The following is a 230,686-nucleotide window of genomic DNA, read 5'->3' as shown; positions in this document are numbered from 1 at the left end:
GATCTAGACCAGAAAGAGGAAAGCCGGGTGAGAATTGCACCCGGCTTCGCTCTTGCCCAGGTCAAAACGGAGTGTCTTTCAGCGGCGTCTGTCCTGGCTAGCTGGCTGGTTTTAGTGCGGTCCGCCATGCGCCTACGGCTTTGGCGGTGCTGAAGGTCCAGGTGGCGGTGCCGGCGGCGCCGGCGGTGGCCTGGGTCCTGTCGGCCTGTTCGGCGATCTGCCCGCCGGTGGCTTCCCACCGCTCCGTCCATCCCGTCGGTGGGGTCGCGGCGGGGTTGGAGCTGTCAAACCCGAGGCCGCCGATCAGCATCGCGCCGTTGCTCGCTGTGGTGATGCCCGGAACGGTGATGCTGGTGGCCGTGTAACTGGTGTTGACGGCGGTGGCCACGGCACTGTCCAGCGGTGTGGTGGTGTTGACGCCGGTGTACGCGGTGATGCCGCCGCCCCATTTCACGGCCTTGCTCAGCGTCCAGGTGTAGGTTCCCGGATCAGCGGCACCCACGACGCGGTAGTAGGCGAACACCTTCGCCCCGGCCGTGGAGGAGCTGGCTATGCTCAAGCCGTTGACGATCGCTGTCCAGCCCGCGGGGACGGCCACCGTGGGATTCTGGTCCGCCGTGAAGGAGGCGACCAGGACATCCCCGGCCGTTCTGCCCGCGGGCGCGGCCAGTGCCACCGTGGCGGTGGCCGTGGAGGTATTCGTTGTCGTTGAACTCCGGGCAGTGATCCCCGACGCCGGCGCGGCCGGCGGACTGACCGTGATCGTCGAGGTAGCGGAGGTCGAGCCTCCGCTGTTGGTCGCGGTCATTCTCGCCGTGTAGGTCCCTGCCGCGGTGTACGTGTGGGAAGGGTTCTGCTCGGTGGACGTGACGCCGTCACCAAACTCCCAGGCCCACGACGTCGGCGCCCCGGTCGAGGTATCACTGAAACTCACCGGCAGCGGGGCCGTGCCCGTCGTCGGGGACGCGGTAAATGACGCCACCGGCGCCGGCGTGGCCGCCGGGTCGACCGTGACGGTCGCCGTAGCGGAGGTCGAGCCTCCGCTGTTGGTCGCGGTCAGCCGTACCGTGTACGTCCCTGCCGCGGTGTACGTATGGGAAGGGTTCCGCTCCGTGGACGTGCCGCCGTCACCAAAATCCCACGACCACGACGTCGGCGCCCCGGTCGACGTGTCAGTGAAGCTCACCGGCAACGGAGCCGTGCCCGTCGTCGGTGACGCAGCAAAGGAAGCCACCGGCGCCGGTGTGTCGGGATCCTTGGGGGCAGGTTTCAGCGCGGTACGCCATGCGGCAACCGCTTTGGCGCTGCTGAAGGTCCAGGTGGCTGTGCCGGTGGCTCCGGCGGTTGCCTGGGTCCTGTCCGCCTGTTCCGCGATCTGGCCGCCGGCGACGGTCTCCCAGCGTTCGGTCCATCCGCTGGGCGGGGTAGCGGCGGGGTTTGAACTGTCAAACCCGAGGCCGCCGATCAGCATGGACCCGTTGCTCGCGGTCGTAACGCCGGGAACGGCAATGCTTGTGGCTCTGTAGGTTGTGTTGACAGCGGTGGCTACAGCGCTGTCAAGAGGGGTCGTGTTGTTGACTCCGCGGTATGCCGTGACGCCGGCGCCCCATTTCACGGCGGTGCTGAGCGTCCAGGTGTAGGTGGGTGGCTCAGACGCTCCGGCCACGCGGTAGTAGGCAAAGACCCGTGCGCCGCTGCTGATGGAGAGCCCGTTGACGATCGCGGTCCATCCCGCGGGGACAGCCGCCGTGGGGTTCTTGTCCGCGGTAAAGGAGGCGACCAGGACATCCCCGGCCGTGGTACCGGACGGCCTGGTCAAAGTCACGGCGGTGGTGGCAGTTGTTGCGCTGGCAGTGGTGGAGCTGACCGCGGTCACTGTCCCCGACGGTGGAGGGGGCGGCGGTGGTGTGGAGCCAATGTTGATGGTCGAGGCGATGCTGGGCACGCCGTCGGCATCCACAGCAAAGAGCATGTAATTGCCCGGCACCAGCACGCCCGTGTCCGCCGGCAACGTCAGGGACGCGGTATTACCCGAGACCGCAGTTGCGGTCAGCGGTATCCGCCGCTGGTCGGTGTTCACGGTGTGGGTCACTGTGCTCATCCGCATCAGGGAGAACTTCGTGGTCGGCGCCCCGGTGGTCACGGCAATCGTGCTGCCGGGCGAGGCGGTGGCCGGTGCGGTCACAATCTCGGGCCGCACGCGCGCGCTGCCGTCGGCGTTCAGCAGGTAGGGCGGGGTGAAGATCTCTCCGTCCAGGTGGTTCGTCGAGCAGCTTCCCGGGCACAGCCCGCCGCCGCCGACGAACACCCGGGCATCCGGGAGCAGCAGGGCCACGCTGTGATACGTCCGGGGAATGGCCATCGGAGCCATCGTGGCCCACAGTCCGGTCGCCGGGTTCCAGATTTCCGGGGACATCCTGGCTCCCGTGTCGGTGAACTGCACTGGCGTAGCCTGACCGCCCACGACGAAGACCTGGCCATCAGGCAGCGCGACCCCGTTCGCGAAGGACCGGCTGACGGCCATGTCCGCGGTCCGGGCCACGGTGGCTCCGTTGTTGATGTCGATGGTGTATGCCCGCGCGGTGGCGGGAGTGTCCTTGTAGGCAGGCGCTCCGCCCACGGTGAGGATCTTGCCGATGTCGTACATCACGGCGTCGCCGTTCATGGCGTCCGCGCTGTCGGACCGCAGTCCGGCGGACGTGATGCTGCCGGTGCCTGTGGTGGAGATCCAGTTCATTTGGCGGCTCGGCCCGGCGTGGAACACCCGGCCGCCGGGGGCGGCAAACAACCAGGCGTGATTGTCGGAATGGTGTTCGCCGGGATCGTCGGTCAGGATATTGTCGACCAGCACGTTGGGCAACGTTCGCCAGCCGCCCGCTTCAGACCACAACTCGCCGTGCTTGTTGCCGATACCCCCGGACCAGGAGCCGCCGATGGTGAACACCTCACCGGTGGACGTGGTCACGTTGGAGTGGTAGCCGCGGGCGATCTTCATTGCCGGCCCCGCTGTCCAGGTGTTCGACCCAGGATCGTACAGGGTGGTCTTCGAACTGTTGCTGCCGCCACTGATTATGATCCGCCCGTCCGGCAGCATCGAGGTCCCGGGGCAGAACATGTCGTGACCGGTGTTGGCCACCTCGGTCTGGCTCACCGCGCCGGTGGCGAGGTTCAGGATGGAGGTCTGGGTGTAGCCGTTGCTGCCGCCGAATACAGTGGGGGAGTAGGCGGACCAGGTGAGCAGCTTGTTGCCAGGAAGCAGCGCCGCCGCGGCCGGGACAATCGGGAAGTTGATGGTGGGACCCCAGGACCCCTGCACCCCGTTCACGGCCATGGTGGTCATCATGCCGCCGTCGCTTTGGCCGACCAGGTTGATTTCCGCGGCGCTGCTCCACGATCCGCGGTTGCCGGCCTCGCTGATGGCCCGTAGTTGGACATAACGTGCCGTGACTGCCGCGAACGTCACGCTTTTTTCGGCACTGGTGTCCGCCCAGGTCCCCTGGGCCACCGGGGTACCCCATGCGGTGCCGTTGGTGCTCACCAGAATCTCGAAGCTGCCGATCCGCCCGTTCTCGACGTCAGGACGCGGCAGGTAGCGCAACCCCGTGATGTTTTGGGTCACCTTGGTGTCGATCGTGATGGCGTGAGCCAACGGGACTGCAGCCGTGGCAGTTCCCTTGCTCTGCCAGAACGTGTCGGCGTTCCCGTCCAGAACGTTGGCGGCCGCGCCGTTCCCGCCGGAAACCTCCTCGTCGCTGGCCGACACCGTCCACCCGGCCCGTTGCACGGGATCCGGGGCCGGCTGCATTGCGGCGGCCGGCAGCGCCGCGTTGTGAACATGTGAACCGTGCGCGCTCGAGGAGTCGCGCGGAGCCGCCGCCTCGTAACCCGTAATCAGCAGGGACGTCGCCATCCCTGCGGTGACCAGGGCCGCCAGGGCGGACCTCTCGCGCCGCCACACTCCCGGGCCCGAACGATTGTCCGCATGAGTGGGTCTCCCGGCGGGTGCTGCAGGCCCGCGTGTAGACAGGACATGGAAGCCGCTCATCGTGGAGATGACGGATCGGACACGGCTCGCAACAGACATGGTCCTCCCTCAAATGGCAGGTCAACACTGGACCGCACAGGCGGTGTCTGTTGATCGCAGACATGATGGATCGGAGCCTACGGAATCAACAGGACGCCGGGCCAGAGTAGTGGGTACCTGTCTTTGCTCCACCGGATACCCGCCGATCAGCCTTCAGTACCTGTGTTGCTACCTGGCAGCCACTTGCACGAATCAACCCCCTTGACAGGCTGTTTCACATAGACAAAGTTCTAGGGGTACGGTCTCGGAGTTCAGGTCCATCCATCGAAGGAAGAGCCATGCCGAGACCTCATTTTTTCGCTCTGTTGGCGCCGCTGGCCGTGGCCGCGCTGGTGGCTCTCGGCCTTGTGCCTGCGATGGCTGCGGCCGCATCCTCCACTCTGACCCTCAATGCGATCGCGGACACCTATGTTTCCAGTTCTTCGCCCAACCGAAACTCTGGTGGCGCCACTTCCTTGGCCGTTTCACAAAACTCCAACCACGCGTTGTTACGGTTCGACGTGTCGCTGCCCGATGGAAGCAGCGTCACGAACGTGACGCTGATGGTCTATTCAAAGTCCGCGGTGAACGGCAGGGTGATTGTGCATCCTTCCAGTAACGACTGGGGTGAGTCGACTGTCACTTTCGCGAACCAGCCTGCATGGCAACCTGCTGAGCTTTCCAGGTCCGGGGTCCTGCCGGCAGGCGGCTATGTAAGTGCGACCTTGCCCGTTACTTCTGTCCCCGTCTCAGGTCCTGTCAGTTACGGCCTGAGCACGACTGGGGTGACGGGCAGCCTGGCCTCCCGTGAGACGGCGAACCCGCCGCTGCTCCTGATTACGTATTCGGCAACCCCGCCGCCCCCGCCCACAGAGATCCCGACGCCGCCCATCGCCAGTGTTTCGCCCGTAGTCGAGAATGTTGGATTTTCAGGCTCGGGGGACGTCACCGATGACTCCGTCATCTGGGCTGATCCCGCAAACCCTGCCAATAGTGTTGTCATTGCAGATAAGAAGGCGAGCTCAGGCGGCGGGATCGGGGTCTTCGGCATGGACGGCAAACTGATCCAGTTCCGGGCCGAGGGGATGATCGGTAACGTTGACCTGCGGGCAGGCTTCCCATTATCCGGGATTCCCACCGTGCTTGTGGGGGCAAACAACCGGACGAACAACACGCTTGGGTTGTGGTCACTGAATACAGAGAGCAGGACTCTCTCAGGTGCCGCCGCCCGAAGCATCCCAACATTCGCACCAAACTATGGATTCTGCATGTACCACAGCCGGGTGAGTGGCAAGTTTTATGCCTTTGTAACACCTTACGAGGGTGGCGGTTCCATCCAGCAGTTCGAACTCTTCGACAATGGAGCCGGCCTGGTGGACGCGAAGCTCGTAAGAACGCTGTCCATCAGCAGCATCACTGAGAGTTGCGTGGCCGATGACGACCTTGGTTACCTATACGTCGGCCAGGAGGATGTCGCCATCTGGAAGTACGGCGCTGAACCTGACTCTGGAGACGGCCGGGTGGCCGTCGACACCGTGGGCGCGGGTCACCTGGTGGCTGACATCGAGGGGATGAGCATGGCTTATGGCCCTGACGGGACGGGCTATCTCTTCGCGTCCAGCCAAGGGGATTCCACTATCGCCGTGTACGAGCGCGCTGGCAGCAACGCCTACGTCAAATCGGTGAGGGTCGTCGCCAACGGGTCAATCGATGAAGTCACGGGCAGCGACGGCATCGATGTCACCAGCCTGAATGCCGGGCCGCAGTTCGAGCAGGGCGTTATGGTGGTTCACGATCATCCCAATACCGGTGGCAGCACGTCCAACCTGAAATATGTCCCGTTGAGCGCGGTGGTGCAAATGACACCTCCACCGGCACCGCCGGGTCCGGTGACGTCCTTTACCGCTTCACCGACCACGGGCACGGCCCCGCTGCCCGTGAGTTTCACTGACACCTCGACCGGGGCGCCGGCCTCCTGGGCCTGGGATTTCGGCGACGGCGGCACGTCCGCGGAGCAGAACCCCTCCCACACGTACACCGCGGCCGGCACCTACACGGCACGGCTGACCGCCACCAACAGTGAAGGCTCGACCTCCGCTACCGCGACCATCACGGTCAACCCGCCGGCACCGCCGGCGCCGGTGGCTTCCTTTGCTGCGTCACCGACGACGGGCACGGCTCCGTTGCCGGTGAGCTTCACTGACACGTCGACCGGGGCGCCGACGTCGTGGGCCTGGAATTTTGGTGACGGCGTCACGTCCACCGAGCAGAACCCTTCCCACACGTACACCGCGGCAGGGACCTACACGGCGAGACTGACCGCGACCAACAGCGGAGGCTCGACCTCCGCTACCTCGACGATCACGGTCAGTCCGCCGGCCCCGCCGGCGTCGGGGATCACTGCCCGGAGTTCAACGACAACGAATACGTCCACGGCCACCGCCACGGTGGCACTGGCCGCGCCCGCGGGCAGAACGGCCGGGGATGTGCTGGTCGCCTCCTTCACGGCGGACCAGAATCCGACGGTGGCCGTCCCCGCGGGCTGGACCGCGATCGTCAACGGCTTGAGCATAGCCAGCTCCTCCACGGCCGGGGCGAAGGTGTTCGCCTACTACCGCGTCGTGGGTGCCTCTGATCCGGGAACCTACACCTGGACGCTGAGCAAGGCCGTGAAATGGGGCGGCGGCATCACCGCGTACACCGGCGTCAACACCACCACACCGCTGGACAGTGCCGTGGCCACCGCCGTCAACACCAGTTACACGGCCACCAGCATCACCGTTCCGGGCATCACCACAGCGAGCAACGGCGCGATGCTGATCGGCGGCCTCGGGTTTGACAGCTCCAACCCCGCCGCGACCCCACCGACGGGATGGACGGAGCGGTGGGAAGCCACCGGCGGGCAGATCGCCGAACAGGCCGACAGGACCCAGGCCACCGCCGGCGCCGCCGGCACCGCCACCTGGACCTTCAGCACCGCCAAAGCCGTAGGCGCATGGCGGACCGCACTAAAACCAGCCAGCTAGCCACGGAACGTCTGTGTGACAAGCCCTACGTTTCGTGACTCGTCGCGATGTCGTGCGATGCCGCCCATTCGCCCACGTCCCGGCGTTCGATCGCCGCGGCCATCAGCTCCGGAAACAGATCAGGCGTGCAGGCGAAGGCCGGGACGCCGATTCCGGCCAGGGCAGCGGCATGGTTTGAATCGAACGTCGGGTGACCGCTGTCACTCAGCGCCAGCAGCGCGATCAGGGTTGCTCCCGATCCGACGATGGTGGCCGCCCGCCGCAGCATCTCCTCGGCTATTCCACCCTCGTAAAGATCGCTGATGAGCACCAGGATCGTCTCGGTCGGGTGGGTGATCTGGTCTTGGCAGTAGGCCAGTGCCCGGTTTATGTTCGTGCCGCCCCCCAGCTGCACGCCGAAGAGCACATCCACGGGATCCTCCAGGTCATCCGTAAGATCAACAACCTCGGTGTCGAAGACCACCAGCCGCGTGCGCACAGACCGCAGCGAGCTGAGCACCGCGCCAAACACGCTCGAGTACACCACCGATTCGGCCATGGAACCGGACTGGTCGATGCACAGGATGATCTCCCGCTGCACCTCGGTACTGCGCCGGGCGTAACCGACCAGCCGCTCAGGCACCACTGTGCGGTAGTCGGGCTGATAGTTCTTGAGGTTGGCGGCGATCGTGCGGTTCCAGTCAATGTCCCGGTGCTTGGGACGCCGGGTCCTCGCGGCGCGGTTCAACGCCCCTGAGACAGCCTGAATCGTCTTGGCGCGCAAGCGATCCTCCAACTCCTTGGTCACCTGCCGGACCACCGCCCGGGCGGTCTCACGGGAACGCTCGGGGATGGCGCGGCCCAGTCCCACGAGCGTGCTGACCAGGGCGATATCGGGCTGCACGGTGCGGAGCGTCTCGGGTTCGAGGAGCAGCTGCCTCAGGCCGAGCCGGTCCATGGCGTCGGCCTGCATCACCTGGACGACCGTGGACGGGAAGTAGCCGCGAATGTCGCCGAGCCAGCGGGCTACCCGCGGGCTCGACGCGCCGAGGCCTCCCCGCCCGCTTTTTGGGGCTTCATACAAGTCCTGCAGGGCCTGGTCCCTGCGATGGTCCGCGGCTGAGAGGACCACAGGTTGGCCCTCGGCCGTCGTGATGCCGTCGGCCTCGTGGCCGCCGAGGACCAGGCGCCAGCGGCTGAGCCGGTCGCGGCCGTCGGGGTTCAAACCGGTCACGATTTGGCCTCCCATCCGAGATACCTGGCCATCACACGGATCGCCGGACCGGCTCCCGACAGGTCAAACGTCATAGCGGTTGGGGTTTGCGCGAGTTCGCTGTCCCGGCTCACCTGTTCGCCGATCTCCCGCCGCTCCGGCGGGCTGAACAGGGAGAATGTCCGGCGCAGCAGGGGCAAAACGTCATCGAAGACCTCATCGTGCACCCCGGCGACCCAATCATCGACGATCTGCAGCAGGCGCCGGTCGTGAACCAGCAGCACGGCGTCGCCGGACAGCAGTCCATCCAGCCAGGCGGCGGCTTCCGGCGCAGGAGTTGCGATGGACAGCCGACGGCTGAGTCGGGCCGCGACCTCATCCCTGTCAACCAGCCCCGCCTCCAGCAGCAGCCTTGTGGCACGCCCTGCGACTGATCCGTGGATCCGATCTGAACCCGCGACTGCGGCGAGCGCCGCGTGCCAGTCGTCCAGGGGCAGCTCCGGCAACAGGGACAGACCGTGCTGGGCGGAGTTGATGGCCCGCCGCATCGCGGCGGCGGCTTCATCGTCCAGCCCGGCGCATGCAGTCGGCAGGCCGACGCACGCCCGCACCACCGTGGCATTCAGGATCCCCTGCACCCCTGTGACATCCACTCCGCGCACATTGCCATAGCGGCAGGTCCGGGCGAGCGGGGCTATGGTTTCCAGCAGCGGGGCCACATCCTGCTGCGCGGCGGTCTGCTCGCCCAGTACCGACACCACGGCGCTGATTCCGTCGGGCAGATCTGCGAGCAGGCAAGCGGCGAGCAGATCGCTGAGATCGGCCAGGCTGCCGGCACCCTGCGCGCGTTCAGCTACACACGCCGCTGCTGCCGCGGCGATGGTGGTGCCGTAGCGGCTGGCGTCCACCACTGCGAGGGCCAGTTCCGGCCGCCACAGGAGGCTCCATGCCTCCTTGAATGTGCCCGTTGTGCGTCCGGTGTCGCTCGCCGTTCCCCAGTTCACGCCGAGCAGTGCCAGCCTGTGCAGCAGGACTGAGCGGGCCAGCTGATTCGGCTTGCGGAGGTCGATGGTCAGAATCTCCTCCATCGCACTCGGCTGCAAGCGCAGGCGGCGTTGGATTGCGGCGAGGTCGGCGGCCAGTGGGACGGTCGGTGCGGACTCCGGTACGCTTCCCAGCTCGTATCCAACGGTGAGCTCTCGGTGCACCAACGCCAGGGGCACGCGTGAGCCATCACAGAGAACAGCTTGCGCGGCGTCGTCCAACTCCGTGAGGCCAGGGCTGGGGCGGCCGCGGAGTGTAGCCAGAGCCCCCGCCATCCGGCTGGCCTCCACGACGGAGGCCGTGGACGCATCCAGATCTTCCCGGCGTAGGGTTTGTGCAACGCGGACCAGCCAGGTGGTGGCCACATCAGCCGTGTGATCCCGGGAACTCCAGTGGGCGAAGAGATGCTGATACCAGCCGGGCGCCGTGACGCCTGCACCGTACCCGGTCTGAAGGCGCAGCCGATCCGAGGTCCACGGCACCCAGGTGACAGCGACCTTGGTCTTGGGCAAACCGGTCAGCAGCTTGTTGTCCGTGGACGCCGGGGGAAAGTTCGCGGGAACGAGCGCGGGGGAGTGGTAGGCCCCGCACACCACCGCGATGCTTGCATGCCCCTCGCGCATCGCGGCACGCAGCTGCCGCCGCATTGCGGCTTCGCGTCGACCGTTCTCGACGACGTCCGGGTGCCCGGCAGGCCGCACGTCGCCGGCCCGGATCTCTGCGATGGCATCGCTGATCGCTGCGAACCTGTCGATGGGACTGGCATTGCGGTGTTCGACGGCGTCCTCCCACCAGCGCTCGGCGTCACTGTACCCGGCAGCCTGGGCCAGCATCGAAATGGCGTCAGGCCGGTAGGGCTCTGGCGCAACGGGTTCCGGCTCTTCCCCGGCCGCATCTTCGCCGGGGGTGTCCGGCTCATCCGGCGTTTCCGGGGGAGACGCCGACGCTGCGGAAGCCGCGGCGACCTGCAGCGCGAAGCTGTTCGCCGCGGGAAGGTCGATCGTACGTACCGGGATTCCCGTCGATACAGCCCAGCGCATCGCCACCCACTCCGGGGAAAAATCCGCCAGCGGGTAGAACGAGGCCAGCCTGGGCTGATCGGCGGCGTAGATGAGCGCCGCCACCGGCGGAGTCATTGAGGCATCGGCAACCAGCGGGAGAACCTGCTCAATCTCGGGCGGGCCCTCAACCAGCACCAGGTCCGGCCGGATGGACGCCAGGGCCTCGGCAACCGAGCGTGCTGAACCGGGCCCATGGTGCCGGATCCCGAGGACATGGACGTCTGTCACTGGATCAGTTCGAGGTGTCGAGATCGCGGCAGGCCCGGTAGAGGTCCTTCCACTCCGGCCGGTTGCGGACCACGGTCTCCAGGTACTCCTGCCAGATCACCCGGTCCTGGACCGGATCCTTAACCACCGCCCCGACCAGGCTGGCCGCCACGTCATCGGCGCGGACGCTGCCGCCACCAAAGTGGGCTGCCAAAGACAGGCCGTTCGTCATCACCGAAATCGCTTCTGCCGTCGACAGGGTGGCGGATGGGGATTTGAGGGCGGTGCGCTGATCCTGCGTGAGGCCGGCGCGCAGTTCGCGCATCACCGTGACCACCCGGCGGATCTCCGAAAGTGCCGCAAGATCGGCCGGAAGCTCGAGTGCCGCGCCGAGGCTGCGCACTCGGGTGGTGACGATTTCCACCTCCTGGTCCAGGCTGTCCGGCAGCGGCAGCACCACGGTGTTGAACCGGCGGCGCAGCGCAGACGACAGGTCGTTGACGCCCTTGTCGCGGTTGTTCGCTGTGGCAATGACGTTGAATCCCTTGCGCGCCTGCACTTCAGTGTTGAGTTCAGGGATCGGCAGTGTCTTTTCGCTCAGGATGGTGATCAGGGAATCCTGCACGTCCGACGGGATCCTGGTGAGCTCCTCCACCCTCACAATGCTTCCGGTCTCCATGGCACGCATCACTGGTCCGGGGACCAAGGCTGCACGGGACGGTCCCTCGGCGAGCAGCCGCGCATAGTTCCAGCCATACCGCAGCGCCTCTTCCGGTGTGCCCGCGGTGCCCTGCACTACCAACGTGGACGTGCCCGAGATGGCCGCTGCCAGGTGCTCGCCGAGCCAGGTCTTCGCCGTCCCCGGCACGCCGAGCAGCAGCAGCCCCCGATCGGTGGCAAGTGAGGCGACGGCGATTTCCACCAGCCGGGCCGATCCCAGATATTTCGGGCTGATCGGCGTGCCGTTCGGCAGCGTGCCGCCAAGAACGTAGGTGGCGACGGCCCAGGGAGACAGCCGCCAGCTGGGCGGTCGGGGACGATCGTCGACGGCGGCCAGCGCCTGCAGTTCATCGGCGTAGGCGGTTTCCGCATGGGCACGGAGAATGTCCGGGGCGGTCTGGGCATCGGTCATCGGAAGGCCTCCGTCAGCGATTGTTGGAACGATTGGTATTGCACCACATCACGAAACACGCGGCGCCGCGGGGCGTCGTCGTCGGAATCTTGCAGCAAGCGGCGGCAGTGATCTGCCGAGTCGAGCGGCAGCGCCATGGGCAGGAAATCAGCAACCAGCGCCGCCAACGGGCCGCCGTTCTTTGCGGCGACGAGCTCGAGGACCTCGTCCGCCAATGTCAGGCCCCACGGCCTCGGCACGTCCCGCAGCAGGGGGACCAGCGCCATGGGCTGTGCCGTGCCGCCGCGGATGTGGCGCAGAAGCGCCTGCTCCCTTTCCGCGGGCGCCAGGCAACTCAACAGCCTCGCGTCAGTGCGGACATCCAGCAGCGCGCGGGCCCACTTGGCATCGGCCCGGAGGACGGCGGCGGCGACAATCGTGTCGATCACACGGGGTTCGCCGTCAAGCAGCGCCAGTGTCGCGGCGGGGCTGCGTCCGGCGACGGTTTCCCACACGTCGAGCGGGGCGCCGCGGATGATCGTGTCCAGCCGCCCCAGCCGGTCAGGCTCGCCGGCGCGGGGTGCCGGGGCGATGCCGTCGCGCAGGGCTGCGGGGTCCGGATCGGGTGGCAGGTCGATCTCGAACTGCTTGCGCAGCAGGCCTTTCACACGGACCAGAGGCTTCAGCCGGGTGGCCATCCGCTGGGCGCGGGCGCTCGTGGGAAGTCCGTCCAGCAAAGCGGCCGCGACGTCCCGCACGCTCTTGGCTTTGTCGTCCAGTGCACGTTCCAGAAGATCCTCGTCGGCAGGTTCGAGGTTGGTGCCGAAGACGCTCAGATAGGCGGCGCGTTCCCGGGCGCTGAGCGTTTCCCAATGCGTGGCCAGCTGCTCACGCGCGGACGCCGGGTCGCTGCGCCGAAGCCGTTCCAGTTCCACTGTCGCGTCAGCCGTCCTTAGCTCGGCCCAGTCGGTCGTCGTCTCCGGAGGCGGACCGGAATCCATGGGGCGGGTGAGGGATTGGAGCCAGCGGCCGCGGGCTCCGATGGCCGGATGTAGATGCTCCGCCACGCCGCGATGCGTGTCAGCTAAGGCCAGCAACACCGGGATTGAGCGGTGCGGAACTCGCAGTCCGGACGCTCCGGCGAGCTGCAGCCAGTCCGTTACAAGCTGGGAGCGGAGCTCCACACCGACGGGAGGCTGGGTGAGCAGCAGGTCCAGCAGCCGGGCGGCCTCACCGCGGGCTTCCGGGGCATCGTCCGCTGGGGCCGGATCAGGCAGGTCAGCGGTGTCCACGCTGCGGGGGCGGCGGGCAGCGCGGGTGACGACGTCGGCCAGGGCCGCCTGGTCGAGCAGTGACTCCTCGCGGGACAGGCCATCCGGCGGGCGAAAATCCAGATCCGCGGGCGGAAGTGGCGCTGCGCGCCGTCCTGTGCCCAGGAGCGCCGACGTTCGGAGGTCGGCCAGCCACGTCATGGCGTCACCACCGCATCGCCGACGACGACGGTCAGCGGCCGCACGCGGCCCTCCTCCAGTTCTCCGAACAGGTCGACAGGATGGCCGCCGGTTAGTGCCAGCAGCGAGTCTAAGGGGGCGTCGACAAACGGGAGGGCGTCACCGGAACCGTCCCGCAGCCAGCCATGATCACCAGGGAGGACACGGACCCCCCCGAACAGCACCGGGTGGCGCCCCCGCCAGGGCGAGAGAGCAACCCCGGCCGACTCCAGTTCCAGCGCCTGGGCGATGCTGCAACCCTCACCGAGCGTCTGGGCGAGCCCCCGCGGGGCAATCGGACCTGTGAACATTGCCCGCTGCGGCGCGGAGCCGGGATACCGCGCCACGGTAACGTCCAGCTCCGCCCCGGCCAGTTGGGGCGTCGCGAGCGCCTCACCCCGGCCAGCGAAATCGAGGACGACCGCGACCGTTCCGTCGGGTCCGCGAATCCAGGTGCGTTGTTGCTGGAGCCGCCCGTCATCGCCGCGGTAGGCGCCGAGCACCAGCCACGGACCGGGCAGAGCCTCGGTGCCCTGGACATCGGCCGATGCCATGGACCACCCTACGGCCGCCCGGACATCGGCAAGCTCGCTTGGAGTCAGCTCGTCCCTCCTGCCCCACGCTTTGGTCAAGGCCCACCAACGGCCCGCATGCAGCAGCAGATGGTCGGCCCAGTCGGCGCGGGCATGCACATCCGATCCCATCGCCCGCACCTGCTCGGCCAGCCCCGGGAGCTGGGCGTCCACCAGGCGCGCAGCTACACCGTCCCACCAGGAATAGGGCTGGCTGCGGGCGGCAGCCAGCCCAGTCCGCGCCAGATCCGTCAGCCACCGGGCGAAGTCGGAGATCCCCGCATCCATGAGCGTCAGCCGGGTGGCCAGCCGCTTGGCCTGCGCAACAGGGTCCGTCGGCTGCTCTGACTGGCGCCGCTCGCGGGCTGCGGAGCGGTCCCCCCGCTGGTCCGCCCACTCCTGCGCGAAGTCTGCGGTCTCCACGCCGTCTCCGGCAGCCTCGCCCCGGGACCACAGGAGCAGCAGCGCCAGCGCGTGCTTGCAGGGAAACTTCCGGCTTGGGCACGAGCACCGGTACGCCGGCGCGGCGATGTCCACGCTCACCTGATACGGGGTCTTGCCGCTGCCCTGGCATTTGCCCCAGACCAGGACGTCGTTGCTGCCGGTATCGGACCATGGACCGGGACGTGCCAGCTTGCGGGCAGCGGCCACGGAAGGTCCGTCGGGGGCGGCGCCGATCACCCTCTCCTCGCTCCAGCGCACCATGATGCTCATTGTGCCCGATGCTTCAGGGGCCGCACGAGAGGCAGGGCAGGTGTGGCGGCGGGCAACGTGTTCAGGCGGGAAGCCGTTTCAGCCCGTAAGTCAGCAGCACTATGCCGGAGGGGAACGGGCGGCACTCCAGGAGCTCCAGTCTGCTCCACCGGCTGATCCTGCCAAAGAAAGGCACTCCGCCGCCGAGGATAACCGGCACGACTGCCACGCCCAGCTCATCCAGCAGGCCCAGCTCGATGAATTCGGTCATGAGCTGGCCACCGCCAAAGACGCAGATATCCTTATCGGTAGGGATGGAGGACTTGATGCGGCCAACAAGGTCTCCCAGATCGCCCGAGAACAGCTGCGTTTTCCCTGAGGTGGGCAGCGTTACGTCATGGGTGACAACGTGCGTCGGAACGGCAGAGCCCCCGCTGCCCATTCCCGCCACTTCGCGGTAGGTATTGGCCCCCATGACGTAGGCTCCGGTTCTGCGCTCAGTGGCCTCAAAACCGTAGTCCTCGTCCTCCGCCATGGCATCGTTCAGCCAGGACAGGTCCCCGCTCTCAGAACGGATGTATCCGTCGAGGCTGACCGCCATACCGCCGAAAACGGTGCTCATGAACGCAGACGCTATCCAGCCCTGACGACAGGGTCAAGGCGGGAAAAACCCACGCAGTGATCCTTGGCGATGTGCCACATCGCCGCTGGTTGAGTGGGATACAGGCTAAGCGCGGAGGTGCGCCGTTTCGTTAGTGACTCTCTCGATGTCGGTAGCGGTGGCCTCGATCAGCTGATGCGCCAAGTCCGCCAGTGCCCGTGCCGTCGCCAGTTCGTCACCGATCAGGGGGACATCCGAGTCCCTCGGATTTAGCCTGGCGAGACCCATCCCTACCAGGTCGGAGCGGTTTTCGGCGTTCAACTGCGCCTTCGCCCTTGTTTGGCCTTCGTGTTCGTCGATGACGATGTTCACGGACCAACCCTTTTCACGCATGGTGGTCGCCTCCTCAGATGAGAATTCAACAATGTCAAGCTCGCTTCAACCCGTCAAGGGTCCGCATTTACCCTCTCCTGGGAGGCCGTATGGAGGGTCAGGTTTTGTCCAGCCAAGTTTGGCAGACTGGGATTCGGCGTGTGCTTGGGGCTCTCCCATCACACATTCATGTCAACACGCAAGGGGCCGGTTTCCGTCATTCACCTGACGATGGAACCGGCCGGATACAGGCTCCGGAGGTACCGTGACGTTGCTGGCTGGTGGTATGGCCGTCAGGCAAACTGCAGAACGCCCAGGGCAAATTGCAGAACGCCCAGGGCAAATTGCAGAACGCCCAAGGCTGGGCGGCCTGGACGTTCTTCGCGGTGCTGCCGTTGGTGCCGTCCTGCTGGGACATTCCTGGCCCGGGATATTTCAGGGTGCCGGCATCGTGGGAGTCATCGTCTTCTTCGTGCTGAGCGGTTACCTGATCACAGGCGTGCTTCTCAGGGACATCGAACGGCACCGCAAAATTCGCTACGGCCGTTTTTACGCCCATCGGGCTTTCCGCCTGGTGCCGGCACTCATCGCCTTTCTTGGCGTGTACGCCATAGTGGAAGTGACGGCCGACGTCCTCGGAGACCGGTCCAAGGGGATCATCGGCTATACGCTCCTCGCCGGTCTTGGCCACCTCAAAGACCTCCCGCTGCCATTCGATGTCAGTATGGCCATCGGACCGCTCTGGACACTGGCCGTGGAGGAACAGTTCTATCTCGTCTGGCCCGCACTGCTGGTCCTGGCCCTGCGGCGGAACCGTCAGGCTCGACTGATCTGGTGGTCAGCCGCCGTCGTCCTTTCCTTGATGACGGCCAGTGTCCTGGCGATGCTGATCCTTGCTCCGCACCTTCACTCGCTGGTCTACGCGCTGCCGACGACGTGGGGCCTCGGGCTGATCATCGGTTCGGCACTGCGCCTCTACAGGATCCACATATTCAGCTGGTTCTCCGGCCGCCGGCTCAGACTGGCGGCCCTGACCGTCTCGATCCTTGTCCTTACTGCCCTGGTCTTCTTCCCCAAGGCCAACGAATCCCCAGCCTTCTTCTTCGTAGGAGGCCCTCTGGCAATGATGGCCGCGGCTGCGCTGGTGGTCCTGGCCGCCTCCCGTACCGGCCCAATGCCGCAGTGGACCCGTGTCTTCCAGGCGCTGGGGACAGTTTCCTATGCCGCCTACCTCTGGAACTACATCGTCATTCTGTGGCTCAACGGCGGATCGACGGCAGACCTGCCGCCGCAGGTGGCCGTATCGGCCATTCTGCTGACCCTGCTCATTGCGGTCATCAGCTGGCACACAGTAGAAAGGCTGGGACGAGTCGCGCGCGAACGCTTCGACAAGCGCTATCCGGACCATCGTCCGGCCAGCAATAGAATGCCGTCATGAGGACCTGGCTCCTGGTTCCACTCCGCCCGCTCTGAGAGCACCGCGAGCGCGGTGCCCCTAAGCCTTTCCCGGCAGTTCTGCCTGTTCCAGCAGTTCCGTCAGCCACGGCCGGTGCTCCCGGTGGAAGGCTATGCCGTCGGGCAGCCCCTGCACGGTTGGTTCGGAACCGGCGATGTCGATGGTGATCCGGCCGGTGCCCATCGGTGCATTGGTGATGTGCAGGTCGCCGTAGGACTTCGGAAGCACAGGATCCAGCCAGAAGCCGCCGCGGGAAATATGGGCGTCGTACCGCATGAGGCTGGTGACCAGCATGATCGGTGTGGTCGCTGCCCAGGCCTGGGGCGAGCATGCCGTGGGATACGGCACGGGCTGGGGGACCTGGTCCCTGCTGAAGCCGCAGAACAGCTCCGGGAGGCGGCCGTCGCTATAATCGGCCGCCTCCAACAGGGCAGCTGCGATGCGTTGCGCCTCCTCAACAAAGCCGTAGCGCAGCAGGCCCGCCGCGATGATCGCGTTGTCGTGCGGCCAGACGGACCCGTTGTGGTAACTGGCGGGGTTGTACGCACCCATGTCGGTGGCGAGGGTCCGCACCCCCCAGCCGCTGAACATCTCGGGGGACATCAGGCGTTCGGCCACCAGCGGTACCTTGTCCTCGTCGATGATGCCGTGCCACAGGCACTGGCCCATATTGGACGCGCACGCGTCGACTGGCCGCTTGTCGCGGTCCAGGGCAACGGCGTAGTAGCCGCGGTCAGGCAGCCAGAACTCGTCGTTGAAGCGCTTCTTCAAGCGTGCCGCCTCATCGGCGAGCTGGGAGGCCAAAGACGTGTCGCCGGCGTCGTACGCCATCCAGGCGCGGGACAGAAATGCCGAGTATGCCAGCGCCTGGACTTCGCAGAGCGCGATCGGTGGCTTGGCGAGCGTGCCGTCGGCGAAGTTGATCCCGTCCCAGGAGTCCTTCCAACCCTGGTTGATCAGGCCCTGGTCATTGAGGCGCTCGTACTCGACAAATCCGTCGCCGTCCTTATCGCCATGGTTCCGGACCCAGTCCAGTGCACGGTCCGCGTGAGGCAGCAGCGCGGCGATGGTGTCCTTGGCAAAGCCCCACCGGCTCACCGATCCGAGCGTCATCACGAACTGCGGGGTGGCGTCCACGCTGCCGTAGTAGGCGGACTTCCCACCCAAGGCCAGGCCGCTGGAGACGCCAAGCCTGACCTCGTGCAGGATCTTGCCCGGCTCCTCCTCACTCATCGGATCCACGACCTTCCCCTGGCGGTCAGCGAGGGTTTGCAGGGTGCCAAGGGCCAGGGAAGGGTCCACCGGCAGCGCCATTTCCGATGCCCACAGGGAGTCCCGGCCGAACAGGGTCATGAACCATGGCGCGCCGGCGGCCACCACGATCCGCTCCGGATGGTCCGGGTCCTCGATGCGCAGTGCTCCCAGGTCGTCATAGCTGCGCCGCAAGGTCCGTTCGACTGAGCGGTTGCCCATATGCAGCCTGGGAATTTTCGCTACCCACTCCTGGCGGCGGCGGTCGCTCCGGGACATCTCACCCGGCGCAGGACGAACGAACGAAACCGCCGGCACGGCAGCGCCGTCGACGGCGGGCACCACGCTCAGCAGCGTGGTCCACTGCCCATGCGCTGGCACGACGGTCCGGTACGTCAGGGCATCGGGGGCGACGTCGGCGCCGTCGGCCTTGACGATGACGCCCTTGCGGACGCCCTGCCAGACGGCCCTGATGGCCAGCGAGTCGCCGTCCGGCTGCCGCGACTCTTCCCAGCGCCGCTGGACACGGGCTTCCTTGACTTCGAACAGGTCCGCGAAGTCAGATTCGACGTCGAGGGAAACCACGCATTCGGTCGCCTCACCGGAGTAGTTCCGGATGCTGACCTCCTCCCGGAGCCCCGCACTTACTTCGCGCAGGCGTTCCACGATCAGGGGACTGTCCGCGTAGCCATCCGAACGGGGAACGCGGCCAATGAACAGTGCCCGATAGGGCTCCTTGATCGCCGCCGTGAGCGGTTCCAGGGGTTGGCCGTTGACACTCAAATTCCAGCGGGACAGGATGCGGGTGTCCTCATGGAATACGCCGTGTGGGAATTCCGGATGAATGTCCCCGTTCGCCAATGAAATACAGAAGGATGAACCCTCCACCAAGGTGACCGTGCCGGACCCCACCGGCCCGGCTGCCGTGTCAGCGTTCCAGCCAGTCATCACCGCCTCCTTCAACGGCCCAAGACCGAGACGGCACAGTGTAATTCCGCGTCCACGTGTACCGCCGCCTTGCTCTGTGTGATTGAGGCTACGCTTGCGCTCCGCCTGATGCTAGGCAGAATTTGGTCTTGCGTCCGTGCCGTTGCCGGTAGTTACTAGGTGATGGGAGGTCCGGCCATACAGGCAGAGATGCCGGCGGCCAGATGTCCCATCGGCGCCGCCATACTGCAACAACCGAATGCGGAGGGACCATGTTTGCTCGAGTCAGCACCTACAAAACCAGCCCCGGCACCACCGGGAAACCCTCGGACGAAACCGTAAAGCGCGTGCTGGACCTGCCCGGCTGCACCGGCCTCTACTACCTGAAGGGCGATGACGACAAGTCCCTGTCCATCACGCTGTGGAATACGAAGGAAGCCCTCGTCGGAAGCCAGGAGCCCGCGGGAAGGATCCGCTCCGAAACCAGCCGGGAACAGGAAATGGAGATCCTGAACGTAGAGGAATTTGAAGTTCTGACCGAGCAACTCAAGGAGTAGACGGGCTTCGCGCCTCCCAGCGAAATATGCGGCCGCAAGCAGCCTGCTCTGGCGGGCTCCGACCAGTGGGGCGACAATGGGCTGGTGCACCCTCGTCGCCCCCGCGGGGACGTAGACGCGATGAACGCCGACGCCCGAAAGATCCAGCGCACCTATCTCACTTTGACGCTGGGCAATACCCTTGCGGCCTCATTCATCTGGGGGATCAACACACTTTTTCTCTTGGATGCCGGGCTCAGCAACCTCGAGGCCTTTGCAGCGAATGCATTCTTTACGGCAGGCATGGTGCTGTTCGAGGTGCCCACCGGAGTGATTGCCGACGGTTGGGGGCGCCGCGTTTCATTCCTGCTCGGCACCGTGACCCTTGCCGTGTCCACCTATCTCTACTATCTGCTCTGGCAGTTTTCCGCCCCGTTCTGGACCTGGGCGGTGGTGTCGGTTTTGCTCGGTCTGGGATTCACCTTCTTCTCGGGTGCAGTCGAGGCCTGGCTTGTGGATGCGTTGCGCTTCTCGGGCTATGAAGGCGGCTTGGAGGCAGTGCTCGGGCGCGGAGTAATGGTGTCGGGCATCGCGATGCTCGTCGGCTCTGTGGCCGGGGGCGTGATCGCGCAGGCCACCGATCTCGGTGTGCCGTTTCTGTTGCGCGTGGGTGTGCTCCTGGCCATGTTCATGGTTGCCTTTTGGCTCATGCACGACGTCGGGTTCACGCCGGAGCGGTCCACTCACCCTCTTCGGGCGACCCGTGCCGTACTCTCTGCCTCGATCGAGAACGGTCTGAAGAATCCGCCCGTACGTTACGTGATGCTGGCTGCTCCGTTCAGCGCCGGCGTCGGGATCTATGTGTTCTACGCCCTGCAGCCCTATCTGCTCGAGCTCTTCGGCGACCCGCGCGCGTACTCCGTGGCGGGTCTCGCGGCCGCCATCGTGGCCGGGGCCGAAGTGCTCGGCGGATGGGTGGCGCCCCGCATCCGGCGCCGTGTCCGCAAACGCACCACAGTGCTGATTCTGAGTGGCGGCGTGAGCGCAGTGATCCTGGTGGTGCTTGGCTTCACCCAGGTGTTCTGGGTGGCGCTCGTGCTGTTGGCCCTCTGGGCGCTGGTCGATGCAGCGGGCGTCCCTGTGCGGCAGGCCTACCTGAACGACATGATCGCCTCCAAGCAGCGGGCAACGGTCCTCAGCTTCGACTCACTTATTGGATCTAGCGGCGGCGTGGTGGTCCAGCCTCTGCTCGGCCGGGCCGCCGATGTATACGGTTACCCCGCCTCGTTGGCGCTGGGCGGCGTGATCCAGCTGATCGCCGTCCCGTTCCTGCTGGCGAGCCGACGGCAGGGCCCGCCGGCAGACCTGGCCAGCGCCGCGGCCAGCACGGCAAACCCGGAATCCCGGCCCTCGTAGACGATATCGAGGGGTCGATTCTGCGGACAATTTCGGTATTGAGTGTCCTACCGCGGCGGAGTAGCGTGGCAATACCGTCAACCCGCACCACCCCAAACCCGGGAGCGACCATGCCTAATGTGAGACGTCGCCTGGCTGCCGTTACGGCGGCCGTGGCTATGAGTGTGACCAGCGGAGCCGTCATCAGCCCCGCGTTCGCCGATCCGCCGGTGACTAAAAAGACCGCGACCGCCACCGGATACGGCGGGGCAGTGAGCACCGTGGACCCGGAGGCGTCCGCTGCAGCGATCGAGGTCCTCGGCGATGGCGGCAACGCCGCGGACGCCGCTGTCGCCGCCGCCGCCACCTTGGGCGTGACCGAGCCGTACAGTGCCGGGATCGGCGGCGGTGGCTACTTCCTGTTCTACAACGCCAAGACCGGCAAGGTCGGCACGATCGACGGCCGCGAGACCGCACCGGCCGCAATGCCGACCGACGCGTTCATCGACCCGAAGACCGGTGAGCCCTACAAGTTCACACCCGATCTCGTCACGAGTGGAGTCTCCGTAGGCGTGCCCGGCACCCCCGCCACGTGGGAGCGCGCCCTCAAGCGATGGGGCACGTTGGACCTTGACGATGCCCTCGAGCCTGCCATTGAGGTGGCGGACCGAGGCTTCCTGGTCGATGAAACGTTCCGCCAGCAGACCCTCGATAACAAGGTCCGGTTTGCGGCGTTCACGTCCACGAGCAAACTCTTCCTCCCGGGCGGTGACGCCCCCGCCGTCGGAAGCATCTTTAAGAGCCCCGACCTTGCCAAGACGTACCGGCTCCTCGCGGACAGGGGCACCCGCGCTTTCTACCACGGCCCGCTCGCTGAAGAGATCGTGGCCACAGTCAAGGCGCCGCCCAAGACTGCCACCACGACACTGCCCGTCCCGACAGGACACATGACGACGGCGGATCTCGCCGCCTACAGGGCCCTGGACCAGGCGCCCACGCACGTGGAGTACCGCGGGCTGGACGTCTACGGCATGGCACCGTCCAGCAGCGGGGGCACTACGGTGGGCGAGTCGCTGAACATCCTGGACACGTTCAACCTTTCCGAGATGTCAACGCCGGACGCCCTGCACCACTACCTCGAGGCCAGCGCCCTCGCGTTCGCGGACCGCGGCAAGTACCTGGGCGATCCCGCGTTCGTCGACGTTCCCACGGCCGCCCTGACAGACCAGCTGTTCGGCAAGGAGCGGTCATGCCGGATCGACCCGAAGCGCGCGGCCGTGAAGCCCGTCGCGCCCGGTGACGTGTCCAATTACGACGGCGTGTGCCCGGCTGCCGCCGCGGCCCCCGCCGACGAGAAGGACACCGAGAATATTTCGACGACCAATCTGACAGTCGCGGACAAGTGGGGGAACGTGGTCGAGTACACGCTCACCATCGAGCAGACCGGCGGTTCCGGCATCGTGGTCCCCGGCCGGGGCTTCCTGCTGAATAATGAGCTGACCGACTTCTCGACCGTGTACGACCCCAAGGATCCGAACCGGATCGAACCGGGGAAGCGCCCGCGCTCCTCGATGTCCCCGACCATCATCCTCAAGGACGGGGATCCCTTCCTCGCGCTCGGATCACCGGGCGGGTCGACCATCATCACCACCGTCCTGCAAACGATCATGAACCGCGTGGACCGGGGCATGAGCATCTCCGAGGCGATCGCCGCACCACGGGCCGCGCAACGGAACACAGCCAACGTCACCGCCGAGCCGGACTTCATCAGGGCCTATGAAAAACGGCTCGCGCCGTACGGCCATCAGCTGACGCCGGCGGGTGACGCGTTCACCTCGGCGGCGGAGATCGGTGCGGCCACCGCGATCGAATTCAAGGCCGACGGGAAGATGGTCGCCGCGGCAGAGCCCGCGAGGCGCGGGGGCGGCTCGGCCATGGTGGTCAATCCGTTGAGGTGAGGCCGGACAACAGGCGTCAGGGGCCCTGGCTGCCCGGCTCTTCTGCACCGGGCGCCGGGCCTGCGCCGATCGGAATCTCCAGGACGTCGTCGTCCTCGATCCACCAGCTGGGCGTGCCGAGCTGTGCGCTCAGCCGCTGCATCCGGTCCGCGATTTTCCGCGCGCTCCGTCGGGCACGTCCGGTGTGCAGTCGGGTGATTTCCGTCGGATGCAGCCGCAACATGTGGGGCACGCTGCCCATGGTGTGCAGGAGGAAGATGAATGACTGGTCGTTGCGTTCATCCGGGTCCACGGCGTAGTCATCCACAAAGTCGCCGGCACTGTAGACAACGGGCCTGTTCCTGTAGATTTCGACGCCGCGGAAAATGTGGGCGGAATGCCCGAACACGACGTCGGCGCCAGCCTCTATCAAGGCCCGTCCCAGACTCTGATGCTCGGTCGGGACTTCGGATCCCCAGTTGGCGCCCCAATGCGCGGAAACGATCAGCAACTGGACACGGGCCTTCGTCCGCCGGACCAGGTCCAGCAATTCTGTGGCCCGGCGGTCCCCAGGGTCATCCACGGGGACGTAGTGGATGCCCGGAGTACGGCCGGTGGCCTCCCAGTCCGGCTGGTTGTCAGTGAAGGCGACGAAGCCGACCGCATGTGGACCCACCCGCCGGACCGCAGGTCGCCGGGCCGCGTCCAGGTCGGGCCCTGCCCCCGCCCGCAGGATCCCGTGCTGATCGAGCGCCGCGAACATCTCCCGCAGCGCCTCAACTCCGAAGTCCAGCACGTGGTTGTTGGCCAACGCCACCACATCGATCCCCGCGGACTTCAGGCACTCCACATTTTTGACGTCCGAGCGGAAGTGGAACACTTTGCCGGGTACAGGTGTTCCGTCGTCCGCCAGCACGCATTCAAGGTTGGCGAACCTGATGTCGGCCTGTCTCAGGATGGGCAGGATATCGCCCCAGGGAAACGCGGGATCGGCCACCGTCAGCCGGTCGTTGACGAGCCGGCCCAGCATGACGTCCCCCAGGAGCGCGATCTGCATGCTCCACCTCCAACGTGCCAGGCCTTTGCTATCAGGATGCACCGCCCGTTGGCGTGGTGCCAGTGATGGGCTCCCTGCCCATCAGGGCCTCGCGGGGCCCGGATTCGTGAGGGATAGTTGGAACAGGAGCAGCAGATGGTAATTTTCGCGGACAGGTCCGATGCAGGGCGGCAGCTGGGGGAGCGGTTGGAGTACCTGCGTGGAGGGGACGCCGTCGTTCTGGGTGTGCCCCGCGGCGGAGTTCCGGTGGCCTTCGAAGTTGCGGCGGCACTCGACGCGCCCCTCGAGGTGATAGTCGTGCGCAAGCTGGGAGTACCGTTTCAACCCGAACTCGCCATGGGAGCCATCGGGGAAGAAGGGGCAGCCGCCCTGGACAAACGCGTCCTCTCGCTCGCAAGGGTCAAACAGGGAGACCTGCGGGCTGTCGAACAACGGGAGCGGCGTCTGCTGGATGACCGCGTGGCGCGGTTCCGGGCCGGCAGGGCCCCATTGGACCTGAACGGCCGCACTGCCGTGATCGTCGATGACGGCATCGCTACCGGGTCAACTGCCCGCGTTGCCTGCAGCATCGCACGGAAACTGGGGGCCGCGAGAGTGATTCTGGCCGTTCCTGTTGCCTCTCCCGACGTCCTTCGTAAGTTGCCGGAGGCGGACGAGGTGGTGTGCCTCGCCACGCCCCGACAACTCACGGCTGTCAGCGACCACTACCGTGACTTCTCCCCGACGAGCGACGACGAAGTGGCATGGCTGCTCGATGCAGCTGCCGAGCGTGCGCAGAGAGCAGCGGCAGCCCGCAGTGGCCCTGCACTCGACCAGCTCGACGAGGACGTGCAGATCGACTCCGACGGGGTGCGGCTCCAAGGGCACGTGAACCTTCCCCGGGCGGCGGCCGGAGTGGTGGTGTTCGCCCACGGAAGCGGCAGCGGCCGTCACAGTCCGCGAAACCGCTTCGTCGCCTCGATTCTCCAGCAGGCCGGGCTGGGCACCTTGCTGCTGGACCTGCTCACCCCCGCGGAGGAGCTCGATCGCGCCAACGTGTTCAACATCGAGCTGCTGGCGCGCAGGCTAACCGCGGCAACGGCCTGGCTCGCCGGCCGGCCGGTCACGGCCCCTTGCAGGGTGGGATACTTCGGCGCGAGCACAGGCGCAGGTGCCGCATTGTGGGCGGCTGGCGAACAGGGGGAGCAGATCGGCGCAGTCGTCTCAAGGGGAGGCCGTCCGGACCTGGCCGGCCCGTGGCTTGCCCGTGTCCTCGCCCCGACCCTCCTGATTGTCGGCAGCGCAGACCACCAGGTACTCGAGCTCAACCGCCAGGCTCAAGAGCGGTTGCGCTGCCCCAACCGGCTGGAGCTCGTCCAGGGGGCCACCCACCTCTTCGAGGAACCCGGAACGCTGGAGCAGGCGGGAGCCCTGGCCAGGGACTGGTTTGTGCAGCACCTTCGGCGGGAACAGGACGTACCGGACACGTAGGTCTCCGCGAGAGACCTTCACAGTGTTTCCCAAGGGAGCTCCGGTTCGCTTCTCAAGTGACGCAGCCATGATGGGTCCGTGAGGTTCTGGAGAACGAGCATTGTTCCCGCTCTTGCAGCTCTTGCGGTGGCTATGTTGGGCGCGGCGGGAGCCTCCGGCGTGGACCAGATGGCCAACGCCAGGGTGACGCATCCAGTCCCGGCCGTCCCTGCTGTTGTGCCTGCTGTCCAGGCGGATGGCCACCCACCCCTGCGCCACCCACCCCTGCGCCACCTGGTCCTGCGGGGCCTGGCCGAGGGGTCATTGCCGGGTGGTTTCCCGTACGACGAACCGCGGGACGAGAAGTACGACGAGAAGTACGACGAGACACTTCACCCGGCCCACGCCTCCGCCGGCGCCGCCCGTGTGATTAAATCCCAGGTGTGACTCGGGTCTAGAGACGGGCTAGGCCTCCCGCCACAGGGGCAAGGGGACCACGCCCCGGCTGCGCCCTGACCCATCCAGCAGGTGGCCGAGCCGCTTGTAGGTGCGCACCACTGCCTGCCGCGAGATTACCGTGCTTCCCGGTGCCCGGGATGCCAGCTCCCGCTCGTGACCCTGGACCTCCAGATAGTCGTGGACCCATAGCGTCACTACCAGGTTCTGGGCACCCAGAACCTGGGCACTCAAGCGGCAACTGGGCAGGGCGGCGAAGTAGCGGCCGATGGAGTCAACATCGGCCGCGGGAACGTTGAGGTTCAGGCTCACCTCCCGCAGGCCCTGCTGGACGGCGACGGACGTATCGCACCTCATCGTCATGTAGCCGGACGCCAGAAACCGCTCCACCCGCCGTCGTGCAGTCTGCGGCGAAACGCCGGAGGCTGAGCCCAGCTCTGCCCAGCTGGCCCGCCCGTCGCGGGCCAGCTCCTCCAGCAGGGAGGCGTCCAGCCGGTCCGGGGCGTAGGCAGGCGGTGGTGGTGCAGACTCCTTCGCCATGAGCCTTGCCCTCGCTGGTTCCAGGGTGCCGCTGCGCCACTCCGAGGCCTGCCGGTAGAGCTGCGTGACGAAAACGACCTCCCTGCGCGTTACCCCCGGCAGGTCCGCGAAAGAGCCCGTGACAATCGCCATGAGTTCCTCATGGCTTGAGGCGAAGCAGTCCACGAACAGGTCGTGGGGTCCCGAGACCAGGGACACCGTCCCGAAAGCGGGCTCGGCACAGAGACGATGGATGAGGGCTTCGTGCTGGCCCGGCACCGAGGACAAGTGGATAAATGCGGACCAGCCGGCACTGAGGTAGCGCGGCCCGGGAGACGGCGTGATCCAGGCGAGTCCCTGCTCCGCCAGCGCGTGCCAGCGGCGGGCGATGGTGGGCCCCGACAGGCCCAGGACGTCGCCCACGCGGGACCAGTCGGCCCTCGGATTGATCTGCAGGGCATTCACGATTTCGAGATCCAGTTCGGCGATCATGGCTGATTCTTTCAGACTGAGCGATGCAAAGGGGATTTTAATCAATATCCCAAGCAGCGATGGGGCCGAGGCTAACGTTGTGACTCGCCTCACCCCTGGCCCGAGCGGCCCGAATCCCAAGGAAGCGTATGTCAAGCAAAACAGCCCCGCCCGAGACGGCGGCCGTCACCCGCAGGACGATCACCGGGATGATCATTGCCATGGCCGTGATCGAATCACTCAGCGGCGTCACCCAGGGATACCTGAATCCCATCCTGCCCGCCCTCGGACCTGTCTTTTCGATAGATGATCCAACGATCAACGGCATCTTCCTTGTTGCCAATGTCAGTTTTGCTGTGCTCACTCCCATCATCTCCCGGCTCGGGGACAGCTACGGCTACCGGTTGGTGCTCCGCTCATCGACTGCCGCCGTGGCTGCGGGCGTGCTCATGATGGCACTCTGGCCGTCCCTGTGGTCGGTGACCGTGGGCGTCGTGCTGCTCACGTGCGTCGTGGGTTTCATCCCGCTCATGATGGGAATCCTGCGCGTCAGCAGCCCCGCCCACACGCGCACCGGCGTCAGCGTGATGATCGGCATGCTGATGATCATGGTCGGCGCAGGCGGGCTGCTGGCGGGGATCGTGGGCGTCAGCAGCCCCACCCTCGGTTTCTGGGTGGCCGTTCCGTTCGCCGTCGCGGCCCTCGTGTCCTCCTTCCTGCTGCCCGACGCCGGAACACCCACCCGCGAGGGACTCGCCCTGGTGCCCCTGATGGCGTGTTCACTCGGGCTGATCGGCTTCGTCGTGGCCCTTTCGATGGGGCCGGACTGGGGCTGGCTCGACGCGCGGACACTCGGATCGGGACTGCTGGGCCTGGCGCTGCTGGTCGTCTGGGCCGTGATCGACGCCGGCGGCCCCGAGCGCGGAAAGAGGTTCGTGGACTTGCGCATGCTGGCTAACCCGCGTATCCGCGCCGTTTCGCTGGCCACCTTCTTTTTCGGCTTCGCGTCCATCAGCTACTTCGGCACCAACGGCATCTTCCTGCATGCCAACCCCGACAAGGCCGGCTACGGGTTTGCCCTCAGCCCGCTCATGATCGCCGTTGTCCTCGCCGCCGCATCCGTACTTTCACTCGCGTCTTCGCTGTTGACAGCACGGGCGCTCAGGGGGTTCGGGGAGCGTGCCACGCTGGTCTTCGCGGGCCTGCTGCTGGCGGGAGGTTTCGCGGTGATGATCACAGCGCACGCCTCCCTGGCCGGGTACTGTGTTGGTTTTGCCATGTTCAACCTCAGCCTGGGCATCTACCAGGCCGGGACGCGCTCGCTGTCCGTTGAAGGTGTTCCCCTGGAGGAGACCTCGACGGCGGCCGGACTCAACGAATTGGCCCTCTCGGTCGGCATCGCGGTGGGTGCCGCCGTCGTCAAGCTCCTCTCATCGTCGTCGGCCTCGTCCGGGCGCATCACTGAAGGCGGCCTCATCTCCATCTGGGGAGCGCTTGCAGTAGCTGCCCTGGTTGCGGCAGCAGCTTCTGCACGCTATCCGAAGCGGCAGGCCGCGGAGGTGGCGGCATGAAAGCGGCAACGCGGATGCAGGCGGGCCCTGCCCCTGCTGACGAGGCCGGGATATGGGGCCACATCTCCTCCGCGGTGGGACGCTGGCAGCCTGGAATTCTGCGCCTGAGCCATGCGATCCACGCCGATCCGGAACTCAGCGGCCAGGAATTTCGAGCCGCCAAACGGGCCAGCACCCTGCTGCGCGCCGGCGGCTTCAGCGTGGACGGCGCCCAGCCAACGCTCCCGACTGCCTTCAGTGCCCGGTATGGAAGCGGAGAACTCGTGGTGGCCCTCTGCGTCGAATACGACGCGTTGCCGGCCATTGGACATGCCTGCGGACACAACGTGAACGCCGCCAGTGCCGTGGGGGCGGCGCTCGCATTAGCCGCCGTGGCGGATGATCTCGGCATCACCGTCAAGGTGCTTGGCACTCCAGCCGAGGAGAGCACCGGCGGCAAAGCGGACCTCATCAAGGAGGGCTTCTTCGATGACGTGTGTCTGGCAATGATGGCCCACGCCGCCGCCGAGGACGTCATCGGCGGTTCCTCCTTGGCCATGTGCATGTGGGATGTGCTGTACGAGGGGCGACCGTCCCACGCAGCGGCGGCACCGGCTGCGGGAATCAATGCACTGGACGCGCTTGTGGTCGCTCAAACCGCGATTGCCCTGGCCCGGCAGCAGCTTCCGTGCGAATCCATTGTGTCGCTGATCGTCACCGAAGGCGGAAGCGCCGTCAACGTCATCCCGGAGCGGGCCCGGGCCAGCGTGGAGATGCGCTCGCCCAACCTGGCGACGCTGCGGGTGATCGAGGACCGTGTGCGCTGCTGCCTTGAGGCCGGAGCCCTCGCCAGCGGCGCCACGGTCAAGGTCACCCCTACCGGCAACGCATATGCCGAGCTAAGGCAGGACAGTTTCCTCTCCGAGGCGTACCGCCAGGCAATGGCCACGCGGGGGAGGACTGTCGACTTCAACGAGGATCGGGTGGCTTCCACGGACATGGGCAACGTCTCGCAGCTGGTGCCCAGCATCCACCCGCTGCTCGGCTACGACGTGGGCGGCGCAGCCCATCACACGGCGGAGTTTGCCGCCTACGGGTCCTCCGCATCTGCCGACAGGGCCGTGTTGGACGGCGCGTTCGGTCTGGCGGCGGCCGCTGCTGCGGCGGCAACCGATCCCCGGCAGCGGGCACGCCTGCTTGGCAGGAGCCCTGGTTGATGGAACGGGCTGCCCCGGCCGCCACGCGGGGGCCAGGCCCGCTCCCATGTGGCGGATTCAGGTTCCTCTTTGCGCCGCACTTTCGAGCCAGGCCGTGATGAGGGGAACGACCACGGCGCTGTTCATGGCGCCCAGATGGTCAAGACCGGGAAGGACCCGCACGTCCCACCCTGCCGCGGTCAGCTCGTGTTCATGCGCCGCGAGGGGCGCGCGGATCCGCACCTGCACGTCTCCCCAGAGGGGGCCGTAGTCGATCTGACAGCGCAAGCCATGAGTATCCGTAGTACCCGAACGTGTCGGCCTCTGCCGCATCAGCGATGGCAAGGAAATCCGCGGTGATGTTCTCCGGCGTAAGGGTGTCCGGGGCCGGGTGCGCCATCCGGTGCCCTTCGTAATCCGCCGCGATGACCCGGTACGACCGGGAGAGCGGCGTGACGAGGTTCGGCCCGAGGTCCGGGTCCGCGCCCCACGCGCGCATCGTCTCTGCCTCTGGCTCGGGACGGGGCTCCGCCCTCGTGGGGATGAGGAGCGCCCGGCCCGAACCGCTCACAGCGATGGGAACGCTGGTCCCGTCGTGCAGCACCGCTTCAGCGTTGTAGCTCATCGTCAAAGCCTATTTGTAGCGCCCGTCACATAGCCATCGCGGCTAGGGCGCCGCCATCCTCCAGGGCGACGAAGCGTAGCCTGTAAGCAGTTCTCCCCATCAGGAAACCCTCGCGCTGGCCAGGAGCAGCAGATGACTGAGAAGATAACCGGCGCGCTCGCCGACTTCGGTGCGGAAGACGTGCCGCAGGCTGGCGGCAAAGGAGCCAGTCTCGGCGAACTAGTGCGCCACGGTTTCCCCGTGCCGCCCGGCGTCGTCCTCCCTACCTCCGCCTACGAGGCGGTGCTGGCGGAAACCGGACTGGGCCGAAGGTTGAAGCAGCTGCTGGAATCCGGATCCGACGGATCCCGGATCCGGGACTTGTTTGCCAACATCGCCGTGCCGGAGCGGATCCGGGCGGACATCGCTGCGGCGTACGCCTCCTTGGGCGCCGGTCCGGTGGCGGTCCGCTCCAGTGCCACCGCCGAGGACCAGGCCGGTGCAGCCTTCGCCGGACAGCATGACACGTTCCTGAACGTGATCGGCGAGGAAGCGGTACTCGCCGCGGTCACCGACTGCTGGGCGTCCCTGTGGACAGAACGCGCCATTGCTTACCGGGAGCGGGAGGGCATCGAGCCGCGCGAGGCGACGATCGCCGTCGTGATCCAAAAGATGGTGCCTGCGGACACCGCCGGTGTCATGTTCAGCGCCAATCCGGTGACCGGCGAGCGTGGCGAGATCGTCGTCGACGCGAGCCCGGGACTCGGCGAGGCGGTGGTTTCGGGACGCGTCACACCGGACCACTACGTTCTGGACGGCAGCGGCCGGGTCCGAGCATTCACCCCAGGCAGCCGGGAAGTTGCCATCCGGGCTGCTGCCGCCGGCGGGACGCAGGAGAGCGCCGGCCCCGACAGCGCCGGCCCTGCCCTCAACGGGCGGCAGCTGACAGAGCTGGCGCAGCTGGCGCGCCGGGTGCAGGACCATTTTGGCAGGCCCCAGGACATGGAATGGGCCATCGCCGGGGGCCACCTCTATCTGCTCCAGGCCAGGCCGATGACCGCCCTTCCGCCGCAGCCTCTGCGGCTCAGCCGCTTCCAGCGGCTGGTGGGACCGTTCTTTGTTGAGATGTTCCAGGAACGGCCGTATCCCCTGGACGTATCGGGCTGGATGCAGCGCGGGATTCTGGCGATGCTCCATGGCATGGCCGGCAGCGTCGGTGTCGTCTTCCCCTCGGTGGAGCAGATCCTTCCGGAAGAGGACGGTGTGGTGGTCCAGCTGGTGCCGCCAGTGCCGCGGCCCACCCTGCGCACCCTCGGGGCTCCGCTCCTGGTGGCACGCCGGGCACGGCAGTTCGATCCGGCCCGGTGGACGGAGGACCGAAGGTTCGCCGCATTCCTGGAGAGCGTCCGGAGGCTTAATGACGAGGACCCGCAATCGCTGCCCTGGCGCGAAGTCATAGCGCTCGCCGACGGTTCTTTTGACGCGATGCGGGGGATCACTGAGCTCAGAAAATCCTACCTGCCCGGGGTGTTTGTTCCATTGCTCAAACTTCGCCTGATGCTGCTGCTTCTGGGGAAGCCGCGTCTTGCCTCCGCCCTCATCGCCGGCGCCGAAACCCGCACGAGCCAAGCGAACCGGGCTCTTGAGGCCCTGGCCGAACGGGTGCGCTCCAGCCCGAACCTGGCACGCGCCTTCACAGGGCAGCCGCCGACTGAGCTGCTGGAACAGCTGGAGGATCAGGAGGAATTCAGGGAGTTCCACGCCGCATTCGAGGCGTTTCTTGCCGAGTACGGACACCGCGAAACGGTCAGTGTGGTGCTGAGTAGCGCCCCGACCTGGTCCGATGCACCCGAGGTGGTCCTAGGGTTGATCACCTCGATGCTGGGGGAGCGGCGGGCCGCTGCGGATCAGACCGGAGCGGCCCTGGCGGAGCTGTTGGGGCATCCTGCCCTTCGCTTCAGGCCGGTGCGCCGTCATCTTCTGTCCGTCGTGGACGCCGCGAAGGCAGGCATGGCCTTCCGCGAGGACAGCCACTTCTACGCCACCATGGTTCTGCCGCCGCTGCGGCGGGCCCTGCTTGAGCTCGGCCGCAGGCTTTGTGCGGCCGGTGTGCTGGCGAATCCGGAGGAGATCCACCACCTGCGGTATGAAGAGCTGTCGGCAATCGCCGACGCCGGTACCCTCGCGGCTTCGGAGCGGGACCGGTACCGCCGGCTGGTGCTGGACAGGGCGGCGAAGCGCCGTGAGCTGGACGGGATTCCGCTGCTGGATCCGGCTGTGCTGTTCGTGCCGGGCCGGCGGCCGCCCGGAGCGCTGGTTTCCGGTGTGCCTGCCAGCCGGGGCCAGGCCACGGGAGAGGTAAGGATTATCCGTGGACCGGCCGATTTCGGGTTGCTGCGCAGCGGCGAGGTCCTCGTGTGCCCGTACACCAACCCGTCCTGGACTCCACTGTTCCAGCGGGCCGTCGCGGTGGTGGTGGACGCTGGCGGCATCGGTTCACACGCTGCCATCGTGGCCCGGGAGTACGGCATACCGGCCGTGATGGGCACCGGCTCCGGGACGAGCGTGCTGCGGAACGGAGGCCTGGTCAGAGTGGACGGGACCACCGGGCGGGTCTTTCCGGTCGACTGGGATGCCCGGTAACGCCGGAGACTTCTATGCCCAGGCGTCTTCGCTGGCGGCGATCCGGTCCACAAAGTCAAGGACCGCAGGATGCGCCGGGTTGATGAGATGGCCGCCGGCCACAAGCACGGTCTGGGTATAGGGCAGGGCGCCCGACAGTCTGGCGTTTACAAGCCGGCAGGGCTCGATCGAATCCTCGGCGGTGACGATGAGCGTCGGGCGGCGGATCCCTGCCAGTTCGTCCTCGTCGAGCTCCAGCGCGTCCTCGCTGAGGTCCATGCCGTGGCCCTTGATCTCAGCGAGGACGGCCGGCCCGGTGTCGGCCAAAATCTGCTTGTGGTTCTCCGGGAATGACTCCCAGGCGGCGTCGCCCAGCGCCTCCCGGATCACCGCCTCCGCAGCCCGGTTGGGTTGCCCGGCGGACTGCTCAAGCACCCTGAGCCGGAGGCTGCGTGCCCAGGCGTCGGCGTCCGGATCGAGGGTGAACAAGGCCGGTTCCAGGAGAACGAGCGCCTTGACTTTGTCGGGAAACCGGCGCGCCAGTTCGATCGCGATGAGGCCGCCGGTGCTGCGCCCGATCACGACGGCCGGCCCCGCGTGCAGTGCGGCCAGCACACCGGCGGCGTCGTCGGTGTGGTCGATCAGGTCCAGGGTGCCGAACGGTACCGGCGGGGCACTCCGGTGGAATCCTCTGCGGTCATAGATGATGCACCGGCCGTGCCGCCCCAGTTCTTCGGCGGCGTCCGCCCACAGCTCCGCCGAACTGGGCGTCCCGTGCACACCGAGGAGAGGGGTTCCAGCACCGTGTTCCTCGTAGTAGAGATCCACGCCGTTGACGCTGAGCCTGGACATAGCACCAGCCTAGGTGCCGGTGTTTTCCAGCGGAAGGGCGCCTTATCCGGCGTCGACAACCGGTAGGTACTGGGCGTTCCTGATCCGTGATTCGCCGAACTCGATCGTCAGCGGCTGGATCTCCCAGTAGCCGGTGCGCGACTTTGGACGGCCCACGGCCACATGCGGCACCCAGCGCGGATACCGGAAGCCGAGTGCGCGTGAGCTGAGAATGAAGTCGTCGACGTTGTCCACGAGGAGGTCCTCCAGGAGCCCGTGCAGCGCCTGTACGAGCACCACCTGAAAGTCGCGCACCCTTTGAGGCGCGTCCACTTCGAGTCCGCACACATTGCCGCCGCCCAAGACGATCAGCCGTGTGGCGCTACCTGAAAAGCCATCCAGTATGGGCAGCCCTTTCAGCCACGCAACCGTCCTGCGCGTTGCCGCTTCGGCGCTCGTGAACCCTCGGGTCCACTCGTTGATCTCCTGTGCGAGGTCAGCCAGGATGCCGATGTGCAGCAGGGTGAGGTGCAGGCCTTGTTGCCTGCGCAGCCCGATCACATAACCGCCCAACTCCTCATAGGCGGCGGGACCGGGTCCGATGGCCGTTACCGGAACCTCCACCGTGATCCGCGGAAGCCCATACATACGGACCCCTCTCAGCGCTGGCAGTTGACCCCGGTGTCATTATCCTCCTGGGCATGATTTCCTGCCCCCTGCCGCCGGTGATTTGATCGTCTTCTTCCCAAAGCGAGAGACTCCCGTGCCCTCCGACATTATTAGAGGGCCATGTCGGTCACGGCGTGCCGGACTGCATCGTCAGTGTTGATGTCGCGGACGGCAACGAGTACGAACCCTTCCAGACCCAAAAGATGACGAAGCTGCCCGGCGTGCACGGCATCATTTCCCATCCGATGATGAAACTAATCAAAAGTCGGGACTAGCGCCCAGCGCCCGTGATCGGCAGGGGGCATGGTTGCATTTTCGTCATTGACTCCCAGACGCTGAAGCCTACGATGGTGCGCACAGGACCTTCCGGCACGCCTCCGTATGTCGCCGTGCCTATCGGGCAGTTCCCCGGGGACCTGGTGAGAAGGAGAATTCATCATGCTTAAGGAACGTGAAGTTATGGCCGTCCTTCCCGCGAAGGACATTTCCAGGGCCAGGAATTTCTATCGCGACGTCCTCGGCCTGGAACCCTCGGATACCTTGGACGAGGAGAACCTTGTCTACCGCTGCGGGAACGGAACGTCCTTCTTGCTGTACCTCACCGACAATGCGGGAACAGCGAAGAACACACAGTTGAGCTGGGCCACCGACAATCTCGAGGGCGAGGTTGAGGAGCTGCGGAGCCGCGGTGTTGTCTTTGAGGACTATGATCTCCCGGGACTGAAGACCGAGAACGGCATCGCCACAAGCAGCGCCGGTAAAGCTGCCTGGTTCCTGGACACCGAGGGCAACATTCTCAGCCTCTTCGAGATGCCGTAGCGCTGTGGCGGGCCCGGCTGCCTGACCGTCCACCTGCCTGATCCGTCCGCAGCTGCCTCATCCGTGCAGAATGGTCAGGTGACTACCGTTCCCCTGGACCCCGCCGGCACCCCTGGTCCCTTCGACCTGGAGGCCATCGGTGCCGGCCTGGTCTTTGCTGGCTCACTGGGTCAGCTCACCGCCGCGCTGCGCAGGGAAAGCCCCGCAGGGACCGCGGTGGTGCAGGCCCCGCCGGGCACCGGAAAAACCACTTTGGTTCCCCCGCTGGTCGCCAACCTTCTCTGCGGCGGATCGCCGCCGGAGGCTCGGGGCACCGTGTCGCGCACCGTGGTGACCCAGCCCCGCCGCGTCGCAGCCCGCTCGGCGGCGCGGCGCCTTGCCGCGCTCGACGGCACCCGGCTCGGGGACCGCATCGGTTACACGGTCCGCGGTGAGCGCCAGGCGGGCGCCGGGACCCTGATCGAGTTCGTCACGCCGGGCATCCTGATGCGCCGCCTCCTCGCGGATCCCGGGCTTGAGGGCACCGGTGCCGTGATCCTCGACGAGGTCCATGAACGCGGACTGGAAACCGATCTCCTGCTCGGCATGCTCGCCGAGGTCCGCCTGCTGCGCGGCGACCTCACGCTGGTCGCGATGTCGGCCACGCTGGATGCGCCGCGGTTCGCTGCCCTGCTCGGATCGCCACCGGCAGGCCAGGCACCGGCGGAGCAGGCGTCGGCCGGCCAGGCACCGGCGGGGGAGCACGACGGCGGCGGGCCGGCTCCCGTCGTCGACTGCCCTTCGGCGCTGTACCCCCTGACGGTGGACTGGGCGCCCGCGGCGGTGCCCCGCCTGGATAGCCGGGGCGTGACCCGCCCCTTCCTCGACCATGTGGCAGACACCGCGGCTGCCGCCCACTCCCACGCAGTCCAGGCAGACCCTGGCATCGACGCCCTGGTGTTCCTGCCGGGTGCCTGGGAGGTGTCCCACGTGGCAGCCCGCCTGCGGAGCAGGGTCAAGGCCGAAGTGCTGGAGCTGCACGGCCAGGCCGGCCCGGCGGAGCAGGACCGCGCCGTCTCCGGGCGTGTTCCGGGAGGCCCCGCGCGGATTGTCGTGTCCACGGCACTGGCAGAATCCTCCCTCACCGTCCCCGGAGTCCGGCTGGTCATCGATGCGGGCCTGTCCAGGGAGCTCCGCCGCGACGCCAGCCGCGGCATGTCAGGGCTGGTGACCGTTTCCTGTTCTCGGGCGTCCGCCGAGCAGCGGGCCGGACGAGCGGCACGCCAGGGTCCCGGAACAGTGGTCCGCTGCTATGACCAAAAGACCTTCGGGGCTGCCCCGGCCCATCCGACGCCGGAGATCGCTGCGGCCGACCTGACCGGCGCCGCCTTGATCCTCGCCTGTTGGGGTTCGCCTGGCGGCCAGGGACTGGCGCTGCCGGACACACCGCCCCGGACAGCCATGGACGACGCCGTCGAAGTGCTGCGGGAACTTGGGGCGGTGGAACCCGATGGCCATGCGACGCCGCTCGGCAAGATTCTCGCCAGGATTCCGGCCGACCCGCGGCTGGCATGCGCCCTTCTGGACGGTGCCGCCACCGTGGGTCCCCGCGCGGCGGCAGAGACAGTCGCCGTCGTTTCCGGAGACCAGCGTGCGCCGGGCGCAGACCTTCCGCGCCTGCTGGGCTCCCTCCGCGGCGGCAAGGACCCTGCCGCCGGCCGCTGGGCGGAGGAAACCCGCCGCATGGAGGCCATCGCACGCCAGGAGGCCGCCGGCCTGCAGGCCGGCAACGCGCAGTCCCGGCCCGCCACACCGATGACGTCAGCGGAAACCACGGGGTTCGTCGTCGCCCTCGCGTTTCCGGACAGGGTTGCGCGCCGCGTTCCGGGACCCGGGCCTGAGCGCTACCTGCTGACCTCCGGCACCCGCGCCGGGCTGCCGTCCGGCAGCCCGCTGTCCGGGCACGAGTGGCTGGCCGTCGCCGAGGTATCGCGGGCTGGCGGGCGGGATGCCGCCGGGACGGGCGCCGTCATCCGCGCAGCGGCGCCGCTCACGGCCGGCACAGCCGAAGCCGCCGCCCGGAACCTGCTGGGCGAGACAGTGGAAGCCGGGTTCAGCCAGGGAAAGGTCACCGCCCGGAGGGAACGCCGGCTCGGAGCGATAGTCCTTTCCTCAACCCCGGTCCGGCCCACGCCCGTGGAGGGGCGGGCCGCCGTGGCCCGGGCGCTGGAGCGGGAAGGGCTGGGAACCATCGGATGGTCGACGGCGGCTGAGGCCTTGCGCCGCCGGCTCGCCCTGCTGCATCGGGAACTCGGTGCGCCCTGGCCGGACGTGTCCGAGCCGGCACTGCTGTCCCGGCTGGAGGAATGGCTTGCTCCGGAGCTCGAGGCGATGGCCGGAGGGACGCCGGTCAACAGGATCGAGCTGACTGACCCGTTGCGGCGGTTGCTGCCGTGGCCGGAGGCAGCGCGGCTGGGCGAACTGGCACCGGAAGGCCTGGACGTGCCGAGCGGTTCGCGCGTGCGGATCGAGTACCCGGACGTCGGCGACGACGGCGGCCGGCCCATTGTGGCGGTCAAACTCCAGGAATGCTTCGGCTGGGCCGAGACGCCGCGGCTGGTGGACGGGGCAGTTCCGGTGCTGTTCCACCTGTTGTCGCCGGCGCGGCGTCCGCTCGCGGTGACCGATGACCTCGCATCATTCTGGTCTGGACCATACGTACAGGTCCGTGCCGAGATGAGGGGCCGCTATCCGAAGCATCCCTGGCCGGAGGACCCGTGGTCCGCCCCGGCCACAGCCCGGACAAAAGCCCGGATGTAACCCCCGGACACCCTTTTTCCATGGGGGCGGATTTCCATGGCGGCGGAGGCGGTGGCACGGCTGCCGGAGAGGTCCGGATAGATCCCGGATACAAACCCGAAACGTTGTGTCGAAGCGGTGAAACATTGCCCGGCTACCTTTATGCGTACTGAGACACCGTGGTCTTGGTACCCCATGAAAGGACACAACGATGATGCTTTGGAGTAACCTCGGCTTCCTTCTCGATTTCCGTCCCAATGACGACGAGCCCCAGGCAGATGCCGGCAGGAGTGCCAGCGAATTTCCCAGCGGCCAGCTGACGTCCAGCGCCTGGGAAGGATGGTGGCACGACGACGCCTAGGGCTGCTCAGGTCAGGTGGCCCGCTGTGGCCCCCGGTTCCACAACGGCACGCCTCTCCCTATTGCTGTCCGGCCGTCTCAGGGTGTCGAATCGACTTACCAAGGCCGCGTGGCGGCTCAGCACTAGGACGCCGGGAGATGGTCATGTCCGTGAAAGGCACCAATGGCCGGGGCAAGGGCCCCGGCCGCGGCAGTACGGATCTTCGGCGGGCCGATGCGTCCGCAGGGATGCAGGCCGACGCGCCGGAGAAAGTCCGCAACATTGCGCTGGTGGGCCACTCGGGAGCGGGTAAGACGATGCTGCTTGAGGCACTGCTCGCAGCCACCGGCGTCATATCCCGGATGGGATCGATCGAGGACGGCAACACTGTCAGCGACGCGGAACCCTCCGAAATCCATCAGCAGCGCTCCGTGGTGCTCTCGGTGGCACCGCTGGTGTACGACGGCATCAAGGTGAACCTTCTGGACACGCCGGGCTACGGGGACTTCACCGGTGAACTGCGCGCCGGACTGCGCGCAGCCGATGCGGCCCTGTTCGTCGTGTCCGCCCTGGACGACATCGATGCGGCCACCACAGCGCTGTGGGCAGAGTGCGACCAGCTCGGCGTGCCGCGGGCCGTGGTGATCAGCCGGCTCGACCATCCGCGGGCAAATTTCGAAGCGACCCTCGCCGCCTGCCAGCGGGCCTTCGGTGACTCGGTGGTGCCGGCCTACCTTCCCGTGCGCACCGGCACGGAGATCACTGGTTTGCTGGGACTGCTCTCCGGAACCGTTGCAGAGTACGCAGACGGCGACCCCGTCCCGACCGGGCGCGACGCCAGCGCCGAAGAGCTTTCGGAGTCGGAGGCGGCACGCGGAGTACTCATCGAGGGCATCATCTCCGAGAGCGAAGATGAGACGCTGATGGACCGCTACCTCGGTGGCGAGGATATCGACGTCGACGTCCTGGTGGCGGACCTGGAGACCGCCGTGGCCCGCGGGTCCTTCTTCCCCGTGCTCGCATCGTCGGCGGTTACGGGACTGGGACTGGCCGAACTGCTGGACATGCTGACCCGCGCGTTCCCCTCACCGGCGGAGCGTGAGCTGCCCGCGGTGACCGATCTTTCCGGGGCACCGGCAGGCCCGCTGGCCTGCGACCCGGCGGGGCCGCTGGCCGGTGAAGTGGTGCGCACCACCATCGACCCGTTCCTGGGCAGGGTGTGCCTGGTCCGCGTCTTCTCCGGCACGCTGCGGGAGGATTCGGCCGTGCATGTCGGCGGCCGCGGGCTGTCCGAGCGGGGGCATGAAGACCACGACAGCGATGAACGCCTCACTCACCTGTACTCGCCCGTGGGAGCCAGCCTTAAGCCGGTGCCGTACTGCATGGCCGGTGACATCTGCGCCATTGCCAAGCTCGCCAATGCCGAAACAGGGGACACCATTTCGGCCAAGGAACACCCGCTGCTGGTGGAGGCCTGGGACATGCCCGAGCCCCTGATGCCGCTGGCCGTGGAGGCTGCCACGCGTAGCGACGAGGACGCCCTCGCCAAGAGCCTCGGGAAAGTGGCGGCGGGAGACCCGACGCTGCGGGTGGAACGCAATGCCGAAACGCACCAGCTGATCCTGTGGTGCATGGGAGAGGCGCACGGCGAGGTCGTGCTGGACAGGCTGCGCGACCAGGGGGTGAAACTGCAGACTGTTCCGGTGGTGACGCCGCTGCGGGAAACATTCGCCGGACCGGCCGCCGGCCACGGACGCCATGTCAAGCAATCCGGAGGCCACGGCCAGTACGCCATCTGCGATATCGAGGTGGAGCCCCTGGACCGCGGCGCGGGTTTCGAATTCATCGACAAGACCGTGGGCGGCGTGGTTCCCGGGCAGTACATCCCCTCAGTCGAGAAAGGCGTCCGGTCACAGATGCAAAAGGGAGTGTCCGCCGGCTTCCCGGTGGTGGACATCCGGGTGACGCTGGTGGGCGGCAAAGCGCACAGTGTCGACTCGTCGGACGCGGCGTTCCAGGCCGCCGGCGCGCTGGCCTTGCGGGAGGCAGCGGCCGCCGGACGGATCCAGCTGCTGGAGCCGGTCTCAGCTGTCACCATCAGCACCCCGGACGAGTACGTCGGGCCAGTGATGAGCGACCTGTCCTCCCGCCGCGGGCGGCTGACAGGAACGACGTCGGCAGGCGGGGAGCGCACTGAAATCACTGCCGAGGTGCCCGACGGCGAACTGTTGCGATACGCCGTCCAGTTACGTTCGCTGACGGCCGGGACCGGCCGCTTCCGCCGCACCTACCTGCGGCACGAGCCAGTGCCGGGCAACGTGGCACCGGCTGCCGCCAACGCCTGATTCAGGCATTGGCGCGCAGGAACTCCGCCACCGGCGCGGCAAGCGAGGCGCCGATCTCGGCGGCTCCGCGCTTGTGCCCTGCCACGGCAAAGGAGTGGTCGCCGCCCTCGCACCAGTGCAGCGTGGCATTTGGTCCGACGCGGGAAACCACGCCCTCTAGCAGCTCCGCCGTCGCGAAGGTGTCGCGCGTGCCCTGCAGGAACAGCATGGGCAGTTCCAGGCCGTACAGGTGCTCGTCGCGCAGCTTCTCCGGCTTGCCCGGCGGGTGCAGCGGGTAGCCGAGATACACCAGCCCGGCCGCGGGCATGCCGTCAGCGACGGCCATGGAAGCCATGCGGCCGCCAAAGGACTTGCCGGCCGCCCACAGCGGTTCGCCGTCCGACCGGGACCGGGCCGCGTCCATGGCGGCGCGCCACGCGGCGATCGCGGCCGGCGGCCGGTCGGGAAACTTCCTGCCTGCCTCACGGTAGGGGAAGTTGAAGCGCAAGGTGGCCACGCCGTCGTCGTTCAGCGCACGGGTGAAGCCGCTCAGGAACGGATGCTCCATGCCCGCGCCCGCCCCGTGTGCGACCACCAGTGTGGCAAAGGCGTTGTCCGGGCGGGCGTACACGCCGGAGACCTGGACGTCGCCGACATCAAAGGTGACGGGGGATTCAGCAAGGGGCATGAGTCCATGATGCCGGATCTCCGCGTGCGGCGCCTGCTCAGCCGGCAGCGCCGCCGGCGCCTGCTTGTCCGGCGGGCACCACCCTGAGCCAGACGTAGTCCTGGGGGCGCAGGACGACGCCCTCGTCGATCCGGACATCGTCATCGGAAAACAGGTCCCGGGCCACTGCTTCGAATCCGGAGAGCGTCTCGGCCGAAAGCACCGCCGGTCCGTCGCTGAAGTTGGCCAGAGCGAGGATGAGCGACCCGTCTCCGGGCCGCTGGTAGCCCAGCACGGCGGGATTGTTGGTGGCAAACGGGACCAGACGCGTCCCCGCCAATTCCGGCGTCGCGGCGCGTACCGCCGTCATCCTGCGCAGCCCAGCGAAAATGGCTCCCTCCGGAGTGGACGGATCTGTGCGGTTGGCGTAGCGTTCCGCGGGGAATTGGGGCCGGTGCACCCAGCGGCTGTCCGCCTCGTGGCCGGCTTCGAGCGCATAGTCGTAGTCGTTGAGCTGGCCTACCTCGTCGCCCAGGTACAGCAGCGGGATGCCGCCGGTGCTGAAAGCCACCGAATGGGCGAGCAGGATCCGGCGGATGGCCTCCGCCGAGCCGTCCTCGAGCCCGCACAGCGAGGCCGTGGTTCCGGAGATGCGGCAGTCTCCCGTGCGCGGATTGTCCTGGAACGGCACGCCGCGGGCGAAGCTGCCGGGGAAGCGGTTGACGTAGAAGGAGTTCAGGAAGCGGCGGTGGTCGAAGCCGTTGATGCCCAGTTCGGCGGCGTCCTCATCGGCAAACGTCCAGCCGATGTCGTCGTGGCTGCGTACATAGTTCACCCAGGATGTCCCCGCCGGAATGTTGTGGCGGCGCTCCAGGGCCTGGGAAAGCAGGGAGGCGTCGCGGGTGGCCAGCGCCTCCCAGATGAGTGCCATCTGCAGCGGGTTGTAAGAGAGCTGGCATTCGGCAGGGTCAATGTACAGGGCCACTTCGTCGGGATGGACGATGGCTTCGGACTTGAAGAGCAGCGACGGGGCAGCGAGCCGGCAGACCGCGTTGAAGGCCTGCAGGAGGGTGTGGGCTTCCGGCAGGTTTTCGCAAGTCGTGCCGAGCCGCTTCCAGATGAACGCCACGGCGTCCATCCGCAGGATGTCCACGCCCTGGTTGGCCAGGAAGAGCATCTCGCCGGCCATGGCGCGGAATACCTCGGGGTTGGAATAGTTCAGGTCCCACTGGTAGGTGTGGAACGTCGCCCACACCCAGCGGCCGTCCGGCAGCGGAACAAAGGAGCCGGGGTGGTCTTCGGGGAAGATTTCGCGCACATTCTGCTCGAAGGCATCGGGCATGGTGCGGTCGGGAAAGATCCAGTAGTAATCGCTGTAGCGCGGATCTCCGGCGTCGGCTTTCCGGGCCCACTCATGTTCGTTGGAGGTGTGGTTGAAGATGAAGTCCACCACCAGGCTGATGCCGTTGGCGCGCAGCTGGGAGGCCAGTCCGCGCAGCTGTTCCATTGTCCCGAGTTTTGGGTTGACTTCCCGGTAGCTGGAGACGGCGTAGCCGCCGTCGGAGAAGGGCTCGGGGGCCAGGAACAGCGGCATCAGGTGCAGGTACGTGAGGCCGAGTTCCTTGAAGTAGGGAATCCGTGCCTGGATCCCGTCAAGGTCGGCGGCGTACCGGTCCACGTAGCAGACCCCGCCGAGCATGCGGTTGGACTGGAACCAGTCGCCGCTGCCCTCGCGTTCGGCATCCTTGATCTTAAGGTCGGTGGGGCGTTCCTTCCAGGAGCGGGCGGTCTCGATCACCAGCGATGCCAGCTGGTCCTGGAAGTCCGGCCGCGAGCCGTACAGGGAATGGAACAGCCGGAACAGGTCGGGGAAATGACGGTCGAAGCGCCGCTCGAAGTCTGCCCAGTCCCTGCTTCCCTTCTGAAGGTCCACCTGCTCGGCAACGGAGCTGAGCACCTGCTGCGCTGATGCGTGGTCCAAACGGGCGGATTCAACCATGGAGACTGTCCCCTTCAACGATTCTTTGGGCACTGGGCGGTGCCGGGTCCGTTTTATCCTTACAGATGCACTCCCCGCTGCCCATACGCAGGCATGTGTTTCTTGTGGCCGGTCTGCCGGCTGGCGCTTGCCGGGTGGGGGCGCAACGCAGGGACGCAGAAGATACTGACGCAGTGGTCCGGGCCGGGGTAGGTTGTCCCCATGGCCAGCGAACACACCATTCTCACCGTTGACGGACCCAATGGGCCGCGGGACATGCGGATCTCGAGCCCCAGCCGCGTCCTCTGGCCGGAGCTGGGTCTGACAAAACTCGACCTCGCCCGATACATCGTGGACGTTGGTGGAGCCTTCATCGCCGCTAACGGTGACCGGCCGGTATCGCTCCAGCGTTTTTCGGACAACGTGGACGGCGAGCAGTTCTTCTCCAAGAACCCGCCCAAGGGGACGCCGGATTTCGTCCGGTCTGTCACGGTGGTCTATCCAAGCGCGCGCTCGCATCCGCAGCTGGTCCTGGACGAACCGGCTGCAGCGGTGTGGGCGGTGCAGATGAACACGGTGGTGTTCCACCCCTGGCCGTCCCGCGCCGAGAACTCGGACAATCCCGACCAGCTGCGCATCGACCTTGACCCCCAGCCCGGCACCGACTTCGACGACGCCATCCCCGCAGCCCTTGAGCTGAAGAAAGTCCTGGCGGAGGCCGGGCTGGACGCCTTCGTCAAGACGTCCGGGAACCGCGGGCTGCATGTCTACTCGCCCGTCGAGCCGACGCGGGAGTTCCTGGACGTGCGCCACGCCGTCATCGCGGCCGCGCGGGAGCTCGAGCGCCGGATGCCGAAGAAGGTCACCACGAACTGGTGGAAGGAAGAACGCGGCAAGCGAGTCTTCCTGGACTTCAACCAGGCCAACCGCGACCGCACCATCGCCGGCGCCTACAGCCCGCGCGCACTGCCTCACGCCCCGGTGTCCTGTCCGATCACCTGGGACGAACTGGAGAACGTGAATCCGAAGGACTTCACCATCCTCACCGTGCCTGATCGGCTGAAGACCGTGGGTGATCCGTGGGCGGACATGAACGCCAACGCCGGGACCGTCGACACGCTGCTCGACTGGTGGGATCGTGACGTCAAGGACGGGCTGGGTGAGCTGCCGTTCCCGCCCGATTACCCGAAGATGCCGGGGGAGCCGCCCCGTGTGCAGCCGAGCCGGGCCAAGAAGCAGGAGTAGCCGCGCTATTCGAACCGCGACGGATCGCCGGTTCCCCGTCGCACCACCTCGGCGACGCCGCTCGAGAAGTCGATGACCGTCGTCGGCTCTGCCCCGCAGTCGCCGGAATCGACGACGGCGTCCACCACGTGGTCGAGCCGCTCCTTGATTTCCCAGCCCTGTGTCAGCGGATCCTCCTCGTCCGGCAACAGCAGCGTGCTCGAGAGCAACGGTTCGCCCAGTTCGGCAAGCAGCGCCTGGACGAAGCTGTGCTGCGGGATGCGCACGCCCACGGTCTTCTTCTTGGGGTGCAGGAGCCGCCGCGGCACCTCCTTGGTGGCCGGCAGGATGAACGTGTAGCTGCCGGGCGTCACGGCTTTGATGCTGCGGAATACGTCGTTGCCGATGTTCACGAACTGCCCCAGCTGGGCAAAGTCCCTGCAGACCAGCGTGAAGTGGTGCTTGCTATCGAGCTGGCGGATGGTGCGGATCCGGTCCAGCGCCTCCTTATTGCCCAGCTGCGCGCCCAGGGCATAGCAGGAATCCGTGGGGTACGCGATCAGGCCGCCGGAATGAAGGAGATCCACGATCTGGGCGATCGCGCGCGGCTGGGGGTCCTCGGGATGAACATCAAAGTATCTCGCCATGGCTAGAGCCTACGGCCCCGGGGCCGGTTCCCGCACTCAGCCCACGTGCACCCACGGCCGCCGCGTGACATCAGGTTCGGCTTCGCGCAGCACCTCGCGGGTGACCGGCGCGATCTCCCCTTCGCCAAGGAACAGGAAACGCAGCAGGTTCACCACAGGATTGCCCTCGGTCCAGCGGAAGTAGATGTGCGGCATCAGCCCGGTGACGTCGCGGATGTGCAGGAGCACCGAGGCGATGGTGTTCGGCACCACCGGGCCATGGACCTCCAGGACCCGGTACCCGTGCCGGACCACGCCGCGCACTTCCAGTTCGGTCTCGAAGTCGGAGCAGTCGCCCACATACACTTCCAGGAACAGGGCTTCGTACTGGACGGGCAGGTGGCTGACCTCTATCGCCGAGGTCAGCTTTTGCCGGTACGCCTCCGCACTTTGCCGCAGCGGCTCGTGGGCGATGATGCCGATGGGCCCGCTGTCGTCGGACGCGACGAATTCGAGGGCCGTCCGGTCCAGCCGCACGTGCGTGGCGTGCAGCTCAAACGACCGTCCCACCCTGGACAACAGTGAGATGACGATGATGCCGAGGATGAAAAGCCCGGCGATCCGGATGCCTTCTGGCCGTTCGACAATGTTCGCGACCGTGGTGTAGGTGAACACCAGGGCAATCAGCCCGAACCCGGCAGTCCGCTTGCGCTCCTCGCGGCGCCGGGCGGACAGCGCCACAGCGACAGCGGCGGATGTCATGAGAACGAGGACACCGGTGGCGTAGGCGCCGCCCTGGGCGTCGACGTCGGCCTCGAAAAGAATGGTGACCAGGAACGCCGTCGCGGCGAAAACCAGCACTAAGGGGCGCACCGCCTTGGCCCATTCCGGGGCCATCCCGTAGCGGGGAAGGTAGCGCGGGACCAGATTGAGCAGACCCGCCATGGCCGAGGCGCCGGCGAACCAGAGGATCGCGATGGCGCTGATGTCGTAAACGGTGCCGAAGCCAGATCCCAGGTATTCGTGCGCGAGGAATGCCAGGGCACGTCCGTTGGCTTGCCCGCCCGTCTCGAACTCCGCGGCAGGAATCAGGACCACGGTGATGAAGCTGCTGCTGATCAGGAACGCGCTCATGATCAGGGCTGCCGCGGTCAGCATCCGCCGCGTGCCGCGGATGCGCCCCGCCGGGTTCTCCTCCGTGTCGCTGGCGTGGCCCCGCACCTGCGGCATCACGGCGACGCCGGTTTCAAAACCGGAAAGCCCCAGCGCCAGTTTGGGGAACACCAGCAGCGCGATCGCCACGGCCAGCAATGGATTGCCGTGGGAGGTAACCAGGGTCTGCCACCAGTCGGTAACGGCCGCCGGGTGCGTCAGTGTTTCGACGGCGGCCCGCACCATCACCACGACGTTCAGTCCCAGATAGACGGCAACCAGGAGGACGGCAATGCCGATTGCCTCCTTGAACCCGCGCAGGAAGACGGCAGCCAGCAGGCCAAGCAGAACCAGCGTCACCATCACCTCCTGGCCGGGCAGCCAGTCGGGGGCATACGGATTTTCCACCAGGTGCGCCGTGGCGTCCGCCGCCGAAAGCGTCATGGTGATCATGAAGTCCGTGGCCGCGAAGCCGAGCAGCACCAGGACGAACAGCTTGCCGCCCCAGCGCGGGAGCAGGCGCTCAAGCATGGCAATGGAACCCTCACCGCGCGGGCTTTCGGCGGCGACGCGGCGGTACACGGGCAGCGCCCCGAACAGCGTGACAGCCACCAGCACCAGCGTGGCGAGCGGAGAAATCACCCCGGCCGCGAGCGCCGCTATCGCCGGCTGGTACCCGAGCGTGGAAAAGTAGTCGACGCCCGTGAGGCACATGACCTGCCACCATGGGTGCCGGCGCTCCTGGGCAGGTGCGCGGCCGCCGGGCCTCGCGTAGGACCCTTTGCCGTCCTGAACGCCCAGGAGGAGCCAGTCCTTTAGCGACGGCTTCCGGGTGAGCAGCAGCGCCGAGGGGTCTGCGGGGGGTCGGTTCATGGTGGTCATGGGGGCCTTTCAGCGCGCGGCACGGCGCCACGGGCACAGCCGAACGTAGCACCGGGCCGGGCACGCCGGGCCCCTAACGTAAGGAATCTTGACGGATCCTTAACGCCCGTGTGAGGCAGTGCACAGCGGCCCCGCCGCCGAACCGTCCCTCGCCCGCGGGTGAAAGAATGGCGTCATGACACGGGAACGGATTGTCATTGGCCTTTCCGGGGGCGGTGAGGGCGAGGTGCTGATCCGCCGTGGCTCCAGGATTCTGGACGGCACCGACCGCGGGGAGCTGCTCGCGGTGCACATCCGCTCCTCAGAGGGCGTGGCCGGCGAATCGCCCCAGGCACTTGAAGCACAGCGCCGGCTGGTTGTGGAGCTGGGCGGCAGCTACCATACCGTTGCTGCGCCGGACCCTGCGGATGCCCTGCTCGAATTCGCGGCACATGTCGGTGCCACCCGGATAGTCATCGGGCAGTCCGGGAGGAGGATGCCGTGGCTCTCGGCGGGCGGCGGCGTGGAACCCCGGGTTGTTCAAGGGGCCGGGGACATCGACGTGCAGGTGGTGGCGCATCCGCGGGCTGGCCGCGGCACGGGCAGGACAAGGCGGGGGGACCTGGGCCGCCTGCGGGTGGCTCTCGGGTTTGCCTTGGCGGCAGCGGTTCCTGTGCTCATGCAGCTGCTGCTTGCCGTGTTCGAACACAGCGTGGCCACCGCCGTGCTGCTCCAGCTCGCCGGGGCTGTGGCCGTGGCGCTGGTCGGAGGCCTGTGGCCGGCCGTGGCCGGTGCGCTCTGGAGCAGCCTGTTGGTCAACTTCTTTTCAACTCCGCCGCTGGGGGATCTGGCCATTCATGACCCCCAGGACTTGCTGTCCCTTGGCGTGTTCGTCGGCGTGTCCGTCGCGGTGGCCGGCGTTGTGGACAGGTCAGCCCGCCGGTCCAAGGAGGCGGCCCGTTCGCGGGCGGAAGCCGCAACGCTCGGGGAGCTGGCCCGCGGCGCCACCCGTTCCGACGATCCCCTGGGCAGCCTGCTGGAACAGGCGCTGGATGTCTTCGGGGCACGGGCCGCAGCGGTTTTCAGCGGCACAGGGATGCCCGGCACGGCGGCGGACGCTGACGGGGCGGATCACCACCTGCGGCTGATTGCGAGCGCCGGTGACCTCACTGACCGGGAGCGCGCAGGTCTGGACTTTGAAGGCCAGACCGTGGAGCCGATCGACGGCGTGATGCGGCTTGTGCTCGCAGGCAGGAGGGTTCCGGCTGCCGAAAGCAGTCTCCTCGGCGCCTTCGCCGCCCACGTCATGGCGCAGCTTGAGCGCCAGCAGCTCGCCGCCAGCCGGCTGGAGGTGCTGAGGCTCGCAGAAGGAAACACCATGCGTACGGCGATCCTGCGGGCAGTGTCCCACGACCTTCGCACGCCGCTGGCCGGAATCAAGCTCGCCGTGGGCGGCCTCCTCCAAAAGGAAGTGGACTACAAGCCCGGAGAACAACAGGACCTGCTGGAGACCATCGACGAATGCGCAGACCGGCTCGACCTGCTGGTGGGGAACCTCCTGGACATGTCGCGCATTACGGCCGACTCGGTTCGCCCGTCGCTTGTGCCAGTCCGTTGGATTGACGTGGTCCCGCCAGCGCTGCAGGGGCTGCAGGCCGGGGCGGTCCGGGTGGAGCTCCCGCCCAACTTGCCCGCCGTCGACGCGGACCCCGGCCTGCTGGAGCGTGTCATCGCGAATATCGTGGAAAACGCCGTCAAGTACGCCCCCGGATCGGACATCACGGTGGCTTGTGTGTCGGATGGCCTCAGCACGGCCCTCTTGGACGGGCACCCGGCTGGTGAACTCAGGATCATCGATCATGGAAGCGGCGTACCGGCCCGGGACGTCATCGCCATGTTCCGGCCGTTCCAGCGCCTCGATGATATCCCGCAGTCCACGGGGGTGGGTCTCGGGCTCGCGGTGGCCAAGGGGTTCATGTCCGCAATGGGAGGGAGCCTGACCGCCGAGGAGACCCCTGGCGGAGGGCTGACCATGGTGATCCGGCTGCCCTTGTCCACCGGCCCGGTACATGGCCCGCGGGATGCCGCCCGCCCGTCGTCGGGGGCCGCGCAGTGATCCGGGTCCTCGTAGTGGATGACGACCGGCACCTGCTGACCGCCTTGCGGATCACCCTGCAGGCCCACGGATACAGCGTGGACACGGCTTCGGATGGCCGGGCCGCGCTGACGGCGGCCTCCCGCAATCCGCCCGGCCTGGTCGTCCTGGACCTGGGGCTGCCGGACATTGACGGGGCGGCCGTTCTCCGAGATCTCCGCCGCTGGACCAGCGTCCCGGTCCTGGTGCTGTCGGCGCGGCACGGATCGGCGGACAAGGTTGATGCACTCGATGCGGGGGCGGACGACTACATCACCAAGCCGTTCGGGCTTGAGGAGTTCCTGGCGCGACTCCGCGCGCTCCTGCGGCGCGTCCCGGAGGCGGGTGAGCCGTCCACGGTCAGCACGGCTGAGTTCACTGTGGACCTGGGGCAGCGGCTGGTCACCCGGAACGGAGAGGCGGTGCGGCTGACGCCCACCGAATGGAGCATCCTGGAACTGCTGGTCAGCAACCCGGGGAAGCTCATCACGCAGCAGCAGATCCTGGCGACGGTCTGGGGGCCCGCCTATCAGAAGGAAGCCAACTATCTGCGGGTCTACATGGCCCAGCTCCGCCGGAAGCTGGAACCGGACACGGGCAACCCGCGCCATCTCCTTACGGAAGTCGGCATAGGCTACCGCTTCCGGCCCTGACCGGGCCAGCAGCCGGCGGCGAGGGCGGCGTTGTTGAGCGTCGCCAGCATCGGCAACACCCCGTGAACCCCTATGAAGGGGCGCCCGTTTGGGGCAACATGTGTAGTGCGGTCCGCCACCCGAGTGGCCACCCAGCCTGTCCCTACTCGAAGGAGAATGCTGTGCCTACCGTTCTCAACCCTTACCTCGGTTTCCGCGACAACGCCCGCGATGCGATGACCTTCTACCAGTCCGTTTTCGGCGGGGACCTGGCCCTCAGCACCTTCGGCGACTTCAACGCCAGCGACGACCCGGCAGAGGCGGACAAGATCATGCACGGGATGCTGACTGCCGGCAACGGGCTGGTCCTCATGGGCGCAGATACGCCCGCGGGCATGGACTACACGCCTGGCAACAACATCTCCGTTTCGCTCAGCGGGGAGGACGAAACCGAACTGCGCGGCTACTGGGACAAGCTCTCCGGCGAGGGCGGCAGCGTCACGGTGCCGCTGGAGCCCGCGCCGTGGGGTGACACGTTCGGCATGTGCACGGACCGGTTCGGCATTGCCTGGCTGGTCAACATCGCCGGAGCCCAGCAGGCGCCCCCTGCCTGACGATTACTTCCCTGACCATTACTTCCCCGACGCCTACTTCCGCGCGACGAAGTACGCGTTGAAGGGGTCCTCCTCCAGGTCCCGCACCTCCACACCGTCGAAACCGGCCTCGCGGACCATGGACTCGGCCAGCTGCACGCCCCACACGGTGCCGAGGCCCGCTCCGTCCTGCGCCAGCGAGACCGACATGCAGTGGGTCGTGGAAATCGCGTAAAGGAATGCGGCCCAGGGAAGGTCGATGTTGTCCTCGAGGTTGCTCGACGCCTTCATGTCCACCATGGGGAAGGTGCCGCCGGGGCGGAGCGCCCTGTGGATGTTGCGCAGGACTGTGGCGGGATGGGCCAGGTCGTGGATAGCGTCAAAAACCGTGATCAGGTCCAGCCCTTCGCTGATGTCCAACGCCGAGGCGTCAAGGAGTTCGAAGCGGACATTGTCCAAACCGGGGCGTTGGGCTTCGGCGCGCCCGGGATCGAGGGCCTCCTCGAAGAAGTCGTAGCCCGTGAACCGGCTGGCGGGGAAGGCAGCAGCCATTAGGTTCACGGCGTGGCCGGCGCCGCAGCCGATGTCCGCCACGTCGATGCCGGCGTGCAGTGCCTCCATCCTCCCGGTGAGCGGAAGGATGGACTCCAGCAGGGACGCGTCGTGGACGGCGCCGCTGTCAGCGGCCTGGATCTGTACGAAGCCGGGGTAGTCGGAGTAGCTCAGCCCGCCGCCGGTGCGGAACTTGTCGGCGATCTTTCCGGCGACTTCTCCCATGAGCGTCACATAGGTCAGCGTCCGGGCAAGGTTGTCCACTCCTGGTCCGCTGACTGAGGGGACAAGCGCCCGCTCCAGGAGGTACGTCTTGGCAACCGCGTCATACTCCACGAAGCGTGCGGTCACCATGCCGCCCAGCCACTCGCGGACGTAGCGTTCGTTCAGGCCGGCGGCATCGGCGATTTGTTCGCTGCTGGCAGCCGGCAGGCCGGCCAGTGTCTCGAACAGCCCTGTTTGGTGGCCAATGCTCGCCAGGACGGCGATGGAGGCGTCTTTGAGGATGCCGACGAGCCGTTCCGCCCCGGCCTCGACCGCATCCGCCTGCGGGATTGTTTCCGTTTGAAGGGTGCTCATGGTCTTGTCCTTTCCGTAGTTCCGAACGGGGATGTCCGTACTTCGACGCTACGGCCCGCGTTCCGGAACGCGCATCGGGCGGATGATGCATGTTCCGCGGCGGGGAATGGAAGGCGGCGTTACGCCGCCGGACGCTTTTTCAGGCCGTGCTCCTGCGCCCAACCGGCTGCGCCCGTGCGGGAGGTGACCCCAATCTTGAGGAAAATGTTGGCAAGGTGCCGGCGCACCGTCTTTTTATCAGGTCGTCGAGTTCAGGCATCGGACAGCTCCCGGTGAGTGCCTCCAGCCTACTGCCGGGGAATGCCGGGGGACAGGCGTTGCCCAGCACGAGGCACCGCCGCGATCTTCGTCTGCAGCTGGCGGCTGCCGCCGGGGGACTTCCATCGGGCAGCTTTGTGGCGCAACCTCTGCACTAGGAAAGAGGGCCGCCCGACGGCCCGCTAAAGCTGGCTCCGTCGAGGCCGCGTCCAGATGAGCCGGGTGCACCAAAACCGCTGACGCCAGGGTTCTCGAAGCCGGCGCCTGCTCCGCTGCCCAAGAGGCTCCGGGTAAGTGCCTCGCCGTCCTCCATCAGGGCGTCGACCGCGAAGCTCAGATGTCTATCATCAACGGGGACGCCCTCCAAGGCGGCAGCAACCACGGCCCGCCGGACGAGTTCCCGGGCAAAGGAGGCGGTGGTTCCTTCGGTGCGAGATGCTGCATCTTCAACAGCGTCACTACTGAAGGGAATCCGGCGGGCGTAGAGTTTCACGAGGTTAATGCGCTCGCTCAAGGCCGGGAGCGGGATCTCCACGGCCAGGTCAACGCGGCCCGGACGCTGCGCCAGAGCACGTTCGAGCATATCGACGCGGTTGGTGGTGAGGACGAAGGCTACGTCTGCATCTTTGTCCAGGCCGTCCATGGCGTCCAGCACTTCGAACAGCAGCGGTTGCGGTCCGTGCCCGAAGCTTCGGTCCTCGGCAATCAGGTCGCAGTCTTCAAGAACGACGATGGAAGGCTGCAGGGCCCGGGCCATGGTGGCGGCCTCGGCGATTCTGGCCAGCGATCCCCCCGAGAGGAGGATGGCGGTGGTTCCCGCACTCTGGCTCAGAAGATAGCGCACAGTATGGGTTTTGCCCGTCCCCGGCTTGCCATAGAGAAGGATGCCCCTCTTGAGGTGCTGCCCGTATTCGCTGAGCGACTCTCGGTGTTCGGCGATGCCGAGCGCATGACCTGACACCTTATGCAGTAAGCCGTTGGGCAGAATGACTTCGGACTCTGTCAGGGAAGGTCTGGCATGGAAGGTGACACCGGCGGCGCTGGGACCGTACTCGCCCATAACCAATGAAATTATCTGACCCTTGAGGACGCTCCGGTGCTGCAGTCGCCGACGGAACTCGGAGAGGAATTCCGCTGCACTGCCGGTGTCACCCGCGAGTACCTCGAGGGAAGCTGACAGCCGCCCAAACCGCGGGTTTGCATCCCGCTGCCACACGGCAACGGGCCGGCCTCCATGTCTGAACAGCCACAGGCCCATGGCAACGGCCTGGCGTTGATCATCCGGCCCGGTAGCCAGGTTCTTGAAATCGGGCTGCGACAGAGGGAACTGCGGGAAGAACCGGGACTGTTGCAGCATGTCGCTCAGTGACTGGTGATGCCGCTGGTCCCCGCCGCCGATGCCCAGCAGCCGGAAGTCCTCGCTCTCTGCGGCTAGTTCAGCCATCAGGATGTCAGCATCGACGAACCGGTGCACGGGTATCTCCTCCACGACCACGGACAACGTTTCCGCGGGCACACCGAGATGTTCAGTGAGAGTGGTCAGCAGCTGCTCGCCGCCCTGCACGCGGTGCTGGCCGGACTGCGCAAGCTGCACCAGTTGAGCAAAATCGTCGATGAACTTCCCCAGGTTTTCATCCATGCGCAGACCCTACCAGCACAAGCGGCCTAAGCCCGGGGGATACATTCGCCCTCGCAGAACATCGGCCAAATCCATGGAGATCAGCAGCCCTGATCCCGAAAGACTAATTCAGCTCTGGAGTGCACGGGCGAGTCATCTGTACGAGCCTCTGGCCATGTGGTCGGCGAGAAATTCTGCGTCCGCACCGACACCCGAGAGCAGGCCTGACTTGAAGGTGTGCATCCAGTGCAGCCCGAGGAAGTACAACCCCGGAACTGCAGTGACGCCGCGCTGTTGGATGGGCCGGCCGCGGTCGTCGAACACCGGGATCTTGACCCAGTCGAAGTCGTAGGCATAACCGGTCGCCCAGATGATCGTGTAGATGCCTTCCCTGGCAAGGTTCAGCGAGTCCACCTCTTCCACGGCAGGAAAATGGACCGGTTCCTCCGGTTCTTCCTGATCCAGCCACTCTTCCATCGCGTTGTCGCTGATGAATTGACGCGCTGCCGACAAGAAGCCGGTGTAGGCCTGGTCGGCGTCATCGAGTACTTGGTTCGCGTTGGCTTGGACAGCGAGGTTTCGGCCCGATGCGCCGATGACCCTGCCGAGGACGCTGACGCCGTCGGCAGCGAGTTGCCGAACGTTGACGTTGTATCCGCCGTTCACGCCGGTGACGACCGTGGCAGGCGGGTATTGACGAGCGGGAAAGCTGTCTATTGTCTGCGCAAAACGGCCCAGTGCCTCCAGCCACCAGAAGACGTCCCTCCCTCTGAAGCGTCTCGGTGCGCGCCGGTGCCGGCTCACCGACAGGTACACGCGGCGCCCGGCCTGTAGCAGTTCGTCGGCGATCTGGCAGCCTGAGGCGCCGCTGCCCACCACGAGCACGGCGCCTGCAGGCAGGGCCTCTGATGACCGGTAACGCGTGGGGTCGAGCTGCAACACCGATGGTGAGACGTCACTCGCCAGCTGGGGGATCCGCGGACGCTGGAACGGTCCCGTCGCGATAACTACGCGATGCGCATGAATGGAACCTTCAGCCAGGGACACTTCAAAGTCCTCGCCCGTGCCGCGTCCTGTGAGGGCGAGAGCTTCGGTGTTCTCACGCACCGGAGCCCCTGTGCTCACCGCATAATCCTCCACCGAGCGTACCACCGGCGGTGCGCCAGTGTCGGGGGCTCGCGGCCGTCATCGGCAACGTCGCCCTGGCTCCGCTCTACGAACTCGCCTACGTGCCGGGAACCACTGCACTCGCTCCCTGACTCCTTATGTTCCTGTTTGGGGCGGTGACGGCAACATTCATTAGTCGCTTCGTCCCCCACAACGCCCGCAAAGCGCGCAGCCAGTTTGACCCCCCATGCCTATTAGGGCGGCGGCGGTGACGTCCAGATCCAGTCGCGGATTTCGGGGAGGTCCTCGAAATGCTCACGGATGTATACGGCGTGGGCTTCCAGCTGCCGGTTGCACAGCTCGGCGAGGTCATCCGCCCCGGGCAGCCGGCGCGGCATGCGCCGCAGTGCTTCAAGGGTCAGGTGATAGCGGCTCATCCGGTTCAGCACCACCATGTCGAAGGGCGTGGTGGTGGTTCCCTGCTGGCTGTACCCGCGCACATGGAACCGTTCCGGGTGGGGCCGCCCGTGCAGCAGCTGGTGGAAGGAGCGGGCATAGCCGTGCCAGGCCACGACCACATCGCAGGCGTCCGTGAAGAGGGAACTGAAGGTGACGTCGTCGAGGCCGTGTGGGTGGGTGTTCCGGGGCGGGAGAACCATGGCGTCCATGATGTTGACCACCCTGACACGCACATCGCGGACATGGCGCTGCAGGAGCCAGGCGGCTGCCAGTGTCTCCTCGGTGGGGATGTCGCCGGCGCTGGCAAGAACGATGTCCGGGTCAGCCTTGCCCTCCGGCCGCTCGTTGCCAGCCCAGCCCCAGACCGAGGCCCCTGCCTCGGCATGGGCCCGGGCCTCTTCCAGTGTGAGGTATTGCGGATGCGACTGCTTGTCCACCACCACAAGGTTGACGTAGTCCGTGCTGAGCAGCGCATGTTCGGCCGTGGCCAGCAGGGTGTTGGTGTCCGGCGGGAGGTAGATGCGCGTCACCTCGCCGGAGAGGGAGAGCACCGTATCTATGAGGCCGGGTCCCTGATGGCTGAAACCGTTGTGGTCATTGCGCCAGCAGGTGGACGTCAGCAGGATGTTGAGGCTCGGAATGGGGGAGCGCCAGTCGAGGTCGCGCGCGTGCTGGAGCCATTTGGCGTGCTGGACCGTCATGGAGGCGCTGATCATGGCGAAGGCTTCGTAGCTGGCGAAGAAGCCGTGCCTGCCGCTGAGCAGGTACCCCTCGAGCCAGCCCTGACACAGGTGCTCGGAGAGCACCTCCATCACACGGCCACCGGCGGAGATGTGATCACTGGACCCCGCGTCGTCGCCGCCGCCGGGCGGGAGCAGCAGGCAGCGGTCGCTCGCCTCGAAGACGGCTCCCAGGCGGTTGCTGTTGGTTTCGTCCGGGCAGAAGAGGCGGAAGCGCGGGTCTTCCTCAGTGCTCCGGTAGAGGTCGCGGAACAGTTCGCCGAGCGGCTTGGTGGTCTCGCTGCTCGTGGAGCCGCGCTCGCCGGGATCCACGGCGTACCGCTTGAGATCCGGGATCTCCAGCGGTACGGACGGGCGTCCGTTCGCGGGCGGCACGGACCCCATGCGCAGCGTGCCCTCGGGCGCCAGGGCCGCCAGTTCGGGAACCAGCCGGCCATCGGCGTCGAACAGTGTTTCGGGTTCATAGGAACGCATCCACTGCTCGAGCAATGCGAGGTGCTCCGGGTTGTCCTTTACCCCTGACAGCGGCACCTGGTGGGAACGGAAAGTTCCTTCCACCGGGCTGCCGTCCACGGATTCCGGGCCGGTCCAGCCCTTGGGTGTCCGCAGGATGATGGCCGGCCAGCGGGCGGCGCCGGTCACGCCGTTGCTTCGAGCAGCCTCCTGCAGCCCGCGGATATTGGCATATGCGCCGTCCAAGGCGGTGGCCAGTTCCCGGTGGACCTGTTCCGGGTCGTCGCCCGAAACCGTGACGGGGTCCCACCCGCGGGCATGCAGCATCGCCTCCACGTCCTGGTCGGAACGGCGGCCCAACACGGTGGGACCGGAGATCTTGTGCCCATTGAGGTGGAGGATCGGCAGGACGGCGCCGTCCCTGGCCGGGTTGAGGAAGAAGGGCGCGTCCCATGAGGCTGCGAGCGGCCCGGTTTCGGCTTCTCCGTCACCCACAACGCAGGCGGCTATCAGGCCGGGGTTGTCCATGACGGCGCCGGTGGCGTGCATGAGGGAGTAGCCGAGCTCGCCGCCCTCGTGGATCGACCCGGGTGTGGCCGGACCCACATGGCTTCCGATCCCGCCGGGCGTCGAAAACTGGCGTGCAAGACGTCGCAGCCCCGCTGCGTCCTGGCTGATCTCCGGATACACCTCCGAATACGTGCCTTCGAGGTACACGTTCGCCACCACGGCCGGCCCGCCGTGCCCTGGGCCGGCAAGGAAAAGGACCTCCGCGCCGGTGCGCCTGATCATGCGGTTGAGGTGCACGTAGATCAGGGACAGCCCGGGGCCTGTTCCCCAGTGGCCGAGCAGCCGTGGTTTGATGTGGTCCGGCCTCAGCGGCTCCCGCAGCAGCGGGTTCTCCTGGAGGTAGATCTGGGCGACTGTGAGGTAGTTGGCGGCGTTCCAATACCGGTGGAGCAGGACAAGTTCTTCGGTGGGAATGGCTTCGGCTGCCTCGGTGTTGCCCATGCCTGCCTCTCGTCGGATCTGCTCCAGCGCTGACGGGCACAGTCTATCCTCCGCAGTTTGGGCCCCTAGATCCACGTGCGTGCTGCGGACGCGTCCCCTGTGGAACAAGCCTTCTGGAAGGCATGTTTGGCTGCTTTGCGGTGGCGGTGGTGCTTGCCGGTGATGGGTCCAGTTTGGCGATGGTGGAGGCGTCCCAGAGGTGGGAGGCGTGCATGTCGAGGCGCATCCCCTTGCCCGGCATCACACCGGTTCCATAACGTTGGAACCAAGGCCGGGGGCGGCCGAAGAGCCGGGCTGGCTGGGCCGTTGCCTGGCCTGCGGCCGCAAAGGAAGGTCATGCCGTGGGAAACGCGTCACTCTATCTGGACGTGGACGGCGTGGTGTGCCCGTTTGGCGCCGCCGGACTCACGCCGTGGGGTTCGGCCTGGAGGTATGCGTACACCGGCATGCTCGAGGTGGCCTATGCGGCCGAATTGATCGACGAACTCAACGGGCTGGCGCGGACACCGGGCCTGCGCCGCGTCTGGCTCACCAGCTGGGAGGAACTGGCGCCCGCGGTGCTGTGCCCCGTAACCGGGCTCGACGGCGGAGACTGGCCGGTGCTGACCGCGGACGGTGCGGGCAGTGGAGCAGACTGGTGGAAGCTGGAGGCCATCCAGGCGGACGTCGAGTTCAGCCGTCCCGAGCGGATCATCTGGGTGGACGACCAGCTCGCCTTCGAAGGCCGGGCACAGTCCTGGGCCAGGATCCTGCGCGGGCGCGCGCTGCTGGTCTCGCCCGATCCGAGGCGGGGTCTGTCCCCCGGGGAGCTTGAAGCCATTCGGACCTTCATGGAAGACCGGGTTTGATCTGAACTGCGTGGCGCGTACGATCTATAGGGTTTCAAACCCGTTTCTGCAGCCACTGCAAGTCCCATCGCGTGAACAGCCGGTGAACTCTGTGCCTTGCAGGCGTCCGGGGGATGTGGAACTGCTGATCATCGACTCTGCAGATTGGGCAACAGGTGGATATCACCTTAATGGTGGCGCTGGTCATAGCACTGGCCTTATTTTTCGACTTCACCAACGGATTTCATGACACCGCGAATGCGATGGCCACGCCCATCGCCACCGGTGCCATCAAACCCAAGAAGGCAGTCGCACTGGCAGCCGTCCTGAACCTGGTGGGCGCGTTCCTGTCCACGGAAGTGGCCAAGACGGTTTCCGGCGGCATCATCCGTGAGGGAAACGACGGCATCCAGATCACGCCGGAGATCATCTTCGCCGGGCTCATGGGCGCGATCCTTTGGAACATGATCACCTGGCTGAAGGGCCTGCCGTCCAGCTCGTCGCACGCCCTGTTCGGCGGGCTCATTGGCGCCGCTGTGGCCGGCATCGGATTCCACTCCATAAATCTGGAATCGCTGCTGCAGAAGGTCATCCTGCCAGCGATCTTCGCCCCGCTCATCGCCGGCATCGTGGCCTACATCTGCACCCGGGTGGCCTACGCGCTCACCTCCCGGCATGATCCCGAGACCGGCAGCAAGCTCACGCAGAAACGCGGCGGCTTCCGGACCGGCCAGATCTTCACGTCCAGCCTCGTGGCGCTGGCCCACGGCACCAACGACGCCCAGAAGACCATGGGCATCATCACGCTCGTGCTGATCGCCGCCGGAACGCAGGAGCCGGGTTCAGGCCCGGTGTTCTGGGTCATCGCGGCCTGCGCGTTTGCCATCGCCATCGGAACCTACGCAGGCGGCTGGCGGATCATCAGGACCATGGGCGCAGGCCTTACTGAGGTCAAGCCCGCGCAGGGCTTCGCGGCCGAATCCAGCACCGCGTCCGCCATTCTCGCCTCCTCGCACCTTGGCTTCGCGCTCTCCACCACGCAGGTGGCGTCCGGTTCTGTGATCGGTTCAGGCATGGGCCGCAAGGGGACAACCGTCCGCTGGGGCATGGTGGGGCGCATCGCGCTCGGCTGGCTCTTCACCCTGCCCGCAGCGGGCGTTGTCGGCGCCCTCACCGCGATCCTCGTCAAGACAGGCACCGTGGGCGTGGTTATCGCCGCCGTCGCCGGAACCGGAGCCGTGCTCTACATGTTCCTGGTCTCACGCAAGTCCGCAGTTGGCCACCACAACGCTGTAGAGGTCGAAGAAGCGGGACAGGCCGTCCGCTTTGCCAAGAAGAAAGCCCTCGCCCGGGCCGCACGCGACGCCGAGCGCGCCAAGGCGAACGATCCGAAGGATACGCAGCGATGAAGTGGTTGGAACTCCTCACCGTAGCCGGTGCCACGCTGACCGCAGCCGTGACCGTTGTGGTCCTGTATTCCCTGGGCGTCCGCCTCACCGCCATCGCCGGAGACAGCCAGACTGCCGCCCCCGCATGGGTCCGCTACTTCGCCTACATCTGCTTCGGCCTTTGCGGAGTGGCAGTGCTGTTCGGGCTATACCTGATCATTCCCTACTTCAGCGGATAGCGGGGGCAGCGGCCAGCGTCAGCCGCTCTGGGAACCTCGCACGGGACTCGCTAGGCTGGGCCCATGTCCAGTGTCCAGTACTACGTGGCGTCTTCCCTCGACGGGTTCATCGCCACGGCTGATGATGACCTTGCCTGGCTGCTGCAGTTCGACGGGTTCGAAGGCGGGAAAGAAAGCTACGACTCCTTCATGGCCGGCGTGGGCTGCATCGTGATGGGCGGCGCAACCTACCAGTGGCTGATGGACCACGAGCCGGGCAACTGGCCTTACGCCGACATGCCCTGCTGGGTGTTCACGCACCACGAATTCAGCGCCCCGCCAGGTGCGGACATCACGTTCGTCCGTGGGGACGTCGCTGAGTTCGCTGACGACTTCACCGGCGACGCCGCAGGCAAAAACGTCTGGGTGGTAGGAGGCGGCGAACTCGCCGCCCAGTTCGCCGACGCGGGCCTGCTGGATGAGCTGATCGTCTCGATCATCCCCGTCGTGCTCGGACGGGGGAAGCGGCTGCTGCCGCTGAAAGGCCCGACGCCGCCGCTTGAGTTGGTGGATTCCCGCACCCAGGGGCGGGGGATCGTGGAGTTGCGGTACCGCTTCGCTGGAAAGTCCGGCTAGGCGCCGATGTCCCGGATCAGGTTGGTGAGGCGGGCGGTGGAGAGCCGGCGGCCCTGCTCATCTGTCATGACAATCTCGTGCGTGGTCAGTGTACGGCCCAGGTGGATGGCAGTGCATGTGCCCGTCACGGTGCCTGACGCGATGGCCCGGTGATGCGTTGCCCCCACCTCGATGCCCAGTGCCTGCCGGCCCGGCCCGGCATGCATCCCGGCCGCGAATGATCCCAGGGTCTCGGCCAGCACCACGTGGGCGCCGCCATGGAGGATTCCGGCCACCTGGGTGTTCCCCTCCACCGGCATCGTGGCCACCGTCCGTTCGGGGCTCATCTCCAGGAAACGGATGCCCATCTTCACCACGAGCGCACCGATTCCGTACGTGCCCAGCCAATCGTGGAGGTGTTCTGGCACACCAGCGGCAAAGAGCTCTTCCCTGAACTGGGCCTCGACGGAGGGAACCTTCCCGGAAGGGCGCGCTGCTTCCGCCGGCCCGCCGTCTCCGGCCCGTTCCCCGTCAGGGCTGCCGAGAGTGAAATTGTCCATCATGGCAACTAGGCTGGCACCTGTGAGTGAAACAACCAAACCGGCCCCCTTCCCGTCCACAACCGAGACCCTTCAGGACATCGCAGTGTCCTCGCCTGCCGGCCCGTCGGTGTCGGCCACCGAGGCACCCGTTATTCCCCTGACGGACCAGCCCCGACTTCTGGTGCTGGACGGGCACTCCATGGCCTTCCGGGCTTTCTTTGCCCTCCCGGCTGACAAATTCTCCACCGCCCGGGGCCAGCACACCAATGCGATCCATGGGTTTACATCCATGCTCATCAACCTGATCAAGGAACAAAAGCCCACGCACATCGCGGTGGCTTTCGACGTGTCGGATGACACCACTCACCGCAAGGCCGAGTACAGCGAGTACAAGGGCGGCCGCAATGAGACTCCCCGGGAGATGAGCGGCCAGATCGACCTCATCGACCAGGTGATGAGCGCCTGGGGCATCAAGACCATCAAGATGCCCGGCTACGAGGCTGACGACATCCTGGCCACGCTGGCAGCGATGGGTGAAAAGGCCGGATACGAAGTCCTGCTCGTATCGGGTGACCGGGACGCCTTCCAGCTCATCACGGACAACGTTTTCGTGCTCTATCCCCGGAAGGGCGTCAGCGACATCCCGCGCATGGATGCCGCCGCCGTCCAGGAAAAGTACTTTGTCTCGCCCGCCCAGTATTCGGATCTCGCCGCCCTGGTGGGGGAGACCGCGGACAACCTCCCGGGGGTTCCCGGCGTCGGACCCAAGACGGCTGCGAAGTGGATCAACCTCTATGGCGGACTCGAAGGCGTGCTGGAACACCTCGATGCCATCGGCGGGAAGGTGGGCGACGCGCTGCGGGCCAACGTTGATGCGGTGAAGCGCAACCGCAAGCTGAACAGGCTGCACACAGACCTCGACCTGCCCGTGACGCTGGACGAACTGGCGGATCCGCGGCCAAACCAGGAGGCGCTCGAGGAGCTCTTCGACACCCTCGAGTTCAAGACCATCCGCACGCGGCTCTTTGAGCTGTACGCCAGCGATGCCCCCGAAGCGGAACGCGAGCCCCTGGAGAGCAGGGACTTCGTCAGACTGACCGACGCGGATGCGCTCCGGTCCTTCTTGGCAGCAGGGGCCGGCCAGCGGTCTGCCCTCGCCGTCGACGTCCTGCCCGGCCGGATCGGTGAGGACGCCGATGCCGTCGCGATCGTGCGGGACGACGCCGCCGCCTACGTCGACCTTACGTCGCTGGACGCCGACGCCGAGAACGTCCTGAGGCAGTGGCTCCGGGACGCGGAATCCCCGAAGGTCATGCACGGCTACAAGGCAGCCCTGAAAGCCCTGAACAACCGCGGGCTTGGCCTGGAAGGCGTGGTGGATGACACCTCCATCTCCGGTTACCTCATCCAGCCCGACCGCCGCACCTACGAGCTGGCTGAGCTGGCCCAATACCACCTGAACATCCACGTTTCTCCTGAGGCCGCCAAGGCCGGGCAGTTGGAACTGACGTTCGACGACGACGCCGCAGCGGCGTCGGGGGCGCTGGTCCAGGTCGCCGCCGTCGTCCACAAGCTGAGCCGGTTCTTCGAATCTGAACTGCAGGAACGCAAGGCCGAGGAACTGCTGGCAACACTGGAACTGCCGGTGAGCCGGGTCCTGGCCGACATGGAGCATGCCGGCATCGCCGTCTCCATGGACCTGATGGACGAACAGCTGGCGGACCTGGCCCGCGTGATCGACGATGCTCAGGAACGGGCCTTCGCCGCGATCGGCCACGAGGTCAACCTGGGGTCGCCGAAGCAGCTGCAAACGGTGTTGTTCGACGAGCTGAAGCTGCCCAAGACCAAGAAAATCAAATCGGGCTACACCACGGACGCCGCTTCGCTGAAGAACCTGCTGGAGAAGACGGGCCATGAATTCCTGGTTCAGCTCATGGCGCACCGCGAATCGGCCAAGCTGCGCCAGATGGTGGAGACGCTCAAGAAGTCCGTGGCCGAGGACGGGCGCATCCACACCACGTACGCCCAGAATGTGGCGGCGACGGGGCGCATCTCCTCCAACAACCCCAACCTGCAGAACATCCCGATCCGCAGCGAGGAGGGCCGGCGCGTCCGTGGCATCTTCGTGGTCAGCGACGGGTACGAGTGCCTGCTGTCCGCGGACTACTCGCAGATTGAAATGCGCATCATGGCGCACCTGTCCGGTGATGCGGGGCTGATCGAGGCCTACCGCCAGGGCGAGGACCTGCACCGCTTCGTGGGCTCGTCCATCTTCCACGTGCCGCCGGCAGAGGTCACCAGCGCCATGCGCTCCAAGGTCAAGGCGATGTCCTACGGCCTGGCCTACGGGCTGACCTCCTTCGGCCTGTCCAAACAGCTGGAAATTTCGGTCGATGAGGCCAGGACGCTGATGAAGAACTACTTCGACCGGTTCGGCGCCGTCCGCGACTACCTCCGAGGCGTGGTGGACCAGGCCAGGATCGACGGTTACACGTCCACCATCGAAGGGCGGCGCCGCTACCTGCCGGATCTCACCAGCACGGACCGGCAGATGCGGGAAAACGCCGAGCGCATCGCTCTCAACTCGCCCATCCAGGGGTCCGCCGCGGACATCATCAAACGCGCGATGCTGGGGGTGCACGCCGAGCTGGCCGCGCAGGGACTCAAGTCGCGCATGCTGTTGCAGGTGCACGATGAACTGGTGCTGGAGGTTGCCAACGGGGAGCGCGAGGCGGTTGAGAAGCTGGTCACGGAGCAGATGGGCTCCGCGGCGCAACTGAGCGTTCCCCTTGACGTGCAGATCGGCATGGGCACCAGCTGGTACGACGCAGGCCACTAGTAAATACAGAATGCGCAGGGCGTCATATTCGGCGCCCTGCGCATGATTATTATCCGTGGCCGAATTTCAGGCGGTCAAAAGGGGGAGCAGTACGTGGCGGACAGCTATGAGATCAGGCGATTCAGGGTGTCGGACGATGGCATGCCCGGTTACACCCAGGGAGCCGACTGGCTGCAGGCGGTGGGCTTCGGCTTCCACGACACCCGGCGGAATGACGCATTCGTGGAGAAGATCCTGGCAATGTACCGGGTGGACGACCGTGAGCTGACGGGCGTCTACCAGACCGGCCAAGTTGCCCCGCATTCCCTGGGCGCCAACGTTCCCGTGGCAACATTTGGAACCTTGCGCAAGGACCTGAACGTCGGCTACGGCCGCCAGCTCCGGACGCACATGGTGACGGCGGTGACGGTGCGCGGGACCCACCGTCGCCAGGGCCTCTTGCGCCGGATGATGACCGAGGACCTCTCGTCCGCCAAGGCCGACGGGCTGGCCATGGCGGCTCTTACGGCGTCCGAGGGGTCCATCTACGGTCGTTTCGGCTACGGCGTGGCCACCTTCGAGCGGTCTGTCAGGGTCGATACCGGCCCGAGGTTCCGGCTTCGGCATGCTGCGAGAGGCAGAGTGGAAATAGCGGACCGGAAAGTCCTCCTGGACCTGGCGCCGGATGTATTCGAACGTGTGCACCGGCACACCCCCGGGTCCATTGTGCGGCAGGAAGCCTACCGGCAGAAGGTCTCCGGGGCCGTAGGCGATGAAGGCAAAGAGGACGAGGCCATCAAGTGCGCCCTGCACTACGACGCCTCGGGCGCCGTGGACGGCTATGTCTCCTACAAGTTCGCGGGCTGGGACACCAAGCCCTACACGATCGAACTCGTCGACCTCGTGGCCGCCACCCACTCCGCCTACCTGGAACTGTGGCAGTTCCTCGGCAGCATCGACCTGACCGAGCGGGTCAGCTGGGCGGAAGCCCCGGCGGATGACCCCCTCGGCTGGGCGCTGGAAGACCCGCGGTGCATCGAGTCCTCGGACCACCGGGACATGCTGTGGCTCCGAATCCTCGACGCAGGCAAGGCTCTGGCAGCCCGGCGCTATTCCGCGGACGGGTCCCTGGTACTGGCGATCAGTGATTCCCTCGGCTTTGCGGACGGCACCTTCCTCCTCGAGGTCAGCGGCGGCGATGCCCGGGTCACAGAGGCTCCGTCCGGTGTCCAGCCGGAGCTGTCGCTCGACGTGGCCGAACTCGGCTCCATCTATGTCGGCGGTGTGTGTCCGGTGACGTTGGCCTCGGCCGGACGGATTTCCGAACACAGACCCGGTGCGGCGCTGAAAGCGCGGCACATGTTCGCCGTCGAGCGCGCGCCGCACTGCCTGACCCACTTCTGACCGCATTGTGGCAGGTCACAGGCCCGAAGGGTAGCCGCGACGCTTTGACCCCGGTTCACGCGAGCGACTAGACTAAGCGGGCGTGTACTACGTGCACGCATCTCGAATCCACAAAATCAGGAGGACCCGGCAGATTCTTGCGATCTGCCGCGCTTTGCGCCTGCGTTCCATAACGCTGGGGCGATGGTTTGCCTGACCGACTAACTATCCACAACGGAGCCCCTACTACATGACCATCACCTCCACCGAGAAGCCCGGTACCCCCGTAGTCGCCATTAACGACATCGGTACCGCTGAGGACTTCCTCGCAGCAGTCGACGCCACCATCAAGTACTTCAACGACGGCGACCTCGTCGAAGGTACCGTCGTCAAGGTCGACCGCGACGAAGTTCTGCTCGACATCGGTTACAAGACCGAAGGTGTCATCCCCTCCCGCGAGCTTTCCATCAAGCACGACGTTGACCCCGGAGACGTCGTCTCCGTTGGCGATCAGGTCGAAGCCCTGGTGCTCACCAAGGAAGACAAAGAAGGCCGCCTGATCCTCTCCAAGAAGCGTGCTCAGTACGAGCGCGCCTGGGGCGACATCGAGAAGGTCAAGGAAGAAGACGGTGTTGTCACCGGTACCGTCATCGAGGTTGTCAAGGGTGGTCTTATCCTCGACATCGGTCTGCGCGGCTTCCTGCCGGCGTCCCTCGTCGAGATGCGCCGCGTGCGCGACCTGGCTCCGTACATCGGTCAGCAGATCGAAGCCAAGATCATCGAGCTGGACAAGAACCGCAACAACGTTGTGCTGTCCCGCCGTGCATGGCTCGAGCAGACCCAGTCCGAGGTCCGCTCCACCTTCCTCAACAAGCTGGAAAAGGGCCAGGTCCGTCCCGGCGTCGTTTCCTCCATCGTCAACTTCGGTGCCTTCGTGGACCTGGGCGGCGTAGACGGCCTCGTCCACGTTTCCGAGCTGTCCTGGAAGCACATCGACCACCCGTCCGAGGTTGTCGAAGTTGGTCAGGAAGTCACCGTCGAGGTCCTCGAGGTCGACCTGGACCGCGAGCGCGTCTCCCTGTCGCTCAAGGCTACGCAGGAAGACCCGTGGCAGACCTTCGCCCGCACCCACGCCCTCGGCCAGGTTGTTCCGGGTAAGGTCACCAAGCTGGTTCCGTTCGGTGCGTTCGTTCGCGTCGAAGACGGCATCGAAGGCCTGGTTCACATCTCCGAGCTCGCTGTGCGTCACGTTGAGCTCGCTGAGCAGGTTGTCTCCGTCGGCGACGAGCTGTTCGTCAAGGTCATCGACATCGACCTCGAGCGCCGCCGCATCTCCCTCTCCCTCAAGCAGGCCAACGAGGGCGTTGACGCCGAGAGCACCGAATTCGACCCGGCACTCTACGGCATGGCCGCTGAGTACGACGAAGAGGGCAACTACAAGTACCCGGAGGGCTTCGACCCGGAGTCCAACGAGTGGCTTGAAGGCTACGAGAACCAGCGCGCAGCATGGGAGCAGCAGTACGCTGACGCCCAGACCCGCTGGGAAGCCCACAAGAAGCAGGTTGCCCAGCACGCTGCCGACGACGCAGCAGCTGCAACGTCCGGCGAGAGCGACTCGGGTACCACGAGCTACTCCTCTGAGCCTGCTGCAACCGAGACCGGTGCAGGCACGCTTGCTTCGGACGAGGCTCTTGCAGCACTGCGCGAGAAGCTGACCGGCAACTAATTGCCGTGAGTACTGATAGCCAGTAAAAAGGTGGCCGTCCCCGGAAGGGGGCGGCCACCTTTTTTGGTTGCTGAGCCGGCAGCGTCAGGCGGTCTGGCCGGCGTGAGCCCCTTCGGCGATTTCCTCCAGCACCTTGTCATTGAAGGCGGGGAGGTCATCCGGCTTCCGGCTGGTGACGAAACCCTGGTCAACTACCACCTGCTCGTCGGTCCAGTTGGCACCCGCATTCCTGAGATCGGTCGCGAGGGTGTGGTAGGACGTGAGGTTCCTGCCCTTGACCACGCCGGCGTCGATGAGCAGCCAGGGGCCGTGGCATATAGCGGCCACGGGCTTGTGCTGCTCGAAGAAGCTCCGCGCAAAGGCCTGGGCGTCCTTGTTCACGCGCAGGTGGTCGGCGTTCACGACGCCGCCGGGGATCACCAGTGCGTCGAAATCAGAGGCGTTTGCCTCCGCCAGGGTGAGGTCGACGTCGAACGTGTCCCCCTTCTCGACGCCGTTGAAGCCTTGAAGCTTTCCGCTGACGGGAGCAACGAGGGTGGGCTCGCCGCCGGCTTCCTTTACCGCGTTCCAGGGGCTGGTCAACTCCACCTGCTCCACGCCATGCGTAAGCAGAAAGGCGACCTTCTTGCCTGCGATGCTGTTTTCCGACATTCGTCCTCCTTCAACCTGGCGCGCCGCCTGCGGTGTGCCGCACGGGTACCGGCCGGCCTGGCGCGCGGTGCTGGCTTACACCTCAACCCTAGGAAGCAGGAAACTGATAAGCAACGTGATAATTGCTGTCCTGGCCGGGACACCGTGGCTGTGCACCTTGGTGGGCACTACGTGGGGCACCTTGGTGGGGCACTTCGTTGGGCAACCGCTCCGGAGCGGCCGCGGTCAGCGGGGGAGCGGCGCGTCCACCCAGTCTGTGCCTTCGGGCTCCAGTTCCGAGCTTCCGGACGTCATGGCTGCGAGCCGCCCGGCCGCCTCAGCCAGGACTTCCTGCGAGTCGGGGAGGGCCAGCCGCAGGACGGTCGACTGCGGCTCGTAGCCCGTTGCTGCCATGGCATAGCCAGCGGCGCGGAGATCGTTCTCCAGCCGACCGGCAGCGGCATGGGGTACGCGGACGGCGCAGAGGCGCAACCTCCTGCGCTGCACCAGCGGCGCGAGGTCAAGGGCTGCGGACACTGATTCGGAATACGCCCGCACGAGCCCTCCGGCCCCCAGGAGTATCCCGCCAAAATACCGCACGACGACGGCACTCACGTCGCTGAGGTCCGTCACCCCGGAGGCGGTTTCCCGGCGGATCAGGGCCTCCAGCATGGGGATACCTGCCGTTCCGGAGGGCTCGCCGTCGTCGCTGGAACGCTGGACGCTGCGGTCCGGGCCCAGCACGAACGCAGAACAGTGGTGCCGTGCATCATGGAATTCCCGCCGCAGGTCGGCCACGAGCGCCCGCGCAGCATCTTCGCTGTCCGTGCGCCGCAGCACAGTGATGAACCGCGACCGCTTGACTTCCAGCTCATGGCGGAAGTCCGGCCCGGCGGCCAGGGTGGTGAAGGACAACGTCCTGCTCTCTTGCTCTTGCACCGCCCAAGTCTAGTCCGGGCATGGGCGAGCGGAGCGAGGTCAGGGGGGCGGTGGGTGGGCCCACGCCGCGAGGGTTCCCTGGGCGAGCGGAGCGAGGTCAGGGGGCGGTGGGGACTATATTCTGGGGGTGTGTTGAAGATCGGGTTGACGGGCGGCATCGCCTCAGGGAAGTCCATGGTGGCCGCACGCCTCAGGGAGCTGGGGGCGGTGCTCGTGGATGCCGACGCCATCGCCCGCGACGTCGTGGAACCGGGCACGCCCGGCCTCGCCGCCGTAGTGCAGCAGTTCGGGGAGGACATCCTCGACGCCGAGGGCCGGCTGGACCGGGCGCGCCTCGGCGCCGTCGTGTTCCGGGACCCGGAGCGGCGTGCCGAGCTTAACGGAATTGTCCACCCCCTGGTCCGGCGGCACGCCGCCGCGGTGATGGCCGCCGCCCCCGCGGACGCCGTCGTGGTCCAGGACATCCCGCTCCTTGTCGAAACAGGCCAACAAAGCAATTTCCACCTTGTCGTGGTTGTCGACGCGGCAGCCGAGGTCCGGGTCCAGCGGATGGTCAAACACCGCGGCATGACGGAGGAGGAGGCCCGCTCCCGGATGGCCGCCCAGGCCGCCCGGGCCGTCCGGCTGGCGGCGGCGGATGTTGTCCTGGATAATTCCGGCACTCCGGAGGACCTGCGGTGTGAGGTGGACCGGCTGTGGCAGGACCGGCTCGTGCCATACGCCAGGAACATCAGCGAGGCCACCGTCGCCGCCCGGAACGGCGGCCCGGTGCTGGTTCCGCACGATCCGGACTGGCGGCGCCAGGCGTCCCTGCTCCTGGACAGGCTGCGGGCCGCTGCTCCCCACGATGTCCTGGCCGTCGATCACATCGGATCCACAGCCGTCCCCGGACTCGATGCCAAGAACGTCATCGACCTCCAGATGGCCGTGGCGGACCTGGAGACGGCCGACCGCATTGCGCCGCTGCTCACTGCCGCCGGGTTCCCTGTGTGGCCGGGAATCCTGCTCGACAGCCCCGCGGCCGGACGCCCCGACCCCGCAGCCTGGTCGAAGCGGCTCCACGGCAACGCAGATCCCGGACGGCCCGTGAACCTCCACGTCCGCGTGGCAGGCTCTCCCGGCTGGCGCTTCGCGCTGGGCTTCCGCGACTGGCTCACCGCGGATCCGGCCGCCCGGGACGCCTATGCGGCGGAAAAGCACCGTGTCGCGGCGCTCCACGCATCGGACACTTCCACGTCCAGGTACGCCCAGGGCAAGGAAGCCTGGTTCATGCAAACCGCCGGACCGGGAATGGAGCGGTGGGCAGCAAGCAGCGGCTGGCAGCCGCCGTCGTACGCGTCTGCGGGCAGCGGTAGATTAGATACATGAGTCTTGCGCAGGAGATCAACCGCGTCGTCGCGCCCTTTGAAGTCATCAGCGAGTTCAAGCCCGCGGGCGACCAGCCGGCCGCCATCGCCGAGCTCACCGAACGGATCAAGAACGGCGAAAAGGACGTGGTGCTCCTGGGCGCCACCGGTACGGGAAAGAGCGCCACCACGGCGTGGCTCATCGAGCAGGTGCAGCGTCCCACGCTGGTGATGGTCCAGAACAAGACCTTGGCCGCCCAGCTGGCCAACGAGTTCCGGGAACTGCTGCCCAACAATGCAGTGGAATACTTCGTCTCGTACTACGACTACTATCAGCCGGAGGCCTACGTTCCGCAGACGGACACCTTCATCGAGAAGGACTCCTCCGTCAACGAAGAGGTGGAGCGGCTCCGGCACTCCGCCACGAATGCGCTGCTGACCCGCCGGGACGTGATCGTCGTGGCCACGGTGTCCTGCATCTACGGTCTCGGCACCCCGGAGGAGTACATCGCCGGCATGGTAACGCTCCGCAGGGGCCAGGAGATGAACCGCGATGACCTCCTGCGGAAGTTCGTGTCGATGCAGTACACGCGCAACGACATGGACTTCCACCGGGGAACCTTCCGCGTCCGCGGCGACACTGTCGAGATCATCCCCATGTACGAGGAACTCGCGCTCAGGATCGAATTCTTCGGCGACGAGGTAGAGAACATCTACACGCTGCACCCGGTCACCGGCGACGTCATCCGCGAGGAAACAGAGATGTACGTCTTTCCGGCGTCCCACTACGTCGCCGGGCCCGAACGCATGTCCCGCGCCATCACGGCCATCGAGAATGAGCTCGCGGAGCGGCTCAGCGTCCTGCAGGGCCAGAACAAGCTCGTCGAGGCCCAGCGCCTGCAGTTGCGCACCAACTACGACCTCGAAATGATGCAGCAGATGGGCTTCTGCAACGGCATCGAGAACTACTCGCGGCACATTGACGGACGCCCCGGGGGCTCGGCACCACACTGTCTCCTGGACTACTTCCCGGACGACTTCCTCTTGGTGATCGACGAATCCCACGTCACCGTGCCGCAGATCGGCGCCATGTACGAGGGTGACATGTCGCGCAAGCGCACGCTCGTGGACCACGGCTTCCGGCTGCCGTCCGCCATGGACAACCGCCCGCTGAAATGGGACGAGTTCCTGGAGCGCATCGGCCAGACGGTCTACCTGTCCGCCACGCCCGGAAAGTATGAGCTCGGCAAGGCCGACGGCTACGTGCAGCAGATCATCCGTCCCACCGGCCTGGTGGACCCCGAAGTCGTCGTCAAGCCCACCAAGGGCCAGATCGACGACCTCCTGGGCGAAATCCGTACCCGCGTGGAGAAGGACGAGCGCGTCCTGGTCACCACCCTCACCAAGCGCATGGCCGAAGACCTCACGGACTACCTCCTGGGCCACGGCGTCAAGGTGGAGTACCTCCACTCGGATGTTGACACGCTGCGCCGCGTGGAGCTGCTCCGTGAACTCCGCATGGGCAGCTTCGACGTGCTCGTGGGCATCAACCTCCTCCGTGAGGGCCTCGACCTTCCCGAGGTGTCCCTGGTGAGCATCCTCGACGCGGACAAGGAGGGCTTCCTGCGCTCCTCCACGTCGCTGATCCAGACCATCGGCCGTGCGGCGAGGAACGTGTCCGGCCAGGTCCACATGTACGCGGACCGGATCACCGACTCCATGGCGCACGCCATCGAGGAGACCAACCGCCGCCGCGCCATCCAGGTCGCCTTCAACGAGAAAAATGGGGTTGACCCGCAGCCGCTGCGGAAGAAGATCGCGGACATCACGGACCAGCTGGCCCGGGAGGACGCGGACACCCAGGAACTGCTGAACAACAACCGCCTCGCGAAGGGCGCCAAGCGGGGCAAGTCCGCGGCGAAGGGCGCGGCCACCGTACGGGCGGACGGCCTCGCCGCCGCCCCCGCCGAGGACCTGGTGGGCCTGATCGAACAGCTGACTGAGCAGATGCATGGCGCGGCGGCCGAACTCCAGTTCGAGGTGGCCGCCCGGATCCGCGACGAAGTCTCGGAGCTGAAAAAGGAACTCCGCCAGATGCAGGCCGCCGGCCACGCCTGACGCAAAGCCTGCCTGGGGCGGTCCCGGAGGGGTCCGGATGGTGTCCGGATGATGGAACGTTGCCCTGCTGCGGCACGTTGAGGCGCGGGGAGGCGCCGGCGTGAGGTAAAGTTGAGGTCACGTAGGGGAGTATCCCAAGCGCTACGGACGTCAACACGCAAGGCACAGATGCCTTGCCGGGCGTAGCGGGCAGCCACATCAGCACAAAGTGCACAGGTTCGCCGGAGAGACTTACACCTGTTTTTTGTACCCTGCGAAAGGTATCTCTGTGCAGCTTCCCGTCTGGTTTGAGGTCGGCTCGTTCGTCGCCCTCGGCATCATTCTCCTGTTAGACCTGCTCCTGGTGGTGCGGCGTCCGCACGAACCCTCCATGAAGGAGGCCGGCCTCTGGGTCGCATTCTATGTGGCTCTTGCCCTGGTTTTCGCCGGTGCCATGTTCATGTTTGCGGGCCCGGAGTACGGCGGGCAGTTCGTCGCCGGCTGGGTGACCGAATACAGCCTGAGCATCGACAATCTTTTCGTTTTTATCATCATCATGGCCCGCTTCTCCGTGCCCCGTAAGTACCAGCAGGAAGTGCTGATGGTGGGTATCGTCATTGCCCTCATCCTGCGCGGCATCTTCATCATGCTCGGTGCGATCGTCATCGAGCAGTTCAGCTGGGTCTTCTACATCTTCGGTGCCTTCCTGCTGTGGACGGCGTGGAAGCAGGCACAGGACGAAGGCGAAGACGAAGAGGACCGGGAAAACCCGATCATCGCCAAGATCCGCACTGTCGTCCCCATGTCGGAGAAGTTCGACGGCGGCAAGCTCCGCACCGTGGTCAACGGCAAGAAGGTCTTCACCCCCATGCTGATCGTCTTCGTGACCATCGGCATGACGGACCTGCTGTTCGCCGTGGACTCCATCCCCGCAATCTTCGGCCTCACTCAGAGCGCGTTCATCGTCTTCACGGCTAACATCTTTGCGCTCATGGGCCTGCGCCAGCTCTACTTCCTGCTCGGCGGCCTGATGAACCGCCTCATCTACCTGAAGCACGCGCTCTCCTTCATCCTGGCGTTCATCGGCGTCAAGCTGATCCTGCATGCCATGCACGTCAACGAACTGCCGTTCATCAACGGCGGCCACCACATCGAGTGGGCACCCGAGATCCCCACCTACGTTTCCCTCGCGGTCATCGTGGGCACCATCATCGTCGCGGTGATCGCCAGCCTGGTCAGCTCCAAGGCGCAGCAGGCCAAGCTGGACGCCCGCCTCGAGGAGGACGCCCGGAAGAGTCGGAGCGGCGTGGACGCGGACGTCGACTAGGCGTACGGCCATCATGCCTTAGGCAGCCCCCTGGGACTTGCCGACGGGGAACCCCGGTCACTGTGTGGCCGGGGTTCTCCCTTTCAAAAATCTTGCAGCGGGCGCTCCTCGTATCGCCGCGCCCGGACTATGCTCGGAGGATGGCAACCACTTCCCGGGCGGAGCCGGATGTGCGCCAGGTGCAGCGTCGCACCGTGCTGCTCCTGGGATCCGCGCAGTTGCTCAGCGCCATTGTTACAGGGGCCACCGTATCAATCGGCTCCCTGCTCGCCGTCGACCTGTCCGGTTCCGAGGCGTGGGCCGGATCAGTCGCCACCATGATGACTCTCGCCGCCGCGCTGGCGGCCCTGCCGCTGGCCTCATTGGCCGAGCGGCGTGGACGCAGGATCAGCCTCGCCACCGGCCTGGCGGCCGCCCTGGCTGGCGCGCTCCTGATCGTGGTGTCTGTGGTCACGGGCATCTTCGTGTTCCTGGCGATTGGTGCGGCCGGCGTCGGGGTGGGCACCGCCGCCAATCTTCAGGCACGTTTCGCCGCCGTCGATCTGGCCGACGCCGAACACCGCGGACGTTCCCTGTCCGCCGTCGTCTGGGCCATCACCGTCGGGGCCGTGGCCGGGCCCAACCTGGTCCAGCCGGGCGCCGTGGTGGGCCAGAGCCTGGGGCTGCCGCCCATTGCGGGACCGTTCGTCATCTCCGCCGCAGGGCTGTTGCTCGCCTGCGGCCTGCTCCTGGCCGGGCTGCGCCCCGACCCCCTCATCCTGGCGCGGCAACTTGCCGCACGGGGCCAGCCCGTCGGGGCTGCCGCGGGCGCTGCTCCGGTTCCGGCGCTGGCCGGAGGCTCGCTCGCGAGGGGCCTCCGCGCGGTCCGTCCCGCACCGGCCGCGATCCTGGCGCTGGCCGCCGTGGTCGGTGCCCACGCCATGATGGTGGGCGTCATGTCCATGACCCCGCTCCACCTGCAGGCACTGGTTGCGGGCCCCCACAGTGTCCATGGCAGCCATGCCGCCGGAAGCGATGCGCTGGTCATCATCGGCTTCACCATCTCGCTGCACATAGCCGGGATGTTCGCGCTCTCGCCGGTCATGGGCTGGCTGACCGACAAGCTGGGGAGGACGCAGACCATCGTGCTGGGCCTCGCCACTCTCCTGGCCGCCGTTCTGGTGGCCGGGTTCGGCCAGGGGTCGACGACGGCGGTCGCAGCGGGCCTCGTGCTCCTGGGCGTGGGGTGGTCGGCCTCCACCATCTCCGGATCCACGCTCCTTGCGGAAAGCGTCAGCCAGCAGGACCGCGTCGCAGTCCAGGGCGTATCGGACATGCTGATGGGTGTGGCCGGCGCCGTCGGCGGTGCTGTCTCGGGCCTTGTCCTGAGCTGGGTCGGATACCTGGGCCTCAATCTGGCCGGCGGCGTGCTCGGTGCCGCGGTCCTGGCGGCCGCCGTCGTTGCCCTTCTGACCGGGCGGTCGAAACCGGTCGGGTCAGTGCCGGACTGACCGCACCATACCCAGCAGCCGGCCGAAGATCGCTTCGCCGTCGTCGGCGATGCCGTCGTGGTGGAAATCAGCAGTTTCCCAGACCTGCAGTCCCCGGACAGCTGCGGCGGTCTCCAGGGACAGGCCGCGCTCCACGTAGATATCGTCGGTGTACACGGCGGCTGCTGCCGGCACGGTGTTGGCCGCCAACTGAGGCAGGTCATAAAGGGGCTTCCAGTCCGGTTTGGCGGCCAGCAGGTTAGCCACGTCCCTCAGCGGGCGCAGCGCCTCGTCCTGCTCGAAGTACCACGGATAGACCATCTCGCCGGTCAACAGGAGTTCCGCTGCGTCCGGGCTGAACTCCGGGAACTCCCGGAGGATCCGCCACGCCGCCCAATCGGTGGCCGAGCCCTGGCCGTAAATGGATTCATGCATCAGCGCGTAGAGGGGATTGCCGGCGCGTGAGACCAGGGGTCGCAGCTGCTCGAGGAAGGAGTCAGACAACCGGACACCGCGTGGCGTGTCCACGAAGGCGTCCTCCAACAGGTTATGGAGCGCGTCCACCCTGGTGTTTCCGCCCAGAAAGGCACCCACCATCTGGAACCGCTCCACTGTCAGGCGTTCACCCCCGGGCAGAAACTCATCCGTGCTCCGGAGGTGGCGGGCGATCCGGTCCACGGTAGACCGGTCTTCGGGATACCAGCCAAAGTACTCCGCGTTGCGGGCGGCCACGCGCTTGTAGGTCTCCCGATACACGCGCTCTGCCGATCCGGACAGCGGGGCCAGCCCGCCGGTGATGAGGACCTCCCGCAGCCCGTCGGGCGCGAACGAAAGGTACGTCAACGCGCAGAATCCGCCGTAGCTTTGGCCGTAGATGCTCCACGGTTCCGAGCCCAGGGCCCGGCGGATCAGCTCCGCGTCGGCCACGATCGAGTCAGCCCGGAAATGTTCGAGGTAGCGGGCCTGGGCAGCGGCGTCGCCCCGCGCCGGAAGCGTGTTCCGGTCGATGGGGGCGGAGAGCCCGGTGCCCCGCTGGTCCAGCATGAGGATCCGGAAATCCTTTGCGGCCGCCTTGCTCCAGCCGCCGAGCGACATGAGCCGGTTGCCGCGGCCGCCCGGTCCGCCCTGCAGGTAGAGGAGCCACGGCAACTGCTCCGCCGCTGCCTCGCTGTGGTCCGCGGACACATATTCGCGCGCGAAGACGGTGATGGTCTCGGCGGCGCCGTCCCTGCCGGCGGCCGGGTTGAAATGGTCCAGCGGGACGGTGAAGTAATGCTCGGCGGTGCGCATCCCGCGGAACTCATGGCGGGCACGGACGGTGTGGACGGCGGCGTCCGCGGTAACCTCAGCCATGGACGCCCGCCCCGCCGCGGGCGCCAAACGCCGCCAAGGCGTCGCCGGTGAGGCGGAAGGTGGACCACTCCTCCATCGGGTTGGCCCCGAGCTTCCGGTAGAAATTGATGGAGGGTTCGTTCCAGTCCAGGACGCTCCACTCAACGCGTGCGTACCCGCGTTCGACAGCGGTGGCCGCCAGATGCTGCAGCAGCGCTTTGCCGTGGCCCTCGCCGCGCGCCTCCGGAGTCACATAGAGATCCTCCAGGTAGATGCCGTGGACGCCTTCCCAGGTCGAGTAGTTCAGGAACCACAGGGCGAATCCCTGGACGTCTCCGGCGTCGTTCTCGGCCATGTGGGCGAACACCCGGGGGTGCTCGCCGAAGAGCACCTCGGTCAGCATCTCCGGCGTGTTCCGGACGGCGTCCGGCTCCCTTTCATAGATGGCCAGGTCATGGATCATCTGGAGGATAGCGGGGACATCGGCCGGGGTTGCGGGACGGATTACGCTCATGTTCCGAGCTTACTGCGTTCGGGGGAGACGGCACGCGCGCAGGATGGCGCTGGCGTATAGGCTGTGAGTCCAATGACCCGTCAAGATTCCAGCAACCCTTCCGGGGGTGGTGTAAACAGGCCAGCCCAGCCAGACCTGCAGCGGATCCGTCTGGCAGCCCTAAGGCTGTCCAGCGTCGACCTTCGCCAGGCCGAGTTCCTGGACGATGCCGAGCGGCGGCTGGCACGGACGTTCGCTTCGCAGATGCAGCGGGAGAGGTTCCTTGCCGGGCGCATAGCGTTACGGCGCCATGCCGCCGAGGCCGCAGGAGTTGAGGTAGGGGACCTGCAGGCCGACTACGTCTGCCGGGAGTGCAACAGGGACGACCACGTGCACGGGATGCCGCGGTATCAAGCTGGCCCACGGGAGGTGACCGTCCTGGCGAGCCTGAGCAGGGCGGGGGACTGGTGCCTGCTGGCCGCGTCCACGGACGGGCAGGTGCTGGGGGTCGGCGTCGACCTGGAGAGCGGCGGAGCCGCAGGTTTTGCGGGATTTGGACAGATTGCACTTTCGGCTCGGGAACAGGAAGAACTGCAGATGGTGGAGCCGGCGCTGCAGCCGGGTTTCCAGACACGCCTGTGGACGCGCAAGGAGGCAGTACTGAAGGCGCTCGGCACGGGGTTGGCCGTCGTCGACCCGGCTCTCGTGGATGTTGCCGGTTCCGTTCCCCTGCTGCCAGGCCATGTGGCGGGAACGGGTGGGGCTCTGATGACGGCTGAGCCTCCGGCGGGGCACCGGAAGGATAGCCGTAATCGCTGGGTGGTCGACGCTGTGGATCCGGGTTCAGTCGGGCTGCCGCTTTCATTCACTGCAGCGGTGGCGCTGGTCTTGAAGCCTCGTAGTTAGCTGCAGCCCGGGCAGTCACTCTTAGTCAGGGCGCGGCAGCATCGCGAAGGCGACCGTCACGTAACCCAGGGCACCCGCCATGCCGTGCAGCAACTGCCGGTCGATGTTCGACAAATCGTCGCAGCCCTTGTGATAGCAAGGGTCGTGTTCGTCGTTTTCAACACCGCCGAACTTTTCGACCTGGTCAGCCGTCTTCTCGTCTTCGTCTCCGGTGAACAGACCGCCCGTGGGGATGCCGGCTTGCAGGAAGGGCCAGTAGTCGGAATCGCCATCCTCAAATATCGTGGGCTCCGCCGCGAATCCGTTCTGTGCGAAGTAGTCCAGGAAGGTGCGCTCGATTACGTTCGAGCCGGCCGGACCGGCATCTCCGAAGCTTGAGCCATCACCGTCGTGGACGAACCGTCCGCCGTTGGGCGATGCGACCATATCCAGGTTCAGGTTCAGCATGGTCTGCGCGATTTCGCTGTTGCTGAGCGAGTCCACGTAGTGCTGGGAACCCAGCAGGTCCACCTCTTCGGCGCCCCAGAAAGCAAAACGCACCCGGTTCTTCGGCTGGATGCCCGTTTCGGCCATCCAGCGGGCCGTTTCGATCATGGCGGCCACGCCGCTGCCGTTGTCGTTGATCCCGGGGCCGCCGCTCACGGAGTCGAGGTGCCCGCCCACCACGATGGTGTGCTTGGCGCTGCCCGCCGTGTCCGCGAGGATGTTGAAGGTCTCGACGTCCGTCTCGTGGTCCTCATCCCAATAGGTGAAGACCTGCCGCACAGGCCTGTACCCGGCAGCACGCAGCTGTTCCTCAACGTACTTGGCGGAGGCCTCGTAGCCCAAGGTGCCCGAAGCGCGGTTTCCGCCCGATTCGTCCGCGGCCTTCTGTAGTGCCTCAAGGTGCTTCATGAGGTTTCGCTTGGCGAAGGCCGCGTGCACCTTGGTGGCTTCTGCTTCCGGACAGGGCTTGACGGTCTCCGGTACTGCTGTTGACACCTGCGGGATCGCCGGTTGCCGCTCAGGCGGAGACTCCTGTGCCGGGATTGTCACGGCCGGCGGCGCCTCAAGCGGCTCCCTCCCGGCCGGCGACGAACACGACGCCAGCAGCAATGCGGCAGCAGCGATGACGGCTCCTGCCATGGTACTTCGAGATTTGCGCGTCGATCGGAACGCGTCCATGAGAGAACGCTACTGCTTGCCCTGAGGGGTCGGAAAGGTCTTTGACAAGAGTCGAGTATGACGCCGCGCGGGAGGTGCGAGTGCGAGTAGGTAGGTACTTACAGGGGCTTGGATACAGGTACTCGAAGCGGTTGCGGCTAGCTACAAAGCCTGCTTACTGTCGAATTACAGGTTTGACGCCTCAACTGCAACTCGGAGTACTCGCGGTGGGGAAGCCAGGTATTCGCTGCTGGGGGAAATAGCGGCGGCCGCAGTGTTCCGTTCGTGCCGCTCTGCGCGGCTCTTCTTGAAAAGTGAACTGATCCGGACGCAGTTGTCCGGCAGCCTTCATATACAAGCTGTCAGGATCCCCCAACCCTGACCAAGCTCATGGCAGGGAACGAGGGAGAACATGCCGATTATCAAGGATCCGCACCTGTTCAACGAACAGAGCCTGTTCGTTGACCTGGAAGGGGTGCTGGGCTGCCGCCTCTATCTGAAGATCGAGGGGTTTAATTTCGCCGGCTCAATCAAGCTCAAGCCCGCGCGGGAGATGGTCGAGCGCGCCGAGCGGGAGGGGCTGATCGGCCCCGGCTCCATCCTCGTGGAGTCCTCCTCGGGCAACCTCGGCGTCGCGCTCAGCATGATCGCCGCCAGCAAGGGATACCGCTTCCTGTGTGTGATCGATCCGCGCTGCAACCCGGCAACGCGCCAATTCATGGAGTCGCTCGGGGCACAGGTGGACCTGGTCACCGAACCGGATCCCGTCGACGGCTTCCTCGGGGCCCGGCTCAACCACGTGCGGGACCTGTGCGCGTCCAACGAGCGGTATATCTGGCTCAACCAGTACACCAATCCCGGCAACTGGGGAGCGCACTACCGCTGGACTGCCCCCGAGATCTCCAATCAATTCCCCGAACTGGACGTGCTGTTCGTGGGAGCCGGGACAACGGGGACCTTGATGGGTTGCGCGCGGTACTTCCGCGAGCACCGGCCCAATGTCCGGATTGTCGCGGTCGACGCCGCAGGATCGGTCTCGTTCGGCGGCCAGCCGGCCACCCGCCTGATCCCGGGACTCGGCATGAGCGTGCGGCCGCCGCAGCTCGACGAGTCTTTGATCGATGACGTGGTGATGGTCGAAGAACTGGATACGGTGCGCGCCTGCCATCGCCTCGCGGCTGCCGGCTTCACGCTCGGTGGCTCCACCGGGACCGTGGTCCACGGCGGCATGTCTTGGCTCGCCGACCACAACGCCCAGGACCTGACGGCAGTGGCCATCTCCCCGGACATGGGCCGTCCCTACCTGGACACTGTCTACAACCCTGACTGGGTGCACGATCATTTCGGCGCCGAAGCGCTGGCAACCGCCGATTTGGCAGGGGCTCCGGGCCGACGATACGACCCAGTGTCGGGGCCACAGCACCCAGCACCCGTCACCGTGGCCGGTTACATCGCCACCGCGCACTAGGGAAATTCCTGTAGTGAACATGAGTCTCGACAACCTGCAGGGCGCTGCCCGTTCCACAGCTCCCATCGATCCCCCCATTCCTGAGACACCCGCGGCTCCGGCCGGGAACGGCTCTCCAGCAACTCCGGCCACGGGTACGGCCGTTGCCTTGGAGCGCCGGCTGGCGGATCTTCTCGCATCGGTGGTGAAGAAGGACGACGTCCCCGTGGACGCCAACTTCTTCTACGACCTAGGCGCGGACTCGCTGGTGATGGCGCAGTTCTGCGCCCGCGTGCGCAAGCAGCCGGACTTGCCTGCCGTGTCGATCAAGGACATTTACCAGAACCCAACGATCTCGGCGTTGGCCGCGGCACTGGCACCGGCGGAAGAGGCGTCGGCGACGGTTCAGCTGCAGGTGCAGGAACGGCTGGCGGAGGTGCTGTCCGGCGTGCTGGACATTGGGCATGTGCCAGTGGAGGCTGATTTCTTCCAGGACCTGGGCGCGGACTCGCTGGTCATGGCACGGTTCTGCGCCCGCGTGCGCAAGCAACCGGACCTGCCAGCGGTGTCGATCAAGGACATCTACCAGAACCCAACGATCTCGGCGCTGGCCGCGGCCCTGGCACCGGCGGAAACGGTGCCGGGATCGGTCCAGGACCGGTTGGCGGAGGTGCTGTCCGGCGTGCTCGGCGTCGAGCACGTGCCGGTGGACGCCGATTTCTTCCACGACCTGGGCGCGGACTCGCTGGTCATGGCACGGTTCTGCGCCCGCGTGCGGAAGCAGCCGGACCTACCGGCGGTGTCGATGAAAGAGGTCTACGGCAACCCGAGCGTCTCCGCCCTCGCCGCGGCTCTGCAGGTCCCTTCACAGCACGACCGACTGCAGGAGCCCTCGCCTGTCGCGGCTTCAGTGCCGGAGGCTCCGGAGCCCATGGACGCGCGGACATGGGAGTACGTCGCCTGTGGCGCGCTGCAGGTGCTCGTCTACCTCGGCTACTGCCTCCTCGCTGGTTGGCTCGCGGTCGTGGGCTACCAGTGGATATTCCCGGAAGCGGGGCAGGGTAACCACCATTGGTTGGGTCACGGGACGAGCCTGTTGGACGTCTACCTGCGGTCCATCGCCTTCGCCGGGGCGACGTTCGTACTGCTGAGTATCCTTCCGGTGGCCGCGAAGTGGATTATCGTCGGGCGCTTCCGGCCCCAGGAGATCCGTATCTGGAGCCTGTCGTACTTCCGGTTCTGGCTGGTCAAGACCCTAATGCGAACCTCACCCCTCTCGCTGATGGCCGGTTCCCCGCTGACAACCTTCTATTTGCGGGCCATGGGTGCCAAAGTGGGCCGCAACGTGACGATCCTGACCAAGCGCCTGCCGGTCTGCACCGACCTGCTCACGATCGGGGAGGGGACGGTGATCCGCAAGGACGTGATCGCAAACGGCTACCGTGCCCACGGCGGCGTGATCCAGGTCGGTGCGGTGACGCTGGGCCGTGACGTGCTCATCGGCGAGGGCAGCATCCTGGACATTAACACGGCTATGGGAGACGGCTCGCAGTTGGGCCACCGGTCCAGTTTGTATGCCGGCCAAGCAGTGCCCGGGGACGAGCGCTGGCACGGTACGCCGGGCAGGCGCACGGATGTGGACTTCCGCACGGTTGACGCCACGCCCTACCGGCCCTGGCGCCGGGGATGGTTCGCCTTCACCCAGTTCTTGAGTGCGGCGGGCTTGGGCCGAGCCATGCTGACCATAGCCACCGCCGTGGCCGTCCTGGCGTTTCCGCGCGTGGCGGCGCTGTTGGAGCCGCACCCCTTGGCGTTCACTGACTGGACCTTCTATGCCCACGCTGTTGGCCTCGCCGGCCTGACCGTCTTCGGTGGAACGGTCGTGGCGTTGATCGTCGTAACGACCGTGCCGCGGCTGCTCAACCTCGCTCTGAAGCCCGACACGGTGTATCCGCTGTTTGGACTGCGTGACGCGGCGGCGCGGGCGGTGACGAGGTTGACCAACAATTCCATGCTTGGAGGGTTGTTCGGCGACAGCTCGTACGTCGTGAACTACCTGCGGGCCATCGGGTACGACCTGGGACAGGTCCAGCAGACCGGCTCCAACATGGGCACGGTATTCAAGCACGACAACCCTTTCCTTTCGTCGATCGGCACCGGAACGATGATCGCTGACGCGGTGTCGTTTATGAACGCCGACTACTCGCCGACGTCGTTCAAGGTCAGTCGGGCGGCGATCGGCGCGCACAACTTTCTTGGCAACGGCGTTTTCTACCCGGCCGGGGCAAGGACCGGGGACAACTGCCTGCTCGCGACCATGGTGGCGGTCCCCATCGACGGACCGGTGCGCCATGACGTGGGCCTGCTCGGGTCACCGCCGTTCGAGATCCCCCGTTCGGTCCTCCGGGACGCCCTCCCCGAGGAACATAAGAACCGTGCGCACTTCCGCCGGGACCTGGCAGCCAAGAACAGGCACAACCTGCGCACGATGGCCCTCTTGATGCTGGTGCGGTGGCTCAACATCTCGCTGGCCATGATCATCATGTTCGCCGCCCTCGAGCTGTCCGACCAATTCGGTTTCCTTGCCGTGAGCGCGTCGTTTGTCGTGATGCTCCTGATTGGCTTGCTCGTCCCCAGCGGCATCGAGCACATCGTGACGCGGTCCCGGGGACTTCAGCCCCAGCTCTGCTCCATCTACAACCCGTACTTCTGGTGGCACGAGCGGTACTGGAAGCTGCAGATCCAGAGCCGGTACATGACCATCCTCGACGGGACGCCGTTCAAGCCGCTGGTCTGGCGTCTGCTCGGCGTGCGGATTGGGTCCCGGGTCTTCGACGACGGCTGCGCGTTCCCGGAGCGGAGCCTGGTGACGATCGGCTCCCGCTGCACACTGAACGCCGGCTCTGCGGTGCAATGCCATTCCCAGGAGGACGGAATGTTCAAGACCGATCACAGCATCCTTGGGGACGGCGTCACGCTCGGCGTCGGCTGCCTTGTCCACTACGGCGTGACCGCAGAAGACGGTGCCGTCGTTGCCACCGACTCCTTCGTGATGAAGGGGACAACCCTCCCCCGGGGAACCGTCTGGGGTGGCAACCCGGCCGAAGAGGCCCCCGCCGCCGCCGCGTCTCCCCTCGCGCTGGAAAGGCCCGTATCATGACCACCACCTCTGCATTGACCTGCCGCACCGCCGGCGATGGCTCGTCGGGCCCGGGCAAAGACCGGACCGCCCCGGCGGGTGCCGCGCCGACGGCGATTCCCAGGTGGACGCAGGAGCGCCAGCCGGGTCAGGGGCGGATCGAAGTGGCTGTGCCCGAGGACCTGCGCCAGGCCGTGCGGACACTGTCCCGCATCCTGGATGCGACCCCTGCATCCATCTGGATGGCAGCTCATGCAAGGGTGCTTCAGTCGCTGTCCGGCGAAAAAGAGGTCACGACTGGCTGCAAGGACGCGTCGGGGACCTGGCCCTGCGAACTCGATCTGCGACTAGCTTCATGGCATGCGCTGGTCTCTTCGGCGCGCACCCGGCAGGTCCAGGCCCACGCCGAGCGGGCCGGGGGGCCGCAGGCGGGGCGGCCGCAGGCTTCCGGAACGTACGAGGTGGTACTGAGCACCGACCATGACGAGGATTCCGAGCTCGCGGAAGGCCTCGTCCTGGGAGTGTCCCTCCGCGGCGCCGCAGGTGGCGAAGCGTTAAGCCTGCGCTACCGCCGCGACGTCCTCGACGAGGAGGCAGCCCTCCGGATCGCCGGCTATCACCTGAGCGCAGTCCGCCATCTGGTCGCCGACCCCGAGTCGGACCCCGACGACGTCGACCTCGTCGGTCCCGAGGAGCGGCGCTTCCAGCTTGAGCAGCTCGCCGGACCCGAGCGGCCCCGACCCCAGCGGCGCTTCCACGAGCTGTTCGAGGAGCGCGTCCAGCAGCATCCCGAGCGCATCGCGGCGGTCCAGAACGCGCGGGAGTGGACGTACTCAGAGCTGAACGCCCGCGCCAACCGGATTGCACGTGCCCTGCTCGCGCGGGGGCTGCGCGCGGAGGACATCGTGGGGGTCGTCGCCGAACGGGATCTGGAGTGGATGGCCGCTGTGATCGGCATCCTCAAAGCCGGAGGCGCATACCTGCCGATCGAGCCGCACTTCCCGGCCGACCGAATCGCCAGAACGCTCACGCGGGCCGGGGCCCGGGTAGTGCTCACCGAAGGCGGCAGCACCACCACCCTCGACGAGGCACTGGAAGGAATGCCTGCAGTGATGAAGCTCATGATCGAGGACATCGAGGCCGAGGGGCACCCCGCCGGCGACCTCGGCATGGAGATCCGTCCCGATCAGCTCGCTTACGTCTATTTCACCTCCGGGTCCACTGGCGAGCCGAAAGGCGCGATGTGCGAGCACGACGGCATGGTGAACCACCTGTTCGCCAAGATCGAGGACCTGGGGATTGGCCCTGGGGACGTCGTCGCCCAGACCGCCCCCCAATGCTTCGACATCTCGTTGTGGCAACTGGTCTCGGCTCTGCTCGTCGGCGGCCGCACACTCATCGTCGGGCAGGACCGCATCCTCGACGTCGAGCGGTTCATCGACACGGTGGAACGGGGCGCGGTGGCGGTCTTCCAAGTCGTCCCGTCGTATCTGGACGCCGTGGTGGCGTACCTGGGCGGCAAGCCTCGCGCCTTACCGCACCTCCGTTGCGTCTCGGCGACAGGGGAGGCTCTAAAGCGTGAGCTGGTCCGCCGCTGGTTCGACGTGATGCCGAACGTCAAGCTGGTCAACGCCTACGGGCTGACGGAAACCTCCGACGACACGAACCATGAAGTGATGAGTGCAGCGCCCGCGGGCGGCTCCGTGCCACTGGGCCGGCCAATCCCGAACGTCCGGATCCACATCCTCGACGAGCGGCAGCGGCTTGTGCCGCTGGGAGCGCCGGGGGAGATCGCCTTCTCCGGGGTGTGTGTAGGCCGCGGCTACATCAATGACCCGGAGCGCACTGCACAGGCCTACTCCACCGATCCCTATGTGGACGGCGCGCGGCTCTACCGGGCTGGCGACTACGGCCGCTGGTCCCCGGACGGCAAACTGGAGTACCTGGGGCGGCGGGACAACCAAGTCAAGATCTCCGGGTTCCGCATCGAGATCGGCGACATCGAGAACGCGCTGCTGCGAGTTCCCGGCGTCCGCGACGGCGCCGTCGTCGTAGGCGAGGGCGCCGGGCAGTCCAAGTTCCTGGTGGCGTTCTACTCCGGCAATCTGCCGCTCGACGTTGATGAAATCCGCAGCGATCTGGCCGCGCGGGTACCGGGCTACATGGTTCCGTCGGCGTACAGGTGGCAGGAGAGCCTGCCCCTGACCGGCAACGGAAAAATCGACCGCAAGGCTTTGACCCGCATGGCGCTGGAGGTCGTCCCCGAGGCCGGCATCGCCGGGGAAGCCCTCTCGGCGACCGAGCAGCGACTCGCCGAGGCGTGGGCGACGGTGCTCGGCCTGCCGGTGGGCCGGATCGGTGGGCAGGACTCGTTCTTTGCACTGGGCGGGACTTCGCTGTCCGCGGTGAAGCTCGCCGTCCTGCTAAAGCGCGCAGTGTCGATCAAGGACATCATGAAGACGCCCATCCTGACGGATCTGGCGGCCCTGCTCGAAGCCTCGTCCCTGGCGGACGCTGCCGTTCCGACCGCCCCGCGGCTGGCGGGAGCCGTCGCGGAGCCCGACTCCATGGCCCCGGTGGGAGGACCGGCTGGCCACTCCCACCAGCTATCCATGAAACGAAAGGACCTCTGATGTCGTCTCCTGCACCCAGGATCCAGTTCGACGTGGAACGCCAAGCCGGGAAGGCACCGATGCTCACCGTCGAGGATGGCCGCGACCCCATACGGTGGGCCGAACAGAACCGTGAGGCGCTGCGTGCGGCCGTGGTTGAGCACGGCGCCGTCCTGGTCCGCGGTCTGGGCCTCCGAGATCCAGCCCAAGTGGCCGATGCCTTCCAACGGCTGGTTTCTGGTGGCCTCATGCCGGACCGGGAGGCGTTCGCCACCAGGCAGCCCTACTTGGACGGCGTGTACTCATCCCTCACTTGGCCGGCGAATCAGCCCATGTGCATGCACCATGAGCTCAGCTACGCGCTCGAGTTCCCCGGATTGATGCTCTTCGCGTGTCTCCAGGCACCCAGCGTCGGTGGTGTGACCGGTGTGGCGGACGCCCACACCGTGCTCGATGCCATACCCCCGGACATCGTCCGGCGGTTCGAAAACGAGGGGTGGCTGCTCGCCCGCAGCTACAACGAAGACATCGGTGCCACCTATGAGGAAGCATTCGGGGTTTCGAACCGCGCCGACGTCGAGAGCTACTGCCGCGCGCACGAAATCGAGTTCGAGTGGCAGAGCGACGGGGAGCTGCGCACCCGGCAACGGCGCCCCGCCGTGGTCCGGCACCCGGTGACCGGTCAACGCTGCTGGTTCAACCAGGTGGCGTTCCTGAGCGAATGGACGATTGCGCCCGAGGTGCGGGAGTACCTGGTGGACGTCTACGGTCCCGACGGGCTGCCCTTCAACACCCGCTTCGGCAACGGTGAGCCGATTGACGAGGAAATCATTGCCCTCCTGAATGAGGTCTATGAGGCCCACACTCTTCGAACCCCTTGGGAGACGGGAGACCTCATGCTGGTCGACAACGTCCGCATGGCGCACAGCCGCGAGGCCTATGAGGGGCCTCGCGAGATTCTCGTCGGCATGGCCGAGCCGCGCAACATTTTCGATCTCGATACGCACACCCAGGACGGTTCAAGATGACAGAATTCGCCACTTCCCCAGTCACAGCGGCCGTAGAGCCGAAGACAGTTCCGCCTTTCGCAGTCATTTCAGGGACTCAGGTGCAGCAGGTGCTCCAGGGCCGGGAAAAGCAGGTCATCGAGCTGGTCGAGCAGACCTACCGCGTGCATGCAGCCGGAGACTCGGTGAACCCGCCGTCCTATTTCCTGCGCTTCCCGGACCGGCCCACCTCGCGTATCATCGCCCTGCCGGCCTCGGTCGGCGGACAGGTAGAGGTTGACGGCATCAAATGGGTCTCCAGCTTCCCGGACAATGTCGCATCGGGGATTCCGCGCGCGTCAGCTGTGTTGATCCTCAACGACCGGGCAACGGGGTACCCCTTGGCTTGCATGGAGGGCTCCATCATCAGTGCCTCCAGGACGGCTGCATCGGCCGCCGCGGCTGCCGACTGGCTCAGCCGGGGACGCGGGCGTCCGCGACGTATCGGGTTCTTCGGCGTCGGCCTCATTGCCCGTTACATCCACACCTTCCTGAACGCCGCTGACTGGTCCTTCGACGAGATCGGAGTGTTCGACCTCTCGGATGAGAGCGCGGAGGGCTTCAAGGGCTATCTTGAACGCAGCGGCGCCCGAGCCCGGGTGACCATGCACGACGGCCCCGAGCAGCTGATCAGAAGCAGCGACCTCGTCGTGTTCGCCACGGTGGCGGACCAGCCGCACGTGCACGACACGACGTGGTTCGAGCACAACCCGCTGGTGCTTCACGTGTCCCTGCGCGACCTGGCCCCGGAGATCCTGTTGGCGTCGACCAACATCCTTGACGACGTCGACCACTGCTTGAAAGCCGGGACGTCGGCCCACCTCGTGGAGCAGATGGTCGGCCACCGGGACTTCGTGGACGGCACCTTGGCCGACGTCATGGAAGGCAGGGTCTCGCCGGCGGACGACCGCCCCGTGGTGTTTTCGCCCTTCGGCCTTGGCGTGCTCGACTTGGCCGTGGGCAAGTACGTCTACGACGAACTTGCGAGCAGAGGCCAGCTCCAGGTGGTCGAGGGCTTCTTTTCCGAACTGCGACGGTACGGCTGACCGGCGGGATCAACCACGTTTACCGATTCGCACCCACCGAGGAGTGACACAATGCTCTCGTTAGCGCAGATGCTGGGAAATGTGTCCGAGGCATACCTGCAGTCCCCTGACGACTGGGCACGGTCGGTCACCGAGGTCCTGCGGGACGCCGCGGTCTACCACCAGGCCGGTAACGGCTTCTACCGTGCCCAGTGTGACGCGTTGGGAGTCGATCCCGCCGCGATCAACGACATCAACGACCTGCAAGACCTGCCACTGTTGCCGGTCGGCATGTTCAAGCGTCCCGACGCCCAGGTGCTGCTCACCTGCTCCCTGGCCGACATCGAGACCGAAACCCGCTCCAGCGGAACCCGCGGTGTCCCGTCCGTGGCCCCCCGCAACAGCGAGACTTTGACCCTGGCGCTGGTCGGCCTGATGGGGACCTACCGGGAGTTCTTCAGCCTGTCCGGGGGCGCGGGACTTTTCTTGAACCCGTCGGACCCCGAAGCTTCGGAGATGGGTCTGCTCAAGGACTTGAACATCCTGAACAGCGTCTTCGACCACCACACGTATCTCGTTGCCGACCAGGCGTTCGACGCCAGGGAGGCCCTGGAGCAGCTGTGCCGGTGGAAGGGCCATATGACACGCCACATCGTCGGTCCCCCGTTCCTCATCGGCCAGCTCCTCCGGTTCCTCGAGCGGGAGGAGATCAATGTGCGCCTGGACCCATACAGCATGATCATCACTCTCGGCGGCTGGAAGCGGCACACGGCCGAGGCCATCCCTGACGAAGGCTTTCGGGAGCGGTGCCACGACCTGCTCGGCGTGCGCACGGAGAACGTCCGCGACATGTACGGGATGATCGAGTCGAACATGCTCGCGGTCGAATGCCACCTGCACCGCAAGCACGTTCCGCCATGGTGCTACATCTCCATCCGGGATCCTGGCCAGAACGGCAAGGAGCTCACCCCGGGGGAGACCGGCACCATCGCCGTACTGGACGCCCTCAGCACCAGCTACCCCGGTTTCCTCCTCACCGACGACATGGGCGACGTCGAGACCGGCACGTGCGGGTGCGGCAGAACCGGCCAGGTCATCAACTTCCGCCGCCGCGGGCAGGGAGACCCGTTTGGCCACTGCCCCGTCAGCATCGAGCGCTACCTCGGTTCGGGCACCGCCGACGCTGAGGTGCCGGCTCTCGTGAAGGCCTGATTAAGACGCGCACCGGAGGTCACATGCGCACACGCACAGGCACCGCAGGGCCGTGTCACGGTGATGTAAGGGACAGCCCCACGGAAGCGCGGTCATCCATCACCGGAACCCGCCCGTTCCTGAGTTCGGCCTCCGCCCAGCAGGAACCGGTACCGACGGTGGTCAGTCAGATGCAAGAAGTGACGACGGGCAGCAGCATGCCGCCTGCAGTCGAGACAGATCCGGCTGCGAACGTGCGGGCCGGCGTTACAGTCTATTTTCTGGGCGGCGAGCAGAACCTGCTCTACGTTGAGGTCAACGGGCAGTGGGTGGAATACGTCAAGTCCGCTCCGCCGTCTGAGGATCAGAAGCCGGCAGCCCAAGCGCCCCTGGCCCAGCCAATTCCTCACACGGATACAGGCCAAAATGCCCGCCCGGGCCCTGATGCATGGCCTGGTCCTGTCCACTGGGCCGGTTACACCTGCCACAGTCCCGACGAATTGACGCGGGACCGCAAGCGCCGGGTCTACTACGATCCTGCCACCAGGCCGGATCGGTTCTTCACCGCAAACAGTGAGGCGCCCGCGCTGCCCTTACCAGTCGTCGAGTTTGCCGGGCAGATGGCAGACCCGGAACCATGGCTCGATCTCGAGTCGGGGGACCGGTTCTCGTCCCTCCAGGCCAGCATGGTCCTGAAGCCGCTGAGGTACGCCCCGCGCTAGCCGTTTACAGCTCCCGCCATTGAGGCCGCAGGACTCTTGAGCGAGGAAGCCTGCGGAGCCCTTAGGCTCGAGGACGAGTTGCAGGACGAGGCCCAGGCCGGCTGACAGCGCCGGCTTCCAGGCTCAAAGGCGGTTGACCTCTGTCACCCGGACTACGGCGGTGCCGGTCTCGTCGGAAGCGGCGAGGTCCACCTCGGCCGAGATGCCCCAGTCGTGGTTGCCCGCGGGGTCGTCGAAGATCTGGCGGACCTTCCAGACCGCCGGCCCCTCCGTGATCATCAGCAGGCCCGGGCCCCGGGCGTCGGGGCCCGTGCCGATGTCGTCGTGCTCGTCGAAGTAGTCGTCCAGGATGTCCTCCCAGCGGTTCGCATCCCAGCCGGCATCGCCGTCGAGCTCGCCCAGCGCGGCCGCATCCTCGTCCGCGAAGAGCTCCACGCGCCGGAACATCTCGTTCCTGACCATGACACGGAAGGCCCGTGTGTTCGACGTCAGCGACGGCGGCGGCGGGGGCGGCGCGTCGTGCGGAGTCGGCGCCGCGCCGGACGTCAGCTCCTCCCACTCATCCAGCAGGCTGGAGTCAACCTGGCGGACCAGCTCGCCGAGCCACGCGATGAGATCCTCCAGGTCCTCCCGGAGGGCGTCCTGGGGGACGGTCTGGCGCAGGGCCTTGAAGCCGTCGGCCAGGTAGCGCAGCACAATGCCCTCGGAGCGCGCCAAGCCGTAGAACTGGACGAACTCGCCGAAGTTCATGGCGCGTTCGTACATGTCCCTGATGACGGACTTGGGCGCCAGTTCGAAGTCGCCCACCCATGGCGCTGCCTTGCGGTAGACCTCGAAGGCCTCGCCGAGGATCTCGGCGAGCGGCTGCGGGTAGGTGACCTCGTCGAGCATCGCCATGCGCTGCTCGTATTCAATGCCGTCCGCCTTCATCGCGGCGATCGCCTCGCCCCGGGCTTTCTTCTGCTGCGCGGAGAGGATCTGCCGCGGCTTCTCCAGGGTGGCCTCGATGACCGAGACAACGTCCAGGGCATACGACGGCGACTCCGGATCCAGCAGCTCCAGCGCGGCCAGGGCAAACGGGGAGAGGGGCTGGTTCAGCGCGAAGTTCGCCTGCAGATGGACCGTCAGGCGGACGGTGCGGCCGTCGGGGCCCTGGTCAGCCGGCGGGATGCGTTCCACCACCTCCGCCGCGAGCAGTTCGCGGTAAATCGCCAAGGCCTTTTTCATCAGCCGGAGCTGGGCTGACCGGGGTTCGTGGTTCTCGGTGAGCAGCCGGCGTGCCGCGGCGAACGGATCGCCGGGGCGCTCCATCAGGTTCATCAGCATCGCGTGGGTCACGGTGAAGCTTGAACTCAGGGGCTCCGGTACAGACTCCATCAGCCGGTTGTAGGTGGGCTCGCCCCACGAGACGAAGCCCTCCGGGGGTTTCTTCTTCACAACCTGGCGGAGCTTCTTCTGATCGTCGCCGAACTTGGCGGTTGCCTTGGCCATGGCCTTGACGTTCTCCACCACATGCTCGGGCGCCTGGACCACCACGGTGCCGGCGGTGTCGTAGCCTGCCCGCCCGGCGCGTCCGGCGATCTGGTGGAATTCCCGGGAGTTGAGCAGGCGGGTGCGGACGCCGTCGTACTTACTGAGTGCGGTGAGCAGCACGGTCCGGATGGGCACATTGATGCCGACGCCCAACGTATCGGTCCCGCAGATGACCTTCAGCAGGCCGGCCTGGGCGAGCTGCTCCACGAGGCGCCGGTACTTGGGCAGCATGCCTGCGTGGTGGACGCCGATGCCGTGCCGGACAAGGCGGTTGAGCGTCTTGCCGAACCCTGCTGCGAAGCGGAAGTTGGCGATCAGCTCCGCGATCCGGTCCTTTTCTTCGCGGCTGCAGACATTGATGCTCATCAGTGTCTGGGCGCGTTCAATCGCTTCGGCCTGGCTGAAGTGGACGACGTAGACGGGAACCTGCCGGGTGGACAGCAGCTCCTCGAGCGTCTCGTGCACGGGCGTCTGGTGATAGTAGTAATGCAGCGGAATCGGACGCTCAGCGGAACTGACCGTAGTGGTGGGCCGCCCGGTGAGGGCGGTCAGGCCGTCCTCGAAGCGGCTGACGTCGCCCAGGGTTGCGGACATCAGGAGGAACTGGGCCTGCGGCAGTTCCAGCAGTGGCACCTGCCAGGCCCAGCCGCGTTGCGGATCGGAGTAGAAGTGGAACTCATCCATGATCACGGCGCCCAGATCGGCGGCCGCCCCCTCACGCAGGGCGATGTTAGCCAGGATCTCCGCCGTGCAGCAGATGATCGGTGCATCCTGGTTGACGCCGGAGTCACCGGTGATCATGCCCACGTTCTCGGCACCGAAAATGTCGCACAGGGCGAAAAACTTCTCCGAGACCAGGGCCTTGATGGGGGCCGTGTAGTAGCTGCGTGCCCCCCGGGCCATCGCCTGGAAGTGCGCTGCGATGGCAACGAGGGATTTGCCCGACCCGGTGGGAGTCGCCAGGATCACGTTGGCGCCGGAGGCGAGCTCCATGATGGCCTCGTCCTGGGCGGCATACAGCTCCAGTCCCCGGCTTTCGGTCCATTCCAGGAAGCGCATGTAGAGCGAATCCGGGTCTGCCTCCGCCGTCGTTGTCCGTGCGGCAGGGGCGGGGAGCTGTTCAACGAGTTTCATTGCTTTCCAGCTTAGTGCGTGTCCCTGCCGCGCGTGCTTTCTGCCGGGACCGGCACTAGGCTCGCGTTGGCTGCACCTTTGAGGCGGCCGCAGGTCAGCACGACCTGCCTGTGCTGTTCCACACCACTGGAGGCGATGTGCACTGGGAACCGGCAAAGTACGCGCAGTTCGGCGACCACCGGCAGCGGCCGTTCTTTGACCTGACCGGCCGGATCGACGCGGCCGCGCCGCGTGAGGTGGTCGACCTGGGGTGCGGCCCGGGCAACCTCACCGCCACCCTCGCGGAGCGCTGGCCTGAGGCCCGGGTGGTGGGGGTCGATTCCTCGCCGGAGATGCTCTCCAAAGCTGAGGCCCATGCAGAACAGGCGGCCAACCTGGAGTTCCGGCTCGGGGACATCGCCGCGTGGACACCGCCTCCGGAAACCGACGTGGTGGTGAGCAACGCGGCGCTGCAGTGGGTCCCGGAACACCGTGAGCTGCTCCCGGCCTGGCTGGCGGCACTTCGCCCAGGGGCGTGGTTTGCCTTCCAGGTGCCCGGCAACTTCAGTTCCCCTTCCCACACGCTTTTGCGGGAACTCGCCGAGTCCCCGCCATGGCGGGCAAGGCTCGACGGCGTGCTCCGGCATGATGACGCCGTCGCCGAACCGGCAGGCTACCTTGACATCATGCTGCGCGCCGGCTGCGTTGCGGACGCCTGGGAAACCACGTATCTGCAGGTGCTACCCGGGGAGAACGCGGTCCTGGAATGGGTGCGGGGAACGGCCCTGCGCCCTGTTCTCGCCGCCTTGTCATCCGAGGACGCGGCCGAGTTCGAACGGGGCTACGGGCAGCGGCTGGCGGAGGCCTACCCGGCCACCGAGTACGGCACAGTCTTTCCGTTCCGCCGTATATTCGTGGTGGCCCGGAAACTGTAGGCCGACGCTACACGTTTCAGGCGCGTCCCATGCAGCAGGCGAGGGGATCCGTGATGTAGCTTACAAAGACGAAGCCATTATGGGGCCGGCCAGCGAGGCTCCTGTTTGTCCTAGTTGTGGAGGAGGCCCGGTGCTTTTTGGCCTCATGCGCCGCCTTCTGTCGGAACACCGCGCCGCGGTGTGGGTCCTCATCATGCTCCAGATGCTCCAAACGGCCGGCAATCTGCTGCTGCCAACCCTGAACGCAAGCATCATCGACGACGGCATCCTGCGCGGCCAACACGAGGTGATCCTGCAGCTTGGCGGCTGGATGGCAGCGATCTCCGTCGTCCAGGTCGGTGCCGCCCTGGGGGCGGGATACCTCGGGGCAGGGGTGGCCATGAAGATCGGCCACCGGCTCAGGCGAGACCTGTTCGCCAAGGTCCAGGCCATGTCCTCCCAGGAAGTCAGTGCCTTCGGCGCGCCCAGTCTCGTGACCCGGGCAACGAACGATGTCCAGCAGATCCAGACTTTCGCCGTCCTGGTCTTTACGATGCTGGCAGCCGCACCCGTCATGGGCATCGGAGGCGTCATCCTGGCTGTCCAGCAGGACGCGGTCCTGTCCATCGTCGTGATTGCCATCGTTCCGCTGCTGGTCCTCATCATGGCCTTCATCGTGCGGCGCCTGATTCCGCTATACCGGCAGGGGCAGACGCTCATAGACGGCGTGACGCGGATCCTGCGGGAACAGATCATCGGCGCCAGTGTGATCCGTGCCTTCGTGCGGCAGGACCACGAGGCGTCGCGCTTTGCCGAGGCGAACCGGAAGCTGACGGGCAACAACCTGCAGTCAGCCCTGCTCGTCGCCGCCATGCTGCCTCTGATCATGATCGTGGTGAACCTGTCCTCTGTGGCCGTGGTCTGGTTCGGCGGGCACCTCATCCAGGCCGGCACCATGCAGGTGGGGGCGCTGACCGCCTTCATCGCCTATATCCTGCAGATCCTGCTGGCCATCATGATGGCCATGTACGTGTTCATGACGGCTCCCCGGGCCGCCGTCTGTGCAGAGCGCATTCAGGAAGTCCTGGATGTGGTGCCTGCCATTGCCGGCGTCGAAACTCCCGACGGCGAAACTCCCGACGGCGGCGCAGCCTTCGCCGGGTCAGCGGCCGGCACGCCTATCGCCGGTGCCCCCGTCACCGGTGCCCCTGTCGCCAAGGCTCCTGTCGCCGGAGCAACTGTGGAGTTCCGGGACGTCGTTTTCGCCTATCCGGGGGCGGAAACCCCGGTTCTTGCCGGCATCTCCTTCACCGCCCACGCGGGATCCACCACAGCCGTTGTCGGCTCCACCGGCAGCGGAAAATCCACGCTGCTGAACCTGCTGCCGCGCTTCCTGGACGCCGTCGGCGGCGAGATCGGCCTGGACGGGCGGAACATCCGCACCTTCGGGCTGAATGACCTCCGGGGCAGGATGGCGGTGGTCCCGCAGCAGGCGTACCTTTTTGCCGGCACGGTGGCCGGAAACCTGCGCATGGCCGCGCCCGCGGCCACGGACGGGGATTTGTGGGAGGCCCTCCGCCGCGCGCAGGCTGAGGACTTCGTCCGCAACCTCCCAAACGGCCTGAACGCCGCAGTGGGGCAGGGTGGTGCGGGACTTTCGGGAGGCCAGCGGCAGCGGCTTTGCATTGCGCGCGCGATTCTCCGTGAGGCGCAGGTCTTCCTGTTCGACGACAGTTTTTCAGCCCTGGATTACGCTACGGAGGCGCGTGTCCGGCGGGCGCTCGTTCCGGTCCTGGAGTCCGCCACCGTGATTATCGTCGCCGAGCGGATTGCCAGCATCATGGATGCCGAACAGATTCTCGTGCTCAACGACGGCCGCCTCGAGGGGCAGGGGACCCACGCCGAGCTCCTCCGGACCTCCCGGACATACCGCGAGATGGCCGAGTCCCAGCTCGCCCTGAACGAGCTGCCGTGACGGGCAGGCTGCGATGAGGGGCGCACACGCCGCAGCACGGCCGGGCGGCGGTTTCCTGGCGGCCGCAACGCGGCTCATCGGACTCCTGGCCCCGGTCAGGGGCCGGATGGTCATCGCCATAGCGGCGACGTGCGGGTTTGCTGCACTCAACATCACAGCGCCGAAACTCCTCGGGGATGCCACAGATGTGGTGGTGGAGGCGTTCGTCGGCGGTGATTTCGACGAGGGCAGGCTGGCGGAACTGCTCGTGGTGGTGGCCCTCATGTATGTAGGGACTTCGCTGTTCAACTGGCTGCAGGGCGTGCTCACAGCCACGGCAGTACAACGCCTCATCTTCGAGCTGCGGGCCGCAGTCGAAGACAAGCTGCACCGGCTGCCGTCGTCGCACTTCCAGGAGCAGACGCGCGGTGACGTGCTCAGCCGGGCAACCAACGACGTCGATAACATTTCCCAGTCCCTCAACCAGTTGCTCACGCAGGTGATCATGGCTGTCCTGATGCTCTGCGGGTCACTGGCGATGATGCTGTGGATCTCGCCGCTGCTGGCAGCCATCGCGCTTGTCTCGGTTCCCATTTCGACCCTCATCACCGTCCTGATTGCCCGCAAGTCCCAGGCCCACTTTGCTGAGCAGTGGGCTTCCACAGGAGCGCTGAATGCCCACATCGAGGAGTTCGTGACGGGCCATGAGGTCATCAAGGCGTTTGGACAACAGGAAGCTGTCTCGCAGATTTTCGCGAGCGGAAACGACCGCCTTGCCCGCACCTCCGCCAGCGCGCAGTACATGTCGGCCGCCGTGCAGCCCCTGATGGTGTTCATCGCGAACCTCAATTACGTTGCCGTTGCCGTCGTGGGCGCCCTGCAGGTAGCGGCGGGGGCCATGACCATCGGCGGCGTCCAGGCATTCATCCAGTTCAGCAGGCTCTTTACGCAGCCCATGGGCCAGATCGGCGGGATGCTCACGCTGATGCAGTCGTGCGCGGCGTCCGCTGAACGGGTCTTCTCCCTCCTGGACTCGGAGGAGATCAAGGAACGTCCCGCTGCGGCCGGGAAGCAAAGCCTCAGCGGGCCAATCGAGTTCGAGGACGTGACGTTCGGCTACGTCCCGGGGGCTCCCGCCGTCAGCGGATTGACCTTCTCTGTTCAGCCGGGGCAGACGGTGGCAATCGTGGGCCATACGGGCGCCGGGAAAACCACCGTGGTCAACCTGCTGATGCGCTTCTATGAGCTTGACTCCGGCCGCATCACGTTCGGCGGCACAGACATCGCTGACGTGCCGCTCGACTCGCTGCGCTCACATTTCGGCGTGGTCCCGCAAGATGTCTGGCTGTTCAGCGGTACCATCCGGGACAACATCGAGTACGGACGGCCGGGGGCCAGCGACACGGACATCACGGCCGCGGCCGAGGCTACCCACGTGGCACCCTTCCTCCGCGCGCTGCCGGCCGGCTACTCCACCGAGCTCGGCAACGACGGCGATTCGCTGAGCCAGGGCCAGCGGCAGCTGATCACCATCGCCAGGGCGGAACTGGCAGGACGCAGCGTTCTGATTCTGGACGAGGCCACCAGCTCCGTGGACACGCGCACGGAGGTGCAGATCCGGCTGGCGATGAAGAGGCTGCGGAGCGGCAGGACCAGCTTCGTCATTGCCCACAGGTTGTCCACTATCCGCGACGCTGATCTAATCTTGGTCATGGACCACGGACGCATCGTTGAACAGGGAACCCACCGGAGCCTGCTGTCCGGGGACGGATACTACACACGGCTGTACAACGCCCAGTTCCGCGGACTCGACCGGGCCGCCGGAGAGCGGGCCCTGTGAGTACCGGCCAGCCCTTCCCCGGACAGTGGAAACCCAACCACAGCAGTTCAGTGGCCCTCTACGAGCAGCTCCGGCTTCACGTTATCGAGCAGGCCGACCAGGGAAAGATTGCCCCGGGGACCCGGCTGCCCGCCGTCAGAAGCCTTGCCGAGGCTCTCGGTGTGGCGCCCCATACCGTCGCGCGGGCCTACAAGGAACTTGAAGCCGCCGGTGTCGTGGCCACGAAGGGCCGGAACGGGACCGTCGTGTGCGCAAGGGATGAACGCTGGGGAGCGCTTTCGGCAGCCGCCGCCGAATTCGCCGCGGCGGCCAAGTCGCAGGGCGCCACCTTCGCGGAGGCTGTTCACCTGCTGGCAGCGGCCTACGACGCCGAATAGCGGTGGCCGCGTGGATATTCGAAGAAGTTTTCGATTAGCATTGGATGGTGCCTAAAGCCGTAGCTGAAGAAACAGCCGTAGATGCCCACTCCGCCGTCGTGCCCCTGACCTCTGCGAAGCCCGTGCGTCCGGACCTGTCCCGCCTGATTGTCAAAGGCGCCCGGGAGCATAACCTGCGCAACGTGGACCTCGATCTTCCGCGCGACGCCATGATCGTCTTCACCGGACTCTCCGGATCAGGGAAGTCGTCCCTCGCCTTCGACACGATCTTTGCCGAGGGCCAGCGCCGCTACGTCGAATCACTGTCGGCTTACGCCAGGCAGTTCCTGGGTCAGGTGGACAAGCCGGACGTCGACTTCATTGAGGGCCTGTCTCCGGCCGTGTCCATCGACCAGAAGTCGACGAGCAAGAACCCCCGCTCGACCGTCGGCACCATTACCGAGATCTACGACTACATGCGCCTCCTGTGGGCGCGCGTCGGCCGGCCGTACTGTCCGGTCTGCGGGGAGCCTGTCATCAAGCAGACGCCGCAGCAGATCGTGGACCAGCTGCTGGAGCTCGAATCGGGCACGCGGTTCCAGGTGCTCGCACCCGTGGTCCGCGGCCGCAAGGGCGAATTCGTCGACCTCTTCAAGGAGCTGACTGCTAAGGGCTATTCGCGTGCCCGGGTGGACGGCGAACTCATCCAGCTCAGCGATCCGCCCAAGCTCGGCAAGCAGTTCAAGCACACCATCGAAGTGGTAGTGGACCGCCTCGTGGTCAAGGAGGGCATCAGCCAGCGGCTGACCGATTCCATCGAAACGGCCCTCGGGCTGGCCGAAGGCCGCGTGCTGGCCGAGTTCGTGGACCTAGACGCCGATGCGCCCGACCGGCTGCGGGCGTTCTCCGAGAACCTTGCCTGCCCCAATGAGCACACTCTGGCGATCGACGAAATCGAGCCTCGGTCGTTCTCATTTAACAACCCCTTCGGCGCCTGCTCGGCGTGCAGCGGCATCGGAACGCGGCTCGAAGTCGACGAGGAGCTGATCGTCCCCAACCCCGAACTCTCCCTCGCAGAAGGCGCCATCGCGCCCTGGTCGCTCGGCACCGCCACCACGGAATATTGGAACCGGCTCCTGGACGGGCTGGCCAAGGAGGTGGGCTTCTCCATGGACACCCCGTGGGAGAAGCTGCCCAACGACGTCCGCCAGACCGTCCTCCACGGCAAGGACCACAAGGTTGTGGTCCAATACCGCAACAGGTTCGGCCGGGAGCGTAAATACAGCACCGGGTTCGAAGGCGCAATCCAGTATGTGCACCGCAAGCACGGCGAGACGGACTCGGACTGGGCCCGGGACCGCTACGAGGAATACATGCGGCAGGTTCCCTGCCCTGCCTGCAACGGCGCCAGGCTCAACCCTGCGTCGCTGTCGGTCCTGATCAACGGCAAATCGATCGCCGAGGTCGCTGCGCTGCCCATGCGCGAGTGCGCCGCATTCCTCAACAACCTGGTGCTGACAGGACGTGAAGCGCAGATCGCCCACCAGGTCCTGAAGGAAATCCAGGCACGGCTGACTTTCCTGCTGGATGTCGGCCTGGAGTACCTGAACCTTGAGCGCCCGTCCGCAACACTGTCCGGCGGCGAGGCCCAGCGGATCCGGCTTGCCACGCAGATCGGCTCAGGACTCGTCGGCGTGCTGTATGTGCTCGACGAGCCCTCCATCGGCCTGCACCAGCGTGACAACCGCCGGCTGATCGAAACGCTCACCAGGCTCCGGGACATGGGCAACACGCTCATCGTTGTGGAGCACGATGAAGACACGATCCATGAAGCCGACTGGATTGTGGACATCGGCCCGGGGGCGGGGGAGCACGGCGGCCAGGTGGTGCATTCGGGCTCCTATGAATCCCTGCTGAAGAACAATGCATCCCTCACGGGCGAATACCTCTCGGGCCGCAAGAAGATCGACATCCCCAAGAAGCGGCGGAAGTACGACAAAAAGCGTGAAATCAAGGTAGTCGGCGCCAGGGAAAACAACCTCTTCAACGTCGACGCCGCCTTTCCGCTGGGCCTTTTTACTGCCGTAACCGGAGTCAGTGGCTCCGGCAAATCGACCCTCGTCAACGAGATCCTCTACAAGGTGCTGGCCAACAAGCTCAACGGTGCCAAGCAGGTTGCCGGACGGCACCGCACGGTGCAGGGGCTGGAGCACCTCGACAAGGTGGTCCACGTGGACCAGAGCCCAATCGGCCGCACCCCGCGCTCGAACCCGGCCACCTACACAGGCGTCTTCGACAACATCCGCAAACTGTTTGCTGAGACCACCGAAGCCAAGGTCCGGGGCTACATGCCCGGACGGTTCTCCTTCAACGTCAAGGGCGGCAGGTGCGAGGCATGTTCCGGTGACGGCACCCTGAAGATCGAGATGAACTTCCTGCCGGACGTATACGTGCCGTGCGAGGTCTGCCACGGTGCCCGGTACAACCGCGAGACGCTCGAAGTGCACTACAAGGGCAAGACCATCGCTGACGTGCTGAACATGCCCATCGAGGAGGGCGCCGAATTCTTCGCGGCCTTCTCACCGATCGCCCGCCACCTCAACACCCTTGTGGACGTCGGCCTGGGCTACGTGCGCCTCGGCCAGCCCGCCACCACGCTCTCCGGCGGCGAGGCCCAACGCGTCAAGCTGGCCGCCGAGCTCCAGAAGCGTTCAAACGGCCGCAGCATTTACGTTCTGGACGAACCCACCACGGGGCTGCACTTCGAGGACATCCGCAAGCTGTTGCTCGTGCTCCAGAGCTTGGTGGACAAGGGCAACACCGTCATCACCATCGAGCACAACCTCGACGTCATCAAGAGTGCGGACTGGATCGTTGACCTCGGACCGGACGGCGGCTCGGGCGGCGGCCGGATCGTGGCATCGGGGACACCCGAGCAGCTGGCCAAATCGAAGGATAGCCACACCGCGACGTTCCTGGCCGAGATTCTCGGCTAAGAAAGCACTCTTGGGGGCGGGAGAGCGCGCCGCGGTGCATGCCGGCAACCCGGACCACCGAACCTATTCATGCCGTGCGGGGAAGTATTCCCCGCACGGCATGTGAATTTGTGCAGAGGTGCTCTCGTGAGAAACTAAGCCGGTGACTTCAACAATAGTGCCCGTGATCTTCGACCTGGACGGCACTCTTGTCGATCCGGCCGGCGGAATAACAGACGGAATTGCCGCGGCTCTCGCGGAATTCGGTATTCCCGTCCCAAGCCAGGATCTTCTGGACGCGATGGTGGGGCCAAAGCTGAGCGACTCACTGCTGACCGTCGCAGGCGTTCCGCAGGCCCTGCTTAAGAACGTCATCCGCAGCTACCGGATGCGCTACCTGGATACAGGCATCTCGCAAAGCCGTCTTTACCCGGGGATCGCAGAGCTCCTGGACCGCTACGCCGCAGCAGGACGGCCTGTGGCAGTGGCGACACAAAAGCCGGAGAACCTCGCACACATCGTTCTGGAACATCACAAGATAGCGCGCCGCTTCGCGGCGATCAGGGGATCCTCTGTGGATGAATCCGCCGCAGCCGCAGGACCCGTCGGCAAGACCGGCATCATCGCCGCCGCCATGGCAGACCTCCACACCCAGCACGCCATCATGGTGGGTGACCGTGCGCAGGACGTGGCGGGCGCAATTGCCAACGGCATCGACTGCATTGGCGTCAGCTGGGGCTTCGCCCCCGACGGCGAACTTGAGAACGCGGGCGCCGTGGCTGTGGTCCACGACGCGCCGGGCCTGCGCAATGCGATCGAAGAGCTGGAATCGGTCCGGGCCGTGGCTTTGAGTGAGGTGCGCAACGATGGAGCTCTTTGACAGCATCAGGTGGACCACCCGCGGACTGATTTCGGGCACGTGCCGGCCAACGGTGATCGGCCTGGAGAACGTGCCGAAGGACGGCCCGTTCATTGTGGCTCCCAACCACCTCTCCTTCCTGGACAGCGTGATCGTGCAGGCGCTGATGCCGCGTCCCGTGGCCTTTTTCGCCAAGGCCGAGTACTTCACGACGAAGGGGGTCAAGGGGCGCCTCATGAAGTCCTTTTTCCAGGCTGTCGGTTCCATTCCTGTGGAGCGCGGTGAACAGGCCGCGAGCGTGCAGGCGCTCAAGACGCTCCTGGACATCCTGGAAGACGGAAGGGGGATCGGCATCTATCCGGAGGGCACCCGTTCCCGCGACGGGATCCTCTACCGCGGCCGGACCGGGGTGGGCTGGCTGGCCCTCACCACAGGTGCCCCCGTCATTCCCGTTGGCCTCATAGGCACGGAGAAGCTGCAGCCCGCGGGGCGCAATGCCGTGAAGCCCCAGCACTTCACCATGAAGGTCGGCGAGCCGCTGTATTTCGAGAAGACCGGGCCGGACCACTCCCTGCCGGCGCGCCGGCAGGTCACCGACCGCATCATGGACGCCATCGCAGAGCTCAGCGGGCAGGAGCGCTCCACAGGCTATAACCAGAGCAAGGTCATCGAGTAGGGACGGCCAGGGGGCCTCCGCCGGCTCAGTAGACTGGAAGCGTGGCAGATCCAGCAAGTTACCGACCCCAGACGGGCGAAATTCCTACCAATCCGGGCGTATACAGGTTCCGGGATCCCCACGGCAGGGTCATCTACGTCGGCAAGGCCAAGAACCTCCGCTCTCGCCTGAACTCGTACTTCGCCAACCCCGCGGGCCTCCTGCCGAAGACGCACGCGATGGTCCACGCCGCCAGCAGCGTCGAGTGGACCGTCGTCGGAAGCGAACTGGAATCCCTGCAGCTCGAATACACGTGGATCAAGGAATTCAAGCCGCGGTTCAACGTTGTTTTCCGGGACGACAAGACCTACCCGTACCTCGCCGTCACGATGGGGGAGAAACTGCCACGCGTGCAGGTGATGCGCGGCGAGCGGCGCAAGGGCACGCGCTACTTCGGACCGTACACTGCCGGCGCAATCAGGGAAACCATGGACACCCTGCTGCGTGTGTTCCCGGTGCGCAGCTGCAGCGCCGGTGTCCTCAAGCGGGCCCAGGCCAGTGGCCGGCCGTGCCTGCTCGGCTACATCGACAAGTGCTCGGCGCCCTGCGTCGGCCGTGTCACCCCCGAGGAACACCGGGCCCTGGCCGAGGACTTCTGTGCCTTCATGGGCGGAGAGGCCAAGCGCTTCATCGCGCGGCTGGAAAAGGACATGGCTGCCGCCGTCGCTGAGCTCGACTACGAGCGGGCCGCTCGGATCCGCGACGATATCGCGGCCCTCCGCAAAGTCTTTGAGCGGAACGCCGTGGTGCTGGCGGAGGACACGGACGCCGACATTTTCGCACTGCATGAGGACGAGCTCGAAGCCGCAGTCCAGGTATTCCACGTCCGCGGCGGCAGGGTCCGGGGCCAGCGCGGCTGGGTGGTGGAGAAGGTGGAGGACTTCACCACGCCGGACCTCGTCGAACACCTGCTGCAGCAGGTTTACGGCGAGGACGCGGAAGTCCAGGGCAGGCTGCCCCGCGAAGTGCTGGTCCCCGTGGAGCCGAGCAATGCCGCCGAGCTGGCGGTATGGCTGGGCGGCCTTCGCGGCGCAAAGGTGGACATCCGGGTGCCGCAGCGCGGCGACAAGGCCGCCCTGATGTCTACCGTCAGGGACAATGCGGAACACGCCCTCAGGCTGCACAAGACCCGGCGGGCGGGTGACCTCACCGTGCGGTCGCAGGCGCTGCAGGAACTTCAGGAGGCCCTCGAGCTGCCCGTACCGCTGCTGCGGATCGAGTGCTATGACGTCTCGCATGTCCAGGGAACCAACGTGGTGGCATCCATGGTGGTGGTGGAAGACGGGCTGCCCAAGAAGTCCGATTACCGCAAGTTCTCCATCACCGGGCCGGCGGCAACCGATGACACAGCCGCCATGCACGACGTCCTGACCCGGCGCTTCCGGCACTACCTCGTGGACAAGACGGCGCAGGTGGAGGCCGCCGACGCCGGGATGGCACCCCCGGAGACCGCCGGCGGCGGGGTTGCTGTGGCCGACACCACCACCCCGGCGCCCAAGGCCAAGTTTGCCTACCCACCCAATCTCGTGGTGGTCGACGGCGGAAAACCGCAGGTCAACGCGGCCGCCCGCGCTTTGGCGGGTCTCGGCGTGGACGACGTCTACGTGGTGGGGCTGGCCAAGCGGCTGGAGGAAGTATGGCTGCCGGACAGTGACTTCCCGGTGATCCTGCCCCGGTCGTCCCAGGGGCTGTACATGCTGCAGCGCATCCGCGACGAGGCGCACCGCTTCGCCATCTCATTCCACCGGCAGAAGCGCGGCAAGGCGATGACGGTTTCTGCCCTTGACGGTGTCCCGGGTCTCGGCGACTCCAAGCGCAAGGCTCTGCTGGCCCACTTCGGGTCCGTGAAGAAAATAAAGGCGGCAACTGCAGAGGAGCTTACGGCCGCCAAAGGCATCGGACCTTCTCTCGCGGCTGCCATTGTCACCCACTTCAGTGCCAACGGCGCGGGCGCCGAGTCCTTGGACACCGTTCCGGCCATCAACATGACCACCGGCGAAGTGCTGGAAACTTAGCCCGCGTCCTGATTCTTAGCTAGGGTAAGTACGGACATCTTGCGGCGCGCAAGTAGTGTGCGCACGCACACGGCAGGCAAGAGCAGAAATGGGGCTGGAATTGATGGCAGAGCCGACGGCAGGAACCGGCGTGGATGAGGACGGCCTCACGCCTGTGAAGCCGGTCGAGGCCGAACTGCTCGTGGTGACGGGCATGTCCGGAGCCGGCCGCAGCACGGCATCCGACGCGCTGGAGGACCACGGCTGGTATGTCGTCGAAAACCTGCCCCCGCAGATGCTGGGCACCCTGGCGGAGCTCGTGTCGCACGCCCCGCAGACGATCCCCAGGCTTGCGGTCGTGGTGGATGTCCGGAGCAAGGCGCTGTTCGCCGACATCCGCGCCGCCCTCCATGCCCTGGCGGCCAGCGGGGTCACCTTCCGCGTGCTGTTCTTGGACGCAAGCGACGACGTCCTGGTCCGCCGGTTCGAGCAGGGCAGGCGCCCGCACCCGCTGCAGGGCGGCGGCAGGATCCTGGACGGCATCGCCGCGGAACGCGAGCTCCTGAAAGAGCTGCGGGATTCCTCCGACCTCGTCCTGGACACATCCACGTTCAACGTCCACGGCCTGGCCACCGCCATCACCGAACTCTTCTCCGAGACCGGCCCCGTGGCCCTGCGCCTGAACATCATGAGCTTTGGCTTCAAATACGGACTGCCTGTTGACGCGAACTACGTTGCCGACGTCCGGTTCATACCCAATCCCCACTGGGTACCCAAGCTGAGGCCGCACACCGGCCTTGACCAGGACGTCAGCGACTACGTCCTCGAAGCCGAGGGCGTCCCGACTTTCGTGGAACGCTACGTCATGGCGCTCGAGCCGGTCCTCGACGGATACCGTCGGGAAAACAAGCACTACGCCACCATCGCCGTGGGCTGCACCGGCGGGAAACACCGGTCGGTGGCGGTCGCCGTCGAGCTCTCCAAGAAACTGGCGCAGTATCCACGCGTCACGGTGACCACCACGCACCGGGACCTGGGCCGCGAATAATGGGCGTGCTGACCGGCCCGCTGCCCCTCGTTCCGCCGTCAGGGCTGGCGGGCTCGCAGCAGGCCAAAGGCCCATCTGTGGTTGCCCTGGGCGGAGGCCACGGCCTCGCGGCATCCCTCTCCGCGCTGCGGCTGTTGACCTCTGAACTGACGGCGATCGTCACCGTGGCGGACGACGGCGGATCCTCCGGGCGCCTGCGCGAAGAGTACGGCGTCCTGCCGCCCGGCGACTTGCGCATGGCCCTGTCGGCGCTGTGTGATGACACCGACTGGGGCCGCACGTGGCGCGACGTCATGCAGCACCGCTTCCGGTCCGGGCCCGGCGGCGGTTCGCTGGACGACCACGCCATGGGCAATCTGCTGATCGTCACCCTGTGGGAGCTGCTCGGCGACGCCGTGGCCGGGCTGAAATGGGCCGGAGCGCTGCTTGGGGCCCGTGGCCAGGTCCTGCCGATGTCCACGGTGCCACTCACCATCGAGGGCGACGTGCGGGTTACCGCGCCGGACGGCAGCAGCACGCTGACCACCATCCGGGGCCAGGCGCGCTGCGCCGTCGCCGGTTCGCTGGAAAGCGTACGGCTCATGCCGGAGGAGGCGCCGGCATGCGTTGAAGCCCTTTCCGCGATTGAACTTGCCGACTGGGTGATCCTGGGCCCGGGGTCCTGGTACACCTCGGTCCTTCCGCACTTGCTGTTGCCTGAGATGCGGCAGGCGCTGTGCGACACGCCGGCCAAGCGCTGCCTCACCATGAACCTGGCCATGGACACGAAGGAAACCTCAGGGATGTCCGCCGCTGACCACCTGCGCGTCCTGCGCAGCTATGCACCGGACTTCACGGCCGACGTCGTGCTGGCCGACCCCGCATCCGTATCAGACGTGAAGGAATTTGAGCGGGCCGCGGGGATGATCGGAGCCGAGGTTGTCTTGGGTAAAGTAGGGGCTTCGGGTCAGCGTCCCGTCCACGACCCCCTGCGGCTGGCAACGGCCTACCAGGATATTTTCGGGAACAGTTAGGAAGGTGTCATGGCACTGACAGCATCAGTCAAAGAAGAACTGTCCCGCCTGGACATTAAGAAGTCGTCGGTACGCAAGGCCGAAGTATCGGCCATGCTCCGCTTCGCCGGAGGGCTCCACATCATCTCCGGCCGGATCGTCATTGAAGCCGAGGTGGATTTGGCTTCAACCGCCCGGCGTCTGCGGGCGGCCATCGCGGAAGTGTACGGGCACCAGAGTGAAATCATTGTGGTTTCCGGCAGCGGCCTGCGGCGAGGCAGCCGCTACGTGGTGCGCGTAGTCCGTGACGGCGAGGCACTGGCACGCCAGACCGGCCTCCTGGATACCCGGGGACGCCCGGTGCGGGGTCTTCCGTCGGTGGTCGTCAACGGTTCCGCTGCCGATGCCGAGGCGGTGTGGCGCGGCGCCTTCCTGGCCCACGGCTCCCTCACCGAGCCGGGCCGGTCGTCCTCTATGGAAGTCACCTGCCCCGGTCCTGAATCCGCCCTGGCCCTCGTCGGAGCAGCCCGCCGGCTGGGAATCCAGGCCAAGGCGCGCGAAGTCAGGGGAGTGGACCGCGTGGTGATCCGCGACGGCGATACCATCGCCGCCCTGCTCACCAGGATGGGGGCGCACGACGCGCTCATGGTCTGGGAAGAACGGCGGATGCGAAAGGAAGTGCGCGCTACCGCCAACCGTCTGGCCAACTTCGACGACGCCAACCTTCGCCGCTCGGCGCAGGCAGCCGTAGCTGCCGGCGCACGGGTTGACCGCGCCCTGGAGATCCTGGGCGACGACGTCCCTGAACACCTGAAGTACGCGGGGGAGCTCCGCGTGGCGCACAAGCAGGCCAGCCTCGACGAGCTTGGCCGGCTTGCGGACCCGCCCATGACCAAGGACGCAATCGCCGGCCGGATCCGGCGCCTGCTCGCGATGGCGGACAAACGCGCCTCCGACCTTGGCATTCCGGGGACGGATGCCAATGTGACGCCGGAAATGCTGGACGAGTAACGGCGCCCCTAGAATCAAGACCAGATGGTGGACTAACCTGACGGGCCGCGACTTCCGGGCCCGGGTCAGCCAGTTCCCGCCATTGAGATTTCCGGATGACCCGTCGTCCGGATGCACAATCCGAGAGTTACCAAACCGGACAAACTGTCCACGACATTGGAGGATTTTGTGACCGAGTACGTTCTGCCCGAACTCAAGTACGACTACGCAGCGCTGGAGCCCCACATCTCCGCGAAGATCATGGAGCTGCACCACAGCAAGCACCACGCAGCCTACGTCACGGGCGCCAACAACGCGCTGGCCCAGCTCGCCGAGGCCCGCGACAAGGGCGACTTCGCCAACATCAACCGGCTCTCGAAGGACCTGGCCTTCCACACCGGCGGCCACGTCAACCACTCCGTGTTCTGGAACAACCTGTCCCCGGACGGCGGCGACAAGCCGGAAGGCGAGCTGGCTGCAGCCATCGACGACGCCTTCGGCTCGTTCGACGCTTTCCGCGCCCAGTTCTCCGCTGCGGCACTCGGCCTGCAGGGCTCCGGCTGGGGCTTCCTGGCCTACGAACCCATCGGCGGCAACCTGGTCATCGAGCAGCTGTATGACCAGCAGGGCAACGTGGCACTCGGCACCACGCCGCTGCTCATGCTGGACATGTGGGAGCACGCCTTCTACCTCGACTACGTCAACGTCAAGGCTGACTATGTCAAGGCATTCTGGAACATCGTGAACTGGGCCGACGTCGCGCAGCGCTTCGCCGCCGCACGTGCCAACGCCACGGGCCTGATTACCCTCTAAGCATGTGACCAGCGCAACAAGCACTGGTAACAAACTTCACATTCAGTCCGTTTAGGGCCGAAATGTGGACGGTCCGCCCCCGCACTTGCGGGGGCGGACCTTCTTAAACGTAAGATGGATCACGGAAGGCGGTTAGCCTTCAGCAATGTGGCTGGTCGCCCTCCGATCTGGTAATCATCTCTGCCCAATGGCGTGCGGGATCTGTTAGTTGGCTTGAACGCCCGCTCAACTAGTTGTGCTTCACAAGCACCAAGGAGACTGAAAAAGTGACCACCCGTATTGGTATCAACGGCTTTGGCCGCATCGGCCGCAACTACTTCCGCGCAGCACTTGCACAGGGTGCCGATCTCGAGATCGTTGCCGTCAACGACCTCACCAGCCCCGAGGCACTGGCCCACCTGCTGAAGTACGACTCCGTCGGCGGCCGCCTGACCGAAACCGTTGAGGTCAAAGAGGGCAACCTGGTCGTGAACGGCAACGCCATCAAGGTCCTGGCCGAGCGTGACCCGGCCAACCTGCCCTGGGGCGAGCTCGGCGTCGACATCGTCATCGAATCCACGGGCTTCTTCACCAAGGCAGCAGCCGCCAAGAAGCACATTGACGCAGGTGCCAAGAAGGTCCTGATCTCCGCACCGGCTTCCGATGAAGACATCACCATCGTCATGGGCGTCAACCACGAACTGTACGACCCCGCAGCACACCACATCATTTCCAACGCCTCCTGCACCACCAACTGCCTCGGCCCGCTGGCCAAGGTCATCAACGACGCCTTCGGCATCGAGCGCGGCCTGATGACCACGGTCCACGCCTACACGGCTGACCAGAACCTGCAGGACGGCCCGCACAACGATCTCCGCCGCGCCCGCGCCGCCGCCATCAACATGGTTCCGACCTCCACGGGTGCAGCCAAGGCCATCGGCCTGGTCCTGCCGGAACTCAAGGGCAAGCTGGACGGCTACGCCATCCGCGTTCCGGTTCCCACCGGCTCCGCCACGGACCTCACCGTCACCGTCGGCCGCGAAACCACCGTCGAGGAAGTCAACGCCGCCCTGCGGAAGGCAGCGGAGTCGGACGAACTCCAGGGAATCCTGACCTACACCGATGCCCCCATCGTCTCCTCCGACATCGTGGGCGACCCCGCGTCGTCGATCTTCGACTCCGGACTGACCAAGGTCATCGGCAACCAGGTCAAGGTTGTTTCGTGGTATGACAACGAATGGGGCTACTCGAACCGCCTGGTGGACCTCACGGAGCTTGTTGCCGCAAAGCTGGGCTAGGGTTAGCTACATGACATTTCACACCCTCAACGAACTGATCGCTGAAGGTGTCCGCGGGCGGTACATTCTCGTCAGAAGTGACCTGAATGTGCCGCTCGACGGCTCTACAGTGACTGACGACGGCCGCATCAAGGCCTCACTGCCAGTGCTGGGAAAGCTGACGGACGCCGGTGCCCGTGTGCTGGTAACAGCCCACCTGGGCCGCCCCAAGGGCGCCCCGGATGACAAGTACTCGCTCAAGCCCGCTGCGGCCCGGCTGGCCGAGCTTGCGTCGTTCCCCGTCTCGCTTGCCGAGGATACGGTGGGACGTTCGGCGAAGGAGCTCGCCTCCTCGCTGGAGGATGGCCAGGCCCTGGTTCTCGAGAACGTCCGCTTCGACGCCCGCGAAACCAGCAAAGACGACTCTGAGCGGGGCGCCTTTGCGGATGAGCTGGTAGCACTGACCGGCGAGAACGGCGCTTTCGTGGATGACGCTTTCGGTGCCGTGCACCGCAAGCACGCCAGCGTGTACGACGTCGCCACGCGGCTTCCGTCCTACCAGGGCGACCTGGTCCACACGGAAGTGGAGGTGCTGCGCAAGCTCACGGCAGACACCCAGCGCCCCTACGTCGTGGTACTCGGCGGCTCGAAGGTTTCCGACAAGCTCGCTGTCATTGACAACCTGATCGGCAAGGCTGACACGATCCTCGTCGGCGGCGGCATGCTGTTCACGTTCCTTGCAGCAGAGGGCCACAAGGTAGCCGGAAGCCTCCTGGAAGAGGACCAGATCCCCGTGGTGCAGGATTACCTCAAGCGCGCTGCCGATGCCGGCACGGAGTTTGTGGTGCCCACGGACGTCGTGGTTGCCGCGAAATTCGCCGCGGACGCAGACCATGAGACGGTCAGCGCCGACGCCATCGAAAGCAGCAGCTTCGGCCCTCAGGGCATCGGCCTCGACATCGGGCCGGATTCCGCGAAAGCCTTCGCGGAGCGGATCCAGGCAGCCAAGACGGTGTTCTGGAACGGCCCCATGGGCGTCTTCGAATTCGAAGCGTTCTCCGGCGGCACGCGCGCCATTGCGCAGGCCCTGACGGAAACGGACGCCTTCACCGTGGTGGGCGGCGGCGACTCCGCCGCTGCAGTCCGGACCCTCGGCTTCGCCGACGACCAGTTCGGTCATATTTCCACTGGAGGCGGCGCAAGCCTGGAATACCTTGAAGGCAAGGAACTCCCCGGCCTGAGCGTTCTGGACCGCTAAACACTCCCAGCCGGCAGGGCGCCCGAGCCGCAGGTTTCGGGCGCCCTGCCGGCTGCTTCCCATGATCAGCACATTTGAGCCGCACTTTTGGAGAACACGTGACAACGTCAACTAACGGCAGCTTTGACCGCACCCCCCTGATTGCGGGCAACTGGAAGATGAACATGGACCACGTCCAAGGCATCACACTCCTGCAGAAGCTGGCCTGGACCCTGTCGGACGCCAAGCATGACTACAGCCGGGTGGAAGTAGCCGTCTTCCCGCCTTTCACGGACCTTCGCGGCGTCCAGACGCTCGTCCAGGGTGACGAACTCGACGTCGCCTACGGCGCGCAGGACCTGTCGCAGTTCGACTCCGGCGCCTACACCGGCGACATCTCAGGACAGTTCCTGAACAAGCTCGGGTGCAAGTATGTACTGGTGGGGCACAGCGAACGCCGCACCATCCACAATGAATCTGATGACGTGCTGAACGCCAAGGTCAAGGCCGCCTACCGCCACGGCGTCACTCCGGTGCTGTGCGTCGGCGAAGGCCTGGAAATCCGCCAGGCGGGCACCCACGTCCAGCACACGCTGAACCAGCTCCGTGCTGACGTTGCGGGGCTCTCGGCAGAACAGGCCGCCGAGCTCGTGGTCGCTTATGAGCCTGTCTGGGCCATCGGCACGGGAGAGGTTGCCGGCCCCGAAGACGCCCAGGAAATGTGCGCAGCCATCCGGGCCGAGCTTGCCCAACTGTTCGGCGCAGACGTCGCGGCCAAGGTGCGGCTGCTGTACGGCGGGTCTGTGAAGGCCAACAACGCCGCGGCCATCCTCAACGAGCGCGACGTTGATGGCGTGTTGGTCGGCGGCGCCAGCCTCGACCCGGCCGAGTTTGCTAATATTGTCAGGTTCGAGAGTCACCTGGTGACGGACTAGTCCGGACACCGGTCAACTCCCGCATTTCCAATCTTCTGAAAGGCCGTCGTGGACGTTCTTCATGTCATTCTGCAGATCCTCCTGGGCGTCACCAGCCTCCTGCTGACTTTGCTCATCCTGCTCCATAAGGGACGTGGCGGCGGACTGTCGGACATGTTCGGCGGCGGAATGAGTTCCGGCCTGAGCTCATCGGGTGTCGCTGAAAAGAACCTGAACAGGTTCACTGTCATCCTGGGCATCACCTGGGGCGCCGTGATCATCGCGCTGGGCCTGCTGATGCGGTTCACGGGCGTCGCCGACTCCTAGCCCGCCCTTGCCTGACCGGTAGTTCCGGTCACTGCCCCGGGCACCACTGACGCCACCGGGGACTCCGCACTAAACTGTGGCTGTTGACCCTTAACAGCCATGGTCCTTAGTAGTGAGGAGTTCCCGGTGGCGCATCCGTCTTCCAATTTCCGGGGCACCCGTGTGGGTGTCACCCAGGGAACGGGCTTGAAAAATCAGGGCGATGGTCCGCCCGGTGAGCAACTGCCGCGTATTTGTGTTTCTTACTGGTGCGTCCAGGGACACGAGACGCGGCCTGTTTTCGTTAAGCTGCCCGACGACCAGATCCCCGAAGCCTGGGACTGCCGCCGGTGCGGGAAGCCCGCCTCCCGGCATCCCGGCGCGGCCCAGGATCCGGTACCCTCCGATGATGCGGACGGCTACAAGAGCCATCTGGACTACGTTAAAGAAAGACGCTCCAGCCAGGACGCGGAAGACGTCCTGGCTGGAGCGCTGCGAAGGCTACGAGCCGGCAGGGGCCTTGCGGACTAGCTGTGACGGCACCCTGGAGGCCGCGTTCTCGTCAATCAGCCACAGAGTGCGGGAACGGCCGGCAGGGCCGGACGCCGGGACTTGGACAGGGTTGGCGCCCGCAAGGGCCAGACCCACTGCGCCTGCCTTGTCCTCGCCCGCCACCACCATCCACACTTCTGATGCTGTATTGATCGCAGGAAGCGTCAGGGAGATCCGTTCCGGAGGCGGCTTGGGGGAGTTGCGCACTCCCACAACCGTGAGCTGCTTCTCGCGGATGCCCGCCTGCTCGGGAAAGAGGGACGCGATGTGGGCATCGGGCCCCACACCCAGCAGGACGACGTCGAAGCGGGGAAGCCTTCCGGGGTTCTCGGACCTGTTATCCGACATGTCGGCGGCGTGTTCGGCGGCAGCCGCCTCGCCGAGGCGGCGGGCGTAGTCTTCGGCGGCCAGTTCCGGCGTGTCGAAGTCGTCCGTGGAGCCCGGCTCGTGGACACGCGACGGGTCAACGTCGATGTGCTGGAGCAGCGCTTGGTGGGCCTGGAGTGTGTTGCGGTCCGGATCCTTGGCGGCGACGAAGCGCTCGTCCCCCCACCAGAAATTCACTTTGGACCAGTCGACCGCAGGCGCTGCCGGTGAATCCGCCACCGCCTTAAGGGTTCCGATACCCACCGTGCCTCCGGTAAGCACCACCGTTGCTTCACCAAATTTGTCCTGGACATCAACGAGCTTGGTGATCAGGCGAGCCGCGATGGCGGCCATGAGGACGGAAGAGTCTGGATGGATGCTTACTCTAGGGTCAGCGCTCACTGGGACGGACACTCCTTAGATTGGTACGTGGCAGTCCAATAGTAATCACTTCACCGAAGACTTCGTCGGGGTCGAGGCGGCGGAGTTCTTCGGCGAGGCAGTCGCGGAGGCTGCGCCGGGGCAGGGAGATGCGTTGGACGGGCTGTCCGGGTTGGGTGAGTTCGGCGACGGAGAGTCCGGGGCGGAAGAGCTGGATGTCGCCGGTGGCTCGAGTGAGGCGGACGCGGCGGATGCCGGTGCCGGCGGGGTCCGCGACGATGGTGACGGGCGCGTCCAGGGACAGCGTGAGCCAGGCCGCGAGGAGGATCGTGGACGGGGAGTCCGAGGCGCCTTCGACCGCGACGGCGGTGACCGGGGAGGAGTCGACCTGGTCCAGCACGGCGGCGAGCTGGATGCGCCAGTTCGTCAGGCGGGTCCAGGCCAGGTCGGTGTCGCCGGCCTTGTAGGTGTTGCGGATGTTTTCCAGCGCGACCTGGGGTTCGGCCTCGTTCGCCGAATCGGTGATGCGCCGGTGCGCGATCTTGCCGATGGAGGTTTCGGAGGCGTTCTTCGGCGCGCCGTGCGGCCACCAGGCCACGATCGGGGCGTCGGGCAGCAGCAGCGCCGCGACCAGGGACTCGCTTTCCTCGGCGAGTTCCCCGAAGCCGCGCAGCACGATCACCTCCGAGGCCCCGGCGTCCCCGCCGACCCGGATCTGGGCGTCGAGCCGGTTCGGCGCGGCAGAGCCGGCGTCGGCGAGCACGATGATCCGGCAGGGGTGTTCCCGGCTGGCCTCGTTCGCGGCCTCGATCGCTTCCTCTTCCAGCCCGGACTTGGTGACGACCACGAGGGTGAGCACCCGGCCCAGCGCGATCACCCCGCCCTGCTCGCGCAGGGACATGATCTTCTTGGAAATCAGAGAGGTGGTGGTGTTCGGAAGATCTACAATCATGGCCTTCTCCAGGTGCGTCCGTCGCGGGCTAGCAGCTCATCAGCCGAGGCCGGACCCCAGCTGCCGGGGGCGTAAGGCTCGGGCTGTTCGCCCAGCTGCGCCCAGTACTCTTCGAAGGGATCCAGGATCTTCCAGGACAGCTCCACTTCCTCATGCCGCGGGAACAGCGGCGGCTCACCGAGGAGCACGTCCAGGATCAGCCGCTCGTACGCCTCCGGGCTGGACTCGGTGAACGAGTGCCCGTACCCGAAGTCCATCGTCACGTCCCGGACCTCCATCTGCGTGCCCGGGACCTTGGACCCGAACCGGATCGTCGCGCCCTCATCGGGCTGGACCCGGATCACCACCGCGTTCTGCCCGAAGTCATCATCACTGTGGTCACGGAACAACAGGTTCGGCGCCCGCTTGAAGACCACCGCGATCTCGGTGACACGACGGCCCAGCCGCTTGCCCGCGCGCAGGTAGAACGGCACGCCGGACCAGCGCCGGGTGTTGATGTCCACCCGGATCGCGGCGAACGTCTCGGTGGTGGAATCGGCGGGGATGCCTTCCTCCTCCAGGTAGCCCTGGACCTGCTCCCCGCCCTGCCAGCCGCCGGCGAACTGCCCGCGCGCCGAATGCGTGGACAGATCCTCCGGCAACCGCACCGCGGCGAGGACCTTTTCCTTCTCCGTGCGCAGATCATCGGCATTAAAGGAAATCGGCTCCTCCATCGCCGTCAAAGCCAGCAGCTGCAGCAGGTGGTTCTGGATCACATCCCGCGCCGCGCCCACCCCGTCGTAATACCCCGCCCGGCCGCCGGTACCGATGTCCTCGGCCATCGTGATCTGCACATGGTCCACATAATTGGCGTTCCACAACGGCTCGAACAACTGGTTCGCGAAGCGCAGCGCCAGAATGTTCTGCACCGTCTCCTTGCCCAGGTAATGATCGATCCGGAACACCGCATCCGGCGGGAACACCGACTCCACAATGTTGTTCAGCTGCCGGGCCGATTCCAGGTCATGCCCGAACGGCTTCTCGATCACCACCCGGCGCCACTTCTCACCCTCGGCCTGCGCCAGGCCATGCCTGGAAAGCTGCCGGCAGACCTGCTCGAACGCCTTGGGCGGAATCGAGAGGTAAAACGCGTGGTTGCCGCGCGTGCCGCGCTGCTCATCCAGCTCAGCGATCGTCTCACCAAGCCGCTCAAACGCCGCGTCGTCGTCGAACTCGCCCTGCACGAAACGTATGCCCTCAGACAACTGGTTCCACACCGCCTCATCAAACGGCGTCCGCGAATACGAGGTCACGGCATCCCTGACCTCCGCGGCGAACTCCGCGTTGTCCCACTCCCGCCGGCCAAAGCCCACCAAGGCAAAACTGGGCGGCAACAGGCCACGGTTAGCGAGGTCATACACGGCGGGCATGAGCTTCTTGCGCGCAAGGTCACCCGTGACCCCGAAAAGCACGAGCGAAGACGGTCCAGCAATCCGGTTCAACCGGCGATCCCGCGGATCCCGCAATGGGTTCCCGTTCCTGCCTGCTGACCTTCTGCCGTTCAAAGTATCTGGCATGGTTAATTAAGTGCCTTAGCTTTCAGTGGCGGACGCTGCCTGGCCGGCAAACGACGAAACAATCTCCTGGAGCTGGGCCACGCCCGCTGCGCGCTCCGTGAGGTGGAGGCGGAGGACCGGGCGGCCGTGTTCGCTCAGCACCTGGGCGTCGCCGGCGGCCTGTGCAGCGATCAGCTCCCCGAAGGTGAACGGGCGTTCCGGAATGGCGAGGTCATCGCTGGAAGCAGCCGTGACCTGCAGGAACACGCCGATTGCGGGGCCGCCCTTGTGGAACTGGCCGGTGGAGTGGAGGAAGCGGGGTCCCCAGCCGAAGGTGACCGGCCGGCGGCTCACCCGGGCGAGTTCGTCGCGAATTCCTTCAAGCTGCGAGTACGCCAGGCGGTCGAAGTAGGCCTGGACGCTGAGGTACCCGTGGGCATCCAGCTGCGAGAGCAGGGCCGAGACTGCCTCGGCTGCCGTACCGGCGTTCCCCAGCCACTCGCCGCCGCGGACCTCGATGGCACCGTCGGTGAAGGCTGCGGGCGTCGGCTCCGGCTGTGCGTCCAGCAGGCCGCGGGCAGCAACCTTGGCGGCTTCCACGTCGGGCTGGTCGAAGGGGTTAATGCCCAGAAGGCGCCCGGCCACGGCGGTGGCGAACTCCCACACCATCATCTGGGTGGCGAGCCCGCCGGCAATGGCAACTTCGTTTTCACCGAGTTCGACGTCGGCGTCCGGGCTCACGAGGCGGATCACCAGGACGTCTTCGGCGCCGAAGGTGACCTCCGGGGCATTCGGGCCTGCCACGACCGGAAGGACACCGGTGCCGAGCTTGCCCGTGGATTCGGCGATGAGCTGTTCAGCCCAGTCCGCGAAACCGACGATGCCGGAGCCGTCCTCGGCGATGACGATCTTGTCCCGCAGGGGGTTGGTGCCTCCAAGGGCCGTTCCCAATGCCAGGCCGATATTTTCCGGGGCATCCTCGTTGAGGATTTCCGCGGCTTCTTCTGCTTCCTCAAGGAAGGACCGGATGTCCACGCCCGCCAGGCCGGACGGAACCAGTCCGAAGGCGGTAAGAGCAGAGTAGCGGCCGCCCACGTTGGGGTCAGCGTTGAAGATGGCCCGGTATCCGGCCTCCCGGGAGGCCTTGTCCAGTGGGGAGCCCGGATCGGTGACGATAATAATCCGGCTCTTGGCATCGATGCCGGCTTCGGTGAAAGCGTGCTCGAAGATCCGCCGCTGCGAATCCGTTTCGAGGGTCGATCCCGACTTTGAGGAAACCACGATCGCGGTCTCGGAGAGCCGGTCCGCGAGGGCAGCTCCGACCTGATCAGGGTCGGTGCTGTCCAGCACGGTCAGTTCGACGCCGGCGGTGCCGGCGATGACCTCAGGAGCAAGGGAAGAGCCGCCCATGCCGCAGAGGACAATGCGAGTGACTCCTTCGGTCCTCAGGGCATCGCGAAGCTCCAGGATGCCGTCCACGAGGGGCTGCGAGACTGTGGCCGCCTCGACCCAGCCCAGGCGGATTGACGACTCTGATTCGGCGTCGGGACCCCACAGGGTGTGGTCCTTGGCGAAGATCCGGGTGGCAATACGGTCCTCCACCAGTGCGGGCAGGTGCTGCTCAAGGGCCTTCCGGGCGGCGCCGGTGGCGTCGTAGCTGAGTGTGCTCATCGTGGACTAGGAAGCCTTCCGTGCGTTGGCGAGGGCGCCCTCAACGTCGGCCAGCAGTTCCTTCCAGCTGGCAACGAACTTGTCGAGGCCTTCGGATTCCAGCAAGGCAACGACGTCGTTGTAGGAGACGCCGAGGGCCTCCAGGGCGTTGAGCGTGTTGTTTGCTTCTGCGTAGGTGCCGGTGACGGTGTCGCCTGTGATGACGCCGTGGTCGAAGGTGGCGTCCAGGGTCTTTTCCGGCATGGTGTTCACGACGCCGGGGGCGACGAGTTCGGTGACGTAGAGGGTGTCCGGGTAGGCCGGGTCCTTCACACCGGTGGAGGCCCACAGCGGGCGCTGCGGCAGGGCGCCGGCCTCGGCGAGTACGGCCCAGCGCTCGGTGGAGAACTGCTCCTCGTAAACCTGGTAGGCCAGGCGGGCGTTGGCCAGGCCGGCCTTGCCCTTGAGGGCCTTGGCTTCGTCGGTGCCGATGGCGTTGAGGCGCTTGTCGATTTCCGTGTCCACGCGGGAGACGAAGAACGAGGCGACCGAGTGGATCTTGGAGAGGTCGTGCCCGTTGTCCTTGGCCTGCTCAAGACCCAACTGGAAGGCGTTGATGACGGCGCGGTAGCGCTCCAGGGAGAAAATCAGGGTCACGTTGACGCTGATGCCCTCGGCCAGGGTGGCCGTGATGGCTTCCAGGCCCTCGAGGGTGGCGGGGATCTTGATGAGGACGTTGTCCTTGTTGACCTTTTTGCAGAGGTGCTTGGCCTCGGCGATCGTTCCGGCGGCGTCCCAGGCGAGACGGGGGTCAACTTCGATCGACACGCGGCCGTCAACACCGTTGGTTGCAGCGGCGACCGGTGCGAACAGGTCGCAGGCGTCGGCGACGTCCGTCGTCGTGATCTCGAAGATGGTGTCCTCGATGGACGCGCCCGCCGCGGCTTCCCTGGCGATGACGGCGTCGTAGTCGTGGCCGGTGGTGATGGCGGCGTGGAAGATCGAGGGGTTCGTGGTGACGCCCACGACGTTCTTCTCTTCGATCAGCTTCTGCAGGGTGCCGGTCTTGAGGCGGCCCCGGGAGAGGTCATCGAGCCAGATGGAAACACCGGCGTCGGAAAGCTGCTGGGTGGGAGTGGTGGTCATGATCTTTTCTCCTTGAAACTGTGGGGGTGTCAGGACTGTAGTCCGGCGAGGGAATCCTTGGCGGCAGCGGCGACAGCTTCTGCCGTGATGCCGAATTCCTGGAAGAGGCGCTTGTAGTCTGCCGAGGCGCCGTAGTGCTCGAGGCTGATGGAGCGTCCGGCGTCGCCGACGAATTCCTTCCAGCCCAGGGACAGGCCGGCTTCGACGGAAACGCGGGCCTTGACCGCTGCGGGCAGGACTGCCTCGCGGTAGGCGGCATCCTGCTTGTTGAACCACTCAACGCACGGCATGGACACCACGCGGGTGGCGATGCCCTCGGCCTGGAGCGCCTCGCGGGCCTGGACGGCGAGCTGGACCTCGGAACCGGTGCCGATCAGGATGACCTGGGCGTCCACGGTCTGACCGTCCCTGGACGCTTCGGCCAGGACATACCCGCCCTTGGCCACGCCGGCGGTGGAACCGAAGGTGTCACCCTGGGCTTCGCCCTCGCCCCGGGCGTAGGTGGGGATGTTCTGGCGGGTCAGGACGATGCCGGCCGGGTTCTCGTGGTTCGCCAGCATGGCCTTCCACGCTGCCGAGACTTCGTTGGCATCGCCGGGACGGACCACGTCCAGGCCCGGGATGGCCCGGAGGGAGGAAAGCTGCTCCACGGGCTGGTGGGTGGGGCCGTCCTCGCCCAGGCCGATCGAGTCGTGCGTCCAGACGTACAGGGACGGCACTCCCATGAGGGCGCCGAGGCGGATGGCCGGGCGCTGGTAGTCGCTGAAGATCAGGAACGTACCGGAGAATGCGCGGGTCTTGCCGTGCAGGGCGATGCCGTTCACGATCGAGGCCGCAGCGTGTTCGCGGATGCCGAAGTGCAGCACACGTCCGTAGGGGTTGCCGGACCAGGCATCGGTCTGCTTGGAGGCCGGAACGAACGACGGCGAGCCCTCGATCGTGGTGTTGTTCGACTCTGCGAGGTCGGCCGAGCCGCCCCACAGTTCCGGCATAACCGGGCCGATGGCGTTCAGCACCTTGCCCGAGGCGGCGCGGGTGGACACGTCCTTGCCGGCCGGGAAGACCGGCAGGGCTGCGTCCAGCTCGGACGGAAGCTTGCGGGCCTCGACCCGCTCCAGCAGGGCAGCGGCGTCCGGGTTGGCGGACTGCCATGCGGTGAAGGACTCTTCCCATTCCTTGCGGGCGTGGGCGCCGCGGTCCACGACGGCGCGGGCGTGGGCCAGCACGTCCTCGTCCACCTCGAAGGACTTCTCGGGGTCGAAGCCAAGAACTTCCTTCAGTGCTGCAACTTCTTCCGAGCCCAAGGCGGAGCCGTGGATCTTGCCGGTGTTCTGCTTCTTCGGGGCGGGGTAGCCGATGATGGTCCGCAGCGAAACGATGGAGGGCTTGGACGTCTCGGCCTTGGCGGCCCGCAGCGCCGAGTACAGCTCCTGGACGTCTTCCTTGTATTCGCCGGTCTTGGTCCAGTCCACGCGCTGGACGTGCCAGCCGTAGGCTTCGTAGCGCTTCAGGACATCCTCGGTGAAGGCGATGTCGGTGTCGTCTTCGATCGAGATGTGGTTCTCATCATAAATAACGACGAGGTTGCCGAGCTCCTGGTGGCCGGCGAGGGACGAGGCCTCGGAAGTGACCCCTTCCTGGAGGTCGCCGTCGGAAGCGATGACCCAGATGGTGTGGTCAAACGGGGAGGTGCCGGGGGCGGCGTCGGCGTCGAACAGGCCGCGCTGGCGGCGCTGGGAGTAGGCGAAGCCCACAGAGGACGCCAGGCCCTGGCCCAGGGGGCCGGTAGTGATTTCCACGCCCGCCGTGTGCTTGTACTCGGGGTGCCCCGGTGTCAGCGAGCCCCAGGTGCGAAGGGCCTGCAGGTCCTTCAGCTCCAGGCCATACCCGGAGAGGAACAGCTGGATGTACAGGGTCAGCGAGGTGTGACCGGGGGACAGGACGAAGCGGTCACGGCCGATCCAGTCGGGGTTCTGCGGGTCGTGGCGCATCATCTTCTGAAAGAGAAGGTATGCGGCCGGAGCCAGGCTCATTGCGGTGCCGGGGTGGCCGTTGCCCACCTTTTCGACGGCGTCGGCGGCCAGGACACGTACGGTGTCAACGGCGCGCTGGTCCAGATCGGTCCATGACAGTTCTTGCTCTTCCAAATGTGGCACGAATCCGGGCCCCTCTCTGTGCTGATGGCAGGCGGTAGGGACAGGTCGCAGGAGGGCACAGTCTGGTGCCCGCTGCGTTTTTGTCTACCAGCCGTTCACCATTGAAACGTTGATCTTCATTCAGTCGCTGGACGGAGTGGGAATGCGGATTTTCACCGCCTCCCACTGCGCGCTGATCTGCTGACAGCTTAGCTCTATTCCACAGTGCGGGCAGGGGAAATCTCAGTAGATGGACGCAATTTTTGTTTTGTGAACAGTCTTTTTTTGGCCGCTGCGTTAATGTGATCGAAGCAGGCTCGGAGAAATCATTTTCAGTGAATTGCCGCGTCGGGCGGGTGCCGCGGACGCATGCCGGACCGCGGTATGATATCGGGAGGCCACCGGCGTACAGGCAGGGACCGCGCAGCGGACTTTCCAGCCCGTCAACCGCCGTTGAGGGATCATTCCGGACCCAGGATTCGGGCAGATCAGTCAGACCACACAGCCAGACAGAACAGAGTGACTGCCAACGTGAGCACAACAGATACGCCGCTGACCTCAGCCAGGGTCCACGGAAGAGCCGGATTAGCACGCAAGGCCAAGGCGTACCTTGCTCTCACCAAACCGCGGGTCATTGAACTTCTGCTCGTGAGCACGCTGCCCACCATGATCTATGCCCAGCGCGGGTTTCCGTCCCTGGGCCTGATCCTTGCCACGCTTGTGGGCGGGGCCTTCGCGGCCGGCAGTGCGGGTGCCTTCAACTGCTACATCGACCGTGACATCGACAAGCTGATGCACCGTACGGAAAAGCGGCCGCTGGTTACCGGCGAAGTCACCCCCCGCGAAGCGCTGGTGTTCGCCTGGCTCCTGGGCGCCGCCGCCATCGCCATTCTCTGGTTCGGCGCCAACCCGCTGTCGGCCTGGCTGGGCCTCGGCGCCATCCTGTTCTATGTGGTGATTTACACCATGATCCTCAAGCGCCGCACGGCGCAGAACATCGTCTGGGGCGGCGCAGCCGGCTGCTTCCCGGTGTTGATCGCCTGGTCCGCTGTCACCAACACGGTCGAGTGGCCCGCCGTCGTGCTGTTCATGGTGATTTTCCTGTGGACGCCCCCGCATTACTGGCCGCTGTCCATGCGGTACGGCGAGGACTACCGGAACGCCAACGTGCCCATGCTGGGCGCCATCGCGGGCGCCAGGGTGGTGTCCGTGCAGGTGGTCCTTTATGCGTGGGCCATGGTTGCGTGTTCCCTGCTGATGGTTCCGACCGGCGGGGCTGGCTGGGTCTACACCGTCACGGCCGTCGTGGCCGGTGCATGGTTCCTGTACGAATCGCACGCGCTGTACAACCGGGCGCAGGGCGGGGACCTCTCGGACAAGGGCGCCATGAAGGTCTTCCACGGCTCCATCAGCTACCTGACGCTGTTGTTCATCGCCCTGGCCGTCGACCCGTTCGTGGGCTCGTCCATCATGGCCGGCTAGCCCCCAACCCATACGCTCCCTCACTTTTGGTGCCGATACAGCAAACGCTCCGTCACACCAGGTGAGGGAGCGTTCGCTTTTAAGCGTCAGGAGGTGAGGGAGCGTTGGATGGATGGGGGCTAGTGCGCCGGGCTGTAACGCGCGACGTCCCATGCATTCGTGGCGGCACTCATGAGCATTGCGGCGCCCAACATATGCGCGCCTACGAGGAGTGCGGGTATGCCGTTGTAGTACTGGGTGAAGCCGATGACGGCCTGCAGCAGGGTGACGCCCAGCAGCATCAGGACGGCTGAGCGGAATGGCCCCGCGATGCGGCGCTGGAAGACCATGTAGCAGGCGAACAGTGTCCCGGCGGTGATCAGGTAGGCGGGGACGGCATGGACGTGCGAAAACAGATCCCAGTCGAGGCCGTTGCGGGGCGCCTCGGCGTCTCCGGCGTGCGGGCCGGCCCCGGTGACCACTACGCCCAGCATGACGGCCACGGCGGAGAAAAGGGCGACGGCGGTCATCACCGGACGCGCGACGCCGGGCAACGCAGGCAACACGTGAGTCATGTAGCGGCCGGTTCGTCCGTAGGCGCGGTTGACGAGGAGCGTGGCAAAAACCACGAGCGCCATGGAGACGAGGAAGTGCAGTCCCACCACCCAGGGGTTCAGTTTGGTGAGGACCGTGATCCCGCCGATGACGGCCTGGGCCGGGATGCTGGCCAGGAGACCCAGGGCCAGGAGGAACAGGTCCTTCCGCTCCTTCCGCAGGTTCCAGAGGTAGACGAGCATCAGGGCCGCCACGGCGGCGAGGGCGAAGGTCAGCAGCCGGTTCCCGAACTCGATGAAGCCGTGGATGCCCATTTCCGGGGTGTTCACGAGGGAGGCTTCGGTGCAGCGGGGCCAGGTGGGGCATCCCAGGCCGGAGGCGGTGAGCCGGACGGCGCCACCGGTGACCACCAGGATCGTCTGGCCGATCAGGGAAAGCACCGCGAGCCGGCGGACGGCCGCATCAACTGTTACCGGCAGCCTGGACGTAATGCGGCTGACCATCTGGGGGAGGCGCGAAGCCGTGCTCACGGTTTTTCTCAATTCCACTTGAACCAACGGATGGCTGCCGCGCCGGCAAGAACCAGCCACAGCAGCAGGATAAGGACGGCGCCGCCATTAACTGCGCCGTGCAGGAACGCATCGCGCAGCCCTTCGCCGAGCGCCCCGGAGGGCAGCAGATGCACGACGTCCTGGGCCATACTCGGCAGCCGCTCTGCCGGGATCACGATGCCGCCGAGGGCTCCCAGGAGGATCCACAGCAGGTTGGTGATGGCGAGCGTGGCCTCGGGCCGCACCGTGCCGGCAACCAGCAGCCCCAGCGCCGTGAACGCCGCGGCGCCGAGCACCAGCAGGCTCAGGCCCGGTACCCAGCCGGATGCATCCGGCTGCCAGCCCAAGGAGAACGCAACGGCGGAGACTACGAGGATCTGCAATGCGAGCACGGCCAGGACGGCGAGGATCTTGCCGGCGATGAGCCCGGCGCGGCCCAGCGGAGTGGTGGACAGGAAGCGCAGCACACCGTAGCGGCGGTCAAAGCCCGTCGAAATGCCCTGCCCCGTGAACGCCGTCGACATCGCGCAGAGAGCGAGTATGCCCGGCACGGCCGCGTTGATCCTGCTGTCGCCCATGCCGTCCAGCAGCGGTGTGACGGTGAGGCCGACCAGGGCCAGTAGCGGCAGCACGACGGCCAGAATCAGCTGTTCCCCGTTTCGGAGCATGGTGACTGCTTCGTATTTGCCCTGCAGGATGATGCGGCGGAGGAGGGGAGCGGCGGGGCTGCCAAGCGTGGATGTCATCGGACGTCCCTTCCGGATATGTCGAGGAAAACGTCTTCGAGGCTGCGCGCCTCCATGCTCATCGATCCCGGCATCACTCCGTGTTGCGCCCACCAGGCGGTGAGGGCGGCAAGATCGTCGGGGGTGAGTGCTCCGGTGGCTGAGTAGCTGCCCGCCCGCGTTTCCCGGATTTCTACCTCTGCAGGCAGCACGCCGGCGAAGTCAAGGCCGGGCAAAGCCTCGAAGTGCAGGGTGCGGACGTGTCCCTTGTGGGTCATCTCGGGCGTCTGGTGCTGCAGCAGCTGGGCGACGGTGCCCTCAGCCACGTTCCTGCCGGCGTCGATGATGTAGACGTAGTCGGCCAGCCGCTGGGCGTCGTCCATCAGGTGCGTGGTCAGGATGATTCCCATCCCGCTGTCGCGGAGCTCAGAGATCAGCCCGAACACGAGTTTGCGTGACTGGGGATCCAGTCCCGCGCTGGGCTCGTCCAGGAACAGCACTTCCGGGTTGCCGATCAGGGCGGCCGCAAGGGCAAGCCGCTGCTTCTGGCCCCCGGAGAGGCGCCGCACGCTGGTCCGGCTGAACGTGTCAATGCCAAGCCGCTCCACGAGTTCGTTCAACGGCTTGGGGTTTCGGTACATCCCGGCGATGTGGCGGAGGAGGGGGAGGGGACGGGCCGACGGCGGGAGGCCGCCTTCCTGAAGCATGACACCTACGCGGGACCGCAGGTCAGCTCCGGCGTTGCCGGGATCCTGGCCGAGCAGGGAAATCGTTCCGCCGGAGCGCTTCTGCAGTCCCTGGGCGCATTCAATCGTGGTGGTCTTGCCGGCGCCGTTGGCACCGAGCAGCGCGGTGACCTCGCCGCGTCCTGCGACCAGTGAGACGTCGCTCACCACCCTCAGCATCCTGCCATCGAGGGTGGGCAGCGGACCTACGTCCTTAATGAGCCCGTTGATGGCAAGAACGGGGGATTTGGGGGATCGCACCCAAGCATTCTACGTGAAGTAGTACTGTCTTTTCCGTGCCTTACGTCGCCGCACGTCACCCCCGCCGTCCCTGGGGCAGGCCAGCCTTGCCTTACTGGATGGGTGGAGTAAATTACGACATGATTGTGTTGTGTATTCCATGAGAAAGTCCACTTCCCTGCCTCAGGCTGGGCCTGGCGCGCGAGTCAGCGTGCTGCACGGTGGAAAACCGGCTGCCCAAGGTGCAACAGCGCCGGTGGCCGACACCGACGAGCGCACGCGCGATCGCGTCCTCAGTGCGGTGCTGGAACACGGCCCCGTCAGCGCGGCGGAACTCGGCGATCTGCTCGGCTTTACCCCCGCTGCCGTCCGCCGCCACCTGGACCATTTGTCCCGCGCCGGCGTTATCGAAGTCAAGCGCGTCGCAAGGGCAGGCAGCGGCGCCGGCCGTCCCGCGCGCCGCTATGTACTCAGTTCGCAGGGCCAGTCCACGCTGGGCGATGACTACCTGAACATCGCCAGCCTGGCGCTTAAACAGCTCAGGGAAATCGCCGGTGCCGATGCGGTCCGGACATTCGCCGTGGAGCGCTTCGCCGAGATGGAACGCCGCTACGCCCCCGAGGTGGAGCAGGCCGGGACGGACATCACGGCCCGCGCGCAGGCACTCTCAGCCGCCCTGTCCCGCGACGGCTTCGTGTCATCCACAGCCTCCATCGAGGCCAAGGCGCCGCTGCCGGCGGCTCTTTCCAGCGTGCAGCTGTGCCAGGGCCACTGTCCCATCCAGCAGCTGGCCACCCAGTTCCCGGTGTTCTGTGATGCGGAAACCGAAATGTTCTCGCGCCTCGTAGGCGTCGATGTCCGCAGGCTGTCGACGCTCGCTCGCGGCGGCCACGTCTGCACCACCCACATACCAACAGGCCGTCCGGCCGCGACCGGGGCCGAAACCCCCGGAACCCGGCAGGACACCCTGCACGAAGTATCCAACCATCTGCAAGAAAGGCCGCTATGACGGACCAACTATCAGAGAAAACGGTTGCTGAGACTGCTGTCATTTCGGAGATTCTGGAAAAGAACCCCGAGCTGCACGGCATCGGCACCTACGAGTACGGCTGGGCCGACAAGAACGACGTGGGCGCAAATGCCCGGCGCGGTCTTAACGAGGACGTGGTCCGCGACATTTCGGCCAAGAAGAGCGAGCCGGAATGGATGCTGGACCTGCGTCTCAAGGGCCTGAAGTACTTCGACCGCAAGCCCATGCCCACCTGGGGCGCGGACCTGTCCGGAATCGACTTCGACAACATCAAGTACTTCGTGCGCTCCACGGAGAAGCAGGCCGCCACGTGGGAAGACCTGCCCGAGGACATCCGCAACACGTATGAAAAGCTCGGCATCCCGGAAGCCGAGCGCAGCCGCCTGGTCTCCGGTGTGGCAGCACAGTACGAGTCCGAGGTGGTCTACCACCAGATCCGCGAGGACCTCGAAGCCCAGGGCGTCATCTTCCTGGACACGGACACCGCCCTGCGCGAGCACCCGGAGATCTTCCAGGAGTACTTCGGCACCATCATTCCGGTGGGCGACAACAAGTTTGCCTCGCTGAACACGGCCGTCTGGTCCGGCGGTTCATTCGTGTACGTTCCCAAGGGCGTCCACGTGGACATTCCGCTGCAGGCCTACTTCCGCATCAACACGGAAAACATGGGCCAGTTCGAGCGCACCCTGATCATCGCGGACGAGGACTCCTACGTCCACTACATCGAAGGCTGCACGGCTCCGATCTACACCTCGGACTCCCTGCACTCCGCCGTCGTGGAAATCGTGGTCAAGAAGGGCGCCCGCGTCCGGTACACCACCATCCAGAACTGGTCCAACAACGTGTACAACCTGGTGACCAAGCGCGCCATCTGCGAAGAGGGCGCCACCATGGAGTGGATCGATGGCAACATCGGCTCCAAGGTCACCATGAAGTACCCTGCCGTCTACCTGACGGGCGAGCACGCCAAGGGCGAGACCCTGTCCATCGCGTTCGCCGGCGAAGGCCAGCACCAGGACACGGGTTCCAAGATGGTCCACATCGCGCCGAACACCAAGAGCTCCATCATCTCCAAGTCCGTGGCCCGTGGCGGCGGACGCGCAGCCTACCGCGGCCTGGTCCAGATCCGTGAAGGCGCCAAGCACTCGGCCAACACCGTGCGCTGTGACGCCCTGCTCGTGGACACCATCAGCCGTTCGGACACCTACCCGTACATCGACATCCGCGAGGATGACGTCCAGCTGGGTCACGAGGCAACTGTCTCGCGCGTTTCCGAAGAGCAGCTTTTCTACCTCATGTCCCGCGGCATGCGTGAAGACGAAGCCATGGCCATGATCGTGCGCGGCTTCATCGAGCCGATCGCCCGTGAGCTGCCCATGGAATACGCCCTCGAGCTGAACCGCCTCATTGAACTCCAGATGGAAGGATCCGTCGGTTAATGACTGCCGAAATTACTACTGAGAAGGCCCGCATCGGCGCCCCTTCCATCGCAGGGTTCACCGAGGAAGGCGAGGGACTGGTCTCCGCCAAGGTTGACCACAGCCACAACCACGGCGTCACCGTCATGTCCTCGCGCGCCGAACGGCTCACGAGCTTCGACGTCGCCGACTTCGCACTGCCCACCGGCCGCGAGGAGGAATGGCGCTTCAGCCCGGTCCGCGGGCTGGCGAACCTCCTGTCGGACACCGCCACGGATGTTGATCCGGAGCCGGCTGCCGCTTTCACCGTGGACGCGCCGGAAGGCTACCTCCGCACCCCGCTGGCTCCCGGTGCCGCACCGCGTGGAACTGTCCTGACCCCGGCCGACCGTGCCGCCGTCGTCGCCTCCGCCAACGCCGACGAGGCCCTGCACCTGGTCATCCCTGCGGAAGCCGAGCCGGCTGAGCCGCTGCGGATCCTGGTCCACGGCGCCGGCGCCGGACGCCGGTCCAACGCCCACTTCGTGCTGGAGGCGGGTGCAAACTCGCGCAGCGTCGTGATCGTGGAGCACACCGGCGCGGCCGACCACAACGGCAACCTGGAAGTCATCGTCGGCGAGGGCGCAAAGCTCACCGTGATCTCCGTGCAGCTCTGGGAAGACGACGCCAAGCACCTGGGCCAGCATGACGCTCAGGTGGGCAAGGACGCTGTGTACAAGCACATCGCCGTGTCCCTGGGCGGGTCCATCGTCCGGCTCAACTCCAACGTCCGCTTCGCGGGCGAAGGCGCCGAGGCCGAACTGCTGGGCCTCTACTACGCCGACGCCGGCCAGCACCTGGAGCACCGGTCCTTCGTCGACCACAACGAGCCGAACTGCAAGTCCAACGTGCTGTACAAGGGCGCCCTGCAGGGCAAGAACGCTCACACCGTGTGGGTGGGCGACGTCCTGATCCAGAAGCAGGCCCTGGGCACCGACTCCTACGAGAAAAACCAGAACCTGGTGCTGACGGACGGCTGCCGGGCGGACTCGGTTCCGAACCTCGAGATCGAAACCGGTCTTATCGAAGGTGCCGGACACGCGAGCTCCACCGGTCGCTTTGACGACGAACACCTGTTCTACCTCATGGCACGCGGCATTCCGGAAGAGGTGGCACGGCGGCTCGTCGTGCGCGGCTTCCTCAATGAGATCATCCAGCAGATCAAGGTTCCGGCACTCGAAGAGCGCCTGACCGCGGCTGTTGAGCGCGAACTCGCCGCAACGAATTCCTAAGCAGCCCGGAAAGTACAGGATTACGGATGACTGAACAGCCAAATGGCGAACTCGTCTGCAACGTCAACGAGATCCAGCCCAAGCAGGCCCTGCGGATCCTGATCGACGACTACCCAGTCGCGATCGTCAAGGACTCCATGGGAGAGATCCACGCCATTGGGGACACCTGCTCGCACGCGGACATCTCCCTCTCCGAGGGTGAGGTCGAAGGCTGCGCCATCGAGTGCTGGGGCCACGGATCGCAGTTCGACCTGCGCACCGGCGAACCGCTCCAGCTGCCGGCCTACGATCCCGTTCCCGTGTTCGCGGTGGAGATCGTCGGAGACGAGGTCTACGTCGACTTCACCAACGTCCTGAACGGCGCCGAGGCTCCCAACTTCAGCTAGTCGCTCCTGTACCAAACCACCTAACTTCCAGACCAAAAGACCGCACCGCCGCAAGGGCAGGTGCAGAGGAGAACACGACACATGTCTACTCTTGAGATCAAGGACCTGCACGTCAGCATCGACACCGAGCAGGGCACCAAAGAGATCCTGAAGGGCGTCAGCCTGACCATCCGTACGGGTGAGACCCACGCCATCATGGGCCCCAACGGCTCGGGCAAGTCCACCTTGGCGTCCACCATCGCGGGCCACCCCCGCTACAACGTCACGGGCGGTTCCATCACCCTGGACGGCGAAGACGTCCTCGCCATGAGCGTTGACGAGCGCGCCCGCGCCGGCCTCTTCCTGGCCATGCAGTACCCGGTGGAGGTCCCCGGCGTGACCATGACCAACTTCCTGCGCACGGCCAAGACAGCCATTGACGGCGAAGCCCCGGCGCTGCGCACCTGGACCAAGGACGTCAAGTCCGCCATGCAGCAGCTGCGCATCGACGCCGACTTCGCCCAGCGCAACGTCAACGAAGGCTTCTCCGGCGGCGAGAAGAAGCGCGTGGAGATCCTCCAGCTCGAGCTCTTCAAGCCCAAGTTCGCCGTGCTGGACGAGACTGACTCCGGTCTGGACGTCGACGCGCTCAAGGTCGTCTCCGAGGGCGTCAACCGCGCCCACGCCGCAGGCAACATGGGCACGCTGCTCATCACGCACTACACCCGCATCCTGCGCTACATCAAGCCTGAGTTCGTCCACGTCTTCGTTGACGGCCAGGTTGTTGAAGAAGGCGGCCCGGAGCTTGCCGACCGCCTTGAAGAAGAAGGCTACGACCGCTACGCCAAGGGCGCAGGATCAGCCTCGATCCCTGCCGCCGCAGCCCAGGTCTGATAAGGACACGCCATGACTGAAATCGAGGCAGCCCGCACGGGGCTGGACGAAGTCGAAGAGGCACTCAAGGACGTCATCGACCCCGAACTCGGAGTCAACATCGTGGACCTCGGGCTGCTCTACGGCCTGAAGTACTCCGAGGATGACGGCGCCCTGCTGATCGACATGACCCTCACCACCGCTGCATGCCCGCTCACCGATGTGCTTGAAGAGCAGGTCGGCAAGGCGCTTGACGGCGTAGTGGACGAGTGGCGCCTGAACTGGGTGTGGATGCCGCCATGGGGTCCGGAGCGGATCACCGACGACGGCAAGGACCAGATGCGCGCCCTCGGGTTCAACATCTAAAATCCCCACCGCCTCCCTAGCCTCGCTTCTCTTCGGCCAGGGAACCCGCGGCGGAGGCCAGTGCTAAGGAATACGACGGCGGGCCCACCTTCCAGTGAAGGTGGGCCCGCCGTCGTATTCCCCCCGCCGGGCTTGTTACAGCGTGGCGGCCCTAAAGGTGTCGCACTGGGCAATGTCGCCCGTCTGGTAGCCCCGGTAGAACCAGTTCTGCCGCTGCGCACTCGAGCCGTGTGTCCAGGCCTCGGGCGTGACGCGGCCGGTGGCGGCCTTTTGGATGCGGTCATCGCCGACGGCGGACGCGGCCGAGAGCGCGTCGTTCAGGTCTTTCTGGGTCAGCGGCTCGAGGAACGGCTGGCCCGTCTTTGGATCCTTCTGCGTGGTGGCGTACCGGGTCCAGAGACCGGCGTAGCAGTCGGCCTGCAGTTCCACGCGGACGGCGCCCGACTCGGGCCCGCGCGGATCCCGCTGCGCCCTGTCCAGGTTCCCGAGCACGTTCTGGACGTGGTGCCCGAACTCGTGCGCCACCACGTACTCCTGGGCCAGTGGGCCGCCGGAGGAGCCGAAGCGGTCCACGAGGTCCTGGAAGAAGCCCGGATCGAAGTAGGCAGTGGTATCGGCTGGACAGTAGAAGGGTCCCACCTCGGATGTGGCGGCCCCGCAGCCGGTATTTGTGCCGACCTCGAAGAGAACTGTCTTCGGGCGCGGATACTCGACGTTGTACTCGGCCAGATACGCTGGCCAGAACGCGTTGAGGCTGTTCACCGTGCCGGTGATCCGGCAGTCGAGCCGCTGGTCGGCGTCGGAGCCAAGTTTGCACTTGGCAGGCGCCGTTCCCTGGCTCACGCCGGGCTGTTCCTGCCCCGTGCCGATGAGACCCTCAAGCAATTGCGGATTGATACCGAACAGGGCGGCAAGGAGCAGGACGACGCCGCCGCCGATACCGCCGCCGATCTTCGTGCCGCGGCCCATTCCGCCGCCGCGACGGTCTTCCACCTGGGATGGGTCGAGTTCGACTCCGTCATTGAAGCTCATGCTGTCACAATAGTCTTCCCGGGCAGGGCCGGGCAGGTTCCGCCGGTAAAGTTGAGCCGATGCCTTTCCTCAACAGACTCCAGCGCTGGGCCGCTGAACGCCCCGACGACACCGCCGTCGTCGTGGCCGGCGAGCGGCTCAGTTGGGGCGCGCTCCGCGACGAGGCGGAGGCAATTGCCGCGGGCACCTCCGCTGAAATTACCGTGCTCACCGAATGGAACTCCACACACTTCGCGGTCGCCTTCGCCGCCGCCGTGGCGGGCGAACGACAATGCGCCGTCCTGGATCCGACGTGGCCGGAACCCATGCTGGCGGAGATTGTCCAGCTGCTCGGCCCGGCTGCCGCACCGGCCCCGGCAGCAGCCCGGAACTCCGTTGGTGGGGACCAGCTGGCCGACGGGGATCCGGCATCGTCCTTCCTCATCGGGCTGACCTCCGGAACCACGTCCGTGCCCAAGGCGTTCACCCGCTCCCGCCGTTCCTGGCAGGAGTCATTTGAGGCTTCCATAGAGTTTTTTGGCCTCAGCCAGGACGACAAGACCCTCGCTCCCGGTCCGCTCGCGGCGAGCCTGAACCTCTACGCCCTCGCCGAATGCCTTTATGCAGGCACCGAGTTCCATACGCTGGAGTCCTTCGACGTAGGCGACGCCCATACTGCCATCAGCCACGACGGCATCACCCGCCTGGTCCTGGTCCCCACCATGCTGCGCCTGCTCAGTGAGCGCGGGCTGACCGGCTGCGTTGACGCCTCCGGCGTGAAAACCATCATCTGCGCAGGTTCCAAGCTGGATGCCCGGACGCTGGAAGCGGCCAGGCGATGGGCGCCAAGCGCCACCATATTCGAGTACTACGGCGCCTCCGAGCTGAGTTTCGTCTCCGGGACCGGCCTGCCCGCCGGCGTGCCCCTCGACGCCGGCGGCACGGGCATCGGAAGGCCATTCCCCGGGGTCGAAGTAAGGATTCTTGACGACGAAGGTTGCGTCCTCCCGGAGGGGGCTGCCGGAAACATCTGCGTCCGCAGCGGCATGGTCAGCAACGGGTATCTGTGGGGCGACGACGGCCAGGCACTGCGGTGCTTCAACGGCTGGTTCACGGTGGGGGACCAGGGGTACCTGCAGGACGGGGAACTCCACATCCTGGGCCGGCGCTCCGACATGATCATCACCGCCGGCAAGAATGTCTACCCGCATGAGGTGGAACTCGCCCTCGCCTCCGTTCCTGGCGTCGCTTCGGCCGTCGCGGCGGGAATGGCGGACGACGTCCGGGGTCAACGCGTGGTCGCGGGGATTGTCCCGTCACACGGCGGCCTCACGGCCACCCAGCTCAAGACCGGCCTCGAGGAAATCCTGCCCCGGGATAAGCGGCCGCTCCAGTATTTCGCCCTTGCCGAGCTGCCAGTGACGGACCGGGGCAAGGTCAGCCGCGGCCTCATGCTTGACTGGATCACCGCCTGCGATTCCCGGGTCCGCCGCCTTGTCTGAGAAGGCGCTGTCTGAGGAGCGGCAGCCGGTCATCATCGCCGCCCTGCGGACGCCCATCTGCCGGGCTCATGGAGCGCTGAAGCACCTCCCTGCCCACCAACTCCTCGCGCCGGTCTTCAGGGCCCTGCTGGCCGAAACCGGCGTCGGTGGTTCTGAGCTGGCCGATGTGGTCATTGGCAATGCGGTGGGCGGCGGCGGGAACGTTGCGCGGCTCGCCGCCCTGGAGGCGGGCTTGCCCGTGACAGTTCCCGGCCTCACCGTCGACCGGCAGTGCGGCTCCGGGCTGGATGCCATCGTCCTGGCGTCCCGGCTCGTCGCGTCGGGCGGCGGGGTGTATCTGGCCGGCGGAGTGGAAAGTATCAGCACCGCACCTTTGCGGGCATATCGGAACGACGACGGCGACCCCGCCTTTTTCAGCCGCGCCCGGTTTGCGCCGGACAGCGTCGGCGATCCTGACATGGGTGTTGCCGCCGAGAATGTGGCGTCCGAGTTCCGCATCAGCCGGGACCGTCAGGATGAATTCGCGCTCCGCAGCCACCGCCGGGCTGTTGCCGCAGCGGCGGAAGGGGCCTTTGACCGGGAGATCGTTCCGCTGGACGGGCCGGCGGGCACGGTCACAGCGGACGACGGCCCCCGGCCCCGGCTCACTGATGCCCTCATGGCAAGGTTTCCCGCTGCGTTTGTCGGATCCGGGACCGTCACCGCCGGGAACTCCTGCTTCGACGCGGACGGCGCTGCCGCCGTCGTCATCACGTCACTGGCCCGCGCCCGCGAACTGCGCGTGAGAGACGCCCTGGCGGTCCTGGGCACAGAGACGGCCGGCGTGGAGCCCCGGTTCCTCGGCATCGGGGCGGCATCCGCTGCCTCGCTGCTGCTGGCTTCGCAGGGTGAGACCGCAGGCACCGTGGACCTCGTGGAATTCAACGAGGCGTTCGCTTCCCAGACCCTCGCGTGCCTGGACAGCTTGGGAATCGATCCTCTCCGGGCCAATGCCGACGGCGGGGCGCTGGCGCTCGGGCACGCGTACGGAGCGTCCGGCGCCGTCCTTGTGACGAGGCTGCTGGCGCAGGCCCGCCGTACCCCGGACGAGCAGAAGCTCGCCCTGGCGATGATCAGCATCGCCGGCGGAATGGGCACGGCTGCCCTGTTCAGGTACGCCCGGCTCTAGGAACCGGTTCCAGGAGCCGGCGCCTGGTTTGTGTGTGGGCGCCCGCCGTCGTCGGGTTCGCCGAGGCCCCGGGCAGCCAGCGCATCCCCGGTGTGGCGGGCGTAAGCAACGGTAGTGATGAAAACCGGCAGGACCAGGGCACGCGGGTTGCGTTCCAGGCCGCGGGCCCTTGCCGAGTCGCGGACGTCCGCATAGGCCCCGGCTATGAAGGGGATGCTGCGCAGCATGATGGCGATGGTGAGGGCGAACCGTTCGGGGTCCGCCCCGAAGCGGGTGAACGGCCGGGCCAGGGACACCACACCGTCGAGCAGCCTTTGCAGCGGCGTGGTGGCCGTCAGCAGCGACGCCGCCACGACGCAGAGCAGGATGTTCAGGACAATCCGGGCGGCTACGGGCGCCCCGAGCTGCCACCACTGGAACAGGCCGATGGCCAGCAGCACGGGCAGCAGCGGGCGGACGGCGCGCAGGAGGCGGGCGGGTCCCGCCCCGCTGAGCAGGAACAGCGTGCACATCAGGGCAAGGGCTGACGCCGCCAGCCGCCAGTCGACGATCAGGAAGGACGCCATGCCGCAGCCCACCACCACCGCGAATTTGAGCCACAGGGGCGTGCGGTGGATCAGGGAGGTCCCCGGAACGTAGTTGGCGAGCAGGAAGCCGTGGCCCCTCACTGCGCGTCACCGCGGTGCGCGCCGGCGCGGTTGGGGACCTCAAGGCCGGCCGTGCAGAGCGAGCGGTAGTGCGCGACTGCCGCGGCAGCACCGCCGTCGAACGCGATCCTGCCGGCCTCAACCACCAGCACGCGGTCCATGTCCAGCGCGAGCTCCAGGTCGTGGGTGGACATGATGATCTGCTGCCGCAGCCCGGCGAGGGTGCCGCGCAGCAGTTCGCGGTTGCGCAGATCCAGGAGGGTGGACGGCTCGTCCAGGACCAGCACCTCAGGTTCCACGGCCAGCACAGCCGCAAGTGCCAGGAGTTGCCGTTCGCCGCCGGAGAGCTCGTAGATGCTCTGGTCACCCAGGGGCAGCAGGCCGAAGCGGGCCAGCGCGGCGTCGGCCCTTTCCCTGCGCTCCGCCCCGTTCCGGACCGAACGCCGGAGCGACAGCTCAACGTCCTCGCGGCCTGTCGGCATCACCAGCTGGGACAGCGGATCGGTGAAGACGAAGCCCACCTGCTGCCGGACCGCCCGCACGTGCCGGACAGTGTCCGAACCGTTAACGGTGACGGATCCCTCGCTGGGCGCGACAAGGCCGTTCAGCAGCCGCAGCAGCGTGGACTTGCCGGAGCCGTTGGCGCCGATCACACCGATGCGCCGTTCGGTCAGGCTGAGCGTGACGTCCTGGAGCAGCACCTTGGGCTCCGGGTGGCCGTCGACGGCGACCCGGACTCCGACGCTGCTGAGGGAAATGCTCACGGCTGGGTGGGTGACTGCTGTCCGGAGGAAGCCGTGGCGGAGGTCGCGGTAGCCGGGGCGGCAGCTTCCGGCGAGGCCTCGGCCGGAGAAGCTGCTGCCGGCGAAGCGAGCCGGCGCACGCGGCGGACAAGAAGGTCAGGGAAGGCCTTGTGCAGGGCAAGGGCCACAGTGACCGCCAGGACGTTCTTGACGATGTCTCCCGGGTAGTACGCGAGGTCGGCGAGGAAGGCCTTGGACAGATCGAGCTTGGCATTGACCACCATGCCGAGGACGCCGAGAGCGTGGATGACGACGATGCTGGTGGCCATGGCGGCCAGGAAGAGGAAGAGGCCGCGGTACTTCAGGGTGCGACGGATCACGATGCTTGCGAGCCAGCCGACCGCTGCGGCAGCGAGGGGGAACGCGATGATGTAGCCGGCCGACGGGCCCGCCAGGATGCCCAGCCCGCTGCGTCCGCCGCTGAAAATGGGGAGCCCCGCGAGCCCAAGGAGCGTGTACAGTCCCACGGCGGCGAAGGCGCGGCCAGGGCCGAGGGACAGTCCGGTCAGCATCACGGCAAGGGTCTGCAGCGTGATGGGGACACCCAGTCCGCCGACGGGAATAGCGGCGACGAGGGCGGATCCGGCCACGAGCGCGGCGAAGACGGCGATGAGACCGAGGTCGGTGGCGTTCCAGCGCGGGCGTCGGTGCGTGGACACGGGATGGGTCTGGGGCATGGGAGGTCCTGTCGGAGAGATACAGACAATTATCAGCTGGTGTTGACGTTACTTGCCCGGGAATAAATCAATTTTGTAGCTGTTCCACAAGGTGGAGGCAGTGGGACTGGCTGTGGGGAACAAATATGTCCTGTGGCACCGTAACCGCGCGGAGGGGCTCCGGTTAGCGGGCGGGGCTATGGCCGGTAGACTTGTAGGGGCCGTTCTCTCGGCCGCACCGCCCCGGCACCCACGAGCCTCCACCGCTTGATGTCCGCTGTGCCGCTGCGTTACCTGTTGTGAAAGGCCTTACCTGCTTTGATTACCGTCCAGGATCTTGAACTGCGCGCCGGCGCCCGGCTGCTCATGGATCAGGTGAGCTTCCGGATCGACAAGGGGGACAAGATCGGCCTTGTGGGCCGCAACGGTGCAGGAAAGACCACCCTGACGCGCGTGCTGGCAGGCGAGGGTCTCCCGGCTGCCGGCAAGGTGACCCGGAGCGGCGAGATCGGGTACCTGCCGCAGGATCCGCGCACGCCGGACATGGAGCAGCTGGCGCGGGACCGGATCCTCTCTGCGCGGGGACTGGACATTGTGGTCGGCAAACTGCGCGTGGCCCACGAGGAGATGGCCAGTGAGGACGCCGCCGTCCAGCGCAAGGCCATGAACCGCTATGACCGCCTTGAATCGGAGTTCCTGGCCGGAGGCGGCTATGCCGCGGAGGCGGAGGCGGCCGCCATTTCCTCCAACCTTGCCTTGCCGGACCGCATCCTGAACCAGCCGCTCAAGACGCTCTCCGGTGGCCAGCGCCGCCGCGTGGAGCTCGCCCGCATCCTGTACTCCGGTGCGGAGACCATGCTGCTGGATGAGCCCACCAACCACCTCGACGCGGACTCGATCGCCTGGCTGCGTGACTTCCTCAAGAACCACCAGGGCGGCCTGATCGTGATCAGCCACGACACCGAACTGCTCGAAGCCACTGTCAACAAGGTGTTCCTGCTCGACGCCAACCGGGCCCAGATTGATTTCTACAACATGGACTGGAAGCGCTACCTGACGCAGCGGGAAACGGACGAACGGGCCCGCAAGCGCGAGCGTGCCAACGCCGAGAAGAAGGCGCAGGTTCTGTTCGACCAGGCCAACAAGATGCGTGCCAAGGCAACAAAGGCAGTGGCAGCGCAGAACATGGCCAAGCGCGCCGAGCGTCTGCTGAGCGGGCTCGAGGCCGTCCGTGAAAACGACCGGGTTGCCGCCCTGCGCTTTCCGGATCCGTCGCCGTGCGGCAAAACTCCGCTCACCGCCCAGGGGCTCAGCAAGTCGTACGGTTCGCTCGAGATCTTCACTGACGTGGATCTGGCCATCGACCGCGGCTCCAAGGTGGTCATCCTGGGCCTCAACGGTGCCGGCAAGACGACGCTCCTGCGGATGCTGGCGGGCGTCGACAGGCCCGATACCGGTGATGTCATCGCCGGTCATGGCCTCAAGGTCGGGTACTACGCCCAGGAACACGACACATTGGACGTTGACCGGACGGTTTTGGAGAACATGCGTTCTTCGGCGCCGGACATGAAGGACGCCGAGGTCCGCGGGATCCTTGGTTCCTTCCTGTTCTCAGGGGACGACGTCGACAAGCCGGCCGGTGTTCTCTCCGGCGGTGAGAAGACGAGGCTTGCGCTGGCCACCATCGTGGCATCCAGCGCCAATGTGCTCCTGCTCGATGAGCCCACCAACAACCTGGACCCTGCCAGCCGTGCCGAAATCCTGGGTGCGCTGCGCAACTACAGTGGCGCCGTCGTCCTCGTCAGCCACGACGAAGGTGCGGTGGAGGCGCTGAACCCCGAGCGGGTGGTACTGCTGCCCGACGGCGTCGAGGACCACTGGAATGAGGATTACCTGGACCTGATCACGCTCGCCTAGGGCCTGCCGCGGAAGCGTGACGGCTGTCAGGCTTCCGGCCTGCCCGCGAGGGGCCGATCTTCCTCGTTGGGGGAGTACAGGTCCGCCGCGTCCCCGGGCTCCCAGCGCAGCAGGTCCCCGGGCTGACAGTCCAGGACTTCGCAGAGTGCTTCGAGGGTGGTGAATCGCACCGCCTTGGCCCTGCCGTTCTTGAGTACCGCCAGGTTGGCAGGCGTGATCCCGACGCGGTCGGCGAGGACGCCCACCGGCATCTTGCGTTTGGCCAGCATCACGTCGATGTCGACGACGATGGGCATCAAATCACCTCGTCCAGTTCACTCCTGAGGTGTTTCGCTTCAGCATCGCGCGCGACAGCCTGGGCCAGCAGTATCCGAAGTACCAGGACGATCAGTGCTGCCCCGGCGATCATCAGGGACGCCCCGCAGATCAGGAGGACGATGCCGGGGGCTGTTCCGCCCGGAGCGAGGATGACCGCAATCCCGAACATGAGCAACGACGCGGTCGCCACTGCGCCGAAGATGACGTCGACGTACCGAAACGCAGCGTGGGAAAACACCGTTCCTCGACGCACCATGGTCAGCAGGCGCCATACGCACCAGCAGGGTCACCTGAACGGTCATGATGCCCAGGACGACAATCGTGAGGAGCGCGATCCGCGGGCCGGTGGGAGCGCCGGCCTCCTCAAGGTCGTTGGAAAGCAGCGGCACCATCCACACCTGTACGAACAGCGAGCCGGCAAGCACCATCGTGAGCACAATGCGCAACGCCAGGACGGTCAGCTTTCCCATCACAACTCCTTCTCCATCGACTAACAATGAGATTCTATCGATAATCGGTAGACTCGCCAAGCTGTTCGTGGGGGAGAGGCGACCGATTGATGATCGGTGTTGGCGCTGGAGTTTCGGCGGCGGGACTGCGGCTTGATCGGGCGGTTGCGGGGCGGGGTACTCGGACCGGCGATTCCGCAGCATTCAACCGAAGGGCAACTGGAGGCACCACATCCGTCCCTAATTTCAATCTACAGCGCTCACCGGGGCTTGCCGCAAGACCCTGGCTGTGCCGCAGAATTGAGCGCGCAACGTCGGGACCTGCGGAAGGGGAGTAGCGACATGCGTCTGTTGTCGTCGACGAGCCATTTGCCTGGGGACCCGACGGGACGATTCGAGGGGAGCGGCCAGTGACGGACACCGACGTGATCATCGTGGGCGCGGGCCCCACCGGCCTGATGCTAGCCGGTGAACTGTGCAAAGCGGGAGTGCGGCCGCTGGTAGTCGAGCGGCAGCCACAGATCCGGGAGATCCCGAAAGCTGGAGGTCTCGGCGGGCAGATACTCGAGCTCTTGCGCTACCGGGGCGAGCTTGAGCGATTCGAAGCGGCCAGCACCGCGCCCAGACCTGCTCCCCGGTTCCCGTTCGGCGGGATGCACGTGGATTTCACCCGACTGGCAGATCCTCCGATGCAGGCGCTGCCGCTCCCGCAGCCGCAACTTGAGCGCGTCCTCGGCGACTACGCCGGTGAGCTCGGCGCCGACATCCGGCGCGGACTGAAGGTCGTCGGTGTGAGCCAGGACGACGCCACGGTGACCGTTGAGGTGCGCGGCCCGCACGGGCCCGACCGGTTGACCGCCCGATACCTCGTAGGCTGCGACGGGTCGCACAGCCCGGTGCGCGGCATGGCCGGGATTCCGTTCCCCGGTACCACGTACCCGGAGGTCCAGCGGCTCGCCGCGGTCACCGTCCCCGAGTCCGTGACAGTTCTCGAGAACGGCGACCTCGACGTCGCCGGCGTGGGCAGGATCAGCTTCGGTTTCACCCGGACCGAACGCGGCGAGTTTGCCGTGGGGTCGACCGACCCCGGGGTGCTGGTGCTCTTCACCAGCGAGGATGAGTCCGCCGACTACGACGACGACGAGCCGATGACCCTGGCCGAACTCCGGCACAGCATCCGCCGCGTGCTCGGCGTGGAGCTGCCCCTGGGAAAGCCCACCCGGCTGACCCGATTCACGTTTCACGCGCGACAGGTCGAACGGTACCGAGACGGGCGGATCCTGCTGGCAGGCGATGCCGCTCACCTCTTTCCTGCCCCGGGCGTCGGGCTCGGCGCCGGCATGCTGGACGCCGTCAACCTAGGCTGGAAGCTCGCCGCCGCCGTCCACGGCTGGGCGCCCGCCGGCCTGCTGGACACCTATCAGGACGAACGCCATCTCGCCGGCAAACGCACACTGCTCCACACCCGGGCCCAGGTGGCCCTGCGGCGCGGCCATGACCTGGCAGCCGTGGCACTCCGCGAACTCTTCCAGGAACTGCTCGCCGACGAGCAGCCGCTGCGCCGCATTGGAGCCCTGATGGCCGGCTCCGACGTTCGCTACACGCCACCGGGTCCCGGGCACCATGCCTTGGCGGGGGTCTTCGCCCCGGATCTCACCCTGCAAACCGGGAACGGCACGGCCAGCGTCGCGGATCTCATGCACGCCGCTCGGCCTGTCCTCCTCGACCTCGCCGGCCGTGCCGACCTCCGCGAGGCCGGACGGGCTTGGCGGCATCGCGTAGACATCCAGACCGGGACAACCATCGACCGTCCCGCCGACGCCCTCCTGATCCGCCCCGACGCCCACATCGCCTGGGCCGCGGCCGTCGACGAACCCGCCGCTACCGCTGTGCCGGCGCTTACAGAAGCGCTCTCCGGCTGGTTCGGCATACCTTCGGATGTCGAAGAAATGTAGGGCAGGCTGGGCCGTCGGGCAGCCAGTCCAACGTGGCCGGCGGACCGATCCGCGGGGCCGTCGGGAACACCGCCGTCACGCAGGTCCTGCACGTACGCGCGATCCTGTTTGATTCGTGATCGTAGCTGCTCAGCTCCGCCGACAGTAGTTCACCTTGCACGTCGGGTGCATCCACCGGCTCTCCGCGGCCGCTGCCGTTGGCCCGCCACAGGACATGCTGGATGAGGTCGACCCCGGATGGCGGCTGTCGCCCAACGAGCCACGGCCGGGCAGGGAGTTCGGATGCGCCTCTCTCCAGCAGCCTTTGCGTCGCCCGGCCCTGTCGGCCTGCGTCCTGGGCGTCCCTGAAGCCTCTGCTAGCTGGCGGTGGGCGCCTCGGGGCCGGTATCAATTGCCGCGGCAAGCAGCCGATCAAAGCTGGCTGTCCCGTTGTCCGGCGGGATCACGGTAAAGACCACACGCCATTTCTCGGGTGCATTCTTCTCCAGCGCTGAGCCACGTTCCACACGCAGGTTCAAGCCGGGCACGCCGTTGACGAGGAGCGGAAGCTGCTCGCCGCTCTTGACCAACTGCTGGAACTGCCTGACGGAGACGCGGTCGCTGCGGGCGCCTGTCACTTCGCTGATGGTGTCATTGACCGTCTTGGTCAGGTCCCGCATGAAGCTCCTCCGGCTCGACACTGAGGGGACGGTGAGTATTGCCGGGAAGATGACCATGAACAATGCGATGGCACTGAAATTTCGGAGGATGGGTAAGAAGAGCATCGAGATCAGGCAGAGGACCAAACCAAGGACACTCAGCAAGACGAACCTGATCAGCGGATCCTCACCGGGTCTCTTGGACCACCGGACGAGTGTGACTGTGTTCCTGCCCAGCTGTTCGTGCTGTGTATTCTCCATGTTCAGTGCCCCTTCACTTCCATGAGCGCTTCAGCCAAGATGACTGCATCGCGTGCTTCCTTGAGACCGCGACTTAGCCCCGGATCGGGAATGGTTGCGGCGGCACCGGTTGAGCCTGCAAGTTCAGAAAAGGCCCGGCTGAGGTTTTCGCGGTCCTGTGACAGCATCCGGGAGGAATTCAATTTGCCCCTGCAAACCTCAAGCGCCAGCAGCGATTTATCGATTGCCTCGCGGCGTCCTTGCATGACCGCTAACTTTTCCGTGACATGCAGGGTGCGGAGACGGAGCATGGATTCCATCTTGACTGCCATATAGTGGAGTTCGTCCAGCGCGGTGTACGTCTGTGCCGTCCCGGTGTGCCGGGCCAGCTGCCGGGCCACGTGGATGCGGCGGCGTTCCCATTTCCGCACGGCCGATTGATAAGGCTCCAATAGCAAGGAGACAGCCTTCAGTGCCTTGTCCAGCGACGCCGCCCGCGTACTCAGGCTGGAGGTCGCGGCGTCCAGCCTGGCGAGGAACGCGGCGTAGCTGTCGTGCGGCGGACCGTATTTAGTATTCATGTGTCACTCGCTGGCGGCGCCGCCAGAACGTGACCTGAACGCTCATGGCAAGAGAATAGAGGCTCGGAGCCCGTTGTCATAGGCTTCGGCGCCGGCTATTGGACCGCCTGCAGACTAACGGACCCGTAACGTGTGGGCGCCGGTGATTCTCCGCAGCTCTTCGTAGCTGATCGCGAACATCGAGTGGTGGTCGCCCGCTCCGGCCCACAGCATCCCGTGCTCTGCAAGGGAGGCGTCCAGGAGCGTGTGAATCTTTTCGGGATGGCCCACGGGGGCCACGCCTCCTATTTCCTGCCCGGTGTGTTCCAGGACGAAGTCCGGGCTGGCGCGGCGGATGCGTCCGGCGCCCAGCTGCGCGGAGACGTAAGCGGTATCCACCCTCGCGGCGCCGCTTGCCAAAATGAGCAGGGGAGCGCCGTCCAGTTCGAACACCAGGCTGTTGGTGATCGCCGCGACGTCGCAGCCGAGGGCGGCGGCCGCCGCGGCCGCCGTCGGCACTTTCCCCGGAAAGACCCTGACGGTATCCGCGACACCCGCGGCGGTGAGGGCGCGCCGCACATTGGCCACCGGATCGGGAAGCGGGTCCGGCATCCCCTGCTCAGTATCCTTGGGCATCCAGGATCGCGTCTTCCTCTTCTTCTGACGTGGCCCGTTTGCGCCTGCGCGCTGCAGAAGGACGACGGCGGGCTGCCGCGGCGGCGTCCCCGTGGTCACCGGCGGCGCCTGCTTCGGCGTCTTCGGCGTCGATCGCTGCGTTCTTGGCCTGCTGGCGGGCCGCATAGCCAAAGCCCACAAACATCAAAATGCCAAAGGCAAACCACTGGAGCGAGTAGGACAGGTGGGTGCCCTCTTCCAGAGAGGGCATCGGGAACGGCTGCGGCATTTCGGCGGCGGGCGGCGTTTCTGAGGCCAGCTGCCCGTATGCACCGGTCAGCAGCGGATAGCCCAATTCGGCCGAATAGGCCGGCAGGTCAATGGACGCGAGCTGGCCCTCGGGAGCCCCCCGCTGGAGGGACGGCTCGCCGTGCTTGAGCCGCACCACGGCGGTGACCTGGCCGGACGGCGGGGCCGGAATGGAATCCGGGCGGCCGGGATTGTTGTTGCCGATGGGGAGCCAGCCGCGGTCAATCACCACGGTCTCGCCGGAGACGAGCCGGAAGGGAACCACCACCTCGTATCCGGGCTGGCCGTTAAGGGGACGGTTGCGGACGATCCGCTGCCCGGCTGCGTCATAACTGCCCCGCAGCTCCACTTGCGTCCATTCCCGGGCTGGGTCCAGCTGGCGGAACTGGTCCTTCGCTTCCGAGAAACTGATCGGAGTGGCCGAATAGTTAGATGTGACACGGTGAACCTCCGCCAGCGCTTCTGCCCGGCGGTCCATCTGCCAGCGGCCGAGGAAGACGCATCCGGTGGCGAAGACCGCAGCCAGCAGAAGATATCCCAGCCATTTGCTGGAGAACAGGAAACGGTACATTCAGCTGGTCCCGCCAGGAGCCGACGCGGCATCGAGCGGGACTGTTTCCTTCCAGAGCCCGCGCGTCTGCAGGTAGTCTTCCAGCCACTCCCGGTGCTCGCCGCACGCCAGCCACACCTTGCGGCGGTCCGGAGTGTGGATCTTCGGATTGTTCCACAGCAGCTGCCAGGCAGCGTCCGCCCGACAGGCCTTACGTGAGCACATGGCTGCAGAGTCCGGGCCGGTCGCGCCGCCCTCACCGCCGCCCAGGTTGAAAATGTTCATGAAGCTTTCTGTTCCCGGCCCTCGTCGTCTTCATCGCTGATCAGCTCGCCCTGCAGTACCGTCGGCACATCCTCCCCGGCATCAGCGGACTGCAATTCCTCGGATGCCTCCAGTTCGGCATACGGGGTGTAGTCCAGCAGCGAGTCGCTGTGGACTTCCGCCTTGTCCGAACCGTTAGCGATCACCACGGCAATCCACGGCAGGAAGACTGCCCCTGCAACAGCGACGAGCTTGAACCAGCCATCCACCACGAAGATCAGGATCAGGCAGACCATGCGGATACCCATAGCCAGCGCGTACTTGATCATGCGCTCCCGCATGTCCTCGGAATGCGCTGCAGCTGCGTCCGTGATGCTGTGCACCTCCGGATGACCGGATGCGGTGCCAGGCGTCTCGGGCATCGGCTGTCCGGGCTGGTGGTGAGGTGTCACTGCTGTCTAATCACGCTCCAATGGCTTACCTAAATTCTCTCACCATCCGGGGGAGCCGCCCAAACGGGCGCTAAGATCGGAGGCAGTCAAAAATCCCTGCCACCATAGCGGAGCCATGCTCCGCAGAATCCGGAGCACTTATGTCTGAAGCAGCCACCCAGGCCCGCAGCGTCCTCATCACCGGCGGAAACCGCGGCATCGGCCTCGCCATCGCCGAGGCCTTTCTGGCCAACGGGGACAAAGTGGCTGTGACGTTCCGGAGCGAGTCAAAGCTGCCTGACGGCATCCTGGGGGTCAAAGCGGATGTGACGGACGAAGCGTCGGTGGACGCCGCATTCGCCGAGGTCGAAGCCGCCCACGGTCCTGTCGAAGTGCTGGTGGCCAACGCCGGCATCACCAAGGACATGCTTCTGCTGCGCATGAGCGAGGACGACTTCACCTCCGTGATCGACACAAACCTCACCGGTGCTTTCCGTGTGATCAAGCGCGCTTCCAAGGGCATGATCCGGCTGCGCAAGGGCAGGGTTGTGCTCATCTCCTCTGTCTCCGGCCTCTACGGTGCGCCGGGCCAGATCAACTACTCCGCCTCCAAGGCCGGCCTGGTCGGCATCGCCCGGTCCCTGACCCGGGAACTCGGGTCCCGAGGCATCACCGCGAACGTCGTGGCCCCGGGCTTCATCAACACCGACATGACTGCGGAACTGTCCGAAGCAACCCAGAAGGACTACCTCTCCAAGGTCCCCGCCGGACGGTTCGCCGATGCCTCCGAGGTGGCCAACGTTGTGCGGTGGGTCTCCAGCGACGAGGCCGCCTACATCTCCGGTGCCGTTATCCCTGTCGACGGCGGCCTGGGAATGGGCCACTAGCGGCCGGCCAGATACGCGGCGGCCACACGCCTCCGGAACTATCCGGCCGGGGCTTCTTTGTTGGGGTTAAACAAGGGGATCGACAGCGCGCGCTGGCATGATGGACTGCAGACCTACAGCGATTTAGACGTTTCGAACAAAGGGAGCTCGTATGGGACTGCTGGACAACAAGACTGCCATCGTGACCGGATCCTCGCGGGGAATCGGCGCCGAAGTGGCAAAGATCCTCGCCGGCGAGGGTGCCGCCGTCGTCGTAAACTACCGCCAGAAGGCGCCGCGCGCCAACAAAGTGGTGGCCGGCATTGAGGCCGCGGGCGGCCGTGCCGTCGCTGTCGGCGCCGACCTCACCACCAACGAGGGCGTTCATGCGCTGGCAAGTGCGGCCATGGAGAACTTCGGCTCGCTTGACGTCCTGGTGCTCAATGCCTCGGGCGGCATGGAGTCGGGCATGGAGGAGGGCTACGCCCTGAAGCTGAACCGCGACGCGCAGATCAACATGCTCAATGCTGCTGTGCCCCTCATGAAGGAGGGTTCGCGCGTGGTCTTTGTGACCAGCCATCAGGCACACTTCATCAACACCGTTCCCACCATGCCGGAGTACGAGCCTGTGGCCCGCAGCAAGCGCGCCGGCGAGGACGCGCTGCGTGAACTGCTGCCGAACCTGGCGGAGAAGGGCATCTCGCTGGTCGTCGTGTCCGGGGACATGATCGAAGGCACCGTGACGGCCACCCTGCTGGACCGCTCCAACCCGGGCGCCATCGAAGCCCGCCGCGCGGAGGCCGGCAAGCTGTACTCGGTCGAGGAGTTCGCTGAAGTGGTCGCCGGAATGGCCACCGCCGACGTCGAATCCGGCCACACGGAGTACGCCGGCGGCGCCGACTACTTCGGCAAGAACGCCGGGTAATCTACGCGGGCTGGCAATTTACAGGTCTCCGGGCGGTCCGCTGCCCGGAGACCTGGCGCCCCAAAAGGGGCTGCCTCCAAGGCGTTGCCCAACAGCTCCGGGCCGCTTAACGTCGTAGGCATGGAACAGCAGCGACAGGTGATCCGACGGAGCTATCCTCCAGGCGTCCCCTGCTGGGTCGACACCCAGCAGCCCGACGTGGAGGCCGCCATGGCGTTCTACGGCGGGCTTCTCGGATGGGAGTTCGAGGACGCTGCCCCGCCCGGCGCCACCGGCAGGTACGTCGTAGCGAAACTCGACGGCCAGGAGGCCGGCGCAATCGCCGGTCCGGGAACCGGCGTCCCCGCATGGCACACGTACGTTGCCGTTGACGATGCGGACGCTGCTGCGCGGCACCTGCTGGCGATCGGCGCCACACTGAAATCCGCTCCTGCCGATGCGGGCTCAGGAGGCGTGCAGGCGGTGCTGGCGGACCCTCAGGGCGCCGAATTCCGCATCTGGCAGGCAGGCGAACGGCCCGGAGCCCAGGCGGTCAACCTGCCCGGCGGGTGGAACTTCAGCGACCTCCACACAACCGACGTGGAGGCAGCGGCCGCCTTCTACGCAAAGGCGTTTCATTGGCAGTTCGACGACCTCGGTTTCGGCACGATGATCCGCTGTCCCGGTTATGGCGACCACCTGGAGGCTACTGTCGACCCCAACATCAGGGTCCGCCAGTCCGGTGACGCCGTTCCCCGCGGATTCGAGGACGCCGTGGCGTGGCTTGCACACGCGGAGGCCGGGGAGAAACCGCGGTGGCACGTGACGTTCACCGTCGCAGACCGGGACCAGGCGGCCATGGATGCAGAACGCCTCGGCGCCCATATCCTGGGGCAGGATGACACTGAGTGGGCACGAACGGTCCTGATCCGGGATCCCGGGGGAGCGGTGTTCACCGCAAGCCAGTACACGCCGCCCTCCGGCTGAATCGATCCGGCGAAATCGACCGGCTAAAGCAACGCTCAGACCCCGGCGATGTGCCGTACTGCGTCCAGGTGCGGCATGTTGATCGCCGCATCCGCTACAGCCAGGACGGCGGGCTTGGCATTGAATGCCACACCGATGCCCGCCGCGCCGAGCATGTCCAGGTCGTTGGCGCCGTCGCCCACGGCAATGGTGTGCTCCATCGCAATGCCTTCGGCGGCTGACCATTCGCGCAGGTACTTCTCCTTGGCTGCGCGGTCGATCACGTCGCCGATCACTTTGCCAGTAAGGGTGCCGTCCACGATTTCCAGTTCATTCGCGATCCAGTAGTCCAGGCCCAGTTCCTCGGCGATGGGGCGGAGGATCTGGTTGAAGCCACCGGATATCGCTGCAACCACATGGCCTGCTGCCTTGAACGCCGCCACAAGTTCCGCTGCGCCCTCGCTGAGCGTCACTTCAGTCCGGACGGAATCGACGACGGCGGCCGGCAGCCCCGCGAGAACCGCCACCCTGGCATGGAGGCTCTGGGCGAAGTCCAGTTCCCCGCGCATGGCGGCCTCGGTCACGGCGGTGACTTCGTCGCGTTTGCCGGCATATGCCGCGAGGAGTTCGATGACTTCCTCTTGGATAAGCGTTGAATCGACGTCCATGATGAGGAGCTTGCGGTCAGCCTTGCGCAGTTCCCCGGGCACGATGGCCGTATCGACGCCGCCACGTTCCGGACTCTCCTTCGCGGCGGCGATGCGGTGGCGCAAAGCCGTGATGTCCGGGCCCGACCCTGATGGCAACGCAAACTCAACCGTGCAGACGTCGTAGCGGTCGTTGCCGCTGCGGGACTCCGCTTCGAAAGTCGTCCCGGAACCGACCAGCAGGGAGCGGAGGTTTTCCGCTTCCGAGTGGGACAAATTCACGCCATAGCTGACCGCAGTCACGTTCGAAGTCATGGCTTCAATCTTAGCCAGCACCGGAGTGGCGCCCGAATTTATGTCGCGGCTGCATTTCGCGGCACGACCGCACAGGTTCATTTCGCGGCCCGCCGCACAGGGCCGGGGACGACGTTTCAGTTATCAGTCGCACCCCGTTTTGTCCTAGTGTCTACTCCTATGAGTGATGTTCTTGAAATGGCAGCCGTCAGCGTTGTCCGCGGAGCGAAAACGCTCCTGAGCAAGGTCGACTGGCAGGTCAGCGAAGGCGAGCGCTGGGTGATCCTCGGACCCAACGGCGCGGGCAAGACCACTCTGCTCCAGATCGCGGCCGCCAGGCTCCACCCCACGAGCGGCATGGCCGGCATCCTGGAGGAGATCCTTGGCACCGTGGATGTCTTTGAACTGCGTCCCCGGATCGGCCTGTCCTCCGCGGCCTTGGCCACCCAGATCCCCGAGCACGAGAAAGTGCTCAATGTTGTCGTCACTGCAGCCTACGGAGTCACCGGCCGCTGGCGCGAAGGCTACGAGAAGGACGACGAACGCCGCGCGTTCGCCCTCCTGAACGACTGGGGAATGGGCCCGCTGCTGAACCGGCCCTTCGCCTCATTGTCCGAAGGGGAGCGCAAGCGCGTCCAGATCGCCCGTGCGCTCATGACGGACCCTGAACTGCTGCTGCTGGATGAGCCCGCCGCAGGCCTGGACCTGGGCGGACGCGAGGATCTGGTGCACCGCCTCAGCGAACTGGCCCGCGACGAGGCTGCCCCTGCCATCGTGCTCGTCACGCACCACCTTGAAGAAGTTCCCCCCGGCTTCACCCACGCCATGCTCATGCGTGACGGCGGCGTCGTGGCTGCCGGACCTGTCGACGAGGTGCTCACGTCGGACAACCTGAGCGAGACCTTCGGTCTGCCGCTGGATGTTACCGTCAACGCCGGACGCTACACCGCTACTGCCCGCCGCTAACGGGGCGGGCGGCGCACGTGGAGTTTCTTAGCGGCATCCTGGTGTTTTTTGCCGGGCTCTGGGCCGGCACCATCAACAGCGTTGTCGGCTCGGGCACCCTGGTCACCTTCCCGGTGCTGATAGCCCTGGGCCTGGCGCCGGTGACGGCATCCATGAGCAATGCCATGGGCCTCGTGGCAGGCGGCGCAGCCGGGGCCTGGGGCTACCGCCGCGAACTCTCCGGCCGGGGACGCCAGCTGCTGAGGCTGCTCCCGGCCTCGCTCCTGGGCGGCATTTCCGGCGCATGGCTGCTGCTGCACCTGCCTGAAGAGGTCTTCCACTACGCGGCTCCGGCCCTGATCGTCCTGGCTCTGTTGATGGTGGTCTTCCAGCCCCGCCTGCAGGCCTGGGTGCGCAACAGGGAAGAGAATCCCGAACATGCCCTGCGGGACAAGCACCACGGCGTCGTCCTCCTGGTGCTTGTATACCTGGCGGGCGTCTATGGCGGTTATTTTGTCGCCGCCCAGGGAATTCTGCTGGTCGGCATCCTTGGCGTTTTCATGACCGGGACCATCCAGAACGCCAACGCGATGAAGAACATCCTGGTACTGGGGGTCAATCTGATCGCGGCAACGTCCTACGTGCTTTTCGCCGTCGACCGGATCGACTGGCTCGTAGTGGCCATCATCGCCGTCAGCTCGCTCATCGGCGGAGTCATCGGATCCAAGGTGGGCCGCAGGCTCTCGCCGCCAGTCCTGCGGGGCGTCATCTTCACCCTCGGCCTCGTTGCGCTGGGCTTCATGATCGCGAATCTGCTGAAATAATCGGGCGGTGACTTTCCACTATCTCGAATCCGCCCACGACCCGCGCGTCTCGGACTACACGCAGCTGACGGATGTCCACCTGCGCAAAGTCCGGGAGCCGGCCGAGGGTATGTACATTGCAGAATCCTCCCGTGTGCTCCGGCGGGCACTCGCCGCGGGCCACCGGCCCCGCTCGTTTTTCCTGGCGGAGAAATGGCTCGAGGACCTTGCCGACATCTTCGAGCAGTACCCCGACGTTCCCGCATATGTCGGCAGTTCTGCGCTGCTCGAGGAAATCACCGGCTTCCACCTGCACCGGGGTGCCATGGCAGCCATGCACCGCCCGGCTCCCGTTCCGCTGCAGGAACTGCTTGCCGGCGCGCGGCGGGTAGCCGTGCTGGAAGACATTGTGGACCACACCAATGTCGGGGCGATCTTCCGTTCCGCGGCGGCACTGGACGTGGACGCCGTCCTGGTGTCTCCCCGCTGCGGGGATCCGCTGTATCGGCGCAGTGTCCGTGTGAGCATGGGCACGGTGTTCCAGGTGCCGTGGGCGCGGCTGCAGAGCTGGCCCCAGGACCTCATGTCACTCAAGGATGAGGGCTTCACTGTGGCGGCCATGGAGCTGACCGCGGATGCCGTGGACCTCGATATCGTTGCCGCCCGGAACCTGGACCGGCTGGCGCTGGTACTGGGGACCGAAGGCGCCGGCATGAGCGCAGACACCCTCGCCGCGGTCGACCTGGCCGTAAAGATTCCCATGCGCACTGGAGTGGATTCCCTGAACGTCGCGGCCGCCAGTGCCGTCGCCTTCTGGGAGCTTCGGCCCCGGGGGTGAAGCCCCGAAGGCCTGCCTCCACATGTGGCGGCAGTTGTTGTCGTGGCCTTGGCCCAACGGCGACGGCCGCCAGACTCCTAGCCGGTTCCCCGTTTCGCAGGTAAGGTGTCCCTATTCCTTGGGGCGGGGGGCGTTGTGGAACATCACCATCACCACTGGCGGACGGGTGCTGACCGCGGCCTCCGGCCTTCGGGCCGGCCGCGCCGCGGCAAGCAGGCGGGTCCCCGGTGGACGGGCCTGTCCTTCGTGGCCCGCTGGACTTTCGCGGTGTCCGCCGCCATGCTCATCGGCGGCGTGATGGAATTCGCACTCGCCCGGCAGCAGGTCATTGACCGGGCGCTGGAGGAATCCCGGCAGGACTACGAGCTGCTCGCTGCAGGTCTCGAGGACGTCCTGGCAGATACGACCGGACCCGCGGAACGTTCGGAAGCGATTGCACACCAGCTCTCCCATGTGAAGCGCCACAACGGGACCGTCTACGTTGGCTTGTTCAACGCCGACGGCAGGCTGCTGGCCAGCAGCGACAGCAAGGCCGACCGCGGCGCCTTGGAGGAGGCCGGTGGAGAGCACCTGAGCGAGGTGCTCTCCACCGGCATGACGACCGTCAAAACTGAGACGGATCGAGGCGGAACGGGTGTGACCAGGTACGAATTCCTCGTCCCCGTATCCACCGCGGACGGGCTCCTGGTCCTGGTAGTCGCCCAGGAGGCAGAGGTCATTTCCAGGCTCCTGAGGGATATTGGCCCGAACAAGCTCCTTGGGCTGCTGATCGGGATTATGATCGCCACGCCGTTGTCCTACGTGCTCGGCGGACGGTCCCTGCAGCGCCTCCACCTGAGGGCACAGCAGCAGGCGGATGCGGATCCGCTGACAGGGCTCTCGGGACGGCGGCCGTTCCAGCCATCACTGGAGGCCCGGCTGGCGGACGGGAAGTACCGGGTGGTGACACTGGCCCTGCTGGACCTGGACGGATTCAAGCAGCATAACGACCGGCTTGGGCACAGCCACGGGGACCGTATCCTGAGGGGCCTTGCATCCGCCTTCATCGAGCTCGCTGACCATGACGTGCCGTTTCGGCTCGGCGGGGACGAGTTCGCGGTCATACTGCCCGGGAGCGACGAAGATCAGGCAACCGCGGCGCTCGAACGGGTTCGCGCCGCGCTGGCCCGCCGTTTCCCGGGGGCGACGTTCAGTGCCGGCATCGCCGCCAGCGAGGCCGCGGACCCGGTCAGCCTGCAGGAGCTCTGGGAGCGCAGCGATGCTGCCCTCTACGAAGCAAAGCGCCTTGGGCGGCGTCGGACAGTCACCTTCGGGTCCATGGCGGAAGGCCACACCGTCAGCGCCGAGAAAATTGACGAGCTGGCCACCCTCATGTCGGGTGACGGTAGGCCTCTCACGGTCGCATTTCAGCCGATCTGGGACCTCCACCGGGGCGTGGTGCTCGCCCACGAAGCCCTGATGCGGCTGCCGGAAGGCTCCCGGATCAACGGACCGCAGGAGGCCTTCGACCTTGCCGAACGGCTCGGCATCGCAGCCGCGCTGGACGCCCGGGCCCGGGCTGCCGTGCTGGCGTCCGTGGGCAGCCGACAGTGGGAGGGGTTGTTGTTCCTCAATGTCCACCCGGCTGCACTCCACAGCTTCGACCTCGGCGGCCTAGTTTCCGATCTCGCAGTGGCAGGCTTGGAACCCGGGGACGTGGTCCTTGAGGTGACGGAGCAGGCTGCCCTGCACCACGCCGAACCGATCCGTACGCTCCGGCAGGCCCAGAACCTGGGCTTCCGCCTTGCCCTGGATGACATGGGGCGAAGCAACGCGGGCCTGCACGCGCTCAGGCTGGTGAGGTTCGACATCATTAAAATTGACGGGGAGGTCGTGGCCCGCCTGGGAGTTGATCCGTCGTCGATGGCCACGGTGTCCGCCGCCATCACCTTCATCCAGGAAGCCGGAGGGTGGATCGTCGCAGAGGGTATCGAAACACCCGGCATGCTCAGCGCACTCCTGCAGCCGCGCTTTTCCGCCGCGCTGCCACGGCCCGTCGTGGCCGGTCAGGGGTATCTTTTGGGGCGGCCGAACGAACAGCCGCTGGCCTTGGAGGCCCGGAGCGGCATTCTGGACCGGTACCTGGAGGACCCGGCGCAGGACAACGAAGGACTGGATGAGGCGTTCTACCGGAATCCCTAGGACCCCGCGGGCAGGGACCGGCCGGAAAGCCGTCACCGCAGCCGGCACCGGGTTCGTCAGGCCGCGGCTCATGCACTATGATTGATAGCTGGCTGCCCTGCGTTTTCAGCTTGCTTGTAATGCAGACAGCGGCCATCCCATTCATACCTGGCAGCTGGCAAAATCCAGCGCTGCGAACAAAGGTCCCATTATGAAGTCTGATATCCACCCGAAGTACGAAGCTGTTGTATTCAACGACCTGGCTTCCGGCGTCAAGTTCCTGACCAAGTCCACTGTGTCCTCCAAGAAGACCATCGAGTGGGAAGACGGCAACACCTACCCGGTCATCGACGTCGAAATCTCCTCCGAGTCCCACCCGTTCTACACGGGCAAGCAGCGCATCATGGACTCTGCAGGCCGCGTCGAGCGCTTCAACGCTCGCTTCAAGGGCTTCGGCGGCAAGAAGTAATCCACTTCTCCCCAAGGTTCTATGGAAAGCCCGCACCGGCAACGGTGCGGGCTTTTTGCGATTCTGGGGCAGGATGGAAGCCATGACGGCCACGCAGTTTTCCGCAGACGACGGCGGTGCCCCGCGCCTTCACGGGGAGTACAAGGTACCGGGCGGCAAGCTCGTGGTCGTGGACCTGGACATTGCCGACGGCGCCTTCACCGGTGTCTCCGTCAGCGGCGACTTCTTCCTCGAGCCCGATGAGGCGCTGCTGGACATCAACGCAGCGCTGGAAGGCCTCCCGGAAAGCTCGACGGCCGTAGAGATCGCCGCAGCCGTGGAGGCGTCCCTGCCTCCGCATGCGGTGATGTTCGGATTCTCTGCGGACGCTGTCGCGGTCGCGACGCGCAGGGCGCTGTCCAAGGCAACGGCCTGGTCCGACCACCATTGGAACGTCATTGCGCCGACGGTGCTGCCCACCCATCTGAACGTGGCGCTGGACGAGGTCCTCACGGAGGAAGTCGGCGCCGGCCGCCGCAATCCGACCATACGCTTCTGGGACTGGGAGGAGCCCTCGGCGATCATCGGCAGCTTCCAGTCCTACCGCAACGAGGTGGATCCCGCCGGTGTGGCCAAGCACGGAATCACCGTGGTCCGCCGGATCAGCGGCGGGGGAGCGATGTTCATGGAAGCGGGCAACTGCATCACGTACTCGCTGTACCTGCCCCAGACCCTGGTGGACGGCGTCAGCTTCGCCGACTCATACGCCTTCCTGGACGCGTGGGCCATGGCGGCCCTGAAACAGCTGGGCATCAATGCGTTCTACGTACCCCTCAACGACATCGCCACGGACCAGGGCAAAATTGGCGGAGCCGCCCAGAAGCGGCTCGCCAACGGCGGGATGCTGCACCACGTCACCATGAGCTACGACATCGACGCGGACAAGATGGTGGAAGTGCTGCGCATCGGCAAGGAGAAACTGTCGGACAAAGGAACCACCAGCGCCAAGAAACGGGTGGATCCGCTGCGGCGCCAGACCGGGCTGGCCCGCACCGACATCGTCGCCGCCATGATGGACGTCTTCTCCGGGCGCTACGGTGCCACGCCGTCGGAGATCAGCGCGGCGGAACTGGAGACGGCCCGTGAGCGGGTGGCCGTCAAGTTCGGCACGGAGGAGTGGCTGCACCGGGTGCCCTAAGTCCTCGCTGTGTCCTGCCGTGCCTGGGCAGTCAGGGCACGATGCAGGTGGCTCCGCTGCTCGATGATGATCCGCCGCAGTGCCCGCGGCGCGTCCTGACGGGCGGCCAGCCATGCGTCACTCCGCACGATGACCGGATGGTCATCAGGGGAACCGGCACCCGGGAGCAGATCCTGGGTGCCCGGATAGAGGCCGCGCACAATCCGGCTCGCGATCTCGATGCTCCGCTCGGCCCAGACCGTCTCCAAGCACTCGAAGTACGGTTCCACAAAAGGGTCCAGCAATTCGGCTGAGGCAGTGTTGAAGCCCGCGATGGTGGCACTGAGCAACTGGTTGGACAGCTCTGAGCCGTGCACCGCGGCATCCCAGGCAGCCGCCTTGACGGCAGCCGAGGGCCGGGCCGCGAGCGCCGTGGCGTGGCCGGCACGTCCGGATGCCGTGTTGTCCCTGGCGACCTCGGCGTCCAGCTCGGCTTCGCTGGCCAGCCCGTGGGCGGCGAGGGCGTGCCAGAGGCTCCACCGCAGCTCGGCGTCTACCGCCAGCCCGGGGACCACGGCACTGCCGTCCAGCAGGCCGCGGACCAGGGGCACCTGGCTGCCGTCTGTGCGGGTGAGTGTTGCCAGCGTCCGGGCCCATGCAAGCTGCTGGTCCGAGCCGGGCGCAGCGCCCTGCAGTTCACGGGCCGCGGCGGCGGCGAACGCTTCCCGAAGGGCGCCGCGGTCGGCTGCGGGGACGTAATGTTCCAGCGCTGTCGAGGCGTTCCCCAAGACATTCAGCAGCACGCCGATACCGGTCTCGGCAGGGGCGAACCGCTGCACGGCGTCCACGTAGCGGGATGCGGGAGTGAGTGCGTCACGGGCAGAATTCCAGAGCGCGCTCCAACACAAAGCCCGGGCCATGGGGTCCACGATCCGGTCCAGCGAGGCGCGCACGGTGGCCTCGGAGGCGGGATCGAGGCGGACCTTGGCGTAGCTGAAGTCTTCATCATTGACCAGCAGCAGCGCCGGCCGGGCCTTGCCCGCCAGCTCCGGGACCGCCTCCTCGGCTCCGGACAGGTCCGTCTCCACAGCATCGGTACGGACCAGCATCCCGGCGGAATCGAAGTTGTACAGGCCGATCCGCAGGCGGTGCGGCCGCAGTTCCACGGTGCCGGTCGCGGGGTCCGGGGCGTCCTGCAGCAGTTTGACGTGGGCCAGCACGGGGTGGCCTGCTGTTCCTTCGGCAGTGTCCAGTTCGGCGCTGAGCGTGGAGATCCCGGACGTCTGCAGCCACTGCCGGGCCCATACTGTCAGATCCCGGCCGGACGCCCGGCTGAGCGCTGCGAGAAGGTCCGCCAGCGTGGTGTTGCCGTATTCGTGCTCCCGGAAGTACTGCCGCGACCCCGCGATGAAGGCGTCAAAGCCGACGTATGCCACAAGCTGCTTCAGGACCGAGGCGCCCTTGGCGTAGGTGATGCCGTCGAAGTTCTGCTTGGCCGCCTCAAGGTCCGGGATGTCCGCCACGATCGGGTGGGTGGTGGGCAACTGGTCCTGGACGTAGGCCCAGGCCTTCCTGTTGTTGGCGAAGTTGGTCCATGCCGTGTCCCAGCCGGTGGCCCGGTCCACACCGAGGGTGCCCATGTAGTCCGCGAAGGACTCCTTGAGCCACAGGTCATCCCACCACTGCATGGTTACCAGGTCGCCGAACCACATGTGGGCCATCTCGTGCATCAGCGTGTTCGCGCGGCCTTGGTACTGGGAGTCCGTAGCCCGGGAGGTGAAGACGTAGTTCTCCGTGAAGGTGACCAGCCCAGGGTTCTCCATGGCGCCCAGGTTGTATTCCGGGACGAAGGCCTGATCGTATTTTCCCCACGGGTACGGGTAGTCAAAGAGCCCGTTGAAGAACTCCAGCCCCTGTTTGGTGAGCTTGAAAAGCTCGGGGGTGTCGAAGGATTCCGCCATGGACGCCCGGCAGTAAAGCGCCAGCGGCACCTCAAGCCGGGTACCGTCGTCGAGCGTCCCCTCCCACAGGTCCTGCGCCTTGAAGTAGGGGCCCGCCAGGACGGTGGTGATGTACGTGGACATCGGCGGCGTGGGAACGAAGTCCCACTGGCACGCGTCCGGATCCCCGTCCACGGGCGTGCAGGCGGCCTCGGCTCCATTGGACGCGACATGCCAGCCGGCCGGTGCGATGACGTGGAAGGTGAAGGAGGCCTTCAGGTCCGGCTGTTCGAAATTGGCGAACACGCGGCGCGCGTCGGCGGGCTCGTACTGCGTGTAGAGGTAGCACTGGCCGTCCGCCGGATCGATGAACCGGTGCATGCCCTCGCCGGAACGGCTGTAGAGTGCGGTGGCTGTGACGGTCACGGTGTTTTCCGCCCGCAGGTTGTCGAGCCGGATCCGGGCGCCGTCCACGATCTCTGCCACCGGCAGCGGTGTGCCGTTGAGGACCACGCCCTCCACGTGTCCTATGAAGTCCAGGAAGGCCGATGATCCGGGTTCGCCGGCGGAGAACGTGATGGTGCTCCGGCTGGTGTAGCCGCTGACTTCCTGATCCGGCGCACCGCGCACGTCCAGCCGGACGTCGTACGCGCGGGTCGTGATCAGGACCGACCGCGCTGCCGCTTCGGCGCGTTGGAGGTTCTCATTCGACACCCCGCTATTGAACCATGAGGATGGCGGCGGCCAGCCCGAGGACGCCGATCAGCAGCCAGGCCGCCAGCGCGGCCGTCACGGCACGTAATCCGGTACGCAGGAGGGTGTGGATGCGCACCGCGGACCCCAGCCCGAACAGGGCGGCCCCCAGCAGGATGTCCTGCAGCCCGGCGGCGGCCTCAAGCCAGCCTTCGGCAAGCCACCCTGTGGAGCGAAGCGCCACCATCGCCACAAACCCGACGACGAACAGCGGCACCACGGGCGGCAACGCCTCCGGTGCCGGGAGTGCTGTCTCCCGGAGGGAGCCATCACCGGCGTTCCCTTCTCGGCGGGCGCGGCGCAGCGACGCGATGCGCTGCTGTACCCCCGCTGCGGCCACCATCGGGGCGAGCAGAATGACCCGCGTCAGCTTGACCACGACGGCGATTCCCAGCGCCGCCGTCCCCGCGGTCTGCGCTGTGGCAACCACCTGGCCGACGTCGTGGACCGAGGCGCCGGTCCAGGCGCCGAAGACTTCAGCGCTGAGACTGAGCGGATGGACCAGGAGCGGCATGACACCGATGGCCAGCGTGCCGCAGAGGGTGACGAGTGCCACCGGCAGAACAGTATCCGGGTGCCGGATCCGCTTCACGGCGGCCATCGCACCGATGGCGGAGGCGCCGCAGATGGAAAAGCCGGTGGCTATCAGCAGTGAGGCTTCCCGTGGCAGCTGGAAGAGCCGCGATATGCCGTAGGTGCCCGCAAAGCTTGCCAGAACGACGGCCGCAATCAGCAGCAGGGACGTCCAGCCCAGGCCGAGTACGTCCGCGATGCCGACCTTCAGCCCGAGGAGCACGATGCCGCCGCGCATCAGGTGCTTCCCGGCGAAATCGAGGCCGGGCCTGGCGCGGCCTGCAGACCACGCCGCCGTAAACGGAAGGTTGGCGGCCAGCAGGCCGAGCACCACGGCCAGTGTCATGGCAGGAAGGGCCGGAACGGCAGCATGGACGGTGAAGGCAAGAGCCAGTGCAACCACTGCCGTCAGCAGGCCGGGCAGATTCCGGGTAAAGTGCTGGTGCGCCTCCCTGCGAAACCGCAGTAGCCTCGGCGTCGGGAATGGGAAGTCTGGCACGTCCTAACCATGCCGGACGGCGGAGGCAAAAGACCAACCGGACGTACCCGTCAACACGCCAGGACCCGGTACGGAAATGAATTTGCAACAAAAAGGTGGTTGGCTTGTGACCATGTCGTCTGACCTATTCCAGGATTACTCCGAGGCTGCCGGCCGCACCGGCGCCTATGACGAGATGTTTGCCCCGGGGCAGACCGCCCGTAAGTCCTACGGGCAGGTCGCCGGTGCCCTCCGTGAGCTGTCCCTGGCTGACGTCAGTGCACGTGCGGACTCGATGGCGCGGACGTTCCTGGACCGCGGCGTGACCTTTGACTTTGCGGGGGAGGAGCGCCCCTTTCCGCTGGACATCGTCCCCCGGGTGATCCCCGCCCAGGAGTGGGACGTACTTGAACGCGGCGTGGCCCAGCGCGTCCGGGCCCTGGAGGCGTTCCTCAGCGACGTTTACGACAAGATGACGGTTGTGTCAGACGGCGTGATACCACGCCAGCTCGTCACCACCAGTGCCCACTTCCACCGGGCCGTGCACGGCTTCGAACCTGCCGGAGGCGTCCGCGTGCACATCTCGGGCATCGACGTCGTCCGCGACGCCGCCGGAACGTTCCGGGTCCTCGAGGACAACGTGCGCGTTCCGTCCGGTGTCAGCTACGTCCTGGAGAACCGGCGTGCCATGGCCAAGGGCCTTCCAGAAGCGTTCGGCTCCCAGCTCATCCGGCCCGTTGAGGAATACCCGCGCCGTCTGCTTTCTGCCCTGCGCAAGACTGCGCCCTCCGGCGTGGACGATCCCACCGTGGTTGTCCTGACGCCGGGCGTCTTCAACAGTGCATACTTCGAGCACACCCTTCTCGCCGGCCTGATGGGCGTCGAGCTGGTGGAAGGCCGCGACCTGATCTGCCGCGGCAACCGTGTCTACATGCGGACCACTGCCGGCGAGCAGCGTGTGGACGTCATCTACAAGCGGATTGACGATGAGTTCCTGGACCCGCTGCAGTTCCGCTCGGACTCCATGCTCGGCTGCCCAGGCCTCGTCAACGCCGCCAGGGCGGGCGGCGTTACCATCGCCAATGCAGTGGGCAACGGCGTGGCCGACGACAAGCTGGTCTACAGCTACGTTCCCGACCTCATCCGCTACTACCTCGGCGAAGAGCCCGTGATCGCCAACGTGGACACCTTCCGCCTGGAGGAGCAGGAAGCGCGCGAGCACGTCCTGGACCGCCTCGACGAACTCGTGGTGAAACCGGTGGACGGCTCCGGCGGCAAGGGCCTGGTGATCGGTCCGGACGCCTCCAAGGAAGAACTGGAGGCCCTCCGCAAGCGCGTCATCGCGGATCCCCGCGGCTGGATCGCCCAGCCTGTCCTGCAGCTGTCCACGGTGCCCACGCTCAGCGGGGACAAGTTCGGTCCGCGCCACGTGGACCTCCGGCCGTTCGCCGTCAACGACGGCGACGACGTCTGGGTTCTCCCCGGCGGCCTCACGCGCGTCGCACTGAAGGAAGGTTCACTGATCGTGAACTCCAGCCAGGGCGGCGGCTCCAAGGACACCTGGGTGCTGGCGGATTCCCCGCAAGTCCCGGTGGAACAGGTGCCGCGGCAGACGGTCACGGTCCGCGAACGCGTGTCCGTCTGGCCGGTGGAGAGCAACTGGCGGGACCGCCAGTCGGAGCAGCAGCAGTGACGCCACACGCCCGCTGCACTTTTGTCATCACGTCTCTTTTCTTCACGACGCTCGCGCAGGAGGTCACCGCACATGCTTAGCCGAATCGCCGAGTCCCTTTTCTGGATCGGCCGCTACGTTGAACGGGCCGACGGAACAGCCCGCATCCTGGACGTCCACCTCGAGCGCCTGAACCACCTGCCCACGGAGGAGCGGCGCAGCGTCGCCCGCGAACTGCTCGCCGTCATGGGGGCGCGCCCGCAGAGCGAGGACTTCGGCCTTGAGGAGCTCCTGCACGCCCTCGCGTACGACAAGCACAGCGCCACGTCGATCGCCGGATCGCTCGGGGCCGCCCGTGAGAACGCCCGCCGCGCCCGTGAGACCGTTTCGTCCGGCCTGTGGGAAAGCCTGAACACGACGTACTACGGCCTGAACCAGCACCGCAAGGACGTCGTGGGCACCTACCGGTTCTGCCACTGGGTGCTGGAACGCACCGCGATGGTCAGCGGCCTGGCGGACACGACCGTCAGCCACGACGACAGCTGGCTGTTCCTTGCCCTCGGCCGGTCCCTGGAGCGGGCCGACATGACGGCCCGCATGCTATCCACCCGCGACGTCCTCTCCGCAGGCATGTCCTGGGTGAACATGCTGCGCTGCGCCGGCGCCTACGAGTCCTTCCTGCGCACACGCCGCGCCGCATTCGGGGACCGGCATGCCGCAGAGTTCCTGCTGTTGGACCGGCTCTTTCCACGCTCCATCGTCTATGCCCTGCGGGACGCCGACGACTGCCTGGCCAAGCTGGACCCCTCGGCCCAGCGCGTCGGCTTCATCAACGATGCCCGCCGGATCGTGGGCCAGGCCCGCACCTTCCTCGAGTTCCACCGCACCGACGACCTCATGTCAGAGCTCCCGGAGCACATGGAGCGCGTGCAGAAGGCTGTCTCGCAGGCTTCGGATGCCATTTCCCGTAAGTACTTCAATCAGGCGGACGAACTGGCCTGGGTGGGAGAAGTTTCATGACCCGGCTAAGCATCATCCACAAGACCGGCTACAAGTACAACAAGCGGGTGACCCTCTCCTACAACGAGGCCCGCATGACGCCGCTGACGGACCCGCAGCAGGTGGTGCTGGAGTCCTCGATGAAGGTTTCCCCGTCGCAGGCGGCCGTGAGCAGCTACCGCGACTACTGGGGCACCCGGGTCACCGCGTTCGACATGCAGATGCCCCATGAACACCTGGAGGTACTGTCCACCACCACCGTCGAGGTACACCGGCTTGACCGCGTTCCGTCGGAAGCGGACATCGTCGGCTGGGACGTCCTGGCCTCACCGGAGCGCCTCAACCAGTTCAGCGACTGGGTTCCGCAGTCCCAGCTCACTGGCCCGGGCGAGGAGGTCTTGGACATCATTCCCGGCGTCGTAGCGGGAAAGAACCCGCACGAGGCCGCCATGGCAATCTTTGAGTGGATGCGCGGCGAGATGACCTACATGAAGGGCACCACGGGCGTCACCACCAATGCCGAGCAGGCCTGGAGCCAGAGGCAGGGCGTCTGCCAGGACCTTGCCCACCTGGCCATCGGCGCGCTGCGCAGCTGCGGGATCCCTGCCAGGTACGTGTCGGGGTACCTTCACCCGCGGTCGACGGCGGACATCGGCGAGTCCGTTGCCGGCCAGTCCCACGCGTGGCTGGAATGGTGGGACGGCGCATGGCGCAGCTGGGACCCCACGAACCACAAACCGGCCGGGGATTTCCACGTGACCGTGGCCCGCGGCCGCGACTATCGCGATGTCCCTCCGCTCAAGGGCATCCTGTCCGGCGGGGGCGGCTCCACGCTCAGCGTAAGCGTGGAAATCACGCGGCTCGCGTAGCGCGACGCGGCGTTCTGCGCCTCGCCGGATCACTTATTCGCGGGGGTGACTTCCCGGCTCCGCTGCGTTGTGCGCCTACCAGGGGCTGGGCTTGTAGTCCTTGAGGAAGACGCCGTACTGGTCCTCGCCGTTCTCGCCCATGACGATGGGGTCATAGACCCTGGCCGCGCCGTCCACGAGGTCGAGCGGGGCATGGAAGCCTTCCTCCATGAGGCGGACTTTGGTGTAGTGCGGCCGTTCGTCCGTGATCCAGCCGGTGTCCACCGCAGTCATGAGGATGCCGTCCGTGTCCAGCATCTCCTGGGCGCTGGTGCGCGTCATCATGTTCAGGGCGGCCTTGGCCATGTTCGTGTGCGGGTGGCCGGGACCCTTGTATGCGCGGGAGAACTGGCCCTCCATGGCGGAGACATTGACGATGTACTTCCGGCGTGCGGTGGAGCGCTTCATCGCGTCCCGCAGCCTGCTGACGAGCAGGAAGGGGGCGGTGACGTTGCACAGCTGCACCTCGAGCATCTCCAGGGGATCTACCTCGTCAACCACCTGCGTCCAGCTGTTGATCGTGGCGAGGTCTGGGACGAGGCCGCCTGCGTCGATGGCAGTGCCGGACGCGATGCGTTCCAGGGACGCGGAACCGGTGGACAAGGCCAGTGACGTGATGGCGTCTCCGGCGAGGACCGGGTGTTCCGTGACGCTGCTGGCAATCGCGAGCGGGTGCTTGTCGTGGGCATGCCCGAAGGTGACCAGCTCCGGGCCGCCGTTCGCCGCCTCCAAGGCAACCGGCAGGGGCTCGTCCTCGGCGTCCACCAGTGGTTTGTAAGCGTTGCCGGACCGGCGGACGGTCTGGGCCGCGTTGTTGATGATGATATCGAGAGGTCCGGCCGCGTTCAGGGAATCCGTGAGCGCCATGACCTGGGACGGGTCACGCAGGTCGATGCCCACGATCTTGAGCCGGTGCAGCCAGTCCGCACTGTCCTCCATGGCAGCAAAACGGCGCGCGGCGTCCTTGGGGAAGCGCGTGGTGATGGTGGTGTGGGCGCCGTCGCGGAGCAGGCGGAGCGCGATGTACATGCCGATCTTGGCACGGCCGCCGGTAAGCAGGGCCCGGCGACCGGTGAGGTCGGTCCGGGCGTCCCGTTTGGTGTGGCTGAAGGCCGCACACTCAGGACAGAGCTGGTGGTAGAAGGCATCCACCTGCGTGTAGTGGCGCTTGCAGATGTAGCAGGGCCGGGACCTGATCAGGTGGCCGGCCACTTTGCCGGTAGCCGACGGCGCCAGCTTGTTGCCCCGCGTCTCGTCGTCGATCCGGTCCGGCGCAGCCGTGGCGGTCTGGGCGATGACTGCGCGGTCAGCCTCGGCGATGAGGTCACGCTTGGTGACCCGGCGGTGCCGCTTGACTGCTTTGAACATCTTGCCGGTGGCACGGCGCACCGAGACGTAGTCAGGGTGCTCCTCGTCATAGGCGTGGATGGTGTTTAGAACCTTGAGGCAGGCCTGAATCTCTTCAGGCGTCAGATCGGAGGAGCTCATTGGTCTGATTTTACAGCCTGTTGAGGCTCGGGCCCGCCTCAAGGTTGCCGGGACAACCGCCCAGCGAAGATGGTGACGGGCGGCTACCTCGAGGAAGAGTCAGATGTGACGGCAGCGGCCTGGGCCTGACCTGCATGGTTCACGGAATTGCGGACCTCGGGGTAGTTTTCCGTCGCGGCCTTTACGGCGTTGGGCACCAGGTGCAGGTTGGCCGCCGAAAGCTTCCGCTCGGCCTCGTCGGGCTCGGGTACAGCCTGCCCCTTGGAGAGCACGGTGATGCCGGAATCCGTGACCTTGAAGCCTCGGGCGCGGTCCAGCTCCGGGTCCAGACCGATCGCGGCGCCGGCGGGAACCTTGACGTTCTTGTCGATGATGGCCCGGCGCACCACGGCGCCCTCGCCGACCTGGACCTTGTCCATCAGCACAGAATCCACCACGCGGCTTGCCGTTTTCACGTAGACGTCGTTGGACAGGACCGAGCCTTCCACGATGCCGCCCGAGATGACCACGCCGGCGGCGACGATCGAGTCGAGGGCTGTTCCCACAGTGTTGTTGGTGCCGCGGACGAACTTGGCGGGCGGAGCGATGCTCTGGCGCGTGTAGATCGGCCATTCGGAGTTGTACAGGTTGAACACCGGAAGCGGGGAGATCAGGTCCATGTGGGCGTCGTAGAAGGAGTCGATCGTGCCGACGTCGCGCCAGTAGGTGCGGTCCCGTTCGGTGGATCCCGGGATGTCGTTGAGCGTGAAGTCGTAGACCCCGGCCTCACCCTGGTTGACGAAGTAAGGAATGATGTCGCCGCCCATGTCGTGCTTCGTGTCGAGGCGTTCGGCGTCGACGTGCAGGGCATCCACAAGGGCGTCGGCGTCAAAAACGTAGTTGCCCATGGAGGCCAGGAACTGGGTGGGGTCGGCCGCCAGGCCGGGAGTCGAGGCCGGCTTTTCGACGAACGCCGCGATCTTCTGCGGGTCTTCGGGGTCCACTTCGATGACGCCGAACTGGTTGGCCATGTTCAGGGGCTGGCGGACGGCGGCGACTGTTGCCTTCGCGCCGCTCAGTACGTGCTGCTCCACCATCTGGGCGAAGTCCATGCGGTAGACGTGGTCCGCGCCGACGACGACGACGATGTCCGGGTTGGCGTCGTGGATCAGGTTCAGCGACTGATAGATGGCATTCGCGCTGCCCAGGAACCAGCTCTTGCCCACGCGCTGCTGTGCAGGGACGGAGGCGACGTAGTTGCCGAGCTGCGTGGACATCCGCCAGGTTTCGGAGATGTGGCGGTCCAGGCTGTGGGACTTGTACTGCGTGAGGACCACGATCTGCAGGTAGCGGGAATTCACCAGGTTGGACAGCGCGAAGTCGATCAGCCGATAGCTTCCGGCGAAGGGCACGCCGGGTTTAGCCCTGTCTGCCGTCAATGGCATGAGACGGTTTCCCTCGCCGCCGGCGAGGACAATAGCCAGGACTTTCTTATTCAACGGCATGTGGTCGCTCCTGTACGCCTTCGTATATTCCCCAAAAGTCCGGCACGCCCGGACTCCTTCACACTAGAACAGTTCAACCGTAACGACTACCTTGGGTACCGTGCGAATAGACATTGTGACTAAAGAATTCCCGCCGGAGATTTATGGTGGCGCGGGCGTCCATGTAGCCGAGCTGAGCCGGGTCCTGGCCCAGCACGTCGATCTGGAGGTGCGTGCCTTCGGTGCGCCCCGGGACGCCGACTACCACGGGGCGAACGTGACCTCCTACTCCGTGCCCGAGGATCTTGGCTCCGCGAATGCCGCCGTCCAGACGCTTGGCGTAGACCTGCGCATCGTCCCGGACATTCAGGGCGCCGATCTTGTGCATTCGCACACCTGGTACGCCAACATGGCCGGACACCTGGCAGCATTGCTGCACGGCATCCCCCATGTGCTGAGCGCACACAGCCTGGAGCCGCTGCGCCCGTGGAAGGCCGAACAGCTCGGCGGCGGCTACGCCCTCTCCTCCTGGGTGGAGAAGACCGCCTATGAGGCCGCGGCCGCCATCATTGCCGTCTCCGAGGGCATGCGCCAGGACATTCTGCGCAGCTACCCGGACGTCGATCCCGCCAAGGTCAAGGTAGTCCACAACGGCATCGACGTCAGCCTGTGGAACCGGGATGAGGACCACGACGCCGTCCGTGCCCTCGGCATCGATCCGGACCTGCCCAGTGTGGTATTCGTCGGCCGCAACACCAGGCAGAAGGGTGTTCCGTACCTCCTGCGCGCTGCAGCAAAGCTCCCCGCCGACGTGCAGCTCGTGCTGTGCCTCGGTGCAGCGGACACCCCCGAACTTGCCGCGGAAACTGCGCGGCTGATCGAGGAACTTCAAAGCCAGCGCAGCGGTGTGGTGCTCATCGAGCGGATGCTTCCCCGCAACGAACTCATCCAGGTCCTGAGCCACGCCACGGCTTTTGCATGCCCGTCCATCTACGAGCCCCTCGGCATCGTGAACCTGGAAGCCATGGCCTGCGGCGCTGCAGTCGTGGCCAGCGCGACCGGCGGAATCCCCGAAGTTGTGCAGCATGGCGAGACCGGGCTGCTGGTTGACATCGAACAGGTCACAGACGGCACGGGCACTCCGCTGGATCCGGAGAAGTTCGTCAGTGAGTTCGCCGCGGCCCTGACCGAAGTCGTCTCTGATCCGGAACGCGCGCGCGCCATGGGTGAGGCCGGAAGGCGCAGGGCCGAGGAGCATTTCTCGTGGGAGTCCATCACCGAGACCACCCTCGACGTCTACCGTTCCGTCCTGAAGTAGTTCCAGAGCAGTAAAAAGCCCGACGGCGGCGCTCCCTTCAGGTGGGAACGCCGCCGTCGGGCTTTAACCGCAGATCAGGAAGACCGGGCCTTCCGGACGAGCACCGACTTTTCGTCCACCGGCGCGCTGCCGCTGGCGCGCTGGGCACGATAGAACTCCCGTGCTTCGTCCTGCCGGACTTTCTCGGCTCCGGTGGCAATCGCTGCGCGCAGGTGGTCCGGGCCGTAACCGAAGGCGTCAACCAGGTCGAGGGCGTGCGGCCGGAGCTTCACAAGCAGCCGGTTGATGTATCCGCCCACCGTCCGTGCCCGCTGCATCGACAGCCGGCCGTTCATCAGGTACCAGGACAGGTTCTTCTCGATCAGGGACAGACCGAACAGGTCCCTGAGCCACGTGAGCACGGTCCTGGTTCCCGCATCCGTGCAATGCGTGAGGGCGTCAGTGAAGGCCTCCCACTGCAGGAGCTCGGCGTGGGCCTGTGCGGCGTCGATCAGCTCGTTCTGGTGCCGGTTGAAGATTGCGGCGGCTTCCTTTTGGGGCAGCTTGCTGGCTCCCCTGAGGGCGGTGCCCGCCTCTGCGACCATGCTCTGGACGCGGTCGGTGAGCAGGGCACGCTGGCTTTCCTCGTCCCGGAGTGCGATGGCGGCCTTTTGCGGCAGCCCCGTATCCGCCACGAACTGCGCGACTCCCCGCAGGCCGGTGCGGTGGACAGCGGTGCCGGCCGCCTGGTTGACCACGTAGCGGGCCAGAACACCGAAATTGACGCTGCGGAATTCCTTGGCGTAGTCGGCAAGCAGCCGCTTGGCCACGAGCTGCAGCAGGACGGTGTTGTCCCCTTCGAACGTGACGTAGACGTCGAGGTCGGCCCGCAGCGAGGCGAAGCGGTTCTCGATCAGGAATCCGGCCCCGCCGCATGCCTCACGGCTTTCCTGCAGGGTGTCGAGGGCGTGCCAGGTGCTGAGCGGCTTCAGCGCCGCGGCCAAGGTTTCCAGATCCTGGCGGTCCTCGTCCGTGTCGTGGGCGCCGGAGAAGACGTCGTCCAGCTTCTGCAGCAGCTGCTCGTGGGCGAACGCGGCGGCGTAGGTGGTTGCCAGGCGGGTGAAGAGCCGGCGCTGGTGCCGCTGGTAGTCGAGGAGCACTTCCTCCTCGGTGGGTGATGAGGCGTTGAATTGCCGGCGTTCCATGGCGTAGGTGATAGCCGTCTTCAGAGCGAGTTTGGAGGCGGCTACCGCGGCGCCGTCGAGGCTCACACGGCCTTGGACGAGAGTGCCGAGCATTGTGAAGAAGCGACGGCCGGGGCTGGCGATGGGGGAACTGTAATTGCCCTCGGCGTCCACGTCCCCGTAGCGGTTCAGGAGGTTGGTCCGTGGGATGCGGACGTTGCTGAAGTGCAGGCGGCCGTTATCGATGCCATTTAGGCCGCCTTTGATGCCGTCGTCCTCGCCGCCGATTCCGGGCAGGAACTCCTTCGTGACGGGGTCACGGAGATCCATATAGAAGGCGTGCACCCCGTGGTTCACGCCGCGGGTGACCAGCTGGGCGAACACGACTGCTCCCAGGCCGTCAATGGCGGCATTGCCGATGTAATCCTTCCAGGCCGCCCGGAATGGCGTGTTGATCACGAATTCCTGGGTGCCGGCGTCGTAGGTGGCGGTGGTGGCGATACTTGCCACATCCGAGCCGTGCCCCGTCTCCGTCATGGCGAAGCAGCCGGGGATGTCCAGGTTCATGATCCCGGGCAGCCATCTCTGGTGATGCTCCTCGGTGCCCAGATGCAGCACGGCGGAACCGAAAAGGCCCCACTGCACGCCCGCCTTGATCTGTAGAGACGGGTCGGCGGTAACCAGTTCCTCGAAGCCTGCAATGTTGGCGCCGTGGTCGTCGGACCCTCCGAGCGCGGCCGGGAAGGCGCGGTGGACGGCGCCGTGGTCCACCAGATAGCGGAGCTGGCCGAATGTGCGCCTCCGGTGTTCTGTGTGGGTGAGGCCCTCGGTCTTATGCAGTTCAGGGCGGGCGGCCAGTTCACGGGCCTGGCGCCGGACGTCCGCCCACTTGCCGAGCATCTGCTCGCCCAGTGCGGCCACGTCGACGGCGGGCGGTGACGTCGGGATCCTGCCGCCGGCACTGGCGCTCGTGGCAGTGCCCGCCGGTGCGGGGCGGAAGGATGCGCCGCTGCGGCGGTCCGCTACTTCAGTCATGTCGATTCCTTCGTTGGTTCGGACAATTCGAGGGTTTACTGAACGGGTTCTTGGGCGTCGGCGAGTTCGGGGGCGATGCCAACACACAGCCACGCCGTAATCTGGCGGGCCATGGCTTCGTGGTCAGGCTTTGCAGGGGAGTCCGGGCTGGCCAGCCAGCGTTCCCCGGCATTGCGGACCAGCCCAATGGCGGCGGTGGGCCAGTAACCGATGACCGACTCCTTGCCGGCGCCGAGATGGGTGCGCATTGGCCGGGCGATCATGTCCGCGATGGAGTCGAAGAAATGGCCCAGCGCCCCTGCCGTGGCGATGGTGGTCTGGCCACCGTCCTGCTCGGCAGCAGGGTAGCGCGTCACGAACGTGTAGACGTTCGGGCTTGTTTCGGCCATCTGGAGGTACGCGGACACCATGGCAAAGAGGCCTTCGCGCGGAGTCTGGGCCGTCTCTACAGCTTCCTGCATGCGCCGCTGCATCTGGCTGAGCACCACTTCGCCCACAGCCTGCTGAAGCCCTGCTTTGTCTCCGAAGTACCGGTAGAAAACAGACTTCGATGTTCCGGCAGCGGCTGCGATCTCCTCCATCGAGGCATCGCTGCCGAGGGTGTGGACTGCTCGCCGGGCGGACTTGATGAGTTCCCGTCGCCGCTCCTCGCGGTGGGACTGCCAGCGGGAGGCACGGCCATCGGGGGTGGCGGGCGCGGCCTCGGAATCTCCAGGAGGCGGTTCGATGTTCACGATACCCAGCGTATCAGGTACGCTGAGTATCGATAACCTAGCCCGGATCAAAGGAGACACCCCATGTCCGTTGATGGACAGTCAGTAACTGGACCAGAAGGCGCCATCAGCCCACAGCCTGCGCCTTCACTGCCGGGACCCGGGAAGGCACATACGCCTCGCCGCGCTGTGGTGGTCGGCGGCAACCGGATTCCCTTTGCCCGCACCGGAGGGGCCTACACAAGGTCCTCCAACCAGGACATGCTCACCGCTGCCCTTGACGGGCTGATCGCGCGCTTCGGGCTGCAGGACGAGCGGATCGGCGAAGTTGCCGCGGGAGCCGTGCTCAAGCATTCGCGCGACTTCAATCTGACGCGCGAGGCCGTCCTCGGTTCCGCGCTCTCTGCAGAAACGCCTGCCTATGACCTGCAGCAGGCATGTGCCACAGGGCTCGAGACAGTGCTGGGCCTGGCGAACAAGATCAAGCTGGGGCAGATCGAGTCGGCGATTGCCGGCGGCGTCGACTCGGCGTCCGATGCCCCAATCGCCGTGAGCGAGGGCCTCCGGGAAGTGCTGCTGGATCTCAGCCGTGCGAAGACCCTGCCGCAGCGCCTGCAGATCCTTGCGCGCCTGCGGCCCAAGGACCTTGCCCCCGACGCGCCGAACACCGGCGAGCCCCGGACCGGTCTGTCCATGGGGGAGCACCAGGCCCTGACGACGGCACAGTGGAAAATCTCCCGGGAGGCACAGGACGAACTGGCCTACAACAGCCACCGCAATCTTGCGGCAGCCTACGACGCCGGATTCTTCGATGACCTCCTCACCCCCTACCGGGGACTGAGCCGGGACTCGAATCTTCGGCCCGACACCACACTTGAGAAGCTTGCCTCCCTGAAGCCCGTCTTCGGCCGGAGCCTCGGAGCGGAGGCAACCATGACGGCCGGCAACTCCACGCCGCTGACCGACGGCGCTTCCACCGTCCTCCTTGCCTCCGAGGAGTGGGCGGACCAGCACGATCTTCCCAAGCTTGCCGCCGTCCTGGACGGCGAAGCCGCCGCCGTGGACTTTGTACACGGGAAGGACGGCCTGCTCATGGCTCCTGCCTTCGCCGTACCCCGCCTGCTGGCGCGCCATGGCCTGACCCTTGACGACATCGACTACTTCGAGATCCACGAGGCCTTTGCCGGAACCGTCCTGAGCACGCTGGCAGCCTGGGAGGACGAGGACTTCGGACGCACCCGGCTCGGACTGGATGGAGCCTTCGGCAAGGTAGACCGATCCAGGCTCAATGTCCACGGATCGTCGCTTGCGGCAGGCCATCCGTTCGCTGCTACGGGTGGACGAATCGTTGCCTCACTCGCCAAACTGCTGCACGAGAAGGGCACCGTTAACGGGCGTCCCGCGCTCGGACTCATCTCCGTCTGCGCCGCCGGCGGCCAGGGCGTCGTGGCACTCCTGGAAGCACAGTAGGGGATCCTCATGACAGACACTTACACGCGGCTGGTCAGTAAGGGCGTCGGCCGGGACGTCGCGAAGAAACTCGGCCTTCCGCAGCCTGCCGTGTTACGGCGCTACGAACCCGGCCAGCCCCTCATCGACGGCCCGCTCCTCGTCGAGGGATCGAGCCCGGAGGCAGACGAGCTCGCCGCCGAGCTTCTCACTTGGGACCTGGACGTACGCCGGCACGCAGTCCCCAAGGAAAGGCTCGGCGGGATCGTGCTGGTCCTGGATGACGTCGGCACACCGGACGATCTCGAAAAGCCGGTCCTGACGGCCGCATCTTCCTTGCGTGACCTGGCACCGAATGGACGGGTGGTCACCGTTTCGCGCACTTCCGACGGCGGCACTCCGGCCCTTGCCGCTGCCAGGCAGGGGGTTGACGGGCTGCTCCGCTCACTGGCAAAGGAACTGCGGGCCGGTGCCACCGGCAACGGCATCCTCCTGGCCGAAGGCGTCACCACCACTGCGCCGGCGGCACTCGGGGCACTCCGCTTCTTCCTCTCCGGCCGGTCCGCCTATGTGGACGGCCAGTTCGTGCGCATCAGTTCGCCGTCGGGAGAACTCCCCGCCGACGTCGACAGGCCGCTTGCCGGCAAGGTCGCCGTCGTCACCGGGGCCGCGCGCGGCATCGGAGCCGCGATAGCGCGAACGCTGCACAGGGACGGCGCCACCGTGGTGGCGGTGGATATACCGGCCGCGGGAGACCACCTCGCCGGCGTGGCAAACGAAATCAAGGGTACGGCGCTGCAGCTTGACGTCAGCCGGGAGGATGCGGGTCAGCGGATCATTGACCACGCCGTCGGCCGACACGGTCGGCTGGATATCGTGGTCCACAACGCCGGCATCACGCGGGACAAGCTGCTCGTGAACATGGACCATGGCCGTTGGAGCTCTGTGCTGGCGGTGAACATCAACGCGCAGCTTCGAATCAACGAAGCCCTGCTGGCATCCGAACATTTCCATGCCGCTCCGCGGATCGTCGCCGTGGCCTCGACGACCGGAATAGCCGGCAACCGGGGTCAAACGAACTACGCCGCCTCCAAAGGCGGCGTGATCGGGATGGTGCGTGCCACGGCTCCTCTGTTGGCGGGCTACGGCGGCTCGATCAACGCGGTGGCTCCGGGATTCATCGAAACCGAGATGACCGCACGCATGCCTTTTGCCACGCGGGAGATCGCCCGGCGGCTCAATTCGCTGCAGCAGGGCGGACGCCCGCAGGATGTGGCCGAAGCGGTTGCGTTCCTCGCCAGCGACGCCGCCGGAGGCATTTCCGGTGAAGTGCTGCGGGTATGCGGACAGCAACTGGTGGGTGCATGAATCCCGGCCAGCCCGTCGTCCTGGGCGAGATGCCGTCCCTCTCCAAGCTGTACGTGAACGCGGCCGCAGGGGCTGCCCGGCGTCGGCTCCTGGGCTCCCATACGGGTGCCGACCTGCCCGCGGCTGGCCATGCAGTGCGGGGCGTGCGGGCCGACGTCGGGAACCTCACCGCGTTTCAGCATCTGGTTGGCGAAACGGCGAGCGACGTGCTGCCCGCAGGGTTCCTGCACGCCATGGCGTTCCCCGTCGCCCTGAGCGTCATGAACCGGGAAGACTTTCCCCTGCCGCTGCTGGGTATGATTCACCTTCGCAACGTCGTTGAGCAGGTCCGCCCGGTCCGGTTCACTGAGGCGCTGGACATCAATGCCCGGGCCGAAGCGCTTCGGGCGCACCGGGCCGGAACGCAAGTGGACATTGTTGCCGAGGTCCACACCTCCGGGGACGACATCGCCTCGTGGAGGGGCGTTTCCACGTATCTGGCCAAGGGCGTCTACCTTCCGGGAATCGACAAAGCGTCGGCCGATACGCGGACGGAGCAGTTCACGGCTCCGGACCCCACAGCTGTTTGGCAACTGGGGGTTGATGCGGGGCGGGCCTACGCCGCGGTGTCGGGGGATTTCAACCCCATTCACCTCAGTGTGCTGTCCGCGAAGGCGCTGGGCCTGCGGCGGTCCATTGCCCACGGCATGTACCTGGCGTCGCGTGCATTGGCGGATGTCGGCGCGGTCAAAGGCGATTCCTTTCGGTGGGACGTTGCCTTTGACGCCCCGGTGTTCCTCCCGGCTCGGGTGGCCCTCGATATTTCCACGGTTCACGGGGAGGGAGCCGCCTGGGTTCGCTCGGACTACGTCGCCTGGAATGCGCGCTCCGGACGAAAGCACTTCAGCGGCTCCGTGGCGTCGCTGTAGCGCCGGCCGCGGCGCCGCCAACGGCAGGCCGCCTAGCGGCCCTCTGCTTCAACCGCACGCAGTATGCGGTGCAGGCTCAACAGAATGGATTCAGCGGCGCCGGGGGCATCGGCGTCGGCGTCCTCCGAGACGATCCGGGCCCTCAGGGAGTCAAGCGCAGCATGTGCAGCCGTGCTCAGCTCGGCCTGCCGGTCAGTGTCTTCCGCCTCGGCGGAGAGCACTTCTCCGACGGCGGCGAGCGCCTTGGCGAGCGGCTCACTGTACGGAAGCGGGATGGTGAACGGCATGTCCTTGTTCCAAATGACCGCCGCGAGCACCTCGGTGATGTCCTGGATGTAGAACGTGACGCGTTCCAGGTCGCGGAGGTTGCGGTAGTCCAGGTCCATGTCACGGGGGTGGAAGCGGCGGCGGGGGTTGGCTTCCCTGCTTGCGTCAGCCTTCTGGACGGCCTCCCGGACGGACCTGGCCGACCGTGCCAGCTCGTCTGACCGCATCGACCAGTCCTCATGCTCCGGCGGCCACTTCTCGTGGACAGCCGCTCCCATGTCTTCCAGCTGGCGGGCCAGGGCAAGCCGCAACTCGGTGAGGCTGAGAGCTGCCGCGTTGAAATGAAGCGGCGGGAAAACGAGCAGGTTCACGAGGACGCCGACGGCAACGCCGACACCCATCTGGAACAGGTAACCGAACGAGAAATCGTCGGGATTGTTTCCGCCTACCAACAGGACCAGCAGCGCTGCCGTGGGAATCCAGTCCCGGCCGGCTCCCAGGCGGGGGAGGCCCGCCAGCAGCACTCCAAGGGCCATGACGATCCCAATTGACAGCGGGGTGGCACCGAAACTGAAGAGAAGGAAGGCCAGCCCGATTCCTGCGGCAAGGCCCACGAGTGTCTGGACGCCCTGGCGCATCGAACCGGCAACATTTTCGTACATGGCCACCAAGGCGCCCAGCGGGGCGTAGTACGGGTACTGGGCCGCAGCTCCCGGCATGTGGGGAGCGATGAGAAAGGCCAGGCCGGCAGCCAAGCCGGCCTTGGCCGCCAACTGCAACCGGGGTAACGCAAGGACCCGCCTTGCGTTCGCGGCCGTCACCCGCCCGATCCGTCGTGTCCAATGGGCGTTTGCTGAGGTCTCCTTCTTCAGGGTGCTCACCGGGCCAACATTAGAATGGCGGGCGGACACTGACAAATGGATATCAGCCTGCCCCGTGTCCCGGGGCCACTTCTTCCCCTGCCCGGACCGGTCCCGGGGGAGTTCCTTCACCGAAAGGGCGTCCGCCCAGTGCTCCACGGCCGTGCGGGGTGAGCCAGCCTGAGAGATCGGGTCCGCCGGGGACAATGCCCGTTGGATTGATGTCCTCATGCACGATGTAGTAGTGCTGTTTGATCTGCACGAAGTCAACGGTGTCCCCGAACCCGGGGGTCTGGAACAGGTCCCGCGCATACGCCCACAAGTTTGGCATCTCGCTGAGCTTGTTCCGGTTGCACTTGAAATGCCCGTGGTAGACCGCATCGAACCTCACGAGGGTCGTGAAGAGCCGGACATCGGCTTCGGTGACTGCATCACCCACCAGATACCGCCGGTCCGCCAGCCGTTCCTCCAGCCAGTCGAGGGCCGTCCAGAGGCGGGCGTAGGCGGCGTCGTAGGCTTCCTGGGAGCCGGCGAAACCGCACCGGTAGACGCCGTTGTTGACTTCGGTAAAGACGCGCTTGTTCACGCGGTCGATTTCTTCGCGAAGGTGTTCCGGATAAAGCTGCGGGGCACCGGGGCGGTGGAATGCGGTCCACTCGGTAGAGAAGTCCAGGGTTATCTGGGGGAAGTTGTTGGTCACCACTGCGCCGCTGGCGACGTCGACGATGGCAGGGACGGTAATGCCGCGCGGGTAGCCCGGGAACCGCCGGAAGTACGCTTCCTGCAGGCGTTCGATGCCGAGGACCGGATCCTTCCCGCCCGGGTCAAGGTCGAAGGTCCAGGACCGGGCATCGTGGGTGGGTCCTGGCTGGCCCAGCGAGATAGCGTCCTCCAGGCCGAGCAGGCGGCGGACGATGACCGTCCGATTGGCCCATGGGCAGGCCCGGGCAGCAATCAGCCGGTAGCGGCCCGGTTCCACCGGCCAGCCCGGCTCACCGTTGGGCCCCGCGTCACCGTTTCGGGTGATCCGGTCCTCGATGTAGGTCGAGTCCCGGTTGAACTCTCCGCCTTTGACGTAGGCGCCCCTGGTGCTGTGTTCATTGACGGTGGTGGAGTTCTGGTTCATGGACCCAGACTATGTGCCCGCCGCAAAGACGCGCGACATGGGTTGCCAGGCGACGAGCCAGGATGCCGCCACGGCCAGGGAGAAAAGGACGATCCAGACTGCTGAGGGAACGGCCGTGGCCCGGTACAGGATGTAGGCGTCCGAGGTCCGCAACTGATCCCGGCGGCGGAGGTGCACATTCGTGAGCTTGGCCAGGTCCCGGACGGAGGCCACGAGCAGTGCCAGCCCCAGGACGATGGCCACGTGCCCGGTAAACACTGCGGGCACCCCCACGATGAGTGCTCCCGTGGCGGCAACTGCCGCGAGCAGGATGAGCACCCCGGCCGCGTTGCGGATAAAGATTAGCGATGCCAGGAGAACAAGGAGACCGGCGGACATGGCAGCGGGGCCCCAGCCATTGAACCCGGCCCATACCAGTCCGGCTCCCGTGATGCCCGGGACGGGATACCCCCAGAATCCGGACCACACTGCGGCCAGGCGGCCGCGCGTATAGGAGGTGGTGGTGCCGGAATGGTTGAGCCTCAGCCTGATGCCGCCCAGCCGCTGACCGCTGGTCAGTGCCGCGAAAGCATGTCCCAGCTCATGCGTTACCGTGGCGAACAGGCCGAAGTACCGCCAGGTGGCGGCAGGGACAGAAAGCACGACGGCGGCCAGGACCACGGCGAGCAGTTCAGTAACGGTCACCACGGGAACCTCTGCCCGTGCAAAGCCCGCGGCAACACGGTCCCACCATTGTTCGGGCAGGGTCGGAACAGTTGCGGCGAAAGTAACCATAGGATTCAAGGCTACCGCCGGAAGCCTGGCGTTCACCGGAGCCTTTAGGGTGCACGATTGAATCAACACCGCCCCTACACAACCGGAACTGATGGATAAGGAAGTCAAGACCATGCTGAAGGAACGCCTGCATGCAGATGTGGTCGCGCACATGAAGGACGGCAACAAGGTGGCGCTCACCACCGTGCGCAACGTTCTGGGCGAGATTGAAACCCGCGAAAAGTCCGGCAAGACGCCGGTGGAACTGGATGACGCCCAAATCACAGCGCTGCTGCAGAAGGAGGCGGCGAAGCGCCACGAGACCGCCCGGATCTATACGGAAGCCGGGGAGAACAGCCGCGCTGCGGCGGAAATTGCCGAAGCCGACGTCATCGAGGCCTACCTGCCCAGGCCACTCACTGCCGCAGAAGTGGAAGCAATCGTGGACGAAGAGATACAGGCACTCAAAGCCGGCGGCGCGGAGCTGTCGATGAGGCAGATGGGCGCTGTGATGAAACCTGTAACGGCCAGGGTCGCCGGGCGTTTCGACGGCAAGGCGGTCAGCGAGATCGTTCGTTCCCGCCTGGCCTAAGGCGGGCCATGCTGAGACTCGACGCGCCTGCCGAATGGGAGGAGGATTTAAGTACACCCACACTAAGGAGGTCGGTGATGTGCTATTCATCGTGCGAGGGGTGGAACTACAGGAAAGATCGCGCCCGGAAATCCGATGATCGCCGGGAGACGAGGCCCGATGCGGCCCCGGAGCCCCAGGTGCAGGCGGAGGAATCCAGGATGTGGGCCTACCTCGCCCAGTTGGAGAAGAACGCCGCTGATCAGCCTGACCGGATCAGCGAAAAAGTCTAGGCAGTGACGTTGAAAGGCCCCGCACGTGCGGGGCCTTTCGACGTCGGGCTATTCGAGGATTCTCTTCTTGACGAATGCCAGATACTCCCCGGCTGCTTCATCAAATCCGAAATCCTGCCAGTACGCCTTCAGGGCCGACTTGGCCTGTTCGTACTTCGGTGTGCCTTCGGCGGGGGAGTTACCGCTGTTTGCCGGGACGGCGTGCGCTACCACCAAGTCCACGGAGCGGCCGACTGTTTCAAGGATGGCGTGCAGGATGGTGTAGCCCATACGGTCACCGCGGTACTCAGGCAGGATCTCAAGGGTGGAGACAACCATCAGGTCGCCGCCGTCCTGCAGGTACTCAGTAACCAGGTCTGGACGCTCCTTTGTCAGCATTTCAGCGATGTGCGCCATCTCGGGGTCCGCGCCATCCGTGGTGACGAAGAGATTGATCATGCCGGCCTTTGGGACAACCTGGACGACGGCCTCGCCCACCTGGATCTCTTCTTCCCCCTCCCTGCCGGGTTCAGCGAGCGGCCTGGCAGCACTCACGGTGACTTCCCAGCGCATTGGATAATCCCGGGGAACATGCTCCATGCCTGGAAAGCCGCGATAGCGGAGCCTGTACTCAAAGGTCAATGATTCCGGATCAATCACGGTCCTGACACTCCTTGGGTCGGCAGCGGCTTCGCTTACACGGGCAGTCTATGCGGGGAACGGGTCTTCAGGAACGGACGCCGGGACGTGTTACCGAGACGTGCTGCCCTCATCAGACAGTGCGCGGGCTGTCTGGATGACGGCTGTTGCCAAAGTGACTTGGGAGGTCCACAGTGAATTACGTCACATTCAGGCCGGGAGGCCGGCCGGGGCTCCGTGAGGGGCTGTAGCTACTGTGGAGGTCATTATGAGCACGACTTCTGACGAACTGTACGACGTAGCTCCCGAGAGCGACCAGCCTGCGCTCAAGCGGGTCCTCGGACCAAAGCTCCTGCTCCTGTTCATTGTCGGGGATATCCTCGGCGCCGGCGTCTATGCGGTCACCGGAACCATGGCCGGTCAGGTCGGTGGCATCGTCTGGTTGCCATTCCTGCTCGCTTTCGTCGTCGCGACTCTGACCGCATTCTCCTATCTTGAGCTGGTCACCCAGTACCCGCAGGCGGCGGGCGCGGCGCTCTACACGCACAAGGCGTTCGGGATCCACTTCGTCACATTCCTCGTAGCGTTCGCCGTCGTGTGCTCCGGTATCACCAGCGCCTCGACCTCAGCGAACGTCCTTGCTCAGAACTTCTTCGGGGGTCTGGAGATCAACGGCTGGATGGGCCTGCCCGGCAGGGAGACCATTACCGCGGTGGCCATGGGCTTTATGCTGCTGCTCGCGGCGATCAACCTGCGCGGCGTGGGGGAGAGCGTGAAGTTCAACGTGGTGCTCACCCTTGTGGAGATGATCGCGCTGTGCATCGTGATCGGCGTCGGCTTCTTCGTGCTGACGCAGGGGACCGGGAATGCAGGCGAAATCTTCGTATTCAACGACTACCAGGACAAGGGATTGTTCCTGGCCGTCACGGCGGCCACCTCCATTGCGTTCTTTGCCATGGTGGGCTTCGAGGACTCCGTGAACATGGTCGAGGAGACCAGGGAGCCAGAGAAGATCTTTCCGCGGACCATGCTCACCGGCCTCGGCATAGCGGTGCTCCTCTATATGCTGGTGGCCGTTTCCGTAGTCAGCGTGCTCTCGCCCACCGAGCTTGAGAACATCCGCGAGGCCGAGGGCGCCGCGCTCCTCGAGGTGGTGCACAAGGGCTCACCGGACTTCCCGATCGACCGGATCTTCCCGTTCCTGGCAGTGTTCGCCGTCGCCAATACCGCGCTAATCAATATGCTCATGGCCAGCCGCCTGATCTACGGCATGGCCAACGCGCGCGTCCTGCCGCGGCCGCTGGGAAAGGTGCTGCCGGTCCGCCGGACCCCGTGGGCGGGCATCCTGTTCTCCACTGTCCTCGCGCTGGGGCTGATCTGGTACGTCAGCAGCGATCCCCGGAGCAATATTGTCGCGAACCTTTCGGGCACTACGGCCTTCCTCCTGCTGTGCGTGTTCACCGTGGTCAACGTGGCCTGCCTGGTGCTCCGCCGCAAGAGGGACCCCGACCGGAAGGTCTGGTTCACCTCGCCGGGGCAGCTGCCGCTGGTTGCGGCCCTGCTGTGTGCCTTCCTCGCCGGACCGTGGGTGGGCCGGAACCCCATCCAGTACCAGGTGGCCGCAGGGCTGATGGTGATCGGAGTCGTACTGTGGTTCATCACCTGGCTGATCACCAGGAAGACCAACACGGGGCCAGACGAACCCGCCGATACGCGCCGAAGCGGCCATCCGTGATGTCGTGATGTTTGGCTCCGGATTAGGAACGGGAGCGGGCAGGCTCTGAGGCGCGGTCGATCTTTACATCGAAGTCCAGGAGTGAGTCATGGGCGGCCAGCCGGTGAATCAGGTAGGCGCGGAGCTGGGCGTTGGTGGCCGTGTGCGCGCCGGGAAGGGCTTCGCCGTTGAGGAGGGCGTAGGAGTCGCCGATGTGGAACACCGAAAGGAAGCAGTCCTCAAGCGCATCCGTCTGAAGGTTCAGAACCGTGTCGCGGAAGTTGCCTTGCGCGCCCTTTCTGGGCATAGTCGTCACCGAAAATGTCACTGTGTTTGCCATGGGGCTGATGAATCCTTTAAATGCCTCGGGTGCGGGGATCGCTTTCCCGGCCATTCGATAGGCTAACTGTTGCTGCCGGCGAAGATAACCCTTACCGAGCAGTAAGTTGTGAAACGCTCCAAGGTTAAGGCTGCTTGGCGGGCCAGGATGCCCAGCCGCCAGGAATCTCCCGGAGCCGCGCCTTTCCGCTGCGCAGCAGGCCGGCGGGGACAGGTCCGGGGTCACCCTGCCCGCTTTCAGATGCGGACCCGTCGGGTGCCGTCAGCGCGTAACCGAGCCACCGCCGTCGCCATCCCACAGGGTAGCGTTCACTGTATCCGCCGCCGGCGACCCCGAGCACCAGCAGTTCCAGCCGGGCCGCTGCAGATTCGGCCGTTTCATCGCATGCCTCGCAACTGCAGGGCGGGAATACGAAATCGTGCAGGACGCCGGCGTGGACGATCACGGCAGGATGATCAATCAACACGAAGGTCAAGGGTGCCGCCCCGGACCTTCGAGGCGTCACGCGCACTGAGTGCAGGATGCCGTCGGGCTGCCTCAGCAGGTCGGCGGCGGTGGCGGGACTCGCGTCCGCATCTGCGTCGTAGGCAGCCGTGAGATGGTCGATGAGGGCGCGGGCGACGATATGCAGGCCATCGAAGCGTTCGGGATGGCTGATCACGCTGTAAGAATCGGGGCGGGGTTCATGACCAGAAGTCAGCCGCTTTGGCAGTATCCTCCAGGAACTCGTGCACCTCCATGACTTTCCCATCCGACAGCTTGAACACCAGCGCCGCCCTTTGGTCCAAGGGGGTGCCGTTCCGCTCAGCGTGGTTGCTTTGGAATCCAACCGTGTGGTTGTCCCCTCCAATGACGTCGTCGACGGTCACTTTGATCGTCCCATTCGATCGCGAGGCCAGTTCGCCGAAGTAGGCCAGTATCGCGTCCCGGCCTTGCTTGTCTCCGGATAATCCGCCGCTGCCTCCGACATGCCAGACAGCATCCTCCGTGAAGAGTGTCCGGAGTGTATCCATATCGCCTGCGCTGAACGCGTCATAGCCGCGCCGCACCACCGCGGCGTCTTCCTGTGCTCCCATTTGAGGGACCTCTCCGTCGTCATTGTCGGGTTCCAGCGAGGAAAGGTTAAGCCCGGACGGCGGGGTTGTCGATAGGCGTTTGGGACGCATGGGGCATTGTCCCCATTGCACCGGGTCCCGGGTCTAAAGCACGATGGGCCGGGAACATCTCCAGGGGGGAAGAATGGCTTTATATGGGGCTGACGTCCAGCAACTCAAGGAGCTCTCGAAGCTCTTGGCTTCGGGGTCGGCGCGGCTGTCTGGAAAGGCCCGGGAACTGGACTCGCTCATCGGCCAAAGCCAGTACTGGCAGGGCCAGGACGCCAAAAAGTTCACGGTCGAGTGGCACGGACGACTACGTCCGCTGATGGTAAAGGCTTCCCAAGACATTGAAGAGGCCGCCAAGAAAGCCCTGCAGAATGCCGAGGAGCAGTCTTCGGCGTCCATGGGTGGGGCAGCTGCTACGACAACGGGACTCGGGATACAGACTGCCGGCGCCAGGGACGCCGACCGATGGCAGCCGGACAGACCCACTCCGGAAGAAATTCTGAAGCAGTACCAGGTGAGCGACGCTGAGACCACGGAATGGCCCTCTGACTGGGACCCTCTTCGCTTGGTCGTCGACCAGAAGACGGTCACCGAGAAGGAAGCCGAACTGCTCAATGGGCTGGGCCCATTGGAATTGGATGCCTTCAAGGACATCCATGACGACGCTTTTGAGCAGGCAGATGCCCGCTTCGAAAGCGTCGACCGGAATGATGACCAGAACGATGCTTTCCGGCACGCTTACTGGAACGCTCTCATGGTCAAGGAGTACGGTGCCGAGTGGGCCGAGGATTACGCCACCGCCCATGAACAGCTCCCGGGCAATCCGGGCCCCCGCGAGGCAATGGACCTGTACAACAACGAGGTGGGCAGAAACATCGCGACAGACAATCCGAATGCGAGCGCAGAGGAACTGGCCGACCTGATCGAGAAGGCGGTTAGGAATGGAGACACCGTAGTGGTTGGCCCGGACCTGCTCCCGCAACCCTCCAACGAGGTCCCTCCGGAGAAGACGGGGGATGCCGGTGATGCTCCACCGGTCAACGGTCAGGACCCGGAGTTCAACGACGAGTGCAGGACCACATCATGACGCTTCCCTTGCAGCGGCCGAATGTCCGGCTGCGGCTGCTGACCCTGCTTTGCCTTGTCCTTGCCTGCGCTTTGGCAGGATGTTCAATTGGAGGAAACACCATGCCCGAAGCAAACGACACGCTGGACGGCCGGGTTCTGGATGCAGCCGCAAACGGTGCGGAACTCCGGCTCGCCGATGCCACCGATTTCGATTGGGACCAGGCAGGATTCGTCACCGAGGGGACGCCGGCATCGGACATCGAGGCAGCCTTCGGCGACCCTGTCAGCAAGGAGAAGCGGTACACGGCGTCACCTGCGCTGTTCATCTTCCTGAAGGACGGCAAAGTGACGAAGGCCGTCCGCATCACACCCGACGCGTTCTTTGGCGCTCAGTCACTTAGAAAGTACGGACGTGACGTAGTACTCGCGCCGGCCGAAGGCAGCAAGGGTTTCCTGAATTGGCGCGAATGAAGCACATCGGAAGGCTTAGCTTGCAATTGCGTGTGGCACACCCTTGCCGGGTCCGGAAGCATTCCCCATGGCGCCGGACCCGGCTACCGGCCCGAATAATCTAGGCCCGACCGCCCTCGTGGAGGGTCAGTCTCGACGTCTTGGACATCCTTACGAGCACTGCCGCGGCGTCGGGAAGCCTCCGAACCGCCAGCCTGTCCTCCAACTGCCGGCAGTAGTGCTCCATCCGCACAGCACCTGCCATGGCGGACGTGACTTTCAGGCTCACCACCGCTTCTCTTGACGCTTCCACATCGCTGCTGGTGAGCCCGCCTATGACCCTGGACACCCGGGTCGGCAGCAGGTCAAGGTACTCGGTGAAGAATCTTTGTGCTGCCGTGTCCCCGGCGTCGTCAGCGAGGACCAGCAGCGGCTCGGGGTCCAGGACCGGCAGGGACTCATCCATGACCGGGGTCATATCCCTCCGGCGTGCGGGGGACGGTTCTGCCGTATCTACCCGTTCCATTCGAAGCACCGTCCCTTAATAGTTTCAACCGCAGTGCTGCTGCACGACTCTCTCTACATAATCTTCCCGATGAACATCAAGAAATTGTGCCGAGAGCCGCAGGATCCACATAGGATCGTCCCACTTATAACTGAGGCTCCAACGTTGATGCTGCGCCGGGCATTCGGTGACGCGTCCAGCAAGCGCGCCGGGACCCAGATGCTGGCGCCGCCGGTCTCCGCCTGGGTTTAGGATGCGTGCATGAGGAACTGGGGCGCTAAGCATCCCGTCCTTTTGGCCGCCCTGGTCCTGGCCTATATCCGGTACCCAAACTCGCGGCCAGGTTCGCTTAGCGGAATCTGGAACATGGGCGTCGCCACCCTTGCACCAGGAAAAAATCGAGTTTCAGCCTGCGTCCCCAAGACAATCGTGCCGTTATATGAAGGCGTAAACCGGGAAAATGGACGGTGGGAGCAACCCACTCCCGGGAGTAACTGGTGCTGCCCCTGACTGGGCCGTCAGAGGGTGGGTGTCGTTCGGCGGCACGCCGTCCGCCTGGAAAGCAGTTGCGGGCTTGTCTCCCAACAGATTGCTAGTGATCGTGTCTGACTGCAATGGCATGACTGTTCCCCCCTGGCCTCCAGCCGAAACTCATCCGGCCTTCGTAAGTGAATACTACTTCCTGCTACTTTCCGTTCACCGCCCGGACAAACGCCGCCACCAGAACGGCCAGTTCTGTTGTTACGTCTGCCATGTCGGCAATGTTCCCGCGCGTCAGCTGGTCCTGCAGATGCCGGCAGTACGCGCTCAGGCGCAGCGCCCCTACCATTGCCGACGTGACCCTCAGGCTGAGGATCGCGTCCATCGCCTCATCCACATCGCCATTGGCGAGTTCTTCGAGGATCCGCTCCTGGCGCCGTGGAAGTAGCCCTAAGTAGTCATGGAGGAACCTCTGCGTGGTTATTTCGCCGGCCTGGTGCGCGAGCTCCATCAGCTGCACCGGGTCATAAACGGGAACGGACCGGTCGAACACGAGCCCCACCATCCTTGGTGTGCGGACCCGAAGGAGCTGAGCGCCGGGGACGCTGCAGGTGTCATTTCAGTTTTCCGCCTCTAGTCCTGGCGGCCGCGTCGCTGCTGCACGGCCTGAGTCCAGTGTTCCTCCCGTGGATCAAGAGCCGATCGGCCTTTCCTAAAGGTTGGATCAAGAAATCGGAAGATCCGGGAGCGGCCAAGTCGTGATCCAACCAGGGTTGGGGACCGCTTAGGGTCCCCAGACAGAAACAGAACTATGCCTGCACGGGACTTGGGTGCGCCGCCGGCCGCGGCAGAAACTTCACGCCGGATGTAAGAATCAGGGCCTTTCCGGAAACTTAGAGGGCCTCTTCGCCGGCGGATTCGAGGATCACGCCCTCGCCGGGGGCGGCTGGCAAGAACTATGAGATCACCGTCGGCTACTGGATGAAGACGGACAAGTACCCGTCCATCATTGCCAGGAACAACGCCACCGGTGAGTTGTTGAACTACGGCAACCCGTCCGGCACGGGTCTTTCACCGAGGGTAAAGATCGGCGGGGGTGGAACGGGTACCTGTTCAACCTGCTGGACTGGGATAAGGATGGCAACAAGGACGTCGTGGTTAGAGACTCCGCAGGCCAGCTGAAGCTGTACCGCACCAACGGCGCCGGCGCATTCATCGCCGAAAAACGCACAACCATCGGGGCGGCCTGGAATGGCATGACCTCCATCCGGACGATGACTGGCCATGACGGCTTCCTGCCGGTCGAGACTGTCGGCCTGCTGGCGCGCGACAGCGTAGGCGCCCTCCATTACTACGAAGCCAATAGAAGCGCCTGGGCCGCACGGAAGACCTTCGGCAAGGGCTGGGGGCTTTACACAATCGCGGGAAACTAGACAGCGCTAAAGCCGCCGTGGCTCGGCTGGTAGCCGGACCGGAGCCACGGTCCGGTTACCAGCGTGATCCGCACGCTAGAACCCCTGTGGCCGCACGTCCTCGTCATGACCGCCGCGGTACTGATGTGGCTCCCGCAGTCCAATCAGTACACGAGGACGCCGTCGCCGAGGTCGGTCAAGGCGTTAGTGCGGAACACCCACACCCGTTATGCAGGCCTCCGGAGGCATAAAATTGCGGTATGCGCCCTGAGGAAGCGATCGCACTGGTATTCGCGATGGCTTTCCTCTGGGTCGGCACGATTTTGGTGCTGATTTCTGGGCTTGACCGCCCCGAAAGGCGGGCGCGGCGCCAGGAACGGAAAGCGGACCGGGCCGCTCACCAGCGGTTGCACCAAGTAACACGAGCGCAGCGGCTGGCACACCGTCGAAGCCCCTCCCGCCGCGGCCGGAGCCGAATCCCATAGAACTGCCTGTGGTCCTTCAGTACCCTTCCGGACATAAAATTGCTATATGGACGGCCAGGAAGCGATTGCTCTGGTGTTTGTGCTTCTTGTCATCTGGGTCGTTACGATCCTGATGTTGCTGTCTCGCGTCGACCGTGATGAGAAGCGGGAACGCCGCCAGGAGCGGAGAGCCAGTCGACAGGCCGGGCATCACGCGCACTAAGCAATCCGACCCAACACGGCATACCCCTCGGTGCTGCCCGCGTCGGGACCCCTTGGCGTGAGCTGGGCGTACTGGAAAACCTTGACCTGGACTTCGAGCTCGAGGACCAGGCCTACTCGGCAATGTCCTCCGCCCACAGGTCCGGGTTTTTATCCTGGAAGTCGCGCATCATTGTCCACATGGCACACGGGGCGAGGGTGGTGTGGAGCGTGATGTCCGGGTAGCTCTTCTGCCGGCCGGCTGCGCGAAGTGCGGACATTTCGCCGTGCGCGATCGGAGCGCCGTTTTGGACTCATCCGCTGTGTTCGCTCGCGATGACCATTCGTCACGGGCCAGCGCTGCTCCGATGGATGCCGCCTTCGCTGAGGCTCTTTGGGGCGGCTTGGTAGGCGGCTTCGAAGGCGGGGTCGGGCTCGCGTAGTTGGAAACGGGGCTCGCATAGTTGGAGACAGAAAAAAACCCTGGAATCCGTGGATTCCAGGGTCTTCCCTTGTGCGCGGAGGGGGACTTGAACCCCCACCCCCTTTCGAGGACTAGCACCTCAAGCTAGCGCGTCTGCCATTCCGCCACCCGCGCAGGTGGTATTTCGGAGGTTCCGATCCGCCTTTCAGCGGTTCGCTTCTCTCCGAAGCAGCGAGAAAAACTCTAACACGACTTTCGCTGAAAGATGGAATCGGGCGGAATGGGTAGGCTGAACCTACGTGTTCCGGCGGCCTAGACCCCGGGAATAAGCGCTTAATGCCATCCGACAAGCACTAAGGAGTGATCAATGTCTCAGATCCGGCCCGAGGATGAAGTCGTCAGCATCTGCCAGGAGCTCATCCGCATCGACACGTCCAACTACGGGGACGGATCCGGGCCGGGGGAACGAGCGGCGGCCGAGTACACGGCTGCACTGATCTCGGAGGTGGGGCTGGACGTTGAAATCTTCGAATCCGAGCCCGGACGGGCGAACGTGGTCACACGCCTGGCAGGGGAGGACCCGTCAGCAAGCGCTCTTGTGGTGCACGGGCACCTGGACGTCGTGCCCGCCCTGCGGGACCAATGGACAGTGGACCCCTTCGGCGGCGAAATGATAGACGGGCTGATCTGGGGCCGGGGGGCCGTGGACATGAAGGACATGGACGCCATGATCCTGTCGGTTATGCGGGACTTCGCGCGTACGGGCCGCAAGCCAAAACGCGACCTGATCTTCGCCTTCTTCGCGGACGAGGAGGCCGGTGGCACCTACGGGGCCCGCCACGCCGTCGACAAGCGCCCCGAACTCTTCGACGGCGCAACGGAGGCGATATCCGAGGTGGGCGGCTTCTCCGCCACCATCGGCGGTCAGCGCACCTATCTCCTGCAGACGGCGGAAAAGGGACTCTCGTGGCTTCGGCTGGTGGCTCACGGCCGCGCCGGACACGGTTCGCAGATCAACACAGACAACGCCGTGACGCGGCTGGCCAGCGCCGTATCGCGGATAGGCGAATACCAGTGGCCCGTGGAACTGACGCCGACCACCCGGCAGTTCCTCGACGGCGTGACGGAACTGACCGGAGTCGAATTCGATCCCGATGATCCGGACAAGCTCCTCAAGGAGTTGGGAACCGTTGCCCGGTTTGTTGGGGCGACCCTGCAGAACACCACGAACCCCACCCTGCTCAGGGGCGGGTACAAGCACAATGTCATCCCCGAGTCCGCTGAGGCGCTGGTCGACTGCCGCACGCTTCCCGGCCAGGAGGAACAGGTACTGGAGATCGTCCGCGAACTTGCGGGAACCGGCGTCGAGGTTAGCTACGTGCACAACGACGTCTCACTGGAGGTTCCCTTCGCTGGCAACCTCGTGGACTCGATGATCGATGCCCTGCACTCCGAAGACCCGGGCGCCAAGGTCCTGCCGTACACGTTGTCCGGGGGCACCGACAACAAGTCCCTCAGCCGGCTCGGCATCACCGGCTATGGATTTGCGCCGCTGCTGCTGCCCGACGAGCTCGATTTCACGGGCATGTTCCACGGCGTGGACGAACGCGTTCCCGTGGACTCGCTGAAGTTCGGCGCCCGGGTGCTCAACAGGCTGCTAACCACCTACTGAGGACCAGATATGGACCCGCAACAGCTGCTGCCCGACTCCCTCCTGGAACGCATACGGGGAAGGGCGGCCGGTTACGACGAGAGGAACGAGTTCTTCGACGAAGACCTCGAGGAACTCATCGCAGCGGGATACCTGAAAGCGTTCGTCCCGGCTTCCGACGGCGGTCAGGGGCTGGGCCTCGAAGGCGTCGCCGACTGCCAGCGGCGGCTGGCGACGGCGGCTCCCGCCACCGCGCTGGCGGTGAACATGCACCTGGTCTGGACCGGAGTGGCCCGCGTCCTGGCGGACCGCGGGGACACCGCGCTGCATTTTGTGCTGCAGGAAGCGGCCCGCGGGGAAATCTTTGCCTTCGGGAACTCCGAAGCCGGAAACGACGCCGTCCTCTTTGACTCCCTCACGAACGCCAAGGCCCTGCCCGATGGCAGCTACGAGTTCACGGGCGCCAAGATCTTCACGAGCCTCTCGCCGGCCTGGACCCGGCTGGGCATCTTCGGCAAGGACCCTGCGGCGCGCGACGGTGACGGAGAACTCGTGCACGGTTTCATCGAACGCGCGACTCCCGGCTACGAAATTCTCGACGACTGGAACACGCTCGGGATGCGCGCCAGCCAGTCCAACACCACCGTGCTGCGTGGCGTCACCGTGCCGGCCGACCGGATATTCCGCAAGCTGCCGGTGGGGCCCAACGCGGATCCGCTGATCTTCGCCATCTTCGCCTGCTTCGAAACACTCCTGGCGGCCGTATACACAGGCATCGGCGAGCGGGCCCTCGTCCTCGGCGTCGAGGCGGCCACGCGCCGGACATCCTACAAAAACCGCGGCCGTAGCTACGCCCAGGACCCTGACATCCGCTGGAAGGTCGCAGAAGCGGCGATGGCCATGGACGCCCTCTACCCCCACCTGGCGCAAGTGGCCAGGGACGTGGACGTGCTGGCCGACCACGGCAGCCAGTGGTTCCCCAAACTCGTGGGGCTCAAGGTGCACGCCACGGAAACGGCCCGAACCGTGGTGGACCTGGCCATTCGCGTCTCCGGCGGCTCAAGCTACTTCCGGGGAACAGAACTGGAGCGGCTCTACCGCGATGTCCTCGCGGGCATGTTCCACCCATCCGACGACGAGTCCGCACACAACACGGTGGCCAACGCCTGGCTCGGCCCGCTCGAGACGTAGGCGCTCGAGACGTAACCTCCCGGTCGGTCCTCCGGACGTAAGAGTCCTAGACCGTCCTCTGGACCTGCGTGACGCGCCGCCGCAGCCAGAAGCGGCGGCCCCCGCCAACATAGAGCCGGCTGCGCTCCAGCTCCCACTTGCCGTACTCGGAGTGTTCCACGAGGAGGCGGCGGGCTTCGGGCAGGGAATCGTCAGGACCGACCGTCAGCACGAGGTACTCGTACTGCCTCACATAGTCCCGTTCCCGGAGGACCGAGCCGGTCAGAAAATGTTCCTTCATTGCTCTCCATTTTCGTCCTTTTCCCGCTAACGTGAAGTCATGAGCATCGATCCGCGTGTCGCGCTTCAGTCCCTGACCTCCGCCCTGGAAGAACATCTGGTTGCAGCCTCGACACGACGGGGCGATGGCGACCCCGCGGTGGAAGCGGCATTCTTCGCCGTTGCTGATGCTTTCGAAGTCTACGAGGACGCGCTGTACGAGGCGTACAACGAAGTCACGCCACTCCAGGTTTTTGACGACGAGGAGGGTGACGAAGACGAAGACCGCGAGGTGGACGACGACGAGGACCTGGAGATCGTCGACGAGTGACATGTGCCGGCTCTGCCCGCAGGCAAGACTGACGTCTGTGCGCAGGCGGAGGCAAACCTAGACCAAGGGGCTTGAGACGTCCTCGAGCGCCCGGGCAATTTCCGCCGGCAACGGCGTCAGCTGTGAATGCAGGATCTCCTTGAGCTGCACCGGCGTCCGTGGCCCCACGACGGCGGTGGCCACACCGTGCTGTGCAAGGAGCCAGCTCAGGGCAACATCGAGCGGAGACCGGCCCAGTCCGCGTGCCGCCATCGCAACTGCCTCCACAACCTGTGCGGCGGACTGTTCCAGATAGGGTTCCACGTACGTGGCAAGGCGGGTTCCGGCGGCCCGCGAGTCGGCTGGAACATGCCCACGGTACTTACCGGTCAGCACACCCCGGCCCAGGGGAGCCCACGCCATCAGCCCCATTCCCGCATCCTCGACCGCGGGGATGAGTTCCTCTTCGGGCTTGCGCCGCAGCAGCGAGTATTCCGACTGGACGGCCACCAGCGGGAACCCGGCGGTGGCGGCTGCCTTGGCGGTCTGCCAGCTGTTGTAGTTCGCAACCCCCGCGTAACGGGCCCGTCCGCTGCGCACGGCAAGGTCAAGGGCGGAGAGGGTCTCGTCCAGGGGAACGTTGTGATCCCACGCCTGGGCGAACCAGATGTCCACATAGTCGGTCCCGAGGCGAGCCAGGCTGGCGTCCAGAGCGGACAGCATCGCGTTCCGCGATGTGTCGACCTTTTGCCGCTTGTCCGACGCCGACAGGCCGGCCTTCGTGGAGATCACCACTTCCGCGCGGGAGACGACGTCCCCCAGCATTTCCCCCAACATCGCTTCTGCGAGGCCGTCCGCGTATGAGGCGGCGGTGTCCACGAGGGTGCCGCCGCCGTCGACGAACATCCGCAGCAGCTCGGAGGCATCCTGCTCGTCAGTTTCACGGGCCCATGACATGGTGCCGAGGGAGAGTGCCGAGGCACGGAGCCCACTGTTGCCGACGTAACGCTGCTGCATAGCAGCAAGCTTACGGGGAAACCACCCGTGCCATGACGTAGGGTCTTTAGCGTGAACTGGTTTGAAGCGGCCCTGCTGGGTCTTGTGCAGGGACTGACCGAATTCCTCCCGATTTCATCGAGCGCCCACCTCAGGATTGTGGGCTCCTTCCTGCCCAACGCCGCGGACCCCGGGGCGGCGTTCACAGCCATCACACAGCTCGGCACCGAAACCGCCGTCATCGTCTACTTCTGGCGGGACATCGTCCGGATCGCCAAGGCGTGGTTCGGAGCTCTCGCCGGCCGCGTCTCGAGGCAAGATCCGGACGTTAGGATGGGCTGGCTGGTGATCCTGGGCAGCCTGCCCATCGTTGTTCTGGGGGTGCTGTTCCAGGACCAGATCGAGTCGGTGCTGCGCAGCCTGTGGCTTGTTGCCACCATGCTCATTGTCTTCGGTCTCATCCTGGCCGTGGCGGACGCAGTCGGAAAGCAGGACCGCGACCTGACCCGGCTCACCTACAAGCACGGCATCCTCTACGGATTTGCCCAGGCCATGGCACTGATTCCGGGTGTGTCCCGCTCCGGCGGCACCATCACCGCCGGCCTTCTTATGGGGTACACACGTGAAGCAGCGGCCCGCTATTCATTCCTGCTGGCCATTCCTGCCGTGTTCGGCAGCGGCCTCTTCCAGCTGTACAAGGTGGTGTCCAAGGAGGGCGTCGGCGGGCCGTACGGCCTCCCCGAGACAGCCCTCGCCACGGCCATCGCGTTCGTCGTGGGTTACGTCATCATTGGCTGGTTCCTGAAGTTCGTTTCCACCCGCAGTTACCGGCTCTTTGTCTGGTACCGGATCTTCCTTGGCCTCGCCCTCTACCTGCTGCTCGGTTTCAATGTCATCAGCGCCTAGCACTAGGCTTGGGCTGTGAAGTCCTGGATATCCCGCCCCGTTCCTGAGCTCCCCGGCGCAATGCCCGCCGTGCGCCTGTTTGATACAACGGCCGGCGAAGTCGTTACCCTCGAGGCGGTCGGTGAGCAATCAATGTACGTCTGCGGGATCACCCCGTACGACGCCACCCACATGGGCCATGCCGCCAGCTACGTCGCCTTTGACCTCCTGAACCGTGCCTGGCGGGACGGAGACCAGCAGGTTTCCTACGTCCAGAACGTCACCGACGTGGACGATCCGCTGCTGGAACGCGCAACAGCCACCGGTGTCGACTGGCGCGACCTGGCCGCCAGCCAGATTGAACTCTTCCGGACAGACATGGCAGCACTCAACGTGCTGGCCCCTGACCACTACATCGGCGCCGTCGAAGCCATGCCGCTGATCGTGCCGGCCATCGAGCGGCTGCTCCACCAGGGGCTCGCCTATCGCGTCAACGGCACGCCCGGCGAGCCTGACGGGGACATCTATTACGACGTGGAAGCCGCCGGGAAACACGCTGTCGACGTCGACGCATGGACGCTCGGAGCCGTGTCCGGCCTGCCCGAACCCGAAATGCTCGAACTGTTCGCCGAGCGGGGCGGGGATCCCGGCCGCGCCGGCAAGCGCCAGGCGCTGGATCCGCTGCTGTGGCGCGTCGCCCGCGACGGGGAGCCCAGCTGGGAAGGCGGCGAACTGGGAGAGGGGCGCCCCGGCTGGCACATTGAATGCACGGTCATTGCGCAGAAGTACCTTCCCACGCCGTTCACGGTGCAGGGCGGCGGCTCCGACCTTGTCTTCCCGCACCACGAGATGGGGGCGGGCCACGCCTACTCGTTGTCCGGATTGCCGCTCGCCAAGCACTTCGCTCACGCCGGAATGGTGGGGCTGGACGGCGAGAAGATGAGCAAGTCCAAAGGCAACCTTGTCCTGGTGTCCAGGCTGCGGGCCGCGGGCGAAGAGCCGGCAGCCATCAGGCTTGCCATCCTTGCCCACCACTACCGCTCCGACTGGTCCTGGACTGACGAGGGATTCTCGGAGGCCAAGAAGCGGCTCGAGCGCTGGCGCGCCGCGCTGTCCGCTGCACCGGTCAACTCTGCAGCCGCGCTCCTGGAAGACATGCGGGCAGCCATGGCAAACGACCTGGACGCCCCCGCGGCCCTGGCCGCCGTCGACCGGTGGGCGGACCTGGCGCTGGCCGGCGACAGGGGAGCGTCCGGAGCAGACCGGACGCTGGTGAGCGACGCCGTCGAGGCGCTGCTTGGCGTCGAACTGTAGGCCCAGCAGCCCAGGTTCCGGCTACTGCTTGTCCTTGCCTCTGCGCTTCAGGTAGCGCTCGAACTCCCTGGCGATGGACTCACCGCTGGCCTCGGGAAGCTCCGCGGTGTCCTTCGCCTCCTCCAGCTGCCGGACGTAGGCTGCTATTTCCGGGTCTTCGGTTGCCAGCTCGTTCACGCCGCGTTCCCAGGCGTCGGATTCCTCGGCCAGCTCGTGCGTGTCCAGCGGCACCTGCAGCAGCTCCTCGATGCGGTGCAGCAGCGCGAGCTGCGCCTTCGGGGACGGCGCCTGAGCCACGTAGTGCGGAACGGCGGCCCACAGGGACACGGCGGGAATGCCGGCAAGCATGGCAACCTCGGCGAGGACGCCGACTATGCCCACGGGCCCCTCATACTGTGAGGCCTCCAGATTCAACCGTTCACGCAGGGCACTGTCGTCCGTTGACGTGCTCACCGGAATGGGGCGGCTGTGGGGGACATCCGCCAGCAGTGCCCCCACCAGCACGACATAGTCCACATGGAGCGCCTCGGCATGGACCAGGAGTTCGGCGGTATAGGCCCGCCACTTGTAGGACGGCTCGGTTCCCTGGACGAAGATCACATCCACATTCGTCCCCGGAGCACTTGCCTTGTAGATGCGGGTGGAGGGCCACTTGATCTTGCGTTCGCCGGAGGCCGTGCGCCTCACGGTGGGCCTCGTGAACTGGAAGTCGTAGTATTCGTCGGCATCAATGGAGGCGACCTTCTTGCCGCCCCACAGCTTGTTCAGATACCGCAAGGCGTCGCTGGCTGCTTCCCCAGCATCATTCCAGCCTTCGAAGGCGGCGAGCATCACGGTAATGCGCTGTCCCTCCGGAACGGGCTGCAGCAGCTGCTCCGGCTCGGCTGCAGGGGTGGCAGCCGGTTCCGTGGTATCTCCGTCGAAGCTATTCATCCCTTCACCCTACGTCCAAGTCCGTTCCCAGTGCAGTCAATGAACCGCCGCACATGTGGTCCTGCCCCCTTATGAAGGCCCTGCCGCTGCCGGCAGGGCCAAGAAATTCGCCGACGGCGTAGCAGGCAGCTCCGGGAAGGCGCGGCGGAACAGGACCAGTAGACTGGACACCATGCAATCTTCAGCCGCCCAGCCCGTGCTCAAAGCCGTTTTGTGGGATATGGACGGCACCATAGTCGACACCGAACCCTACTGGATAGAGGCCGAGCACGATCTGGTGCACGCGCACGGCGGGACATGGTCCCACGAACAGGCCATGCAGCTGGTTGGGCAGTCCCTCGTCTATTCAGCGGGCATCCTCCAGCGGGCGGGCGTAAAACTCGAAAGCCGTGAGATCATCGACACCCTGACGGCCCAGGTCATCAGGAGGGTGCGGCAGAACGTCCCGTGGCGTCCCGGGGCGCGTGAACTGCTGGATGAACTTTTCATCGCCGGTGTGCGTTGTGCCCTTGTGACAATGTCAGAAACGCCGCTCGCCCGGGAGGTTGTTGCGAGCCTTCCCCGGCCCTACTTCGAGTTCCTCGTTACGGGCGACACCGTCAGCAAGGGCAAACCCGACCCCGAGGCCTACGTCAAGGCGATCGAACTGCTCCGCCGCGAAGACCCTGAGCTCACCGTGGACCAGTGCGTCGCCCTGGAGGATTCTGCCCCGGGCGTCGCCGCCGCTGTAGCCTCCGGAGCGGTCACCGTCGCCATTCCCCACATCGTGCCGCTTCCCGAGGATCCGCGCCGGGCCATGTGGGACACCCTGGAAGGCCGGGGAGTCGCCGACCTGGAGGAACTGGTCGCGGCCCGCCACGGGCTGGCCCCGGTCGCAACGACGCTGGACAGCGCCAATTAACGGGGCCCCGCAGGTGTCTGACCCCGCTTCCACCGGCCAGGAGCCCACCGGCCGCAGCCGCCGCGAAGGAATACCGCTGGGCAGAATCGCCGGCGTTCCCGTCATCCTCGCGTATTCCTGGTTCGTCATTGCCGCCTTCACGGTGGCCGTCTACGGTCCGGTACTCCAGTACAACAACCCGTCCCTAGGCGCAGCTGCATATCTTGTGGCCTTCGCCTACGCCCTGCTCCTGCTGGTCTCCGTGCTGGTTCACGAACTCGCCCACGCCCTGACGGCAAAGATGTACGGCTGGCCCAGCGAGAAAATCGTCCTCAATCTCTGGGGCGGCCACACCCAGTTCGAGAGCTTCACGGCCACTCCGGGACGTTCTGTGCTCGTCGCACTTGCAGGTCCTGCGTCGAACTTCCTCCTTGCCGGCGCCACGTGGCTGGTTGTCTCTGCCGTGAACCCGACGGGTGTGGCGGACATCCTGACCAACATCTTCCTCTGGGCGAACCTGGTGATCGGCATATTCAACGTCCTGCCCGGGCTGCCGCTCGACGGCGGCAGGCTGGTGGAATCCGCCGTCTGGAAGGCCACCGGCAGCCACGCCAAGGGCACCATCGCCGCCGGCTGGGGCGGGCGCGTCATCGTCATTGCACTAGTCCTCTATTTCGTCGCCCTGCCGCTGCTGCGCGGGGGCAGCCCGGACACGAGCATGCTGCTCATCACAGTGCTGGTGTGCGGATTCCTATGGATGGGTGCGTCCGCGTCGATCCAGCAGGGCCGACTTCGCAGCAGGCTGCACCTGGTGAATGCTGCCGCGCTGGCCGAACCAGCCGTCGGCGTCCCTGACAGCGCCACAGTGGCCGACGTCCTGCAACTCACCGCGGGCGGCGGGACCGCCGTCGTGCTCTGCGGGCCGGACGGCCGGCCCGGCAGCGTCGTTGACCCGGGAACCCTGGCTACGGTTCCCGCTTCGGCGGCTGCCGCCACCCCTGCCAGCGCGGTAGCCCACGCCCTCGGGGCCGGGGCCTACGTGCCCGAATGGTCCAAGGGCCAGGAGCTCCTCCAGTATCTCTCCCAGCTGGAGGGTCACGACTACGCAGTGATCGACCACAATGGACGGGTGACAGGTCTGCTGCGGCAATCCGCCGTCGTGACTGCCATTACAGGCAAATGGCCGCGCTAAAAAGGCGGCCGCAGGGCCAGAACCGGTAGAGTTACCTGCCGGTCGTGAAATCGGCAGACAGGTCCAGCGTGAGCCTGTCCGAACCGCCATGCAGCACGACGACACAGCTTTACAGGAGCGAGGAACATTCATGAGCAGGGAATCTGCCGCCATCGGAACCAGCACGGACCCTTCTGCCACGGCCCAGGGCACACGGGACCAGCCGGTCGGCGCTGCACGGCGGCGGGGGCCTTTCCGCGAGGGCGAGCGGGTGCAGCTCACCGATGAACGCGGGCGCATGAACACGATCAGCCTCGAAGCAGGCGGGGCCTTCCACACCCACCGGGGTTTCCTTAACCACGACGACATCATCGGCAAGGTCGACGGTTCCGTGGTGGTCAACAACGTCGGGCAGCAGTACCAGACCCTGCGGCCCCTTCTCTCCGACTTCGTCCTCTCCATGCCCCGCGGCGCAGCGGTCGTCTACCCCAAGGACGCCGCACAGATCGTCACCATGGCCGACATTTTCCCGGGGGCACGGGTGGTGGAGGCCGGCGTGGGCTCCGGCGCCCTGTCCATCTCGCTGCTGCGCGCCGTCGGCGACCAGGGTTACCTGCACTCCTTTGAACGCCGCGAGGAATTTGCCGCCATTGCCCGCGGCAATGTCGAAACCATTTTCGGCGGACCGCACCCGGCGTGGAAGATCTCCCTGGGTGACTTCCAGGATGAAGTGGTCCGCACGGAAGAGCCTGGATCCATTGATCGCGTAGTGCTGGACATGCTGGCGCCCTGGGAATGCCTGGACGCGGTCGCCACAGTCCTGGCACCGGGCGGGGTGTGGATCAACTACGTGGCCACCGTCACGCAGCTCTCGCGCACGGCCGAGGCCATCCGCGCTGACGGCCGCTTCACCGAGCCGGACGCCTGGGAGTCCCTCGTCCGGGGCTGGCACCTGGAAGGCCTCGCCGTCCGTCCCGACCACCGAATGGTTGCCCACACCGGCTTCCTGCTCGTCACCCGTCGGCTGGCCGACGGCGTTACCGGCATTTCCGTGAAGCGCCGGCCTTCAAAGACCGACTTCAACGAGGAAGACGTCAACGCCTGGACTCCCGGTGCCGTGGGGGAGCGGCTGGTGTCCGACAAGAAACTGCGGCGTGCCGCCCGGGACGCGATCGCGGGTACCAACGTCAAAGACGATCCGGAGATCACAAACTAGTCCGTATTTCGGATGTCTTCAGCAGTACTCGCCAACTTGGGGCTATGGTCTTAAGAGAAGCGCAGGAAGGGCTGATGCATCATGGAGACGCCGAACAACGACTCTGTACCTACGCCGTCCGAGCAGGCGGCCAATGAGCTGTCTGTCGCAGACCGACAGGTCAATATCCTCCGGGATAAGCTACGGCATATCGACCGTCAGCTGGCAGCTGCCACGCAAAACAACTCCAAGCTCGTGGCGATGCTGGAAACGGCCAAATCCGAAATCCTCCGGCTAAAGAACGCCTTGGACCAGGAGGGCCAGCCGCCGTACAGCTTCGGAACCATCCTCCAGCTGAATCCGCGGCGGCAACCCACTGCCGGCAGCAGCGGGCAGGCTGCCACTGAGGAATCCGTGGACATTTTCAACGCCGGACGGAAGATGAGGGTGGGCATCAGCCCGCTCGTCAACATGAACCAGCTTGCGGTGGGCCAGGAGGTGCTCCTCAACGAGGCGCTCCTGGTCGTGGCAGGCCTGGGCTACGAACGCGCCGGCGAGCTGGTCACCCTCAAGGAAATGCTCGGCCCTGACCGTGCCCTGGTCCTCGGTCGCGCAGACGAGGAACGTGTGATCCGGCTGGCAGGTCCGCTGTTGACGGAAAAGCTGCGTGTCGGCGACGCCCTGTCCATCGATTCCCGGACCGGCTATGCCCTCGAAAAGGTCCCCCGGTCCGAGGTGGAAAACCTCGTGCTTGAGGAAGTGCCGGATATCACCTACCAGGATATCGGCGGCCTTGGCCCGCAAATCGAACAGATCCGGGACGCCATCGAACTGCCGTTCCTGCACCCGGACCTGTACCGCGAACACGGCCTTAAGGCACCCAAGGGCATTCTGCTCTATGGCCCTCCCGGCTGCGGCAAGACGCTGATCGCCAAGGCGGTGGCCAACTCGCTGGCGGCCCGCGCCGCTGAACGCTCGGGCAACATCGACCAAAAGAGCTACTTCCTCAACATCAAGGGGCCAGAGCTTCTCGACAAGTACGTCGGGGAAACCGAGCGCCACATCCGGCTGATTTTCTCCCGGGCACGGGAGAAGGCCTCGGACGGCAGCCCCGTCGTCGTGTTCTTCGACGAGATGGATTCCCTGTTCCGTACCCGCGGCACCGGCATCTCCTCCGACGTCGAAACCACCATCGTGCCGCAGCTGCTCAGCGAGATCGACGGCGTGGAGCGTCTGGACAACGTGATCGTCATCGGCGCCTCGAACCGCGAGGACATGATCGATCCCGCCATCCTGCGCCCGGGACGCCTCGACGTGAAGGTCAAGATCCAGCGGCCCGACGCCGAAGCGGCGGCAGACATTTTCAAGAAGTACATCACCACCGATCTGCCGTTCCACGAGGACGACCTCGCCGAGCACGACGGCGACGTTCAGGAGACGGTTGACGCGATGATCCAGCGCACCGTAGAGGCCATGTATTCCACGGAAAAGTCCAATGAATACCTCGAAGTCACGTACGCGAACGGCGACACGGAAATGCTTTACTTCAAGGACTTCAACTCCGGAGCGGTGGTGCAGAACGTCGTCGACCGCGCCAAGAAGTATGCGATCAAGGACCTGCTGACCACGCAGCAGAAGGGGCTGCGCATCGACCACCTGCTGCGGGCCGTCGTCGAGGAATTCCGCGAGCACGAGGACATGCCGAACACCACCAACCCCGACGACTGGGCACGCATCTCGGGTAAGAAGGGTGAGCGCATCACCTACATCCGTACGATCGTCCAGGGCAAGGCGGGGCAGGAGCCAGGCAAGTCCATTGAGACCATGCCCAACACGGGCCAGTACCTGTGACGGGCGGCTCCGAGGCGGCTACCGGGGGAGCACTGCCCCAGGGAGGCGCCATGCGCGTTATGGGATCCGAAACCGAGTACGGCATCCATGCTCCCTCGGCCCCGGGGGCCAACGCCACCATGATGTCCGCGCGGGTGGTGCAGGCATACGCCCAGGTCACCCGGCTGCGCGCAGCGGGAGGCGCCGAAACCCGGTGGGACTATACGGACGAGGAACCGCTCCACGATGCCCGTGGCTGGACGCTGGAACGCGGGCAGGCCCACCCGAGCCAGCTGACCGATCAGCCTCCCGTGCTGGATGCCGAGGCGGTGGCGCTGGCGTACGGACGGGAAGAGCTGGAACTGGACGGCGAGGATGAGTCAGGCTCCCTCCTGATGAACATGGTCCTTGGCAACGGGGCCAGGCTGTACGTAGACCACGCCCACCCGGAGTACTCCAGCCCGGAAGTAACCAATCCGGCCGACGCGGTGGCGTGGGACGCTGCTGGCGACCTCGTGGCGCTGGCGGCCGTCCGGCGGCTGGCCGCCGACCCCGACCTTCCCCCGGTCAACCTGTACAAGAACAACACGGACAACAAGGCCGTCTCCTACGGCTCCCACGAGAACTACCTCATGCCGCGTTCGGTCCCCTTCAACGACATCGTCAGGGGGCTGACCCCGTTCTTCGTGACGCGCCAGATCATCTGCGGGTCCGGCCGCGTAGGGATCGGGCAGGACAGTTCGCGCCCGGGCTACCAGATCAGCCAGCGTGCGGACTTCTTCGAGGCGGAAGTGGGCCTGGAAACCACCATCCGCCGGCCTATCATCAACACCCGCGACGAGCCGCACGCGACGGCCGACAAGTACCGCCGGCTGCACGTGATCATCGGCGACGCCAACCTCAGCCAGGCGTCCAACTACCTCAAGTTCGGGACCACCGCCATGGTGCTGAGCCTCATCGAGGCCGGGCTGGCGCCCCGGATTGAGGTCCACGAACCCATTGCGGCGCTGCAGACGATCAGTCACGATACTTCGCTTACCGCCACAATCAGGCTGGTGGACGGACGCCGAGTCACTGCGCTGGACCTCCAGTGGATCTATCACGAGGCCGCCGCAAAGCTCGCCCAGGACACGGGCGTGGCAGATGCGGTAGACGGTGACGGACACACCCACGCCGTGCTGGACCGATGGGCAAGCACTCTGAGCCAGCTGGACAGCGACCGCGCCGCCGCGGCCTCCTCGGTCGAGTGGCTCGCCAAGCTGTCCATCCTCGAGGGATACCGGCAGCGGGACGGTCTCCAGTGGGGCGATGCCCGCCTGGGCCTGGTGGATCTGCAGTGGGCAGACATCAGGCCGGAAAAGGGATTGTACTACCGCCTGCTGTCCCGGGATCGCATGCAGCGCATCGTCGACGACGCCGACATCGCCGCCGCGGTGACCGAACCGCCATCGGACACGCGGGCATACTTCCGCGGACGCTGCGTGAGCAGCTTCAGCAAGGACGTCGTGGGGGCCAGCTGGGATTCTGTCATCTTCGATGTTCCCGGCTATGGAAGGCTCCAGCGTGTTCCGACCCGGGAGCCGCTGCGGGGCACGAAAGCACTGACCGGTGCCCTCTTTGCGCGGCATCGCGACGCCGGTTCCTTCCTTGCGGAACTGCTCGGATCGACACCGGCTCCGCCCCCGGCATAAAGACCCCCGAAGTGCCGCTTTGCGTGGCAATATGGGCATACAGGATGTCCCATCGAAGACGGCGGGACCTGAAGAAGGAGATGAACATGGCAGGGCAGGAGCAACAGCAGCCGCAGCCACGCGATACCGAGGTTGAGGAAGAGGTCCCCGCGCCGCCCGCACCGGCAGAGGGACAGGCATCTGCATCCACACAGGGTGTCGATGACCTCCTGGACGAGATCGACGGCGTTTTGGAATCCAACGCCGAAGAGTTTGTCAGGGCGTTCGTGCAAAAGGGCGGACAGTAACCCGGCAGCCGCCACACCCCGCACCGGGCACGGAAGCCTGAGGTACCGGACCGCCGCTGAATTTCACGTTGAAGGAGTGCACCAGTGCAGGAGACAACAGCCAACAAGGTAGCTGCCAACGCGACCTCATCGTTCACTGAGCATCTCCAACGCGATCGTCCGGAATTGCTTCCTTTCAACAGGCAGCTCGCAGGCAGTGGTCCAGCCGGCCAGCCCCTGCAGGTGCCGCACGCCACCACCATCGTGGCCATGACACACGCCGGCGGCGTCGTGATGGCCGGTGACCGCCGGGCCACGATGGGCAACATCATCGCCAGCCGCCATATCGAGAAGGTCTTTCCGGCGGACCAGTACTCGGTTCTCGGCATCGCCGGGACGGCCGGAATCGCTATCGATCTGACGCGGCTGTTCCAGGTTGAACTCGAACACTACGAAAAAATTGAAGGGACACTGCTGAGCCTGGACGGCAAGGCCAACAGGCTTGGCGCAATGATCCGCGGAAACCTGCCCATGGCCATGCAGGGTCTCGCCGTCGTACCCCTGTTCGCGGGCTTTGATACCGCGGCCGGAGTGGGCAGGCTGTTCTCCTATGACGTGACCGGCGGACGGTACGAGGAGCAGGAGCATCATGCGGTGGGGTCCGGTTCCATGTTCGCCCGCGGCGCGCTGAAAAAGCTCTGGCGGCCCAACCTGACCGAAGACGAGGCAATCGCCGTGGCCGTCGAGTCCCTCTATGACGCGGCCGACGACGACTCCGCCACGGGCGGCCCAGACCCCGTCCGGCAGCTGTGGCCGGTGGTCTACACCGTCAACCGTGCGGGAGCCCGGCGCGTCGCTGAGCGGGAACTCGCGGACATCGCCGGCACCATCATCGAGTCCAGGGCTGCTGCCCGGCGGGAGGCCTGACATGACCCAGCAGTTTTATGTTTCCCCCGAGCAGCTGATGAAGGACCGTGCGGACTTCGCACGGAAAGGCATTGCCAGGGGACGGTCTGTGGTGGTGGTCAGCTGCGAGGACGGCATTGCCCTCGTGGCGGAAAACCCGTCACCGTCCCTTCACAAAATCGGTGAGATCTACGACAAAATCGCCTTCGCCGCCGTCGGCAAATACAACGAGTTTGAAAGCCTCCGCCAGGCCGGGGTGCGCTACGCGGATGTCCGCGGATACTCCTATGACCGCGAGGATGTCACCGCCCGGGGGCTGGCAAGCGTCTACGCGCAGAGCCTGGGCGCCGTCTTCACCGCGGAACAAAAGCCCTTTGAGGTGGAGCTGGCCGTGGCCGAGGTGGGCGCCTCCCAGGACCGGGACCACCTGTACCGCCTCACGTTTGACGGCTCCATCGCGGATGAACACGGCTTCATCGTGATGGGCGGGCAGGCCGACAAAGTCTCCGGAGCGGTGGAGACGGGATGGCAGCGCGACCTGTCCTTTGCCGGAGCCATCCGGCTGGCCGTCAAAGGTCTCGCAACGGACAATGAGACGCCCGACCTTCCTGCGAAAGCCCTCGAAGTTGCGGTGCTGGACCGGGTCTCGGAAAGCAGCAGGGGCACTCGGCGCGCTTTCCGACGGCTGACGGACGCCGATGTCATGGACCTTCTGGCAGAGGAGAGCTGAGATGGATAAGAGGATATTCGGCATCGAGACCGAGTTCGGCATTTCATATTCGAGTCCGGACTCCCGCCCGCTGGCACCCGAGGAAGTTGCACGGTACCTCTTCCGCAAGGTTGTCAGCTGGGGCCGGTCGTCCAACGTGTTCCTGACCAACGGTTCCCGCCTCTACCTGGACGTAGGCTCACATCCGGAGTACGCCACAGCCGAATGTGACGACCTCGCGCAGCTGATCGCCCACGACCGAGCCGGAGAACTTATCCTGGACGACCTCGTGGACGAGGCCCAGTCCCGGCTCGCGGCCGAAGGATTCAACGGCACGGTGTACCTGTTCAAGAACAACACCGATTCCGCCGGCAACTCATACGGCAGCCATGAGAACTACCTGATTCCCCGGCGCGGCGAATTCACCAGGCTCGCGGAAATCCTCATCCCGTTCCTGGTCACCCGCCAGCTCATTGCCGGTGCCGGCAAGATCCTCAAGACACCGCACGGCGCAACCTACGCCTTCTCCCAGCGGGCGGACCACATCTGGGAAGGCGTCTCGTCGGCCACCACCCGGTCGCGCCCCATCATTAACACCCGCGACGAACCGCATGCCGACGCCGAGTTCTACCGCAGGCTCCACGTCATCGTCGGGGATTCGAACATGTCCGAAACCACGGCCCTGCTCAAGGTCGGCACGGTTGACCTGATCCTGCGGATGATCGAGGCCGGCGTCATCATGCGGGACATGCGCATGGAGAATCCGATCCGCAGCATCCGCGAGATTTCACATGACCTGAGCGGGCGTGCCCTGGTCCGGCTCGCCAACGGACGCCAGCTGACAGCGCTGGAAATCCAGCAGGAGTACCTGAACAAAGTCACGGCCTTCGTACAGGAGAACGGCGCGCACAATCCGCACGTCCCGTTGATCCTGGATCTGTGGGGGAGGACCCTGAGAGCCATTGAAAGCGGTGACACGCGCACCATCGACACCGAGATCGACTGGGCCATCAAGAAGAAGCTCATGGACGGCTACCGGAACCGGCACGGCCTGGGGCTTGACGCCCCCCGCATTGCCCAGCTGGACCTGACCTACCATGACATTTCCCGCAGCCGTGGCCTCTTCTATCTCCTCCAGTCGCGCGGGGCCGTCCGCCGCGTCACCGAGGAGACGTCCGTCAAGGACGCTGTGGATGCGCCGCCGCAGACCACCCGGGCGAAATTGCGCGGTGACTTTGTCCGGCGCGCGCAGGAACTGGGACGGGACTACACCGTGGACTGGGTCCATTTGAAGCTCAATGACCGCGCGCACCAGACCATCCTGTGCAAGGACCCCTTCCGCAGCGTCGACGAACGTGTGGATGCGCTTCTTGAGTCTATGGGCTGATATTCAGGTTCAGGCGTTACTCTGGAATAGGCCGTTTGCGGTCGCGACTGCTTTGCCGGGCGCATTCCACGCCCCGGCAGCATCCATCTTGCCCCGACGAAAGTTCTTAAGTGCGCCGACTATTAGCAATTCTCATTCCCGGACTGCTGCTGCTGACCGCCTGTGGCGGAGAGCCTGCAGCCCCGGAGCCGACCAGCCAGTCCGCGGGTGAGACAGCAAAGCTGGACTCCCTGAAGCTGACTGAAAACGGAGACAAGAAGGCTCCCACGGTCGAATTTACGAAACCCCTGGATGTCACCGAGCCCACTGTGAAGGTGGTGACTGAAGGCAGCGGAGACCGGGTTAAGGCCAACCAGGTCGCCGAGGTCTCCGTCCTGGCATTGAACGGCAAAGACGGTGCCACCCTTGATGACAGCTTCCCCAAGGATCCGCAGCCCGTTGAGCTGAACGACGAGCTCAAAACCCAGAGCCCGATCATCTACAACGCCTTCGTGGGCGCGAAGATCGGTTCGCACCTTGCCCTGGCAGCCCCGGGACAGGCAGCGGCGCAGGGCGGCCAAGCGCAGCCGTCGCAGCTCCTCATCATCAAGGTGCTTTCCGCCAAGGACGCGCCGAAGGTCCTGGACAAGCCTGAAGGTGACAGTGTCACCCCGCCCGCCGGCCTGCCGAAGGTCACCGAAAAAGACGGTGTGCCTGAGCTGGACGTCAAGGGCGTCGCCGCCCCCAAGGAGCTCATCGCCCAGGACCTGATCAAAGGCAAGGGCCCCGAGGTCAAGGCGACGGATACGCTGACGGTTAACTACGTGGGCGTCGCCCTCGCCAGCGGCAAGAAGTTCGATTCGAGCTTCGACCGCAAGCAGAAGGCCACCTTCCCCCTGAACAACGTCATCAAGGGCTGGACCCAGGGCCTAACCGGCAAGACCGTCGGTTCCCGGGTGCTCCTCGTCATCCCCAAGGCCCTCGCCTACGGAGACGCCGGCCAGGGCGAAGCCAAGGGCGACCTCGTGTTCGTCGTCGACATTCTCGGCGCCAAGTAAGTTTCCCGAGCAGTTCACCTACTTAGCAGAAGGAGCAACCATGTCATTTGGTCAGCGAAACCTCGACCGCCAGAAGCCGGAAATTGACTTCCCTGAGGGCCCCGTCCCCACGGAACTCGTCATCACGGACCTCATCGAAGGCGACGGTCCCGAAGCCAAGGCCGGCGACACCGTCTCCACCCACTACGTCGGGGTTGCCTGGTCCACCGGCGAGGAGTTCGACGCTTCCTGGGGCCGCGGCGCGCCGCTGGACTTCAGGGTAGGGGTCGGCCAGGTCATCCAGGGCTGGGACCAGGGCCTGCTGGGCATGAAGGTCGGCGGCCGCCGCCGGCTTGAGATTCCTTCGGAACTCGCTTACGGCTCACGCGGTGCCGGTGGAGCCATCGGCCCGAACGAAGCCCTGATCTTCGTTGTGGATCTGGTGGGCGTTCGCTGATCCCCACCCGCCCCGATCCCGACCAGCCGAAGGCGCGGTAACAATCGGAAGGAATTTCCGCTTTGTTGCCGCGCTTTGGCATTTTTCCGCGCACAGCTTTAGTAACGTAGCCAGAGTGTCCGCGCAACGAACTGAACGTCTGCTGAACCTCCTGATCGCCCTCCTGAACTCCCGGTACGGGATGCGGCGCAGCGAGCTTCGTGACAAGATCTATGACAGTGCGGCGAGCGACGCGGCCTTTGGCCGGATGTTTGAGCGCGACAAGAACGACCTCCGGGATTTCGGCTTCGAGGTCGAAACGGTGACGGACCTCGGATGGAGTTCAGACGATCCCGCGACTACGCGCTACCGGATAGGCAAGGAATCGAACCGTCTGCCGGACGTGGCGCTCACGCGTGACGAATGGACCGTCCTGCTGCTGGCCTCCCAGCTGTGGGAGCAGGCCGCCCTTGGCCCCGCCGCCACCAATGCCATGCGCAAGCTGCAGGCCTCGGGCAGCCTGGCGGACGTTGTCTTGCCTGCCGGAGTGCAGCCACGGATCAAGCCGGCGGGCCAGGCCTTTGAGGACCTCGTGGCGGCGATGCACTCCCAGCACCCGGTCCGGTTCCGCTACCTTGCCGGAAGCACCGGCAAGGAAGAGGATCGCGTGGTTGAGCCATGGGGCCTGGGCAGCCGGTTCGGCCAGTGGTATCTGGTCGGCTATGACCGTGGCCGTGAAGCGAAGCGGTTCTTCCGGCTCTCACGATTTACGTCAGCAGTATCGGTGCTGGCTAAGGAAACCTTCACGCCGCCCACCGGCTTCAACGTCCGCGCCGAACTGGACAGCCTCCCGGAACTCCCGCTCCGGTCCGCCGTCGTCGATGTCCGGAACGACCGCCTCCTGGGGCTGCGGAAACGGGCCGTACCGGCCGCCGTCGGAACAGCGGGCGGAAGGCCCGACGACGGCTGGGACCGGCTGGCGGTTCCCTATCGGGACGCCGAGCTGCTCGGCGAGGAACTTGCCTCTTACGGGCCGAACGCCACGGTCGTGGGGCCTGAAGAGCTTGTCGCCGCCGTGCGGCGCCGGCTGGAAGGCGCGGCAACGTTCCTTGCGGAGCCTGTGCCTTCATACGCCTTCTCCGGCGGTGCCTCGGGGAAGCGCGCCCGCAAACGCACCTCGGAGGACCAGCTGAAGCGCATGCTCCAACTGGTGCCCTTCCTGGTGCACAACCAGGGTCTCCATATCCAGGACGTGGCGGACCAGTTCGGCATCACGCGGCAGGAACTTGAAAGCGACCTGCTGATCCTCATCTGTTCCGGACTCCCACAGGGCTATCCCGATGAACTGCTGGACATCCAGTGGGAGGACGACCACGTATTTATCACCCAGTCGCTGGAGCTCAACAGGCCGGTCCGGTTCACGGTAGACGAGGCCTGTGCACTGCTGACGGGCCTGGAGACCCTCAACGGCCTGCCCGGCCTGGCCGAAGGCGGCGCCCTGGAGTCCGTCACCCTAAAGCTCATGGCGGCGGCGGGGGAGGAGGGGCTCAGGGCAGGCGCGCTGTCTCCGGAGGTGAGCCCCGGCAACACGGCCAATCTGGAGATGATCCGGCAGGCAATCGTGTCCGGCCAGCAGCTTCACCTTGTCTACCTGTCGGCGCAAAAGGATTCCCGGTCTGAGCGGGACGTCGACCCTCTCCGGCTCTACTCCATGGACAACACCTGGTACTTCGAGGCGTACTGCCACTCGGCGAAAGGGTTGAGGAACTTCAGGCTGGACCGCATCGAGGACCTCAGCCCGAACGGGCGGCCGGCTTCAACGCCGGAACTGCCCGACGGCGGGTTCCCCGCCAAGCTCTTCACTCCGAACGACGACGACACCCTGGTGACCGTTCAGCTCACCGCCCAAGGTGCCGGGCTGGCGGACGACTACTATGCGGAACGGACGGCTGCCCTGCCCGACGGCGGGATGGTGGCCGAGATTCGGTTCGGCAGCACGTCATGGTTGCCCATGTTCGTGGCACAGCACGGCGGTGCGGTACGGATCCTCGAACCTGCCGCGCTGGCCGACGCGTCCCGCGAGTGGATCGAAGCGGCCCTGGCCCAGTACGCCCGCTAGACTACAAAGCATGCCTTGGTGGACATGGATCCTGATCTGGATTGCGCTGATAGCGCTTTCCCTGCTGTTCTATCTTCTGCTGGGCATTCAACTGTTCCGGAAATTCATGACCACGGTGAAGGAACTTGGCGCCGCTGGCGACAAGCTGGGCCACCTGCCGGCCCCCGGCCCCGCGGCAGGCACAGCGGACGACGACCCGCAGGCGGCGCCGGGCAGGCTGCCCGGAGCCGCTGTCTTTGCCTCACCACGGCAGATGCGCCATGATTACCACGCATCCAAAGCGTCCCGGGTGGAGATCCGGCGCCAGCGCAGGATCCAGCGCAAGGCGGAGCGGGGACAGCCCCAGGCCCTGCGCGACATCGAATTGGGATAAACGTAGGATGTACTTAAACGAAAGGACCACCCGCCATGAGGCTTGAAGGCTGGCATCTCATCATTATCATCGTTCTGGCGTTGGTGCTTTTCGCAGCACCAAAGCTCCCCGGCATGGCCCGCAGCCTGGGCCAGTCGATGCGCATCTTTAAGTCGGAAGTCCGCGAAATGAAGAAGGACGACACGGCTGATGCGAAGGACGGTTCCGGTCCTGTTGAAGGCAAAGTCGTGAACCACCCGCGCTCCACCACCCCGGACAGCAATCCGTCTGAGGGTAACGAAACCCAGCCGCCTAACCGCGCCTAAGTACACATGGCAGTAACCATGGGTCGTCGATCCAATCCTGAGGGTCGGATGGCGCTGCTCGACCATCTGAAAGAACTCAGGAACCGGCTTTTCAAGTCCGCCATCGCGGTTGTCCTTGCCACTGTCGCAGGGTTCATGGTCTACCAGCCGATGCTTGCTGCCCTGATCAAGCCCATCCGTGACCTCAATGAGAACGAGGGCCGCCAGGCGACGCTGAACTTTGACGGCGTGGCGAGTTCATTCGACCTCATGATCCAGGTGTCCGTATTCCTGGGCCTGATCATCGCCAGCCCAGTGTGGCTTTACCAGCTGTGGGCCTTCATCGTGCCCGGCCTCCACAAGAAGGAGCGGCGCCTGGCGCTGTCCTTCGTCGCCGCGGCCGTGCCCCTCTTCGTCGGCGGCGTCACGCTGGCGTGGCTTGTCCTGCCTAACGCCGTCCGGGTCCTGACGGATTTCACGCCGTCCGGCGGCTCCAACTTCATCAGCGCCCAGGTCTACCTGTCGTTCGTGCTCCGGCTGCTGCTGGCGTTCGGCATCGCCTTCCTGCTGCCGGTGGTTCTGTTCGGACTGAACCTCGCCGGGATCCTCCGCGGCGAACAGCTCGTAAAGAGCTGGCGCATCACCGTCTTTCTCGTGTGCCTGTTTGCCGCGATGGCAGCGCCGGGTGGCGACGCGATGAGCATGTTCTATCTGGCAGGACCCATGCTTGCCCTGTTTTTCGCCGCAATCGGACTTTGCGTCCTTAATGACCGCCGGCGCGACCGCCGGGCTGCCCGGCACGAAGCTGAGACCGAGGCCACGGCTGATATCGCAACCCCGGGCAGCGAACTGAAGAATCTCTAGCGCCCGCCCGGCTAGGCTTGAGGCATGTCCACATCACCGGATTCTATGTCGCCAGCCGAACGATACAGGGCCAGCGCCGAACGGACGGCGGAATCCAAAACTCACCTCGGAGCGTTCGCCCGCACCCTCGACTTTGAACTGGACGATTTTCAGCGCCACGCCTGCCGTTCGCTGCAGGACGGCCGGGGCGTCCTGGTGGCCGCACCCACCGGCGCCGGCAAGACTATTGTGGGCGAGTTTGCCATCTACCTTGCCCTGCAACGCGGGCTGAAGGCCTTCTACACGACCCCCATCAAGGCGCTGAGCAACCAAAAGTACACCGAGCTGGCCGACAAGTATGGTGCGGACAATGTGGGGCTGCTGACCGGCGACACCAGCATCAACGGCGAAGCGCCCGTGGTGGTGATGACTACCGAGGTGCTCAGGAACATGCTGTACGCCGACTCCGCTGCCCTGGACGACCTCGGCTTCGTGGTCATGGACGAGGTCCACTATCTGGCCGACCGCTTCCGGGGCGCGGTGTGGGAGGAAGTCATCATCCACCTTCCGAGCGAGGTCCAGGTTGCCTCACTGAGTGCCACGGTTTCGAACGCCGAGGAGTTCGGTGCCTGGCTGGACACGGTCCGCGGAGACACCGACGTCATCGTGTCCGAACACCGCCCCGTCCCGCTGTATCAGCACGTGATGGTGGGCAGGGAAATAGTCGACCTGTTTGCCGGAGAAACCACCTTCGATGAAATAGCTCCAGCAGGCAATCCCGCCACCGTCTCTGCCGTGCCCGCAGCGCCTTCCCCCGACGACGCCGGTCGGCGTGGCTTCGAAGTCAACCCTGAGCTGCTAAGGCTTTCCAGGCAGGAAAGCCAGTTGAACTTCCAGGGCCGCTTCGGCCATGGCGGCCGCAGCCAGCGGCGGCAGCAGCGCCAGCGCAACGGCGACAGGCCCCAGCAGGAGATCAGAACTGCCGTGCGCAGGGCCAGCAGGCCGCAGGTGATAGCCAGCCTCGACCGGCAGGACCTGCTGCCCGCCATCACATTCATCTTCTCCCGGGCCGGTTGCGATGCGGCGGTGACCCAGTGTGTATCGGCCGGCCTGTGGCTCACCAGCGAGAAGGAACAGCGCATCATCGCCCAGCGCGTCGACGAGGCAGGGCAGGACATCCCGTCCGACGATCTTGAAGTGCTCGGGTTTTGGAACTGGCGTGACGGGCTGCTGCGGGGCATCGCCGCCCACCACGCCGGAATGCTGCCCACCTTCAAGGAAGTCGTCGAAAAGCTCTTTGCCGACGGTCTGGTCAAGGCTGTCTTCGCCACCGAAACCCTGGCCCTCGGCATTAACATGCCGGCACGCTGCGTGGTCCTTGAAAAACTCGACAAGTTCAACGGCGAAGCGCATGTGGACATCACGGCAGGCGAATACACCCAGCTCACCGGCCGGGCAGGCCGGCGCGGCATCGATGTCGAAGGCCACGCCGTGGTCTTGTGGCAGCCGGGTACCGATCCCGCGGCAGTCGCGGGCCTCGCATCCCGGCGGACGTATCCGCTGAACTCCAGCTTCCGGCCCACCTACAATATGAGCATCAACCTCCTGGCGCAGTTTGGCCGGGCACGGGCCCGGGAAATCCTTGAATCCTCGTTCGCCCAGTTCCAGGCTGACCGCTCAGTGGTGGGCCTGGCCAAGCAGGTGCGCAGCCGGGAGGAATCGCTGGCCGGGTACGCCAAGTCCATGACCTGCCACCTCGGCGACTTCACCGAGTATGCCCGGCTCCGGCGCGAACTCTCCGACGCCGAAAACTTCACCTCGCGCACCAAGTCCAGGGCGCGGAAGTCGCTCAACGAGGATTCACTCAGCCGCCTCCTGCCTGGCGATGTGGTGGACGTCCCGGCTGGCCGAGCCCCCGGTTACGCGGTGGTGCTGAGCTCGGACCACAGCTCGCGCGAACCGCGGCCGGCCGTGCTCACCGTCGAAAACCAGCTGCGCCGAATCGGGATCGACGACCTTGAAGGACCCATCTCCCCGCTGACCCGGATCAGGATCCCCAAGTCCTTCAACGCCAAGGTCCCCAAATCCCGGCGTGATCTGGCCTCGTCGGTCCGCAATGCGCTGCGGGAGAACCGTCCGCCCGCTCCCGGCAACCCGCGCAACACCGACTTCGGGCTCGGTGCCGGCTCTCCCAACCAGGAAAAGAAGATTGCTGAACTTCGGCGTGCCTTGCGCGCGCACCCCTGTCACGGCTGCAGCGAACGCGAGGACCACGCCCGGTGGTCCGAACGGTGGTGGAAACTGCGCAAGGAAACGGACGGGCTGGTTCGGCAGATCCAGGGCAGGACCAACACGATCGCCAAAACCTTCGACCGTGTCTGCGATGTGCTCTCTGCCTATGGCTACCTGGAGTCACCGGAACCCGGGCAGCACAGAATCAGCGCTGACGGGCAGCGTCTGCGGCGCATCTACGGCGAAAAGGACCTGCTGATTTCACAGGCCCTGCGCCAGGGCGCCTTTGACGACCTCGACGCCGTTGAGGTGGCCGCCCTCGCCAGCGTGCTTGTGTACCAGGCCAAGCGTGAGGATCGGGGCCTGCGTCCCCGCATGCCCAGCGTTTCGCTGGAAACGGCTGTGGACATCGTGGTCCGCGAATGGTCGGCCCTGGAGGACGTGGAAGAGCAGAACAAGCTTCCCCTGACCGGCGAACCGGAACTGGGCCTGGTGTGGCCCATCTACAAGTGGGCCCGCGGCCGGCACCTCCAGGAAGTGCTCAGTGGTACGGACCTGGCCGCCGGCGACTTCGTCCGTTGGGTCAAACAGGTCATCGACCTGCTCGACCAGCTGGCCCAGATCCCCGGGCTGGAACCACGCCTCGCCAGGCTGTGCAGCGAGGCCATCAAGATTGTCCGGCGCGGCGTCGTCGCCTATTCCACCGTCATCTAAGCCGTGGCCTGACACCAAACCCAGCAGCAAGGAGTTCCACCCCCTCATGACCGACGCAACCAGCAGCGGCAAGACCAGTCCCGGCAGGGCCGGAATCACGCTGTACCGCAACGGCTCCGTCTACACCGCCGCCGACCCTTTTGCCACAGCCATCCTCGTCGACGGTGACACCGTCGCATGGGTCGGGTCGGAGCAGGCGGCGGCGTCGATCGCGGACGGCTCCATGGACGTCGTCGACCTCCATGGAGCGCTCGTGGCGCCCGGATTCGTCGATTCCCACGTGCACCTGACGGAAACCGGAATCGCGCTGGAATCGTTGCAGCTGGGCGAAGTCCGTTCCGCGGGACAGCTCCTTGACGCTGTTGCGGATGCTGCCGCGGTTGGCGGGGATGGCCCCATCCTCGGCCACGGCTGGGACGAATCGCGGTGGGCAGACCCCACACTGCCGGGACCAGGAGAGCTGGACAGGGCTGCCGGCGGCCGGCCGGTGTACCTTTCCCGGGCGGACGCACACTCCGCCCTCATTTCCTCATCCCTCGCCGCTGCGGCGCGAGTCGAAGGGGTGGACGGCTTCGCCGCCGGCGGCCAAGTCAGGCGCCAGGCACACGCCACGGCCCGGCGGGCGGCCCGCAGCCTGCCGGCAGACACGCTCCGGGCGTACCAGCGCCGCGCCCTGGATGAAGCCGCAGCGAACGGTTACGTGGCGGTAGCGGAAATGGGCGCCCCGCATATCGGGAGCGTGCTTGACCTGCAGCTGGCCGCAGGCTGGAACGATTACTCCGACGTGCAATTGCCAGAGGTCCTGCCCTACTGGGGGCAGCTGACGGCGACGGTTGCAGAGGCGGAGGCGCTGCTCACCGAGCTTGGTGTTCCTGTCCGCGGCTTGGCCGGTGACCTCAACATTGACGGTTCCATCGGTTCACGCACGGCCTCGCTGCGGGAACCATACGCTGATGCACCGGGGGAGAGGGGGACGGCCTATCTCTCCACGGACGAGGCAGCGGCACACCTCGCGGCCTGTTCGCTCCTGGGTATCCAGGGCGGCTTCCACGTGATTGGCGACGCCGGACTGGACGCCGCACTGGACGCTCTGGAGCAAGCCGCCGCCGAAGTGGGGGAGCAGCGGATCCGTGCCGCCGGGCACCGCTTCGAACACGTCGAAATGGCCGACGCCGAAGCAATCGCCAGGCTCGCGAAGTATTCCGTGACCGTCAGCGCGCAGCCGGGCTTCGACGCCGCCTGGGGAGGCCCGGGACGGATGTATGAGCAACGCCTGGGCTCCAGGAGCCGGAACATGAATCCGTTCGCGTCCTTGTACTCTGCAGGCGTTCCCGTCTGCTTCGGCAGCGACAGCCCGGTGACGCCACTACGGCCCTGGGCATCCGTGAAGGCGTGCCTGGAGCACAACAACCCTGACCAGCGGATTTCCGCACGGGCGGCCTTCCTTGGCCACACGCGGGCCGGCTGGCGCGCTGCCAGGGACGCCAACCCGATGGCGGGGCAGCTTGTACCGGGCGCGCCCGCCACCTTTGCGGTCTGGGAGGTCGACGAGCTCATGGTCCAGGTCGCCGACGGCAGGGTGCAGTCCTGGAGCACCGACCCGCGGGCCCGAACGCCCCTGCTGCCGGCTCTGGACACGGGCACGGCTCCGCGCTGCCTCCAGACCGTGCGGAACGGCCGGGAGCTGTTTTCGGCCGACGCCTTCCGCTCCTGACGCCGCCTCCGAGCGCCCGCAACAAACGGGGGCGCAGCTTCTCATTTGCCTTAGGCAGCCGGTGAGAACCGGCTGCTGACCTGCGGCGATGCACGTAGGGGCAGGTCAGGTGGCGGTTGACAGGTCAGGGGCCGTCCGTAGCATTGAGGATCAACGGACGGATGCAATTGGACCGGTGTCTGTCTGGCCACTCCCGAGTCAATCGGAGCGCGGACGCCATCTGGCCATGTGCGGTGGTGCATTCCGTGGGCGGGTCCGTGGCGCAACAGAAAACAGTTCCCCTACCGGCACCCCGTAATCCGGAACTGGCCCGAGGCGCCTGGACCCGCCCGTGGCGTGCCCGGCCATCCCCTTGGCCCCAGCAGACGGCGCTCCTGCAGCCGGGCTCTTCCGGAAAACCGGGCCGCGAAACGCCCCTATAATGGAGAGTTGCGCTTTGCGAGTCGGGCGGTCCCGCCTCACTCCACGCGTGCTGACCGCTCCCATCCAGGAAAGGCCTCTCCCTGTGCGTGTCCTCACCATCATTCCCACCTACAACGAGCTGGAGTCGCTCCCCATAACGCTGGGTCGCCTGCGTGCGGCGGTGCCGGACTCGGACGTCCTCGTGGTGGACGACAACAGCCCGGACGGGACCGGGCAACTGGCGGACAGCATCGCTGCCGAAGACAGCCAGGTTCACGTCCTGCACCGCAAGGGCAAGGAAGGGCTTGGTGCCGCGTACATCGCCGGTTTCAAGTGGGGACTCGCGGCCGGTTACGACGTCCTCGTCGAAATGGACGCCGACGGATCCCACCAGCCCGAGCAGCTGCCCCAGCTGCTGGACGCCGTGGAACAGGGCGCCGACCTCGCCATGGGCTCCCGCTGGGTGCGCGGCGGCAGTGTCGTGAACTGGCCGCTGTACCGGCAGGCAATTTCCCGCATCGGCAGCACTTACTCCCGGATCATGCTCGGCGTCAAGATCAAGGATGTGACGGGCGGCTACCGCGCCTTCCGCCGCACCACGCTTGAGAAGCTGAATCTGGACCAGATCGAGTCAGTCGGCTATGGCTTTCAGGTGGACCTGGCCTGGCGCGTCGCCAAGATGGGCCTGACGATTGTGGAGCGCCCCATTACCTTCGTGGAGCGCGAACTCGGCGCCTCGAAGATGAGCGGCAACATCGTGGTCGAAGCCATGCTCAACGTGACGAAGTGGGGCCTGACGGCGCGCTGGAACAAGCTGACCGGCAGGAAGCCTGCAGCCGGCCGCGAGTAGCCGCCGGCCAAAGCAAAGGCCGGGCCCGCTGCACTGTGCAGCAGGCCCGGCCTTTTTGCGGTTTGGGCTGGCTAGGCTGAGCGCCTCTCGCCACGACGTTCACGCAGAATGGTGAGGCGGTCTTCGAGGATCTGCTCAAGCTCCGGCAGCGACCGGCGTTCCAGCAGCATGTCCCAGTGTGTGCGGACAGCTTTTTCATTGCTGGTGTCGGGGCGTTCGCCATCAACGAGCAGCGCTTCCTTGCCGGTCTTGGAAACCCAGACAGGGGGAATTTCGGCTTCGGAGGAGAAGGTTACAAAAACCTGCTCGCCGTCCTCGCACCGGTACTCAACCCGCTGACGCGGAGCTGGCTCCACACCGGACTCGGTCTCCATGCTTTGGGCGCCAAGACGCATGCCCCGCAGGCTGCGATCGCTCATGATTTCTCCCTCTGGTCGGTTCGCGGAGCGGACTCCGCGCTAGCCGGAGGTTTCAAAGCAGCCTCCGGACTACGTTGTGCTCTACGTAGCATCACTAAATGAAACGCTTTGCCAAGCAATGTTGTTCCGGGCGGAGTGATCCGGCCGGACAAATATCCCATTATACGGAATCGCTGGTCCGGCGGCAATGCGGCAAAGGGAGGCACACCCATGGCGCGCCTCCCTTTGCATCAGATTCCTAGGGCTGCGGCTGTTTTTCGGTGTCCTCGGACGGTCCGAACAGGTCGCCGGACCGCGGATCGGGATTGGTCCCGCCCAGCGCGTTGCCGATTCCCTTGAGCGCTTCGCCCACCTCGCTGGGGATGATCCACAGCTTGTTCGAAGAGCCCTCCGCGAGCTTGGGCAGCGTCTGGAGGTACTGGTACGCCAGGAGCTTCTGGTCCGGGTTGCCCTTGTGAATGGCGTCAAACACCTTTTGGATGGCCTGCGACTCACCGTCCGCACGGAGAATGGCAGCCTTGGCGTCGCCCTCAGCCTTGAGGATGGCCGCCTGCCGCTGGCCTTCCGCCGTCAGAATGGCCGACTGCTTGGTTCCCTCGGCCGTGAGGATAGCGGCGCGCCGGTCACGCTCGGCCCGCATTTGCTTCTCCATCGAATCCTGGATGGAGTGCGGCGGGTCGATCGCCTTCAGCTCCACGCGCGAAACACGGATGCCCCAGCGCCCTGTGGCCTCGTCCAGCACGCCGCGGAGCTGGCCGTTGATCTGGTCGCGGGATGTCAGTGCCTCTTCCAGGTTCAGCCCGCCAACCACGTTGCGGAGCGTGGTGGTGGTCAGCTGCTCCACGGCCTGGATGTAGTTGGCGATTTCGTACGTCGCCGCCCGGGGGTCTGTCACCTGGAAGTAGACCACGGTATCGATGGACACCACGAGGTTGTCCTCGGTAATAACGGGCTGCGGCGGGAAGGAGACCACCTGCTCACGGAGGTCGAGCAACGGCAGCAGCCGGTCCACAAACGGGATGAGGAGGGTGAGGCCAGGGTTGAGCGTCCGCTGGTACTTGCCCAGGCGCTCCACCACGCCGGCCCGGGCCTGTGGCACGATCCGCACTGACCGGACCAGCACTATGACTACAAAGACGATCAGGACCAGCATTACGATCGTGAGGGCGAATCCTCCTGGGCTATCCATACTTCTCCTTCATTCCCCAATTTTTCAGTGAAGCTGTACATGGCGGCTCAGCCGCCGGATCCGCTGCAGCCGGAACGGCAGCAGCAGAAATCTAGACTGCCCGGAACTACTGGACGGCGGATTCGGACTGAGGCGCCACGACCGCCGTCGCACCTTCAATGGCAGCGACAACTACCCTCTGGCCCTCCGCAAGGACACCGGAATCGGAGCGTGCACTCCAGATATCGCCGCCGATCTTCACCCGCCCGCCGGTGGCGGTCACGGGTTCCATGACCAGTGCGGTTTCACCGATGAGCCGGTCAATATTCGTGCGCTGTTCAGCCGGCCCTTTGTGCAGGTGCTTGAGCGTGACGGGGCGCACGAAGGCGATCATCAGCAGCGACACGACGCAGAAGGCCACGATCTGCAGCCAGAAATCGGCGCCGGCGAAGTCGGCCACCACCGCCGCAAGTGCACCGCCGCCCAGCATGATGAAAAAGAGATCAAGGGTCAACATCTCGACGGCGGCGAACACCAGGAAGACCGTGAGCCACAGTGCCCACCAGTTTTGGCCAAGCCATTCGAACATTCGATTCCCCCTCGATCCCGGGGGCTGCGAGGCAGACCCTCAGTGACTTTCTTCCATCCTAGACCGGCGGAGCGGCACTGGGCAGGTGAGGGACGGCCGGGGCCAGAACGTGGCCAAGACGTTATTCGGCGGCTCCATCGCGGGGGAGGAAGACGCTGATGCGGAACCTGGCACTGACCGCGGTCACGGCCGGAAAATCCGCCAGCCTCTTAGCCAGTGCAGCCCGGTCGGTGTGGTGGCCGGCAGGACCCATGAGGGCCAGGTTGGCCACATCGGCGGGGGAGAGTTCCAGGTCAAGGTCCAGGTCCTGCATGGACAACAGTTCAAAGTGGCCCGACAGTGAGCCTGCCAGCCGTTCGTCCTTGGCCGGCTCTATCCCGAGCATTCCGGCCTGGCTGGCGATCTCAGCGAGGTGGCCCGGCCGGGGCGTCACTACGACCAGCCGACCCGAAGGCCGAAGCACGCGGGCGAACTCACTTGCGTTGCGAGGCGCGAAGACGACCGTCACGACGTCGACGGCGGAATCCGCCAGCGGGATCGGCTGCCACACATCTCCGACCAGGTTCACGGCCTCGGCGTTGAGCCGCGCGGCCCGGCGCAGGGCGAACTTTGAGATGTCCAGCCCCACGGCGGCCATGCCGTCCTTGTGCCCGGGAAGGTCAAGTATCGCGCGGAGGTAATGGCCTGTGCCGGTCCCGGAATCGAGCACGGCCGGCTCCGGAGCCAGCAGAGCGGGTTCGGCCGCGGCGGCGACTGCCGCTGCAAGTGGGCGGTAGTGGCCGGCGTCGAGAAATGCCGTGCGGGCCGCCACCATCTCGGCGGTATCCGCCTCAAATGCAGTTCCCTTGCCGACCAGCAGGTTGAAGTAGCCCTGTTTGGCGGCGTCGAAGCTGTGTCCGTTGCGGCAGGCGAGTGCCTTGCTGCGGGTTCCTGGCGCGGATGCAGGCACAGGCGACAGCCCCTCCCGGCATACCGGACAGAGCAGGGGCGGCAGGCGGAAAGGCATGCAGACAATCCTAGGGCGTGCCGGCCACCCTGACACGCCGGCGCGCGTCAGTGCCGGTGCCCGGACCTGCCGTGGGTGAGAGGTGTTTCACACGCCTGCGGCGAGGCGCTAGGCTCACGTGGGTGAAGCCAGAACACCTGCCGCTGCTCAAATCCGTCTCCGCCCCTGCTGTCCACCCGGATGGTACGCGCGCCGTCGTCTCGGTGACCCGCCCCGATTTTGATGCCGATGATTATGTGGGCCAGCTGTGGACCGTTCCGCAGGATCCCGAGAAACCTGCACGACGGGTGACCCGCGGATACCGGGACACAGCGCCGGCTTTTTCCCCGGACGGCCGGGTCCTCGCCTTCCTCCGGACCGTGCCTGGCGGCAAGCCACAGCTGTATGTTGTGGAGGCGGCCGGAGGGGAACCCCAGGTCCTGACGGACCGGCCCCTGGGGGTATCGTCCTTCGCCTGGTCTCCCGATTCGCAGCGGCTCGTGTTTGGTTCGCGGCAGCCCGAGGCCGGCCGGTACGGCACCCTTGACGGTGTCTCCGCCGGCGGTGAGGATGCGCGCTTCATCACGAGCTTCAAGTACCGGATGAACGGCGTGGGATACACGCAGGACAAGCCGCTCCAGCTGTTCATCCTGGACGTTCCCGACCTGGGCGACGAGCCGAAGGTACAGCCTGCAGGACGCGCGGTGAAGGACAGCCAGGTCAGGAATACCGGCAATGACACCGGGGACAACGGCCCGTCCGGGGCCGCGGCCGGCCGGCCAGCAGGAGCCGCCGGCCTGCCAGAGGCGAGGCAGCTCACCTCTGCAGCGACAGACCACACCGATGAATCCTTCAGCAGCGACGGCCGGTGGGTGTACTTCGTGGCCGCGCTCCATGACGCGAGCGACGAGGATCTGGCCAGCGGGATCTACCGCGTCGCCGCCGCCGGCAGCAGTGAGCCCGTGCCGGTGCAGGCGTCCAACATGGGGCGCCAGACTGTCGTTGGCGTCCGGGAGTCGCGGGACGGGAAGTGGCTGTTCTTCACCGCTCAGGACCTGGGCGACTCCGGCCTGGATTTCGTCGCAAAAAACACGGTTCTGCACGTCATGCCGGCCGCAGGCGGCGAGGCACGGGCGCTCAGCGACGCGGAGAACATGGACGTCGCCGCGCCGGGCAGCCTCATCGGCCTGCGGGGCAAGGATGCAGCCCTGGTGCTGAACAACGCCCAGGGGACGGTGGAACTGCTCGAGTTCAGTGCCACCGGCAGCCATGCCCTCTTGGTTCACGGAGACAGGGTGGTCACGGGAGCAGGAGCAGCCGCGGAATCTTTGTTCATAAGCTTCTCGGACGCCTCGACCGCCGGCGATGTGGCCTGCCTCCACGACGGGCAACTGCGGCTCCTGACGGATTTTTCGGCGGCCCTCCGGACGGAAGCCGGGATCATCGAGCCACAGGCGCTGGTTGTCCCGTCCCCCGATGGCTATGAGGTCCACGGATGGGTGCTGATGCCGCCCGGGAAGGGCCCGCATCCGGTGCTGCTGAACATCCACGGGGGTCCGTTCTCGCAGTACACGGTGGCGCTCTTTGACGAGGCGCAGGTCTATGCGGAGGCCGGCTACGCGGTGGTGATGTGCAACCCCCGCGGCTCAGCAGGCTACGGCCAGGCTCACGGCAGGGCCATCAAGGAGCGGATGGGCACCGTGGACATGCAGGACGTGCTCGCCTTCCTGGAGGGCGCGCTGGAGAAGTTCTCTGCGCTGGACGCCGGTGCCCTGGGGATCATGGGTGGTTCCTACGGCGGGTACCTCACCGCCTGGACCATAAGCCAGGACCACCGTTTCAAGGCCGCGATCGTCGAGCGGGGCTTCCTGGATCCGGTCAGCTTTACCGGCTCTTCCGATATCGGGTGGTTCTTCGGCGGCGAATACACTGGCGCCCTGCCTGAGCAGGTGGCGGCTCAAAGCCCCATGGCCACCATCGCCCAGGTCAGGACGCCCGCGCTGGTGATCCACAGCGAGGATGATCTCCGCTGCCCGGTGGAGCAGGGTCAGCGGTACTTCACGGCCCTCAAGCAGCAGGGCGTCGACTCTGCCTTCCTGGTTTTCCCTGGCGAGGACCACGAGTTGTCCAGGTCAGGCACACCGCACCACCGCCGCCAGCGGTTCGAGCACATCCTGGCGTGGTGGGCGCGGTACCTGCCCACGGCGTCCAACGGGGGCGGGCAGAATCCGGGCGCCGGGGACTAGCGGGGTTCCGTCAGGAACCCCAGTTCCCGGCGTGCCCGGTCGATTCCCGGTTCAGCCCAGCGCGCCGCGTACTCGCTGTTGGTGCTGAGGGACCGGAGCTCGGCCCTGTCGATGTACAGCGTTCCGTGCAGGTGGTCTGTTTCGTGCTGGACGATCCTCGCCTGCCAGCCGGTGAACTCCCGGGCCATGCTGTCTCCCGATGGCGTCTGATACGCGAGCCTGACGCTTTCCGGGCGCTCCACGACGGCCTGCAGCCCGGAGAGGGACAAGCAGCCTTCGAAGAAGGCGGCTGTCCCGGACGGCAGCGGGCTGTACGAGGGATTGAGCATGGCGAAGAATTCGAGGGGCGTGCGGCTCCGTGCCGCCGCGGCATCCTTGTCGATGTCAAACTGGTCCTCGAGGACGGCGAGCTGCAGCGGAATCCCCAGTTGTGGCGCTGCAAGACCGACGCCGGGCGCCTCGTGCATGACCTTCCTCATCAGGCCGATCAGTTCGGACAGCTCCGCCGCGTTCAGTTGCCCCTCGAAGGGAGCGGAACGCTGCCTCAGGACCGGGTGGCCTGCCTGGACGATGGGCGGCAGTGCGTCCATCGCCAGCAATTCCTGCACGGTCTCCCGGATACGGGCAGCACTGTAGGACGTGGGCGGGGATGCGTGGCTCATGAAGCCAGCCTAACGGGGCCACTGCATGGTGAACCGCCTGGCCACGAGGGCATTAAGGGTCGGCACCGCAGCCACGCGGGCAATGGCCGCGTTCCGTGCGCGAAGCCGGGCGCCGGACAATGGCCTGCCAAGCGCCATGTTCACCTCGGCCTGGCGTTTCGCCCCAGCCGCCACCCGTCGCCGTGAGGCATCGAACCGGCGAAGGTCGCTGCCGCATGGCCGGCCCCGCAGGGCGGCCATGATCACCGGCAGCAAGGATTCCGCATCCAGCCAGCCCAGGTTCATGCCCTGCCCGCCGATAGGGCTGATTTCGTGGGCGGCGTCCCCGATGAGGACAGTTCTTCCGTCGACCATGCGGCCGGCCAGGCGTGAGCGGACTCCGAAGTTGCTCAGCATGGTGTTGGCGCCGGCGTCCACGGTGATGCCCGTCCGCTCTTTCACCAGGCCTGCCAGCAGGCGAGCGTCGGGACTGACCGGCGGGCCAGACAGCCTGACCACCCAGCGGCGCACACCTCCCGGCAGGGGAAAGGACTCAACGATCCCGCCGGCTTCGAGGAACAGGGCGGCGTCCTCGCCGTACGGGCTGGAATCAGGAAAATCGCCCATCAGGTAGTGGTCCGGGTAGCGTTTCTCCACGGCGCTCAGGCCCAGCAGCCGCCTCACCGTCGAATTGGCGCCGTCGGCACCCACGGCAATCGCAGCGGACATCCGTTGCCGGGTCCCCGCAACGGTGGCGTCGACAGTGACCCGGGCGCCGTCGTCGTACATGTCCATCACCTCAGCCCCGCGAAGCAGGGCATTGCCGTCCAACGCAAGCAGCCGGGTCTCCAGGACCGCCTCCGTAACCGGTTGGGGTACGGCCAGGACAAAGGGAAAGCGGTCCGATACCGGCGCGAAGTGCATGCGCGCGATCTCCCGGCCGGCCCAGACGGCAAGGCCGCGGCGGATGCGGACCCCGCGGGCGACCAGGGGAGCCGAGGCGCCGACGCGGTCCAGTGCGGCAAGGGCCGGTGGATGGATCCCGATGGCCCTCGTGTGTGCGTTTCGGCCGGTGCGCTTTTCGAGGACCCGGACATCTGCGCCTTCCTGCAGCAGCAGCGCGCCGAGGTACAGTCCCACGGGACCGCCGCCGACAATCACGACGTCAGTCACGGCCGGCGTCCGGGCTGTAGGTGAGCAGGCAGTGGAAGGGGGAGTGGCGTTCCGCCCGCCATCCCGCAGGAACGACGGCGGCAAGTTCCGTAAGGGTGTAGCTGCGCCTGATGGAGGTCAGGCCGTCGCGGCGGATGTACGATCCGGTCATCGGCAGCGCGCCGACGGCAAAAAGCGCGTAGGCGAGGACGTTGCGCCGGAGGTCGTTGTGGACAGCCAGGCGCCGGGCGAGCTTCACGGAATCGGTGAGCAGACCCTGGAGTTCGCCCTCGGTCAGGTGGTGCAGCACGTGGTTGGAAATCACGAAGTCGAAGGTCTCGCCCTCCACCACGAGCTCTGCACTCGTGGCCTGCCGGAACCGTACCCCCTGCACGGGCATCCTGTGCTCGGCGAAAGCGTATGCGCGGGGATCGGGGTCGATGCCCGTGATGTCGAGCCGGAAGCCGTCCCGGGCCGCCCAGCGGGCGAGCATCAGTGCCAGGTCCCCGCCGCCGCAGCCGATGTCCAGCAGCGTGGCCGGGGCGGCAGGCGACAGCAGCGGCCTGAGCCTGCTGCGGTAGAGGCCATGCCAGCCCGAAATGGCACGGTTGACCAGTGCGAACTGGCGGTAGGTGCGGTCGAGGCGCTCCGGATCGCAGTCGGGCCGGTCCATGTCCTCAACAGCGTTGGCGTCTCGCGCGCCGAGCATGCCCACGGCGGGTCAGGCCAGGGACGATTCGGCTTCGTCCGCGAGCCGGGGGTCTGCCGGCGCTTCCAGGGGCTTGCCGATCCTCGTGAACAGCCCTGTCTCCACCGTTAGCCCGGGCCCGAATGCCATGGAGCAGATGCGTTCGTCCCGGCTCTGCGGCGGAAGGTCGAGGATGTGCCGGAGCACAAAAAGCACTGTGGCGCTGCTCATGTTGCCGTAGTTGCGGAGGGTTTCGCGGGCGGGGATGAGCTGTTCATCGGTGAGGCCCAGCCGGGACTGCACTTTGTCCAGGATGCTGCGGCCGCCGGGATGGATGGCCCAGTGCGTGATGTCCCGGTAGGGGAGTTCCCTGAGTGAACCGTCCCTGGCCAGCAGCGGTTCCAGGGCACCGATGATGTGGTCGTCGATGATGTGCGGGACGTAGTTGCCCAGGACCATCTCGAATCCCTCGTCGCCGATGTTCCAGGCCATGGAATCCTCACCGACCGGCGTCAGGACAGTTTCGAAGTGGTCCAGCTGCAGGAGCGCCGGTGATTCGGGTACCTCGCGCGCGGTCACGACGGCGGCGGCGGCGCCGTCCGCGAAGAGCGCCGAGCCCATGATGGTGTCGGGATCGTTGGAGGTGCGGACATGCAGCGAGCAGAGCTCCGCACACACGACGAGGACTACCGCCTCGGGGTCCGCCTCGCAGAACGACTTCGCTGCCCGGAGTGCGGGGAATGCGGCGTAGCATCCCATGAAACCCAGATGGTAGCGCTGCACCGCAGGGCTGAGCCCCAGCGCCCGGACGATTTTGTAGTCCGGGCCGGGGTTGAAAAACCCGGTGCAGGAAACCGTGATCAGATGAGTTATGTCAAGTGGATCGAAGCCGGCACAGTTGGAGACGGCGGAGGAAGCGGCCTCGATGAAGAGCTTGGTTGCCTCACGGGCGAACAGGTCATTGCGTTCCTTCGTGCTGGGGCTCCGGAGCAGGCGCGTGGCGGGGTCGAAGAACTTCGGGTCGTCGGAGCGTGAATCCAGCGTCAGTTCCTGGACGGCCGTGTAGCGTGTGTCGATCGCGGCCGAGTCGAAGCAGGTGGCCACCAGCCGTGAGCCGAGTCTCGTCAGGCCGGGCTGGGCGGCGAAAACGTCCCGGGCCTCCGTCTGGATGAGCATCGTAGGCGGAACAGCTGTCTCGAGGGCTCTCACGTAGACCGTCATGGGTTTCATTCTTAACGAGAGCGCCACTTAAGACAATGGATCACGCCGCTGGTCGCCGCCGCGTTCCGAACGGGTCAAGAGGTACTTCTACTCCCGCTCGTATAACGCCGATAATGCACATTATGTAAACTAATGGTTTTGAGGCCCTCTCCCGCCGGAGTCCAGAGTCTTGCCTTTTCGTTGGCGCTCAGCCTCGGATCCGACCGCCAGTTGATCCTTGGACTACTTGCCTTTTGGTCGCTAGCCCGCCAGACCAATGAGCAGATTGACGGTGGCGGCGAGGATGACCGTCCCGAAAAGATAGGACAGGAGCCCGTGCTTCAGCGCCTCGGCCCGTATCCTGTGGCTCTCCAGGTTGGTGTCAGAAACCTGGTAAGTCATGCCCAGGCTGGTGGCCACGTAGGCGAAATCCGAATACTGGGGCGGGCGCTCCTGGTTGAAGTTGATGCCGCCGGGCTCCTCTCCACGCTTTTCCGGGTCGTAGTACAACTCTGCATAGCGCAGGGTGAACAGCGTTTGGACCAGCATCCACGACAACGCCACGCCGGAGAGAGCGAGCAACCCGGCGCCCACCTCATCTCTGCCGCTTGAAGCGCCACGATGTGAATCAATCACGACGGCGGCGACTGCCGCCAGGCTGGCAAAGTTGGCAGCGAGAATGAGCAGATCGGTGACACCGCGGGAAGGATCTTCTGTTACCGCATGGAGGCGCGTCCCCGCAGGGTCAAGCCGTCCGATCACGGCCCACACCCACACCACGTAGGTCAGCGACGCCACGGCCCACCCTATGGCAGGGGCTTCGATCCAGTGCCCGGAAAGACCGGCAGCCAACGCGGCTGCCATCCCGGAAAGCACCATGACCACGAAGCGAAGCCTGCTGCGCCTGATGACTCCGGCTGGCAGTGCTGGAGGGGGCAAGTCCATGACGTGTACTCTAGCCAACCCGTCACGACTTCAGCGTGAACCTGCCATTTGGGGCGCATCAGGACCGGATCTATCTTGATCAACTATTGATCAACGATGGTGAGGTCCTTGAGGTTGGGAGTGCAGTCTGTTTGGTACCGGTAATGAAGGCCGGTCTTTCGCAGCATTGTCGACCTGGCCTGCACAGGCATGGAGTGATCCGGGTTTGACAGGCTACGCCAACACGTCCCCTTCGTCGCCTGTAGCCCCCCAAGCACGCGGCGGAGGGGGCCCCACCGGAAGGCAAATGCGCCATGACAGCAGCCAAAGCGACAGCGATGAGACATGAGCATGAAATCAAAAGTGAGCGTCCGAAGCCGGCACTGGATGCACAACACCTCGAGAAGCTCGCCGCAGAGTCCTCATGGGAGGTCGCAGAGTCCTTCGCCGCGGAGTACACCGCCCTCCTCCCCCGGCGCGTTGACCGGATCGTCCGCACGGCTACTGTCCGGGACCGGGACATCGCCATGGATGCCTCGCTTAGCCTGAAAACGACGTCGTGGCTCGCCGGCGCCCTGCGGATGAACCAGCTGTGCCGCGAACTGGAGCTTGCCCTGGCCCTGAGGGATGTCGCTGCAGTGGCATCCATTGTGCAGGACATCGAGCAGCACCTTCCGCGCCTGCAGGAGGCCCTCGCCGGCCGTCCGCGCCATGCCCTGGCAGCGTCGTCCCTGGCAGCGCTTCCCCGCTGATGGGCAAGGCATGCCACCAGTCGCGGGGCAGCCCGACCTGTAGATTGCTGACAATCGTCACAGAAATTGGAAAACTCCCGCATGCCGGGAGTAGTGTCGCACTATGACTCCTGGACACTCCAGCTCACCGCCCCTTGCCAAGTCCTTGCCCCCTGTCGATGGCCGCGAGGGGCACGAACAGCGGTTGGCTTCCGGTTACGGCGCACGGTCCAGTAACAGCGGACTCGTCCCGTTGACCGTTGCCCGGCGTTCGCCCAAGGAAGACGACGTTGAGATTGCGATCGAATATTGCGGACTGTGCCACTCCGACGTGCACGCTACGCGGGGAGAATGGAGCGCCCCCAAGTATCCGCTTATTCCCGGGCACGAAATTGTTGGGCGTGTTAGCCGTGTGGGTTCCGCCGTCGACGACCTCTCTGTTGGTCAGCTGGTGGGCGTAGGATGCATGGTCGATTCCTGCCGCGAATGCGAAAGATGCCTGGATGGGTTTGAGCAGTATTGCGAGACTGGCGTCGTCAGTACTTACGGTGCAGCCGACCCGAGAAATGAAGGAGCCATCACTCAGGGCGGTTATTCCTCCTCGGTGGTCGTGGACAGGCGATACGTGCTCCGTGTCCCAACCAACCTGGACCCTGCCGCCGTTGCTCCCTTGTTGTGCGCAGGTATCACCACATATTCCCCCCTGCGGCACTTCGGTGTTGAGGAGGGTGACGTCGTTGGTGTTGTGGGGCTCGGCGGGCTCGGACACATGGCAGTGAAGCTTGCCAAAGCAATGGGGGCCGAGGTGAAGGTCTTCACAACCTCAGAGGTCAAGATCGCGGCGGCCAAGGAGTTGGGGGCCGACGACGTTGTTCTGTCCAAGGACGCTGCATCCATGGCGGCGGCCGAGGGCAGTATCGACGTTATTATCGATACCGTAGCGGCTCCGCATGATCTCGACCCATACTTTCGGACTCTTCGCCTGGAGGGGGCCCTGTTCCAGCTGGGCCTGCCCTCTGAGCCCATGCCGCCGGTCAATCCCTGGACACTGAGCCGCCGCCGGATCGCGTACTCCGGGTCATACATCGGAGGCATCGCTGAGACGCAGGAGATGCTGGACTTTTGTGCCGAGCACGGAGTGGTTTCCGATATAGAGATTGTCTCCGCGGCACAGCTGAACGATGCCTATGACCGGATGGTTGCCGGCGACGTCAAGTACCGGTTTGTCCTGGACACCAAGAGTCTCCCGGCGCCGGCGGCCAAGGCGGACGCGTGAGGGCAAGAATTTATTCGCTTCAATAAGTCCCGCTCCCAGAATGAGAGGGGTCGACAGTGGACGTCGCGTACTCTGGACGACCGAGGGGCCGATAGGTCTGGATGGTGATGCCCCGGGACGTGCTCCGTGAGTTCACCAGATCGAGCGCGAGGTCCGGGCCGGAATCAGGGAACAGCCGTGTGCCTTGGCCGACGACGACGGGATAGGTGACCAAGTCGAGCTGGTCCACCAGGCCGTTGGCCAACAGCCACCGGACGAGGGCACCACTGCCCGGTACCAACAGGTCCCCGTCTTGACGCGCCTTCAGATCACGCACGGCCGTGGCGACGTCGCCGCGCAGGACAGTTGTGCCTGCCCACTGCGGGTCCGCGAGGCTGGTCGACACCACGTACTTTGGCCGGCTGTTCAGGGCAGAGGCAATGGGGTTGGTGCTCGGATCGGCCATTGCTCCCCAGTAGCCAGCGAAAATCTCGTACGTCCGCCGGCCAAAGAGGAACGCGGCCGCACTGCCATAGATCTGGTTGAGGTAGTCCCCCGTTTCGGTGTCGAGAAGTGGTATAGCCCATCCGCCGCGTTCGAAGCCGCCGCTGCGGACCTCGTCAGGTCCGCCCAACCCCTGCATCACACCATCCACCGAGATATTGGTCGTGGTCGTTAGCCTCATATCGTGTCACCCCGTCGGACAGAAGCCGCGGACCCCTTCTGGATCCACCAACTTGCTACAGACAAGCACACTTGCGGGAGCTTGGGGAGGGCGAGACCGTCACGGTCGCCTCGTAGGTGGTTCCGTGGAGGTCGTTGCCACTCGACACCCTCATCTGCGATGTCCATTGCTTTCTCCTCGGATGCCAATAAGCTTCGGGCATGCCAATAATTGGGGGAAATCGTTCGTGGCGGGCCAACGCGCTTCTGCTGGTTTTGATTAGTATCGGGGCGTCTTTAGGTGCCTGTGAGTACCCGGACGAAGAGCCGGTTCTGACCGGCACCAGCGCCGGATCGTCCCAGCCGGCGCCTCCTTCCCCGCCGATGCCCGACCCCGGGCTTGCCGAAATTCAGGCAGGGAACCAGGCTCAGCTGGACATTCGATTGGGACCCAGACCCAACGGCCTCGTGTTGGGTGGGTCAGGCGGCCTGGCAAGTGATGGATATCGGACCTCGGCCAGTGGAATACCAAAGGGAAGCTACACAATTACCGCTGCCTGCATCGGAGCGCCGAAAGCGATGCTTACCATTTCGCAGCCTGATCGACGCGGAGGAACAGCGCATGAGGTGGCTCTGGACTGCGCAACCACAACGAGCGTGAAACTAGACCTGAGCGCGGGGCCAGTGTCCGCCCATGCCCGCATGACCACCGAGCCGGGGCGCGCCGCCGTCGCGGGCTTATGGATCGTCCCAACGCCCTGATGGAACTAAGCTCCGCCCCACTCCCCCACCTTGCAGGTGTGGAACGGCACCTGCCACTATGGCAACGTGAACAGGCCTATTGGATACTGGGTCAAGCGGCTGGACGTGGCACTGGAGGCGCTGCTCGATGCCACGCTTGCCCGGCTCCGCCTGACGAGGAGACAATGGCAGGTCCTCAGCACTCTCAGCTCGGATCCGACCACACCCGCCGAATTGGCGGATGCGCTGCGCCCATTCAACCAAGCCAGCGGCGGCGACGCACAGGAACGGGACATGGCATCACTCGTCCGAAGGCGGCTTGTGTTCCTTCAGGACGGCTACCTGACGTTAACGGAAACAGGCAGGGCACTGCAGGCCCAAGCAACCGGTCTGGTGGAAGCCACAAGGCGGGAACTCACAGCGGGAATCGGAACCGATGAATACGCCATGGTCATCAGCGTCCTCGAACGCATGTGCAAGAACGCAGACCGCATCCCACGCTAAAAGCGGGACCCCCTGTTAAAATGCCGTCAAGGAGTCGGCGAGCCTAAGGAGCCCCGATGGTGGAGGCATCCCAGTCCTGGACACCCAAGGATCCTTGGTGGGTCAGGGACAACCTGCGGGAGGCCATCGACCGCCTCGTGGACTTGGGATATATCGTCGCAGGCGGCCAGGGCGAGGACCCTGAGCTCATCGATCCAGGCGGCTCGGCCGTGGAAACCTGGCGCGAGGATTACCCGTACCACGAGCGGATGACCCGTGCCGAATACGAAATCGAGAAATACCGGCTCCAGATCGAGTTGCTGAAGTTCCAGTACTGGGGTCAGGACAACAGCCGCAGGAACGTGATCGTTTTCGAAGGCCGTGACGCTGCCGGCAAAGGAGGGACGATCAAGCGCTTCACGGAACACCTCGATCCCCGATCGGCCCGCACGGTCGCCCTCGGCAAACCATCCGACCGCGAACAGGGCCAGTGGTACTTCCAGCGCTACGTCCAGCACCTGCCGACCGCCGGGGAAATCGTCATGTTCGACCGCTCTTGGTACAACCGGGCCAACGTCGAAAAGGTGATGGGGTTCTGTAGTGAGGAGGAATACCGCACCTTCATGAACCAGGCCCCCATCTTCGAACAGATGCTGGTCGACGCCGGCATCCACCTGAACAAATTCTGGTTCTCGGTCACCAGGCACGAGCAGCGGACACGCTTCGCTATCCGACAAATCGACCCTGTCCGGCGTTGGAAACTCTCACCCGTGGATCTTGCCTCACTGGACCGCTGGGACGAATACACCGATGCCAAGGAACAAACGTTCCTTCATACGGACACAGACCACGCCCCGTGGATCACCATCAAATCCAACGACAAGAAGCGCGGCAGGATCAACGCCCTGCGCTATTTCCTCAACCAGTTCGACTACGAGGGAAAGGACACCTCAGTCGTGTACGAGGCGGATCCGCTGATCGTACGCCGGGGCCGCGAGGCCGTGGGAGACTGACTCCGGCCTGAACTAACCGCAGAACCAGCGGCATGGAGGTCAGGCGTCCGCCCCGGTTGCATCTTCCAGTGTCGCCGGGGCGAAGATGGCCGCCGCCACGTCTTCCCGAAGGAAATAGTTCCGGTGTTCCAGGGGCGCCAGACTGCCGCGCACGACGTAGTAGCCTCGGCCCTCCCCAGGCCCACCCGCGGCCCGGTCGAGGGCATCGACCATGTCCCTGTCCAGGCGCTGGTCCGGGCCGCGGTCCTGCAGCACAGCAAGATCTTCCGGCAGCAACGCACTGATGAGTCCCTGAATATCCGTCATGGCAGCTTCCTCGCCGGCACCGCTGGAACAATAGCTGATTCCCCCGCGGGCGTGTCCGGGGGTGCCCTGGCCGGCTGCGTCCACAGCGATTCTAGGACCCGGAGGACTTCGCGGCCAGACTTGGCATGGCACTCCCGCCGTGGTAATCAGGGCGGTTTTCGAGACGCCGGAGCCCTAACTGCCGTTACCGAAATGTGACTTTAGGCGCAAGCCTGGGTTAGCCTGTAGCGGTGCCCCGGTTCATGCAGGGCATTCCCGGGCAGAATGCCGAGCCCTGCCGCTGACCGGGATCCGTTCGCAATTACATCTGGCAGGGACGGGGGAACCACCTCTTTACCGGCCTTGGTGTGTCCAAGGCCTTGGGGTTAAGTCCAGGCGCTCCGTTTCACGAGGAGGCAGGACCGGGTGACCTCCCACCCGAACCCGACAGCTCACCCCGCAGGCATGGGAGAGGCAATCCACCATGTCACGTAAGTCCATGTCCGCGCGCCACCGCGCCACCCCCACGACGTCCATCGCCCTTCAGGGCCTGTCCTATTCCCTCAAGGCCAACGCTGCCTCCATAGCTAAGCCCGCGGCAGCAGCCGCTGCTGCCTCCGGACTGCTCTTCGGAGTCGGGGCACCGGCACAGGCAGGCACCTACGCTCCTGAGGCCACGGGCAGCACCAGCGCCCAGGTGCAGGCCGCACCCCAGGTCCAGGCCGCCCAAAGCCTGGCACCCGCAGCAGGATCAGGCGTAGCAGGCGCTTCACACACTGTTGTACCTGGCGACACGCTGGGTGCGATCGCAGCACGCCACGGCGTGAGCCTCGAAGCAGTACTCGCCGAGAACAACCTGTCGCTGGCCTCGGTAATTTATCCCGGCGACCAGATCCTGATCCCGGGTCCCGGACAGCCTGCAGCAGCACCGCAGGCACCCGCCGCCCCTGCGCCTGCGGCACCCCAGCCGGCCGGCATGGGGATCTACCACGCATCGTCGTCGGTCACGCCGGCACCGGCTGCTCCGGCCAGTGGCGTCGGCGCCGCCCTCGTGGCTTCAGCCCGGGCACAACTGGGCGCCACACAGGACTGCACCATCTTGGTGGAACAGGCCCTGCGCTCCGTCGGCAAGTCGGTCGGAGACCTCGCTCCCCTGCAGTTCCACCAGTACGGCACGCCGGTGTCCACGCCGCAGGCCGGCGACCTGATGATCCGCGCCGGACACGTTGCGATCTACATCGGCGGCGGGCAGGCCATCAGCAGCGGCATGAATGGCGTCAACGAAACCATCGTCCACCCTGCCTCCTGGCTTGGGGGCTCTACTTTCGTGCGGGTAAACGCCTAAAACGTCAGAGCAAGCATAGACAGTGGCAGGTGCAGCAGCGCCTGCCACTGTCGCATCTGCCGGGGCTGCGCACCGGCCTGACGACGACGGGTCCTCCGGCACAAGTGCCGGAGGACCCGTCAAGCCTGTCTACCTCAAGTCATGGCAGTGTCGGCCTGGTTAACCTGCCGGTTTCAGGGCGGTACGCCAGGCTCCCACGGCCTTGGCGGTGCTGAAGGTCCAGGTGGCGGTGCCGGCGGCGCCGGCGGTGGCCTGGGTCCTGTCAGCCTGCTCCGCGACCTGGCCGCCGGTGGTTTCCCAGCGCTCGGTCCAGCCCGTGGGAGCAGTGGCTGCCGGGCTGGAGCTGTCGAACCCGAGCCCGCCGATGAGCAGGGCCCCGTTGCTGGCGGTGGTGATGCTGCCGACCGCGATGCTGGTCGCCGTGAAGCTCGAGTTGACGGCGGTGGCCACGGTACTGTCCAGCGGCGTGGTGGTGTTGACCCCGGTGTAGGCGGTGATGCCGCCGCCCCACTTCACGGCCGTGCTCAGCGTCCACGTATAGCTCGCCGGGTCGGCGGAACCAACCACCCGGTAGTACGCGAACACGCGGGCGCCGGTGCCGATGGAGAGCCCGCTGGTGATCGCGGTCCAGCCGGCCGGGACGGCAACCGTGGGGTTCTTGTCCGCGGTGAAGGACGCGACCAGGACGTCACCGGCCGCCCGGCCGGTCGGGGCGGGCAGGGAGACCGTGGTGGTCGCCGTTTCCGTGGACGCGGTCCGTGTGCTGCGCATAGCGATCCCCGGGCTGCTGGCCGGGTTGACCGTGATGGTCCTGGTGGTGGAATTCGAGCCTCCGGCATTGGTGGCGGTCAGCCGTGCGGTGTAGGTCCCTGCCGCCGTGTAAGTGTGGGACGG

At 65.8% G+C, this 230,686-nt stretch carries 199 protein-coding genes, 1 tRNA gene, 1 pseudogene and 1 riboswitch; of the genes and pseudogenes, 117 read left to right on the top strand and 84 right to left on the bottom strand.

All coding sequences use genetic code 11. The features are described 5' to 3' along the window. Positions 1-97 precede the first annotated feature (97 nt). Positions 98-4,084, bottom strand: a complete 3,987-nt coding sequence (locus ACIP90_RS02870) for a PKD domain-containing protein (RefSeq protein ID WP_400576673.1) — start codon at positions 4,082-4,084, stop codon at positions 98-100. Between the two features lie 278 nt (positions 4,085-4,362). Here ACIP90_RS02870 and ACIP90_RS02865 point away from each other — a divergent pair, with 278 nt between their 5' ends. Further along, the gene (locus ACIP90_RS02865; protein WP_400576671.1) at positions 4,363-7,089 is read left to right on the top strand and encodes a phytase; all 2,727 of its coding nucleotides are present in this window, start codon (positions 4,363-4,365) and stop codon (positions 7,087-7,089) included. Between the two features lie 25 nt (positions 7,090-7,114). Here the strand turns inward: ACIP90_RS02865 and ACIP90_RS02860 are convergent, their stop codons facing one another. From ACIP90_RS02860 to ACIP90_RS02830, 7 genes are all read right to left on the bottom strand, one after another. Beyond that, a complete protein-coding gene (locus ACIP90_RS02860; RefSeq protein WP_400576669.1) occupies positions 7,115-8,302 on the bottom strand; it encodes a VWA domain-containing protein in 1,188 nt (395 codons plus the stop codon). Then, positions 8,299-10,614: a DUF5682 family protein gene (locus ACIP90_RS02855; protein ID WP_400576667.1), complete on the bottom strand. Its 2,316-nt coding sequence runs from the start codon at positions 10,612-10,614 to the stop codon at positions 8,299-8,301. Before ACIP90_RS02855 ends, ACIP90_RS02860 begins: the two co-directional genes overlap by 4 nt. 4 nt (positions 10,615-10,618) lie before the next feature. Then, complete coding sequence (locus ACIP90_RS02850) at positions 10,619-11,725, bottom strand: AAA family ATPase (RefSeq protein WP_400576665.1); 1,107 nt, start codon at positions 11,723-11,725, stop codon at positions 10,619-10,621. After that, positions 11,722-13,176, bottom strand: a complete 1,455-nt coding sequence (locus ACIP90_RS02845) for a DUF5691 domain-containing protein (protein WP_400576663.1) — start codon at positions 13,174-13,176, stop codon at positions 11,722-11,724. The genes ACIP90_RS02850 and ACIP90_RS02845 overlap by 4 nt, the downstream gene beginning before the upstream one ends. After that, positions 13,173-14,480 (bottom strand): SWIM zinc finger family protein, encoded by a 1,308-nt coding sequence (locus ACIP90_RS02840; protein ID WP_400576661.1) that lies wholly within the window; start codon positions 14,478-14,480, stop codon positions 13,173-13,175. The genes ACIP90_RS02845 and ACIP90_RS02840 overlap by 4 nt, the downstream gene beginning before the upstream one ends. Before the next feature lie 61 nt (positions 14,481-14,541). Further along, complete coding sequence (locus tag ACIP90_RS02835) at positions 14,542-15,081, bottom strand: dihydrofolate reductase family protein (RefSeq protein WP_400576659.1); 540 nt, start codon at positions 15,079-15,081, stop codon at positions 14,542-14,544. Positions 15,082-15,186: 105 nt separating this feature from the next. Next, entirely contained in the window at positions 15,187-15,453 is a 267-nt protein-coding gene (locus ACIP90_RS02830) for a DUF1876 domain-containing protein (RefSeq protein WP_400576657.1), read from the bottom strand. A 265-nt stretch (positions 15,454-15,718) separates the two neighbouring features. Here ACIP90_RS02830 and ACIP90_RS02825 point away from each other — a divergent pair, with 265 nt between their 5' ends. Then, complete coding sequence (locus tag ACIP90_RS02825) at positions 15,719-16,870, top strand: acyltransferase family protein (RefSeq protein WP_400576783.1); 1,152 nt, start codon at positions 15,719-15,721, stop codon at positions 16,868-16,870. A gap of 57 nt (positions 16,871-16,927) precedes the next feature. Here ACIP90_RS02825 and ACIP90_RS02820 read toward each other — a convergent pair whose 3' ends face one another. Further along, the gene (locus tag ACIP90_RS02820; RefSeq protein WP_400576656.1) at positions 16,928-19,087 is read right to left on the bottom strand and encodes a glycogen debranching N-terminal domain-containing protein; all 2,160 of its coding nucleotides are present in this window, start codon (positions 19,085-19,087) and stop codon (positions 16,928-16,930) included. Between the two features lie 251 nt (positions 19,088-19,338). On the opposite strand from ACIP90_RS02820, the gene ACIP90_RS02815 reads away from it, so the two are divergent. The 3 genes from ACIP90_RS02815 (at position 19,339) to ggt (ending at position 22,955) form a co-directional block, all read left to right on the top strand. Then, a complete protein-coding gene (locus ACIP90_RS02815) occupies positions 19,339-19,623 on the top strand; it encodes a hypothetical protein (protein ID WP_400576654.1) in 285 nt (94 codons plus the stop codon). A gap of 120 nt (positions 19,624-19,743) precedes the next feature. Continuing rightward, a complete protein-coding gene (locus ACIP90_RS02810) occupies positions 19,744-21,018 on the top strand; it encodes an MFS transporter (protein WP_400576781.1) in 1,275 nt (424 codons plus the stop codon). A 110-nt stretch (positions 21,019-21,128) separates the two neighbouring features. Continuing rightward, positions 21,129-22,955 carry a gamma-glutamyltransferase gene (gene ggt / locus ACIP90_RS02805; RefSeq protein WP_400576651.1) on the top strand — a complete coding sequence of 609 codons (1,827 nt, stop codon included), beginning with the start codon at positions 21,129-21,131 and terminating at the stop codon, positions 22,953-22,955. A 16-nt stretch (positions 22,956-22,971) separates the two neighbouring features. Here the strand turns inward: ggt and ACIP90_RS02800 are convergent, their stop codons facing one another. Then, a complete protein-coding gene (locus ACIP90_RS02800) occupies positions 22,972-23,991 on the bottom strand; it encodes a CapA family protein (protein WP_400576649.1) in 1,020 nt (339 codons plus the stop codon). Between the two features lie 135 nt (positions 23,992-24,126). Here ACIP90_RS02800 and ACIP90_RS02795 point away from each other — a divergent pair, with 135 nt between their 5' ends. Together ACIP90_RS02795 and ACIP90_RS02790 are read left to right on the top strand one after the other, a co-directional pair. Next, on the top strand, positions 24,127-25,461 hold the full coding sequence (locus tag ACIP90_RS02795) for a phosphoribosyltransferase family protein (protein WP_400576648.1): 1,335 nt from the start codon (positions 24,127-24,129) through the stop codon (positions 25,459-25,461). A 78-nt stretch (positions 25,462-25,539) separates the two neighbouring features. Next, entirely contained in the window at positions 25,540-25,887 is a 348-nt protein-coding gene (locus ACIP90_RS02790; RefSeq protein ID WP_400576645.1) for a hypothetical protein, read from the top strand. 18 nt (positions 25,888-25,905) lie between these two features. Here the strand turns inward: ACIP90_RS02790 and ACIP90_RS02785 are convergent, their stop codons facing one another. Further along, a complete protein-coding gene (locus ACIP90_RS02785) occupies positions 25,906-26,907 on the bottom strand; it encodes an Lrp/AsnC family transcriptional regulator (protein ID WP_400576643.1) in 1,002 nt (333 codons plus the stop codon). 128 nt (positions 26,908-27,035) lie between these two features. Between ACIP90_RS02785 and ACIP90_RS02780 the strand changes: the two genes are divergently transcribed. Together ACIP90_RS02780 and ACIP90_RS02775 are read left to right on the top strand one after the other, a co-directional pair. Then, positions 27,036-28,457, top strand: coding sequence for an MFS transporter (locus ACIP90_RS02780; RefSeq protein WP_400576641.1), 1,422 nt, complete (start codon positions 27,036-27,038; stop codon positions 28,455-28,457). Further along, the gene (locus tag ACIP90_RS02775) at positions 28,454-29,653 is read left to right on the top strand and encodes an amidohydrolase (protein WP_400576639.1); all 1,200 of its coding nucleotides are present in this window, start codon (positions 28,454-28,456) and stop codon (positions 29,651-29,653) included. The genes ACIP90_RS02780 and ACIP90_RS02775 overlap by 4 nt, the downstream gene beginning before the upstream one ends. Positions 29,654-29,843: 190 nt before the next feature. Here the strand turns inward: ACIP90_RS02775 and ACIP90_RS02770 are convergent, their stop codons facing one another. Then, entirely contained in the window at positions 29,844-30,257 is a 414-nt protein-coding gene (locus tag ACIP90_RS02770; protein ID WP_400576638.1) for an alpha/beta fold hydrolase, read from the bottom strand. Positions 30,258-30,389: 132 nt separating this feature from the next. Between ACIP90_RS02770 and ACIP90_RS02765 the strand changes: the two genes are divergently transcribed. After that, positions 30,390-32,879, top strand: coding sequence for a PEP/pyruvate-binding domain-containing protein (locus ACIP90_RS02765; protein WP_400576637.1), 2,490 nt, complete (start codon positions 30,390-30,392; stop codon positions 32,877-32,879). Positions 32,880-32,891: 12 nt separating this feature from the next. On the opposite strand, the gene ACIP90_RS02760 is transcribed toward ACIP90_RS02765, so the two are convergent. The 3 genes from ACIP90_RS02760 to ACIP90_RS02750 all read right to left on the bottom strand — a co-directional run bounded on the left by ACIP90_RS02760 (position 32,892) and on the right by ACIP90_RS02750 (position 34,600). Further along, on the bottom strand, positions 32,892-33,710 hold the full coding sequence (locus ACIP90_RS02760; protein WP_400576636.1) for an alpha/beta fold hydrolase: 819 nt from the start codon (positions 33,708-33,710) through the stop codon (positions 32,892-32,894). 42 nt (positions 33,711-33,752) lie between these two features. After that, positions 33,753-34,337, bottom strand: coding sequence for a hypothetical protein (locus tag ACIP90_RS02755; protein ID WP_400576634.1), 585 nt, complete (start codon positions 34,335-34,337; stop codon positions 33,753-33,755). Positions 34,338-34,468: 131 nt separating this feature from the next. Further along, positions 34,469-34,600: a hypothetical protein gene (locus tag ACIP90_RS02750; RefSeq protein ID WP_400576632.1), complete on the bottom strand. Its 132-nt coding sequence runs from the start codon at positions 34,598-34,600 to the stop codon at positions 34,469-34,471. A gap of 196 nt (positions 34,601-34,796) precedes the next feature. Here ACIP90_RS02750 and ACIP90_RS02745 point away from each other — a divergent pair, with 196 nt between their 5' ends. From ACIP90_RS02745 to ACIP90_RS02730, 4 genes are all read left to right on the top strand, one after another. Continuing rightward, complete coding sequence (locus ACIP90_RS02745; protein WP_400576630.1) at positions 34,797-35,177, top strand: VOC family protein; 381 nt, start codon at positions 34,797-34,799, stop codon at positions 35,175-35,177. A gap of 78 nt (positions 35,178-35,255) precedes the next feature. Next, complete coding sequence (locus ACIP90_RS02740) at positions 35,256-37,976, top strand: ATP-dependent RNA helicase (protein ID WP_400576628.1); 2,721 nt, start codon at positions 35,256-35,258, stop codon at positions 37,974-37,976. 190 nt (positions 37,977-38,166) lie between these two features. After that, complete coding sequence (locus ACIP90_RS02735) at positions 38,167-38,316, top strand: hypothetical protein (protein ID WP_400576625.1); 150 nt, start codon at positions 38,167-38,169, stop codon at positions 38,314-38,316. A 143-nt stretch (positions 38,317-38,459) separates the two neighbouring features. Further along, positions 38,460-40,640, top strand: a complete 2,181-nt coding sequence (locus ACIP90_RS02730) for an elongation factor G-like protein EF-G2 (RefSeq protein ID WP_400576623.1) — start codon at positions 38,460-38,462, stop codon at positions 40,638-40,640. 1 nt (position 40,641) lies between these two features. Here the strand turns inward: ACIP90_RS02730 and ACIP90_RS02725 are convergent, their stop codons facing one another. Next, on the bottom strand, positions 40,642-41,307 hold the full coding sequence (locus ACIP90_RS02725; protein WP_400576620.1) for an alpha/beta family hydrolase: 666 nt from the start codon (positions 41,305-41,307) through the stop codon (positions 40,642-40,644). Positions 41,308-41,344: 37 nt separating this feature from the next. After that, positions 41,345-43,285: an alpha-amylase family protein gene (locus ACIP90_RS02720; RefSeq protein ID WP_400576618.1), complete on the bottom strand. Its 1,941-nt coding sequence runs from the start codon at positions 43,283-43,285 to the stop codon at positions 41,345-41,347. 201 nt (positions 43,286-43,486) lie between these two features. Between ACIP90_RS02720 and ligD the strand changes: the two genes are divergently transcribed. Further along, positions 43,487-44,509, top strand: coding sequence for a non-homologous end-joining DNA ligase (ligD, locus tag ACIP90_RS02715; RefSeq protein ID WP_400576615.1), 1,023 nt, complete (start codon positions 43,487-43,489; stop codon positions 44,507-44,509). A 5-nt stretch (positions 44,510-44,514) separates the two neighbouring features. Here ligD and ACIP90_RS02710 read toward each other — a convergent pair whose 3' ends face one another. Together ACIP90_RS02710 and ACIP90_RS02705 are read right to left on the bottom strand one after the other, a co-directional pair. After that, the gene (locus ACIP90_RS02710; protein ID WP_400576613.1) at positions 44,515-45,135 is read right to left on the bottom strand and encodes an L-threonylcarbamoyladenylate synthase; all 621 of its coding nucleotides are present in this window, start codon (positions 45,133-45,135) and stop codon (positions 44,515-44,517) included. A gap of 36 nt (positions 45,136-45,171) precedes the next feature. Beyond that, positions 45,172-47,148 (bottom strand): amino acid transporter, encoded by a 1,977-nt coding sequence (locus ACIP90_RS02705; RefSeq protein ID WP_400576611.1) that lies wholly within the window; start codon positions 47,146-47,148, stop codon positions 45,172-45,174. 175 nt (positions 47,149-47,323) lie between these two features. Between ACIP90_RS02705 and ACIP90_RS02700 the strand changes: the two genes are divergently transcribed. The 3 genes from ACIP90_RS02700 to ACIP90_RS02690 all read left to right on the top strand — a co-directional run bounded on the left by ACIP90_RS02700 (position 47,324) and on the right by ACIP90_RS02690 (position 50,507). Next, positions 47,324-49,243, top strand: coding sequence for a DUF4118 domain-containing protein (locus ACIP90_RS02700; protein WP_400576609.1), 1,920 nt, complete (start codon positions 47,324-47,326; stop codon positions 49,241-49,243). Continuing rightward, positions 49,240-49,914 (top strand): response regulator, encoded by a 675-nt coding sequence (locus ACIP90_RS02695; protein ID WP_400576608.1) that lies wholly within the window; start codon positions 49,240-49,242, stop codon positions 49,912-49,914. The genes ACIP90_RS02700 and ACIP90_RS02695 overlap by 4 nt, the downstream gene beginning before the upstream one ends. A gap of 161 nt (positions 49,915-50,075) precedes the next feature. Next, positions 50,076-50,507 carry a VOC family protein gene (locus tag ACIP90_RS02690; protein ID WP_400576605.1) on the top strand — a complete coding sequence of 144 codons (432 nt, stop codon included), beginning with the start codon at positions 50,076-50,078 and terminating at the stop codon, positions 50,505-50,507. 33 nt (positions 50,508-50,540) lie between these two features. Here ACIP90_RS02690 and ACIP90_RS02685 read toward each other — a convergent pair whose 3' ends face one another. From ACIP90_RS02685 to ACIP90_RS02670, 4 genes are all read right to left on the bottom strand, one after another. Beyond that, positions 50,541-51,617 carry a class I SAM-dependent methyltransferase gene (locus ACIP90_RS02685; protein ID WP_400576604.1) on the bottom strand — a complete coding sequence of 359 codons (1,077 nt, stop codon included), beginning with the start codon at positions 51,615-51,617 and terminating at the stop codon, positions 50,541-50,543. Positions 51,618-52,029: 412 nt separating this feature from the next. Further along, entirely contained in the window at positions 52,030-53,514 is a 1,485-nt protein-coding gene (locus ACIP90_RS02680; RefSeq protein WP_400576602.1) for an AAA family ATPase, read from the bottom strand. Positions 53,515-53,646: 132 nt separating this feature from the next. Further along, positions 53,647-54,618: an NAD(P)-binding domain-containing protein gene (locus ACIP90_RS02675; RefSeq protein ID WP_400576601.1), complete on the bottom strand. Its 972-nt coding sequence runs from the start codon at positions 54,616-54,618 to the stop codon at positions 53,647-53,649. A 236-nt stretch (positions 54,619-54,854) separates the two neighbouring features. Continuing rightward, entirely contained in the window at positions 54,855-57,263 is a 2,409-nt protein-coding gene (locus ACIP90_RS02670) for a phosphoketolase (protein WP_400576600.1), read from the bottom strand. Between the two features lie 341 nt (positions 57,264-57,604). Between ACIP90_RS02670 and ACIP90_RS02665 the strand changes: the two genes are divergently transcribed. From ACIP90_RS02665 to ACIP90_RS02650, 4 genes are all read left to right on the top strand, one after another. After that, positions 57,605-58,111 carry an HAD domain-containing protein gene (locus ACIP90_RS02665; protein WP_400576599.1) on the top strand — a complete coding sequence of 169 codons (507 nt, stop codon included), beginning with the start codon at positions 57,605-57,607 and terminating at the stop codon, positions 58,109-58,111. 155 nt (positions 58,112-58,266) lie between these two features. Next, positions 58,267-59,499 carry an anion permease gene (locus tag ACIP90_RS02660; RefSeq protein ID WP_400576597.1) on the top strand — a complete coding sequence of 411 codons (1,233 nt, stop codon included), beginning with the start codon at positions 58,267-58,269 and terminating at the stop codon, positions 59,497-59,499. After that, a complete protein-coding gene (locus ACIP90_RS02655) occupies positions 59,496-59,717 on the top strand; it encodes a hypothetical protein (protein WP_400576596.1) in 222 nt (73 codons plus the stop codon). The genes ACIP90_RS02660 and ACIP90_RS02655 overlap by 4 nt, the downstream gene beginning before the upstream one ends. Before the next feature lie 63 nt (positions 59,718-59,780). Continuing rightward, positions 59,781-60,332 carry a dihydrofolate reductase family protein gene (locus ACIP90_RS02650; protein ID WP_400576594.1) on the top strand — a complete coding sequence of 184 codons (552 nt, stop codon included), beginning with the start codon at positions 59,781-59,783 and terminating at the stop codon, positions 60,330-60,332. Here the strand turns inward: ACIP90_RS02650 and ACIP90_RS02645 are convergent. Next, positions 60,329-60,874 (bottom strand): hotdog fold thioesterase, encoded by a 546-nt coding sequence (locus tag ACIP90_RS02645; RefSeq protein ID WP_400576592.1) that lies wholly within the window; start codon positions 60,872-60,874, stop codon positions 60,329-60,331. The genes ACIP90_RS02650 and ACIP90_RS02645 overlap by 4 nt on opposite strands. Here ACIP90_RS02645 and polA point away from each other — a divergent pair. From polA to rpsA, 3 genes are all read left to right on the top strand, one after another. Then, positions 60,873-63,692, top strand: a complete 2,820-nt coding sequence (gene polA / locus ACIP90_RS02640) for a DNA polymerase I (RefSeq protein ID WP_400576590.1) — start codon at positions 60,873-60,875, stop codon at positions 63,690-63,692. The genes ACIP90_RS02645 and polA overlap by 2 nt on opposite strands. A gap of 93 nt (positions 63,693-63,785) precedes the next feature. Continuing rightward, positions 63,786-65,075: a GNAT family N-acetyltransferase gene (locus tag ACIP90_RS02635; protein ID WP_400576587.1), complete on the top strand. Its 1,290-nt coding sequence runs from the start codon at positions 63,786-63,788 to the stop codon at positions 65,073-65,075. A 229-nt stretch (positions 65,076-65,304) separates the two neighbouring features. After that, on the top strand, positions 65,305-66,780 hold the full coding sequence (gene rpsA, locus ACIP90_RS02630) for a 30S ribosomal protein S1 (RefSeq protein ID WP_306910457.1): 1,476 nt from the start codon (positions 65,305-65,307) through the stop codon (positions 66,778-66,780). Positions 66,781-66,864: 84 nt separating this feature from the next. Here rpsA and ACIP90_RS02625 read toward each other — a convergent pair whose 3' ends face one another. After that, the gene (locus ACIP90_RS02625) at positions 66,865-67,431 is read right to left on the bottom strand and encodes a type 1 glutamine amidotransferase domain-containing protein (protein WP_400576585.1); all 567 of its coding nucleotides are present in this window, start codon (positions 67,429-67,431) and stop codon (positions 66,865-66,867) included. A gap of 225 nt (positions 67,432-67,656) precedes the next feature. Then, a complete protein-coding gene (locus ACIP90_RS02620) occupies positions 67,657-68,349 on the bottom strand; it encodes an IMPACT family protein (protein WP_400576583.1) in 693 nt (230 codons plus the stop codon). A gap of 129 nt (positions 68,350-68,478) precedes the next feature. On the opposite strand from ACIP90_RS02620, the gene coaE reads away from it, so the two are divergent. The 4 genes from coaE (at position 68,479) to ACIP90_RS02600 (ending at position 74,609) form a co-directional block, all read left to right on the top strand. Beyond that, a complete protein-coding gene (gene coaE, locus ACIP90_RS02615; RefSeq protein ID WP_400576582.1) occupies positions 68,479-69,717 on the top strand; it encodes a dephospho-CoA kinase in 1,239 nt (412 codons plus the stop codon). Further along, entirely contained in the window at positions 69,714-71,813 is a 2,100-nt protein-coding gene (uvrB, locus tag ACIP90_RS02610; RefSeq protein WP_400576580.1) for an excinuclease ABC subunit UvrB, read from the top strand. The genes coaE and uvrB overlap by 4 nt, the downstream gene beginning before the upstream one ends. A gap of 268 nt (positions 71,814-72,081) precedes the next feature. Then, positions 72,082-73,119, top strand: coding sequence for a TerC family protein (locus ACIP90_RS02605; protein ID WP_400576577.1), 1,038 nt, complete (start codon positions 72,082-72,084; stop codon positions 73,117-73,119). A 140-nt stretch (positions 73,120-73,259) separates the two neighbouring features. Beyond that, the gene (locus tag ACIP90_RS02600) at positions 73,260-74,609 is read left to right on the top strand and encodes an MFS transporter (protein ID WP_400576576.1); all 1,350 of its coding nucleotides are present in this window, start codon (positions 73,260-73,262) and stop codon (positions 74,607-74,609) included. Here the strand turns inward: ACIP90_RS02600 and ACIP90_RS02595 are convergent. Together ACIP90_RS02595 and ACIP90_RS02590 are read right to left on the bottom strand one after the other, a co-directional pair. Continuing rightward, positions 74,595-75,941 carry an alpha/beta fold hydrolase gene (locus ACIP90_RS02595; RefSeq protein WP_400576574.1) on the bottom strand — a complete coding sequence of 449 codons (1,347 nt, stop codon included), beginning with the start codon at positions 75,939-75,941 and terminating at the stop codon, positions 74,595-74,597. The two genes, ACIP90_RS02600 and ACIP90_RS02595, sit on opposite strands and share 15 nt — an antisense overlap. After that, a complete protein-coding gene (locus ACIP90_RS02590; RefSeq protein ID WP_400576572.1) occupies positions 75,934-76,434 on the bottom strand; it encodes a GNAT family N-acetyltransferase in 501 nt (166 codons plus the stop codon). The genes ACIP90_RS02595 and ACIP90_RS02590 overlap by 8 nt, the downstream gene beginning before the upstream one ends. Before the next feature lie 72 nt (positions 76,435-76,506). Here ACIP90_RS02590 and ACIP90_RS02585 point away from each other — a divergent pair, with 72 nt between their 5' ends. Beyond that, positions 76,507-77,319, top strand: a complete 813-nt coding sequence (locus ACIP90_RS02585; RefSeq protein ID WP_400576569.1) for a 4'-phosphopantetheinyl transferase family protein — start codon at positions 76,507-76,509, stop codon at positions 77,317-77,319. Positions 77,320-77,340: 21 nt separating this feature from the next. Here ACIP90_RS02585 and ACIP90_RS02580 read toward each other — a convergent pair whose 3' ends face one another. Continuing rightward, positions 77,341-78,444 carry a M20/M25/M40 family metallo-hydrolase gene (locus ACIP90_RS02580; RefSeq protein WP_400576567.1) on the bottom strand — a complete coding sequence of 368 codons (1,104 nt, stop codon included), beginning with the start codon at positions 78,442-78,444 and terminating at the stop codon, positions 77,341-77,343. Positions 78,445-78,874: 430 nt separating this feature from the next. On the opposite strand from ACIP90_RS02580, the gene sbnA reads away from it, so the two are divergent. Genes sbnA through ACIP90_RS02545 form a run of 7 tightly spaced genes read left to right on the top strand, consistent with a single transcriptional unit; the run spans position 78,875 to position 89,644 of the window. Beyond that, complete coding sequence (gene sbnA / locus ACIP90_RS02575) at positions 78,875-79,930, top strand: 2,3-diaminopropionate biosynthesis protein SbnA (RefSeq protein ID WP_400576566.1); 1,056 nt, start codon at positions 78,875-78,877, stop codon at positions 79,928-79,930. Between the two features lie 19 nt (positions 79,931-79,949). Beyond that, a complete protein-coding gene (locus ACIP90_RS02570) occupies positions 79,950-83,069 on the top strand; it encodes a Pls/PosA family non-ribosomal peptide synthetase (protein ID WP_400576564.1) in 3,120 nt (1,039 codons plus the stop codon). Next, positions 83,066-85,681 (top strand): amino acid adenylation domain-containing protein, encoded by a 2,616-nt coding sequence (locus tag ACIP90_RS02565; protein WP_400576561.1) that lies wholly within the window; start codon positions 83,066-83,068, stop codon positions 85,679-85,681. Before ACIP90_RS02570 ends, ACIP90_RS02565 begins: the two co-directional genes overlap by 4 nt. Beyond that, a complete protein-coding gene (locus ACIP90_RS02560; RefSeq protein ID WP_400576559.1) occupies positions 85,681-86,688 on the top strand; it encodes a TauD/TfdA family dioxygenase in 1,008 nt (335 codons plus the stop codon). The genes ACIP90_RS02565 and ACIP90_RS02560 overlap by 1 nt, the downstream gene beginning before the upstream one ends. Next, a complete protein-coding gene (gene sbnB, locus ACIP90_RS02555; protein WP_400576557.1) occupies positions 86,685-87,752 on the top strand; it encodes a 2,3-diaminopropionate biosynthesis protein SbnB in 1,068 nt (355 codons plus the stop codon). Before ACIP90_RS02560 ends, sbnB begins: the two co-directional genes overlap by 4 nt. Before the next feature lie 51 nt (positions 87,753-87,803). Next, on the top strand, positions 87,804-88,943 hold the full coding sequence (locus ACIP90_RS02550) for an acyl-protein synthetase (RefSeq protein ID WP_400576554.1): 1,140 nt from the start codon (positions 87,804-87,806) through the stop codon (positions 88,941-88,943). Between the two features lie 23 nt (positions 88,944-88,966). Then, positions 88,967-89,644 carry a hypothetical protein gene (locus ACIP90_RS02545; RefSeq protein WP_400576551.1) on the top strand — a complete coding sequence of 226 codons (678 nt, stop codon included), beginning with the start codon at positions 88,967-88,969 and terminating at the stop codon, positions 89,642-89,644. A gap of 123 nt (positions 89,645-89,767) precedes the next feature. On the opposite strand, the gene ACIP90_RS02540 is transcribed toward ACIP90_RS02545, so the two are convergent. Further along, positions 89,768-92,311 (bottom strand): DEAD/DEAH box helicase, encoded by a 2,544-nt coding sequence (locus tag ACIP90_RS02540; RefSeq protein WP_400576548.1) that lies wholly within the window; start codon positions 92,309-92,311, stop codon positions 89,768-89,770. A gap of 137 nt (positions 92,312-92,448) precedes the next feature. Here ACIP90_RS02540 and ACIP90_RS02535 point away from each other — a divergent pair, with 137 nt between their 5' ends. The 17 genes from ACIP90_RS02535 to ACIP90_RS02455 all read left to right on the top strand — a co-directional run bounded on the left by ACIP90_RS02535 (position 92,449) and on the right by ACIP90_RS02455 (position 111,984). Continuing rightward, on the top strand, positions 92,449-93,225 hold the full coding sequence (locus ACIP90_RS02535; protein WP_400576547.1) for a trans-aconitate 2-methyltransferase: 777 nt from the start codon (positions 92,449-92,451) through the stop codon (positions 93,223-93,225). 130 nt (positions 93,226-93,355) lie between these two features. Beyond that, the gene (locus ACIP90_RS02530; protein ID WP_400576544.1) at positions 93,356-95,179 is read left to right on the top strand and encodes an ABC transporter ATP-binding protein; all 1,824 of its coding nucleotides are present in this window, start codon (positions 93,356-93,358) and stop codon (positions 95,177-95,179) included. A 13-nt stretch (positions 95,180-95,192) separates the two neighbouring features. Then, positions 95,193-96,998 carry an ABC transporter ATP-binding protein gene (locus ACIP90_RS02525; protein ID WP_400576542.1) on the top strand — a complete coding sequence of 602 codons (1,806 nt, stop codon included), beginning with the start codon at positions 95,193-95,195 and terminating at the stop codon, positions 96,996-96,998. Next, the gene (locus ACIP90_RS02520) at positions 96,995-97,375 is read left to right on the top strand and encodes a GntR family transcriptional regulator (RefSeq protein ID WP_400576539.1); all 381 of its coding nucleotides are present in this window, start codon (positions 96,995-96,997) and stop codon (positions 97,373-97,375) included. The genes ACIP90_RS02525 and ACIP90_RS02520 overlap by 4 nt, the downstream gene beginning before the upstream one ends. Before the next feature lie 47 nt (positions 97,376-97,422). Continuing rightward, positions 97,423-100,350 (top strand): excinuclease ABC subunit UvrA, encoded by a 2,928-nt coding sequence (gene uvrA / locus ACIP90_RS02515; protein ID WP_400576537.1) that lies wholly within the window; start codon positions 97,423-97,425, stop codon positions 100,348-100,350. A gap of 142 nt (positions 100,351-100,492) precedes the next feature. Continuing rightward, positions 100,493-101,209 carry an HAD hydrolase-like protein gene (locus ACIP90_RS02510; RefSeq protein ID WP_400576535.1) on the top strand — a complete coding sequence of 239 codons (717 nt, stop codon included), beginning with the start codon at positions 100,493-100,495 and terminating at the stop codon, positions 101,207-101,209. After that, positions 101,196-101,864, top strand: coding sequence for a lysophospholipid acyltransferase family protein (locus ACIP90_RS02505; protein ID WP_400576533.1), 669 nt, complete (start codon positions 101,196-101,198; stop codon positions 101,862-101,864). The genes ACIP90_RS02510 and ACIP90_RS02505 overlap by 14 nt, the downstream gene beginning before the upstream one ends. Positions 101,865-101,905: 41 nt before the next feature. Further along, entirely contained in the window at positions 101,906-103,918 is a 2,013-nt protein-coding gene (uvrC, locus tag ACIP90_RS02500; protein ID WP_400576531.1) for an excinuclease ABC subunit UvrC, read from the top strand. 103 nt (positions 103,919-104,021) lie between these two features. Further along, positions 104,022-104,945: an RNase adapter RapZ gene (gene rapZ, locus ACIP90_RS02495; protein WP_400576779.1), complete on the top strand. Its 924-nt coding sequence runs from the start codon at positions 104,022-104,024 to the stop codon at positions 104,943-104,945. Further along, complete coding sequence (yvcK, locus tag ACIP90_RS02490) at positions 104,945-105,958, top strand: uridine diphosphate-N-acetylglucosamine-binding protein YvcK (protein WP_400576528.1); 1,014 nt, start codon at positions 104,945-104,947, stop codon at positions 105,956-105,958. The genes rapZ and yvcK overlap by 1 nt, the downstream gene beginning before the upstream one ends. 9 nt (positions 105,959-105,967) lie before the next feature. After that, positions 105,968-106,948: a DNA-binding protein WhiA gene (whiA, locus tag ACIP90_RS02485; RefSeq protein WP_230117204.1), complete on the top strand. Its 981-nt coding sequence runs from the start codon at positions 105,968-105,970 to the stop codon at positions 106,946-106,948. A gap of 168 nt (positions 106,949-107,116) precedes the next feature. Next, a complete protein-coding gene (locus ACIP90_RS02480) occupies positions 107,117-107,740 on the top strand; it encodes a superoxide dismutase (RefSeq protein ID WP_400576524.1) in 624 nt (207 codons plus the stop codon). Between the two features lie 266 nt (positions 107,741-108,006). Next, positions 108,007-109,017: a type I glyceraldehyde-3-phosphate dehydrogenase gene (gene gap, locus ACIP90_RS02475; RefSeq protein ID WP_400576521.1), complete on the top strand. Its 1,011-nt coding sequence runs from the start codon at positions 108,007-108,009 to the stop codon at positions 109,015-109,017. Positions 109,018-109,027: 10 nt separating this feature from the next. Then, positions 109,028-110,254 (top strand): phosphoglycerate kinase, encoded by a 1,227-nt coding sequence (locus ACIP90_RS02470; protein WP_400576519.1) that lies wholly within the window; start codon positions 109,028-109,030, stop codon positions 110,252-110,254. 98 nt (positions 110,255-110,352) lie between these two features. Continuing rightward, complete coding sequence (gene tpiA / locus ACIP90_RS02465; RefSeq protein ID WP_400576516.1) at positions 110,353-111,168, top strand: triose-phosphate isomerase; 816 nt, start codon at positions 110,353-110,355, stop codon at positions 111,166-111,168. 48 nt (positions 111,169-111,216) lie between these two features. Next, positions 111,217-111,474, top strand: coding sequence for a preprotein translocase subunit SecG (secG, locus tag ACIP90_RS02460; protein WP_400481606.1), 258 nt, complete (start codon positions 111,217-111,219; stop codon positions 111,472-111,474). 99 nt (positions 111,475-111,573) lie between these two features. Next, positions 111,574-111,984 carry an RNA polymerase-binding protein RbpA gene (locus ACIP90_RS02455; protein WP_400576513.1) on the top strand — a complete coding sequence of 137 codons (411 nt, stop codon included), beginning with the start codon at positions 111,574-111,576 and terminating at the stop codon, positions 111,982-111,984. On the opposite strand, the gene pgl is transcribed toward ACIP90_RS02455, so the two are convergent. From pgl to tkt, 6 genes are read right to left on the bottom strand one after another with little or no spacing between them, the layout of a single operon-like run. Continuing rightward, a complete protein-coding gene (pgl, locus tag ACIP90_RS02450) occupies positions 111,955-112,773 on the bottom strand; it encodes a 6-phosphogluconolactonase (RefSeq protein WP_400576510.1) in 819 nt (272 codons plus the stop codon). The two genes, ACIP90_RS02455 and pgl, sit on opposite strands and share 30 nt — an antisense overlap. Further along, on the bottom strand, positions 112,763-113,704 hold the full coding sequence (locus tag ACIP90_RS02445) for a glucose-6-phosphate dehydrogenase assembly protein OpcA (protein WP_400576508.1): 942 nt from the start codon (positions 113,702-113,704) through the stop codon (positions 112,763-112,765). Before ACIP90_RS02445 ends, pgl begins: the two co-directional genes overlap by 11 nt. Beyond that, positions 113,701-115,260, bottom strand: a complete 1,560-nt coding sequence (gene zwf / locus ACIP90_RS02440) for a glucose-6-phosphate dehydrogenase (protein ID WP_400576505.1) — start codon at positions 115,258-115,260, stop codon at positions 113,701-113,703. The genes ACIP90_RS02445 and zwf overlap by 4 nt, the downstream gene beginning before the upstream one ends. A 15-nt stretch (positions 115,261-115,275) precedes the next feature. Further along, positions 115,276-116,910: a glucose-6-phosphate isomerase gene (locus tag ACIP90_RS02435; protein ID WP_400576502.1), complete on the bottom strand. Its 1,635-nt coding sequence runs from the start codon at positions 116,908-116,910 to the stop codon at positions 115,276-115,278. A gap of 6 nt (positions 116,911-116,916) precedes the next feature. Further along, positions 116,917-118,035, bottom strand: coding sequence for a transaldolase (gene tal, locus ACIP90_RS02430; protein WP_400576500.1), 1,119 nt, complete (start codon positions 118,033-118,035; stop codon positions 116,917-116,919). 29 nt (positions 118,036-118,064) lie between these two features. Next, on the bottom strand, positions 118,065-120,182 hold the full coding sequence (gene tkt, locus ACIP90_RS02425; RefSeq protein ID WP_400576778.1) for a transketolase: 2,118 nt from the start codon (positions 120,180-120,182) through the stop codon (positions 118,065-118,067). 507 nt (positions 120,183-120,689) lie between these two features. Between tkt and ACIP90_RS02420 the strand changes: the two genes are divergently transcribed. Then, positions 120,690-121,652, top strand: coding sequence for a heme o synthase (locus ACIP90_RS02420; RefSeq protein ID WP_400576497.1), 963 nt, complete (start codon positions 120,690-120,692; stop codon positions 121,650-121,652). A gap of 119 nt (positions 121,653-121,771) precedes the next feature. On the opposite strand, the gene ACIP90_RS02415 is transcribed toward ACIP90_RS02420, so the two are convergent. Genes ACIP90_RS02415 through ACIP90_RS02405 form a run of 3 tightly spaced genes read right to left on the bottom strand, consistent with a single transcriptional unit; the run spans position 121,772 to position 124,448 of the window. Then, positions 121,772-122,716 (bottom strand): heme A synthase, encoded by a 945-nt coding sequence (locus ACIP90_RS02415; protein WP_400576494.1) that lies wholly within the window; start codon positions 122,714-122,716, stop codon positions 121,772-121,774. An 8-nt stretch (positions 122,717-122,724) separates the two neighbouring features. Next, the gene (locus ACIP90_RS02410; protein WP_400576491.1) at positions 122,725-123,483 is read right to left on the bottom strand and encodes an ABC transporter permease; all 759 of its coding nucleotides are present in this window, start codon (positions 123,481-123,483) and stop codon (positions 122,725-122,727) included. After that, on the bottom strand, positions 123,480-124,448 hold the full coding sequence (locus tag ACIP90_RS02405) for an ABC transporter ATP-binding protein (RefSeq protein ID WP_400576490.1): 969 nt from the start codon (positions 124,446-124,448) through the stop codon (positions 123,480-123,482). The genes ACIP90_RS02410 and ACIP90_RS02405 overlap by 4 nt, the downstream gene beginning before the upstream one ends. 130 nt (positions 124,449-124,578) lie before the next feature. On the opposite strand from ACIP90_RS02405, the gene ACIP90_RS02400 reads away from it, so the two are divergent. The 6 genes from ACIP90_RS02400 (at position 124,579) to ACIP90_RS02375 (ending at position 129,750) form a co-directional block, all read left to right on the top strand. Continuing rightward, the gene (locus ACIP90_RS02400; protein ID WP_400576487.1) at positions 124,579-125,436 is read left to right on the top strand and encodes a helix-turn-helix transcriptional regulator; all 858 of its coding nucleotides are present in this window, start codon (positions 124,579-124,581) and stop codon (positions 125,434-125,436) included. Further along, a complete protein-coding gene (gene sufB, locus ACIP90_RS02395; RefSeq protein WP_306923537.1) occupies positions 125,433-126,896 on the top strand; it encodes a Fe-S cluster assembly protein SufB in 1,464 nt (487 codons plus the stop codon). Before ACIP90_RS02400 ends, sufB begins: the two co-directional genes overlap by 4 nt. Continuing rightward, the gene (gene sufD / locus ACIP90_RS02390) at positions 126,896-128,146 is read left to right on the top strand and encodes a Fe-S cluster assembly protein SufD (protein ID WP_400576482.1); all 1,251 of its coding nucleotides are present in this window, start codon (positions 126,896-126,898) and stop codon (positions 128,144-128,146) included. Before sufB ends, sufD begins: the two co-directional genes overlap by 1 nt. Positions 128,147-128,172: 26 nt before the next feature. Continuing rightward, entirely contained in the window at positions 128,173-128,532 is a 360-nt protein-coding gene (locus ACIP90_RS02385; protein ID WP_400576479.1) for a non-heme iron oxygenase ferredoxin subunit, read from the top strand. Between the two features lie 81 nt (positions 128,533-128,613). Next, the gene (gene sufC, locus ACIP90_RS02380; RefSeq protein ID WP_400576476.1) at positions 128,614-129,405 is read left to right on the top strand and encodes a Fe-S cluster assembly ATPase SufC; all 792 of its coding nucleotides are present in this window, start codon (positions 128,614-128,616) and stop codon (positions 129,403-129,405) included. A gap of 12 nt (positions 129,406-129,417) precedes the next feature. Continuing rightward, positions 129,418-129,750, top strand: a complete 333-nt coding sequence (locus ACIP90_RS02375; protein WP_400576474.1) for a metal-sulfur cluster assembly factor — start codon at positions 129,418-129,420, stop codon at positions 129,748-129,750. Between the two features lie 135 nt (positions 129,751-129,885). Here the strand turns inward: ACIP90_RS02375 and ACIP90_RS02370 are convergent, their stop codons facing one another. Next, positions 129,886-130,782: a neutral zinc metallopeptidase gene (locus tag ACIP90_RS02370; RefSeq protein WP_400576471.1), complete on the bottom strand. Its 897-nt coding sequence runs from the start codon at positions 130,780-130,782 to the stop codon at positions 129,886-129,888. 59 nt (positions 130,783-130,841) lie between these two features. On the opposite strand from ACIP90_RS02370, the gene ACIP90_RS02365 reads away from it, so the two are divergent. Both ACIP90_RS02365 and ACIP90_RS02360 read left to right on the top strand, forming a co-directional pair. Beyond that, the gene (locus ACIP90_RS02365) at positions 130,842-132,263 is read left to right on the top strand and encodes a class I adenylate-forming enzyme family protein (protein WP_400576468.1); all 1,422 of its coding nucleotides are present in this window, start codon (positions 130,842-130,844) and stop codon (positions 132,261-132,263) included. Continuing rightward, entirely contained in the window at positions 132,256-133,431 is a 1,176-nt protein-coding gene (locus tag ACIP90_RS02360; RefSeq protein WP_400576465.1) for a thiolase family protein, read from the top strand. The genes ACIP90_RS02365 and ACIP90_RS02360 overlap by 8 nt, the downstream gene beginning before the upstream one ends. On the opposite strand, the gene ACIP90_RS02355 is transcribed toward ACIP90_RS02360, so the two are convergent. Genes ACIP90_RS02355 through ACIP90_RS02345 form a run of 3 tightly spaced genes read right to left on the bottom strand, consistent with a single transcriptional unit; the run spans position 133,428 to position 135,558 of the window. Next, positions 133,428-134,099 (bottom strand): energy-coupling factor transporter transmembrane component T family protein, encoded by a 672-nt coding sequence (locus ACIP90_RS02355; RefSeq protein WP_400576463.1) that lies wholly within the window; start codon positions 134,097-134,099, stop codon positions 133,428-133,430. The two genes, ACIP90_RS02360 and ACIP90_RS02355, sit on opposite strands and share 4 nt — an antisense overlap. Further along, the gene (locus tag ACIP90_RS02350; protein ID WP_400576461.1) at positions 134,096-134,842 is read right to left on the bottom strand and encodes an energy-coupling factor ABC transporter ATP-binding protein; all 747 of its coding nucleotides are present in this window, start codon (positions 134,840-134,842) and stop codon (positions 134,096-134,098) included. The genes ACIP90_RS02355 and ACIP90_RS02350 overlap by 4 nt, the downstream gene beginning before the upstream one ends. Continuing rightward, positions 134,839-135,558 carry a biotin transporter BioY gene (locus ACIP90_RS02345; RefSeq protein WP_400576458.1) on the bottom strand — a complete coding sequence of 240 codons (720 nt, stop codon included), beginning with the start codon at positions 135,556-135,558 and terminating at the stop codon, positions 134,839-134,841. The genes ACIP90_RS02350 and ACIP90_RS02345 overlap by 4 nt, the downstream gene beginning before the upstream one ends. 297 nt (positions 135,559-135,855) lie before the next feature. On the opposite strand from ACIP90_RS02345, the gene ACIP90_RS02340 reads away from it, so the two are divergent. Then, a complete protein-coding gene (locus ACIP90_RS02340) occupies positions 135,856-137,454 on the top strand; it encodes an ABC-F family ATP-binding cassette domain-containing protein (protein ID WP_400576455.1) in 1,599 nt (532 codons plus the stop codon). A gap of 26 nt (positions 137,455-137,480) precedes the next feature. On the opposite strand, the gene ACIP90_RS02335 is transcribed toward ACIP90_RS02340, so the two are convergent. Both ACIP90_RS02335 and ACIP90_RS02330 read right to left on the bottom strand, forming a co-directional pair. Further along, positions 137,481-137,750, bottom strand: a complete 270-nt coding sequence (locus ACIP90_RS02335) for a helix-turn-helix domain-containing protein (protein ID WP_400576453.1) — start codon at positions 137,748-137,750, stop codon at positions 137,481-137,483. Continuing rightward, positions 137,750-138,242, bottom strand: a pseudogene (locus ACIP90_RS02330) (DUF2975 domain-containing protein). The gene ACIP90_RS02335 and the pseudogene ACIP90_RS02330 overlap by 1 nt, the downstream one beginning before the upstream one ends. Before the next feature lie 389 nt (positions 138,243-138,631). Between ACIP90_RS02330 and ACIP90_RS02325 the strand changes: the two are divergent. Beyond that, the gene (locus ACIP90_RS02325; protein ID WP_400576451.1) at positions 138,632-140,176 is read left to right on the top strand and encodes an FAD-dependent monooxygenase; all 1,545 of its coding nucleotides are present in this window, start codon (positions 138,632-138,634) and stop codon (positions 140,174-140,176) included. 356 nt (positions 140,177-140,532) lie between these two features. Here ACIP90_RS02325 and ACIP90_RS02320 read toward each other — a convergent pair whose 3' ends face one another. The 6 genes from ACIP90_RS02320 to ACIP90_RS02295 all read right to left on the bottom strand — a co-directional run bounded on the left by ACIP90_RS02320 (position 140,533) and on the right by ACIP90_RS02295 (position 143,774). Beyond that, a complete protein-coding gene (locus ACIP90_RS02320; RefSeq protein WP_400576449.1) occupies positions 140,533-141,075 on the bottom strand; it encodes a hypothetical protein in 543 nt (180 codons plus the stop codon). Positions 141,076-141,077: 2 nt separating this feature from the next. Then, complete coding sequence (locus ACIP90_RS02315) at positions 141,078-141,635, bottom strand: hypothetical protein (RefSeq protein WP_400576446.1); 558 nt, start codon at positions 141,633-141,635, stop codon at positions 141,078-141,080. 114 nt (positions 141,636-141,749) lie between these two features. Further along, positions 141,750-142,250 carry a YbaK/EbsC family protein gene (locus tag ACIP90_RS02310; RefSeq protein WP_400576444.1) on the bottom strand — a complete coding sequence of 167 codons (501 nt, stop codon included), beginning with the start codon at positions 142,248-142,250 and terminating at the stop codon, positions 141,750-141,752. Continuing rightward, the gene (locus ACIP90_RS02305; protein WP_400576442.1) at positions 142,234-143,109 is read right to left on the bottom strand and encodes an SURF1 family protein; all 876 of its coding nucleotides are present in this window, start codon (positions 143,107-143,109) and stop codon (positions 142,234-142,236) included. The genes ACIP90_RS02310 and ACIP90_RS02305 overlap by 17 nt, the downstream gene beginning before the upstream one ends. After that, positions 143,110-143,373 carry a hypothetical protein gene (locus tag ACIP90_RS02300; RefSeq protein WP_400576440.1) on the bottom strand — a complete coding sequence of 88 codons (264 nt, stop codon included), beginning with the start codon at positions 143,371-143,373 and terminating at the stop codon, positions 143,110-143,112. After that, a complete protein-coding gene (locus tag ACIP90_RS02295) occupies positions 143,370-143,774 on the bottom strand; it encodes a DUF3099 domain-containing protein (protein ID WP_400576439.1) in 405 nt (134 codons plus the stop codon). Before ACIP90_RS02295 ends, ACIP90_RS02300 begins: the two co-directional genes overlap by 4 nt. A gap of 170 nt (positions 143,775-143,944) precedes the next feature. On the opposite strand from ACIP90_RS02295, the gene fabG reads away from it, so the two are divergent. From fabG to ACIP90_RS02280, 3 genes are all read left to right on the top strand, one after another. Continuing rightward, a complete protein-coding gene (gene fabG, locus ACIP90_RS02290; RefSeq protein ID WP_400576436.1) occupies positions 143,945-144,670 on the top strand; it encodes a 3-oxoacyl-ACP reductase FabG in 726 nt (241 codons plus the stop codon). A 151-nt stretch (positions 144,671-144,821) separates the two neighbouring features. Next, on the top strand, positions 144,822-145,574 hold the full coding sequence (locus ACIP90_RS02285) for an SDR family oxidoreductase (RefSeq protein WP_400576434.1): 753 nt from the start codon (positions 144,822-144,824) through the stop codon (positions 145,572-145,574). Between the two features lie 120 nt (positions 145,575-145,694). Continuing rightward, positions 145,695-146,540, top strand: a complete 846-nt coding sequence (locus ACIP90_RS02280) for a VOC family protein (protein WP_400576431.1) — start codon at positions 145,695-145,697, stop codon at positions 146,538-146,540. A 35-nt stretch (positions 146,541-146,575) separates the two neighbouring features. Here ACIP90_RS02280 and serB read toward each other — a convergent pair whose 3' ends face one another. Next, positions 146,576-147,481, bottom strand: coding sequence for a phosphoserine phosphatase SerB (gene serB, locus ACIP90_RS02275; protein ID WP_400576429.1), 906 nt, complete (start codon positions 147,479-147,481; stop codon positions 146,576-146,578). 159 nt (positions 147,482-147,640) lie between these two features. On the opposite strand from serB, the gene ACIP90_RS02270 reads away from it, so the two are divergent. From ACIP90_RS02270 to ACIP90_RS02245, 6 genes are all read left to right on the top strand, one after another. Then, on the top strand, positions 147,641-148,426 hold the full coding sequence (locus tag ACIP90_RS02270; protein WP_400576426.1) for an ABC transporter ATP-binding protein: 786 nt from the start codon (positions 147,641-147,643) through the stop codon (positions 148,424-148,426). Between the two features lie 17 nt (positions 148,427-148,443). Continuing rightward, positions 148,444-149,229 (top strand): sulfite exporter TauE/SafE family protein, encoded by a 786-nt coding sequence (locus tag ACIP90_RS02265; protein ID WP_400576423.1) that lies wholly within the window; start codon positions 148,444-148,446, stop codon positions 149,227-149,229. Between the two features lie 7 nt (positions 149,230-149,236). Beyond that, a complete protein-coding gene (locus tag ACIP90_RS02260; RefSeq protein ID WP_400576420.1) occupies positions 149,237-150,046 on the top strand; it encodes a TrmH family RNA methyltransferase in 810 nt (269 codons plus the stop codon). Between the two features lie 135 nt (positions 150,047-150,181). After that, entirely contained in the window at positions 150,182-152,227 is a 2,046-nt protein-coding gene (locus ACIP90_RS02255) for an EAL domain-containing protein (RefSeq protein ID WP_400576417.1), read from the top strand. 190 nt (positions 152,228-152,417) lie between these two features. After that, a complete protein-coding gene (locus tag ACIP90_RS02250) occupies positions 152,418-152,675 on the top strand; it encodes a type B 50S ribosomal protein L31 (protein ID WP_028267311.1) in 258 nt (85 codons plus the stop codon). An 82-nt stretch (positions 152,676-152,757) separates the two neighbouring features. After that, positions 152,758-153,852 carry a biotin/lipoate A/B protein ligase family protein gene (locus tag ACIP90_RS02245; RefSeq protein WP_400576414.1) on the top strand — a complete coding sequence of 365 codons (1,095 nt, stop codon included), beginning with the start codon at positions 152,758-152,760 and terminating at the stop codon, positions 153,850-153,852. Here ACIP90_RS02245 and pepN read toward each other — a convergent pair. Beyond that, positions 153,849-156,485 (bottom strand): aminopeptidase N, encoded by a 2,637-nt coding sequence (gene pepN / locus ACIP90_RS02240; RefSeq protein ID WP_400576411.1) that lies wholly within the window; start codon positions 156,483-156,485, stop codon positions 153,849-153,851. The two genes, ACIP90_RS02245 and pepN, sit on opposite strands and share 4 nt — an antisense overlap. A 4-nt stretch (positions 156,486-156,489) precedes the next feature. Beyond that, positions 156,490-157,521 carry a YeiH family protein gene (locus tag ACIP90_RS02235; protein ID WP_400576777.1) on the bottom strand — a complete coding sequence of 344 codons (1,032 nt, stop codon included), beginning with the start codon at positions 157,519-157,521 and terminating at the stop codon, positions 156,490-156,492. A 187-nt stretch (positions 157,522-157,708) separates the two neighbouring features. Here ACIP90_RS02235 and ACIP90_RS02230 point away from each other — a divergent pair, with 187 nt between their 5' ends. From ACIP90_RS02230 to ACIP90_RS02220, 3 genes are all read left to right on the top strand, one after another. After that, positions 157,709-159,268 carry a circularly permuted type 2 ATP-grasp protein gene (locus tag ACIP90_RS02230; protein ID WP_400576409.1) on the top strand — a complete coding sequence of 520 codons (1,560 nt, stop codon included), beginning with the start codon at positions 157,709-157,711 and terminating at the stop codon, positions 159,266-159,268. A gap of 72 nt (positions 159,269-159,340) precedes the next feature. Then, on the top strand, positions 159,341-160,267 hold the full coding sequence (locus tag ACIP90_RS02225; protein WP_400576406.1) for an alpha-E domain-containing protein: 927 nt from the start codon (positions 159,341-159,343) through the stop codon (positions 160,265-160,267). Next, positions 160,264-161,115, top strand: coding sequence for a transglutaminase N-terminal domain-containing protein (locus ACIP90_RS02220; RefSeq protein WP_400576403.1), 852 nt, complete (start codon positions 160,264-160,266; stop codon positions 161,113-161,115). Before ACIP90_RS02225 ends, ACIP90_RS02220 begins: the two co-directional genes overlap by 4 nt. Before the next feature lie 75 nt (positions 161,116-161,190). On the opposite strand, the gene ACIP90_RS02215 is transcribed toward ACIP90_RS02220, so the two are convergent. Together ACIP90_RS02215 and glgC are read right to left on the bottom strand one after the other, a co-directional pair. Then, positions 161,191-162,642, bottom strand: a complete 1,452-nt coding sequence (locus tag ACIP90_RS02215; RefSeq protein WP_400576400.1) for an SDR family NAD(P)-dependent oxidoreductase — start codon at positions 162,640-162,642, stop codon at positions 161,191-161,193. An 83-nt stretch (positions 162,643-162,725) separates the two neighbouring features. Beyond that, entirely contained in the window at positions 162,726-164,126 is a 1,401-nt protein-coding gene (gene glgC, locus ACIP90_RS02210) for a glucose-1-phosphate adenylyltransferase (RefSeq protein ID WP_400576398.1), read from the bottom strand. A 100-nt stretch (positions 164,127-164,226) separates the two neighbouring features. Here glgC and glgA point away from each other — a divergent pair, with 100 nt between their 5' ends. Further along, positions 164,227-165,423: a glycogen synthase gene (gene glgA, locus ACIP90_RS02205; RefSeq protein WP_400576395.1), complete on the top strand. Its 1,197-nt coding sequence runs from the start codon at positions 164,227-164,229 to the stop codon at positions 165,421-165,423. 74 nt (positions 165,424-165,497) lie between these two features. Here the strand turns inward: glgA and ACIP90_RS02200 are convergent, their stop codons facing one another. Next, positions 165,498-167,621 (bottom strand): acyl-CoA dehydrogenase, encoded by a 2,124-nt coding sequence (locus tag ACIP90_RS02200; RefSeq protein ID WP_400576392.1) that lies wholly within the window; start codon positions 167,619-167,621, stop codon positions 165,498-165,500. A gap of 35 nt (positions 167,622-167,656) precedes the next feature. Continuing rightward, entirely contained in the window at positions 167,657-168,355 is a 699-nt protein-coding gene (locus ACIP90_RS02195) for a TetR family transcriptional regulator (RefSeq protein ID WP_400576389.1), read from the bottom strand. 63 nt (positions 168,356-168,418) lie between these two features. Here ACIP90_RS02195 and ACIP90_RS02190 point away from each other — a divergent pair, with 63 nt between their 5' ends. The 3 genes from ACIP90_RS02190 to ACIP90_RS02180 are packed head-to-tail and all read left to right on the top strand — an operon-like array spanning position 168,419 to position 172,059. Further along, a complete protein-coding gene (locus tag ACIP90_RS02190; RefSeq protein WP_400576386.1) occupies positions 168,419-169,804 on the top strand; it encodes an acetyl-CoA C-acetyltransferase in 1,386 nt (461 codons plus the stop codon). 9 nt (positions 169,805-169,813) lie between these two features. Continuing rightward, entirely contained in the window at positions 169,814-171,151 is a 1,338-nt protein-coding gene (locus ACIP90_RS02185; RefSeq protein ID WP_400576384.1) for a 3-oxoacyl-ACP reductase, read from the top strand. Beyond that, positions 171,148-172,059: a MaoC family dehydratase gene (locus ACIP90_RS02180; protein ID WP_400576382.1), complete on the top strand. Its 912-nt coding sequence runs from the start codon at positions 171,148-171,150 to the stop codon at positions 172,057-172,059. The genes ACIP90_RS02185 and ACIP90_RS02180 overlap by 4 nt, the downstream gene beginning before the upstream one ends. Positions 172,060-172,091: 32 nt before the next feature. Here the strand turns inward: ACIP90_RS02180 and ACIP90_RS02175 are convergent, their stop codons facing one another. The 3 genes from ACIP90_RS02175 to ACIP90_RS02165 form a co-directional block, all read right to left on the bottom strand. Continuing rightward, positions 172,092-173,147 carry an aromatic acid exporter family protein gene (locus ACIP90_RS02175; RefSeq protein WP_400576775.1) on the bottom strand — a complete coding sequence of 352 codons (1,056 nt, stop codon included), beginning with the start codon at positions 173,145-173,147 and terminating at the stop codon, positions 172,092-172,094. Between the two features lie 103 nt (positions 173,148-173,250). Then, positions 173,251-174,312, bottom strand: a complete 1,062-nt coding sequence (locus ACIP90_RS02170) for a glutathione S-transferase family protein (protein ID WP_400576380.1) — start codon at positions 174,310-174,312, stop codon at positions 173,251-173,253. A 9-nt stretch (positions 174,313-174,321) separates the two neighbouring features. Further along, positions 174,322-175,086, bottom strand: coding sequence for a M50 family metallopeptidase (locus tag ACIP90_RS02165; RefSeq protein WP_400576378.1), 765 nt, complete (start codon positions 175,084-175,086; stop codon positions 174,322-174,324). 91 nt (positions 175,087-175,177) lie between these two features. On the opposite strand from ACIP90_RS02165, the gene ACIP90_RS02160 reads away from it, so the two are divergent. Beyond that, positions 175,178-175,657 (top strand): GatB/YqeY domain-containing protein, encoded by a 480-nt coding sequence (locus tag ACIP90_RS02160; RefSeq protein ID WP_400576375.1) that lies wholly within the window; start codon positions 175,178-175,180, stop codon positions 175,655-175,657. A gap of 8 nt (positions 175,658-175,665) precedes the next feature. Beyond that, positions 175,666-175,929, top strand: coding sequence for a hypothetical protein (locus ACIP90_RS02155; protein WP_400576373.1), 264 nt, complete (start codon positions 175,666-175,668; stop codon positions 175,927-175,929). A 48-nt stretch (positions 175,930-175,977) separates the two neighbouring features. Here ACIP90_RS02155 and ACIP90_RS02150 read toward each other — a convergent pair whose 3' ends face one another. Beyond that, complete coding sequence (locus ACIP90_RS02150; protein ID WP_400576370.1) at positions 175,978-176,568, bottom strand: hypothetical protein; 591 nt, start codon at positions 176,566-176,568, stop codon at positions 175,978-175,980. A 247-nt stretch (positions 176,569-176,815) separates the two neighbouring features. Between ACIP90_RS02150 and ACIP90_RS02145 the strand changes: the two genes are divergently transcribed. Beyond that, positions 176,816-178,282, top strand: a complete 1,467-nt coding sequence (locus ACIP90_RS02145) for an APC family permease (RefSeq protein WP_400576368.1) — start codon at positions 176,816-176,818, stop codon at positions 178,280-178,282. A gap of 22 nt (positions 178,283-178,304) precedes the next feature. Here the strand turns inward: ACIP90_RS02145 and ACIP90_RS02140 are convergent, their stop codons facing one another. The 3 genes from ACIP90_RS02140 to ACIP90_RS02130 form a co-directional block, all read right to left on the bottom strand. Further along, positions 178,305-178,601 carry a hypothetical protein gene (locus ACIP90_RS02140; RefSeq protein ID WP_400576365.1) on the bottom strand — a complete coding sequence of 99 codons (297 nt, stop codon included), beginning with the start codon at positions 178,599-178,601 and terminating at the stop codon, positions 178,305-178,307. Between the two features lie 124 nt (positions 178,602-178,725). Then, entirely contained in the window at positions 178,726-179,262 is a 537-nt protein-coding gene (locus ACIP90_RS02135; protein WP_400576362.1) for a DUF6226 family protein, read from the bottom strand. A gap of 22 nt (positions 179,263-179,284) precedes the next feature. Then, positions 179,285-179,677, bottom strand: coding sequence for a nuclear transport factor 2 family protein (locus ACIP90_RS02130; protein WP_400576360.1), 393 nt, complete (start codon positions 179,675-179,677; stop codon positions 179,285-179,287). Positions 179,678-179,840: 163 nt separating this feature from the next. Here ACIP90_RS02130 and ACIP90_RS02125 point away from each other — a divergent pair, with 163 nt between their 5' ends. Further along, positions 179,841-180,791 (top strand): DUF6973 domain-containing protein, encoded by a 951-nt coding sequence (locus ACIP90_RS02125; protein ID WP_400576357.1) that lies wholly within the window; start codon positions 179,841-179,843, stop codon positions 180,789-180,791. A 101-nt stretch (positions 180,792-180,892) separates the two neighbouring features. Further along, positions 180,893-181,243 (top strand): hypothetical protein, encoded by a 351-nt coding sequence (locus ACIP90_RS02120; protein ID WP_400576354.1) that lies wholly within the window; start codon positions 180,893-180,895, stop codon positions 181,241-181,243. Positions 181,244-181,343: 100 nt separating this feature from the next. Here the strand turns inward: ACIP90_RS02120 and ACIP90_RS02115 are convergent, their stop codons facing one another. Then, positions 181,344-181,748 carry an Hpt domain-containing protein gene (locus ACIP90_RS02115; protein WP_400576351.1) on the bottom strand — a complete coding sequence of 135 codons (405 nt, stop codon included), beginning with the start codon at positions 181,746-181,748 and terminating at the stop codon, positions 181,344-181,346. Between the two features lie 664 nt (positions 181,749-182,412). Further along, positions 182,413-182,760 carry an Hpt domain-containing protein gene (locus ACIP90_RS02110; protein WP_400576348.1) on the bottom strand — a complete coding sequence of 116 codons (348 nt, stop codon included), beginning with the start codon at positions 182,758-182,760 and terminating at the stop codon, positions 182,413-182,415. A gap of 556 nt (positions 182,761-183,316) precedes the next feature. On the opposite strand from ACIP90_RS02110, the gene ACIP90_RS02105 reads away from it, so the two are divergent. Beyond that, positions 183,317-183,640 carry an FG-GAP repeat domain-containing protein gene (locus tag ACIP90_RS02105; protein WP_400576773.1) on the top strand — a complete coding sequence of 108 codons (324 nt, stop codon included), beginning with the start codon at positions 183,317-183,319 and terminating at the stop codon, positions 183,638-183,640. A 510-nt stretch (positions 183,641-184,150) separates the two neighbouring features. Beyond that, complete coding sequence (locus ACIP90_RS02100) at positions 184,151-184,306, top strand: hypothetical protein (protein WP_400576345.1); 156 nt, start codon at positions 184,151-184,153, stop codon at positions 184,304-184,306. Between the two features lie 112 nt (positions 184,307-184,418). Here the strand turns inward: ACIP90_RS02100 and ACIP90_RS02095 are convergent, their stop codons facing one another. Then, entirely contained in the window at positions 184,419-184,565 is a 147-nt protein-coding gene (locus ACIP90_RS02095; RefSeq protein WP_400576342.1) for a hypothetical protein, read from the bottom strand. Positions 184,566-184,799: 234 nt separating this feature from the next. Beyond that, positions 184,800-184,882, bottom strand: a tRNA-Leu gene (locus tag ACIP90_RS02090). Positions 184,883-185,075: 193 nt separating this feature from the next. Here ACIP90_RS02090 and ACIP90_RS02085 point away from each other — a divergent pair. Then, complete coding sequence (locus ACIP90_RS02085; protein ID WP_400576339.1) at positions 185,076-186,380, top strand: M20/M25/M40 family metallo-hydrolase; 1,305 nt, start codon at positions 185,076-185,078, stop codon at positions 186,378-186,380. 9 nt (positions 186,381-186,389) lie between these two features. After that, complete coding sequence (locus tag ACIP90_RS02080; protein ID WP_400576336.1) at positions 186,390-187,550, top strand: acyl-CoA dehydrogenase family protein; 1,161 nt, start codon at positions 186,390-186,392, stop codon at positions 187,548-187,550. A 46-nt stretch (positions 187,551-187,596) separates the two neighbouring features. Here ACIP90_RS02080 and ACIP90_RS02075 read toward each other — a convergent pair whose 3' ends face one another. Beyond that, positions 187,597-187,830 carry a DUF5703 family protein gene (locus ACIP90_RS02075; protein WP_400576333.1) on the bottom strand — a complete coding sequence of 78 codons (234 nt, stop codon included), beginning with the start codon at positions 187,828-187,830 and terminating at the stop codon, positions 187,597-187,599. A 39-nt stretch (positions 187,831-187,869) separates the two neighbouring features. Here ACIP90_RS02075 and ACIP90_RS02070 point away from each other — a divergent pair, with 39 nt between their 5' ends. Continuing rightward, on the top strand, positions 187,870-188,139 hold the full coding sequence (locus ACIP90_RS02070) for a hypothetical protein (RefSeq protein ID WP_400576331.1): 270 nt from the start codon (positions 187,870-187,872) through the stop codon (positions 188,137-188,139). 57 nt (positions 188,140-188,196) lie between these two features. Here ACIP90_RS02070 and ACIP90_RS02065 read toward each other — a convergent pair whose 3' ends face one another. Further along, on the bottom strand, positions 188,197-189,135 hold the full coding sequence (locus ACIP90_RS02065) for an aldo/keto reductase (RefSeq protein WP_400576328.1): 939 nt from the start codon (positions 189,133-189,135) through the stop codon (positions 188,197-188,199). A 51-nt stretch (positions 189,136-189,186) separates the two neighbouring features. Between ACIP90_RS02065 and ACIP90_RS02060 the strand changes: the two genes are divergently transcribed. Next, on the top strand, positions 189,187-190,020 hold the full coding sequence (locus ACIP90_RS02060; RefSeq protein ID WP_400576325.1) for an undecaprenyl-diphosphate phosphatase: 834 nt from the start codon (positions 189,187-189,189) through the stop codon (positions 190,018-190,020). Between the two features lie 15 nt (positions 190,021-190,035). Next, complete coding sequence (mshC, locus tag ACIP90_RS02055; RefSeq protein ID WP_400576324.1) at positions 190,036-191,313, top strand: cysteine--1-D-myo-inosityl 2-amino-2-deoxy-alpha-D-glucopyranoside ligase; 1,278 nt, start codon at positions 190,036-190,038, stop codon at positions 191,311-191,313. A gap of 21 nt (positions 191,314-191,334) precedes the next feature. Here mshC and ACIP90_RS02050 read toward each other — a convergent pair whose 3' ends face one another. Then, on the bottom strand, positions 191,335-192,246 hold the full coding sequence (locus tag ACIP90_RS02050) for a PAC2 family protein (RefSeq protein ID WP_400576322.1): 912 nt from the start codon (positions 192,244-192,246) through the stop codon (positions 191,335-191,337). 172 nt (positions 192,247-192,418) lie between these two features. On the opposite strand from ACIP90_RS02050, the gene ACIP90_RS02045 reads away from it, so the two are divergent. The 18 genes from ACIP90_RS02045 (at position 192,419) to ACIP90_RS01960 (ending at position 213,264) form a co-directional block, all read left to right on the top strand. After that, entirely contained in the window at positions 192,419-193,147 is a 729-nt protein-coding gene (locus ACIP90_RS02045; protein WP_400576321.1) for an HAD family hydrolase, read from the top strand. Positions 193,148-193,160: 13 nt separating this feature from the next. Then, on the top strand, positions 193,161-194,318 hold the full coding sequence (locus ACIP90_RS02040; protein WP_400576319.1) for a site-2 protease family protein: 1,158 nt from the start codon (positions 193,161-193,163) through the stop codon (positions 194,316-194,318). 130 nt (positions 194,319-194,448) lie between these two features. Further along, on the top strand, positions 194,449-195,513 hold the full coding sequence (locus tag ACIP90_RS02035) for a tRNA (adenine-N1)-methyltransferase (protein WP_400576317.1): 1,065 nt from the start codon (positions 194,449-194,451) through the stop codon (positions 195,511-195,513). Between the two features lie 81 nt (positions 195,514-195,594). Further along, positions 195,595-197,343, top strand: a complete 1,749-nt coding sequence (gene arc / locus ACIP90_RS02030) for a proteasome ATPase (RefSeq protein ID WP_400576314.1) — start codon at positions 195,595-195,597, stop codon at positions 197,341-197,343. Positions 197,344-197,393: 50 nt separating this feature from the next. Further along, positions 197,394-199,013: a depupylase/deamidase Dop gene (gene dop, locus ACIP90_RS02025; RefSeq protein WP_400576313.1), complete on the top strand. Its 1,620-nt coding sequence runs from the start codon at positions 197,394-197,396 to the stop codon at positions 199,011-199,013. Between the two features lie 86 nt (positions 199,014-199,099). Next, positions 199,100-199,300, top strand: coding sequence for a ubiquitin-like protein Pup (locus tag ACIP90_RS02020; RefSeq protein ID WP_104138540.1), 201 nt, complete (start codon positions 199,100-199,102; stop codon positions 199,298-199,300). 84 nt (positions 199,301-199,384) lie between these two features. After that, positions 199,385-200,206 (top strand): proteasome subunit beta, encoded by an 822-nt coding sequence (gene prcB / locus ACIP90_RS02015; RefSeq protein WP_400576310.1) that lies wholly within the window; start codon positions 199,385-199,387, stop codon positions 200,204-200,206. A gap of 1 nt (position 200,207) precedes the next feature. After that, the gene (gene prcA, locus ACIP90_RS02010) at positions 200,208-200,915 is read left to right on the top strand and encodes a proteasome subunit alpha (RefSeq protein ID WP_400576307.1); all 708 of its coding nucleotides are present in this window, start codon (positions 200,208-200,210) and stop codon (positions 200,913-200,915) included. Between the two features lies 1 nt (position 200,916). Next, the gene (gene pafA, locus ACIP90_RS02005; RefSeq protein WP_400576306.1) at positions 200,917-202,281 is read left to right on the top strand and encodes a Pup--protein ligase; all 1,365 of its coding nucleotides are present in this window, start codon (positions 200,917-200,919) and stop codon (positions 202,279-202,281) included. 110 nt (positions 202,282-202,391) lie between these two features. Then, complete coding sequence (locus tag ACIP90_RS02000; RefSeq protein ID WP_400576304.1) at positions 202,392-203,318, top strand: FKBP-type peptidyl-prolyl cis-trans isomerase; 927 nt, start codon at positions 202,392-202,394, stop codon at positions 203,316-203,318. Between the two features lie 40 nt (positions 203,319-203,358). Continuing rightward, the gene (locus ACIP90_RS01995) at positions 203,359-203,754 is read left to right on the top strand and encodes an FKBP-type peptidyl-prolyl cis-trans isomerase (protein WP_205653293.1); all 396 of its coding nucleotides are present in this window, start codon (positions 203,359-203,361) and stop codon (positions 203,752-203,754) included. 115 nt (positions 203,755-203,869) lie between these two features. Further along, positions 203,870-205,852, top strand: coding sequence for a helix-turn-helix transcriptional regulator (locus ACIP90_RS01990; protein WP_400576302.1), 1,983 nt, complete (start codon positions 203,870-203,872; stop codon positions 205,850-205,852). A 10-nt stretch (positions 205,853-205,862) separates the two neighbouring features. Continuing rightward, a complete protein-coding gene (locus ACIP90_RS01985) occupies positions 205,863-206,225 on the top strand; it encodes a hypothetical protein (protein WP_400576301.1) in 363 nt (120 codons plus the stop codon). 35 nt (positions 206,226-206,260) lie between these two features. Next, complete coding sequence (tatA, locus tag ACIP90_RS01980; RefSeq protein WP_400576299.1) at positions 206,261-206,530, top strand: Sec-independent protein translocase subunit TatA; 270 nt, start codon at positions 206,261-206,263, stop codon at positions 206,528-206,530. Between the two features lie 6 nt (positions 206,531-206,536). After that, positions 206,537-207,373, top strand: a complete 837-nt coding sequence (tatC, locus tag ACIP90_RS01975) for a twin-arginine translocase subunit TatC (protein ID WP_400576297.1) — start codon at positions 206,537-206,539, stop codon at positions 207,371-207,373. A 24-nt stretch (positions 207,374-207,397) separates the two neighbouring features. Further along, complete coding sequence (locus tag ACIP90_RS01970) at positions 207,398-210,298, top strand: DEAD/DEAH box helicase (protein WP_400576295.1); 2,901 nt, start codon at positions 207,398-207,400, stop codon at positions 210,296-210,298. A 46-nt stretch (positions 210,299-210,344) separates the two neighbouring features. Then, a complete protein-coding gene (locus ACIP90_RS01965; RefSeq protein ID WP_400576293.1) occupies positions 210,345-212,012 on the top strand; it encodes an amidohydrolase in 1,668 nt (555 codons plus the stop codon). Positions 212,013-212,517: 505 nt separating this feature from the next. Beyond that, positions 212,518-213,264, top strand: a complete 747-nt coding sequence (locus ACIP90_RS01960; protein WP_400576291.1) for a polyprenol monophosphomannose synthase — start codon at positions 212,518-212,520, stop codon at positions 213,262-213,264. Between the two features lie 71 nt (positions 213,265-213,335). On the opposite strand, the gene ACIP90_RS01955 is transcribed toward ACIP90_RS01960, so the two are convergent. From ACIP90_RS01955 to ACIP90_RS01940, 4 genes are all read right to left on the bottom strand, one after another. Then, complete coding sequence (locus tag ACIP90_RS01955; protein ID WP_003802221.1) at positions 213,336-213,683, bottom strand: RNA polymerase-binding protein RbpA; 348 nt, start codon at positions 213,681-213,683, stop codon at positions 213,336-213,338. Positions 213,684-213,921: 238 nt separating this feature from the next. Continuing rightward, positions 213,922-214,872 (bottom strand): SPFH domain-containing protein, encoded by a 951-nt coding sequence (locus ACIP90_RS01950; protein WP_400576290.1) that lies wholly within the window; start codon positions 214,870-214,872, stop codon positions 213,922-213,924. Between the two features lie 106 nt (positions 214,873-214,978). Next, complete coding sequence (locus ACIP90_RS01945; RefSeq protein WP_400576288.1) at positions 214,979-215,440, bottom strand: NfeD family protein; 462 nt, start codon at positions 215,438-215,440, stop codon at positions 214,979-214,981. A 121-nt stretch (positions 215,441-215,561) separates the two neighbouring features. After that, positions 215,562-216,446, bottom strand: coding sequence for a putative RNA methyltransferase (locus ACIP90_RS01940; RefSeq protein WP_400576286.1), 885 nt, complete (start codon positions 216,444-216,446; stop codon positions 215,562-215,564). Positions 216,447-216,568: 122 nt separating this feature from the next. Here ACIP90_RS01940 and ACIP90_RS01935 point away from each other — a divergent pair, with 122 nt between their 5' ends. Then, the gene (locus ACIP90_RS01935; protein ID WP_400576284.1) at positions 216,569-218,671 is read left to right on the top strand and encodes a S9 family peptidase; all 2,103 of its coding nucleotides are present in this window, start codon (positions 216,569-216,571) and stop codon (positions 218,669-218,671) included. Here ACIP90_RS01935 and ACIP90_RS01930 read toward each other — a convergent pair. From ACIP90_RS01930 to ACIP90_RS01910, 5 genes are all read right to left on the bottom strand, one after another. Then, a complete protein-coding gene (locus ACIP90_RS01930; RefSeq protein ID WP_400576282.1) occupies positions 218,668-219,333 on the bottom strand; it encodes a peptide deformylase in 666 nt (221 codons plus the stop codon). The genes ACIP90_RS01935 and ACIP90_RS01930 overlap by 4 nt on opposite strands. Positions 219,334-219,342: 9 nt before the next feature. Continuing rightward, on the bottom strand, positions 219,343-220,485 hold the full coding sequence (locus ACIP90_RS01925; protein ID WP_400576281.1) for an FAD-dependent oxidoreductase: 1,143 nt from the start codon (positions 220,483-220,485) through the stop codon (positions 219,343-219,345). After that, a complete protein-coding gene (locus ACIP90_RS01920; protein WP_400576279.1) occupies positions 220,478-221,173 on the bottom strand; it encodes a class I SAM-dependent methyltransferase in 696 nt (231 codons plus the stop codon). The genes ACIP90_RS01925 and ACIP90_RS01920 overlap by 8 nt, the downstream gene beginning before the upstream one ends. Before the next feature lie 12 nt (positions 221,174-221,185). Further along, positions 221,186-222,373 (bottom strand): type III polyketide synthase, encoded by a 1,188-nt coding sequence (locus tag ACIP90_RS01915; protein WP_400576277.1) that lies wholly within the window; start codon positions 222,371-222,373, stop codon positions 221,186-221,188. A 240-nt stretch (positions 222,374-222,613) separates the two neighbouring features. Continuing rightward, positions 222,614-223,297, bottom strand: coding sequence for a DUF1345 domain-containing protein (locus ACIP90_RS01910; RefSeq protein ID WP_400576276.1), 684 nt, complete (start codon positions 223,295-223,297; stop codon positions 222,614-222,616). Positions 223,298-223,590: 293 nt separating this feature from the next. Here ACIP90_RS01910 and ACIP90_RS01905 point away from each other — a divergent pair, with 293 nt between their 5' ends. Then, positions 223,591-224,028, top strand: a complete 438-nt coding sequence (locus tag ACIP90_RS01905) for a hypothetical protein (protein WP_400576274.1) — start codon at positions 223,591-223,593, stop codon at positions 224,026-224,028. Between the two features lie 103 nt (positions 224,029-224,131). Beyond that, complete coding sequence (locus ACIP90_RS01900; protein ID WP_400576272.1) at positions 224,132-225,283, top strand: NAD(P)-dependent alcohol dehydrogenase; 1,152 nt, start codon at positions 224,132-224,134, stop codon at positions 225,281-225,283. A gap of 19 nt (positions 225,284-225,302) precedes the next feature. Here ACIP90_RS01900 and ACIP90_RS01895 read toward each other — a convergent pair whose 3' ends face one another. After that, positions 225,303-225,947 (bottom strand): dihydrofolate reductase family protein, encoded by a 645-nt coding sequence (locus ACIP90_RS01895; RefSeq protein ID WP_400576270.1) that lies wholly within the window; start codon positions 225,945-225,947, stop codon positions 225,303-225,305. Positions 225,948-226,753: 806 nt separating this feature from the next. On the opposite strand from ACIP90_RS01895, the gene ACIP90_RS01890 reads away from it, so the two are divergent. Beyond that, positions 226,754-227,170 carry a MarR family winged helix-turn-helix transcriptional regulator gene (locus tag ACIP90_RS01890; protein ID WP_400576268.1) on the top strand — a complete coding sequence of 139 codons (417 nt, stop codon included), beginning with the start codon at positions 226,754-226,756 and terminating at the stop codon, positions 227,168-227,170. 56 nt (positions 227,171-227,226) lie between these two features. Then, a complete protein-coding gene (gene ppk2 / locus ACIP90_RS01885) occupies positions 227,227-228,162 on the top strand; it encodes a polyphosphate kinase 2 (protein ID WP_400576266.1) in 936 nt (311 codons plus the stop codon). 39 nt (positions 228,163-228,201) lie between these two features. On the opposite strand, the gene ACIP90_RS01880 is transcribed toward ppk2, so the two are convergent. Then, positions 228,202-228,468 carry a hypothetical protein gene (locus ACIP90_RS01880; protein ID WP_400576264.1) on the bottom strand — a complete coding sequence of 89 codons (267 nt, stop codon included), beginning with the start codon at positions 228,466-228,468 and terminating at the stop codon, positions 228,202-228,204. 256 nt (positions 228,469-228,724) lie between these two features. Next, positions 228,725-228,926, top strand: a riboswitch (cyclic di-AMP (ydaO/yuaA leader). A 5-nt stretch (positions 228,927-228,931) separates the two neighbouring features. Here ACIP90_RS01880 and ACIP90_RS01875 point away from each other — a divergent pair. Next, positions 228,932-229,792, top strand: coding sequence for a LysM peptidoglycan-binding domain-containing protein (locus tag ACIP90_RS01875; RefSeq protein WP_400576262.1), 861 nt, complete (start codon positions 228,932-228,934; stop codon positions 229,790-229,792). Between the two features lie 159 nt (positions 229,793-229,951). Here ACIP90_RS01875 and ACIP90_RS01870 read toward each other — a convergent pair. Then, the coding region (locus ACIP90_RS01870; RefSeq protein WP_400576260.1) for a PKD domain-containing protein at positions 229,952-230,686 on the bottom strand (735 nt) is incomplete at its 5' end.

The sequence above is a fragment of the Arthrobacter sp. NPDC093139 genome, assembly GCF_044754165.1.
GTDB lineage: Bacteria > Actinomycetota > Actinomycetes > Actinomycetales > Micrococcaceae > Arthrobacter.
Note: the sequence above shows the minus strand (reverse complement) of the source record. Positions and strands in the feature narration are given on the sequence as shown.

Excerpts from the sequence above, each read along its gene's own strand:
- ACIP90_RS02050 (WP_400576322.1), bottom strand. The coding sequence starts at position 192,246 with ATGAATAGCTTCGACGGAGATACCACGGAACCGGCTGCCACCCCTGCA.
- ACIP90_RS02820 (WP_400576656.1), bottom strand. The coding sequence starts at position 19,087 with ATGACTGGCTGGAACGCTGACACGGCAGCCGGGCCGGTGGGGTCCGGC.
- ACIP90_RS02125 (WP_400576357.1), top strand. The coding sequence starts at position 179,841 with ATGGCTTTATATGGGGCTGACGTCCAGCAACTCAAGGAGCTCTCGAAG.
- ACIP90_RS02295 (WP_400576439.1), bottom strand. The coding sequence starts at position 143,774 with ATGCCCGAGACGCCTGGCACCGCATCCGGTCATCCGGAGGTGCACAGC.
- fabG (WP_400576436.1), top strand. The coding sequence starts at position 143,945 with ATGTCTGAAGCAGCCACCCAGGCCCGCAGCGTCCTCATCACCGGCGGA.
- ACIP90_RS02800 (WP_400576649.1), bottom strand. The coding sequence starts at position 23,991 with ATGCAGATCGCGCTCCTGGGGGACGTCATGCTGGGCCGGCTCGTCAAC.
- ACIP90_RS02185 (WP_400576384.1), top strand. The coding sequence starts at position 169,814 with ATGACAGACACTTACACGCGGCTGGTCAGTAAGGGCGTCGGCCGGGAC.
- tatA (WP_400576299.1), top strand. The coding sequence starts at position 206,261 with ATGAGGCTTGAAGGCTGGCATCTCATCATTATCATCGTTCTGGCGTTG.
- ACIP90_RS02445 (WP_400576508.1), bottom strand. The coding sequence starts at position 113,704 with ATGATTGTAGATCTTCCGAACACCACCACCTCTCTGATTTCCAAGAAG.
- ACIP90_RS02850 (WP_400576665.1), bottom strand. The coding sequence starts at position 11,725 with ATGACCGATGCCCAGACCGCCCCGGACATTCTCCGTGCCCATGCGGAA.
- ACIP90_RS02070 (WP_400576331.1), top strand. The coding sequence starts at position 187,870 with ATGAGCATCGATCCGCGTGTCGCGCTTCAGTCCCTGACCTCCGCCCTG.
- ACIP90_RS02865 (WP_400576671.1), top strand. The coding sequence starts at position 4,363 with ATGCCGAGACCTCATTTTTTCGCTCTGTTGGCGCCGCTGGCCGTGGCC.
- ACIP90_RS02215 (WP_400576400.1), bottom strand. The coding sequence starts at position 162,642 with ATGAGCTCCTCCGATCTGACGCCTGAAGAGATTCAGGCCTGCCTCAAG.
- ACIP90_RS02670 (WP_400576600.1), bottom strand. The coding sequence starts at position 57,263 with ATGGGCAACACCGAGGCAGCCGAAGCCATTCCCACCGAAGAACTTGTC.
- ACIP90_RS02775 (WP_400576639.1), top strand. The coding sequence starts at position 28,454 with ATGAAAGCGGCAACGCGGATGCAGGCGGGCCCTGCCCCTGCTGACGAG.
- ACIP90_RS01965 (WP_400576293.1), top strand. The coding sequence starts at position 210,345 with ATGACCGACGCAACCAGCAGCGGCAAGACCAGTCCCGGCAGGGCCGGA.
- ACIP90_RS02770 (WP_400576638.1), bottom strand. The coding sequence starts at position 30,257 with ATGAGCTACAACGCTGAAGCGGTGCTGCACGACGGGACCAGCGTTCCC.
- ACIP90_RS02560 (WP_400576559.1), top strand. The coding sequence starts at position 85,681 with ATGTCGTCTCCTGCACCCAGGATCCAGTTCGACGTGGAACGCCAAGCC.
- ggt (WP_400576651.1), top strand. The coding sequence starts at position 21,129 with ATGCCTAATGTGAGACGTCGCCTGGCTGCCGTTACGGCGGCCGTGGCT.
- ACIP90_RS02830 (WP_400576657.1), bottom strand. The coding sequence starts at position 15,453 with ATGCGTGAAAAGGGTTGGTCCGTGAACATCGTCATCGACGAACACGAA.
- ACIP90_RS02730 (WP_400576623.1), top strand. The coding sequence starts at position 38,460 with ATGTCCGTGAAAGGCACCAATGGCCGGGGCAAGGGCCCCGGCCGCGGC.
- ACIP90_RS02180 (WP_400576382.1), top strand. The coding sequence starts at position 171,148 with ATGAATCCCGGCCAGCCCGTCGTCCTGGGCGAGATGCCGTCCCTCTCC.
- ACIP90_RS02700 (WP_400576609.1), top strand. The coding sequence starts at position 47,324 with ATGACACGGGAACGGATTGTCATTGGCCTTTCCGGGGGCGGTGAGGGC.
- ACIP90_RS02130 (WP_400576360.1), bottom strand. The coding sequence starts at position 179,677 with ATGGGAGCACAGGAAGACGCCGCGGTGGTGCGGCGCGGCTATGACGCG.
- ACIP90_RS02720 (WP_400576618.1), bottom strand. The coding sequence starts at position 43,285 with ATGGTTGAATCCGCCCGTTTGGACCACGCATCAGCGCAGCAGGTGCTC.
- ACIP90_RS02760 (WP_400576636.1), bottom strand. The coding sequence starts at position 33,710 with ATGTCCAGGCTCAGCGTCAACGGCGTGGATCTCTACTACGAGGAACAC.
- ACIP90_RS01920 (WP_400576279.1), bottom strand. The coding sequence starts at position 221,173 with ATGCTCGGCGCGCGAGACGCCAACGCTGTTGAGGACATGGACCGGCCC.
- ACIP90_RS02250 (WP_028267311.1), top strand. The coding sequence starts at position 152,418 with ATGAAGTCTGATATCCACCCGAAGTACGAAGCTGTTGTATTCAACGAC.
- rapZ (WP_400576779.1), top strand. The coding sequence starts at position 104,022 with ATGGCAGAGCCGACGGCAGGAACCGGCGTGGATGAGGACGGCCTCACG.
- ACIP90_RS02085 (WP_400576339.1), top strand. The coding sequence starts at position 185,076 with ATGTCTCAGATCCGGCCCGAGGATGAAGTCGTCAGCATCTGCCAGGAG.
- ACIP90_RS02550 (WP_400576554.1), top strand. The coding sequence starts at position 87,804 with ATGCTCTCGTTAGCGCAGATGCTGGGAAATGTGTCCGAGGCATACCTG.
- ACIP90_RS02600 (WP_400576576.1), top strand. The coding sequence starts at position 73,260 with ATGGCAACCACTTCCCGGGCGGAGCCGGATGTGCGCCAGGTGCAGCGT.
- ACIP90_RS02385 (WP_400576479.1), top strand. The coding sequence starts at position 128,173 with ATGACTGAACAGCCAAATGGCGAACTCGTCTGCAACGTCAACGAGATC.
- ACIP90_RS02140 (WP_400576365.1), bottom strand. The coding sequence starts at position 178,601 with ATGGCAAACACAGTGACATTTTCGGTGACGACTATGCCCAGAAAGGGC.
- ACIP90_RS02035 (WP_400576317.1), top strand. The coding sequence starts at position 194,449 with ATGAGCAGGGAATCTGCCGCCATCGGAACCAGCACGGACCCTTCTGCC.
- ACIP90_RS01955 (WP_003802221.1), bottom strand. The coding sequence starts at position 213,683 with ATGAGCGATCGCAGCCTGCGGGGCATGCGTCTTGGCGCCCAAAGCATG.
- ACIP90_RS01880 (WP_400576264.1), bottom strand. The coding sequence starts at position 228,468 with ATGACGGATATTCAGGGACTCATCAGTGCGTTGCTGCCGGAAGATCTT.
- arc (WP_400576314.1), top strand. The coding sequence starts at position 195,595 with ATGGAGACGCCGAACAACGACTCTGTACCTACGCCGTCCGAGCAGGCG.
- ACIP90_RS02310 (WP_400576444.1), bottom strand. The coding sequence starts at position 142,250 with ATGCCCAAGGATACTGAGCAGGGGATGCCGGACCCGCTTCCCGATCCG.
- ACIP90_RS02685 (WP_400576604.1), bottom strand. The coding sequence starts at position 51,617 with ATGAGCACCCTTCAAACGGAAACAATCCCGCAGGCGGATGCGGTCGAG.
- ACIP90_RS02580 (WP_400576567.1), bottom strand. The coding sequence starts at position 78,444 with ATGGCAGGAGCCGTCATCGCTGCTGCCGCATTGCTGCTGGCGTCGTGT.
- sufB (WP_306923537.1), top strand. The coding sequence starts at position 125,433 with ATGACGGACCAACTATCAGAGAAAACGGTTGCTGAGACTGCTGTCATT.
- ACIP90_RS02080 (WP_400576336.1), top strand. The coding sequence starts at position 186,390 with ATGGACCCGCAACAGCTGCTGCCCGACTCCCTCCTGGAACGCATACGG.
- ACIP90_RS02810 (WP_400576781.1), top strand. The coding sequence starts at position 19,744 with ATGAACGCCGACGCCCGAAAGATCCAGCGCACCTATCTCACTTTGACG.
- ACIP90_RS02220 (WP_400576403.1), top strand. The coding sequence starts at position 160,264 with ATGACCCGGCTAAGCATCATCCACAAGACCGGCTACAAGTACAACAAG.
- ACIP90_RS02285 (WP_400576434.1), top strand. The coding sequence starts at position 144,822 with ATGGGACTGCTGGACAACAAGACTGCCATCGTGACCGGATCCTCGCGG.
- ppk2 (WP_400576266.1), top strand. The coding sequence starts at position 227,227 with ATGGTGGAGGCATCCCAGTCCTGGACACCCAAGGATCCTTGGTGGGTC.
- ACIP90_RS02145 (WP_400576368.1), top strand. The coding sequence starts at position 176,816 with ATGAGCACGACTTCTGACGAACTGTACGACGTAGCTCCCGAGAGCGAC.
- ACIP90_RS02745 (WP_400576630.1), top strand. The coding sequence starts at position 34,797 with ATGCTTAAGGAACGTGAAGTTATGGCCGTCCTTCCCGCGAAGGACATT.
- ACIP90_RS02245 (WP_400576414.1), top strand. The coding sequence starts at position 152,758 with ATGACGGCCACGCAGTTTTCCGCAGACGACGGCGGTGCCCCGCGCCTT.
- ACIP90_RS02765 (WP_400576637.1), top strand. The coding sequence starts at position 30,390 with ATGACTGAGAAGATAACCGGCGCGCTCGCCGACTTCGGTGCGGAAGAC.
- ACIP90_RS02115 (WP_400576351.1), bottom strand. The coding sequence starts at position 181,748 with ATGGAACGGGTAGATACGGCAGAACCGTCCCCCGCACGCCGGAGGGAT.
- sbnA (WP_400576566.1), top strand. The coding sequence starts at position 78,875 with ATGCCGATTATCAAGGATCCGCACCTGTTCAACGAACAGAGCCTGTTC.
- ACIP90_RS02750 (WP_400576632.1), bottom strand. The coding sequence starts at position 34,600 with ATGGGAAATGATGCCGTGCACGCCGGGCAGCTTCGTCATCTTTTGGGT.
- ACIP90_RS02435 (WP_400576502.1), bottom strand. The coding sequence starts at position 116,910 with ATGAGCACACTCAGCTACGACGCCACCGGCGCCGCCCGGAAGGCCCTT.
- serB (WP_400576429.1), bottom strand. The coding sequence starts at position 147,481 with ATGACTTCGAACGTGACTGCGGTCAGCTATGGCGTGAATTTGTCCCAC.
- ACIP90_RS02020 (WP_104138540.1), top strand. The coding sequence starts at position 199,100 with ATGGCAGGGCAGGAGCAACAGCAGCCGCAGCCACGCGATACCGAGGTT.
- ACIP90_RS01910 (WP_400576276.1), bottom strand. The coding sequence starts at position 223,297 with ATGGACTTGCCCCCTCCAGCACTGCCAGCCGGAGTCATCAGGCGCAGC.
- ACIP90_RS02270 (WP_400576426.1), top strand. The coding sequence starts at position 147,641 with ATGAGTGATGTTCTTGAAATGGCAGCCGTCAGCGTTGTCCGCGGAGCG.
- ACIP90_RS02300 (WP_400576440.1), bottom strand. The coding sequence starts at position 143,373 with ATGAACATTTTCAACCTGGGCGGCGGTGAGGGCGGCGCGACCGGCCCG.
- ACIP90_RS02320 (WP_400576449.1), bottom strand. The coding sequence starts at position 141,075 with ATGGAGAATACACAGCACGAACAGCTGGGCAGGAACACAGTCACACTC.
- ACIP90_RS02225 (WP_400576406.1), top strand. The coding sequence starts at position 159,341 with ATGCTTAGCCGAATCGCCGAGTCCCTTTTCTGGATCGGCCGCTACGTT.
- ACIP90_RS02230 (WP_400576409.1), top strand. The coding sequence starts at position 157,709 with ATGTCGTCTGACCTATTCCAGGATTACTCCGAGGCTGCCGGCCGCACC.
- ACIP90_RS02710 (WP_400576613.1), bottom strand. The coding sequence starts at position 45,135 with ATGGCGAGATACTTTGATGTTCATCCCGAGGACCCCCAGCCGCGCGCG.
- ACIP90_RS02625 (WP_400576585.1), bottom strand. The coding sequence starts at position 67,431 with ATGTCGGAAAACAGCATCGCAGGCAAGAAGGTCGCCTTTCTGCTTACG.
- ligD (WP_400576615.1), top strand. The coding sequence starts at position 43,487 with ATGGCCAGCGAACACACCATTCTCACCGTTGACGGACCCAATGGGCCG.
- ACIP90_RS02595 (WP_400576574.1), bottom strand. The coding sequence starts at position 75,941 with ATGGCTGAGGTTACCGCGGACGCCGCCGTCCACACCGTCCGTGCCCGC.
- ACIP90_RS02680 (WP_400576602.1), bottom strand. The coding sequence starts at position 53,514 with ATGGATGAAAACCTGGGGAAGTTCATCGACGATTTTGCTCAACTGGTG.
- ACIP90_RS02545 (WP_400576551.1), top strand. The coding sequence starts at position 88,967 with ATGCGCACACGCACAGGCACCGCAGGGCCGTGTCACGGTGATGTAAGG.
- whiA (WP_230117204.1), top strand. The coding sequence starts at position 105,968 with ATGGCACTGACAGCATCAGTCAAAGAAGAACTGTCCCGCCTGGACATT.
- ACIP90_RS02170 (WP_400576380.1), bottom strand. The coding sequence starts at position 174,312 with ATGAACCAGAACTCCACCACCGTCAATGAACACAGCACCAGGGGCGCC.
- ACIP90_RS02585 (WP_400576569.1), top strand. The coding sequence starts at position 76,507 with ATGACCCGTCAAGATTCCAGCAACCCTTCCGGGGGTGGTGTAAACAGG.
- ACIP90_RS01940 (WP_400576286.1), bottom strand. The coding sequence starts at position 216,446 with ATGCCTTTCCGCCTGCCGCCCCTGCTCTGTCCGGTATGCCGGGAGGGG.
- ACIP90_RS02725 (WP_400576620.1), bottom strand. The coding sequence starts at position 41,307 with ATGCCCCTTGCTGAATCCCCCGTCACCTTTGATGTCGGCGACGTCCAG.
- yvcK (WP_400576528.1), top strand. The coding sequence starts at position 104,945 with ATGGGCGTGCTGACCGGCCCGCTGCCCCTCGTTCCGCCGTCAGGGCTG.
- dop (WP_400576313.1), top strand. The coding sequence starts at position 197,394 with ATGCGCGTTATGGGATCCGAAACCGAGTACGGCATCCATGCTCCCTCG.
- tal (WP_400576500.1), bottom strand. The coding sequence starts at position 118,035 with ATGACCACCACTCCCACCCAGCAGCTTTCCGACGCCGGTGTTTCCATC.
- ACIP90_RS02365 (WP_400576468.1), top strand. The coding sequence starts at position 130,842 with ATGCCTTTCCTCAACAGACTCCAGCGCTGGGCCGCTGAACGCCCCGAC.
- pafA (WP_400576306.1), top strand. The coding sequence starts at position 200,917 with ATGGATAAGAGGATATTCGGCATCGAGACCGAGTTCGGCATTTCATAT.
- ACIP90_RS02505 (WP_400576533.1), top strand. The coding sequence starts at position 101,196 with ATGGAGCTCTTTGACAGCATCAGGTGGACCACCCGCGGACTGATTTCG.
- ACIP90_RS02045 (WP_400576321.1), top strand. The coding sequence starts at position 192,419 with ATGCAATCTTCAGCCGCCCAGCCCGTGCTCAAAGCCGTTTTGTGGGAT.
- ACIP90_RS02785 (WP_400576643.1), bottom strand. The coding sequence starts at position 26,907 with ATGATCGCCGAACTGGATCTCGAAATCGTGAATGCCCTGCAGATCAAT.
- zwf (WP_400576505.1), bottom strand. The coding sequence starts at position 115,260 with ATGCCAGATACTTTGAACGGCAGAAGGTCAGCAGGCAGGAACGGGAAC.
- ACIP90_RS02315 (WP_400576446.1), bottom strand. The coding sequence starts at position 141,635 with ATGAATACTAAATACGGTCCGCCGCACGACAGCTACGCCGCGTTCCTC.
- ACIP90_RS02470 (WP_400576519.1), top strand. The coding sequence starts at position 109,028 with ATGACATTTCACACCCTCAACGAACTGATCGCTGAAGGTGTCCGCGGG.
- ACIP90_RS02100 (WP_400576345.1), top strand. The coding sequence starts at position 184,151 with ATGGACGGCCAGGAAGCGATTGCTCTGGTGTTTGTGCTTCTTGTCATC.
- ACIP90_RS02705 (WP_400576611.1), bottom strand. The coding sequence starts at position 47,148 with ATGACCACCATGAACCGACCCCCCGCAGACCCCTCGGCGCTGCTGCTC.
- ACIP90_RS02570 (WP_400576564.1), top strand. The coding sequence starts at position 79,950 with ATGAGTCTCGACAACCTGCAGGGCGCTGCCCGTTCCACAGCTCCCATC.
- ACIP90_RS02165 (WP_400576378.1), bottom strand. The coding sequence starts at position 175,086 with ATGGTTACTTTCGCCGCAACTGTTCCGACCCTGCCCGAACAATGGTGG.
- ACIP90_RS01930 (WP_400576282.1), bottom strand. The coding sequence starts at position 219,333 with ATGAGCCACGCATCCCCGCCCACGTCCTACAGTGCTGCCCGTATCCGG.
- ACIP90_RS02370 (WP_400576471.1), bottom strand. The coding sequence starts at position 130,782 with ATGAGCTTCAATGACGGAGTCGAACTCGACCCATCCCAGGTGGAAGAC.
- ACIP90_RS02840 (WP_400576661.1), bottom strand. The coding sequence starts at position 14,480 with ATGAGCATCATGGTGCGCTGGAGCGAGGAGAGGGTGATCGGCGCCGCC.
- ACIP90_RS02645 (WP_400576592.1), bottom strand. The coding sequence starts at position 60,874 with ATGATGGACAATTTCACTCTCGGCAGCCCTGACGGGGAACGGGCCGGA.
- sbnB (WP_400576557.1), top strand. The coding sequence starts at position 86,685 with ATGACAGAATTCGCCACTTCCCCAGTCACAGCGGCCGTAGAGCCGAAG.
- ACIP90_RS02650 (WP_400576594.1), top strand. The coding sequence starts at position 59,781 with ATGTCCAGTGTCCAGTACTACGTGGCGTCTTCCCTCGACGGGTTCATC.
- ACIP90_RS02335 (WP_400576453.1), bottom strand. The coding sequence starts at position 137,750 with ATGCCCATCGTCGTCGACATCGACGTGATGCTGGCCAAACGCAAGATG.
- ACIP90_RS02525 (WP_400576542.1), top strand. The coding sequence starts at position 95,193 with ATGAGGGGCGCACACGCCGCAGCACGGCCGGGCGGCGGTTTCCTGGCG.
- ACIP90_RS02120 (WP_400576354.1), top strand. The coding sequence starts at position 180,893 with ATGCCCGAAGCAAACGACACGCTGGACGGCCGGGTTCTGGATGCAGCC.
- ACIP90_RS02795 (WP_400576648.1), top strand. The coding sequence starts at position 24,127 with ATGGTAATTTTCGCGGACAGGTCCGATGCAGGGCGGCAGCTGGGGGAG.
- ACIP90_RS02735 (WP_400576625.1), top strand. The coding sequence starts at position 38,167 with ATGATGCTTTGGAGTAACCTCGGCTTCCTTCTCGATTTCCGTCCCAAT.
- ACIP90_RS02160 (WP_400576375.1), top strand. The coding sequence starts at position 175,178 with ATGGATAAGGAAGTCAAGACCATGCTGAAGGAACGCCTGCATGCAGAT.
- prcA (WP_400576307.1), top strand. The coding sequence starts at position 200,208 with ATGACCCAGCAGTTTTATGTTTCCCCCGAGCAGCTGATGAAGGACCGT.
- ACIP90_RS02305 (WP_400576442.1), bottom strand. The coding sequence starts at position 143,109 with ATGTACCGTTTCCTGTTCTCCAGCAAATGGCTGGGATATCTTCTGCTG.
- ACIP90_RS02280 (WP_400576431.1), top strand. The coding sequence starts at position 145,695 with ATGGAACAGCAGCGACAGGTGATCCGACGGAGCTATCCTCCAGGCGTC.
- ACIP90_RS01895 (WP_400576270.1), bottom strand. The coding sequence starts at position 225,947 with ATGAGGCTAACGACCACGACCAATATCTCGGTGGATGGTGTGATGCAG.
- tatC (WP_400576297.1), top strand. The coding sequence starts at position 206,537 with ATGGCAGTAACCATGGGTCGTCGATCCAATCCTGAGGGTCGGATGGCG.
- ACIP90_RS01915 (WP_400576277.1), bottom strand. The coding sequence starts at position 222,373 with ATGACGGTCTACGTGAGAGCCCTCGAGACAGCTGTTCCGCCTACGATG.
- ACIP90_RS02590 (WP_400576572.1), bottom strand. The coding sequence starts at position 76,434 with ATGAGCGTAATCCGTCCCGCAACCCCGGCCGATGTCCCCGCTATCCTC.
- ACIP90_RS02845 (WP_400576663.1), bottom strand. The coding sequence starts at position 13,176 with ATGACGTGGCTGGCCGACCTCCGAACGTCGGCGCTCCTGGGCACAGGA.
- uvrB (WP_400576580.1), top strand. The coding sequence starts at position 69,714 with ATGAGTCTTGCGCAGGAGATCAACCGCGTCGTCGCGCCCTTTGAAGTC.
- ACIP90_RS02345 (WP_400576458.1), bottom strand. The coding sequence starts at position 135,558 with ATGCCCCAGACCCATCCCGTGTCCACGCACCGACGCCCGCGCTGGAAC.
- ACIP90_RS01995 (WP_205653293.1), top strand. The coding sequence starts at position 203,359 with ATGTCATTTGGTCAGCGAAACCTCGACCGCCAGAAGCCGGAAATTGAC.
- ACIP90_RS02095 (WP_400576342.1), bottom strand. The coding sequence starts at position 184,565 with ATGTCCGCACTTCGCGCAGCCGGCCGGCAGAAGAGCTACCCGGACATC.
- sufD (WP_400576482.1), top strand. The coding sequence starts at position 126,896 with ATGACTGCCGAAATTACTACTGAGAAGGCCCGCATCGGCGCCCCTTCC.
- ACIP90_RS02075 (WP_400576333.1), bottom strand. The coding sequence starts at position 187,830 with ATGAAGGAACATTTTCTGACCGGCTCGGTCCTCCGGGAACGGGACTAT.
- ACIP90_RS01905 (WP_400576274.1), top strand. The coding sequence starts at position 223,591 with ATGACAGCAGCCAAAGCGACAGCGATGAGACATGAGCATGAAATCAAA.
- polA (WP_400576590.1), top strand. The coding sequence starts at position 60,873 with ATGGCAACTAGGCTGGCACCTGTGAGTGAAACAACCAAACCGGCCCCC.
- ACIP90_RS01950 (WP_400576290.1), bottom strand. The coding sequence starts at position 214,872 with ATGGATAGCCCAGGAGGATTCGCCCTCACGATCGTAATGCTGGTCCTG.
- ACIP90_RS02835 (WP_400576659.1), bottom strand. The coding sequence starts at position 15,081 with ATGAGCACCGTTTTCGGCGGTATGGCGGTCAGCCTCGACGGATACATC.
- ACIP90_RS02455 (WP_400576513.1), top strand. The coding sequence starts at position 111,574 with ATGGTCCTTAGTAGTGAGGAGTTCCCGGTGGCGCATCCGTCTTCCAAT.
- ACIP90_RS01875 (WP_400576262.1), top strand. The coding sequence starts at position 228,932 with ATGTCACGTAAGTCCATGTCCGCGCGCCACCGCGCCACCCCCACGACG.
- rpsA (WP_306910457.1), top strand. The coding sequence starts at position 65,305 with ATGACCATCACCTCCACCGAGAAGCCCGGTACCCCCGTAGTCGCCATT.
- ACIP90_RS02065 (WP_400576328.1), bottom strand. The coding sequence starts at position 189,135 with ATGCAGCAGCGTTACGTCGGCAACAGTGGGCTCCGTGCCTCGGCACTC.
- ACIP90_RS02155 (WP_400576373.1), top strand. The coding sequence starts at position 175,666 with ATGCTGAGACTCGACGCGCCTGCCGAATGGGAGGAGGATTTAAGTACA.
- ACIP90_RS01945 (WP_400576288.1), bottom strand. The coding sequence starts at position 215,440 with ATGTTCGAATGGCTTGGCCAAAACTGGTGGGCACTGTGGCTCACGGTC.
- glgC (WP_400576398.1), bottom strand. The coding sequence starts at position 164,126 with ATGCCGTTGAATAAGAAAGTCCTGGCTATTGTCCTCGCCGGCGGCGAG.
- ACIP90_RS02540 (WP_400576548.1), bottom strand. The coding sequence starts at position 92,311 with ATGAAACTCGTTGAACAGCTCCCCGCCCCTGCCGCACGGACAACGACG.
- ACIP90_RS02870 (WP_400576673.1), bottom strand. The coding sequence starts at position 4,084 with ATGTCTGTTGCGAGCCGTGTCCGATCCGTCATCTCCACGATGAGCGGC.
- ACIP90_RS02755 (WP_400576634.1), bottom strand. The coding sequence starts at position 34,337 with ATGTATGGGCTTCCGCGGATCACGGTGGAGGTTCCGGTAACGGCCATC.
- ACIP90_RS01900 (WP_400576272.1), top strand. The coding sequence starts at position 224,132 with ATGACTCCTGGACACTCCAGCTCACCGCCCCTTGCCAAGTCCTTGCCC.
- ACIP90_RS02410 (WP_400576491.1), bottom strand. The coding sequence starts at position 123,483 with ATGACATCCACGCTTGGCAGCCCCGCCGCTCCCCTCCTCCGCCGCATC.
- ACIP90_RS01985 (WP_400576301.1), top strand. The coding sequence starts at position 205,863 with ATGCCTTGGTGGACATGGATCCTGATCTGGATTGCGCTGATAGCGCTT.
- ACIP90_RS02375 (WP_400576474.1), top strand. The coding sequence starts at position 129,418 with ATGACTGAAATCGAGGCAGCCCGCACGGGGCTGGACGAAGTCGAAGAG.
- ACIP90_RS01970 (WP_400576295.1), top strand. The coding sequence starts at position 207,398 with ATGTCCACATCACCGGATTCTATGTCGCCAGCCGAACGATACAGGGCC.
- ACIP90_RS02780 (WP_400576641.1), top strand. The coding sequence starts at position 27,036 with ATGTCAAGCAAAACAGCCCCGCCCGAGACGGCGGCCGTCACCCGCAGG.
- ACIP90_RS02190 (WP_400576386.1), top strand. The coding sequence starts at position 168,419 with ATGTCCGTTGATGGACAGTCAGTAACTGGACCAGAAGGCGCCATCAGC.
- sufC (WP_400576476.1), top strand. The coding sequence starts at position 128,614 with ATGTCTACTCTTGAGATCAAGGACCTGCACGTCAGCATCGACACCGAG.
- ACIP90_RS02200 (WP_400576392.1), bottom strand. The coding sequence starts at position 167,621 with ATGACTGAAGTAGCGGACCGCCGCAGCGGCGCATCCTTCCGCCCCGCA.
- ACIP90_RS02825 (WP_400576783.1), top strand. The coding sequence starts at position 15,719 with ATGGCCGTCAGGCAAACTGCAGAACGCCCAGGGCAAATTGCAGAACGC.
- ACIP90_RS02815 (WP_400576654.1), top strand. The coding sequence starts at position 19,339 with ATGTTTGCTCGAGTCAGCACCTACAAAACCAGCCCCGGCACCACCGGG.
- ACIP90_RS02655 (WP_400576596.1), top strand. The coding sequence starts at position 59,496 with ATGAAGTGGTTGGAACTCCTCACCGTAGCCGGTGCCACGCTGACCGCA.
- ACIP90_RS02565 (WP_400576561.1), top strand. The coding sequence starts at position 83,066 with ATGACCACCACCTCTGCATTGACCTGCCGCACCGCCGGCGATGGCTCG.